Raw genomic sequence first — 228,905 nt, 5'->3', positions numbered from 1 at the left:
CGCCCGCGGACAGCGGCAGGCAGGTCCGTTTCCGGCAGTGCCGCAGCTACTGAGGCGCCACGGCACGCTGTCACCTGAGCGTCACCAATCCGACATCCGCGGGTCACCAGCGAGCGCTTGAATGGCGCCGAGGCTGGACAAGGCATCGATCGACGCTGTCCTGCGCCAGCCGCGAACCTCCTCGTCTCCTGGTATTCCTGCTTCATTTCCGGGCCCGCACGGGCCCGGCTTTTTCCCGGTTTCCGGCACCCGCGGCGGGCGCGGAGCGATGACCGTCATGAAGCTGTCACAAAAACATCATCCAATGAGCGTACGCCGCAACCCGGCCCCCGCCACATTGGAACCCCGCCATGACCCTCCCCAAGCTGCGTCTCGTCTCGCTCGCGCTCGCGTCGGCGCTGTTCGCCGTCGCCTGTCAGCCCTCCGGCAACGCCCCGGCCACTGACGCCGGTGGCGAGGCCATCGCCAACCAGGTGTCCGGCGCCGGCGCCTCCTTCATCTATCCGCTGGTGTCGAAGTGGTCGGCCGACTACAACGCCGCGACCGGCCGCCAGGTGAACTACCAGTCCATCGGCTCGGGCGGCGGCATCGCCCAGGTCAAGCAGGGCACCGTCGACTTCGGCTCCAGCGACATGCCGCTGTCGAGCGAAGAGCTGGCCGAGGCCAATCTGGGCCAGTTCCCGTCGGCGATCGGCGGCGTGGTGCCGGTGGTCAACATCGAAGGCCTGGCGCCGGGCGCGCTGAAGCTGACCGGCCCGGTGCTGGCCGACATCTTCCTCGGCAAGATCGAAACCTGGAACGCGCCGGCCATCACCGCGCTCAACCCCGGCCTCGCCCTGCCCGACGGCAAGATCAGCATCGTCCACCGCTCCGACGGCTCGGGCACCAGCTTCAACTTCACCAACTACCTGTCCAAGACCAGCCCGGCGTGGAAGGACCAGGTCGGCGAAGGTACCTCGGTCTCCTGGCCGCTGGGCGTCGGCGGCAAGGGCAACGAGGGCGTGGCTTCGTACGTGCAGCAGATCAAGGGCGCGATCGGCTACGTCGAGCTCGCCTATGCGCTGCAGAACACCATGCCCTACGCGTCGATGCAGAACGCCGCGGGCAACTTCGTCGAACCCAGCGCCGAGAGCTTCGCGGCCGCCGCACGTACCGCGGACTGGGCCTCGGCCACCGACTTCAACCTGGTGATCACCGACGCCCCGGGCGCCGACTCGTGGCCGATCACCGCCACCAACTTCATGCTGATGCCCAAGCAGCCCAAGGACCCGGCACGCAGCAGGGCCGCCCTGGACTTCTTCAAGTGGGCCTTCGAGAGTGGCCAGACGCAGGCCAGCGAACTCCACTACGTGCCGCTGCCCGAGGAACTGGTGGCGCAGGTCGAGGCCTACTGGGCCGCCGAGTTCAACTAAGGCACGCATGCCCGCCGCACGCGCGGCGGGCGGCCAAGGAACCCCGGGACACCGATGAACGCCACCGCCCTGCCCGCAACCGCCACCGCCCCCAGCAGCCGCGACCTGCGCGACGCACGCGCGGACCGCTGGTTCCGCTATGCCCTCGTGGGCACGGTCGCCTTCGTGTTGCTCGCCCTCGCCAGCGCGGCGCTTTCGATGCTCTGGGGCGGCCGCGACGCGCTGCAATCCCAAGGCCTGTCGTTCTTCCTGTCGGCCGAGTGGAACCCGGTCGAAAACCGCTACGGCGCGCTGGCACCGATCTACGGCACCGTGGTCACCGCGATCATCGCCATGATGCTGGCGGTGCCCGTCAGCTTCGGCATCGCCGTGTTCCTGACCGAGGTGGCGCCGCGCTGGATGCGCGGCCCGGTGAGCGCGGCGATCGAGCTGCTCGCCGGCATCCCGTCGATCATCTACGGCATGTGGGGCCTGTTCGTGCTCGTGCCGGTGATGACCACCTATGTCACGCCCTGGCTCAACGAACACCTCGGCACCGTGCCCGGACTGGGCATGCTGTTCCGCGGCCCGCCGCTGGGCATCGGCGTGCTCACCGCCGGCCTGGTGCTGGCGATCATGGTGGTGCCGTTCATTTCATCGGTGATGCGCGAAGTCTTCCTCACCGTGCCGACGCGGCTGAAGGAATCGGCCTACGCACTCGGCGCCACCCGCTGGGAAGTGTGCTGGGACGTCGTCCTGCCCTATACCCGCTCGGCCGTGATCGGCGGCATCTTCCTCGGCCTCGGCCGTGCGCTCGGCGAAACCATGGCGGTCGCCTTCGTGGTCGGGAACAGCGTGCGCCTGACGCCCTCGCTGCTCGAACCCGGCACCACGATCGCCGCGCTGATCGCCAACGACTTCGGCGAAGCGACCGATACCTACCGTTCGGCCCTGCTGCTGCTCGGCTTCGTACTGTTCATCGTCACCTTCGTGGTGCTGGCGCTGGCGCGACTGATGCTGGCGCGGCTGGCGCGCCGGGAGGGCAACTGATGTCGGCCTCCCACCCCGTCGCCGGCAGGCACCTTTATGTCCGTCGCCGCATCACCAATGCCATCGCGCTGTCGCTGTCGTGCGTGGCCGCGGTGATCGGACTGCTGTTCCTGGCCTGGATCCTGTGGACCCTGGTGTCCAAGGGCATTGCCGGCATCAACTGGGACCTGTTCACCAAGGACACGCCGCCGCCGATGACCGAGGGCGGCCTGCGCAACGCGCTGTTCGGCTCGGCGGTGATGTGCGGGCTGGCGATCCTGATCGGCGCCCCGCTCGGCGTCGCCGCGGGCACATGGCTCGCTGAATATGGCGCAGGCAGCCGAACCGCGACCGTGGTGCGCTTCGTCAACGACATCCTGCTGTCGGCGCCGTCGATCGTGCTGGGCCTGTTCGTCTATACGCTCTTCGTGATGCATGCCGGCGGCAACTTCTCTGCGCTCGCGGGCGCCGTGGCCCTGGCCTTCATCGTGCTGCCCGTGGTGCTGCGCACCACCGACGAGATGCTGCGCCTGGTCCCCACGCAGATGCGCGAAGCGGCGCTGTCACTCGGCGTGCCGCAGTGGAAGGTGATCGTGCAGGTGCTGTATCGCAGCGCGTCGGCAGGCATCGTCACCGGTATCCTGCTGTCGCTGGCGCGCATCAGCGGCGAGACCGCGCCGCTGCTGTTCACCGCCTTCGGCAACCTGTACTGGAACAGCAACGTCATGCAGCCGATGGCCAGCGTGCCGGCCGTGATGTACCAGTTCGCCGGCAGTCCCTACGAGAGCTGGCAGGACCTGGCCTGGGCCGGCGCGCTGGTGCTCACCACCTTCGTCCTCTTGATCAGCCTCGGCGCGCGCGCGCTCCTGCTGCGCAACCGCATCAGCCATGACTGACTCGACTACCCTCCTCCGGACCCCGCCGATGAACGACGCCCCCGCCCACATCGACTACGGACGCGCCACGCTGTCCACCGCCACCCCGCGCCGACCGGTCGTGGAGCCTGCGCCGGTGAAGATCTCGGTGCGTGGCCTCGACTTCCACTACGGCAAATTCCACGCCATCAAGGGCGTGGCGATGGAGATCCCCGAAAAGCGCGTCACCGCGCTGATCGGTCCCTCCGGCTGCGGCAAGTCCACCCTGTTGCGCGTGTTCAACCGCATCTATGCCCTCTACCCGGGGCAGGTGGCGAGCGGCAGCATCCTGCTCGACGGCGAAGACATCCTGTCGCCCAAGTACCCGATGAACCGCCTGCGCTCGAAGGTCGGCATGGTGTTCCAGAAGCCGGTGCCGTTCCCGATGACCATCTACGAGAACATCGCCTACGCGATCCGCCACCACGAGAAGCTGTCGAAGGCGGAGATGGACGACCGCGTGGAGGCGGCGCTCCGGCAGGGCGCGCTGTGGGACGAGGTCAAGGACAAGCTCGGACAGAGCGCGCTTGGACTTTCCGGCGGCCAGCAGCAGCGCCTGTGCATCGCCCGCGCCGTGGCCCTTCGCCCCGAAGTGCTGCTGCTCGACGAGCCGACTTCGGCGCTGGACCCGATCTCGACCAGCCGCATCGAGCAGCTGATCGAAGAGCTGAAGCTCGACTACACGATCGTGATCGTGACCCACAACATGCAGCAGGCGGCGCGCGTGTCCGACTACACCGCCTTCATGTACCTCGGCGACCTGATCGAGCACGATACGACCGCGACCATCTTCTCCAATCCCTCGAAGCGACAGACCGAGGACTACATCACTGGACGGTTCGGATGAACAACCCCCCGCATGAGCACATCGTCCGCAGCCACGACGAAGAGCGCGAGCGCCTGATCGGCGAGATCGTGCGCATGGGCGAACTCGCCATCGCCCAGCTGCAGGCCGCGCTGGACGTGGTGGAGCGCCGCGACGATCGCGCCGCCGGCCACATCGTCGCCAACGACGAGGCCATCGACGAAATCGAGCGCGTGGTCAGCCACGACGTGATGCAACTTTCGCTGCGCGGCCCGATGGCACGCGACCTCCGCGAGATCCTGGCGGCACTGCGCATCGTGTCCGACATCGAGCGCATCGGCGACTACGCCGCCAACATCGCCAAGCGCTCGATCGCGCTCAACCAGGCGCCGGCGCTGCCGGTGGCCGGTGGTCTCGCCCACGTCGGTGCCCTTGCCGTGCGCCAGGTGCAGGACGTGCTCGAGGCCTACCGAAACCACGACGCGGAAGCCGCCCAGGCCGTGCGCGACCGCGACGCTGCGCTCGACGCCGAGTACACCCGCCTGTTCCGCGAACTCCTGACCTACATGATGGAAGATGCGCGCGCGATCACCGGCTGCACCCACCTGCTGTTCATGGCCAAGAACCTCGAGCGCATCGGCGACCACGCCACCAACATCGCCGAGAACATCTGGTTCACGGTGCGCGGCGAAGACAACCTTCCCCCGCGCGCAAAGGCCGACGACACCAATACCGCGGTCTGAAACCGCCGCACGGCCCGTCGACACTGAGTGAACGGGGCTGCGGCATACTGGTGCCCCGAGCGGCCTCCTGCCGCAGATGAGGATCGCCAGCATGTCCAAGTCCCATGCCAAGCCCGTCGCCCTTGCGGTCGCCACCGCCCTGGGCGGCATCGCGCTGTCCGGCGCTGCGTTCTCAATGGCCCCACTCGCCAGCGGCTACATGGTCGCTGCACAGGAAGCCGCCGACCCGGCCGTCGCGACCAAGGACGCCGAAGGCCGCTGCGGCATGTCCCGCGTGGACACCGATGGCGACGGCCGCATGTCGGCGGACGAGTTCAGCGCCGCGCACCCGGAGAAGGATCCGTCCTACTTCGCGACCATGGACGGCAATGGCGACGGCTTCGTCGACAAGGACGAGCACGACGCCCACCACGCGGAGAAGAAGGCCGCGTCCGGAGACAAGGACGCCGACAAGGCCGCGCAGGAGGGCAAATGTGGTGAGGGCAAGTGCGGTGGTTCCGGTGCCTGCGGTGGCGCAGCCTGATCGCGGCTTGAACCGGCCGTGCGGGCAGCCGCGTGGCGTTTCACGATGATCGACATCCCGCTGCACGCGCGCGCGGTCGGCCTCGGGCTGCGCCGCGCGCTGCTTGCAGAACTGCGCGCCGCGCCGGCGGGAAGCTTCGATTTCCTCGAAGCGGCGCCCGAGAACTGGATCGGCGTGGGCGGTGCACCGGGCGAGGCCTTCGCCGAGCTCGCCGCGCGCCACCCCTTGGCCTGCCATGGCCTGTCGCTGTCGCTGGGTGGCCCGGCGCCGCTGGACGAGACCTTCCTGCACAAGCTCCGCCGCTTCCTCGACGCGCACCGCGCGCCGGTCTACAGCGAACATCTCAGCGCCTGCGGCGACAGCCTGGGCCATCTCTACGACCTGCTGCCGCTCCCCTTCAGCGATGAGGCGGTAAGGCATGTGTCCGCGCGCATCCGCCGCGCGCAGGACATCCTGGGCCGGCGCATCGCGGTCGAAAACATCTCGTACTACGCAAGCTTCCCGCCCGCAGCCGGCGCGCGCCCGCTGAGCGAGCTCGAGTTCGTGAACGCGGTGCTCGACGAAGCCGACTGCGACCTGCTGCTGGACGTCAACAACATCGTGGTCAACGCGACCAACCACGGCTATGACACCGGGGACTTCCTGCGCGGACTGCCGGGCGCGCGCATCGCCTACATCCATGTGGCCGGCCATCGCGACGAAGCGCCGGGCCTGAAGATCGACACCCACGGCGCCGCGGTGGCCGACCCGGTCTGGGCGCTGCTCGCCGAGGCCTATGCGCTGTTCGGCCCGCGGCCGACGCTGCTCGAACGCGACTTCGATTTCCCGCCGTTCGAGGAGCTGCTGGGAGAACTTGGCGTCGTGCGCGGGCACCTCGCCGACGCCCCGGCCCGTAGCCGTGCCGCCTGATTTTCCCGGCCCGGTCGGCCCAGGCGGCGGGCACGTACGTGGCGCCGTGCCCGTGCAGGCTTCCCCACCCGAAGGACTCGCTGCCGCCAATGCGCTGTCCCTGCAGCAGGACGCGTTCAGCGCCCACATCCGCGATCCGGCCCGCCATCCGCCGCCGCCGGGCATCGACCCGCGCCGGATGCAGGTCTACCGCGACCTGTTCTTCAACAACGTCTCGCGCCTGCTGGCTGGCAACTTCCCGGTGATCCGGCGCATCCGCGGCGATGGGTGGCCAGCCCTGGTCCGCGAGTTCTACCGCGACCACGGCTGCCGCACGCCGCTGTTTCCGGAGCTGCCGCGCGAGTTCCTGCGCTGGCTGGAAGACAGCGGCGGCCATGAGCCCTGGCTCCCGGAGCTGGCGCACTACGAATGGATCGAGCTGGCCTTGCAGGTCAGCGAGGCGCGGGTGGACGACATCGCGCACGACCCGTTGCCCGCAACCGACGTCAACGACGGCCGCGACGCCATCACGAAGCTGCTCGCCGGGCGGCCCCTGCTGTCACCCCTTGCCTGGCCGCTGGCCTACGCCTGGCCAGTGCACTGCATCGGCCCCGACTGCCTGCCCGACACGCTGCCGGCCTCGCCCACGCTGCTGCTCCTGCATCGCGGGGAGGATGGCCGGGTGCACTTCCACGCGCCCAGCCCCTTGGCCTGGCGCCTGCTGCAGCGCCTGGACGAAGCGCCGGAGCTCAGCGGCCGAGCGCAGCTCGAAGCCCTGGCGACCGAGGCCGGGGCTGTCCCCGATGCGGGTTTCGTCGAGCAAGGCGTGGCCATGCTGCTGCGCTGGCACCGGGAAGGCATCGTTCCCGGCTTACGCCGCTGAGGCCGGTGTCAGCACTCGGCTAGACTAGCGCCGGTGACTACCCCGACCCCGACCCAGGCCGACGCGGCCCCGCCCGCCTTCGCCCCCATGTCCGCTCGCTTCCGCGGCTACCTTCCCGTGGTGGTGGACGTGGAAACCGGGGGCTTCGACTGGAATCGCCACGCGCTGCTGGAGATCGCGGTGCTGCCGATCGATCTCGACGATGCCGGGCGCTACATCCTGGGCGAAGGCGCGAGCGCGCACCTGATTCCCGCGCCGGGCACCGAGATCGATCCAAAGTCGCTGCAGATCACCGGCATCGACCTGGACCACCCGTTCCGGTTTGCGAAGCCCGAACGCGAAGCGCTGGACCACGTCTTCGCCGCCGTGCGCACCGCCGTGCGCAAGCACGGTTGCCAGCGCGCGATCCTGGTCGGGCACAACGCCCATTTCGACCTCAATTTCGTCAACGCCGCGGTCGCCCGCAGCGAGCACAAGCGCAATCCCTTCCATCCGTTCAGCGTGTTCGACACCGTGACCATGGCCGGCCTCGCCTACGGGCAGACGGTGCTGGCACGCGCGGTGCAGGCGGCGGGCCTGGAGTGGAACAGCGACGAAGCGCACTCCGCCGTCTACGACACCGAGCGCACGGCACAGCTGTTCTGCACCATCGCCAACAGCTGGGGGCGGCATGCGACACCGGCACCCGGCACAACGGATACCAGCGGGCATGGACCAGACGGCGGCAGCGCATCGGCCGCGCGCGACGTCGGCCCCCAGGGCAGTCTCCCGGCCTAGTACGCAGGCGCGGCTCCACAGTTGCGGAATCCGGCGCAGCGTGCGTTCAAACCCTCCCTGCTATCTTCGGATGATGAAGATACGCACTCGCTCCAGCCGGTTCACCGCGGCTTCGGCCACTCTGGCGCTGCTGCTGTCGTCCGCTGTCGCGGTGGCGTCCGGCGACGGGACCGCACTCGATCTCGACCTGCCCCGGGCGCCGCTGTTCACAAGTGCCGCGGCGTCCGCTGCGCCGGGTGTGCCCGACACCGATTACGACAGGGTGCTGCGCGAACGCGAACTGGCGCGCCGCGGTGACGTCGCGGCGGCTTCCCACTGCCCGCCGGCGCCGGACGGCAGCGAACGTAGCGTCACAGGCAGCTTCAGCACCGGCATCGGCCATTCCTCGCGCGGCGGCAACAGCCACTGGAATGCGGCCGACATCAATTTCTGCAAGGAATACGCCGGCAGCGCCGGCAACGTGAACACGCTGAACATGCGCATCCATGTCGGACAGTACGACGGTCCCGGCTACTTCCATGGCCCCGGCTACTACGGCACCGGGCCGCACGGGGTGAAGGGGCTCGGCGGTCCGTGGGAGATGGCCCCGTCCCGCGATTCATCGTGGAGCGAAGACCGCCGTCCCTGGCGGTGATGGCGCAGCAGGCGACCGCGCCAGCGGACGGTCCTGCGAATCCGTGCCATATCAGCCGAGTCGTTGCCTGACGACTTCGAACAGGCACACGCCCGCGGCCACCGAGACGTTCAGGCTCTCGACGCCGGACTCGGCCGCACCCGGCATCGGCAACGCCACCAACTGGTCGCAATGCTCGCGCGTCAGCCGGCGCAGGCCCTCGCCTTCGCCACCCAGCACCAGCGCCACGTTGCCGCGCAGGTCGATGCCGTACAGCGACGCGACGGCGTCTCCCGCCAGGCCGTAGATCCACACGCCCTGCTTCTGCAGGTCGCGCAGGCTGCGCGAGAGGTTGGTCACGCGCACCACGGGGATGCTGTCCGCCGCGCCGGCCGACGTCTTGCGCACCGTGGCGTTGACCTGCACCGCCTTGTCCTTGGGAATCACCACCGCGGTCACGCCCGCGGCCGCGGCGCTGCGCAGGCAGGCGCCGAGGTTGTGCGGGTCCTGCACGCCGTCGAGCACCAGCAGCAGGGCGCGCCCTTCCGCGGCCTCCACCAGGCCCGGCAGGTCGTCTTCGTCGTGCGTCTTCGCGGCCGCGTAGCGCGCGACCGCACCCTGGTGGCGCAGCCCGCCGGCGACGCCGTCCAGCGCCTGCTGCGCGACTCGGCGCACATCGATGCCACGGCGCCGCGCTTCCTCTTCGATCGAACCGATGCGCGGGTTCTTCGCGCCCGCCTCGACCAGCACTTCGCGCACGTTGTCGGCATCGTTCTCCACCGCCGATGCCACGGCGTTGATGCCGACGATCCACTGGTTCTGCTTGTTGCTCATCGCGTTCGGGTTCCTCAGTACTTCTTCTTCGTCCGCTTCGCAGGCTGCCCACGGGGCGCGGGAGGAGTCGCCCCCCCCTTCTGCCGCTGGCCTTCCTCGACGAGGCGGAAGTCGATCTTCAGGTCTTCCACGCTGGCCTTGAGCACGACGATGCGCGCGGGGTCGCCCAGCCGGTACTCGCGCTCCGAACGCTGACCGGTCAGGGTCTTGCGGATCGGGTCGAAGTGGTAGAAGTCGTTCGGCAGCTGGGTCACGTGCACCAGGCCGTTGACCTTGGACTCCGTGAGCTCGATGAAGAGGCCGAAGCTCGTCACCCCGCTGACCACGCCGTCGAACTCGCGGCCGACGTGCTCTTCCATCCAGGCCGCACGGTAGCGCTCGTCGACTTCACGCTGGGCCTCGTCGGCGCGGCGCGAACGTTCCGAGCACTGCAGCGACAGCGCCGCCATCTCGTGCGACGAGTACTTGTACTGCGCGGCGTTTCCGCCCACGAGCGCGTGCTTGATCGCGCGGTGCACCAGCAGGTCGGCGTAGCGGCGGATCGGCGACGTGAAGTGCGCGTAGGCCTCCAGCGCCAGGCCGAAGTGGCCGATGTTGTCGGGCGAATACACCGCCAGCGACTGGCTGCGCAGCAGCACCGATTCCAGCAGCGCCGCGTCCGGGCGCTCGCGCACGGTCTCGAGCAGCTTGCGGAAATCGCGCGGACGCACCTTTGCCCAGGTCGGCAGGCGCAGCTGGAACTCCTTCAGGAATTCGAGCAGGTCGGCGTACTTGCCCTCCGGTGGGCGGTCGTGGTCGCGGAACGGCGCCGGGATCGCGGACGCGAGCAACGCGTGCGCAGCGGCGACGTTGGCCGAGATCATGCATTCCTCGATCAGCTTGTGGGCGTCGTTGCGCTGGATCATGCCGGCCTGGGTGACCTCACCCTGCGGGCCGAGCACGAAGCGCACCTCGGAGCTCTCGAAGTCGATGGCACCTCGCTGCTGGCGCGCCTTCTCCAGCACCTTGAACAACTGGTGCAGCTGCAGCACCTGCGGCATCTGTGCGCCGATGAAGGCCAGCGCGGCCTCGCGGTCGGCATCGGGCACGCCATCGCCCACGGCGTTCCAGACCTGGTTGTAGGTCAGGCGCGCGTGCGAGTGCATCACCGCCTCGTGGAAGGAATACGAGACCACGTTGCCGCGGCGGTCGACCTGCATGTCGCAGGCGAAGCACAGGCGGTCGACCTTCGGTTTCAGCGAGCAGATGCCGTTGGACAGCGTCTCCGGGAGCATCGGCACGACATAGCCCGGGAAGTACACCGAGGTCGCGCGCTTCTGCGCCTCGACGTCCAGCGGTTCGTCCGGGCGCACGTAGTGGGACACGTCGGCGATCGCCACGATCAGGCGGAAGCCGTCGCGGTTGGGCTCGCAGTACACCGCGTCGTCGAAGTCCTTGGCGTCCTCGCCGTCGATGGTGACCAGGGCGAGCTTGCGGAGATCGAGCCGGCCCTGCACCTCGCGGGCCTCGACATCGACCGGAACCGCTGCGGCGGCGTCGAGCACCTCGGCCGGGAATTCGTGCGGAATGTCGTGGCCATGGATCGCGGCCTCGACCGCGATCGATGCGGTCAGCTTGTCGCCCAGCACCGCGAGCACGCGACCGATCGGCGGCCGGTGGTTGTCCGGCGGCGCGACGATTTCGCACACCACCAGCTGGCCGTCGCGCGCATCCTCGCGCGCATCGGTGGGGATCTGCACGTTGCGCTGGATGCGGCGGTCGTCGGGGACCACGAAGCTGATCCCGGACTCGATCGCGAAACGGCCGATCAGGCGGCTGACCCGGCGCTCAAGCACCTCCACGATCGCGCCCTCGCGGCGGCCGCGGCGGTCGACGCCGGTCACGCTGCCAAGCACGCGGTCGCCGTGCATGACCTTGCGCATCTCGAAGGGGGGCAGGAACAGGTCGTCGCCGACGCCACTTTCCGGACGCAGGAAGCCGAAGCCCTCGGGGTTGGCGATCACGGTGCCGGGCACCAGGTCGGCCTTCGCAGCGGGCACGAAGCCGCCGCGGCGGTTCTTCAGGATCTGGCCGTCGCGGACCATCGCCCCCAGGCGCTTGTCCAGCGCCATCGCACGGTCGGGATCGGCCAGGCCGAGGACCTGCTGCAGTGCCTCGGCGTCAAGCGGGCCGTCGGCATCGGCAAGCACCTGCAGGATGGCTTCGCGGCTGGCGATCGGATTCTCGTAGCGGTCGGCCTCGCGCGCGGCCTGCGGATCGTCCACTGCACCGCGCCGCTTCCGTCCACCAGTGCCCGGGCCCTGTGGCGGCTCTTTCTTTCCGGCAGCCTTGCGCGGCGCCGCGGCTTCAACCGCCGGCACGTCCTGGCCACGCGGCTTCATTGCCCGCAACAGGCCGGGATCGGGCATCCATGCGGGCAGTGCGCCGGCCTTCGCCTTGCCTGCAGGCGCACGCTTCGCGGCAGGTTTCGCCGCAGCCGTCGTGCCCTTCGCGGGCTGGCCGGATGCACCCTTGGCTGTCCCTGGCTTTGCAGGGGTCTTGCCGCGGCCTGTGCCGCGCGTGTCGGTGGTTTTTGTCATCCGGCAATTGTACGCGCGCGCCGTCGATGCTCCGTGCGTGTCAACCGTTGACAGCGCTGCCGCCGCATTGCACCATACGCGCCCACCTGCCCAGGTGGCGGAATTGGTAGACGCACTAGCTTCAGGTGCTAGCGGGGGCAACTCCGTGGAGGTTCGAGTCCTCTTCTGGGCACCATCATTAGGTTTCAGCAGGTATCACTGAGACCCGAGGGATGACACGAAACCCCGCGCAAGCGGGGTTTTTTGTTGCCCGCGCGGCCGCTCACCCGGCGCGCGTGCGACGAATGGCAGCGCGTTGTGCGCATGCGTCGCCGCGATCGCCGCATGCCCAACCGCCACCGAGATCTGGTTGAGCCCGCTGACGATGTCGCCGATGGCGTACATCCCCGGCAGCCGCGTCTGCTGGTCGGCGTCGACGATGATCTCGCCCTCCTCCGTAAGCTCCGCGCCGGCGTCTGCCGCGATGGCCGCGCTCGTGTCGCTTCCCAGATAGGCATAGACCGTGTCGAACGCGACCGGGGGTTGCCCTGGCGGTGCATAGCTGCATCGCCGGCCGTCGAAATCCAGGCGCCCGGCGCCGGGCATCCACGCCACGCCGGCCGCCCGCGCGTCCGCTCCGGCGCCGCCGCCCTCGCCGGCATCGGTCGGGAGTGCATGGACGGCACTGGAATACGCGCGCAGGAACAGGGCGTGGGCACCGATCGCGTCGCTGGGCCCGTAGACGCCGATGGCCAGGTCGCTCGCTTCATAGGCGTCGCAAATCGCGCACAGCCTGAGCGCGCCGCACGCGACCGCGGGCTCGACCCAGTCATCGCGCGGCAGGCGGTCGCTGACGCCGGTGGCGAGGATGAGCCTGCGCGCCTCCCAGCGGCGCCCACCCGCATGGACCTGGAAGCCCTCCCCGCTGCGCGCGATCCGGTCCACGGTCGCCTGCTCGATGGGGACATCGACGGCGGCCGCCTGTTTGCGCAGGCGCTGCAGGAGCGCCTCGCCGGACACGCCCTGCGGAAAACCCGGGCAGTTGTTGCTCTCCGGGATCCAGCGCGCCCTGCTTTGCCCCGCATCGAGCACAACGCAGGAGCGGTGGAAACGGCGCAGGTAGGACGCGGCCGTAAGACCCGCCGGCCCGCCGCCGACGATGATGACGTCGATCATCCGCGAGGATCGGGTTCCGGCGGCGCTTTACGCTGCGTGCCGCCTTCGTGCTTGGGCATCGGATCCTTGCGGGTGGGCGACCACGCGTTGCGGTCGCCGCTGCCATGCGGATGGGGCCGCTGTTCGCGGTCGGGCTTGTCGCTGTCGGGTTGCTTGCGCTGCGGCATGGAAGCTCCCATCGGACCGGGGTCGAGTTCGGAACGGGCACCGTGCAACCGGACGCGGCAAGGCGGCGTGAGCACCCCACGTCAGTAACCAATGGACGGTCACGACGGGGACGCGGGGTTCATCGCGCGATCACCGCCCGTCCGTAGCGTGCCGCCATGGGCAATGCACGCAGCAAGGGACGCCGGCAGAAGGACGCGCTGCAGCCGGCCGAAGCCGTGGAGGCAGCCGAGGCCGGCCTGCTGTACGTGAACGACCGCGACCCGGGCATCCACCGCCTGCGCTGCGGCAGCGGATTCCGCTACCGCGATCCGGACGGCAGCGCGGTGCGCGACGCGGCAACGCTGGAGCGGATCCGCGCACTCGCCATCCCGCCCGCCTACCAAGATGTCTGGATATGCCGGTCGCCCCGCGGACACCTGCAGGCCACCGGGCGCGATGCGCGCGGCCGCAAGCAGTACCGCTACCACGCCGGCTGGCGCAGCTGCCGCGATGCCGGCAAGTTCGACCGCCTCCCCGCCTTCGCCGATTCGCTGCCGCGGCTGCGGCGTCGGCTGCGCACCGACCTCGCGCAGCCGGGCTTCCCACGCGACAAGGTCTTGGCGCTCGTGGTCCTGACCCTGTCGACGACCCTGCTGCGCGTGGGCAACGATGCCTATGCACGCGACAACGGTTCCTACGGCCTGACCACCCTGCGCAGCCGCCACGCGCGCTCCTCCGGCGGCGCGCTGCGCCTGAAGTTCACCGGCAAGGGCGGCAAGCAGCACGACATCGGCATCGACGACCGGCGGCTTGCGCGGATGCTGCGGTCGATGCACCAGCTGCCGGGCCAGCGCCTGTTCCAGTACCGCGACGACGCCGGCGAACTGCAGCCCGTGGACTCGAGCATGGTCAACGGCTACCTGCAGGACCGCATGGGCGCGCCGTTCACCGCCAAGGACTTCCGCACCTGGGGCGCGACGCTGGCGGCCTTCCGCCTGCTGGCCGCGACGCCGCCGCCGGAAGACGCCAGCGAGCGCGCCCTGGCTGGTTTGCAGCAGCAGGTGATCGCCGAGGTGGCGGCGATGCTGGGCAACACGGTGTCGGTCTGCCGCAAGTCCTACATCGATCCCTGCGTGTTCGAAGGCTGGCAGGACGGCAGCCTGGAACGCGCAGCGGCGCGCGCCAGCGGTGCGCGACAGTGGGAATCCGCCGCGCGGCGCTTCCTGTCCCGCGCACGCCGTGCCGCCGCCAGCCCCGGACGCCGGTCACGCCGCGACAACGCAGGCAAGGCTAAGAAACCAGCACCCCACTATAGAGAGACGCCATGAGCCGCGACCGCAAAGACCTGCCCAAGGACCACGATCCGCAGCAGCCACCAGAAAGCGCGGGCCAGCGCGAACGTCGCAAGGGCAAGGAAAGCGAGAACCAGGACGAGGCGCTGGAAGAAACCTTCCCCGCCAGCGACCCCACCTCCCCCTTCGTGCCCGCAAAGGTCCGCGACTGACCGTGGCCGTGGCCGGCAGGCCCGCCCTGCGGGCAGCCACCTTCAAGGTGCTCGAAGGCGCGAAGGCCACGGCCGTGATCGAGGCCAGCCGCGTGATCGCCTGGTGCGGACGCGCCACGCGCTGACCCGTCGGCCTGCCGCCCTGTCCGCGACCTTGGCCTTGGCCCGGCGCCGCGGCTAGGCTGTCGTCACTGGGGGAGACGGAGCAGGACATGGGTGTACTGAAGGTCGCGCCGGCAGCAGTGCTGGCGATGGCGATGGCGATCGCGACCGCCGCCGCTGCGGAGAAGAACGTTTCGCCGCTGACGGGCGAGCTGCGCAGTGCGCTGAACGCAGCGGAGGCCGTCGCCGCGCGCGGCGACCCTGCGACCTCGGCGATGGCGTTCGAAGCCGTGGCGTCCCATGCCGACTTCGCACGTCTGGACGGACCCCGTCGTGCCGCCATCCTGCTGCGCGCGGCGCAGCTGGCCATCGATGCCGGCGAGCCCGCGCGCGCGCACCGCTTGGCAGAGGCCTCGGTGCACGCCAGCGACGGTGATCCGGACGCCTGGTACGTGTTCGCGCAGCTCTCGGCCAACCAGGGCCGGGATGAGGACGCCGCAGCGGCCTTCGCGCGCCTGGCCCGCGGCTGGCCGGAACTGGTCCAGCACCTGGCGCCCGAGTCCGTGAATCCTGTCGTCCACGGGCTGGACGTCGGGTCGCCCGCCCGCCTGGAGCTGCTCGAGGCGCTGTTCGCCGCCGACTGGACGGCGCATGGCATTCCGGTCGACCACGCCTGGGCCCAGCTTGCGCTGATGCGCGCCGATCGCGGCGATGCCCAAGGCGCGCGCGTCGCACTTGCCGGTATCACCGAGCCTGGGATCATCGCCTGGATGCGCAGCGACCGCCGCTTCGACCGACTGTTCGATCGCAAGGACCCGCGCTTCGACCCGGCGCTTGCATCCGAAGCCTGGATCACGCGGGTGCGCGCCACGGCGGCGGCCTCGCCGGCGACGCTGCCGCCGCTGCGCGAGCTCGGTTACGCGCTGCTGAGGAGCGGGCACGCCGGCGAGGCGCTGGCGGTGGCGGACCAGGCGCTGGCCGATCCCGGCCGCTTCGACGACACGGACGATCTCCACTGGATGCAGCACGTACGCGCCGTGGCCCTGCGTCGCCAAGGCCGCACGGACGAGGCGCTGGCGGCCCTCACCGAGGCCGCGGCGATGGACGAGTCCGGCGAGCCCAACGTCAGCCAGACGCTCAACCTGGGCACCCTGCTGGCCGACATGGAGCGCCCGCTGGACGCCCTGGCCGCGGTTGCCCGCGTGAAGGACATGAGCCCCTACGGTGAGATGGTGCAGTCCACCACGCGCCTGCGCGCGCACCGCCAGCTCGGACAGGCCGACGACGCCGCGGTGTGGTTCGATCGCATCCGCGCCAACCGCGACGAGAGCCCGGGGCACTATCTCGAAGCCCTGCTGTGGACCGGTCGCGACGACGAAGCCGCCGACTGGCTCGTCAGCATGCTCGCCGATGCCGACCAGCGCGTGGACGCGCTCGACTGGTGCGCGAACCTGCGGCGGTCGGAGCCGCTTCCCGGTCGCCTTGCGCTGGTCGAAGCCCGGCGCGCCCTGCTTGCACGCCCCCAAGTGCGCGACGCGATCGCCGCCGTGGGCCGCATCGAGGATACCGGCCTGTACAGCATCGGCATCAACTGAGCGCGGGCGGGGCGGCGACCGCCCTGCCCCGGTAGAATCATCGGTTCCCATGGCACAGCAGTCCCGATGAACGATCCGATCCGCCCCGTCTTCCACGGTTTCGAACAGATTCCCCTGCGTGAGTACGCCGAGCGCGCCTACCTCGACTACTCGATGTACGTGGTGCTCGACCGCGCCCTGCCCTTCATCGGCGACGGGCTCAAGCCCGTGCAGCGGCGGATCGTCTATGCGATGAGCGAGCTGGGGCTCCAGGCCTCGGCCAAGCCCAAGAAATCCGCGCGCACGGTCGGCGACGTGATCGGCAAGTTCCACCCGCATGGCGACAGCGCCTGCTACGAGGCCCTGGTGCTGATGGCCCAGCCCTTCAGCTACCGCTATCCGCTGATCGAAGGCCAGGGCAACTTCGGCTCGCCGGACGATCCCAAGTCCTTCGCGGCCATGCGCTACACCGAGTCGAAGCTGACGCCGATCGCCGAGGTGCTGCTGGGCGAGCTGGCCCACGGCACAGTGGACTGGACGCCCAACTTCGACGGCACGCTCGAGGAACCGACCTGGCTGCCGGCGCGCCTGCCGCACCTGCTGCTCAACGGCACCACCGGCATCGCCGTGGGCATGGCCACCGACGTGCCGCCGCACAACCTCAACGAGATCGTCAGCGCCTGCGTGCGCTTGCTTGACGACCCCGAGGCCACGGTGGCGGATCTTTGCGAGCACGTGCGCGGGCCGGACTATCCCACCGAAGCCGAGATCATCACGTCCGTCGCCGACCTGCGCGCGATCTACGAAACCGGCCACGGCAGCGTGCGCGCGCGCGCCACCTTCCAGAAGGAAGGCCAGAACATCGTCGTCAATGCGCTGCCCTACCAGGTGTCGCCGTCGAAGGTGATCGAGCAGATCGCCGCGCAGATGCGCGCCAAGAAGCTGCCCTGGCTGGAAGACATCCGCGACGAGTCCGACCATGCCAATCCGGTGCGCGTGGTGCTGATCCCGCGCTCCAACCGCATCGACGTGGACCAGCTGATGGGCCACCTGTTCGCGACCACGGATCTCGAGAAGAGCTTCCGGGTCAACCTCAACATCATCGGGCTGGACGGCCGGCCGCAGGTCAAGAACCTGCGCACGCTGCTACTGGAATGGCTCACCTTCCGCGCCGACACGGTCACCCGCCGCCTGCAGCACCGGCTGGACAAGGTCGAGCGCCGCCTGCACCTGCTCGAAGGCCTGCTGGTCGCCTTCCTCAACCTGGACGAAGTGATCCGCATCATCCGCACCGAGGACGAGCCGAAGGCCGTGCTGCAGGCGCGCTTCGCGCTCAGTGACGACCAGGTCGACTACATCCTCGAGACCCGCCTGCGCCAGCTCGCGCGGCTCGAGGAGATGAAGATCCGCGGCGAGCAGGAAGAGCTCGCCACCGAGCGCGACCACCTGATCGCCACGCTGGGCAGCAAGGCGAAGCTGCGCAAGATGGTCAAGGACGAGCTGCTGGCGGACGCAAAGAAATTCGGCGACGCCCGCCGCTCGCCGCTGGTCGCCCGCGGCGCCGCCCAGGCGCTGGCCGAAACCGATCTCGTCGCGGCCGAGCCGGTCACCATCGTGCTCAGCCAGAAGGGCTGGGTGCGCGCGGCCAAGGGCCATGACGTCGACGCCTCCACGATGTCCTACCGCGACGGCGATGGCCTGCTGGCCGCGGTGCGCGGACGCAGCACGCAGCAGGTGGCCTTCCTCGACTCCACCGGCCGCGCCTATTCAACGCTCGCGCACGGGCTGCCCTCGGCGCGCGGCAACGGCGAGCCCCTTACCGGGCGCTTCTCTCCGGGGGCCGGTGCGACCTTCGTCGCGATGGCCACGGGTGATGCCGAGGCGCGCTTCGCGCTGGCGAGCTCGGCCGGCTACGGCTTCGTGACCCGCTTCGACAATCTGGTCGGCCGGCAAAAGGCAGGCAAGTCGATGCTCACCTTGCCCGAGGGCGCGCGCGTGCTGCAGCCCTCCGTGGTGTCGAGCATGGACAGCGACCGCATCGTTGCCGTGACCAGCGCTGGCCACCTGCTCGCGTTCCCGGTCTCCGAACTGCCCGAGCTCGACCGTGGCAAGGGCAACAAGGTCATCGAGATCCCGAAGGCCAAGCGCGGCACCGAGCGCGTGGTTGCCGTGGCCTCGGTCCCCGACGGCGGCAGCCTGTTGGTGCAGTCCGGCGCGCGCACGATGACGCTGTCCTGGCGCGACCTGGAGGCTTACATTGGTGCCCGCGGCAGCCGCGGTGGCCTGCTGCCGCGCGGCTGGCAAAAGGTGGATACGCTACTTGTCGAATAAGGCCGCCTAAGCGCGGCTCCCTGGGGGTAGGGTTGCCAATGCTTCGATGGACCTTGCGCATCACCGCGCTGCTGGTGGTGCTGGCGCTGCTGGCCTGCCTGGCTGCCTGGTGGGCCCTCCGCGGTAGCCTGCCGCTGCTCGATGGCCGCGTGGACGTGGCCGGGCTCTCCACCAAGGCCACGGTCACCCGCGATGCGCTGGGCGTGGCCACCATCGACGCCGCGAACGAGTCCGACGCCATGCGTGCGCTGGGCTACGTGCACGCGCAGGAACGCTGGTTCGAAATGGACCTGATGCGGCGTTCGCCCGCGGGTGAGCTGGCCGCGCTGTTCGGCTCCGCGGCCGTGGACATCGACCGCAGCCACCGCGTGCACAGGATGCGCTCGCGTGCACGGGCGACCGTCGAGGCCGCCCCGGCCGACCAGCGCAGGCTCCTCGATGCCTATGCCGAAGGCGTGAATGCCGGACGCGATGCGCTGCGCGTGCGGCCCTGGCCCTACCTGCTGCTGCGCACGACGCCAGAACCCTGGACACCGGAGGATTCGGTACTGGTCGGCCTGGCCATGTACTTCGACCTCCAGGACGGCAGCAACGCCCGCGAACTCGCGCTGTGGAGAGCGCGCCCCCACCTGCCGGCAGCGCTGTTCGAACTGCTCACCCACGCCGGCTCGAGCTGGGATGCGCCGCTGGTGGGGGTGGAGATCGGCGACGCCGTCCTTCCGGGACCGGACCTTGTCGACCTGCGCACGCTGCCCTCACCTGCGCTGGACTCAGCGATTGCGGCCATCGAGCCGGAGACGGTCGGGAGCAACAACTTCGCGGTCGCCGGCACGCTGACCGCGCACGGATCGGCCCTGGTCGCCAACGACATGCACCTGGGCCTGCGCGCGCCGGGCATCTGGTACCGCGCGCGCCTGCGCCATGCCGACGAGCGCGCCGCGAACGGGCGGGTGGACGTCTCCGGCTTCACCCTGCCCGGACTGCCGGCGGTGATCGTTGGCAGCAACGGCCGCGTGGCCTGGGGCTTCACCAACAGCTATGGCGACTACCTTGACTGGGCGCTGGAGCGTCCCTGCACCGGGGGTGCCGACGGGGGCGATGCTGCCGGGGCCTGCGTGCGCCTGGTGCGCCATCGCGAGGTCATCGAGGTTGCCGGGGGCAAACCGGTCATCCTCGAGGTCGAGGAATCCGACTGGGGTCCGGTGCTCCACCGCAGCGACGATGGCCACGTGCTCAGCCTGAGATGGACGGCACACCTGCCCGGTGCGATCAACCTTGGCCTGGCGGGTTTTGCCCGCGCGCCTGATGTCGAGCAGGCGCTGCTGATGGCGCGCACGGTGGCCCTGCCCAGCCAGAACCTGGTGGTTGGCGATGCCAACGGACGCATCGCGTGGCGGTTGCTCGGCCCGGTTCCGCTGCGCGGCGCAGGCTGCGATCCGGTCCAGCCGGTCGCCACCACGGGTCCGGACGCTTGCGCGCCATGGGCGATGAGCACGCGCCAGGGCCCGACCATCGCCTCCCCCACCGCCGACCGCATCTGGACCGCGAACGCCCGGGTGGTGGACGGCGCGGCGCTCGGACTCATTGGCGATGGCGGCTATGCGCTGGGCATCCGCGGCGCGCAGATCCGCGACACGCTGCGCGCTGGCGAACGCTTCGACGAACGCGATCTGCTGGCCATCCAGCTCGACGACCGTGCGGTGCTGCTGGAACGCTGGCATGCGCTCCTGCTGGAACGTGCCCGGGAACAACAAGCGCCTGCCCTGCTTGCCCTGGCCGGCGCCGCCGCGGACTGGAGCGGCCACGCCTCCACGGACTCCACCGGCTATCGGTTGGCACGCGCGTGGCGCGCGGCCGTCAACGAGCGCATCGCCAAGGGATTGCTTGCGCCGGCGCAGGTCGCGCTGGGCGATGACTTCGTGATGCCCGCGCTGTCGCAGCTCGAGGGCGTGGCCTGGCCGATGGTGACCGCGCAGCCCGCGCATCTGCTGCCGCGCCGCTTTGCGTCCTGGGACGCGCTGTTCGAAGACGCGGCAGTGGACGTCCGCGACGCGCTTGCACCACTGGGGCCGCTGGCGGAGCGCAGCTGGGGCGAAGCCAACACCGCACGCATCTGCCACCCGTTGGCGGGCGCGCTGCCGTCCTTCCTGCGTGGACAGCTGTGCATGGCTGCCGACCCCCTGCCCGGGGATGGCCTCGTGCCGCGCGTGCAGGCGCCGTCGATGGGCGCGTCGCAGCGCATGGTGGTGGCGCCGGGTCGCGAGGCCGAGGGCATCATCCACCAGCCCGGCGGCCAGAGCGGACATCCGCTGTCGCCGTTCTGGGGCGCAGGGCACGACGACTGGGTGCAGGGGCGCGCCTCGCCGTTCCTGCCTGGCGAGGCCGTGTACGCGCTGGTGCTGGAGGCGCGCTGAAGGAGACTGCTTTCGGCTCGCCCGCGCTTCTCAGTCGCCGAGCAGGCGCCGGATCAGCGAGAGATACAGACCGGGCAGCGCGTCCAGGTCGGCGACGGACACATGTTCGTCGACCTTGTGGATGCTGGCGTTGACCGGGCCGACCTCGATGCACTGCGCACCCAGCGGTGCGATGAAGCGGGCATCGGATGTGCCGCCCCCGGTGCTTTCCTCCGGCGCCGTGCCGGCGACATCGGCCAGCACCTCGCGCGCCGCGGCGCGGAGCGGACCCTCCGGCGTGAAGAACGGTTCGCCGCTGCGGTGCCAGCGCAGCTCGAAGTCCAGGCCATGGCGCGTGAGCACGGCCTCGATCTCGGCTTCCAGCCGCGGCGCGTCCCAGTGCGGGTTGTAGCGCAGGTTGAAGTCCACGCGCAGCCCGCCCGGAATGACGTTGCTGGCGCCGGTGCCGGCGCTGATGTTGCTGACCTGGAAGCTGGTCGACGGGAAGGTGTCATAGCCTTCGTCCCAGCGCCGCGCAGTCAGTTCGCCCAGTGCGGGCAAGGCCTGGTGCACGGGATTGCGCGCCTTTTCCGGATAGGCCACGTGGCCCTGCACGCCGCGCACGGTCAGCGCGGCCGACAGCGAGCCGCGGCGACCGACGCGGAGCAGGTCACCCAGCTTATGCGTGGAGGAGGGTTCGCCGGTGATGCACCAGTCGATGCGCTGCCCGCGACGGCGGAATTCATCGGCCACGCGGCGCACGCCGTCGATGGCGTCGCCTTCCTCGTCGGAGGTCAGCAGCAGCGCCACGGTGCCGGGATGGTCCGGATGCGCTGCCACGAACTGCGCCAGCGCCACCACGAACGCGGCCACGCTGCCCTTCATGTCCGCCGCGCCGCGCCCGTAAAGCAGGCCATCGCGGATTTCCGGGATGAAGGGGTCGCTGGCCCAGGCTTCGCGCGGGCCGGGAGGCACGACGTCGGTGTGGCCCAGCAGCACCAGCACCGGCCCGCCTTCGCCGTGCGTCGCCCACAGGTTGTCGACCGCGCCGAAGCGCAGGTGCTCGCAGGCGAAGCCGGCGCGGCGCAGGCGTGCGGCGAGCAGCGCTTGGCAGCCGGCGTCGTCGGGCGTGACCGATGGCCGCGCGATCAGCTCGCGGGCCAGGGCAAGCACCTCGCTCACCCGCCGATCCCGAAGCGCTTCTTGAAGCCGTTGTCACTGAAGCCCTGGCTCATGGCGCCGTCAGCGGTCACCACCACCGGCCGGCGCACGAGCTGCGGGTACTCGCGCAGCAGCAGGCTCCACTCGGCGTCGGAGCCGGCGGCCTTGCGCTGGTCAGGCAGCTGGCGCCAGGTGGTGGACGACTTGTTGACGAGCGCCTCGAAGCCACCGGCCTGCCGCGCCCACTCCGCGAAGGTGCCCGGCTCCGGCGTGTCCTTGCGGTAGTCGATGAAGTCGTGCGCGACGCCGAACCGGTCCAGCCACTTGCGTGCCTTGCGGCAGGTGTCGCAGTTGTCGAGTCCATGAAGCGTAGTAGTCATTGCATGCCTCCCCGCATCAGAGCGCGTGCCCGCGCAGCAGCTCGTTGACCGAGGTCTTGGAGCGCGTCCTCGCATCGACCTGCTTGACGATCACCGCGCAGTACAGCGAATGCGAGCCGTCGGCGGCCGGCAGCGAACCCGCCACCACCACGCTGCCCGGCGGCACCACGCCATAGCTGGTTTCGCCGGTCATGCGGTTGTGGATGCGCGTGGACTGGCCCAGGAACACCCCCATGCCGATCACGCTGTGGTGGCCGACGATGACGCCTTCCACCACCTCCGAGCGCGCGCCGATGAAGCAGTGGTCCTCGATGATCGTCGGCGCGGCCTGCAGCGGCTCGAGCACGCCGCCGATGCCGGCGCCACCGGAGATGTGGCAGTGCTTGCCGACCTGCGCGCAGGACCCGACCGTGGCCCAGGTGTCGACCATCGTGCCGGCGCCGATGTACGCGCCGATGTTGACGAAGGACGGCATCAGCACCACGTCGCGGCCGACATGGGCGCCGCGGCGTGCGATCGCGCCAGGCAGCACGCGCGCACCCAGCTTGCGGAACGCGGCTTCGTCGAAATCGGCGAAGCGCATGGGGATCTTGTCCCAGTACGGCGCCGGGTACTGTTCGCCCGTCTCCATCTCCTGCACGCGGAAGTACAGCAGCACGGCCTTCTTCAGCCATTCGTTGACCTTCCAGCCCCCGACGCCGTCGGGCTCGGCCACGCGCAGGCGGCCTTCCTCGAGGCCCTCGATCGCCTGGTCGACCAGCATCCGCGTCGACCCTTCGATCTCTTCGGGCGTCAGCATCGAGCGGCGTTCCCAGGCGCTGTGGATCATGAAGGCCAGTTCGTCGTCGGGGCCGTTCGAAGGGACCGATGCCGGGAGCGTCTCCCCGGCCTGCAGTGAATGCTTCGCCTCCGGAGCCCCGGGCGCGATCTGCTTCGCCGCGGCCTTTTTTGCGGCGGGCTTCGTGGTGGCTACCTTCGTGGCAGCGACCTTCTTCACGGCGGTCTTCCTGATGCCTAGCTTCGTCGCTGCGGACTTCTTCGCGGCAAGCTTCTTGACGACGACCTTCTTCGCGGCAACCTTCGTGGCGGCGCCCTCCGCGGTGACAGCCTTCTTGCCAGGGGCCTTCTTCGCGGCCCCCTTCGAGGCCACGACCTTCTTCGCCGCCGCCTTCTTTGCGGCGGACTTCTTCCCGGTACTCATCTGCGTCCTTCTCCGTCGATCCTTGCCAGCAAGGCGTCGCGCAAGCCCGCGCACGCCGCCTCGCCGAGCGGTTGTTTGTCATCTCCGGTCACCCGGAACACGTCTTCGGCGCGCGCGCCGAAGGTCGCGATGCGTGCGTCGTGCACGCGCAACCCCTGGCTGCGCAACACGTGCGCGACGTCGGCCAGCAGTCCCGGCCGGTCGGTACTGACCAGGCTCAGGATCGTGGCCGCGCCGTCGCCGCTGGTCGTGAACTCCACGTCCGGGACGATCCGGAAATGGCGCAGGTGCCGCGGCTGCGTGCGCTGCGCCGGGCGGACCCGGTCCAGCGGACCGGCCAGCACCGCGGCAAGCTTGCGCGCCACCGCCTGCGGATCACAGTCGGCGCGGGTGTCGTCGGGCATCACCTGGAAGCTGTCGAACACCATGCCGCCCGGGCCATCCAGTACGCGCGCCTGCTGGATCGCCAGTCCAAGACGGTCCAGCGTGACCACGATCGCCGCGAACAGGCCGTCGCGGTCGGCGCCGTGCACGAACACTTCCATCGCCTGGCTGCCGGCGGCCACCAGCCGCGCCTTGACCACCGTGCGCGCGGGGTCTCCCCCTTCGGCCTCGTGCAGCGCCCCGGCCTGCCACGCGATCTGCTCGGCACGCGCGCGCAGGAAGCTGTGCGGGGGAAAGCGGTCGAGCAGCGCGCGGGCACTGGCGGCATCGATGCCCTGCCCCGCGAGCAGAAGCGCCGCCGCGTCGCGGGTTTCGGCGATACGCTCGGTCGCGGCCACCGGATGCTCGAGCCCGCGACGCAGCGCCAGGCGGGTTGCGTTGCGGAGGTCGGCCAGCAGGCGATCCTTCCATGCGTTCCACAGCTTGGGCGACGTGCCTGCGATGTCGGCGCAGGTCAGCAGGTAGAGATAGTCCAGGCGTTCGCGGTCCGCGATTTCACTGGCGAAGCGGTGGATCACGGCCGGGTCCGCGATGTCCTGCTTCTGCGCGGTCACCGACATGAAGAGGTGGCGCAGCACCAACCACTCCACCAGCGCGGTGTCGGCCTCGCCGAGTCCGTGCGCCTCGCAGAACGCGCGCGCATCCACTGCGCCGAGTTCGGAATGGTCGCCACCGCGTCCCTTGGCGATGTCGTGGAACAGGCCGGCCAGTAGCAACAACTCGGGCTTGCGCAGTCCCTGCCACACCTCGTGCGCCCGTGAAAAGCGCTCGTCGGGCTCGCCGGTGGCAAAGGACGCGAGGTTGCGCAGCACCGCCAGCGTGTGCTGGTCGACGGTATAGACATGGAACAGATCGAACTGCATCCGTCCCGAGACCTGCGCGAACGCCGGGATCCAGCGTCCGAGCACGCCCAGCCGAGCCATACGCTCCAGGCCGCGCACCGGAGAGGGCCCGCGCAGCAGTCCGAGGAACGCGGCCCGCTGCGCTTCGGTGGCCGCGCTGTACGAGGGCAACGCATCGAGGGCCTCCGCCAGCGCGCGTGCGGTATGCGTGTGCAGGCCGCGCAGTTCACCCAGCCCGGCCCAGGCCGCGAACAGCGCGAACACCTCGCCGACGTCCCCATGGGGCCAGCCGTGATCGCGCGCGGCGAGGTAACCGCGACGGAGTTCGAAACGTTCGTCCACCGGCTCCGGCACGGCCGCGCCGTCGAAATGCTCCTCGAAGCGCTGCTGCAGGCGGTCGCCGATCCGGCGCACCACCGCGGCGCTGCGGTAGAAGCCCTGCATCATCTGCTCGACGCCGAGGTTGCGCGCGTCATCGGCGAAGCCCAGGCGCGCGGCCAGCGGCTTCTGGTGGTCGAAGCGCAGGCGCTCCTCCGCACGGCCCGCCACCAGGTGCAGGCCATAGCGCAGCCGGCCCAGCGCCCGGTGTTCGCGGTCAAGCGCGGCGGCTTCGTCGGCGCCGACGTGGCCGAGCGCGACCAGCGGCTCCATTTGGTGGGTGCCGAAAGCGCGGCGCGCCATCCAGCCCAGGGTCTGCAGGTCGCGCAGGCCGCCCGGCCCGTCCTTGAGGTTCGGTTCCAGGTTGTCGGAGGTGTCGCCAAAGCGGGCGTGGCGGCGTTCCTGCTCCTGCGCCTTGGCCACGAAGAAGTCGCGCGCCGGCCAGGCCCGGTCGGGTGCGATCGCCCGCGCCAGCGCCGCGCCCGCGCGCTTGCCGGCCGCAATCGGCCGGGCATCGAGCAGCGCGGTCATGACGGTCAGGTCCTCTGCCGCGGCCTCCGTGCACTGCTCCGCGCTGCGCACCGAATGGCTGGCCGGCAGGCCGCAATCCCAGAGCAGCGCGAACAGCCGCGCCAGCGCGGCCCCGGCGGCGGCGTCGGGCGCATCGTCGGCGAGCACCAGGAGGTCGATGTCGGACTGCGGGAAGAGCTCGCCGCGGCCATAGCCGCCGACGGCAAACAGCGCCAGGCCGGTGCCATCCTCGATGCAGCGCGCCCATGCGCCGGCGACCGCCGCGTCCACCGCGGCCGCGCGCTCGGCCGCGAGCCGGATGGCATCGGCGCCGGCGTCGAAACGCGCGGCAAACGCGGTATCCGCCGCCGCCAGGGCGTCGCGGGCGGCCTGTGCCCAGGCCGCGTCTCCGGCATCGTCCCCGCGGCCGGGCGCGTCGGAAGGCGCGGCCGCGTCCACGTCAGAAGTCGTTGTCGTCGCCGGGCAGGCGCGTAAGGATGTCCACGCCGTCCGCGGTCACTGCGACCATGTGTTCCCACTGCGCCGAAAGCTTGCGGTCCTTGGTGACCACGGTCCAGCCGTCGGGCAGCAGCCGGGTATGGCGCGCGCCTTCGTTGATCATCGGCTCGATGGTGAAGGTCATGCCTTCTTCAAGGACCAGGCCCTCGCCCGGGCGCCCGTAGTGCAGCACCTGCGGCTCCTCGTGGTAGACGAGCCCGATGCCGTGGCCGCAGTACTCGCGCACGACGCTGAAGCGCTCGGCCTCGGCGTAGCTCTGGATCGCATGGCCGACATCGCCCAGGGTCGCGCCCGGCTTCACCGCGCGGATGCCGCGGAACATCGCCTCGCGCGTCACCTCGACCAGGCGCCTGGCCATCACCGACGGCGTGCCGACGAAGTACATGCGGCTGGTATCGCCGTGCCAGCCGTCTTTGATGACGGTGACGTCGATATTGATGATGTCGCCATCCTTCAGCACCTTGGCCTCGTTCGGGATGCCATGGCAGATGACGTTGTTGACCGAGATGCAGGTGGCCTTGGGATAGCCCCTGTAGCCGACGTTGGCCGGCGTGGCCTGCTGCACGTTGACGATGTGCTCGTGGCAGATGCGGTCGAGTTCCTCGGTGGTCACGCCCGGCACCACGTGCGGGGCCACCATCTGCAGGACCTCGGCGGCCAGGTGGCCGGCGACGCGCATCTTCTCGATCTGGTCTTGGGTTTTGGGTGTGATGGTCATCGGGCCATTATCGCCGATCCTGGCTCCGCCTGGTCCGCTCCTTGCCCCTGGGCGGCTCCCGGGCTAGAATTCGCCGGTTCCCCAGCCGGATTCCGGCCAGGACCGCCCACGACGGGCGTCACCGTCGAATACACACCTGCCGCAACAGCCCGTCCCGGGGTGTCCAGCAAGGCAGGGGCCGAAAGCCCCGCCACGCCGGATTCGGAGACGGAAGCAGCAGGGAGGCCCAACCCCGGAATCCATCGCCTGCCCCCGCGCAGGCAAGCCGCCCCTACCCTTCCGGCGGCCGGGTTCCACACCAGGAGTCACATCAATGTCCCAGGTCACCATGCGCCAGATGCTGGAAGCCGGCGTCCACTTCGGCCACCAGACGCGCTACTGGAATCCCAAGATGTCGCCGTACATCTTCGGCGCCCGCGGCAAGATCCACATCATCAACCTTGAAAAGACCGTCCCGCTGTTCTCGGACGCGATGAACTTCATCTCCGGCATCGCCCAGAAGCGCGGCATGATCCTGTTCGTCGGCACCAAGCGCAGCGCGCGCGACGCGATCAAGGAAGAGGCCGAGCGTTGCGGCATGCCGTACATGACCCAGCGCTGGCTCGGCGGCACGCTGACCAACTTCCGCACCGTGAAGGGTTCGGTGTCGCGCCTGAAGACGCTTGAAGCCGGCGAGACCGACGGCAGCTTCGAGAAGCTCGTCAAGCACGAAGTGCTGGGCCTGCGCCGCGAGCGCGACAAGCTGCTGGCTTCGCTGGGCGGCATCAAGGAAATGAACCGGTTGCCCGACGCACTGTTCGTGATCGACATCGGCCATGAAGACATCGCCATCAAGGAAGCCAAGAAGCTCGGCATCCCGGTGATCGCGGTGGTCGACACCAACTACGACCCCAACCTGGTCGACTACGCCATCCCCGGCAACGACGACGCCATCCGCGCCGTGCAGCTGTATGCCCGCGCCGCCGCCGACGCCGTGCTCGAGGGCAAGGCCGCCGCGCCGAGCGCCGCGACCGTGCGCGAGGAAGAGTTCACCGACGGCGCCGACGGCGACAAGCCGCGCCGCGGCCCGGCCCGCAAAAAGGCCGATGCCAAGCCTGAAGCCGCGGACGCCAAGCCCGCCGAAGCCAAGGCCGAAGCCAGCGCCGACGCGAAGCCCGAGGCCGTTGTCGACGCGAAGCCCGAAGCCGCCGAGTAATCCTCCGGCACACGCATCCCCACATCTTCTAGAGGTAGCAATGGAAATCACCGCTTCCATGGTCAAGGAACTGCGCGAGCGCACCGGCGCCGGCATGATGGAGTGCAAGAAGGCGCTCACCGAGGCCGGCGGCAACATCGACGCCGCCGCCGAGGCGCTGCGCAAGTCGGGCCTGGCCAAGGCCGACAAGAAGGCCGATCGCGTCACCGCCGAAGGTCGCGTCGCGTTCGCCCAGCAGGGCAACCGCGCCGCCATCGTCGAGATCAACTCCGAGACCGACTTCGTCGCCAAGGACGAGAACTTCCTGGCCTTCTGCGAAACCGTGGCCAACGCCGCGGTGGCCGTTGACGACGTCGAGGCCCTGAAGGCCGCGACCGTCGGTGGCCAGACGGTCGAAGAGGCGCGCGCCGCGCTGATCGCCAAGGTCGGCGAGAACGTGCAGGTCCGCCGCATGGTCGCGATCGAAAGCGGCGACACCGTCGCCGGCTACGTCCACGGCGGCCGCATCGGCGTGCTGATCGAGCTCAAGGGCGGCGACGCCGATCTCGCCCGCGGCCTGGCCATGCACGTGGCGGCGATGAACCCGCCCTACAACAAGGCGGCTGATGTACCGGCCGACTTCGTTGCCAAGGAAAAGGAAATCGAGCTGGCGAAGATGTCCGAGAAGGACAAGGCCAAGCCGGCCGACATCCTCGAGAAGATCATCGGCGGCAAGATCGCCAAGATCGTCAACGAGGTCACCCTGTACGGCCAGCCCTACGTGCTCGACACCGACAAGAACGTCGAGCAGGTACTGAAGGCCGCCGGCGCCGAGGTCCTGCGCTTCGAGCGCCTGGCCGTCGGCGAGGGCATCGAGAAGGTGGTGGAAGACTACGCCGCCGAAGTGATGAAGCAGGCCGGCCTGGCCTGATGACGGTAGCCGCGACGACCGTCGCGGCCACCTGAAACAACACGAAGGGCCGCGGAGCAATCCGCGGCCCTTCGCTTTCCGCTAGAATTCCACGCGTTTCCGCCGGAGTCACCACCATGTCGCAACTCGCCTATCGCCGCGTCCTGCTCAAGCTGTCCGGCGAAGCACTGATGGGCGACGAGGACTACGGCATCGACCCCAAGGTGATCCACCGCCTGGCCGCCGAGATCATCGAGGCGCAGGCCGCTGGCGCCGAGATCGCGCTGGTGATCGGGGGCGGCAACATCTTCCGCGGCGCGGGACTGGCCGCGGGCGGAATGGACCGCGTCACCGGCGACCAGATGGGCATGCTGGCCACGGTGATCAACGCGCTGGCGATGCAGGACGCGCTGGAAAAGCTCGGCGCAAAAGTGCGCGTGATGAGTGCGATCAAGATCAACGACGTGTGCGAGGACTACATCCGTCGCAGGGCGATCCGGCATCTCGAAAAAGGCCGCCTCACCATCTTCGCCGCCGGCACCGGCAATCCGTTCTTCACCACCGACTCCGGCGCCGCCCTGCGCGCGATCGAGATCGGCGCCGACCTGCTGCTCAAGGCCACCAAGGTCGACGGCGTCTACGACTCGGACCCGAAGAAGAATCCAGACGCCACCCGCTTCGAACGCCTGACCTACGACGAGGTCATCGGCCGCAACCTGCAGGTGATGGACACCGCCGCCTTCGCGCTGTGCCGCGACAGCGACATGCCGTTGCGCATCTTCGACATGGAACATCCCGGCCAGCTGCTGCGCATCCTGCAGGGTGAACCCATCGGCACCCTGGTCCAGGGCCGCAGCTGAGCCGCAGCACTGCTCTTGTGGGAGCCGCCATAGCGGCGATGGCGGGAGCCACCCTTGTGGGAGCTGGCCGATCCGCTCTTGTTGGAGCCGCTATAGCGGCTCCCACAGGGTCTTCGTGGCGGGGCAGGCACTGCAATAGTGTCCGGCCGACCCGCATGGCAGCCTCTGCACATGCACGCGCACCACGGCAAGCACGATCATCACAGCCACGACCATGGCCACGGCCACCCTCCCGTGCCGGCCGCCGGCAACGCCACGCGCACCTTCGCCATCATCACCCTGGTCAACCTCGGGTACACGGTGCTCGAGGCGACCTACGGTTTCATGATCAATTCGCTGGCCCTGCTGTCCGACGCCCTGCACAACCTCGGCGACGTGCTCGGCCTGGCGATGGCCTGGGGGGCGGCCGTCATCGCGCAGTGGCCGCCCACGGAACGCCACACCTACGGCTGGCGCCGCGCCACCCTGCTCTCGCCGCTGGCCAACGCGGTATTGCTGGTCGGGCTTTCGGGCGCCCTGGCCTGGGAGGCCCTGCGGCGGATGGGCGCGCCGCCCGAGGTCCCCGGCATGACCGTCATCGTGGTCGCCTCGATCGGGATCGCCGTCAACCTCGGGACCGCGCTGATGGTCCGCGGCGGCGGCCACGGCCACGCCCACGACCTCAACCGCCGTGGCGCCTACCTCCACCTGATGGCCGACGCCGGAATTTCCCTGGCCACGGTGGTGGCGGGCGCGGGCATGCTGGCCTGGGGTTGGGCCTGGCTCGATCCGGTGACCGCACTGCTGGTCGGCGTGGTGGTGGCGGTGGGCGCGACCAGCCTGCTGCGCGACAGTTTCAACGCGGCGATGGATGCGGTGCCTCCGGGCATCGATACCGCCGAGGTCCGCGACTTCATCGCCGGACAGCCGGGCGTGGCCTCGGTCCACCACCTGCACATCTGGTCGCTGGGGGCCGGCAACGTGGCGATGACGGCCCACCTGGTGCGGCCTGGTGGCGATGACGACGACGCCTTCATGCATGCCACCGGTGAAGCCCTGCAGGCGAAGTTCGGCATCAACCACGCCACGCTGCAGGTGGAGCGCGGCAGCGACGCCTGCAGCGGCCACGCGCACGACTAGCGGTCCGGGGACGCCTCGCCGCGGGCCGGCTTCGCCTATAATCCGGCGATTGCGAACAGGAACCGGCAGCCGATGCTCAACGAGATCAAGAAGGACACGCAGGCACGCATGGCCAAGAGCGTGGAGTCGCTGCGCCACGACCTGACCAAGGTCCGGACCGGCCGCGCATCCACCGCGCTGGTCGACCACCTCAAGGTCAACTACTACGGCTCCGACATGCCCCTGACCCAGGTGGCATCGGTGACCGTCAGCGATGCGCGCACGCTTACCATCACGCCATGGGAAAAGCCCATGGTCGCCGCGGTCGAGAAGGCGATCCTCGCCTCCGACCTCGGCCTGACGCCCAACACCTCGGGCACCACCATCCGCATCAACCTGCCGTCGCTCACCGAAGAGCGCCGCCGCGAGCTGAGCAAGCTGGTCCATTCCGAAGGCGAGTCGGCGAAGGTCGCGATCCGGAACATCCGCCGCGACGCCAACCAGCAGGCCAAGGATCTGCTGAAGGACAAGGCGATCAGCGAGGACGACGAGCGCCGCTTCGAAGGCGAGGTGCAGAAGCTCACCGACGATGCCATCAAGGACGTCGACGAGGTGGTCAAGGCCAAGGAGCAGGAGCTGATGGCGGTCTGATGGCGTCGGCATGAACGCCCCGTCCGCCACTTCGAGCATCCCACGCCACGTCGCCATCATCATGGATGGCAATGGACGCTGGGCCGCGCGTCGCCGCAGGCCGCGCGTGATCGGCCATCGCGCCGGCGCGCGCGCGGTGAACCTGTGCATCGACTTCTGCCTCGAGCGCGGCATCGGCGCGCTGACCCTGTTCGCGTTCTCCAGCGAGAACTGGGGCCGCCCCGCCGACGAGGTGGGCGCGCTGATGAAGCTGTTCCTGAACGCCCTCGACCGCGAGGTCGGTGAACTCCACCGCCGCGGCGTGCGCGTGCGTTTCATCGGTGACCGCAGCCGCTTCGACGCCGCGATCACCGCGCGCATGGATGCCGCCGAACGCCTCACCGCCGCCAATGCCCGCCTGGCGCTGTCGATCGCGGCCAGCTATGGCGGCCGCCAGGACATCGCCGCCGCGGCGCGCGCGCTTGCGGTTGAAGTCGCCGAGGGCCGCCTGGATCCCGCGGACATCGACGAAGCCGCGATCGCGCGCCGTGTCGCACTGGGCGACCTGCCCCCGCCCGACCTGTTCATCCGTACCGGGGGCGACCTCCGGATCAGCAACTTCCTGCTCTGGCAGCTCGCCTACACCGAGCTCTGGTTCACCGAACGCCTCTGGCCGGACCTGGACGCGGCCACCCTTCAGCAGGCGCTGGACGACTTTGCCGCCCGTGAACGCCGCTTCGGCCTCACCGGTGAGCAGGTCGCCCCGGCGTCCTCCACGGATACCATGGCGCCATGACTCGCATCCGCATCCTTGCCGCCCTTTGCATGGCCCCCGCGGCCATCGCCGCCGTCCTGCTGCTGCCCACGCCCTGGCTGATGCTGGTAGTCGCGATTCTGTTCCTCGGCGCGCTGTGGGAGTGGTTCGCGCTGGCCGAGGTCGAGGATTCGCTGGCGCGCAGCGCGCTGCTGGTGCTCAACCTGATGCTGATGGTGGCCCTGGTCTGGGGCACCGGCGGCACGGCGGCCACCCTGGTGCTGTTCAAGCTCGCGGTGGTGCTGGGCGTGGTCTGGTGGCTGCTGGCCATGCTGTGGCTGGTGCATTACGACTTCGCGTCGGACCACGACACCAACGCGCGCGTGTTCAAGCTGGCGGCCGGCACCTTCGCCGTGGTCCCGGCCTGGTGCGCGCTGGCGCTGCTCCACAACGATGGTCCCGGCTGGCTGCTGCTGGCGCTGCTGATCGTCTGGGCGACCGATACCGGCGCCTACTTCGCCGGCCGCGCCTTCGGCAAGCGCAAGCTCGCGCCGCGGATCAGCCCCAACAAGACCGTCGCCGGCCTTGTCGGTGGCGCCGTGCTGGGCGTGCTGGTGGCCCTCGTCGGCGCCTGGATCCTCGGCGCCACGGCCTCGCAGCTGCCGCTGGTGGCCCTGGTCGCCCTGCTCGCGGTGCTGTTCTCCGTGGTCGGCGACCTGTTCGAAAGCCTGCTCAAGCGCCACGTCGGCGTGAAGGATTCCGGCAACCTCATCCCCGGCCACGGCGGCATCATGGACCGCGCCGACAGCGTGCTCGCCGCCCTGCCCGTGTTCGCCCTGGGCAAGATCTGGCTGGGCTTCTGATGCGCCGCGTCGCCGTCCTCGGCGCCACGGGGTCGATCGGCACTTCGGCGCTCGACGTCATCGCCCGTCATCCCGCCGAGATGCGCGCCGCCGTGCTCGCTGCCGGCAGCAACGTCCACGCACTGCTGGATGCCTGCCGGCGCCACCGCCCCGACGATGCCGCGATCGCCGACGAAGCCGCATGGCCTGCCCTCCGCGACGGGCTGCGCGACGCCGGCCTTCCGACGCGCGCGCATGCCGGCTCCGACGCCGTCACGGCACTCGCAGGCGACGCCGGCACCGACACCGTGGTCGCGGCCATCGTCGGCGCGGCGGGCCTGGATTCGACGCTGGCCGCCGCACGCGCGGGCAAGCACCTGCTGCTCGCCAACAAGGAATCCCTGGTGCTGGCCGGCGAGCTGGTGATGGCCGCCGCGCGCGACCACGGTGCCCGGATCATCCCCATCGACAGCGAGCACAACGCGATCTTCCAGTGCCTGCCCGCCGATGGTTCCTGCAGCGACGTGCGCCGGCTGGTGCTCACCGCCTCGGGCGGCCCCTTCCGCGGGCGCAGCCGCGAATCCCTGGCCTCGGTGACTCCCGCCCAGGCGGTTGCGCACCCGAAGTGGTCGATGGGCCCGAAGATTTCGGTCGATTCCGCCACCCTGATGAACAAGGGCCTGGAGGTGATCGAGGCGCACCACCTGTTCGGCCTGCCCTCGAACCGCATCGACGTGCTGGTGCATCCGCAGAGCCTGGTGCATTCGCTGGTCGAGTTCATCGACGGTTCCACGCTGGCGCAGCTTGGCCTGCCCGACATGCGCACGGCGCTGGCCGTCGGCCTGGGCTGGCCGCGACGCATCGAATCCGGCGTCGGCGGCCTGGACCTGCTTGCCCAGGGACGGCTGGATTTCGAGTCCCCCGACACCGAAGCCTTCCCCTGCCTGGCGCTGGCCTTCGGCGCGCTGGATGCCGGCGGCACGGCGCCGGCGGTGCTCAACGCTGCCAACGAAGAAGCGGTTTCAGCCTTCCTTCAGGGCCGGATCGGCTTCCTGTCCATTCCCGCGCTGGTCGAAGATGCGCTGGCCGCCCTGCCGGCGCGCCCCGCCACGTCCCTCGGGACGCTGCTGGAAGCGGACGCGCTCGCCCGCGACGCCACCCGCCGCGCCCTCGCCCGCCACGTCCACTGAGCAGCATGCAATGACTACGTTCCTCGGTTCGGTGTGGTGGATGATCGTCAGCCTGGGCGTGCTGGTGACCTTCCACGAGTTCGGCCATTACTGGGTGGCGCGCCGCAACGGCGTCAAAGTGCTGCGCTTCTCCATTGGCTTCGGCAGGCCGCTGTGGACGCGCATCGGCCGCGACGGGACTGAATACGTCATCGCCGCGCTTCCGCTGGGCGGCTATGTGCGCATGCTCGACGAGCGCGAGGGCGACGTGCCCGAGGCTGAACGCGACGCGGCCTTCAACCGCAAGTCGGTGTGGCAGCGCATCGCCATCGTGGCCGCCGGGCCCATCGCCAACCTGCTGCTGTGCCTGGCCCTGCTGTGGGCGATGTTCGTCATCGGCCGCCCCGACTACCAGCCGGTGCTGGGCCAGGTGCAGGGCATCGCGGCGGAGTCCGGCCTTGCCCGTGGTGACACCGTGCTTGCGATTGGCGACCGCTCCACGCCGACCTGGAGCGAGGCCGCGATGGCACTGACCACTGCCGCCCTGGACCGCAACGACGTGGAAGTGCGCCTGCGCACCGCCCAGGGTGACGACGCCTCGCGGACGCTGCGGCTGTCCGCGCTGCCGGCCAACGTCGACCAGCGCCGCCTGATCGTCGCCATCGGCATGGTGCCCAAGGCCTTCCTGCTACCGCCCGAGGTCGGTGTCGTGCGCGAAGACAGCGCCGCCTGGGGAATCCTGGCCGAGGGTGACCGCATCACCGCCGTGGACGGCGCCCAGGTGCATGCCTTCGCCGATATCGGGCCGCTGGTGCAGGAACTCGGCGCCCAGGGCGGCGTCGGCATGATCGAGGTGGAGCGCGACGGCGAGCGCCTGGCCCTGGAGATCACGCCGCGGATGACCGAAGACGCGGGCCGCGAGCCGTTCTGGGCCCTGGGCATCGAACCCGACACGTCCCGGGCCGCGGAGCACGACGCCACGCTGCGCCATGGCCCGCTGGCGGCGATTCCCGCCGCCGGCGCCGAAACCTGGCGCCTGGCCCGCGATACCGTGGGCATGGTTGGCCGCATGCTCAGCGGCCGCGCGTCGATGGAGCATGTTTCCGGACCGATCACCATCGCCCGCTACGCCAATGCCTCGGCCGGCATGGGCCCCGCCTGGTTCCTCAGCTTCCTCGCCCTGCTGTCCTTGAGCCTGGCGATCATCAACCTGCTGCCGATCCCGATCTTGGACGGCGGTCACCTGTTGTATTACCTTATCGAGTTGATCAAGGGCAGCCCCTTGAGCGAGCGGGCAATGGTCGCCGGGCAATATGTCGGCCTGGCCATGCTTGCGGGCCTGATGGGCCTGGCGTTCTACAACGACATCCTGCAACTGGTGCGCTGATGCCTGCATGCACGACCGCCGAGCCCATCGCCCCAACCCCACGCAACGCCAGACCCGGACGCCATTGATGACGCGATTCCCCAACCGCCGCCTGCTCGCCATCGCCCTTGCCTCGACGCTTGCCGCGCCGGCCTGGGCCCAGCAGCCGGTCGACCCCCAGGCCGCCTTCGGCTTCCCGGCCCCGCCTGCCGATGCACCTGCACCTGCACCGGCGCCGACGCCAACAGCCAGCGCCTTCACCGTCTCCGACATCCGCGTGGACGGCCTGCAGCGCATCGGCGCCGGCACGGTGTTCACCTACCTGCCGATCGAGCGCGGTGACACCGTCGACGGCGGTCGCGTGGCCGACGCCATCCGCGCCCTGTACGACACCGGCTTCTTCGAGGACGTCCGCGTCGGCCGCCAGGGCGACATCCTGGTGGTCCAGGTCACCGAGCGTCCGGCGATCAACAAGCTCACGCTGACCGGCAACAAGGACATCAAGACCGACGACCTGCTCAAGGGCCTGTCCGACATCGGGCTGGCCGAAGGCGAGACCTTCGACCGCCTGGCGCTGGACCGCGTCACCCAGGAACTCACCCGGCAGTACAACAACCGCGGCAAGTACAACGTCACCATCGCGCCCACGGTGTCGCCGCTCGACCGCAACCGCGTGGACGTCACCATCAAGGTCGACGAGGGCAAGGCGGCGCGCATCCGCCATATCAACCTGGTCGGCAACGACGACTTCGACGACGAGACCCTGACCGATTCGTGGGAGTCCGGCGAGAGCAACTGGCTCAGCTGGTACCGCCGCGACGACCAGTACTCGCGCGAGAAGCTCGAGGGCGACCGCGAGAAGCTGCGCAACTTCTACCTCGACCGCGGCTACATCGATTTCACCGAAGACAACATCCAGGTGGCGATCAGCCCCGACAAGCGCGACATGTTCATCACCGCCGGCCTCGTCGAGGGCGTGGTGTACACGGTGTCCAGCGTCGATGTCACCGGCGACACGGTGCTGCCCAAGGAGGACATCGAGCGCCTGGTGTTCATCAAGCCCGGGATGACCTTCTCGCGCGCGCTGCTTGAATTCAGCTCCGACCAGATCGTGGCCACGCTCAGCAACATCGGCTTCGCCTTCGCGCAGGTCAACGTGATCCCGGAGGTCGACCGCGAAAACCGCACGGTGGCGATCAAGCTGCAGGTCGAGCCGGGCCCGCGCGTGACCGTGCGCCGCGTGGTGTTCAAGGGCAATGCGCGCACCGCCGACGAAGTCCTGCGCCGCGAGATGCGCCAGTTCGAAGGCGCCTGGTATTCGCAGGCCGCCATCGACCGCTCGAAGGTGCGCCTGCAGCGCCTGGGTTTCTTCGAGTCCGGCAGCGTCAACGTCGAAAGCAAGCCCGTGCCCGGCAGCAACGACATGGTCGACGTCGAGTTCAGCGTCACCGAAACCACCTCGGGCAGCTTCATGTTCGGCGTGGGCTACTCGCAGCTCACCGGCATGACGACCTCGGTGCAGCTGTCGCAGAACAACTTCCTGGGCAGCGGCAACCGGGTCTCGGTCGAGGCCCAGCGCAACGTCTACCTGCAGCGCTACTCGTTCTCGTACATGAATCCGTACTTCAGCGACAATGGCCTGTCGCTGGGCTACAACATCTGGTGGCGCGAGTTCGACAACTCCGAATTCAATACTGCCCAATACTCCTCGACCAGCCGTGCCGCGCAGGTGATGCTCGGCATCCCGATCACCGAGCACGACACCGTCTCGGCGATGGTCGGCGTCGACAGCAACCAGATCTTCGCCTGGCGCGGCGCCTCGCCGCAGTCGATCGTCGATTACATCGACGTCATCGGCCAGCGCACCTTCCACGCCTGGCGCGCCGAGGTGGGCTGGGCGCGCGATACCCGCAACGACTTCCTGCAGCCGACCCGCGGCACCCTGCAGCGGGTGACGGCGGAAGTCTCCCTGCCCGGCTCGACCGCCGAGTACTACAAGCTCAACTACGAGTTCTCCAAGTACTGGCCGATCTCCCGTGCCCTGGTGCTCAACACCCGGCTCGAGCTCGGCTATGGCGACAGCTACGGCGACGCGCGCTACGGCACCGTCTACGACCCCGACTCGCCCGAAGACACGGACGACCTGCCGGAGGCCCGCGAGGCGGTTGCCGACGGCCTGCCGTTCTTCGAGAACTTCTACGCCGGCGGTGCGCGCTCGGTGCGCGGTTTCCGTGACAACACCCTGGGCCCGCGCGAGGCGGCCTGGAACAGTCCCTTCCTGCAGGTCATCGGCGGCGCGGTGAAGACCGTGGGTTCGCTGGAGATGTTCTTCCCCACCCTGTTCGACTCACCGGCCGCGCGCATTTCGGCTTTCGTCGACTTCGGCAACGTGTTCAAGGACCTCGACGCGTTCGATGCCGGTGAACTCCGCGCCTCGGCCGGCGTGGCGCTGATGTGGCGGGCACCGGTGGGTCCGATCTCGATCAGCTACGCGATGCCGCTGCGCGAGCAGGAAGGCGACGAGCTCGAGCGCCTGCAGTTCACCTTCGGCGGCGCGTTCTAGCCGCCGCGGGGACGGGCGATGGAGTCCAGCACGCAGACAGCGGCGGCCCTGGCCGAACGCTTCGGCCTTGCGTTGCGCGGCGATGGCGGCGTCGAGATCGACGCCGTCGCCACGCTCGCCGGCGCCGGCCCGAGGCAGCTTTCGTTCCTGTCCAACCCGCGCTATCGCAGCCAGCTGGCCGGTTCCGGGGCAGGCATCGTCGTGGTGCACGAGGACGACGCCGAAGGGCTCGACCGCACCCTGCTGGTGGCGCGCGACCCCTACGTCGCATTCGCGAAGATCGCCGCGCTGTTCGATCCCCCGCCGGTGGCCAGCCCCGGCGTGCATCCCTCGGCCGTGATCGACGCCAGCGCCACGATCGACCCCGCGGCCGAAGTCGGACCCCTCGCGGTGATCGGCGCGCGCTCGCGCGTCGCGGCCGGCGCCATCGTCGGCGCCGGCTGCGTCATCGGCGATGACTGCGTGGTCGGTGTCGGCAGCCGCCTGGTCGCGCGCGTCACCCTCGTGCGCCGCGTGCGCCTGGGCGAGCGGGTGCTCATCCACCCGGGCGCGGTGCTCGGCGCCGACGGCTTCGGCCTGGCGATGGATGCCGGACGCTGGATCAAGGTCCCGCAGCAGGGCGGCGTGTCGATCGGCGACGACTGCGAGATCGGCGCCAACACCACCATCGACCGTGGCGCCATCGAGGACACCGTGCTCGAGGAGGACGTCCGCCTGGACAACCAAATCCAGGTCGGCCACAACGTCCGCATCGGCGCGCATACGGCGATGGCCGGCTGCGTCGCCGTCGCCGGCAGCGCCGTGATCGGCCGCTATTGTCTGGTCGGCGGCGCCGCGGGCATCGTCGGCCACATCACCATCTGCGACCGCGTCATCATCCAGGCGATGTCGCTGGTCACCAGTTCGATCGATGTTCCCGGGGAGTACTCTTCGGGCACGCCGTTGATGGACGCCCGGAGCTGGCGCAGGAGCGCGGCCCGGTTCAGGCAACTCGATGCGCTCGCCCGCCAGGTGCAGGCGCTCGACAAGGAGAAGAAATGACCGCCGGCAAGCTGACGTTCCCCATCGGCGTGGATGGAATCCGCAGGATGCTGCCGCACCGCTATCCGTTCCTCCTGCTCGACCGCGTGGTCGAGTACGACGGCCACGGCAAGCGCGTGCTCGCCTACAAGAACGTGACCGCGAACGAAGCCTATTTCCAGGGCCACTTCCCGGACCTCCCGGTGATGCCCGGCGTGCTCGTGATCGAGGCCATGGCCCAGGCCGGCGGCGTGCTCACCCAGCTGCTGCGCGGCGGTGCCAGTCCCGATGGCCGCCTGTCCTACCTGGTGAAGGTCGACAACGCGCGCTTCGCGAACATGGTGGTGCCCGGCGACCGTCTCGACATCGAGGTCACGATCAAACGCGAGATCCGCAACATGACGCTGTACTGCGGCATCGCCAGCGTGGATGGCGCGAAGGTCGCCAGCGCCGACATCCTCTGCGCCGAGGTCGATGCCTGACGTGGCTGCCGCGGCGATCCACGCCACCGCGGCCGTCGACCCGACCGCGAGCATCGGCGAAGGCGCCTGCATCGGTGCCTTCACGGTCATCGGTCCCGGGGTCGAGATCGGCGCGGGCACGCGCATCGGCCCGCACTGCAGCGTCCTGGGCCCGACCCGCATCGGCCGCGACAACCACGTCCACGGCCACGCCGCGATCGGCGGCGAGCCGCAGGACAAGAAGTTCCGCGGCGAGACGGTGCACCTGGAGATCGGCGACCGCAACGTCATCCGCGAGTTCACCACCGTCAACCGCGGCACCGGCGACGGCGGCGGCGTGACCCGCATCGGCAACGACAACTGGCTGCTGGCCTACACCCACGTGGCCCACGACTGCGTCATCGGCGACCACTGCATCTTCTCCAACAACGCGACCCTTGCCGGGCATGTCGTCGTGGGCGACCACGTGATCCTGAGCGGCTTCGCCGGGATCCACCAGTTCTGCCGCATCGGCGACCACGCCTTCATCGGCATGGGCGCGTTCGTGAACGGCGACGTGCCGCCCTTCCTGATGGTGGCGCAGGACGGCTACGGCCGGCCCCGTGGCATCAACGCCGAAGGCCTGAAGCGCCGCGGCTTCGACGCCGACCGGATCGCGGCGATCCGGCGCGCCTACCGCACGGTGTACATGTCCGGCGGCACGCTGGATGACGCGCGCACGAAGCTGGTGGACCTGGCTTCGGACAGCGAAGACGTGCGGCGGATGCTCGATTTCATCGAGGGCGGCGACCGGCCGCTGCTGCGGTGACGGCCGCCGGGCCGCGCTTCGCGCTGGTCGCCGGTGAAGCCTCCGGCGACCTGCTGGGCGGCGACCTCGTCGAGCGCCTGCGGGAACGCTATCCCGACGCGGAGTTCGCGGGTGTCGGCGGCGACACGATGCGCGCGGCCGGCATGGAGACCTGGCACGACGCCAGCGAACTGGCGGTCATGGGCCTGTCCGAAGTGCTGTCCCACCTGCCGCGCCTGCTGCGCCTGCGTCGCGGCCTGCGCCGCCGCATCCTCGAATGGAAGCCCGATGTCTTCATCGGCATCGACGCGCCCGACTTCAACCTCGGCCTCGAGCGCCAGCTCAAGGCGCGCGGCACCTGCACCGTGCATTACGTCAGCCCGTCGGTCTGGGCCTGGCGACAGGGACGCGCGGCGAAGATCGGACGCAGCGCCGACCGCGTGCTCTGCCTGTTCCCGATGGAGCCGCCGATCTACGCCCGCCATGGCGTCGACGCGCGCTTCGTCGGCCACCCCATGGCCGATGCCATGCCGCTCAACCCCGACCGACGCGGCGCCCGCGCAGCGCTCGACGTCGACCAGGATGAGCCGGTGCTGGCGGTACTCCCCGGTTCCCGCCTGGGCGAGATCGAGCGCCTGGGGCCGGCGTTCCTGCAGGCCGCGTCCCTGGTCGCCGAGCGCATCCCCGGGCTCCAGATCCTGGTCCCCGCGGCCAATGCCGCCTGCCGCGACGCGCTGGCGGCGATGCTGCCGGCGGCCGGCGCGGTGGCGCCTGCAATCCGGCTGCTCGACGGTTCGGCGCGGGCGGCGATGGTGGCGTCGGACGTGGTGCTGCTGGCTTCGGGCACGGCCACGCTGGAAGCGATGCTGGCCAAGCGCCCGATGGTGGTCGGCTACCGGATTTCCCCGACCACCCACGCCATCGTCAAGGGCCTGGGCATGCTCAAGGTCGAGCGCTACGCCCTGCCCAACGTGCTCGCGGGTGAGACCATCGCGCCGGAGCTGATGCAGGACGACTGCACGCCGATCAATCTCTCCCAGGCGGTCCTGGCGTGGTTCGCCGACCCCGCTGCGGTGAAGGCGCTGGAGCCGCGGTACCGCGACCTGCACATCCTGCTGCGCCGCGACGCCTCGCGCGAGGCGGCGACCGCGATCTCCGAGCTGCTCGATCCCCGGCACGCAGCGACAGCCACCGTCACCGGAGCCAGGCCATGAGGCAGCGGCCTCCACCGCCCCGGGTCCGCGTCCGCGCGGCGCCTGCCGACGCGTCCGTGATGCCGTCGGGCCTGGTGGCCGGCGTCGACGAAGCCGGGCGCGGGCCGCTGGCCGGCCCCGTGGTCGCGGCGGCCGTGGTTTTCGACCCCACCCGGCCGCGCATCAACGGCCTGGACGACTCCAAGGCGCTCACCCCAGCGCGCCGCGCCGAACTCTACGAACGCATCGTCGACCGGGCGCTGGCCTGGCACGTAGCCGTGATCAGCGTGGACGAGATCGACCGCATCAACATCTACCACGCGACGATGCTCGGCATGCGCCAGGCGATCCAGGCCGTCGCCCATGTCGCCGGGATCGCGCGCATCGACGGCAACGCCATCCCCGCCGACCTGCCCTGCGCGGCCGAGGCCTGGATCGGTGGCGACGCGCGCGACCGCAGCATCATGGCCGCCTCGATCCTCGCCAAGGTCACGCGCGACCGGGCGATGATCCTGATGCACGACGAATACCCGCGCTACGGGTTCGACGGGCACAAGGGCTACAGCACGCCCGGGCACCTGTCCGCGCTGCGCACGCACGGGCCCTGCCCGCAGCACCGCAGGAGCTTTGCCCCGGTGCGCGGCGCCGCGATGGCGGACCTGTTCGGACCGGCCTGAGTCCGCGACGCGGCACCGCGCCCGCCCACTGGCGCTAGATCTTCTCCGGTCCTCCGGGCTTCGTCTTGTGCTGCGGCTGCGCCTGCGCCGGCCGTACCGGTTGCGTCTTCTGCGCGCCGCCTGGCGGTGTGGGCTGCTTCACCGGTGCGTCTCCACCCGTGCCGAAACCGCCCTGCTTGGTCATCATCATCATCGTTCTCCGTCTGCGGTCCCTGACGACTCCGTCGCGATTCCGCCTACCCCGTCGCGGGGCGCTCCGTCGCACATCCCTGCGCGGCGACACCTGTCCGTCACAGCACCACGCTGGCGCGGATGCGGGGCTCGCCCATGCCGGCTGCACGCGCGCGTGCCAGTTCTCGTTGTGAAGCCTCACGCTCGCCGAGCACGGCGAGCGTTTCGGCGTTGCAGAGCGCGATCTCGGCGGGATCTCCACGCACGGCCGCCCTGGAGCGGCGCACCAGGTCCAGCGCCTTCGACCGGTGGCCCAGGTTGGCGCTGTACCAGCCCAGCGCGGCCAGCGCGTAGCCGTCGCCGTCCTCCAGCCGCAGATAGTCGCTGACCCTTCGAGCCGCCTCGCCGTAGGCTTCGCGCACGCGCTCGGGCGCCGCGCCGCTGGCAAGAAGACCGTCGCCCAAGTTGCCCCAGTTGATGTAGTCGTCCGGGTCGAGCTCGAGCGCGCGGCCGTACAGCGCCGCCGCGGCTGCGTGCTGGCCCGCCTGCGCCCGGAGGTTGCCGAGGTTGGCCAGTACGTCGGCGGTGGGTTCGATGGCCAGTGAACGCTCGAAGGCGCGCTCAGCCTCGCCGATGTCGCCGACGAGCAGCTGCAGGAAGCCGTAGGTGTTCCAGGTCCCGGCGTTCCGCGGCTCCAGTTCCAGCGCCCTGCGGTAGTGCGTGATCGCCTCGTCCACGCGGCCGCCGCGATAGGCCTGGAAGCCGACTTCAGCTCGCACCAGCGCATCCAGGGGCGCCTGTTCCAGCGCGATGCGGAACTGCTCGCGGGCGCGATCGACTTCGCCGCGCGCGGCCTCGACCTTGCCGATGCCGATCGCGGCGAGGGCGGCGGTCCCCGGATGGCGCGCCGCGCGTTCGAACTGGGCCTGCGCCTGCTCCAGCGCGCCGTCGACGCGATACAGGTTACCCAGCGCCAGGGCCGCTTCCGGGGGCGAGGGTTCAAGCTCGGCCGCGCGCCTGCAGGCCAGCCGCGCGCGGGCGTGCGCCTCGGCGTCGTTCCAGTATTCGAAGCGGCGCGTCTCGGTGGTGCACAGCGCCGCCTGCGCCAACCCGAAGTCGGCGTCCTCGGCGAGCGCAGCCCGGAAGGCCTCCGCGGCCTCCCAGTTGCGCTTGCGGTCAGGCGACGAACGCACCAGGTGCCGCCCGCGCAGGTAGGCGTCGAAAGCAGCGACATTCCGGGTCGGTGCCAGACGCTGGCGCAGCGTCTCCCGCGCGTCGGGCATGGCACCGAGCATCGATTCCACCACTTCGCCGGCAATCGCGCCCTGGGTGGCGAAGAGCTCGGCCATTGCGTGTTCGTAGCGCTCGCTCCACAGCACGTAGCCTGTGCGGGTGTCGCTGAGTCGGGCGTGGATGCGCACGCGGTCGCCTTCACGCCGGATGCTGGCGTCGAGGATCGCGTCGACGCCGAGCTCGCGCCCGATCTCGCGCACATCCGCGTCGCGACGCGGATCGTCGGCTGCCATCAGCGCCGCGACCTTGAGGCCCGGGACCGATGCGAGCGCATCGTGCATCTCGACCGCCAGCCCCTCGGCGAACCACTCGTCGTCACCGGGCCTGCCCAGGGTCGTGAAGGGGCGCAGGGCGATCGCCACCTGCGGGGCCGCCAATGTCCCGCGCGGCGCCCACTGCCACCACGCGGCGAAGGCGAGTGCGGCGAAGGCGAGCACGCCGAGGACCAGCACGATGGCGGCCGGTCGCAGCCCGGCGCGTGCCGGCAAGCCAATGGCCGCTGCGGCGGGTTCGCCACGGAGATCCCCGGACTCTGCGACGGAACCGGGTTGCAGTGAAATTTCCGCCGTCGGCAGGCTGGAAATTTCCGCCTCCGCCGCGTCCTCCACGATCGAAACCTCGGGGATGCACATGAAGCGATAGCCGACCGCGTGCAGGGTCTGGATGTAGCGTGGATGCTCGGCCTCGTCGCCCAGCGCCTTGCGCAGCTGTGCCACCACCCGGTTCAGCACGCCGGGCGTGACGTGGCGGTGCCCCCAGACCTGGTCGAGCAGATGGTCGCGCTCGATCGCGTGGCCGGGATGCGCGAGCAGCGCCAGCAGCACCCCATAGGCCTTCGGCTCAAGGGCAAGCGGCTCCCCGTTGCGCGCAACGCGGTGCGCGGCGGTGTCGACCTCGACGTCACCGAAGCGATAGATGCGCGCTTGATCCGGCATTCGAGCCCCTTCGACGGGTCCGCCCAGCAGCGAGCTACGGGTTGAACGCATGAATCAGGAAAAACCGGCTTCCATCGCGAATCCATCACCCGTTCCGCCGCTTTCCCTCAAGCATCGCGGCCACGGCGGCGTGATCCTGCAGTCGCGCCAGTCCGGCGCCCCCGATCCGGAGACAGCCATGTACGCCATCCTCGACACATTGCCCCTGCCAGCGGTTGCGCAAGCCGGCGGACGTCGTCATCGCATTGCCGGCCGCGAGCCCGAGGCGCGAAGCCTCGACCGCTTCCAGTCGGTCGCCCGTGCGCTGTCCGCACGCGGCGAGGTCCCGGCGCTGGACGGCATCGCCTGCGCCGCACGCAGCCTCTCGCAGCGCTACGCGGGCCATGCCTGGGCGCCATGCATCCGCCAGCGCCGGCGCTGCCTGCAGGCGCTGCGCATGCTGGTGCGCGAGCCCGGCTGGCACCTGGCGCCCGAACAGCTGCAGCGCATCGCACTGCTGGCCGACTACGCCCAGGGCGAGGAACGCCTGGTGCCCGACGCCGTGCCCCTGCTGGGCGGGCTCGACACCGCGGTGCTGTTCGACATCGCATGGCCGTCACTGGCCGCCGACGCCGAGGCCTACTTCGACTTCCGCCGCCTGCGCACGGAGGAAGCCATCCTGCGCGGCGAGCGCCGGGACCATTTCGCGTTCGGTCGCGAAGACTGGCTGGAAGCGCGCAGCGCGGAGATCGCGCTGTACGCACACATCGCCAGGCGCGGCGCGGAAAGCTACGTTCCCGCCGCAGAAGCCGCGCTGTTCCGCGTCCACTGAACGCCGCCCCGCGCGGGCCGGGCTGTCAAGCCTTGTCCGCACGGGGGCTGGGACCTAACCTGCGTGGCTGCACCCGCGGTCCCGCAATGTCCCGACGCTTCGTCCACCTGACCCTCCACAGCGAGTACTCGCTCGCCGATTCGACGATCCGCATCCCGGACCTCGTCAATCGCTGCGTGGCCCTGGGCCAGCCTTCGGTAGCGGTGACCGACCGCAACAACCTGTTTTCGCTGGTGAAGTTCTTCCGCGCAGCCGAAGGCGCCGGCATCAAGCCGATCGCCGGCGCGGATATCAGCGTGGCCGAAGGCGACGAGCCGCCCGCCACGCTCACCCTGCTCTGCCGCGACCATGCCGGCTACCTGTCGCTGTCACGGCTGCTGACGCGCGCCTGGATGGAAGGCCAGCGGCACGACGGCGTGGTGGTGCGTCCGCAGTGGCTGCGTGAAGTGCACGGCGGGTTGTTCGCCCTGGCCGGGCGCCAGTCGCCGGCCGGCCGGCTGGTCACCGCCGGCCGCCACGACCTGGCCGAGGCCTGGGTGAAGGACTGGCGCGGCGTGTTCGATGACGGCCTGCACCTGGCCCTGGCCCGCTGCGGCTTCAGCGACGAGGCGGCATTCAACGACTTCGCGCTGCAGGCGTCCTCGCTGCACTCGATCCCCGTAGTCGCCGGCAACGAAGTGCGCTTCATCGACCGCGAAGGCTTCGAGGCGCATGAGGCGCGGGTCTGCATCGCCTCGGGCCGCGTGCTCGACGATCCACGCCGCCCGCGCGACTACACCGCCGAGCAGTACCTGAAATCCGGCCAGGAGATGGCGGAGCTGTTCGCCGACGTGCCCGACGCGCTCGACAATGCGGTCGCGCTCGCGCAGCGCTGCAATCTCGAGATGCGCCTGGGCACCTACCACCTGCCGGCGTTCCCGGTGCCGTCCGACCACACCCTGGATTCGTGGATCCGCAGCGAGGCCCGCGACGGGCTCGCGCACCGGCTCGAACAGGCGCCGATGGCCGATGGCCACGACCGCGCCAGCTACGCGGCGCGCCTGGACACCGAACTCGACGTCATCATCCGGATGGGCTTCCCCGGCTACTTCCTGATCGTGGCCGACTTCATCAACTGGGCGAAGGAGCACGGCATCCCGGTCGGCCCGGGCCGCGGCTCCGGCGCCGGTTCGCTGGTGGCCTGGGCGCTGGGCATCACCGACCTCGATCCCCTGCCCTACGACCTGCTGTTCGAACGCTTCCTCAATCCCGAACGCGTGTCGATGCCCGACTTCGACATCGACTTCTGCATGGACCGCCGCGACGAGGTGATCGACTACGTCGCCGCCAAGTACGGCCGCGACCGCGTCAGCCAGATCATCACCTACGGCACCATGGCCGCGAAGGCCGTGCTGCGCGACGCCGGTCGCGCGCTGGGCTATCCCTTCGGCCTTGTCGACGGCATCGCCAAGCTGGTGCCGATGACGCTGGGCGTGTCGCTCGAGGACGCGCTGGGCCGCACCGAGAAGGCGCGCAAGGACGACGCCTGGCGTTCGGACGAGCTGATCGCGCGCTACCACGACGAAGACGACGTCCGCGACCTGATCGACCTCGCGCTGCAGCTCGAGGACCTGACCCGCAACGCCGGCAAGCACGCCGGCGGCGTGGTGATCGCGCCGACGCCGCTGTCCGACTTCTGCCCGCTGTTCGCCGAGCACGATGGCGAAGGCGCCGGCCGCAACCCGGTCACCCAGTTCGACAAGGACGACGTCGAAGCGGTCGGCCTGGTGAAGTTCGACTTCCTGGGCCTGCGCACGCTGACGATCATCGACTGGGCAGTGAAGGCGATCAACAAGCGCCTGGCCGGGGAAGGCGGGACGCAGCCGGTGGACATCACCAAACTGCCGCTGGACGACGCCGTCACCTACGAACTCTTCGCCCGCGGCAGCACCGTCGCGGTCTTCCAGTTCGAATCGCGCGGCATGCGCGAGCTGCTCAAGCGCGCGAAACCCGACCGCTTCGACGACCTGATCGCACTCGTGTCGCTGTACCGGCCGGGGCCGATGGACCTGATCCCGGACTTCATCGAGCGCAAGCACGGCCGCGCCGAGGTCCAGTACCCCCACAAGCTCCTGGAGCCGGTGCTGGCCCCCACCTACGGAGTGGTGGTGTACCAGGAACAGGTCATGCAGACCGCGCAGATCCTGGGCGGCTACTCGCTGGGCGGCGCCGACCTGCTGCGCCGCGCGATGGGCAAGAAAAAGGTCGAGGAGATGGCGCTCGAGCGCGCCAAGTTCGAGGCCGGTGCGCTCGCGACACATGGCATCGAGCCGAAGGTCGCCGGGCCGATCTTCGACCTGCTGGAAAAATTCGCCGGCTACGGCTTCAACAAATCGCACGCGGCCGCCTATGCGCTGGTGTCCTACCAGACCGCCTGGCTGAAGGCGCACTACCCGGCCGAGTTCATGGCCGCGGTGCTGTCGAGCGACATGGACAGCACCGACAAGGTGGTCGGCTTCCTCGCCGAGGCGCGCGAGCTCGGACTCGAGATGCTGCTGCCGGACGTGAACCATTCGGGCTACATGTTCGAGGCCATCGACGCGCGCACGCTGCGCTACGGCCTGGGCGCGGTGAAGGGCGTGGGCCATGGCGCCTGCGACGCGATCGCGGACGAGCGCGGGCGCAACGGTCCCTACGTCGACCTGCTCGACTTCTGTCGCCGCAACGAGGCCGCGCGCCTGAACCGGCGCACCCTCGAGGCCCTGGTCAACGCCGGCGCGCTCGATGCCCTCGGCCTGAACCGCGCCTCGCTGATGCTGCAGCTGCCGGAAGTGCTGAAGGCGACCGATCAGCTGGCGCGCGAGCGCGAGGCCGGACAGACATCGCTGTTCGGCGGCTTCGCGGAGCCGGCGGCCGCCGCGGCGCAGATCACCCTGCCCGAGGTTCCGGAATGGCCGCTGGCGCAGAAGCTCGCCGGCGAACGCGACACCCTGGGCCACTACCTGAGCGGCCATCCGCTCGACCCCTACCGCAATGAGCTCAAGGCCCTCGTCGGCTCCGACCTCGGCCAGCTCGATGCCCTGTGGGAGTCCGGGAGTTCGGCGCGCAAGGGCGGGAACGGCAGCGGCGAAGGCGGTCGCGGCGGCTGGCGCCAGGAAGTCACGGCGATCGTCGCCGGCCAGGTAGGCGCCGTGCGCAAGCGCGGCGAGAGCCAGGCCTTCGTCGTGCTCGAGGACGGCCGCGGCCGCATCGAATGCGCCTTTTTCTCCGAAGCCTGGCTGGAGCACGCGCCACTGCTCGCCGGTAACCGCATCGTGATCGTCGAAGGCGGGCTGCGCGAGGACGAGTTCAGCGGCGGCTTTTCGCTGCGCGCGCGCCGCGCCTGGGATTTCCACGAGGTCTGCAGCCAATCGGCGCGACGCCTGTCGCTGCGCCTGGACCTGGCGCAGGCTGCGGTCCTCGACCGCGTCCAGGCACTGCTCTCCACGAATCGCCCCGGCGCCACGCCGCTGCGCCTGGACCTGCTGCTGCCCTCGGGCGCGGCCGGCAGCCTCGACCTCGACGGCAGCCATTCGGTCCGCGTCGACCCCGACCTCCTCGGCCAGCTGCGCGTCGAACCCGGCGTCCGCACCGTGCACGTCGCCATGGGTGCGCGCCCGTGGGCAAGCTGAGTCCACACCGGGACGTACGGTCCCCCGTGACCGTCTCCGCTAGACTGGCCGCTTTCCCGACCGTAGTCCGTCGATGAATCCCAACTACCTCGATTTCGAACAGCCCATCGCCGACCTTGAGGCGAAGATCCAGGACCTGCGCCAGGCCAGCTCCGGGCCCGGCGTCAACATCGACGCCGAGCTGCGCACCCTGCAGAACAAGCTGCGCCTGCGCACCGCGCAGATCTTCCGCGACCTCAGCCCGTGGCAGGTGTCCCAGCTCGCCCGCCACCCGGCGCGCCCGTACACCAACGATTACATCCGGATCATCTGCGACGAGTTCCAGGAACTCGCCGGCGACCGCGCGTATGCCGACGATGCCGCCATCGTGGGCGGCATCGGCCGCATCAACGGCCGCAGCGTGATGATCATCGGCCACCAGAAGGGCCGCGACACCAAGACCAAGGTGCGTCGCAACTTCGGCATGCCGCGCCCCGAGGGCTACCGCAAGGCACTGCGCCTGATGAAGATGGCCGAGCGCTTCAAGCTGCCGCTGCTGACCTTCATCGACACCCCCGGTGCCTATCCCGGCATCGGCGCCGAGGAACGCGGCCAGTCCGAAGCCATCGCACGCAACCTGATGGAAATGGCCGAGCTGAAGACGCCGATCGTGTGCACGGTGATCGGCGAAGGCGGCTCCGGCGGCGCGCTGGCCGTTGGCGTCGGCGATCGCACGGTGATGCTCGAATACAGCACGTACTCGGTGATCTCGCCCGAAGGCTGCGCCTCGATCCTGTGGAAGGACGCCGGCAAGGCCAAGGATGCCGCCGAGCAGCTCGGGCTCACCGCCAAGCGCCTGCTCGGCCTGGGCCTGGTCGACAAGCTGGTGCGCGAACCCATCGGCGGCGCGCACCGCAATCCGAAGCAGATGGCGCTGCGGCTGAAGGCGGTACTGGTCAACGAGATCGACGCCCTCGTGGACCTGCCCGTCGACACGCTGCTGGAAAAACGCTACCGGCGCCTGCGCGGTTACGGCGCGTACGAAGCCGCCTGAGGCGCCCGCGGCGCAGCGCGCGCCGGCGTATCGAATAGACTCTCCCTGCCGGCAATCCGCCGGCATGGGGAGCACTACTGCATGATCATCAAGCGTATCGATATCCTTTCCGCCGCGAAGATCGCCGGCATCATCACCGCGGCCTTCGGCCTCCTTGCGGGCCTCATCATCTTCCTGTTCGGCGGGCTGATCGGCAGCATTGCCGGCACCGGCAACGGTGGTGGATTCGCCATGTTCGGGGGCTTCATGGCGGTCATCCTGCTGCCGATCATGTACGGCATCTTCGGCTTCATCGGCGGCGCGATCCAGGCGTTCATCTACAACCTGGCAGCTGGCTTCATCGGCGGCATCCGCATCGAAACGGAGTAAGCATCCGGCGGCGCGCGGCGGCCTGCAACGCCGCGCGCCGCACCTTGCGCAACGCCATGGACCCGTACCTGCCCGACGGTCTCTTCACCCTTCCGGATGACGCCGGCACCGCGGTCACGGTTGCGCTGAGCGGCGGGCTCGACTCCACCGTGCTGCTGCACCGGCTCGCGGCGCTGCCTCCGGTCCGCGCGCGCGGACTGCGCGCCATCCACGTGCATCACGGCCTGCATCCCGGCGCAGGCGACTGGGCCGCCCACTGCGCTGCCGTCTGCGCACGCCTCGAGGTTCCGCTGGTGGTGCGCGAAGTCACGGTCGCCCGCGACAGTGGCCTTGGCCTCGAAGCCGCGGCACGGACGGCACGCCACGCCGCGTTCGCCACGGTGCTCGGCGAAGGCGACGTGCTGACCCTTGCCCACCACCAGGACGACCAGGCCGAAACCTTCCTCCTGCGCGCACTGCGCGCCTCGGGACCCGAAGGCCTCGCGGCGATGCGGCCCTGGCGACGCTTCGCAGCGGGCTGGATGTGGCGGCCGCTGCTCGGCCAGCCGCGCGCACGCATCCATGCCTGGGCCCAAGCCGAAGGCCTGTCATGGATCGAGGATCCTGCGAACACCGATCCCGCGCACGACCGTACCCTGCTCCGCGAGCGCGTCCTGCCGCTGCTGCGCGAACGCTGGCCGACGGCGGATGCCGCGTTCGCGCGCAGCGCCGCGCTGTGCGCCGAGGCCTCCGAGCTGCTCGCCACGCGTGACGCCGAGCTGCTCGACGCACTATTCCCCCGCAGCGGTGCCAGCGATGATCGAAACGGCCGTGGTGACGGTGCTTCGCCGGACCTGTGCACGCAGCCGCTTCCGATGCAGCCGCTGCGCGCGCTGTCTTCAGCCGAACGCGCACGCGCGCTCCGCGCCTGGACCGCAAGCCTGTGCTTGCCACCCCTGCCTGCGCCCGCATTTCCCGCCATCGACCAGCTGCTCGATGCGCGCGGCGATGGCGATGCCGCGTATCGCTGGGCCGGCGCACTGATCCGCGCATGGCGCGGCCATCTCCACGCCGTGCGACCGGCACCGCCGCTCCCTGCGGACTGGATGGTCGAGTGGGACGGCCACCAGCCCCTGATGCTGCCGGGTGGCGGCAGCCTGTCGCTGGAAGGCGTGGACGCCTTCGACCAGCCGATGCACGCGCATTCCCGCCGCGGCGGTGAACGCCTGCATCTGCGCGGACGCGAGCACTCGCACGCGCTCAAGCACCTGCTCCAGGACGCAGGCCTTCCGCCCTGGCTGCGCGCGCGCATGCCACTGCTGTCCGACGCCCACGGCCAGCTCCTGGCGGCCGGCGACCGCCTGCTCGCGGCCCCGCTCGACGACTGGCTCGACGCCCGGGATGCACGCCTGCACTGGCGGGACTTGGCGTAAACTCGAGGGCATGCCACGCAAGCCCGAATCCGACAACAGCACGTCCCCGGTCGCCGACTTCGAAGCCTCGCTCGATTCGCTCGAGCAGCTGGTCGAGAAGATGGAGCACGGCGACATGAGCCTTGAGGACTCGCTCGCCGCCTACGAGCGCGGCGTCGGCCTCTACCGCCGCTGCCAGCAGGCGCTTGAACAGGCCGAGCTGCGCGTCCGCCTGCTCACCGACCCGCAGCAGCCCGACTCGGCCACGCCGTTCCCGGCCAGCGGCGACGATGCCTGAGGCGCTTGGCGGGGCCGAAACGGCGGCTCGCCTCGAGGCCTGGAGGCACCGGATCGACAAGGTCCTCGAAGCCGCCCTCGCGGCCCATCCCGCGGCCGAGCACCGCCTGGGGGACGCCATGCGGCACGCCGTCCTGCTTGGCGGAAAGCGCATGCGTCCGCTGCTGGTCTACGCGACCGGCACGGCCTTCGGCGCCGATGAATCCCTGCTCGACGCACCCGCCGCGGCGATCGAACTGATCCACGCCTATTCCCTGGTCCACGACGACCTGCCGGCCATGGACGACGACGCCCTGCGCCGCGGCCAGCCCACCGTCCACGTCGCCTTCGACGAGTCGACCGCGATCCTGGCCGGGGATGCGTTGCAGTCACTGGCCTTCGCCGTGCTGGCCGATGCCGCCGGAAGCGACGCGGCGCGCGTGGCGATGCTGCGCGAGCTGGCAGTCGCCGCGGGCGCAGGCGGCATGTGCGGTGGCCAGGCCCTGGACCTTGCCGCCACCGGTCGGAGCGCTTCGTCGGGCATCGACGAACTCGAACACCTGCACGCGCTCAAGACCGGCGCCCTGATCCGCGCCGCCGTGCGCATGGGAGCCATCGCGGCCGACGCCGACAGCGGCGAGCGCATGCGCCTGGATGCCTACGCCGACGCGCTTGGCCTCGCCTTCCAGATCCGCGACGACCTGCTCGACGTCGAGGGCGAAAGCGCCATCCTTGGCAAGACCGCGGGCAAGGACGCCGCGCAGGACAAAGCGACCTTCCCCGCCCTGATCGGCATCGACGCGTCGCGCACGCGACTGGCCGGGCTCGGCACCGCCATGGCCGGATCACTCGCGCCCTTCGGCGCGCGCGCGGCGGCGCTGGCCGCATTGGGCAAACTGGCGATACACCGCTCGCACTGAGGCTGTCGCTTTTCGCCCCGGTTGGACGTTTACCTCCTGACAGGGCGAAGCCCGGGGGGAAACGTGTCGGGCAGTCTGGGTTACCGGGTGCGCAGTGCGATCGATTCGGCCATGGCAGGCGCCAGCGTCCGCTTCATGGACGCGTGGGCCGTGCTCGAGCGCTGCTATCGGCGTCCGCTGTCCTGGTGCTCGCAGCGGCTGCGCTTCGCGTTCTACCCGCTGCTGGCGCTGGCCATGCTCGGCGGGCTGGCGTGGGACTGGCAGCACGGGCGTTCGCTGGATGCCGCCGAGGACGCGGTCTTCGACCGGATCATCGGCCTGCGACCGCTTGAACCGGTGCCGAGCGGGCGCACCGTGGTGGTCGAGATCGACGAGTGCTCGATCGAGTATTACCGGGCCCTCGGCGAAGGCGGCTGGCCCTGGAGCCGCGAACGCCACGCCGACCTCCTCGATGCGCTCGACCGTGCCGGGGTGCGTGCGGTCGGCATCGATATCCTGTTTGCTGACCGCGCGCCCGCGGATCCCGGTGGCGATGCCCTGCTCGAGGCCATGGCCGGGGGAGGCGAAGGCCGCTTCATCTTCGCCGCCACGCGCCTGCATTCCGATTTCGACGCCACGGCGTCCACGCGCGTGGACGCGGTCCCGGGCGCGTTCCGCCTGGTCCCCGATGCCGCGATCCCGGGCCCGCGCGTGGCCCTGCTCCAACCCTACGGCGCGGCGATGGCGCGCCACTCCGGCCTGGTCAACATCCAGCGCGGCCGCGACGGCGTGCTGCGCGACGTGCGCCTGTACGAGGCTGCGGGTGGATGGGCAATGCCGGCCCTGGCGCTGCGGCTTGCGCACGCCGCCGGCGCGGACTCCCGGGCCGCGGTGGCCGCGCGCGGCGGCGACCTGCGCATCAACTGGCGCGAACACTCGCAGCTGCCCTATGCCAGCGCCGCGGATCTCATCGAAGGCAGGCCGGTCTGCGGGCAGGGGCTGCCGCCGCTGGACGGGGCCGTGGCCGTGGTGGGCCACACCGCCGCCGGCATCAACGACGCCAAGCCGACGCCCGTGGACATGGCCATGCCCGGCGTCGCGATCCTCGCCGAGGCCACCGAGGCACTGATCGCCGACACCTGGATCAGGATGCCGCCCGGCTGGCTCAAATACGCGCTGGCCAGCGTGCTCGTGCTGCTGACGTGCTTCGTGTTCTGGCGCGGCGAGCCCCACAAGGACGTCGACCCGGTCTTCGTCGCCACCAACCTCACGCTGCTCGCAGCCGCCTTTGCCGGCCTGACCTTCTTCGGCTGGTTCGTCGACATCTTCGCCAGCCTCGGCTACGGCGCCCTGTGCTTCGCGCTGTGCCGCGGCTACGCAGCGGTGCAGCGCGGGCGCGCCTCGGGCAACTCCGATTACCTGCCCGAGTACGACCCGGCGGCACATCCCTGGCTGCTGCTGGCACGCCTGCGCATGGAGCCCGACGCAGGGTTGCCGATGCCGCAGGTCAAACGCCGGCGGCGCGAATATCGCCGCGTGCTGCGCAAGCTCGTCTACACCAGCGACGACATCGTGATCATCGAAGGCCTGGTCGAGCGCAAGCACTGGATGCAGCCGATCCTGGATGACCTCGTGCTGCTTACCTGGAAGGCCGACAGCGAAGACGCCGTGCGCGCACAGGCCACGCGCGACCTCGACGCCCTGCATGCCGCGCTCAACGCCACCGCCGAACGCCTGGATGGGCGCGGCCGGGTCATGGTGTGCGTGGCCACCGCGCGGATCGACGACGGCGCCGGAACCGGCACTGCCGGCCGCCGGCTGCGCCTGCGCGCGCTGCTCGGCCAGGACCTGGACCTGCTTGAACATCGGCCACTGGCTGCCAGCAACACCCTGCTCCCCTTGTCACAGGTATTCGAGGACACCCCATGCGAAACACCATCCGCTCCCTGAGCCTGGCGATGCTCGCCACCCTCGCCGCCAGCGGCCTCGCTTTGGCTGCCCTCTCGGCCGCGATGCCGGCCGTGGTGCACAAGCGCTCGGTCGAGGTGCGCAACGCTCCCGATCCCGCGGCGCCGGCCATCACCACGCTCGCACGCGACGCGCGCGTGGATATCAGCGCCCAGCAGGGCCTTTGGTATCAGCTTGCGCTGGGCGACGGGCGCAGCGGCTACGTCCGCGTCAACGAGGTCCGCATGGCCAGCGCCGGCGCGGAAACACCGGACACCAGCCGGCAGGCGCTCCTGCAGGGCCAGGCCGGCCGCGGGCGCGTGACCGAGACCGCGACCGTCCGCGGCATCGATGCCAGCGATCTCACCGGCGGCCGCCACGACGCTGCCGCCCTGGCACGCATGGAAGGCCACCGCGTCGATGCCGCCGCCGCATCGGCGCATGCACACGCGCAGGGCTGGCAGGCGCGCAGCGTGCCCTGGCCCGGCGAAGCCCGGGAGCTCGACACCTCGGGACAGCAGGCCACCCAGGCCGACAAGCGTCGCGGGCTCGCCTCCGCGCGCGGGCTCCTGTCGAAGATCGGCGGCGGGGCACTGGGAGGTTCGCAGGCCACGCGCGTCGCCGACCGGGCGATGGGCAAGTCCGACAAGGAGGTCGCCGAAGAGGAGCGCGCGCTCGGCCCCGCCGTGACCGGCCGCGTGCTTGGCGTCGCTCCGCTGTGGGCCGACGCCGCCGCGCAGCGCCGCGTGAACCTCGTGGGCCGCTGGCTGGCTTCGCAGACCTCGCGTCCCGACCTGCCCTGGACCTTCGGCGTACTCGACGACGGCGAGGTCAACGCCTATGCCGCACCCGGCGGCTACGTGATGCTGACGCGCGGACTGTACGAACTGCTCGGCGACGATGCCGAACTCGCGGCGGTGCTCGCCCACGAACTCGGCCACGTGGTCCAGCGCGACCACTTCGAGGTCATCCGCAAGCAGCAGGTGCGCGAAGCCGGCAAGGACGCGGTGCTGTCGCAGGTGGCCACGCCGGGCGCGGCGGCCTATGCCCGCGACTACGTCGACCGCCACGGTGCCGCCGTCCTGCTCACAGGACTCGACCGGGAGGCGGAATACCGCGCGGACGCCGCGGCTGGCATCTACCTGCAGCGCGCCGGCTTCGAGCCGCTCGCGTTCTATTCGGTGCTGCAGAAGATGGCGTCGCTCGGCACGCGGCCGGCACGGCTGGCGCAGCTCTACCGCACGCACCCGCCGCTGGAGGACCGCATGGACCGTTTGGACGACGCGATGGCGCGCAAAGGCCGCGGGCGCTGAGCAGCCCGCGGCCGGGCACGCCTTACTTGATCAGGCGCAGGGTCAGCGGATAGCGGTAGGCCACGCCGTCGTTGGCCTTGATCGCCGCGACGATGGTGAGCACCAGCCAGGCGATGCCGACGATGAAGAACAGCGGCCCGGTGATGATGATCCCGATGCCCAGCGTGAAGATGGTCATCAGGAACAGCACCAGGAAGATGATGGCCACGGTGATGTTGAAGTTCAGCGCTTCCTTGGCCTGGTCGTCGACGAAGGGCATCGTGTCCTTCTTGACCAGCCAGATCACCAGGGGACCGATGAAGCAGCCGAGGCTGCCGCCCCAGGCCGCGGTCAGCAGGCCGCCAAGCAGTGCGGACAGATGCGCGAACATCCCCCACTGCCGCTGTTGTGGATCGATGACGCCCGCGCCGGACACGGTCTGCCCCGCCTGGTCGTTGTTGTCTTCGTCGATCATCGCGTCTCTCCCCGGCGGACTTGCCGGCTCGAACGGTAACATGTCAGTCCGCGCCGGCAACCGTCATCCCGCCCAGCAGGATCGAGCCCGTGCGGATGTGCGAGCGCGGATCGACATCGTTGCCCACGGCCTCGATCGCCATGAACATGTCGCGCAGGTTCCCGGCCACGGTGATGCCATCGACCGGGTGGGTGATGGCACCGCCCTCGACACGGAATCCGGCGGCACCGCGCGAATAGTCGCCGGTGACGGTGTTCACGCCCTGCCCCATCAGGCTGGTGATGAGCAGGCCGTCGCCCATGCCGCGCACCAGGTCGTCGAAGCCACCGGCATTCGCCACCACGTCGAGGTTGTGCACGCCGCCGGCATTGGCCGTGGTCGCAAGTCCCAGCCGGCGCGCGGAATAGCTGCCGAGCACGTAGCGCTGCAGCACGCCGGCTTCGACCAGCGATGACTCGCGCGTGGCCACGCCTTCGGCATCGAATGACGCCGAGCGCAGGCCGCGCGGCAGGAACGGCCGCTCGTGGATCGCAAACCAGTCCGGGAACAGCTGCTGGCCCGCGGCATCGACCAGGAAACTGGCGCCGCGGTACAGCGCGCCACCGGACACGGCGCCGAGCAGGTGGCCAATCAGCGACCGCGCGACCTCTGCGGAGAACAACACTTGATAGCGGCCGGTCGCGACCGGCGACGGCGCCAGGCGCGACACCGCGCGCTGCGCGGCCATGCGGCCGATGTCGGCGGCGGGATCCAGGTCTTCGGGCGCCAGCGCGTAGCTGTACCAACCTTCGCGCTGCATGTCCTCGCCACGGCCGGCGATCAGCGCGCAGGACAGGCTGTGGTGGCTGGCGCGCTCGGCGCCGATAAAGCCGTGCGAGTTCGCATAGACGCCAAGCGAGGTGCCTGTGCCCACGCCGGCGCCGTCGGAATTGGTGATGCGGGCGTCGGCGTCGCGCCCGGCCTGCTCGGCCGCCAGGGCCAGCGCCACCGCATCCTGCGCATCCAGCGCCCACGGGTGCCAGGCATCGAACTCGCGCAAGTCGCGCGCCATCAGCTCTCCATCGGCCAGGCCGGCGGCGGCATCGTCCTCGGTGTGGCGCGCGATCGCGCAAGCCTGCTCCACCGTGGCCGCCAGGCTCTCCTCGCGCAGGTCGGCGGTGCTGGCGCTGCCCTTGCGCTGGCCGAAATACACGGTCACCGCGATCCCGCGGTCGCGGGTGGACTCCACCGACTCCACCTCGCCCATGCGCACGTTCACCTCCAGGCCCCGGTCCTCGCTGCAGGACACCTCGGCCTGGCTGGCGCCAGCGGCGCGACAGCGGTCAAGCAGCTGGCCGGCGATGCCCTCCAGGCGCGCCAGACGCTCGCGGCTGTCGTCGTGGATGGGGTTCGTGTCGGTGATGGCGGTGGTCAATGCCTTATCCTTCAGGGTTCTTGAACGGTTCAACAGGCGGCTGGAACGACATGCGCGGCAAGGACGAAGACACCGGCGATTTCCTCGGCCCCAGCCGCAGCGCGCAGCGTCGCGAGGCGCTGGACGTGCTGGAGCTTGCAAAGCAGCTGGTGGAACTCGACCCCGGCCGGCTGGCGAAGCTGCCGCTGGGCGAACACCTGCTGCCGCACATCGCCCAGGTCCGCCGCATCAGCTCGCACATCGCGCGCAAGCGCGAGATCGCCTTCCTGGCCAAGCAGCTGCGTCGCGAAGAGGACGAAGCGCTCGATGCGCTGCGTGACGCGCTCGACGTCGACGGCGAGGCCGCGCGCCTGGACACCGCGCGCCTGCACCGGGCCGAGGCCTGGCGCGAGCGCCTGGTGGGCGACGACGCCGATGCCGCGCTGTCGGCGCTGCTCGACGAATTCCCCGGCGCCGACCGCCAGCGCCTCCGCCAGCTGGTGCGCAACGCGCTGGCCGAACGCAAGGCCGCGAAGCCGCCGCGCGCCTTCCGCGAGCTGTACCGCGAAGTCCGCGCCCTGCTGGATGCGGACGGCGCCGGCGAGAACGCCCAGCCCGCCAGCGACGAAAGCGAAGACAGTCCCTTGTAGGAGCGGCTACAGCCGCGATTGCACCGCCGCATCGAAAGCGAAGACCGCCCCCTGTGGGAGCGGCTATAGCCGCGATCGCATTGCCGCACCACCGGAATCGCGGCTGTAGCCGCTCCCACAGCGCGTCGCGGGTTCACGCGCGCGTGCCGCCAACGGTAATGCCGTCGATCAGGAGCGACGGCTGGCCCACGCCGACCGGCACGCTCTGGCCGTCCTTGCCGCAGGTGCCGACGCCGTCGTCGAGCGCCATGTCGTGGCCGACCATGCGCACCTTCTGCATCGTCTCCGGACCGCTGCCGATCAGGGTCGCGCCCTTCACCGGCGCGGTCACCTTGCCGTCCTCGATCAGGTAGGCCTCGGTGGCCGAGAACACATACTTGCCGCTGGTGATGTCGACCTGGCCGCCGCCGAAATTGACCGCGTACAGGCCCTTCTTCACCGAACGGATCATGTCGGCGGGATCGTCCTGGCCGGCGCGCATGTAGGTGTTGGTCATCCGCGGCATCACCAGGTGGGCGAAGGATTCACGGCGGCCGTTGCCGGTCGGCTTCACGCCCATCAGGCGCGCGTTGAGCGTGTCCTGCATGTAGCCGGTGAGCACGCCGTCCTCGATCAGCGTGGTGCACTGCGTCGGCGTGCCCTCGTCGTCGACGTTGAGCGATCCGCGACGGTTGTCGAGCGTGCCGTCGTCGACGATGGTGACGCCGGGCGCGGCGACGCGCTGGCCCATGCGGCCGGCATAGGTGCTGGTGCCCTTGCGGTTGAAGTCGCCCTCGAGGCCATGGCCGACCGCTTCATGCAGCAGCACGCCGGGCCAGCCGCTGCCAAGCACGACCGGCATCACGCCGGCGGGCGCATCGATGGCCTCGAGGTTGACCAGCGCCTGGCGCAGCGCCTCGCGCGCGAAGTGCTCCGGCCGGCCGTCGCCAAGCAGCTCGGCATACGCGTAGCGGCCGCCGTAGCCGGCATAGCCGGTCTCGCGCCGCCCGCCCTGCTCCACGATCACCTGGATATTGAGACGCACCAGCGGCCGCACGTCGCCGGCAACCACGCCGTCCGAGCGCGCCACGAAGATGGTGTCGACGCCGCCGGACAGGCTCACCATTACCTGCTTCACCCGCGGATCGGCGGCGCGCAGCAGGCGGTCGACGCGCCGCAGGGCTTCGACCTTGGCGTCGTTGGCCATGCCGTCGATCGGATCCTCGGCCGGGTACAGCGTGCGCGCGCCGGCCGGCACCAGCGCCTGCACGCGGTGCTCGGTGCCGCTGCGCGCGATCGCCCGCGCGGAACCGGCCGCGGCCAGCAGCGATTGCGCATCGATGTCGTCGGCATAGGCAAAGCCGGTCTTCTCGCCGCTGATCGCGCGCACGCCCACGCCCTGCTCGATCGAATGCGCGCCGTCCTTGACGATGCCGTCCTCGACCGTCCAGCTCTCGCGCCGCGCGTGCTGGAAATAGATATCGCCGAAGTCGATGCCGGGCCCGAGCAGCGTTCCGAACGTGCGTTCCAGGCCGGCACCGTCGAGGCCCGCGGGCAGCAGCAGGCGTGATTCGGCGATCTCGAGGGCTTGGGTCATGGAGAGTTCCGGCTGGTGGACGTCGTTGTTCTACAAGGTGCGGGCGGCAACGCGGCGATCAAGGTCGGGGCGCGGGATCGCGATCGCTGGCCGCTCCGGCCGCGGGGTCCGGCGCGGCTGCGGGCGTGGCCGGCAGCTCGCGTCCTTCGACCACCACCTTCGGATCCTTCCAGGGCCCGGTGACGTGGTAGGTGCGCGCGCCCATGCGGCCCAGCGGCTTCTCGAACACCGCATTGGCCACCGCGCCGACCGCCGCGCCCACCGGCCCGGCAGTGATGGCGCCCACCGCAGTGAGCAGTCCGCCGGTCCGCGGGAAGACCTCGATCACCTGGTCGTAGGTCTGCGCGCGCATGTCGGCGCTGCCGCGGATATGGATTTCGGCCGCCGCGCCGTCGATCACCAGGTCCTCGCCGTGCGCGAGACCGTCGGCGAAGCGGACCGTGCCGCCGACGCGGTTGAACACGAAGCCGCGCGAGAAAAGATCGCGGAAATCCAGCATCAGTCGCCGCGGCAGCTCGGCAACGCTGAGCAGGCCGAGCACGCGGCCGGCACCGGGATCCACTTCGACCAAACGGCCATCCTTGACCGTGAGCGACAGGCTGCCTTCCAGCGCACCCAGCGTGAAGCCGGCGGGCGAGCCGGGCCACGCGCCATCGAAGCGCGCCGTGCCCTCACCGCCGTCGATGCGCCCGACCATTCCCAGACCGGCCAGCAAGGCACCAAAGTCTTCGCTCTGCACCGCGACCTGCATCCGCGTGCGCGCCTGCGCGCCGCGCCCGGTCCAGGCGCCGTCGACATCGATCGCCTGCCCCTTCGAACGCAGCTGCAAGGACTCCACCTGCAGGCCTTCCGCCGTGGGCCGCGTCCGCAGTTCCATCCGCCCCAGCGGCGCCGCGGCCACGCGCAGGTCGTCCACCACGATCGCCAGCGGGGGAAGGCCCGCCGGATCGATGTCTGCATCGGCGGCAGCGTCGCCCGCGGTCGCGTGGGCCCCTGCGGCCGACTCCACACTGGGGACGCCCGCCGCTCCGGCATCCGCGGTGCCCGTGCCGGCGCGCGCACTGCGCCAGTACAGGCGCTGCAGCTCCGCCGAGAGCGTCGCTCCCTCGCCGCGCGGGATGTCGACGCTGCCGGCCAGCGCTTCGCCGTCCAGGCGAACGCGCGTGGCGCCGCGCTCCTGTCGGGCGACCACCCGCGTCCCCGGAAACGCGCCGCCCAGCAGCTGCAGCCTGCCCGCGACGAGATCGATGCCGCGCAGCGCCAGGCCGTCGGCGCCGTCCTGCGCGTCGCCGGCAAACATCCCCGCCCACTCCATCGCGTCAAGCACCGGCGTGCGACCGGTGATGCGGATGCCCGAATCCGGCGGCGCCGCATCGACGCGGTCGCTGCCCAGCACCGCAAGTACCCCGGTGCGACCGCCGTGGCTGCGCGCGCGCAGCGCGACGCGCTTGCCCAGCACCACGTCGATGTCGTCCTCGCCCATGGGTAGCGTCAGGTCGATACGTGCTGCCAGGGGCTCCGCGGCCGTCTTGCCCAATGGCGCCGGCAGCGACAGGCGGGTGCCGACCAGGTCCGATCGCAGTTGCAGGCGTCCACCGGCGCCGTCGCCACCGGCGTCCTCCGGCAGCGCCAGTGCCAGGGTCCACGCCGAGCGACCGTGCAGGCGCGCCCCCAGCCAGGCCAGCTCCGGTGCGCGAGCGGCGAGTTCCGAAGATGCCAGGCTGGCTTCGAGTTCGGCCTCGAACGCCGTGCCGCGTCCGCGCACGTGCCCAACACCGGCGCGCAGCGACAGCCGCCCGGGCTGTCCATCCCGGCGCACGCGCAGGCCTTGGGTGTTGAAGCCGTCCTGGTCGTAGCGGGCGTCGCCATGGACATCGTCGAACGCCACATCCCAGCGCTTCTCTTCCAGGCGCGCGCCTGCAAGCGCGATGCCGCCGGACACGCGCAGGCCGCGGGCGCCATCGTCATCACCCAGCGGCAGCACCATCCCGAACGTGGCGCGCATCGGACCCGAGGCCGACAGCGCGTCAAGCATCTCCTCGCGCCCCTCGCGCAGCGGACTGTCCCTTAGCAGCGCCAACACGGGCGCGGCGTCGCTTGCGAACACAGCATCGACCCGCAGCGGGGCGTCGCCGAAGTCGGTGATCGCGGCACGCAGCGAACGCACGGGTACGTCGCCCAGGCGCGCAGTGCCCTCGACGCTGAAGCCGTTGGCGATGAAGTCGATATGGCCATCGAGCGCTTCGGCGGCCGGCCAGTCGGGATCGAAGCGCACCTCGGCGTCCTCGAGCCTGGCGCTGGCATGGAACCGCCCGGCACCGGCCCTGTCGCCATCGGATTCGAAAGGCCAGTCGTCGAGGTCCCCGGAAACCACCGCGCGCCCCTCCAGCACGCGGCCATCGACCAGCGCTGAATCCAGCCATTCCACCGCGGCCCCGGGCATCAGGTGACGGATCCAGAAGCGCTTCGCCACCGGCACGCGCGCTTCATCGACCTCGGCCACCAGGTCGATCCCCGGCCGCGTACCATCGCCCTGGAACACCATGCCGCCGCGGAGAGCAGCGCCGTAACCCTCGCCATCGATGCGCAAGGCCGGGGTGCGCACCTGCCAGCCGTCGGCGGCGTGCCAGGCCACCAGCTCGCCGCGAAGCCGCACGTCGTGCGCCGACGGACCGAATCCCATGGGCCAATCGACGCTGGCCACCGCATCGGGATCGGGCGTGAACACCAGCGCGGCTGCATCACCGCGGAGGCTGCCCGACAGTCCCGAGAGTCCGGGCGCTTCGCCCTGCACTTTGAAGCCCAGGCCTTCGATCCGCGCGCTTGCGCGCAGCGCACCTCCGGCGGCACCGGCGATGTCCACGTCGTGGAGCAAGCCGGTGGGACGCGCTTCGCGCAGCCAGCCGGCGAGTCCTTCGGGCATGGCGGGCGCCAGTGACGCCAGTGCAAGCAGCGCCCCGGCATCGATGCGTTCGGCGACCAGCGCGCGCCGCGCCCCGCCCGCCACGAGCAGGCCATCCAGCGACTGCGCGGTAGCGCCAGCGCCCAGGCGCAGGCGTGGCGCGTCGACGCGCCAGCCGCCTTCCAGTGCGGTCCAGCGCGCATCCAGATCAAGTTGGCCGAGATCGGCTTCGCCGCCGCTTCCCCTCAGGCGCAGGCCTTCCAGCTCGCCGCGCATGACCAGCGAATCGATGCGATAGCCGCGCAGGTCCGCCCAGGCCTGGAGCCGCCCCGAACCCGCCACCGGCCCGATGCCACCCGCCTGCAGGTCCGACCAGGCGGAAAGATCGGCGCGACGCAGCGCCAGCCAGGCGCGGGCGTCGCCGCTGGCGCGATCCAGCTCCGCAGTGATGTCCAGCGGTGAAACCCCCGGCACCATCCAGGCCCGCGCGGCGGCGCGCACGCGATTGCCGTCCACGCGCAGGCGCACGTCGACCTCGTCGAGTCGCGCCTGAATGCCAAGGGCCGGCGCATCCACCAGCAGCACGCCATCGACCACCTGCAGTTCGCCCAGGCCTTCCAGCGCGGCGAAGGGGTCGCCGTCGGCCTGCGCTTCGCCCGGAAGGCCGCGCACCTGCCAGCGGCCATCGTCGCTGCGCTCGAGCGTCAGCTCGAGGCCGCGCAGGCGCAGCTCGGTGAAGGAGCGCCCCGGGAGCAGCCCCGCGTACTGCGCGACCAGCACCTCGGCTTCGCCGATCGGGATGGCGTCGGCACCACTGCCGATGCGCAGGCCGTCCAGGCGCAGCAGCGGGCCGCGCCGCGTCCATTCGGTCTCCAGGCTGTCGAACGACACCGGCCGCCCCGCACGGGCGCCCAGCCATTCGGCGATGCGCTCTGGGTGGCGCTCGGCCAAGGGCAGCAGCTGGCTGGTGATGCCCGCGCCCAGCGCCATCACCACCAGGCCGATGGCGAACACGTACCAGGCGCCGCGCCGCGCGCGACGCAGGCCGCGGCGGAGCGGACCCGACATCAGCGACCCGCGCGCCGTGCGCAGCGCTCAGAGCAGGACGACATCGAACTGCTCCTGCAGGTATTGCTCGTCGGCCTGGAAGCGGATGCTCTTGCCGAGGAATTCCTCCAGCTCGGCCACCGCCGCCGATTCTTCTTCCGTGATCCGCGCCACCACCTTGGGCGAGGCGATCACCAGCAGGCGCTCTGCGTCGAACTGGCGCACGGCGCGCACGATCTCGCGGAACACCTCGTAGGTCACCGTTTCGGTGGTCTTGAGCATGCCGCGGCCGCCGCATTCGTGGCAGGTTTCGCTGAGCTGGCGCTCCAGGCTCTCCACGGTGCGCTTGCGCGTCATCTCCACCAGGCCCAGCGGCGAGAAGTCGTAGACCGTGGTCTTGGCGTGGTCGCGCGCGAGCGACTTCTCCAACGTTCGAAGCACCTGGCGGCGGTGCTCCGGATCGGTCATGTCGATGAAGTCGATGATGATGATGCCGCCAAGGTTGCGCAGCCGGAGCTGGCGCGCCACCGCCTGCGCGGCCTCCAGGTTCGTGCGGTACACCGTCTCTTCAAGGTTGCGCTGGCCCAGGAAGGAGCCGGTGTTGACGTCGACCGTGGTCATCGCCTCGGTCTGGTCGATGACCAGGTAGCCGCCGGACTTCAGCGGCACTTCCTTCTCGAGCGCGCGGCCGATCTCGTCCTCCACGCCGTAGAGGTCGAACACCGGACGCGCGCCGCTGTAGTGCTCGATCTTCTCGGCCAGCCCCGGCATGTACTGCGCGGCGAAGACCTTCAGGCGGTCGCAGGTCTCGCGCGAATCGACCTTGACCTTCTCCACGTCGCGGCGGATCAGGTCGCGCACCGCGCGCATCGGCAGCGTCAGGTCCTCGTAGACGCAGGCGCCCACGCGTGCGTCGGAAACGCTGCGTTCGACCAGCGCCCAAGCGCGCGCCAGGTAGGCGACGTCTTCGGCCAGGGCCTCTTCCGGCTGGCCCTCCGCGTTCGTGCGCACGATGTAGCCATGGCCGCCGGCCTGCGCAAGATCGCCGACACGTGCCTTCAGCCGCGCGCGTTCGGCGTCGTCCTCGATCCGCGCCGAGACGCCGATCACCCGCGACTGCGGCAGCAGCACCAGGTAGCGCGAGGGAATGCTGATCTGGGTGGTGAGTCGCGCGCCCTTGCCGCCGATCGGGTCCTTCACCACCTGCACCACGACTTCCTGGCCGTCACGCAGCAGCTCGCTGATCGGCGGCGTCGGCTGCGCTGCGCCCTGCGCAGGACCGGGCGCGCCAGCGGAGTCCTCGACGCCAAGATCCTCGGCGCGCCCGGGGCGCAGCACGTCGTTGGCATGCAGGAACGCCGCGCGCTCCAGCCCGATGTCGACGAAGGCGGCCTGCATGCCCGGCATCACCCGCTGCACGCGTCCCTTGTAGATGTTGCCGACCACGCCACGGCGCCAGCCGCGCTCGATGTGCAGCTCCTGCAGCATGCCGTTCTCGACCACGGCCACGCGGGTCTCGCGCGGGGTGACGTTGACCAGGATCTCCTCGCTCATGCGCCGCCATCCGCGCGCGGCGTGCGCGCGTGGATGCCGAACTCGCGCAGCAGCGATGCGGTCTCGTGCAGGGGCAGGCCCATCACGCCCGAATAGCTGCCCGCAAGGCGGGTGACGAAACGTTCCGCGCCGCCCTGGATGGCATAGGCGCCGGCGCGGCCCATCGGCTCGCCGCTGCCGACGTAGTCCGCGATATCGGCATCCGACAGCGCGGCGAAGGCGACTTCACTGGCGACCAGCGCACGCACTTCGCGCCCCGCGGACACCAGCGACACGGAGGTCAGCACGCGGTGCGTGCGACCGGACAGGCGGCGCAGCATCGCCTCGGCCTCGGCGGCGTCGGCGGGCTTGCCGAAGACCTCGTTATCGAGCACCACCTCGGTGTCGGAACCCAGCACCACCGCGCCGGGGACCGCGACCACGTGCAGCAGCCCGGCGCCGGCCTTCTCGCGGGCCACGCGGGCAACGTAGTCCTCCGGCGCTTCTCCGGGCGCGCGCTGTTCGGGAACGTCGACTTCGAGAACGCCGAAGTCGAGCCCGAGGCGCGCCAGCAGCTCTCGCCGGCGCGGTGATTTGGAGGCAAGGTGGAGCATGGCGGAAGGATACCGTGCCGGCGCTGCCCCGATCCGCGCGACCGGTCGCAACCCCGTTCCGGCTCACGACCCGTTCACTCCCCCGGACCAACCCTTGCCCCTGTCCCTTTCCGGAGACCACCATGCCCCACGCCACCCAGTCCCTTGCCCTCGCGTTCGCACTTGCCCTCGGAAGCCTTGCCATGCCCGCAGCCGCGCAGAATCCCGCCCCCCAGGCCAGCAGTGACGGCACCCTGCTCTCGGTGTCCGCCCGGGGTGAATCGAGCCGCGCGCCCGACATCGCGACCGCGTCGGCGGGCGTGGTCACACAGGCAGCCGACGCCAACGCCGCGATGCGCGAAAACGCCGCGCAGATGACGCGGGTGCTGGCCGCGATCCGTGCCGCCGGCGTCGCCGAGCGGGACATCCAGACCACCGGCATCAACATCCATCCCACCTACCGCCACGTCGACAACGAGGAGCCGCGGATCTCGGGCTACAGCGCCAGCAACACGGTCAACCTGAAGGTGCGCGACATCGCGAAGCTGGGCGAAGTACTCGACGCGCTGGTCGCCAGCGGCGCCAACAACGTCAACGGCCCGAGCTTCGGCATCGACCAGCCCGACGCCGTCTACGACGAAGCCCGACGCAAGGCGCTTGACCAGGCGCGCGCACGCGCCGACATGTACGCGAAGGCCCTGGACCTGCGCGTGCGCCGGATCGTGAGCATCAGCGAAGGCGGCGGCATGCAGCAGCCGCGACCGATGTTCGCCATGCGCGCGATGGCCATGGATGCTCAGGCCTCGACCCCGGTGGCCGCCGGTGAGAACACCCTGGAAGCGAACCTTGAGGTAGTGTTCGAACTGGGACGCTGAAACCCCGCGGCCGCCGGTCGCGCGTTGGCGTCGATGCACCCGGCACCGTGCCGGTACAACGAGGAGGTGGTCCATGGTCCTGCAGCCCGAAAACCGCAGTCCGTTCCCCGTCCTGCATGCGCGCCACGAGCCGCATGGCGCCGACCGGCCCGACCCGGTACGCATCACCGGAATCACCGGTGCCCTTCTGTTCAATGGCGCGGTGTTGCTGTTGATGCTGGTGCCCTTGAGCCGCCCGGCCACGGAGCCGGCAGCGCCCAAGGGCATCGAGGCGGAGTGGTTCGAGCCCCGCCCGGTTCCCCCGCCCGCGCCGCCGGTGATCGTGCCGGTGCAGCAGCCGGTCACGCCGGCTGCGCCCACCGCACCGGCACGGCGCAGCGTCACGCCCGAACCCGCCGTGGCTGCGCCGCCGCTTGTGGACGGCGGCACCATCGCCGCCGATCCGTCGCCACCACCCGCGAGCGGCGGCGACGACATCGCCCCGGCCGGATCGGGTCCGGCCGTCGGCATGCGCCTGGCCTATGCCCGGGCGAGCGCGCCGCCCTACCCGAGCACCGAACTGCGCGCAGGCCACCAGGGCACGGTGACCCTGCGCGTGCTGGTCGACGTCGACGGCCGCCCGCTGCAGGTCGATGTCGAGACCGGCAGCGGCTATCGCCGGCTCGACGAGGCCGCGCGCCGGCACGTGCTGCGCAACTGGACCTTCCAGCCGGCGATGCGCGATGGCCGCGCGGTGCAGGCCATCGGCCTGGTCCCGATCGAGTTCACGCTCGAGCGGGGCTGAACCCCGCGCTCAGGCGCGGTGGTAGGGATGGTTGGCGAGCAGCGCCGCGGCGCGGTAGAGCTGCTCGGCCAGCACCAGCCGCACCAGCATGTGCGGGAGGGTGAGCGGGCCCAGCGACCAGGTTTCGTCGGCGCGGGCCAGTACCTCGTCGGCGTGGCCTTCGGGCCCGCCGACGAGGAAGGCCAGGTCCCGGCCCTGACCGCGCCAGTGCTCCAGCCGCCCGGACAACGCCTCGGAATCCCAGGCGCGGCCGCGGCCGTCCAGCGCCACCACGTGCACGTCGCGCGGCAGCGCGGCCAGCACGCGCTGGCCTTCATCGAAAGTGGCACGCACGGCATCGCGGCCCTTGCCGCGCAGGCCGGGAGTGGCTTCGACAAGTTCCAGCGGCAGCCAGTGCGACAGCCGCTTGCGGTATTCGGCGAAGCCTTCCGCGACCCAGCCCGGCGGGCGTTCGCCCACGGCCACCAGGCGTGCCTTCACCGCGTGGCCCGACTCAGCCCGCGTCGCGGGTCGGGTCGTGGAAGCCGTCCGCGCCGCCGGCGCCCGGCGGCTCGTCGCCGACCGTCCACAAGCGTTCCAGGGCATAGAACTCGCGCACGCGCGGCAGCATGATGTGGGCGACGACGTCGCCCAGGTCCACCAGGACCCACTCCGCCTCGCGCTCGCCTTCGACGCCGAGCGGCTGGAAGCCAAGGCGCTTGGCGAACTTCACCACCTCGTCGGCGATGGATTTCACGTGGCGCGACGACGTTCCCGAAGCGACCACCATGTAGTCGCAGACGCTGGTCTTGCCGCGGACGTCGATCTCGGCGACGTCGACCGCCTTGAGCTCGGCCACGGCCTCCAGCACGGTGGACAGCAGCACGTCGACCGACGGCGACGGATCGGGGTGGCTGGTCTTGATGACTTGGGCTTGGCTGGTCAAGGGGTGCGGGCTCGTGGGCGTGGCGGGGGATTATAGCGAAGGGGCCGTGTCCGCCCCGTATCCATACAGGCGGTGATCGCGGATGAATCCGGCCACCGCTGGCGGGAGCATCGCCTCCCAGTCGCCGCCGGCGGCGATCAGGGCGCGGACCGCGGTCGACGATTCCTGGCGCAGCTGCCCCAGGTCCAGCACGGCGAAGCCTCCGGCCGCGGTCTCCGCCAGCGCCTGCGCGGGCCTCCGCCGGGAATCAAGCTGGTCCTGGAGCTCCGGCGCACACGCTGCGATGGCGGCGGCGTCGAGCAGCGCACCCGGCCGCGCCACCGCCAGCACATGGCCATGCGCGAAAAGCTCCCGCCAGCGGTACCAGCGGTCAAGCTGCTGCAGGGAGTCGCCGCCCACCACCCACGCAATGGGCCGGTGTGGGCCCTGCCCCGCGCGCACCAGGCGCAGGGTGTCGATGGTGTAGGAGGGCCCCTTGCGATCCAGCTCCCGCCGGTCCACGCGCAGGCCCGGCTCGCCTGCGAGCGCCAGTTCGAGCATCCGTGCGCGGAGGCCGGCGGCGACGTGGGTCGCATCCTTATGCGGCGGGTCGGCGGCCGGCACCAGGGTAACGTCCGCGTCCAGCGCGTCGCGAACGCCGCGGGCGATCGCAAGGTGGCCAAGATGGAGCGGGTCGAAGCTGCCTCCGTAGCAGGCCAGCAGGTTCATGCCGCCAGCAGCGGTACGGCGCGTGCGTCCGCGACCGCGAGCAGCAGGCGTTCGAGCATCAGCCATTCGTCGCCGGCGCCGCGGCCCTTGGCAACGCGATCGACCTCGCCCGCCACCGCCACGAAGCGCTCCCAGCGCGCGACCGGATGGCGCTCCAGCGCGCGCCGGTAGGCGGCCTCCTTGGCATCCCATATCCGCTGCGCCTTGAACTCCGCGCCGAGGTTGCCGCCGCGCGCCTTGACCCGCGCCAGCGCGGCGGTGCGCTGCAGTTCCATCACCACCATGCCCATCAGCGCGGGCACGGCCTGTCCTTCGGCCCGCAGCCCGGCGAGCATGCGCACGGCCTGCGCGCCCTGGCCGTTGAGTGCCGAATCGACCAGGCGGAATACGTCATAGCGGGCGGCGTCGGCGACCAGCGCCTGCATCCGCGCCGCGTCCAGCATGCCGTCGCCGGCGAGCAGGGCCAGCTTGTCGATTTCCTGCGCCGCGGCGAGCAGGTTGCCCTCCACGCGCTCGACCAGCAGGCGCACGGCATCGCGGTCGGCACGCACGCCATGCTTGCGCAGGCGCGCCTCGAGCCACCCTTCCAGTTCGTGCGCCTTGATCGGCCAGGCCGCGGCGATGGACCCGACCGAGGCGATCGCTTCGCTCCACTTGCCGCCGTGGCGCTTGCTCCATTCGCCGCCGGTCACCAGCAGGCAGATGTCCGGGGGCGGGTGCGCGCAGAAGCCGGTGATCACCTCACCGCCCTGCTTGCCGGGCTTCGTCGTCGGCAGGCGCACCTCGATCAGTCGCCGCGCTGCGAACAGGCCGGGCGCGCGCAGGCTGGCCTCGAGGCCGTCCCAGTCGATGTCGCGGCCTTCGACTTCAAAGACCTCGCGCTCGGCATAGCCCTGTTCGCGGGCCGCCGCGCGGATCGCATCCGCGCATTCGAGCACGCGCAGCGCCTCGGCACCGGCCACCAGGTAGGCGGGCGCCAGTGCACCGCGCGCCACGCCTGCAGCCAGCTGCTCGGGACTCAGTTCACGGGCCATCGCGAAGTGACGCGGCGGCTCAGCCGCCGGCCGCCGGCGTGGTCGCGGCTTCCGGCGCCGAGGCGCGGTTCACCGCATCGATGCGACGGAGCACGGCCGCGGCCATCTCCCGCTGCAGCTCGCGCGACAGCATCTCGCGCTCGCTTTCCGAACCGGTGGAGTTTTCGGGCAGCGAGACGTAGTCCCGCGACAGCTCGATGACCTGCTCCGGCACGAGCTCCTCGCCATTGATGCCCTCCAGCGTGAACACCGCCGCATAGCGCAGGGTGAATTCCTGGGCACGGCCGAACTGGTCGACGCTGATCGCCTGCGAGTCCCAGCGCTCGGACAGGATCCGCAGCAGCGCCACGCCCGGGCCACGGCGCTCCGGGACCTCGACACCCGCGCGCTCGATCGAACGCGTCAGCGCCTGCGCCAGCGGGCTGTAAGGATCACGGGCCACGATCTGGACGCCGGTCAGGTCGGGCGGCAGCGTCAGCGGTTCGCGCAGGTGGAAACCGCACGCGGACAGGAGCAACGCGAACAGCGCGGGCAAGGCGAGGCGGAGGCGGCGGCGGTCCATCGGAGGAGTCTGGACGAGGCCGGAACCCGCGGCAAGGCGCGCGGCGGCCTTCACGCGGCCACCACGTTCACGATCTTGCCCGGCACCACGATCACCTTGCGCACCGTCAATCCCTCGAGCATCCGGGCCACGCCCGGCTCCGCCAGGGCCTGGGCCTCGATCGCCTCGCGCGCGGCGTCGGCGGCGACCTCGATGGTGCCGCGGAGCTTGCCGTTCACCTGCACCGCCAGGGTGACCGCGTCGCGCACCAGCGCCGCCGGGTCGGCGACCGGGAACGGCACGTCGTCCACGACCCCTTCGGCATGGCCCAGCATCTGCCACAGCGCGTGCGAGGCATGCGGCGTCACGGGGTTGAGCATCAACACCATCGCTTCCAGCGCCTCGTGGCGGACTGCACGCCCGGCTTCCCCGTCATCGTTGAACTTCACGACGTGGTTCAGCAGCTCCATCAGCGCGGCAATGGCGGTATTGAAGCTGTGGCGGCGACCGTAGTCGTCATCGACCTTCTGGATGGCCGCGTGCAGCTGGCGCCGCAGGGTCTTCTGTTCCGGGGACAGGGACGCGGGCGGCGGCATGGCCGGGACCGCTCCGCCGCCATTGGCGAGCGCGGCGGCATGGTCGTGGACCAGGCGCCAGACGCGACGCAGGAAGCGCGACATGCCTTCGACGCCGGCCTCGTTCCACTCCAGCGACAGGGTCGGCGGCGAGGCGAACATCGAGAACAGGCGCACGGTGTCGGCGCCGTACCGGTCGACCATGGCCTGGGGGTCGACGCCGTTGTTCTTCGACTTCGACATCTTCTCGATGCCGCCCACCTTCACCGGCTGGCCATCGGATGCCAGGTGGGCCCCGGTGATGCGCCCGCGCTCGTCGCGCTCGACCTCGACGTCGGCCGGGTTGAACCACTCCCTGGCGCCGTTGGCGTCCTCGCGGTAGTAGGTGTCGGCCACGACCATGCCCTGGGTGAGCAGGTTCACCGCGGGCTCGTCGCTGTCCACGAAGCCCTGGTCGCGCAGGAGCTTGTGGTAGAAGCGGAAATACAGCAGGTGCAGGATCGCGTGCTCGATGCCGCCGATGTACTGGTCGACCGGCGCCCAGTACTTCGCGCGTCCGTCGACCATGTCGGCCGCGCCCGGCGAGGTGTAGCGCGCGTAGTACCAGCTCGACTCCATGAAGGTGTCGAAGGTGTCGGTTTCGCGTTCGGCGGCACCGCCGCAGGTCGGGCAGGTGGTCTTCCGCCACTCGGGATCGGCCTTGATCGGCGACTGCACCACGCCGGCCGAGAATGCGTCGGCCACGTCCTCGGGCAGCACCACCGGCAGCTGGTCCTCGGGCACCGGCACCGCGCCGCAGGCGTCGCAATACACCACCGGGATCGGGCAGCCCCAGTAGCGCTGGCGGCTCACGCCCCAGTCGCGCAGGCGGAAATTGACGCGGCGGCGGCCGATGCCCTCGGCCTCGAAGCGCGCGGCCAGCGCGGCGAAGGCGGCATCGAAGTCCATGCCGTTGTACTCGCCCGAATTGATCAGGGTGCCGCGCTCGACATACGCGCCCTGCCGCTCGACGCCGTTGAGGTACTGGCGCACCACGGCAACCGCCGCCGAGGCATCGTAGGCATCGACCGAGCCGCCGGCCAGCGCCGCCTGGAAGGGGTCGGTGTCCGCCCCGACGTCGTGCACGAGTTCGTCGAGCGCGTCGCGCACCGCGGCCGGCACGATCACCGGGCGCACCGGCAGGCCGTAGGCCTTGGCGAACTCCCAGTCGCGCTGGTCATGCGCAGGTACCGCCATCACCGCGCCGGTGCCGTAGCCCATCAGCACGAAATTGGCGACGTAGATCGGCACGTCCTCGCCGGTGACCGGATGGATGGCCCACTGCCCGGTCGCCATGCCGCGCTTTTCCTGCGCTTCAAGCTCCGCCTCGGACACGCCGCCGCGCCTGAGCTCGTCGAGGAACACGGCCAGCTCCAGGTTGTCGCGCGCGGCCTTGACCGCCAGCGGGTGCTCGGCGGCAATCGAGATGAAGGTCACGCCCATCAGCGTGTCGGGACGCGTGGTGTACACCCGCAGCGGCTCGTCTTCGCCGTCGACCCTGAAACCGAACTCCAGGCCCTCGCTGCGCCCGATCCAGTTGCGCTGCATGGTCTTGACCGGGTCCGGCCAGCCGTCGAGCGTGTCCAGGCCGTCGAGCAGCTCCTGCGCGTAGTCGGTGATCTTCAGGAACCACTGCGGGATCTCGCGCTTTTCAACCAGCGCGCCGGATCTCCAGCCGCGGCCGTCGATCACCTGCTCGTTGGCAAGCACGGTCTGGTCGAGCGGGTCCCAGTTCACCACCGCGTTGCGGCGGTAAGCCATGCCCTTCTTCATCAACCGGGTGAACATGCGCTGTTCGTGCACGTAGTAGTCCGGGCTGCAGGTGGCGAATTCGCGCGACCAGTCGATGCCGTAGCCGAGCATCTTCAGCTGCTCGCGCATGTGGTCGATGTTGGCGTATGTCCACTTCGCCGGCGCGGTGCGGTTCTTGATCGCCGCGTTCTCGGCCGGCAGGCCGAAGGCGTCCCAGCCCATGGGCTGCAGCACGTTGTAGCCGCTCATGCGCTTGTGGCGGCTGATGACGTCGCCGATGGTGTAGTTGCGCACATGCCCCATGTGCAGCGCACCCGACGGGTACGGCAGCATCGCCAGGCAGAAGTACTTCGGCCGCGACGGGTCCTCGCTGACTTCCCAGGCGCGAGTCCGGTCCCAGTAACCCTGGGCCGCGCGCTCGGCCTTGGCGGGGCTGTAGGAGATCGGATCGGACGCAGGGGAAATAGGTTCGGGCACGTCGGTTTGGCCAGCAGACAGGGGGCCGTCAAGCCTACCGTAGTGGACGCTGCCGCCGCCACGCGACGCGTGGATCACCGTCCGCGGTTATCGGCTGCGTCCCCATCCGCAGCAGGCCAGCCACGCGAACCAGCACGCAAAGGCGGCGCGCTGGGCCAGCGCGACGGGAACGGCGTCGCCGACCAGCCAGGCCAGCGTGAACACCAGCGCGCCGGCAACAAGATGGCCAGCGGCCGCCCCGGGGCGCCTTGCCAAAAACGCCGCAGTCGCGAGTGCGAGCGCGGCAGCAACGAAGGCGATCGCCCACAGCCCCCAGGCAACGCCGTGCAACCGCCCCCTGCCCGCGTCGGGTTCGACGGGATCGAGCGGCAACAGGCCCTGGGTCGCGAAAGCCAGGGCCGACAGCAGCACCAGGGTCCAGCCCAGGCGCGCCGACAGCAGCGACGATGCCGACAGTTCGCCACGACGCCCCATGGCAACGCATGCCGCCAACAGGCCCGGCACGAGGAACGCAAGCAAGTTGAACTGCGTCGCGCGCGGCACACCCGCCGCACCGAGCAGCGCCACCGGGTACGCCATCTGGCTGTAGCCATCCAGTGCTGCGCCGAAACCCCACAGCGCAAGCGCGAAGCATGCGCCGGCCGCGATGCCGGCGACGCGCACCCACCCTGTACGTCGATGTCCGCCCGCTTCAGCCATGCGCCCGTTGCTCCCGTGGAACGTCGCATCCTCGCCCCGCGGACTTGCAAACGGCAAGCGCTGGCACAATCTCGGGTTCCATCGCATACCGGATCGAGCAATGTCCCCCGAACACGCATCGCCGCACGTTTTCGACGCCACCGCCGACAATTTCGAGGCGCAGGTCCTCGAGCGCTCGCTGCAGGTCCCGGTCCTGGTGGATTTCTGGGCCGAGTGGTGCGGGCCCTGCAAGACCCTGGGCCCGGTGCTGGAGAAGCTGGCCGCCGACTACAACGGCGCCTTCGTGCTGGCGAAGATCGACGTCGACCGCGAGCAGCAGCTTGCCGGCGCGTTCCAGATCCGTTCGATCCCCACCGTCATCCTGGTCAAGGACGGGCAGCCGGTGGACGGCTTTCCCGGCGCCATGCCCGAAGGCCAGCTTCGCGAGTTCCTCGCCGGCCACGGCATCGTGCCTGCCGACGCGCCGGCGGACGCCGAGCCCGCCAGCGAGGCCGCGCCGCCGCCCGATCCCCATGCCGAAGTGCAGCGCCTGCGTCGCGAAAGCGAGGCCGCGCCCGATGACGACGGACTGAAGCTCGACCTTGCCGTGGCCCTGCTCGCCACCGGCGTCACTGACGAAGCCGGCCGCCTGCTCGATGCCCTCCCCGCCAACCTCGCGACCGACGACCGCGCCCTGCGCGCCCGCGCCGCACTGGCCTTCGCCGCCGTGCTCCGCGACGCTCCGCAGGCGCCCGTGCTCGAAGCGGCGATCGCCGCCGATCCCGGTGACCTGCGCGCCCGCCACCTGCTTGGCGCACACCACATGGTCGCCGGACGCCACGAGGCGGCGTTGAAGGAATTCATGGACATGCTGCGCCGCGACCGCGGCTTCGACGACGGTCTGCCGCGCAAGGCCCTGATCGAAGCCTTCCGCGTGATCGACGACGGCGAGCTCGTGTCGCGCTACCGCCGGCAGATGTCGTCACTGCTGCTGTCCTGAGCCATGCGGGCTTCGATCCTGCGCCGCGGCATGAACACGTGGCCGCCCTTCCTGTTCGCGGGCATCCGCATCACCGCCCTCGAGGAGGATTTCCGGCATGCCAGCGTCGAGCTGCGGCAGCGCTGGTACAACCGCAACTACGTCGGCACCCACTTCGGCGGCAGCCTGTTCGCGATGACCGATCCGTTCTGGATGCTCCTGACCATGCGCTCCCTGGGGCGTGACTACTTCGTCTGGGACCAGGCTGGCGAAATCCGCTTCCTCAAGCCGGGACGCGGCACCGTGCGTGCGCGCTTCGACCTCGGCGACGACGTGCTCGGCGCCATGCGGGCGGGCACCGCCGAGGGCGGCAAGTACCTGCACTGGTTCGACACCGATATCCACGATGCGGCCGGCGACGTCGTCGCATCCGTCCGCAAGCAGGTCTACGTGCGTCGCAAGCCCGACCGCCAGGACGGGATTGCCGCGGCGTGACGGGAGTCGCGCTGGCGTTCATCCCATTCGAACGCGGTCCGGCTATCCTCATCCGCGCCTGAGGGGGGCCCGGGATGACGCAGTACAGCTCACGCGATGCCGACCATCCGTTGCCGGAAATTCCCGGCTACCGGCTCACGCACGCCGTGGGCGCGGGTGGCATGTCCACCATCTACCTCGGCGAGCAGCTGTCGCTCGGACGCGAGGTGGCAATCAAGGTCATGCTCCCCGAGGCCCTGGGCGACGAGGTCAGCCGCCGCCGCTTCGAGAACGAAGCGCGCACGGTCGCCCGCCTGGACCACCCCAACATCGTCGGCATCCACGACGTCGGCCGCACGCGCGACGGCCTCCCGTATTACTCGATGCCCTACCTGGCGCGCGGCCACCTCGGCCAGCGCGACCTCCAGGGCGACGAGCCCGCGGTCCGCGAGATCCTGCGCGGGCTGCTGTCGGCCCTGCAGTACGCGCACTCGCGCGGCATCGTGCACCGGGACGTGAAGGCCGAGAACGTGCTGTTCGACGACAGCGGCCGGCCGCTGCTGGCCGACTTCGGCATCGCGCTCCGCCGCGGCTACGGCGCGCGCGTAACCACGGCGGGACTCGCCGTCGGCAGCACCGCATACATGCCGCCCGAGCAGGCGCGCGGTGAAGGCGTCGACGCGCGCGCCGACCTCTACAGCGTCGGCGTGCTGGCCTGGGAAATGCTGGTCGGCAGCCTGCCCTACAACGCCGCTGACGCCCTGTCGATGGCGGTCATGCACGTGCAGGACCCGATTCCGCGCCTGCCGGGCAGGCTCCGCCACTGGCAGCCCTTCATCGACCGCGCGCTGGCCAAGTCCGCCGGACGCCGCTTCGCGGACGCAGGGCAGATGCTCTCCGCGCTCGAGCGCATCCCCGCCGGCGGCCGGGCCGGTGCCGGGGGCCTGCTCCGCGACCTCGGCGACCGGCTGCGCACGCTGCCCGCGGCCGCCTGGCTGATGGTGGTCGTGGTGGCCGCGGGTTCCATCGCCGGCGGCCTGTATCTCGACCGCCGCGACGACGCCCCCGGGTTCTACCGCGCCTCCGCCGCCGACGGCTCCACGACCCCCGCCACCCCGACCCTGGCCACGCGCCCGGCGACGGCCCTCGGCAACCCGGACGACGCCCTGCTGCGCGCGGCGCCCGCATCGGATGCCGAACGCTCGCTGGTGGCCGCCGAGCGCCAGCTGCGCGCCGGCAGGCTGACCACCCCGGCGGGTGACAACGCGTACACCAGCTTGCTGGACGCCTGGCAGGCCGACCGCAACCACCTGCGCCTGGGACCGGCCATCGATGCGCTGATCGCCGCCCTGGGCGAGAAGGCGGAACGCGATTTCGCTTCCGGACGGGTCGACGCGGCGCGCACCGGCGTCATGCAGGCCAACCAGCTCGCCTCGCGCACGTCGCGCGCGGACGGCGACGCACTGGATGCGCTCAGGAAGCGCATGGCCAAGGCGGTCAGCAGCCGCGTGGAGCACGCAGCGACGGAGTTCGATCGCGCAGCGGCACTTGCAGCCGTCGAAGCCGCGCGGCGCATGGGCCTGGATGGCGCCGCGCTTTCAGGATTGGAGCAGCGCGCACGCACGATCCCCATTGCCGGCGAGCGCCTGGGCGGCCCGGGGGTGGACATGGTGCTGGTGCAGCAGGGCGGCATCCGCCTGGGAGCCATGCGTCGCCTGGTCAGCCGCGACGAATACGCGGCCTTCGCCGAAGCCACCGGGCGCGAGCCCGCGCGATGCCGCGAGCGTGCATCGCTGCTGCGGGTCATCGCCCCGCGTACCTGGCGCTCGCCGGGCTTCGAACAGCGCGAAGGCGAGCCGGTGGTGTGCGTGTCATGGGAGGACGCCAGCGCGTACGCGAAGTGGCTGGGCGCGCGCGATGGCCTGGCCTACCGCCTGGCCACCGCATCCGAATGGGCACGCCTGCCCGGCACCGGCGGCGAACGCCGCCTGGCGGAATGGAACATCGACTGCAGCGGCAGCTGCGAGCAGCGGGTGTCGAGCGGCGCGAGCTGGCGCGACGACACCGCCGCACCGGAGCCGCGCGAATCAAGCCGCGGCTTCGACGACCTCGGCTTCCGCCTGGTCCGCGACATCAACGGCGGAAACTGAGCGCCCTCAGGCGCTCGCACCGCTCCTGCTGCCGCCGCGGCCACGACCGCCGCGTCCACGCGAACCCGGGGCCTTCGGCCCGGCATGGGCATGCGCTGCCGCCGGCTGCGCCTTGCCGTGCCCGCCCTGGCGGTGGCCGGGCTTGCCGGCCGAACGCGACGGACGCTGCTCGCCGGCGCCGTCCGCACCGGAGCGCTGGCCACCGGCACGCTGCCCGCCCGGGCGCTGGCCGCCGGGCCGCTGGCCGGCCGGACGCTGGCCGCGACCGCCCTGCGGCGGGATCGGCGTATCCAGCCGGATCTGGCGACTGGGCTCATAGCCCGGCACCACGTCCATCACGATCGCCGCCTTGAGCATCTTCTGGATCTGGTTGAGCAGCCCGCCCTCTTCCGGCGACACCAGCGACAGCGCCTCGCCGGTCGCGCCGGCGCGACCGGTGCGACCGATGCGGTGGATGTAGTCCTCGGCCACCATCGGCAGGTCGTGGTTGATCACCAGCGGCAGGTTCGGGATGTCGAGACCGCGCGCGGCGACGTCGGTCGCGACCAGGATCCGGGCACGCCCGGCCTTGAACGCATCCAGCGCCTTCTGCCGCTGCGCCTGGCTCTTGTTGCCGTGGATCGCCACCGCCGGCAGGCCGGACGTCTCGAGCTGCTCGGCCAGCCGATTGCAGCCGTGCTTGGTCTTGCCGAAGATCAGCACCTGGTCCTTGTGGCGCGCGGACAGCAGGTCCACCAGCAGGTCGCGCTTGCGCGCCGCGTCCACGGGATGCGCGCGATGCACGATGGTCTCGGCAATGGTGTTCTGCGCGGCCACTTCGACCAGGCGCGGCTTGCGCATGTGCTCGATCGCCAGCGCCTTGATGCGGTCCTCGAAGGTGGCCGAGAACAGCAGCGTCTGGCGCTCCTTGGGCACGCGGGAGAGGATCCGCTTGATGGACGGCATGAAGCCCATGTCGAGCATGCGGTCGGCCTCGTCGAGCACCAGCACCTCGACGGCGTCGAGCTTGGCGTGGCCGCTGTCCATATGGTCGAGCAGGCGGCCCGGGCAGGCGACGAGCACGTCGACGCCGCGGCGGAGATTCTCGATCTGCGGCTGCATTCCGGCACCACCGAAGACGGTCGTGACGTTCAGGCGCAGGTGGCGGCTGTAGTCCTTGATGCTCTCGGCGACCTGCACCGCGAGTTCGCGGGTCGGCACGAGGATGAGTGCACGCGGCTTGCGCGGGCCCTTGGGCGGCGTTTCCTTGGCCAGCCGCTGCAGCATCGGCAGGCCGAAGGCGGCGGTCTTGCCGGTGCCGGTCTGGGCGGCGCCCAGCACGTCATGGCCAGCCAGGATCAGCGGGATCGCCTGCTCCTGGATCGGGGTGGGTACGGTGTAGCCGCTCGTTTCAAGCGTGCGCAGCAGCGCGGACGAGAGCCCGAGGGCCTCGAAGGTCCGGATATCGGACATGGATGGAACTCCTGGTTCGCAGCTTGCCCGGCGCTTTCCGTGATCCGCGCGGCGGGCAATGGTTTTTTAACGGCGGCCGGACGTTCCGGGGCCGTGTCTGCGCGACGAGAGACGTGCGGGAGTTAAAGGGCCGGGGCGCCTTGCGGGGCCGCGGCTGGGCAATGACCGGATAACGGACTGCCGTGCGCCAACCGGTGCATCATACGGATAAATGGGCATCGCCGATACCTCGCAGCTCACCCATGTCGTCGTCCTGCTGGCCGCGGCGGTGGTCGCTGTGCCGCTGTTCAGGCGCCTGGGCCTGGGTTCGGTGCTGGGCTACCTCGCCGGCGGCGTGGCCATCGGCCCCTTCGGCCTTGCCCTGTTTTCGCAGCCGCAGGCGATCCTCCACGTCGCCGAACTGGGCGTGGTGCTGTTCCTGTTCCTGGTCGGCATGGAGATGCGGCCCTCGCACCTGTGGGCGCTGCGTCGGCAGATCTTCGGCCTCGGGCCCCTGCAGATCGGCGCCTGTGGCCTGGTCCTCACCGGCATCGCGCTGCTGCTGGGCATGCCGCCGCCGGTGGCCTTCATCGCCGCCTTCGGCTTCGTGCTCACCTCCACCGCGATCGTGATGCAGATGCTGGCCGAGCGTGGCGACATCGCGACCCCGCGCGGCCAGAGGATGGTGTCGATCCTCTTGTTCGAAGACCTGCTGATCGTGCCGCTGCTGGCGCTGGTGGCGTTCATGTCGCCGGCGCACGAAACCGGTGATGGCGGCTCACGCCTGCTGGCGATCGGCACCGCTGCGGCGACCCTGGCGGCGCTGGTCGCCGCGGGCCTGTTCCTGCTCAACCCGCTGTTCCGGCTGCTGGCCGCCGCGCGCGCGCGCGAGGTGATGGCCGCGGCCGCCCTGCTGGTGGTGCTGGGCGCGGCGCTGATGATGGAGATGGCCGGTCTGTCGATGGCGATGGGCGCGTTCATTGCCGGCGTGCTGCTGTCGGAGTCCACCTTCCGGCACCAGATCGAGGCCGACATCGAGCCCTTCCGCGGGCTGCTGCTCGGCCTGTTCTTCCTTGCCGTGGGCATGTCGCTCGACCTGGCCGTGGTCGCGGCCGACTGGCGCTTCGTGTTGCTCGCCGTGCCGCTGATGATGTTCGCCAAGGCGGCGTGCATCTATCTGATCGCACGCCTGCTGCGCGCCAGCCACGTCGACGCCCTCGACCGGGCGGTGCTGATGGCCCAGGGCGGCGAGTTCGCCTTCGTGCTGTACTCCGCGGCCCAGTCGGCAGGCGTCATCCCCGGCGCGGTCAACAACGTGATGACTGCGGTCGTGGTGCTGTCGATGGCACTGACGCCGCTGGCCATGCTGGCGGTCCGACGCGCCACGCGCCGCCGGGAGGCCGCGCTCGATGACAGCGTGGAGGCGGCGTCGGGCCAGTCGGGCAGCGTGCTGATCATCGGCTTCGGCCGCTTCGGGCAGGTAATGAGCCAGTCGCTGCTGGCGCGCGATGTCGACGTCACCATCATCGACAGCGACGTCGACATGATCCGCAGCGCCGCGGGCTTCGGCTTCAAGGTCTACTACGGCGACGGTACCCGCCTGGACGTGCTGCATGCCTCGGGTGCCGGCAGCGCGCGCGCGATCGCCGTCTGCGTCGACGACCGCGCCGCGGCCGACCGCATCGTCGAACTCGCCAGGTCCGCCTTCCCGCAGGCGCGGCTGCTGGTGCGCGCCTACGACCGTGCGCACAAGCTCAAGCTGGTGGCCGCCGGGGTCGATGTCGCCATCCGCGAGACCTTCGGCGCAGCCCTGATGTTCGGCGAGGCCGCGCTGCGCCAGCTCGACGTCGACCCCGAGGAAGCCGCCCGGATCACCGCCGAAGTGCGCAAGCTCGAGGCCGAACGCTTCGAGCTGGAGCGCTCGGCGGGCATCGGTGCAGGCGCGAGGATGATGCGCACCAACACCGGTCCGAAGCCGACTCCGCTGACCACGCCCCGGCGCCAGTCACGCGCGCTCGGACCCGACGGTGCCGCCGCGCCGGCCGACACCGACCCCGCCTCCGGGAAGCCCGCTGCATGACCTTCTGCACCCCCGGCCTGCCGCGGCCAGGCGTAGATTCCACACTTCGGCCGTCAACGCGGCTGGCCCCTTCCCATCGACCATGCCCTTCCGGGCGGAGTTCGCCGTGAGCCATCCTTCCAAGTCCGCACCCAAGTTCCTGCTGCTTTCGCTGGCCGTCACCGTCGCAGTCGCAGGCTGCCAGCGCGATGCCGCGACGCCCGTGGCCGATGCCGCCGCGCCCGCCGCCGCGCCCGCCTTCACCCTTGACGAGACCTCGCTGCCCGGCGTCAACAGCTTCAAGGCCAGCGACTTCGACGCCAACGGCAACGCCTGCACCGACTTCGGCGCCTACGTCAATGGCACGTGGCTGGCCGCCAACCCGGTGCCCGGCGACCAGACTTCCTGGGGTGCCTTCGAGATGCTCGCCGAGCGCTCGCAGGCCATCCAGCGCCAGCTGGCCGACCAGGCCGCGGCGATCGAGGGCGCCACCGGCGTCGACAAGATCGTCGGCGACATCTGGGCGACCGGCCTCGACGCCGAGGCCATCAACGCCCAGGGCATCGCGCCGCTGGAGTCCGAGCTGGCCGCGATCGCCGCGCTCGAAGCACCGGAAAAGATCGCCGACTACCTGCGTGCCAGCGCCGCCAAGGGCCAGTTCACCGTGTTCGGCTTCGGCCCCGAGGCCGACTTCATGGAGTCGTCCATGAACATCGCCTACGCCTTCCCGGGCGGACTGGGCCTGCCTGACAAGACCTACTACTTCGACGCCGACAAGAAGGACAAGCTCGCGGCCTACCAGCTGCACGTGGCGAAGGTGCTGGAGCTCTCGGGCGTCCCCGCGGCGGACGCCGCGACGCAGGCCGCCGACGTGGTCGCGTTCGAGACCCGCCTGGCGAATGTGTCGAAGTCCAGCGAGGAGATGTCGCGCGACGTCAGCCTGTTCTACAACCCGGTCAGCCCGGCTGACGCCGACGCGCTGGCCCCGAACTTCCCGTGGACCGCGTTCTTCGAATCCCAGGGCCTTGAAGTACCGGCGAAGTTCTCGTTGGCGATCCCGGCCTTCCACGCCGAGGTCAGCACCATGCTCGCCGACGTTGCGCCGGCGACCTGGCAGTCCTACCTGCGCTTCCACACGGTCGATGGCGCCGCGCCGTACCTTGCCGACGCCTTCGCCGAGGAACACTTCAATTTCTATTCGCGCGAAATGCGCGGCCAGAAGGAAATGAAGGAGCGCGGCAAGCGCGTGCTCGAGACCATCGGCCAGCAGACCGGCGAGGCGCTGGGCCAGATGTACGTCAAGGTGGCGTTCTCCGAGGAGTCCAAGGAGCGCATGGAAACCCTCGTTGCCAACCTCAGCGAGGCGCTGAAGGAGCGCATCCAGAACCTCGACTGGATGTCCGACGAGACCAAGGCCAAGGCGATGGAGAAGTGGGCCAGCTTCACGCCCAAGATCGGCTACCCGGACAAGTGGCGCGACTGGTCGGGCCTCGAGACCGCCCGCGACAGCTACCTGGCCAACGTGCTGGCCGCCAACGAATTCAACTACAAGTGGGGCCTGTCCAAGATCGGCAAGCCGGTCGACAAGACCGAGTGGGGCATGCCGCCGCAGATGGTCAACGCCTACTACAACCCGCTGGCCAACGAGATCGTGTTCCCGGCCGCCATCCTGCAGCCGCCGTTCTTCGACGCCAACGCCGACGATCCGCTCAACTACGGCGGCATCGGCGCGGTGATCGGCCACGAAATGACGCATGGCTACGACGACCAGGGCAGCCGCTTCGACGCCACCGGCAAGTTCCAGAACTGGTGGACCGAGGCCGATGCCAAGGGCTTCCTCGGCCGCACCGACAAGCTCATCGCCCAGTTCAATGGCTACGAGGCGGCGCCGGGCCTGCACGTCAACGGCAAGCTGACGCTGGGCGAGAACATCGCCGACCTCGGCGGCCTGGCCACGGCCTACGACGCGATGAAGAAGGCCACCGAGGGCAGCGAGGACCCGATGGTCGAAGGCCTGAGCCGCGACCAGCGCTTCTTCGCCAACTGGGCCACCGTGTGGCGCCGGAACTTCACCGACGAGGAGCTCAAGGTGCGCATCGCCACCGACCCGCACGCGCCGGCGAACTTCCGCGCGATGGGTGCACCGTCGAACCTGCCGGCCTTCGCCGCCGCGTTCAAGTGCACTCCGGACGACGCCATGGTCCGCGAGGGCGATGCACAGGTCGTGATCTGGTAGTTCCCGCCCTGGCACCCCGAAAAGGCCCGGCTCGCGCCGGGCCTTTTTCGTTGCGCGACCGCCGTCCCGGTTCGCTGCCCCGTTCATCGTCGCGACCGTTCCCTGCGGTCGCCCTTGATAGACTCCGCCGGACTTTTCGCTGGACCCGACAATGCCCAGGACCACCCCGCTCGCCCTTGCGTTGACCCTTGCCCTCGTCGTTGCCGCTCCCGACGCCGGCGCCCAGCGCCGCGCCGCCGCGAAGGCACCGCCCGGCCCCACCGCCTGCGGCGATTTCCACGCCTTCGCGAACAAGGATTGGCTGGCGGCGACTCCGGTGCCAGCCGCCGGGTCGACCTCCGCCCTGGGCGATCTGCAGGCACGCGTGCTCGAACAACAGCGCGAACTGTTGTCCACGGCGATGAATGCGCCGCAGGGCAACGTGCAGACCCTGCTCGGCGACTTCTGGGCCAGCGGCCTGGACGAGGCCGCCGTCGAAGCCGACGGCGCCAATCCGATCGCGCCCCTGCTCGACCGGATCAACGGCATCAAGCGTGCGAAGGACATCCCGCCGGCCGTGGCCGCCCTGCACCAGGTCGGCATCCCGGTGCTGTTCAACTTCAGCGCCGACCTCGACCTCGCCGACCTCGACCGCCATATCGGTTACTTCGCCCAGGGCGGCACCGGCCTGCCCGACCCCGCCTACTACACCCGCGAGGACGAGGAAGCCCGGGCCCTGCTCGGCCTGTACAACGGCTACGTGCAGAAGATCCTGGCGCTGACCGGCACCGCCGAGGCTGATCTCGCGGCCGAGTCACAGCTGGTCATCGACCTGGAGACCCGCATCGCGCGCGCTTCGCGTCCCGTGGCGTCGCTGCGCGACCCGCGCCAGAACTATGCGCTGGTGCCCACCGAAGGCCTGGGCAAGACCTGGAAGCGCCTGCAGCTGCCGGAGTTCCTGGCGGCCCAGGGCGTCAGCGACGACAGCGTGTCGATCTCGAACCCCGAGCTGTTCGCGGCCCTCGACGGCATGGTCGGCAGCCTGAAGCCCGCGCAGTGGAAGACCTACCTGCGCTTCCACGTCGGCGATGCCATGGCGCCGTATCTCTCGAAGAGCTTCCGCGACGCCGCCTTCGACTTCCGCGGCCGCGTGTTGCGGGGCGAGGTCGAGCAGCCCTCGCGCGAGCGCCTGGTCCTGCATGCCATCAACCATGCCGCGGGGCAGATGGTGGCGCGCGAATACGTCGCCCGCTACCTGCCGGCGGCCAGCCGCAGCCGCGCCGAAGCCGTGGCCGGCGAGGTGCGCGACGCCCTGCGCCGCGCGGTCGAGCGTGCCCCCTGGCTGGACGACGCCACCCGTGCCGAAGCCGTCGCCAAGCTCGCGGCGCTGAAGATCGAGGTCGGTGCACCAGTGCGCAACGTCGATTACACGGTGCAGCCGATGGGTCGCGGCAGCTTCGGCGGCAACATGCTCATCGCGTCCACCTGGCACCACCGCGAGGAAATGAAGCGCATCGGCCGCGGCAATGCCCAGCGACGCTGGCCCGTGCAGCCGCAGGAACCGGCGCTCGCCTACGACCCCGCCCACAACCGCCTGCTGGTCTCGGCCGCGGTGTTGCAGGCGCCGGTACTCGACATGTCACAGGACAGCGCCGCGCACTACGGCGCGTTCGGCGCCCTGGTGGCGCACGAACTCAGCCATGCAATCGACGGCAAGGGCCGCCACGTCGATGCCCGGGGCGAGATCCGCGACTGGTGGACGCCGGGCACCGACGCCGCCTGGACCGACCGCCTCAACGCACTGACCGTGCAGTTCGGCAATTACGACTATCCCGGCATCACCGGGCGCAAGGTCAACGGCAGCCTGACGCGTGAAGAGAACGCGGCCGACCTCGCCGCGGTCGAGATCGCCTGGGACGCCCTTGGCCAGGCCCTGCCCGGGGCCGAAAAGGCCGCGAAGGAGTCGTTCTTCAACGCCTGGGCCGGGCTGTGGCGCGAGCAGGTGGCACCGGCGGTTGCCGAGCAGCGTGCCGGCACCGCGCTGCAGGCACCGGGGCAGTGGCGTATCAACGGCCCGCTGTCCAACCTGCCGGCCTTCAGCGAAACCTGGGGCTGCAAGGCGGCCGATGCCATGGTCCGCAAGGACGAAGAGCGCATCGGCATCTGGCGCTGACCCGCCACGGGCCATCCCCGGCGACAAGGCCGCGCCCGACCGGGCGCGGTCGACTCAGAAGCGCCGCGCGCGCGGGCCGCCGCGGCGGAACGGCGGCTGGCCACGCCAGTAGCGGATGAGCAGCCAGCCGAACAGCATGCCGCCCAGATGCGCGAAATGGGCCACGCCCGCCTGCGTGCCGGTCAGGCCCATGATCAGCGTGATCGCGCCGAACACGATGGCCAGCGTGCGCGCCTTCATCGGGATCGGCGGGATCAGCAGCATCACCCGCTGGTGCGGGAACAGCATGCCGTAGGCCAGCAGCAGGCCGAACACGCCGCCCGAGGCGCCCAGCGTCGCGTACGGAAGGCTTCCCTGCGCCACCGCCCAGCTCGCGATCGCCAGCTGGCACAGGCCGGCTCCCACCACGCACACCAGGAAGTAGGTCAGGAAGCGCTTCTGGCCCCAGGTGTATTCCAGCTGCGAACCGAACATCACCAGTGCCAGCATGTTGAACAGCAGGTGCGCCAGGTCGCCATGCAGGAAGCCGTAGGTGAGCAGCTGCCAGGGCCCGAACTGCTGCGCGCCGGCCATCACCGTGAACGCGTCCACGCCGATCGGCCACAGCATCAGCGGGTCCAGCGTGGTCCCGCCCAGCAGCCACTGCAGCAGGAACACGGCGACGTTGGCGATCAACAGGGCCTTGGTGGCGGGCGGCAGATTCGTCAGCATTCCGGGTCCTTGCGCGGTCAGCGCCAATGATAGCGTTTACATCGCCATCGGCTGCACGCCGCCGTCACCCAGGTCCCCAGACCTCGGCATCGAGCGAGCGCACGACCGCGACCATGCGGACGCGGCCGTCGACCACCTCAACGCCGTCGGCGCGCAGCCGCCGTGCCTGTTCTTCGCAGGCTGCAGAGCCGGCCGGGAACGCGATCCGCCCGTCGCTGCGGAGCACGCGGTGCCAGGGCAGCCCCGGGTCGTCGCTGCCGGCCAGCAGCCGCGCCACCCAGCGCGCGCGTCCCGGCAGCCCCGCCCGGCGCGCGACTTCCCCATAGCCCGCAACTTCGCCGCGCGGAATCGCGCGCACGGCGTCGAGGATGCGGGCTGCCGGGTCGGTATGCGCCATTGCGCTAGGATAACCACCCCGTCCACTCCAGCGGGTATGCCATGCAGAACTTCGAACAGGTCCGCCGCCACGTCGCGACCAACGGCTTCAAGACGATCGTCAACGAAGCCTTCGTGATCGGCGTCGAGCTCAGCCTCGACGGCGGGCGTCGCCACCAGTCGATCTTCCTCTCCGAACTCCAGGACGACGACCACCGCTGCTACCTCCGCGTGAGCACCGCGGTGGCGCCGATCACAGGCATCGATGCGCGCCGCGCGCTGGCCTACAACTGGGACAGCCGCGTGGGCTACCTCGCCATCGGCGAACTCGACCAGGTGCCGTATCTGCAGCTGTGCGAGAACCGCCCCTACGACAGCCTGGACCCGGCCGAACTCGGCCGCCTGGTGCTGGAGATCGGCGGCATGGGCGATCGCCTGGAACGCATGCTCAACGCCGAGGGCGACCTGCTGTAGGAGCTTCAGAGCAGGCCGAGCCAGCCCAGCAGCCGGTACAGGGCGTAGGCGATCCCGCCCGACATCGGGATCGTCAGGATCCAGGCGCCGATCATCTTTTCGACCACCGTCCACTTGATGGCGTTGAGCCGCTTGGCCGTGCCCACGCCCATGATCGCCGACGAGATGTTGTGCGTGGTGGACACCGGGATGCCCAGCGACGACGCCGCGAGGATCACCGTAGCCGCGCTGGTCTCCGCGGCAAAGCCGTGGATCGGATGCAGCTTCACCAGCTTGTGGCCCAGGGTCTTGATGATCCGCCAGCCGCCCGCGGCGGTGCCCGCCGCCATCACCAGCGCGCAGGTGATCTTGATCCACAGGTCGATGTCACCGTCGGCCAGCGCGCCTTCCGAAGGATGCAGGAAGGCCAGCCAGCCGGGCAGCGCGTCCAGCGTGCCCACCGACTGCGCGCTCACCAGTGCCAGGGCGATGATGCCCATCGTCTTCTGCGCATCGTTCATGCCGTGGGCGAAGCCCATGCCGGCGGCGCTGACGATCTGCGCCTTGCCGAAGAAGCCGTTGACCCAGCGCGGCCGCGCGATGCGCGCCAGCCAGCCGCCGGCGCGCGCCATCATCGAGATCACGAAGAACAGCACGCCCATCATCAGGAAGCCGGCGACGAAGCCCAGCACGGGCGACGACACCATCGGCACGATCACCTTCCACAGCACGCCGGCGCTGTTGTAGACCGGCTCGGCCGGCTCGGACCAGATGATCGAATCCCAGTTGTTGGAGGTCGCGGCGAGTGCGGCGCCGATCAACCCGCCGATCAGCGCGTGCGAGGACGACGACGGCAGCCCGAACCACCAGGTGATCAGGTTCCAGGTGATGCCGCCCATCAGTGCGCACAGCAGCAGCTGCGAACCGACCTCGACCACGCCAGCATCGATCAGGCCGGACGCGATCGTCTTCGCCACCGCCGTGCCGGCCAGCGCGCCGATCAGGTTCATGCTTGCCGCGAGGCCCACCGCCTGCATCGGCGTCAGCACCTTGGTCGCGACCACGGTGGCGATGGAGTTCGCCGTGTCGTGGAACCCGTTGATGTACTCGAAGGTCAGCGCGACCAGGATGACCGCCAGCACCAGGGTGAGCATGGACCTGGCCTCAGCTGTTCTTGAGCACGATTTCGTAGGCCACCACGCCCGCCTCGCGGCAGCGGTCGATGGCCTTCTCGAGGATCTCGAAGAATTCCTTGAGCAGGAACATCTCGCGGGCGTCGAGCCGGCCCGAATAGATGTCGCGGTAGAGTTCGAGCATCAGCCGGTCGGCTTCGTTTTCCACCGCGCGCAGCTCGTCGTTGAGCGCCTTCATGGGCTCGAGCTTCAGCTGGCGCAGCTGCTTGACCATCTTCAGCACCACGCCGGCGGCCTGCTCCAGCATCGCCGCACGCGGCGCGAAGTCGATGTGCTCCAGGTGCGCCGTTGCCAGCGAATAGCGGTCGGCGAACTTCTCGATCTGCTTGGGGATCTTGTACAGCGCCGAACCCAGGGCCTCGATGTCCTCGCGCTCGATCGGGGTGATGAAGCTGTCGACCAGGGCCTGGCTGATCTTGTTGGAGGCTTCGCGCTCGCGCAGGCGCGCGAGCTTGAAGGCGTCCAGCGCCGGCTGGCGATCGGCTTCGCGCAGCATCTGGTGGAGTGCGACGGCGGCATCCAGGGCGGCCTGGGCGGAATCTTCCAACAGGGTGTAGAACTGCTTGCCCTGACCGAACATGGTTTGCAACGAGAACATCGGGAGGCCCCGCCGTCGTGGAGTGGACGGCCCAAGATGGGGAATTATGACGGCTTAATGACCGTTGTCGCCATCCGCGGACCTCCGGCCCGGCCCCGGTAGGGGGACATCGCAATCGTCCAGGACGGAAAGACGACCTGATATGATCGCTTGCCGCGCCCGACGCGCTGCCATATCCCATGGACGACGACTCTAGACCGCCCCCCCGCCAGCGCGGGGACCAGCCCGAATCCGATCCCCTGCTCCCGGCCATGGCGGGGAGGTCCCGGCCATGATCGAACTGATCCTGATCATTGCCGCGCTGATCGCGTGCAACGCCTTCTTCGCGCTCTCCGAGATGTCGGTGGTGACCTCGCGCAAGCCCCGCCTGAAGCAGATGGCGGTGGACCAGCGCAGCGCCGCCAAGGCACTCGAGCTGGCGGAGCATCCCGAGCGCTTCCTCTCCACCGTGCAGGTGGGCATCACGCTGATCGGCATCCTCGCCGGCATGTTCGGCGGCGACGCCCTGGGCGCCATCATCGAAGCCTGGCTGGCTGCGCAGCTGCCGGTGCTCGGCGGCCATGCCGGTGCCGTCGGCAAGACGCTGGCGGTCGGGCTGATCACGTACTTCACCATCGTCTTCGGCGAACTGCTCCCCAAGCGCCTGGCGCTGCTCGCGCCCGAGCGGCTGGCGAGCGTGGTGGCGCTGCCGATGCACTGGCTGTCGAGGATCGCCACGCCGGCGGTGTGGGTGCTCAGCGCCTCGGTGCGCGGCATGCTGCGCCTGCTGCGGCTCAACGACACCCAGGCCGCGCACGTCACCGAAGAAGAGATCCGCCTGCTGGTCAGCGAGAGCCACGAGCAGGGCGTGATCGACGCCGACGAACGCAACATGATGAACCGGGTGCTCGCGCTGGGCGACCGCGACGCGGAGAGCCTGATGACGCCGCGCACACGCATCGCATGGCTGGATGCGGCGGAGAGCTTCGAGGAAAACCTGGCGACCATGCGCGAAACCCCGTTCTCGCGCTACCCGGTGTACCGCGGCAACGATGACGAGGTCGTCGGCATCCTCGAGGTCAAGTCGCTGATCGAACGCTTCCAGGCGGGCGAGTTCGACCTGTTCGAGCACCTGCGCGAACCGCTGTTCGTATCCGAGTCGACGCCCGCTTTGAAGCTTCTGGAGATCGTGCGCGAGGAGCAGCAGTCGCTGGCCCTGGTGGTCGACGAGTACGGCGGCGTCACTGGCCTGATCAGCGTCAACGACGTGCTCGAGGCGGTCATCGGCCGCACCTCAAGCGGCGAAGGCGCCGACGCCCACCCGCTGGTGGTCATGCGCGACGACGGCTCGCTGCTGGTCGACGGCGTGCTCGATGCCGACTCGCTGCGCGAGCTGCTCGACGGCAAGCCCCTGCCTGACGGCGACGATCGCGACTACAACACGGCCGCAGGCATGACCATCGCCCACTTCGGCCGCATCCCGAGCGTTGGCGAACACTTCGAATGGGCCGGCTGGCGCATCGAAGTGGTCGACCTCGACGGTCCGCGCATCGACAAGCTGCTGCTGCAGCGGGTGGGCGGCAACCCGCCGGGCGATGGCTGAAGACACCCACGGCCCGCCCGCGCAGGCCAGCGTGCGGGCCGTGCTCGCCGCGCTGGCCGCGGGACCCGCCGATGACGTCGTCACCCTGCGCTCGGTGATGGAGGGGCTGGGCGGCAGCCTGTTCGGCATGCTGCTGTTCATCGCCACCCTGCCCGCCTTCCTGCCGATCCCCGGCGTGGCGGGCGCGCTCAGCGGCCCGCTGGTAAGCGTGATCGGCCTGCAACTCCTGGTGTGCATGCGCCGCCCGTGGCTGCCGCGCATGGTCGCCGACCGAGGACCCCGTCGCGGCACCCTTGCGCGCTTCGAGCACCGGATTGCGCCGTGGCTGAAGCGCCTGGAACGGGTGGTGCGGCCGCGCCTGCCGCGGATGATCTACCACCCCGCCGCGACCATGGTCACCGGCCTGCTCCTGGTGCTGCTCGGCATCCTGCTTGCGCTGCCGATCCCGTTCACCAACTACGTGTTCGGCCTGCTGCTGCTCGCCTACGCACTGGCCCTGGTGGAGCGCGACGGTGCGCTGATGCTGGTGGCCTGGGGTGCAGGCCTGGCCGCGATCACGGTCTTCGGGATCACCGGCGGCACCCTGGCCGCACTGGCCGCGGAATGGATGGACCGCCTGTTCTGAGCCTCGTCCGGGCTTTACAGGCACAGCCGCCACGGTGACACTCGCGACGGGGCGGCCCGGCGCAGGATGCCGGACCGCGGGGACGCTTCACCGGGGGACACATCCATGAATCTTCGCCTGATCATCGGGATCGGCCTGCTGTGCATTTCCATGCCGGCCCTGGCCGCGAAACAGCCGTTGCCCCTGCCGCTTGCCGGCGAACTCGGGGTCGAACTGGTGCAGGAGCAGCAGGAGCTGGCGGTCGACGTGCCCGACAGTTCCGGCGCGGCCATGCAGTTCGGGCTCCTCGGCGCCCTGATCGGCTCCGCGATCGAGAGCACTCAGGTCAAGAACGCGGAGCGCCGCGTGGCCGAGCTGCGCAACCTCCTGGTCGACTATCCCTTCCAGGCGCGGATGGAAGCGGCGCTGCGCGAACGGCTGCCGTCCGAAGGGATTTCGCCGTCGCCGGTGTTCGAACTGCGCGCGACGCCGTGGCTGGCGGCGGATGCGACGGGCACGCTTTCCGAGCCCGTGGAGCGCCTGGTGCTGATGCCGCGCTACGCGATGCGCAACGATTTCGAACTGATGTCGGTCGCCCTGACGGCAAGCTTCGCTGTCCGCGAGCCCAGGGCCAACGGCAAGATCAAGGTCCGGACACCGTTCTTCCGGCGCTATGCCTTCCATTTCCCGCTCGACGACATCGGCCTGGACGCCGACGGCGATGCCGGCCGCTGGCTTGAAATGGGCGCCCCGAGACTGGAGGCCATGCTCGACCGCGGCATCGACCACGTGGTCGACATGCTCGTCTACGATCTGTCCGCCGAAGGCCGCGCCGAGGCGGAAGCCAAGGTCAAGCGTGAATCCGCCCGCGCGCGCGGCCTCGAGTTCAACGGCCGCGGCCTGCGCGAAGGCGACGGCTGGGCCTGGGTGCGCAGCGGCAACGGCATTGCACAGAGCCTCTCGGGCTTCGAGCCGATCGGCAACGTGCCATCGGCGACGGAGGCCACCTTGATCGCGGCGCGCTCGCAACCGGCCGAGGCCGTGGACACCGAGGTGCAGGCGGACGTGTCAGCGGTGGGCGCGGTGGCCGAGGATGGGCCTGGCGCCGGGCTCGCGGTAGGCGATGCCGGGTCGGCGGATCCGATCGAGAGCCCGCCCGGTAGCCCTGACGCCTCCAGGATCGTCGACGCCACGGTCGACACCGTGGTGCAGGGCGAAACCGGTGACGACACCGTGCCTGCCGTTGCCGCCACGCACGACGGCCAATCCGCACACGACGACGCCGGCCCCGGCGACAGCGTGCCCACGACCGGGAACGATACGACTGAAGCCAGCGGGAACTGACGTGCGCGCCCTGCGTCGAGCCACGCTGCTGGCCCTACTGCCCCTGGCAGCCTGCGTCGGCCCCACCCGCGACATCCCCGTGGATGCCAGCCGCCTCGTGCCGGCCGCGCGCCACGACCCCGGCTGCTCGTACCGCCTGGCATCGCTGGTCGACGCCCGCCAGGCCGGTGCAGAAGCCGGTGGCCTGCACGGGCAGCGCTTCGCGCTCGAGGATCCGCTGCCGCTGGTTCGCGCATCGCTTGCGCGCGCAGGCATTTCCGCAGGCGATGCGGCCCGGGCCCGCGCCGTGGACGTCGAGCTGCTGCGCCTCTACATCGCGCGCAACCTGGGCAGCAAGGTTCCCGTGGTCGTCTACCGCACGCGTATGGCCGGCGAGTCCATCATCGTGCGCTCCCAGCTTCCGTCGATGAACTGGAACGGCACGGAGGACGAAGCCTATGCCGCGCTCGCGCGTGCCCTCGAGGACGCCAACGCCCGGCTCGCGCAGGCGCTGGGCGAACGCTGCGGTACGCCAGACGCCTGAGGCCAGCTTCCGTCAGCCCAGCAGGCCGCGGAAGTCGTGCACGTTCATGGGATAGCCGAGCCAGTAGCCCTGGGCCAGGTCGCAGCCGCGCTCGCGCAGCACGTCGTACTGCCCTTCCTTCTCCACGCCCTCGGCAACCACGGTGATGCCCAGCGAGTGCGCCATGGCGATGATCGCCGTGGTCAGCGCCAGGTCGTCGGGGTCTCGCAGCACGTCGGCGACGAAGCTGCGATCGATCTTGACCCCGTCCACCGGCACCCGGCGCAGGTGGCTCAGGCCAGAGAAGCCGGTGCCGAAGTCGTCCAGCCAGACCTTGACCCCGGCGTCGCGCAGGCGCGCGAGCAGGCTGCTCACGCGCAGCTCGTCGCCGATCACCGCGGTTTCGGTCAGTTCGATGTGCAGGCCGTCGGCGGGGAGGCCGGTCTGGGCAAGGGTGTGGTCCACCAGCGCGGCCAGGTCGCCGTTGCGCAGCTGCCGCGGCGAGACGTTCACCGAGACGAACAGGCTGCTACCCGGGAAGTCGCGTCGCCACGCCACCGCGTCCGTGCAGGCCGCGCGCAGCACCTGCGGCCCGATGGTTTCGATCAGGCCGCTCTGCTCGGCGACGTCGATGAACACTGACGGCGCGATCATGCCGTGCTCGGGATGGTGCCAGCGCAGCAGCGCTTCGGCGCCGACCAGGCTGCGGTCCTCAAGGCGGTAGACCGGCTGGTAGGCCAGGCTGAGCTCGCCGCGCTCCCAGGCGCCGCGCAGGTCCTGCTCCATGCTCACCCTGCGCTCCACGGCCTGGTCCATCGCCCGGCTGTAGAAACGGTGGCAGTTCTTGCCCGCGACCTTGGCCTGGTACATCGCGATGTCGCCGTTCTTCATCAGCATGGTGGCGCCGGCGGCATCGTCGGGGAACAGGGTGACGCCGATCGAGGTGCCCAGGAACACCTGCCGCCCGCCGACCACGATCGGCCTGCTGAGCTCGGCTACCAGCGTCTGGGCAAGGTGGCTGGCCTGCTCGCGCATGTCGGCCGAGTCGCTGCCGACGGCTTCGACCAGGATCACGAACTCGTCGCCGCCGAAGCGCGCCAGCACCGAGCCCTCGCCCCCCAGGCGGTCGACGGTTTCGCGGATGCGGTTGGCGAACTGCACCAGCACCTCGTCGCCGGCGTCGTGGCCGAGGGTGTCGTTGACGCGCTTGAAATCGTCGATGTCGGCGAACAGCAGCGCAAGCTGCCGGCTGGCGCCATGCAGCTCCATCAGCCTGCGGTCGAGTGATTCGCGGAACGCGAGCCGGTTGGCGAGACCGGTCAGTGCGTCGGTATAGGCCATCCGCCGCATCTCGCGGTCGTGGCGGGCGATGCTCTCGCGCATGCGGCTGAAGGCGCGCATGAGGTCGCCGACTTCGTCTGCGCGCTTGCTCGCCGGGAGCCCGGCCACGAAATTGCCCGACTCGATCTCGCGCGCGGCGTCGGCCAGCTGGCGCACGGGCCGCACCAGGCTGCGCTGCACCAGAACGCCCAGGCCCACCGCCAGCAGCACCAGCCCGGCCATCAGGGTCGCGATCCAGCCAGCGTGGCGCTGGCCGATGACCGCCAGGCGCTGGCCCATGCTGTTGGCGGCGCGCTGCTCGTCCGCCATGACCGAAGCCAGCGAATAGCCGACCCGCAGCCCGCCCAGGCGCGCGTCGCCGATGTACAGCGGCACGGCCACGTCGAGCACCTCGTCGCTGGCCTGGATATGCGGCGCGCGCGCGGTCACGACCTCGAACGCCATCGCGTCGTCCATCACCTGGCCGTAGCTGCGGATGTCGCGCGATCCGTCGTGGATCACGGCGCCGTCGTTGTCGTAGACCACCGCGTAGGCGACATCGGGCTGCTTGAGCATCGCCCGCAGCAGCACGCCGATCTGTTCAAGGTCGAAGTAATAGAGCGGATTGACCAGGCTGGTGGCGAGCTCGACGCCCGCGGCCTCGGAACGCTCGGCGAGGCGGTCGAAGGCCAGCGCATGCATGGACTCCTGCCCCAGCGCCAGCACCTCGTTGCGCATCACCTCCTGCCGGTGCAGCACCACCACCACCACCGCCAGCACCGCCAGCACCGCCGCCACCAGCGCGGCCAGGAAGCGGACATAGAGGCCGTTGCCGGGCTTCATTCGAGCACCGAGGCGACACGCGCCACGCCCGAGCTGAGCGCGTCCAGCGACCTGCGCGTGTCGCCGTCGATCGGCAGGAAGCGCGTCGTGCCGAAGAAGCGCTGCAGCGCCTCGCTGGCGGCGGGATCGTTGGCGGCCCCGGCCAGCACTTCGCGCAGGCGCTCCACGACCGCCGGCGAGAGGTCGCCGCGCACCATCTCCAGCCCCCGCGGGTACTCATCGGTGGCATGGAAGGCGACCAGGTCGCGGCGGTAGCTCTCGGGCATGCGCAGCATGCTTTCCCAGTCGAGGTTGCTGAAGGCGCCGGCGTCGACCAGGCCCTTGTGCACCCACGTGGAAATGTTGAATTCCGAGCGCGCGAACAGGTATCCCACCGAACCCGCGACCGGGCGGTCGAAGGGCGACAGCAGGATCTCCATCGGCAGGTCGAGCGCGATCAGCTCCATCGCCGGCACGAAATACGCACTGGTGGAACTCGGGTTCTGGAACGCGATGCTGCGCCCGCGCAGGTCGGAAAGGCTGTTGATGCCGCTGTCGCGACGGGCGATGAAAACAGTGTGGTAGGCCTCCACGCCGCTGCGCTCGGTCAGCAGCAGCGGACGCGCGTGCGCGCGGGCTTCCAGCGCCATCGCGCCGGCCGAGGTTTCGGTGACCCAGTCGACGCGACCCCGACGCAGGTAGCTCTCCATCTGTTTGGCGTCGCGCGCCATCAGCACGCGGCCCTCGCGGATGCCCACGTCGCGCATCCGAGGGACGACATAGTCCAGCAGCGGCTTGAGCTGGTCGTAGTGCGCTGCCGGGTCGTCGCTGATCCTGCCGAGCACCAGCACGCCAGGTTCACTGGCGGCGACCTGGCCACAGAGGAGCAACGACGCGGCCATCGCGGCCAGCAGCTGGCGGAGGCGGCGGAACATCGGGCTTCGGTCTGGACTCTGGGCGCGGATGACGGCACAGGGTAGCCGAAAACCCCGAGGTGGGCACACGGTCACGCTCCGTCCGTGCCCGGGTTCGCGGCCAGGCGCGCCATGCGCTGGGCGTCGGCGAGCACGCCGCGCAGCAGGCGGACCTCGCGTTCGTCCAGGGCGCTGCGCAGGAAGATCCGGCGCAGTTTGCGCAGCGCCGAATCGGGCGCCCTGCCCTTGTGGAAATCGATGGCGTCCAGGGTGTCGGCAAGCTGGGCGAAGAAGCCCTCGAGGTGGGCGTGGCTGGCCGGCGGTTCGCGATGGCCGTCGCCCCCGCCGGTGGGCAGGCTGGCGCGCTCAAGCAACGCGATCCGCAGCTCATAGGCCAGCACCTGCACGGCGGACGCGAGGTTGAGCGAGCTGTAATCGGGATTGGCCGGGATGTGGATCGCCGCGTGGCACAGCTGCAGCTCGTCGTTGTCCAGCCCGGTGCGCTCGCGGCCGAATACCAGCGCCACCGGCGCCTTCGGACCGGCGGCATCCAGCAGGCGCGCGGCCCCGGCGCGTGGCGCCAGCTCCTCGAGCGCGATGCGCCGGCTGCGCGCCGTGCAGCCCAGCACCAGGGCGCAGTCGGCCACCGCTTCGGCCAGGCTGCCGACGATGGTCGCGGCCTCCATGACATCGTCGGCCCCCGCCGCCATCGCCACCGCGTCGGCGTGCGGGAACCGCTCGGGGGCCACCAGCACCAGGCGCTCAAGGCCCATGGTCTTGATGGCACGGGCGGCCGAGCCGATGTTGCCGGGATGCTGGGTGCCGACGAGGACGATGCGGACTTCGCCCGCTGGGTGCGCAGTGTTCATGGAAGCGAATGGTAAACTGCGCGACGGCCTCGAGCCGACTGCTCTTTCCCCCTGCTGCCTTTCCCCACGTCGGAGCCCCCTGCGATGCAACAACCTGCCGTCAACATCATGGTCAAGGCGGCCCGCGCCGGAGGCAACATCCTGCTTCGGCACATGCACAAGCTCGACGCGCTCAACGTGGTCGAGAAGGACCGCATGGACTACGCCAGCGAAGTCGACCGCCTGGCCGAGGTCACGGTGGTCAAGGAGCTCCGCCGCGCCTATCCGGAATACGCCGTGCTTGGCGAGGAAGGCGGCGAGCAGAAGGGCAGCAAGGGCGCCAGCCGCTACACCTGGGTCATCGATCCGCTGGATGGCACCAGCAACTATCTCCGCGGCTTCCCGCACTGGTGCGTCTCGATCGCGCTGTGCGAGGGTCCCGAGCCGCTGCATGGCGTGATCTTCGATCCGCTGCGCAACGAGCTGTTCACCGCCAGCCGCGGCGGTGGCGCCCAGCTCAACGAGAAGCGCATCCGCGTGGCCGAGCGCAAGGACCTCGCCGGGACCACCATTTCCACCGGCTTCCACCCGCGCGAGCGCGCGCGCATGGCCGCGCAGTTCGACTGCATGCGCCAAGTGCTGTCGGTGGCCGAGGACGTGCGCCGCAGCGGCTCCGCTGCGCTGGACCTGGCCTATGTCGCCGCGGGCCGCAGCGACGGCTACTTCGAGGCCGGCGTGCAGGCCTGGGACATCGCCGCCGGCATGCTGATGGTGCGCGAAGCCGGTGGCAAGGTCACCGACTACCGCGGCGCGCCGATGGGCCCGGTGCACGTGGCGATGAACAGCCGCCAGGTCGTGGCCGGCAACATCCGCGTCGCCGAGGCGCTGCAGAAGACCATCGTCGCGTCCGGCTACGCCGCGGCGTTCTGAAGCCCGGGGCCATCCCGGCACCACGAAAAACCCCGCATCGCTGCGGGGTTTTTTGTCGGAGCGGCTACGGCCGCGACTGCGCTGGCACCTGTGGGAGCGGCTATAGCCGCGATTTCGCTTGCCGGGCTGCGGCATCATCGCGACCACGATCGCGGCTATAGCCGCGCCCACAGCATTCCGGCCACAGTATCGCGGCCACAGCGCGGCGCTCAGGGTCGGCGCGCGAGCTCCGCGTCGTCGCGGGCCTTCGGCAGCAGGTCCTGCTTGGTGACCTTCAGGAAGGCCATGGTCAGGAGCGGACAGGCGACGAAGATCGACGACAGCGTTCCGATCACGATGCCCATCATCATCGCCAGCGACATGCCTTCCAGCGAACCGCCGCCGTACATGAACAGCGCCAGCACGGTCAGGAACGCCACCACGGAGGTGATGATCGTGCGCGACAGGGTCTGGTTGATCGAGGCGTTCAGCACTTCCATCGGCGGCGCACGCATGGCGCGGAAGTTCTCGCGCACGCGGTCGAAGACCACGATGGTGTCGTTGATCGAGAAGCCCATCACCGACAGCAGGCCGGCGAGCACGGTGAGATCGAACTCCTTGCCGCTGATCGCGAACCAGCCGGCCACGATCAGCACGTCGTTGAGCGTGGTCACGATGGCCGCGACCGCGAACTTCCACTCGAAGCGGAAGCCGATGTAGATCAGGAAGCCCACGACCACGAACAGGATCGCGTACAGGCCGTTCCAGGCGAGGTCGCGCCCGACCTGCGGGCCGACGAACGCATTGCCCATGATCGTGGCCTGGTTGCCCTCGAGCGAAGCCGCCTCGCGCACTTCTTCCGCGGTGCGCGTGGTGGCATCGGCGCTGGTCTCGCCGTCGCGCGGCTGCAGGCGCACCAGCAGGTCGCTACCGCTGCCGAAGGTCTGCACCTGGGCGCTGCCGTAGCCGGCATCCTCCAGGCGCTCGCGCACGCCGTCGACGTCGGCGGGGGACTCGAAGCGCAGCTCGACCACGGTGCCGCCGGTGAAGTCGAGCGCGTAGTTGAAGCCCTTGCCGGCGATCGCTGCGATCGAGGCGATCGTCAGGAGCACGAACGCCGCCACCCACACCCAGCGCAGGCGCATGAAGTCGATGTTCGGGGTGGCCGGGATGAGGCGCAGGGGAAAAATGTTCATGTGTCGTGTGCCCGCGTCAGATGGCCAGGGTCTTGAGCTTGCGCTTGCCGCCGTAGACCAGGGTGGCGATGCCGCGCGAGACGGTCACCGCGGTGAATACCGAGGTCAGGATGCCGATCACCATCGTCACCGCGAAGCCCTTGAGGGGGCCGGTGCCGAAGGCGAACAGCGCCACGCCCGCCAGCAGCGCGGTCATGTTGGAGTCGAAGATCGTGCCCGAGGCCTTGTCGTAGCCGTTGGCGATCGCCCCCCGTGCCGGCATGCCGGCCCGGAGCTCCTCGCGTATGCGTTCGTTGATCAGCACGTTGGCGTCCACCGACATGCCGATCGACAGTGCAAGTCCCGCGAAGCCCGGCAGCGACATCGTCGCGTTGAACAGGCTCATGATCGCCACCACCATCAACAGGTTGAGCAGCAGCGCGACGCAGGTGAACAGGCCGAACATCCGGTAATAGACGCCGAAGAAGATCAGCGTGAACACGAATGCGTACAGGACCGCCGTGGTACCGCGCGCGACGTTTTCCGCGCCGAGGCTGGGGCCGACGATGCGCTCCTCGATGAAGTCCATCGGCGCAGCCAGCGAACCCGAACGCAGCAGGCGCGCGAGGCCGTCGGCCTCGGCCTTCTCGAGCCCGGTGGTCTGGAACTGCTTGCCGAACACGCCGTTGATGTTGGCGACCGAGATCACCTCTTCGCTGACGCGGAAGCTGCGCACTTCCTCGCCGGCCGCGTTCGTGCTGACCTGCGGCACGCGCTCGATGTAGACCACGGCCATCGGCTTGCCGACGCTCACCGAGGTGAAATCGAACATGCGCTGGCCGCCGACGTTGTTGAGCGTCACGCTCACCGCCGGCATGCCGTTCTCGTCGAGCGCCGACTGCGCCGTGACCATCTGTTCGCCGGACGCGATCACGCGCTTGGACAGCAGCACCGGGATCGGCCTCCCGTCGATGCCGGTGCGGCGCTCGTAATAGACCCGTGCTTCCGGCGGCACGTTGCCCGAGGCGACGGCATCGTAGGGATCGCCGTCGATCACCGCGCGGTATTCCAGGGTCGCCGTGGCGCCGATCATGCGCTTGGCTTCGGCGGTGTCCTGCACGCCGGGCAGCTGCACGACCACGCGGTCGTTGCCCTGGCGGGTGATCACCGGCTCGCCCACGCCGACTTCGTCGACGCGGTTGCGCAGCGTGGTGATGTTCTGGTCGATGGCGTCGGCCGAGATCTGGTTGAGCTCGGTCTCGGGCACGCGGATGGTGATGCGGTTGCGTACGGCCTGGCGCAGCAGGGTCGGCTGCGCGACGGCCAGCAGCGACATGGCGCGGTCGGCGTCTTCGGCGTCGACGAGCTGGGCCACGGTCGTACCGCCGGCGGTGCGCTCGACCGAGTCGTAGCGGATGCGGTTGTCGCGCAGCACGGCGCGGACTTCGTCGGCGTAGGCATCAAGGCGCTTGTCCAGCGCCGCCTGCTGGTCGACCTGGAGCACGAAGTGCACGCCGCCCTGCAGGTCCAGCCCAAGCAGCATCGGCTTGGCGCCGAACCACGTCAGCCAGTCCGGCACGGTGGAGGCGAGATTGAGCGCCACCACGTATTCGTCGCCCAGTTCCGGGCGCAGGGCGTCCGCGGCGCGGGTCTGGTCTTCGAGGCTGTGCAGCCGGACCATGCGCTCGCCCTCGCCGTCGGTGTCGACCGACTTCGGGGTCACTCCAGCCGCCGCCAGCGCGGCCTCGATGCGGGCATCGAGCTCGACGCCGGTGGCGGCGCCGCGGTTGGAGGTGATCTGTACCGACGGATCCTGGGGATAGATGTTGGGCAGCGCGTACAGCGTCGCCAACAACACCACCATGAGGATCAGGATGTACTTCCAGCGGGGAAATTCGAGCATGGTCAGGTCTTGCGCGAGGTCGTCCCGCGGGCGGGAGAGACGGGTTTTGCAGCAGGCGCCGGCGGCCGGCCGGCGCAGGCGCCGGCGGCAATCCCTCCGGCGGGCGTCAGGCGGACTTCAGCGAGCCCTTGGGCAGCACGTTGCCCACGGCGTTCTTCTGCACGCGGATCTCGACGTTGTCGGCGATCTCGACGGTGACGAAGCTGTCGCCGAGCTTGCGCACCACGCCGGCGATGCCGCTGCTGGTGATCACCTCGTCGCCAACGGCGAGCTTCTCGACCATGGCGCGATGTTCCTTCTGGCGCTTCATCTGCGGCCGGATCATCAGGAAGTACATGATCGCGAACAGCACGACCATCATGATCGGGAACTGCCAGGGGTTGGGCGCTGCGGGTGCGGCGGCCTGGGCATACGCTGGGGCGATCAGGAAGTCGAGCAGGTTCATCAGGTCGGTCCAAGGCGGAAATCAGCTGGATAGTATGCCACGGCAACTCCACGGTGGCCGGGGCCGGACCCCGGACCCCGGATCCCGGCCCGGGACTCCCCCGGGTCCTGTGGGAACAACCATGCGGCGGTGGCGTGGTCGCAGCTATAGCTGCTCCTACAAAGGCAATGGCGTCGGGGCTCAGGGCGTGCGTGCTGCGATGAAAGACCGCCGGAAGGCATCAAAGGTTCCCGCGGCGATCGCGGCGCGCATGTCGGCCATGAGCTTCTGGTAGTACCAGAGGTTGTGCAGGGTGCCGAGGATCGGCCCGAGCATCTCGTTGCAGCGATCCAGGTGGCGCAGGTAGGCGCGGGTGTAGCCGCCGCTGCAGGCCGCGCAGCCGCAGCCCTCCTCGATCGGCCGCAGGTCGCGCTCGTACTTCGCGTTGCGGATGCGGACCGTGCCGGTGGAGGTGAAGTAATGGCCGTTGCGGGCGTTCCGGGTCGGCATCACGCAATCGAACATGTCGACGCCGCGGGCGACGCCGTCGACCAGGTCCTCCGGCCGGCCCACGCCCATCAGGTAGCGCGGCCGGTCGTCGGGAAGCTGCGGGCAGGTGTGCTCGAGCATCGCATTGCGCTCGGCCTCGGTTTCGCCCACCGCCAGGCCGCCGATGGCGTAGCCGTCGAAGCCGATGGCCTTCAACCCGTCCGCCGACAGGCTGCGCAGGTCCTGGTGCACCCCCCCCTGCACGATGCCGAACAGCGCCGCATCATTGCCTTCGTGGGCGCGCTTCGAACGCTCGGCCCAGCGCAGCGAGAGCTGCATCGAGCGCTCGACCACGCGCTTGTCCACGGGCCTGCCGTCCACCTGCACCGGCGGGCACTCGTCGAAGATCATCACGATGTCCGAGCCCAGCACCTTCTGGATGTGCATCGATTCCTCGGGCCCGAGGAACACCTTCGAGCCGTCGATCGGCGCGGAGAAGGTCACGCCCTGCTCGGTGATCTTCCGCCGGTGCGCCAGCGAGAACACCTGGAAGCCGCCCGAGTCGGTCAGGATCGGCCCGTCCCAGCGGGTGAAGCCGTGCAGCCCGCCGTGGGCTTCGATCACTTCGAGTCCCGGCCGCAGGTAGAGGTGGAAGGTGTTGCCGAGGATGATCTCGGCGCCGAGGTCGCGCACCTGGCCGGGCAGCATGCCCTTGACCGTGCCGTAGGTGCCCACGGGCATGAAGGCCGGCGTTTCCACCGTGCCGCGGGGGAACGTCAGCCGCCCGCGGCGGGCGGCGCCGTCGCTGGCGAGCAATTCGAACTTCATGCGGGACATCGTGATCCTGGCATCGAACGGGGCCGCCCATTGTCGCGGAACCGCGCTCCGCCCGCGCGCCTGCGGACCGGACGGGGTCGCGACGGGAAAAGCTTTTGCCACGGATTTGCGCGGATAAACGCGGATAGCGCAGAAGCGATGGAGGGCGGCTTCCTGCGAGCCGGCTGCCGTTCGCGTAGAAACACACCTCAAAGCATCTTCAAGTCTTGCTCCGGCCTGATCCGCGTTTATCCGCGCAAATCCGCGGCAAGAAAGCTCCTGCTCTCCTCAGTCGAACGCCACCATTCCGTCGTCAGCCAGGCGCAGGCGCACGGGAGCGCCCGCGACCAGCCCCTGCACGCCCGCCACATCCTCCAGGTCGACCTCGACCACGGTGCCGCCGGACAGGCGCAGGCTGGCCACGTGCCCCGGCCCGCGGAAGGCCAGCGCAACCAGTTCGGCCCGCACCGCGCCTTCCGGATCGGGCTGCAGCGCGTGCGGACGCAGCAGCACATCGCCGCCGCGGGCCAGTCCCAGCGCGGCCGCCGGCACCAGGGTGCCGCGACCGATGAAGCCAGCCACGAAACGGTCCTGCGGCCGCCGGTACAGCGCCTCGGCACCGTCCCACTGCAGGATGCGGCCGCCATCCATGACGCCGATCTGGTCGGCCATGGCGAAGGCCTCGCCCTGGTCGTGCGTCACCATCAGCACGGTCGCGCCCGAGGCCTTGAGCAGGTCGCGCAGCTCGGCGGCGAGGTGCTGGCGGGTATCGGTGTCGAGGTTGGAGAAGGGTTCGTCGAGCAGCAGCAAGGCCGGGCCGGGCGCAAGCGCGCGGGCCAGGGCGACGCGCTGCTGCTGGCCGCCGGACAGTTCGTGCGGATACGCGCCGCCGCGATCGGCCAGGCCGACGAGTTCCAGCATCTCCTCCACCCGCGCGCGCCGGGCATCGCGCGACAGCGCGCGCAGCCCGAAGGCGACGTTGGTGGCCGCGTCCAGGTGCGGGAACAGCGCGTAGTCCTGGAACATCATGCCCACGCTGCGCTGCTCTGGCGGCAGCATCAGCCCGGGCGCAGCCACGCGGCGGCCCCGCACCTCGATGCTGCCGGCCAGGACCGGTTCGAAGCCGGCCACCGCGCGCAGCACCGTGGTCTTGCCGCAGCCCGAGGCGCCCAGCAGGCAGCCGATGTGCCCTGCGGGGAGCGACAGCGACAGTTCGTCCACCACGACCCGGCTGCCACCGCGCGGTTCCGGATAGCCGACGCGGATGCCCGCGATGTCCAGCAGTGCATCCGTCACGACATCCTCTCCCGTCCATAGCGCACGCCCGCGCGCGCCAGCAACACCACCGGCAGCAGGCCGACGGCGACGATCAGCAGCGCCGCCACGGCGCCCTCTTCATAGGTCCCGCGCGATGCCTCGGCGTACAGCCAGGTCGCCAGGGTCTCGAAATTCAGCGGCCGCAGCAGCAGCGTGGCCGGCAGCTCCTTCATCGCATCCACGAACACCAGCAGCGCGGCCGCCGCCAGCGCGGGGCGCAGCAGCGGCAGGTGCACGCGCCGCAGCGCCTCCCCCGGGGCGTGGCCGAGGCTGGCCGCGGCCTGGTCCAGGCTCGGCGGGATGCGCGCCAGGCCGGCCTCGACGCCGCCCGATGCGATCGCCAGGAAGCGCGCCACGTAGGCCAGCACCAGCGCCGCCGCCGAACCCATCAGCAGCATCCGCGGTTCCATGCCGAAGGCGCCCAGCACCAGGTTGGCGCCGTCGTCGAACCAGGCCAGGGGCAGCAGCAGGCCGATCGCCAGCACCGTGCCCGGCACCGCGTAGCCCAGGCTGCCGCTGCGCATCGCGAAGAGCGCGCCGGCCGACCGCCGCCGCCCCTGCGCCAGTCGCAGCGCCCAGCCCAACACCAGGCCGGCGGCCAGGGTCACCACCGTGGCGGCCAGGGCGATGAGCACGGTGTTGCGGACGCTCGCCAGCAGCTGCGGCGACACCCCATCGTGGCTCAGGCGCGCCACGGCCTCCCAGGCCAGGTAGCCGGCCGGGAGCACGAAGCCGATCACCACCGGCAGCAGCCCCAGCGTCAAAGCCAGTGCCGCCTTGCCGCCACGCAGGCGGTGCGGGCGCATCGGTCGCGGACGGTCGCCGACGGCGTAGCGCTGGCGCCGCCGCGCATGGCGCTCGAGCGCCAGCAGCGCGATCACGATGGCCAGCATCGCCAACGCGATCTGCGCCGCGCCCGGGAGGTCGGCGCGCGTCACCCAAGTGGTGTAGACGGCCACCGTCATCGTCTGCACGCCCAGGAACTCCGAGGCGCCGATATCGTTGAGCACCTCCATCAGCGCGAGCGCGGTACCGATGGCGATTGCGGGCCGCGCCAGCGGCAGGGCCACGCGCCGGAACACCTGCACGGGCGTGGCGCCCAGCGAACGCGCCGCTTCCACCAGGCCCGCCGCCTGGGTCATGAACATCGCGCGCGTGGTCAGGTAGACGTAGGGATAGAGCACGAAGCCCAGCAGCACGATGCAGCCGGCCAGCCCGCGGATGTCGGGCAGGCGGAAGTCACGCGGGCTGTCGTAGCCCAGCACGTCGCGCACCAGGCCCTGCACCGGCCCGAGCGGATGCAGCAGGTCGAGGTAGGCGAAGGCGACGATGTAGGTCGGCACCGCCAGCGGCAACAGCAGCGCCCAGGCCAGGGTGCGTCGGCCCGGGAAATCCCAGGCCGTGACCAGCCAGGCCGCGCCGGTGCCGATCGCGACCACCAGCGCCCCGACGCCGAGGAGCAGCAGCAGGGTGTTGCGCGCCGCGTTGGGCAGCACGTAGCGGGCGACGTGGCTCCACAGCCCTTCCTGCCCGCCCTGCAGGGCGGTCCAGAGCAGCGCGGCCAGCGGCAGCACCACCACGGCCGCGATCGCGACCGCCGCCCACTGCCAGGGACCTTCGGGCAGCAGCCGCCGCAGCCCGCGGCCCGGACCGCCGCGGGCTGCCGGATGCAGCGCAGCCGCAGCCATTCCAGTCGCCGCCACCGTCATGGATCAGTTGTCGAAGCCGACCCTGTCGACCAGCGCGCTGGCTTCGCGGCGGTTCGCGACCACCTCGGTGAGCGGCAGCGGATCCACGGTGAGTTCGCCAAAGCTCGCGACCACCGGATCGAGTTCGACGTCGGCCTTCACCGGATACTCGTAGTTGGCGCGCGCGTACAGGCTCTGCGCTTCGTCCGACACCAGGTACTCCATCAGCGCCACCGCGTTGTCGCGGTTGGGCGCGTGGCGGGCCAGCGCCGCGCCGCTGATGTTGACGTGGGTGCCGCCGCCGTCGACGTTGAAGGTCGGGCGGATCACCTTGATCGCCTCGCCCCACTGGTGCTGCTCGGAGCCGGGCTCGGCGTTCTTCATGCGGCCGACGTAGTAGGCATTGGCGATGCCGATGTCGCAGATGCCGGCAAGGATGTCGCGGGCGACGTCACGGTCGCCGCCGGCAGCCTTGCGTGCGAGGTTGGCCTTGACGCCGCCCAGCCACTGTTCGGTGGCTTCGGTGCCGTGGTGCGCGATCATCGCCGCGAACAGGCTGGTGTTGTAAGGGTGCTGGCCGGAGCGGATGCAGACCTTGCCCTTCCACTCCGGATCGGCGAGGTCCTCGTAGTGGAAGGACTCGAGTTCCAGGTCCTTGTGCGCGTACAGCACGCGGTCGCGCAACGACATCGCGAACCACTGGTCGTCCTCGCCGCGCAGGTGCGCGGGAATCGCCGATTCCAGCACGTCGGACTGCAGCGGCTGGGTGTGGCCGGCCTCGACCAGGTCGAGCATGTTGCCGGTGTCGACCACCATCAGCACGTCGGCCGTGGAGCGCGCGCCTTCGGCGCCCAGGCGCTCGAGCAGGCCGTCCTTCAGCAGCACGGTGTTGACCTCGACGCCCGAGCTTGCGGTGAAGGCGTCGAGCAGCGGCTGGATCAGGCCGGGCTCACGGGTGGTGTAGAGATTGACCTCCCCGGCGGCGGCCGGGGCGGTTTCGGTGCCGGGGGTGGTGCCGGCGGTGCCGGTTTCGGCGCGCTCGCCACCGCAGGCGGCAAGCAGCAGCGCCGCGCAGGCGGCGGCAAGGGCGGCGCGGGGGGCGCGGAAGCGGATGTTCACGTGCAACTCCTGGTCCAGGGGCCAGACCGGCGGCCTGGCGCAAATGAGAATGATACTCGACAACTTCCGTTTCAGTCGTTCCGCGACAGCAACATCGCGTCGCCGTAGGAGAAGAACCGGTAGCGCTCGCGCACCGCGTGCGCATACGCGGCCAACACCCGCTCGCGCCCCGCGAAGGCCGAGACCAGCATCAGCAGGGTCGACTCGGGCAGGTGGAAATTGGTCAGCAGCAGGTCGGCCGAGGTGATCCGGTAGCCCGGCACGATGAAGATCGAGGTTTCGCCGGCGAAGGGATGCAGCTCGCCCTCCACCGTCGCCGACTCCATCGCGCGCAGCACCGTGGTGCCGACTGCCACCACCCGCCCGCCGGCAGCGCGCGTGCGCCGCACCTGGGCGACCAGGGCGGCGCCGACGTTGATCCACTCGCTGTGCATGCGGTGCTCGCGGATGTCGTCCACGCGCATCGGCTGGAAGGTCCCGGCGCCGACGTGCAGGGTCACGTGCGCGGAATCGACGCCCCGCGCGCGCAGGGCATCGAGCAAGGGCTGGTCGAAGTGCAGGCCCGCGGTCGGCGCCGCCACCGCCCCGGACTCCCGCGCGAACAGGGTCTGGTAGCGCTCGGCATCGTCGGCGCCGGGCTCGCGCTGGATATAGGGCGGCAGCGGCATGCGCCCCGCTTTCTCCAGCCAGGGCTGCAGCTCGCCATCGACGTGGAAGCGCAGGCGGTGGAAGCTTTCATCGCGCGAGACCACCTCGGCCACGCCACCGGCATCGAGTTCGATCAGGTTGCCCGGCTTGGGCGTCTTGCTGGCGCCGACCTGGGCGCGGGCCTCGTTGCCCGGCAGCAGGCGCTCGATCAGGATCTCGACGCGGCCACCGCTGCCCTGCTTGTGGCCGAACAGGCGCGCGGGAATCACGCGCGTGTCGTTGAAGACCAGCAGGTCGCCGGCGCGCAGGAAATCCGGCAGCGCGTGCACGTGGTGGTCATGGAGGCCGCCGTCGCCCGGCGGCACCACCAGCATCCGGCTGGCGGAACGCTCGGCCAGCGGCGTCTGCGCGATCAGCTCCTGCGGGAGCTCGAAACGGAAATCGGACTTCTTCACGCGCGGCCTCAGCGTTGGAACTTGGTCGACAGCAGCAGGGTCGAGGTGGTGCGTTCGACGCCATCCAGGGCGCCGATGCGGTCGGTGAGCTCGTCCATGTCGCCGATGGTCTGCACCACCACCATGGCCACCAGGTCCCAGGCGCCGTTGACCGAATGCAGGGCGCGCACCCCGGGCATCTGCCGCAGGGCTTCGACCACCGATGGCGCCTGCTTCGGAAACACCGTGATCATGATCAGCGCGCGCACACGTTCGCGCTCGTGATCGTCGCTGACGCGCACGGTGTACCCGGAGATCACGCCCATCCGCTCCAGGCGTTCGATGCGGCTCTGCACCGTGGTGCGCGACAGCTGCAGGCGGCGCGCGATCGCCGCGGTGGGGGCGCGCGCATCCTCGCGCAGCAGCGACAGCAGGGCTTCGTCGGCGGGGCTCAGCTTCATCCGGCAATTCTATCGTCGATCCGCCGAAAACTGCAGGGTTTCAGCGCAGATCGCACCTACCAAGCGACGAACGCATGCCGATAATAGGGGATCGCACCAGGAGAACCGACATGACCGACCACGTGACCGCCCGCCTCGCCCCGCTCCGCGCCCGCAAGGGCCAGCGCCGCAGCCCCGGCCTCGATGACGCCACGATCGCGCGCTTTGCCGCCACCCATCCCGAGCTGGTCGCCGCCATCGACGCCGCCGCCGACGAGTTCGCGCGCATCGAGTCCGAGATCGCCGAGCTGCTCGACCTCGACGAAGACGCCCAGGTCCAGGCCGTGCAGGCCGGCTACGTCAACTTCTATCCCCAGGACGGCGTGAACCCCTACGTCGCCCTCGCCGCCCGCGGCCCCTGGATGATCACCCTCAAGGGCGCGGTGCTGTACGACACCGGCGGCTACGGCATGCTCGGCTTCGGCCACGCCCCGCAGCCGGTGATCGACGCCATGGCCAGGCCGCAGGCGATGGCCAACATCATGACCCCGAGCCTGTCGCAGCTGCGCCTGGACCGCGCCCTGCGCGCCGAGATCGGCCAGGGCCGCGACTGCCCGTTCGCCGCCTTCATGTGCCTCAACTCCGGCTCCGAGTCGGTGTCGCTGGCCGCACGCATCGCCGACACCAACGCCAAGACCATGACCGACGCCGGCGGCCGCCACGCCGGTCGCACCGTCAAGCGCCTGGTGGTCAAGGGCGCCTTCCACGGCCGCACCGAGGCGCCGGCGCTGTACTCCAACTCCACCCGCAAGGCCTACGAGGGCGCGCTGGCCAGCTACCGCCACGAGGACAGCGTGCTGGTGGTGGCGCCGTACGACATCGATGCGCTGAAGCAGGTCTTCGCCGACGCCGATGCGAAGGGCTGGTTCATCGAGGCGATGTTCCTCGAGCCGGTGATGGGCGAAGGCGACCCCGGCCGCAGCGTGCCGGTCGATTACTACGCCGCCGCGCGCGAACTCACCAAGGCGCACGGTTCGCTGCTGCTGGTCGACTCGATCCAGGCCGGCCTGCGCGCCACCGGCACCCTGTCGATCGTTGACTACCCCGGCTTCGAAGGCCAGGAGGCGCCCGACATGGAGACCTACTCGAAGGCGCTCAACGCCGGCCAGTACCCGCTCTCGGTGCTGGCGATGAACGCGCGCGCCGCCGCCATGTACAAGCGCGGCACCTACGGCAACACGATGACCGCCAACCCGCGCGCGGCCGACGTCGGCACGGCGGTGCTGGGCATGGTGACGCCGGAGGTGCGCGCCAACATCCGCGCGCGCGGCCAGCAGGCGCTCGACAAGCTCGAGACGCTGAAGGCCGAGCTGGGGGGGCTGATCACGAAGGTCCAGGGCACGGGGCTGCTGTTCTCCTGCGAACTCGCGCCGGGCTTCAAGGGTTACGGCGCGGGCTCCACCGAGGAGTGGCTGCGCGAGCAAGGCCTGGGGGTGATCCACGGCGGCGAGAACTCGCTGCGCTTCACTCCGCGCTTCGAAATGGGCGAGGACGAACTGGACCTGGTCGTATCCATGGTCAAGCGCGCCTTGCAGGAAGGCCCGCGGGTCAAGGCAGCAGCCTGAGCCTCATTTGGCTGCAGCGCGGAGGGTGCGTGGGGTACGCAGCCGGCATAAAGAGCACCACGTGCTCAGCCGGCGGAGTACCCCACGCACCCTCCGCCCTCGCGGCCCGAAAGATGATCCGGCGACGTCGCCAGTCGTCTCGGCGTGCGCGACGGGCGCTCTGCCCTACTCCCAGCAGCGGTCGATGCGGCCCTTGAGCGTTGCCGTGCGCCCGCAGTCGCGGGGGGCGATCCGGTCTTCCGGATGTTCCACGATCCTCCGCCCACCCCGGCTCTCTCCCACCAGCGAGAAGGCGTCGTACAGACGGCCGGTCACGGTGCGCGCTTCGTAGCTCAAGGTGTCGCCGTCGATGCGCACCACCTGGAAGAGCTGGGTGTCTTCGGCTACCGGCGCCATGGTGTCGCGTGCTTCCCGGGACAGCAGGTACTGCTTGGCGCCGGCCACCGAGACGACGTACTGGGGCGTGGCTGCTCCGGCGTCGCCGGCGCGGCGGCCGTAGGTGTGGTCGTGGCCCTGGAGGACCAGGTCGACGGCGTGGCGTTCGAGCACGGGCATCAGGTGCTCGCGCAGCAGGGCGTTGTCGCGCCCTTCGCGGGGGGAGTACATGGGCTGGTGGATGGCGACGATGCTCCAGGCACGCGGGTTGTCGCGCAGGACGCCGTCCAGCCATTGCGCCTGGGCGGCGGCGGTGCCGAGGTCCAGGGCCGAGGTGCCGTCGAGCACGACGAAGCGGGCGTCGTGCATGTCGAACCAATAGGTAGTGGCGGCGGTGCCGGGCGCGCCGTTGTCGGGCAGCGCGAACATGTGGGGCCAGTGCAGGCCAAGTACGCGACGCTCCTGGGGGGTGTCCTCGAACTCTTCGAAGTACTCATGGTTGCCGGTCACCGGGGCGACCAGCATGGTCGCGGCGATGGGCGCGGTGATGTCGGTCCATTCGCCCCATTCGTTGTCGTCTTCGCCGTCGCCACCGCTGACCAGGTCGCCGGCGAACAGGGCGAGGCGCGCGCGCGGGGCGTGGCGCAGGGCTTCGAGGAGGACGCGGCTGCCGTGGCTGGCGTTCTTGTTCTGGGTGTCGCCGAAGTACAGGAACTCGAGCGCGGTGCCGGGTGCGGCGGCGGTGCGCAGCTGTCGCCACGGGCTCCACCAGCCGGTGCCGCCCTGCACGCGGAAGGCGTAGAGCGTGTCGGGTTCCAGGCCGTCAACGTCTACCTGGTGCTGGCTGCCGGTGCCGTTTTCGGTGGCGAAGACGATGCTGCGCACGGGCAGGCTGCGCGGCTGACCCACGGCCGGCGAATCACCCGCCACCACGAGTTCCAGCCGCGGTGCCTCGATGCCATCGGCGGTTCGCCAGGAAACCTGGAAGCCGCGGGCCGGATCTGCCGCGGGCGAGGCGATGATGCGGTCCGGGCGCGCCGCAGATGCGTAGTGGAGATTGCCTGCCGGGACCAGCGTGTTGGGCTCCAGCACGATGATGCCGGGGCCAAACGTTTCATCGGCGAAGGCAGTGCCGGCCAGCAGCAGGGCGGGCAGCACCGCAGTCAACAGTCTCGCGCCGCAAGGCCTTGCCCAGGGCCTGGACTTGCTGACGGCTGCAGTCGTGCCGTGGAGTGGCGCCATCGACCCGCCGACGCGGGTCAGCGCGCGCATGCAGGCAGCTCCAGCGCCGACGCGATCTCGCGCCAGTCGATGGCCACCGCGCCCTGGTCGTCGTGCACCGCGTACAGCACGCCGTCGGGGAAGCCGCTGGCGGGCGCGTCGTGCAGCCAGATGCCGTCAGTGTTTGCGACCGTGGGACCGGCCACCGCGCCGACGTGCTCCAGCGAGCCGCGCTCGAACAGGTGGAAGGCCGTGCGGCCCTTGCCCTGCTCGGTGGTGATCCACCAGCCGCTGCCATCGGCGCAGGTCTTGAGCACGATGCCCTCGGCCTGCGCCTGCAGGAACTCCGCGCCGATGGTGCGCCCGCTGTAGGTGCCGGCGAGGTCGTAGACCTTGAACTCGTTGGCATAGGTTTCGTCTTCCTCGGCGATCAGCAACTGGTCGTTGTCCGGATCGCCCCAGAGCGATTCGACTACGCGCAGCGCCCCGTCGGGCGTGGTGTCGCCGAACGCGCCGACATGGCGGGCCGCGAAGCCGCTGCCCTGCGGCGCGAAGGCGAAACGGTGCACGCGGCGGTCGAGCTGTTCCAGCGGCGGCAGGATGTCTTCGCCCTCGGCGTCTTCCCCCACCATGTAGGCGTCGGTCACGTAGATCTCGTAGCCGCCGTCGACCTCGTTCACCCACAGGCCGTAGGGTAGCTTCAGCACGTCGGCACCGAACTCGGCGACGGTCTGCATGCCCGGCAGGCGCAGCACCTGCACGCGGCGGTTGTCGCGCTCGACCACGAAGGCGAGATCGTCGGCGACGGCGATGCCGTTGGGCCGGTCGAACTGCCCCGCACCCGCGCCGCGCTCGCCGACATGGCGCACGAACGCACCCGTGGCACCGTCGTACACCACCAGGCGATGGGTGGACTTGGCGGTGGCGAGCAGCAGCACCTGGCCGTCGGGCGCGGTCCAACTGGCGACCGAGTCGATGTTGTCGTCCGGGGTCATCTGGGTGGCGAAGGCCTCGGGAACGGTCACGGCCTCCGCGGCCTCTGCACGTACCGCCTCGCGGGCGCGGTCTGCGCGGTCCTCGGCGTCTTCAACCGTCGCGTTGCCGGCATCAGGTGCCGGGCCCCCGCCGCAGGCGGCGAGCGCCAGTGCCAGTCCGCTGGTGGCAAGCGCGCGCCAGGCTGCGCGCGGGATGGTCCGGTTCTTCATCATGTGCATCCTCAGAAATTGACCTTGACGCCGAGCGTGTAGCCGCGGCCATAGAGTTCGTTCTGCAGCGTGGTCGCCGGCGTGCCCTGGTACAGCTCCAGCGGCTCGTCGAGCAGGTTGGAGGCTTCGAGGTACAGGCTCCAGTTGTCGGCGACCTTGTAGTCCAGGCTGAAGTCGAGCTGGGTATTGGGCGCGACCCAGAGGTCGTAGCGGCTGTCGCTGCCGATCTCGTCCAGGTACTCGCTGCGATACACCGCGGCCAGGCGCGTGCTGACGCGGTCGTTCTCCCAACCGATGTGCGCGCTGTACAGGCGCTCGGACGACAGCGGGAGCATGAACTTCTCACCCGCGCGGTCCTCGGTGCCGGCCACGAACTCGGTATCGAGCCAGGTGCCGCCCAGGCCCACGAGCAGGCCGCTCCACGCACCGGGCAGGAAGTCGAGCTTCTGCTGCCAGTTGAGCTCGACACCCAGGACACTCGCGTCCTCGCCGTTGACCGGGCGGGTCACGTCATAGCCCGGGAAGGCGGGATCGTTGTTGGTCCAGGTGTCGACGATGTAGCCGTCGATCGACTTGTGGAAGATGCCGGCGGAGAAGATGCCCGAGTCGCCGATGTAACGCTCGAACGACAGGTCGAAGTTGAGCGACTCGTAGGGATCGAGCTGCGGGTTGCCCAGGTCGACCTCTTCGTCGTCGCGGTTGATGCTGGCGCGCGGCGTGATGTCGCCGAAGCTCGGGCGCGCGATGGTCTTGGTGACCGCGCCGCGCAGCACCCAGTCGCCGTCGGTGTCGTAGCGCAGGTGCAGGCCGGGCAGCACGCTGGTGTAGGACTTGGAGGCCGACGACGGCGCGGCGGTGAGCACGCCGTCCTCGTCCAGGTCGACCATCCAGCCGGTGGCGTCGAAGTCAGTGCGCTCCACGCGGGCACCGGCGACCACGCGCAGGTTGCCGAAGTCCATCGTACCCATGAGGTAGGCGGCGAGCACGTCTTCGCTTGCGGTGTAGTCCTCCACCAGCGAGACCATGGCGTTTTCCGCCACGTCGCCCGGACGCTCGGAGAACAGCTGGCGGTTCTCGCGCAGGTAGCGACGCATCGCGCTCGAAGACAGGCCGTCACCCATGTTGCCGTGGCGGTAGGACGGCGAGCCGGTGGTCCAGCCCGAAAGGTCGATATCGGGCCCGATGCGGAACTCGGCCTCGTCCACGTTGACGTCGCGGTCGCGCCAGCGGCCGAGCAGGCCGGTCTTCCAGGTCACCGCTTCACCGGCGTAGGTGAAGTCGAACTTCGCGCTCCAGGCCTCGTCGTCGACCTGCTTCGGACCCACCACCAGTCGGTCCAGGCCGTAGTTGGCATTGCGCAGCCAGGCATCGCCGCCCGCGGGATCGATCACGTCGAACGAGGGCACGCGGCCAGGACCGACGCGGATCGCCATGTCCTCGTCGCCGAGGTACTCGAAGCGCATCTCGACCTCATCGTCCACACGCTCGCGGACCTTGGTGTAGCCGAGCTGGTAGTCGAACTTCGCGTGGCCCATGCGGTTCATGCCGCCGGCGCTGACGGTGAAGGTGTCCTCTTCCTTGGTGCGGTAGCGCAGCCGGCGGCCGAAGTCGTCGGCGGAGATGTTCTCCACCGTCCAGCTGTTGCCGTCATAGCCGGCGATGTCGCCCTCGCCCACCGGGATGATGTGGTTCTGGCGGGTCTCGGCGTCGGTGAAGTCGGTGTAGAGCGTGCGCAGGTAGTACTGGTTGTCGTTGTCGGGGCGCCAGTCGAGGTTGAGGTTCACGCCGGTGCGCTCGCGGTTGATCGTGTACTTGCGCTGCTGGATCTCGACCGGGGTGAGGTCGTACTCGACCTCGATGTTGTCCGACTCGTAGTCGCGGTCCTGCCAGCTCAGGCCGAAGGCCACGCCGAAGGTGTCGTTGTAGACATCGCTGAAGTTGAAGGCGGCCTTGGGGCTGGTCTCGCCGCTGAGGTTCTGGTGGCTGGCTTCGGCCTTGAAGCGCATGTTGCGGCCCTCGCGGTCGAAGGCCGACGCGGATTCGACCATGATCGTCCCGCCCAGCGAATCGCCGGGCATGTCCGGCGTCGGCGCCTTGATGACCGTCAGGCGCTCGGTGGATTCGGAGGGAATGACGTCCAGCGGCGCGGCGCGGCTGCTGTCTTCCGGCGTGCCCATGGCGATGCCGTCCACGGTGACCGAGTTCTGCGCGGCGTCCAGGCCGCGGATCACCACGTAGCGCCCTTCGCCCTGGTCGCGGGTGACGCTGATGCCCGGCAGGCGGGACAGCGACTCACCCACGTTCTGGTCCGGGTACTGGCCCATGGAGTCCGCGGACACGGTGTCCTGGATGGCATCCGAGGCCCGCTTGAAGTCGATGGCGCGCATCTGCGATTCGAACTGGCCTCGGACCTCGATGGCGCCGAAGTTGACGGGTTCGGTGGTATCGACCGCCTGCACCGGCCCGGTCGGAGGCGCGGAAGCCGTTTCGGCCGCGGTCGCCGGCGCGGCCGGTTCCTGGGCGTGGGCTTGCGCGATGGCGCCGAAGGCAAGGCCGGCGAGGATGGCGAGATGCAGCGGATGGTGCTTGGACACGGCAGGACTCGGTGTGGTCGACGCCGCACACGATATTTCCGTTGTGTTTCAGGCAGGTTACCGACGTCATGAACGCTGCGGCCACGCTAGACTTGCGGCATGAAGATCGTCGAAGTCCGCCATCCGCTGGTGCAGCACAAGCTCGGCCTCATGCGCCGCGCCGACAACAGCACCAAGACCTTCCGCGAGCTGGCCGGCGAGGTCGCCGCGCTCCTGACCTACGAGGCCACCGCCGACCTGGAATGCGAGGACTCGGAGGTCGAGGGCTGGGCCGGCACGGTCCGCGTGCGCCGGATCAAGGGGCGCAAGATCACCCTGGTGCCGATCCTGCGCGCCGGCCTGGGCATGCTTCCCGGCGTGCTGGAGCTGATCCCCGCGGCCAAGGTCGGCGTGGTGGGCATCAAGCGCGACGAGTCCACGCTCGAGGCCATGGCGTATTACGAGAACCTGGTCGGCGACATGGCCGACCGCACCGCCCTGGTCCTCGATCCGATGCTGGCGACCGGCGGCACCCTCGTGGCCACGGTCGACATGCTGAAGAAGGCCGGCTGCACCCGGATCAAGGGGCTGTTCCTGGTCGCCGCGCCCGAGGGCCTGCGCGTGCTCGAGGCCAGGCATCCGGACGTGGAGGTCTACGTCGCGTCCATCGACGAACGCCTCAACGAACTCGGCTACATCCTTCCGGGGCTGGGCGACGCCGGCGACAAGATCTTCGGCACCCGCGCCTGAATCCACGCGGCGCTGGCCTGCGGTTGCCGCACCCCGCGTTGGCGGCTATGTGGCCACTGCTCCGCTCCCGCCGACAACGCCGGCCGCCACAGGCCGCAGTACGCGCGCGTGCAACCCGCCGTGTGAAGGCCAATGGCTGTTCGGCCGCTACCGGCTGGATCCCTCAAAGCAGCGCCTTCACGCCGATGACCGGACGCGGGATCTCGATGCCCGTGCCTGCGCGGTCCTGCTGTGCCTGCTCGACCACGCCGAGGAAGTGGTTCCGCGGGCCACGCTGATCGCCGAAGCCTGGCCCGGCGCCGAAACTGTGTTCGACAGCGCGGTATCCAAGGTGATGCGCCGGCTGCGCACCGCGCTGGGCGACCATTCCGGACACGTGCTGCAGACCGTGTACGGCGAGGGCTACCGGCTGGCGCTGCCGGCGGTGCTGTTGCCTCCCGCGCCAGGGACAGGGACCGGAGACGACGCGTCGCCGCAGGCCACGACCATCCCGGATCCGGTGCCTGTTCCGCCCACGGCCAACGCACCACCCTCCCCCACGCCGCATCGGCTGGCCCGGGCATCGCCGGGCGGCTGGCCGCTGTGGCTACCCTGGGCGATCGCGGCCCTGGCAACCCTGGCGGCCGCGGCACTGGCCTGGCTGCTGTTGACGCGCCCACCAGGCACCGGCTGAAAGGGGTTTATGCGCCCAGGCCGCGCGCCTGCAGGCGCTCGACCTGGTGGACGCCCTCGAAGCGGCCGCGCTCGCCGCGCCCCACCTGCGCCAGCGCGCAGCCGGGGTCGTGGGTGAAGAACAGATGCACCCCGCGCGCGAGCTTGTCGTCGAGGAAGGCCTGCTTCTCGTCGATCAGGGTTTCGGCGCAGCGGTCGTAGCCCATGGTGATCGGCACGTGCACCCAGGGCAGTCCGGGCACGAGGTCGGCGCAGAACACCACGCCACCATGGTGGCCATCGTCGCGCAGCTCGGGGCCAAGCACCTCGGCCAGCATCATTCCCGGCGTATGGCCGTGGCTCCAGTGGAAGCGCACCGCATCGCCCAGCGCCGGTGTGCGGTCGCCGTCGACCAGCTCCAGGCGCCCGCTGGCCTGGAGCAGCCCGGTGAGCTCGGGGATGTAACTGGCGCGGTCGCGCGGATGCGGATCCTGCGCGCGTTCCCACTGCTCGCGGCCAATGACGAAGGTCGCGTTCGGGAACAGCAGTTCCGGCGCCTTGCCCTCTTTCCATGCCGACAGCAGGCCACCGGCGTGGTCGAAGTGCAGGTGGCTGAGGACCACCACGTCGATGTCCTCGTGGCCGAAGCCGGCCTCGCGCAGCGAGTCCAGCAGCACGTGGCCGCCGCCGCCGATGGCATAGCGCTCGCGCAGCTTCGGCTCGAAGAATGCGCCGATGCCGGCCTCGAACAGCACCGTGCGGCCGTTGAGCGGCGTCGCCAGCAGTGCGCGCGTGGCCAGCGGAATGCGGTTGAGTTCGTCGGGCTCCATCCAGCGCGACCACAGCGCGCGCGGCGCATTGCCGAACATCGAACCGCCGTCAAGCCGCTGGGTATTGCCTTCGATCGACCAGAGCTTCATGTCGTCTCCTCTCTGCGCCACTTGGACTATGGGAGCGGCTACCCGTCAGGCCCCTGCCCCTGTGGGAGCGGCTATAGCCGCGATTGGAATCCCGCTCCGGTTGATCGCGGCTATAGCCGCTCCCACAAATGCGCGCGCACCCGCACAGGATCCTGCGCTTACGGCTCCGGCGATGCCCGGACCTCACCCTTGCCCACGGGATTGCGCGGATCGGTACCGGCCTCGAGCCGGTTGCCGGTGATATCCCAGGCCACGGTCTGGAAGTTGCCCCAGACGTCGCTGGAGCGGCGGCCCTGGCTCGCCTCTTCTTCGGGCAGCTGCAGCGTGTGCCCCATCGCACGCAGCGCCTGCACCGTGGCCGGCTCGAAGGTCCCGGTCTCGGCCTGGACCACGTCCGGCATCCACTGGTGGTGGTAGCGCGGCAGCGCCGCCACGTCGGCCGCGGACAGTCCGGCGTCGTAGCCGAGCACGCCCAGCAGCACCATGGTGATGATGCGGCTGCCGCCCGGGGTGCCCAGCACCGCGACCTTGTCGTCGGAGACCATGAAGGTCGGCACCATCGAGCTCAGCATGCGCTTGCCGGGCTCCGGCGCATTGGCGGCGAAGCCCATCACGCCGAAGGCGTTCGGGGTGCCCGGCTTGAGCGCGAAATCGTCCATCTCGTTGTTGAGCAACACGCCGGTGCCCGGTGCCACCAGGCCCGAACCGTAGAGCAGGTTCACCGTCTGCGTGGCGCCGACGCGGTTGCCTTCGGCGTCGATGATGGAGAAGTGTGTGGTCTCTTCATCCTCGAGCGGCGTCGGCGCGCCTGACAGCAGGTCGCTGGGCGTGGCCTTGCCGGGGTGGATCGTGGCGCGCAGGCCGGCGGCGTAATCGGCGCTGGACAGCAGGCGCTGCGGCACCTCCACGAAGTCGGGATCGCCAAGATAGAAGGTGCGGTCGCGGAAGGCGCGACGCATGGATTCCACCACCAGGTGGGTGCTTTCGGCCTCCGTCATCGCTTCCAGGTCGTACGGGGCCAGGATCTGCAGCATCTGCGCCAGCGCGATGCCGCCCGACGACGGCGGCGGCGCGGTCACGATTTCCCAGTCGTGGTAGCCGAAGCGGACCGGCTCGCGTTCGCGCACGCGGTAGGCGGCGAGTTCTTCCGCGGTCCACGCGCCGCCCTCGGCGTTGACGCCGGCCACCAGCTTCGCGCCGACGTCACCGCGGTAGAAGCCGTCGAAGCCGTGTTCGGCAAGGCGTTCGAGCGTCCGGGCGAGATCGGGCTGGCGGAACACGTCACCGATCTCGATCGGCCGGCCGGCGGCCAGGTAGACCTCGCGGGTGCCGGGATAGCGCTCCATCACCGCGCTGCGCGCCGCATAGCCGCGGGCCATGCGCGCGTACACCGGGAAGCCTTCGCGCGCGACGCGGATCGCCGGCGCCAGGGTACGCGACAGCGGCAGCTTGCCGTACTTCTCCTGGAGGTGGACGAAGGCGGCCGGCAGTCCCGGGATGCCCGCCGACCAGGCGCCATTGGTGGCGCGATCGCGGTCGAATTCGCCATCGGCGTCGAGATAGCGTTCGGGCGTGGCCGCGGCCGGCGAGGTCTCGCGGGCGTCGAGGAACACGTCGCGACCGGTGGCGGCGTCGTGCAGCAGGAAGAAACCGCCGCCGCCGATGCCGGAGCTGATCGGCTCCACCACCGAAAGCACCGCGGACACCGCGATCGCGGCGTCGAAGGCGTTGCCGCCGTCGGCCAGGACCTCCATGCCGGCGTCGGTGGCCAGGGCGTGCGCGGATGCGATCGCCGCGCCCGGTGGCTTCAGCGGCTGCACGGCGGATACAGGGTCCGTGGCCGCGCGGCCATCGGCAGCGAGTGCCACGCTGCACGGGACAAACGCGATCAGCAGCGGCAGCGCCAGGCGGCGCAACAGGGTCGGGATGTTCAAGCAGCCTGCTCCTTAAGCCGCAGGAGCTTCACCAGCAGCTGGTCATGGGTTTCGGGGATGTCGGGGTCGGGATCGATGCATTCGACCGGACACACCACCACGCACTGTGGCTCGTCGAAATGCCCCACGCACTCGGTGCAGCGCGCGGGTTCGATCACGTAGATGGTCTCGCCCTGCGAGATCGCGTCGTTCGGGCAGGCAGGCTCGCAAACGTCGCAGTTGATGCAGAGTTCGTTGATGCGCAGGGCCATGGGGCCATTGTAGACCCTGCCCGCGCGGTCCGCCGCCGGCCCGGAAGCCGGCGGCGGGGAAGCGGCTTACTTGGCTTCGACGAACACGAACTCGACGCCGGCCGGCGCCACGGCGGCGGCCACGCGCTCCTGGTCGGCGGCGCTGCCGATGAACACGACGCGGACGCCCTTCATGGTGTCGGGTGCCACCGCGGCGAACGACTCGACGACGATGTCGGCCATCTTGGCGGAATCCGACGAGGCGTAGGCCAGCATGTTGCCGCGCACGATGCCGCGCGCGACGTCGAGTCCGGCCTTGTCCTGGAGGCGCTCGTAGTTGCCGGTGTCGGCGGCCTCGTCACCGGTGGGCGCGGGCAGGTAGTACACGAAGGGCTGGTTGGCGATGCCCTCCATGTTGCGGGTCACCACGTCGGAGACGTAGGCGCGCCAGGCGCCGTCGTCGGCCGTGGTGGGAGCGGTCAGCGGCGCCGCGACAACGGCAACCGGCGCTTCCTCCTTGTTGCAGGCCGCAAGCAGCGGCAGCGCCAGGCAGGCGGTCAGCATCAGGCGGGAGATCGTCTTCATTCGTGGTTCCCCAAGTGTTGCGTTGTGATGGATGTCAGTCTAGCTCGCGCCGCCATTCGGCCTGCAGCGCTTCGGCCACCGCAGCCGGCACGAACCCCGAAACGTCGCCGCCAAGGCGGGAGATCTCGCGCACCAGCGACGAAGAAATGAATCCGTACTGTTCCGCTGGCGTCAGGAACAGGGTTTCCACCTCGGGAATGAGGTGCCGGTTCATGCTGGCCAGCTGGAATTCGTACTCGAAGTCCGAGACCGCGCGCAGGCCGCGCAGCAGGACGCCGCCCCCCACTTCGGACACGAAGTGCGCCAGCAGCGAGTCGAAGCCCATGACCTCGACGTTGTCGTGGGCGGCCAGCGCCTCGCGCGCCAGCTCCACCCGCAGCGCAAGCGGCAGCGCCGGACCCTTGGCCGGGCTTTCGGCGACGCCGACGATGAGTTTTTCGAACAGCGGCGCGGCGCGATCGACCAGGTCGACGTGGCCGTTGGTGATCGGATCAAACGTGCCTGGATAGACCGCGATCCTGTTTCGAGCTGTGCTCATGCCTTGGCTGCGCCGTAGTTTGGGTGCTGTAGCCAGCGCGAGTGTAGCAGCGCCGCGCGGCGCCGTTTCAGGTCGCGGCCACGCGCCGGAACAGCGCGTGCCGGGCATCGCGGGTGGCGGCTTCGCGGTGCAGGCGCCAGCCCGGGCCCGGGGCGACGTTGGCGTCGGGTGCTGATTCGAGGTAGAGCCAGGCGTCGTCGGCAAGCCACGGTGCAAGTCGCGCCAGCGCGTCGTCCCACAGTCCGGCAAGGAACGGCGGGTCGAGGAACACCAGGTCGAAGCGTCCATGCAGGGGCGCGCGAAGCAGCTCCAGTGCGTCGGCCCGCAGCACGGTGGTGGCGTCGCCCGCGCCCAGCCGCTCGCAGGTGTCGCGCAGGGACTGCGCCAGCGCGGGATCGCGCTCGACCATCAGCGCCTCGCTTGCACCGCGCGACAGCGCCTCCAGGCCCAGTGCTCCGCTGCCGGCGAACAGGTCGAGCACGCGCGACCCGGCAAGCATCGGCTGCAGCCAGTTGAAGAGGGTCTCGCGGGCACGGTCGGACGTCGGCCGCAGGCCCGGCACCGAGGCCACTGGAAGCTTCGAACCGCGCCAGCGTCCACCGATGATGCGCACGCTCCCGGGGGGCGTGGATCGGGAAGGAGCGCTTGGGGCCGGTGGTACCATGACGCCGCATTGTCCGCGCTTGCGCGACGCTGCGCACCCTCCCCTTTCCTATCCCCGGTCCGTTCGCGATGGTCAGCTTCTTCCGCCGCTGGAAACCCGACGCCGACAAGGCCAAGCAAGGGAAGGACGACACCACTTCGTTGAGCGCGGCCGCCGAAGCCATCGAGGCGGCACGGGCGATGGGCGCCGCGGCGAAATCGGTTGATGTCGCCGATGTGGATGTCGTTGGGGCGGTTGAAACGGTTGAAGCCGTTGACGCCGTTGAGGCGGCCGAAGTGCTTGATGCACCTGCTCCAGCGTCTGAAACCATCGTCCCGCCCCCGATGGCGGCTCCGCTCCCGGCGACCCCCGTGCCGCTGGCGCCGCCCGCTCCGCCACCGCCGGAAGTGACCCAGGCGACAAGCACGACCGCCACCACCACGCAGGACAAGCCGCCCGCCCCGCCCGGCAAGTCCGGCTGGCGCGACCGCCTCAAGGGCAGCGGCATCGCCCGCGGCCTCGGCGGCCTGTTCTCCCGCAACCCGCGGCTTGACGACGACCTCCTCGACGAGATCGAAACCGCGCTGCTCACCGCCGACGTCGGCATCAGCGCCACCACCGCGCTGGTGGATTCGCTGCGCAAGCGCATGAAGGCGCGCGAGTTCGCCGACGTGCCCGCGCTGCGCAGCGCCTTGCGCGCCGACCTGGTGGCGATGCTCGAGCCAGTCGCGCGCCCGCTGTCGATCGATGCCGCCGTGAAGCCCTTCGTGATCCTGACCGTCGGCGTCAACGGCGTCGGCAAGACCACGACCATCGGCAAGCTCGCCAAGCGTTACAAGGACGAAGGCCACGCCCTGATGCTGGCCGCCGGCGACACCTTCCGCGCCGCCGCCGTGGCCCAGCTGCAGGCCTGGGGCGAGCGCAACGGCGTGGCCGTGATCGCCCAGGGCCAGGACGCCGACGCCGCATCGGTGGCGTTCGACGCCCTGCAGGCCGCGCGCGCCCGCGGCACCGACGTGCTGATCGCCGACACCGCCGGCCGCCTGCATACCCAGCAGGGCCTGATGGCCGAACTTGCCAAGATCAAGCGCGTGCTCGGCAAGCTTGATGGCAGCGCCCCGCACGAAGTGCTGATGGTGATCGACGGCACCACCGGGCAGAACGCGCTCAGCCAGCTGCGCCACTTCCATGCCGCCGCGGGCGTCACGGGGCTGGTGGTCACCAAGCTCGACGGCACCGCCAAGGGCGGCGTGGTGTTCGCGCTGGCACGCGAGTTCGGCATCCCGATCCGCTTCGCCGGCATCGGCGAGCGCCCCGAGGACCTGCGCGTATTCGATGCCGAGGCCTTCGTCGACGCCCTGCTGCCGGAGGCGCTGGGGGCGTGAAGCTCCGCCGCGGGCTCGCGCTCGCCGCGGGCGTCGCCGCTGTCGTCCTGCTGCTCGCCATGCTGGCGGCGGCAGTGCTGATGCAGCCGCAGCGCCTCGCCCGCCTGGTGCTGGACGGCGTAGGCAACGGCTTGGGGCTCGAGATCGATTTCGAAGGCGACACCCGGTACCGGCTGCGCGGGACGCCGATGCTTGAAGTGCACGATGTCGTCGTACGTGATCGGGGAGACGGCGAGCCACTGCTCCGTGCCGCACGCGTGCTGGTGTCACTTCCCTGGTCCACGGTGCGCGACCGTCGTGCCCCGCTGGTACTGCAGCACATCCAGCTTGACGCCCCCGTGCTCGACCTGCCGCGACTGCAGGCGTGGCTGGCCTCCCGCCCGCCGGGCGACGGCAGCCTGCCGACCCTCTCCGACGGCATCACCGTGAGCGACGGTCGCGTACTGGCCGAGGGCTGGGAACTGCGTGGCCTTGCATTGCGACTCCCCGGTTTCGCACCCGACGCGCCGCTGGCCGCCGACATCCGCGGCACCCTGGCGATGGCACCGCCCACGCTGGTCCACTTCGACCTGCATCTCGCGGCAACGCATCCGGCCAACGGTGCCGGCGTCGGCGTCCGCGGCCACATGCGGGTGGAACACGATGACTGGGAGCTTCCCGCCTTCGTCACCGCCTCGGGATCGCTGCGTGCCGACGATGCGGCCTGGCACGTCGCCCCGCTGCGCTTCGGAGCGTCGGCCGAGTACCGCGGCGAAGGCACACCCCTGCAATTCACCCTGGGCGCGCACGGCCCACTGCGGCTTCGCGACAGCATATGGACGCTCGTACCGGCCACCGTGGTGCTGCGCGGTGAAGGCATCGTGCCGATGTTCGATGCGCACGGCCGCGCGGCGCTGGGCCGCGCGTTGCTGCTGGAGCTCGAAGGGACGTTGCCGGACTGGCCGCGAGCCTGGCCCGCGCTTCCGTCGCCGCTTGGTGCATCCACTTCACCCATCGCCATCGAACTCGCCTACGCGGGCGCATCCGACCTGTCCACTCCCCTTGTCCTCCGCATGGAGCGTGACAGCGTCCGCGCCCAGGCCGAGGCACGCATCTTCGAGATCCTCGACTGGATGGACGCCAGCGCCACGGGCTCCCCGCTGCCGCCCTTGCGCGCCCGTGCCACCGCGCCGCGCATCGAGATCCCCGGCGGCGTGCTGGAAGGCGTCGAGATCACCATCGAACCGGAGGATGCGCCGTGACTGCGGCACCGGCCGATACCTTCGCAGCGCCGCTCTTCGCCTGGTTCGACGTCCACGGCCGTCATGACCTGCCCTGGCAGCACCCGCGCACGCCATACCGCGTATGGCTGTCGGAGATCATGCTGCAGCAGACCCAGGTGCGCGTGGCTGCGCCCTACTTCCAACGTTTCGTTGCCGCCCTGCCCGACGTGGCGGCGCTTGCCGCGGCGCCGCTGGACGACGTGCTCGGCCTCTGGTCCGGGCTTGGCTACTACGCCCGCGCCCGCAACCTGCATGCCGCCGCCCGAACCTGCGCCGAACTGCACGGTGGCGAACTCCCGCGTGACTTTGCTGCCCTGGTCGCCCTGCCCGGCATCGGCCGCAGCACCGCAGGCGCCATCCTCTCCCAGGCCTGGGGCGAGCGCTTCGCGATCCTCGACGGCAACGTCAAGCGCGTGCTCTCGCGCTACCACGGGATCGAAGGCTGGCCGGGGCAGGCGACGGTCGAGAAGCAGCTGTGGCAGCTGGCGCAACAACATCTTCCGTCCACGCGACTGGCCGATTACACCCAGGCGCAGATGGACCTCGGCGCCACCCTGTGCACGCGCCATTCGCCTGCCTGCACGGACTGCCCGCTGCAGGGCGGCTGCACGGCGTATGCGCAGGGACGCACGGAAGACCTGCCCACGCCGAAGCCCGGCAAACCGCTCCCCACGAAGGAAGCGACGCTGCTGCTGCTGCGCGACGCCGAAGGCCGCGTCCTCCTGCAGCGCCGACCACCCACCGGCGTCTGGGCGCAGCTCTGGTCGCTGCCGCAGGCGGACGACTGCGACGCGGCGCGGGCGTGGTTCAAGGCCCACATCGATGGCGACTACGCGCAAGGGGAGGTGCTTGACACCATCGCCCACGCCTTCAGCCACTACCGCTTCAAGATGCACCCGAGGCGCTGGCACGCGGTCGCCACTGCGGCCACGGTGCGCGACAATGAAGACCTGCGCTGGGTCCCGCGCGGCGCGCTTGCCGGCCTCGGCATTCCCGCGCCCGTGAGGACGCTCATCCAGGCGCAGTTCGGACCGCCCCAGGAGAACCAGCCGTGAGCCGCATCGTCCATTGCGAATACGAGAAGCGCGAGACCGAAGGCCTCGACTTCATCCCCTGGCCGGGCGAACTCGGCAAGCGCGTGTTCGCCGGCATCGGAAAAACCGCCTGGGGCGCGTGGCTCGCGCACCAGACGATGTTGATCAACGAGAACCGGCTGTCACCGATGGACCGCGAGCACCGTGCGTTCCTGGAACGCGAGATGGAAAAGTTCCTGTTCGGCGGTGGGGCCGATAAACCCGCCGGTTACGTGCCCGCAGACGAGGCCTGAGCCTCTTCGCGGGCGGTCTTCTCCGCCGACTTGATCTTCGCGGTGTCGAGCGGCCGGATCTCATCGATCCGGCAGGGGAAGCCCGATGATCCGCTGTTGAGCGCCACCACCTTGTCGAAGCCGGCGTACACGCTGTTGCCCTGGTGGGTCACGGTTATGGCTGATGCCCACTCCACGTCGCGGCAGCTTCCGTTGAACGAGAGCAGCCATGCCTCCTGGGCCCGGGTCCAGACCGCGATGTTGCGATCGTCCAGCGACGTCCAGCCGCTGATGCGTCCGAAGTAGCGGAAGCTCTTGACGGGCTCGCCCGCGGCTGCCTGATAGGTCGCCAGCTTCTGGTCCGGGCTCATGCCACTGCTGGCACATGCCGACAGTCCGATCGAACCGGCCAGCGCCGCGGCGACAACGAACATCCTGTAGTGCTGCATGACTCCCTCCTTTAGCCGCATGGCGGCTCGATTGCCCGTCCCGATCATTGCCCAGGTCCAACTGGAAACGCGGCGGACCGGCAATGCCCGTTCAGGCAATGGTTGGTCTTGCCTCGCCGCCGCAGGCTCCCGTATCATTGCGGGCTCGCCAGTGGCCGGGTAGCTCAGTTGGTAGAGCAGGGGATTGAAAATCCCCGTGTCGGGGGTTCGATTCCCTCCCCGGCCACCATTGATTTCAAGGCGATACGGAACCCGCACCTGCTGCGGGTTTTTTGTGCCCGGGGATTTTCAATCCCCGTGTCGGCGCCATCGCGCGCCCGCTGCTGCGCCCGCGCTACCCTGTCCCGATGCCGCCCTTCCCCGACCCACGCGAAGCAGCGCTCCGGCGCCGCAAAGCCATCGCACTCGGGCTCCTGGGGCTTGCGGGCCTGGGCCTGGCGGTGGTTTCCGTTTTCGAGGCCACGCATCCGCACTGGGCCTTCAGCTTCCTGGCCGCGGTGTTCGAAGCGGCCCTGGTCGGCGGCCTCGCGGACTGGTTCGCGGTGGTGGCGCTGTTCCGCCACCCCCTGGGCATGCGCTGGATCCCGCACACCGCGATCATCCCGTCGAAGAAGGACGCGCTCGGGGCGAGCCTTGCCGACTTCATCTGCGACCACTTCCTCGGCACCCGGCAGGTCGCCGACAAGCTGCGCACGATGGACATCGCGGGCTCGATCGCGGGCAAGCTGGCCGACTCCGCGTTCTCGCAGACCATGGGGCGGGCGCTGGCGAACGCCCTGCCCCGCATCCTCGACGCGCTTGAAAGCGAGGAACTGCACCGCTTCCTGCATCGCCTGGCCGACACCCGGCTGCGCCAGGTGGATCTGTCGGGCGTGGTCGCGGTGGTGCTGCGGCAGCTCACCGACGAAGGCCGGCACCAGGCCCTGGTCGATGCCGGCCTGACCTATGCCGGCGAAGTGCTGGCCTCACCGGGCACCCACGAACGCGTATCGGAAATGGCGTCGCGCGAACTGTGGAAGGTGCTGCGCTACCTGAAGCTCGAGGGTGTCGTGGCCGACAAGGTGGCCGGCAAGCTGGTGGCGGGCATGACCGGCATGGTCAACGACATGGCCGCTGACCGGGACCACGAGATGCGCCAGCGCATCGGCGCCGAATTCGAGCGCCTGATCCTGCGCTTCGAAGACGACCCGGCGCTGCGCGAACGCGTGAACGCCTTCCGCGACCAGCTGATCGATGACTCGGACCTCTCGCGCTACCTGCGCAGCCTGTGGCGCGATCTGGCCACCTGGATCCGCGAGGACGTGGAGCGTGAGGATTCAGCCATCTCCGTGCGCATCGCAAGCGTGGGTGCCGAGCTCGGCAGCCGGCTCGCGGCCGACGACGACATGCGCGCCTGGATCAACGATGGCGTCATCGACCTGGTGCTGCCGGAGGTCGAGCGCTACCGCGAAGGCATCCGCGACTTCATCGTCGAGCGCGTGCACCAGTGGAGCGCGGACGAACTCACCCGCGAACTGGAGCTGGCCGTGGGCTCGGACCTGCAGTTCATCCGCTACAACGGCACCGCGGTGGGCGCGCTGATCGGCGGCATCCTGTACGGCCTGGTGCACCTGATCCAGCGCGTGGTCTGAACCCTTCGCGGCTTATCCGCGTGGCCCGCCCATGACGGGCAGGATCGCGCCATTCACGTACGACGACATCACCGGCGACGCCAGGAACACAAAGGCGGGGGAGATCTCCTCCGGCTGCGCCGGCCGGCCCATGTCGCTGTCCTTGCCGAACTCCGCAACGTCCGGCGCCGCCTTGTCGGCCGGATTGAGCGGCGTCCACACCGGTCCGGGCGCCACGCAGTTCACGCGTATGCCGCGCCCGAGCAGGTTGCTCGCCAGCGACTTCGTGAAGGCATGGATCGCGCCCTTGGTCGCCGAATAGTCGAGCAGCTTCGGGTTGCCGAAGATCCCGGTCTCGGAGCCGGTGTTGATGATGCTGGCGCCCTCCTCCATGTGCGGCAGCGCGGCGCGCGCCATGTGGAAATAGCCGGCGATGTTGGTCTGCAGCGTCTCCTGCAGGTGGCGGTCGTCCAGGTCCTCCAGGCGCTCGACGTGCTGCTGGAAGGCGGCGTTGTTGACCAGCACGTCCAGGCGCCCGAATGCCTTGGCGACCTGGCCCACGGCCTTCTTGCAGAACTCCGGATCGCGCACGTCACCGGCGATCACCAGGCAGCGGCGGCCTTCGGCTTCGACATGGCGACGCGTCTCCTCGGCGTCGGCGTCTTCGGCGAGGTGCAGCACGGCGACATCCGCGCCTTCGCGCGCGAACAGCACGGCCACGGCCCGGCCGATGCCCGAGTCGCCGCCGGTGACGATGGCAGCCATGCCTTCCAGCTTGCCGCTGCCCGCGTAATCCGGGGCCTGGAAGCGCGGCTCCAGCTCAAGCGCGTGCTCGTTGCCAGGCTTGGGCAGGTGCTGCGCAGGCATGATGGTCGGCTGGCGCCGGGATCCGGCCTGGGCGGGCTTCTTCTTGGCGGGAGCGTTCTTCTTCGCCCGCTTCGCGTCAGCCTCTGACTTCTTCTGGATGTCCCGCTGGCGTTCGACGGTCTTCTTCGCGCCATCGCTCTTGCCCGCCTTCTTGGTTGCCATCGAACGTCTCCATTACAAGGTTCACCGCGACGCTACCCGCGGCCGCGTTGGCGCACCGTCGTACGGTGTGCGGGTGGCGTCGCGTCGCCACCCGGGGGCGCGCATGACCCGACGCGGCGCGCTCCGCGCCCCCGCGTCAACCCGCCTTGCGAGATGCGCTCTTCGCCGCCTTGGCGGTCTTTTTCTTCGTGGCCTTCGCGGCAGTCTTCTTCGCCGCCTTCTTCACGACCTTTTTCACCACTTTCTTCGCGGCCGTCTCTGCCTGCTTGCCGCCCTTCTTCGCCGGCGTGCGGCGCTTGCTGCTGATGCTCTCCTGCAGCAGCGCCATGAAGTCGACCACGTTGGTGGCGGCATCCGCCGGGGTGTCGTGGTCGTCGTCATCGGGCTTGGCGACCACGCCCTGGGACTTCATCCGTTCGCGGATCACCTTCTCCAGTCGCTCGCGGAACTCGTCCTTGTAGCCCGACGGATCCCACTCGCCGCTCATCGACTCGATGAGCTGCTTCGCCATCTCGCGCTCCTTTTCGCTGATGCGGTACTCGCCGGTCGCGCCCTCGGGCAGGCGATGCTCGGCGGGATCCACCAGCTCCTGCGGATAGCGCAGCAGCATCAGCACCAGGGCGTCGCCCTGCGGCAGCACCGCGCACAGGTACTCGCGGGTACGCACCACCACGCGCGCGATGCCTGCACGCCCGGTGTCGCGCAGCGTCTCGCGCAGCAGTACGTAGCCCTTCTCCGCCTTCTTGGCCGGCACCAGGATGTAGGGCTTCTCGTAATACTGCGCGGGGATATCGTCGGCATCGACGAAGGCCTCCACTTCAACGGTCTCGTGGCTCTCGGGCGCCGCCGATTTGATGTCGTCCTGTTCGAGTACGACGTAGCTGCCCTTGTCGTACTCGAAGGCCTTGACGATGTCCTTCCAGGGCACTTCCTCGCCGGTCTCGGCATTGACCCGCTCGTAGCGCACCGGGCTGTTGTCGCGAGAGTCGAGCATGCGGAAGCTGATGTCCGTCCGGCGCTCGCCGGACATCAGGGATACCGGCACGTTCAGCAGCCCGAAGCTGAGGGTCCCGGTCCAGATCGGTCTTGCCATGGTCGCCTCGCGTCGGGGAGCTGATTCCCGACGCTAAGCGGCGCCCGGTGAGACGGGGGTGAAGCGCCCGGAAGCCTGCCCGGTGCCTGCAAAAACGCGTTCCGGGGCTTGCGGGGACCCGGCCTGGCTGCTGTATACTGCGCGGCCAATCCGGGCGGTTAGCTCAGCGGTAGAGCATTGCCTTCACACGGCAAGGGTCGCAGGTTCGATCCCTGCACCGCCCACCAGATCCAACGAAAAAGGCCACCTTCGCGGGTGGCCTTTTTCGTTGCTACGCGGCGAGCAGCCCGTCCCGCCTGCCCGGCCACGCTTCCAGCCAAGCGGCGATGTCCGAAGCCGGCATCGGCTCCCCCACCAACGCGCCCTGGCCCAGGTGGCAGCCCAGCGCGCGCAGGCAGGCAAGATCTTCGATGGCGTCGAGGCCTTCCGCCACCGCCTGTACGTCCAGCTCGCGCGCGAGCGCGAGCGCGGCCTGCACGATGGCGCGGCGCGACGGATCCCCCGCCGCCCCGCGCACGAAGCCACGGTCGATCTTCAGTTCCGAGAACGGCATGTCGCGCAGTTGCGCCAGGTTGGAGAAGCCGGTGCCGAATTCGTCGATCGCAAGGCGCACGCCCTTGAGCCGCAGCCTGGTCATGATGTCGAGCTGCGCGTGCGCCTCCGCCGGCAGGCGGGTTTCAGAGAGCTCCAGCACCAGCCGCTCCAGCGGGAACCCCGCGGCAGCCGCCAGCGTGGCCACGCGGTCCGGGAAGTCCAGCGTGCCCAGGCTGGCCATGGACACGTTCACTGCGACGTCCAGCGATCGTCCGGAGGCGCTCCAGCGGCGCGCATCGTGCAGCGCGTTGGCCAGCACGACGCGCGCAAGTGGGAGCGCCAGCGCGACGCCCTCGGCCAAGGGCACGAACTCGGCGGGCATGACGATGCCGCGCGCGCGGTGCTGCCAGCGGGCAAGCGCCTCGATGCCCACCACTTCGCCGCTGCGCAGGTCGACCTTGGGTTGGTAAAGGTTGAACAGCTCGCCGGCGGTGATCGCGGCCTGGAGCGCCGCGGCGTCGGAGGCGGAGAACGGAGGCGCGGGCGCGCCGGCCTCCAGCGCCGGAACAACCGCCGCTCCGCGCGCCTGCAGCAGGGTGCGCAGCTCGGCGGGCTGCACCGGCTTGGTCAGCCTGCCCAGCACGTCGAGGCCCTGACCTCGCGCCAGCTGCTCGACCGCCTGCAGCACGCGCGGGTCGGCCCCGCTGATCAGCACCAGGGCGCCGCGGAAGCCCATCGCGGCGAGGTGCCGCACGAACTCCACGCCGTCCATCCCCGGCATGCGCAGGTCGCAGAACACCAGGCCGAATCCGCCCGGATCAGCGGACAGGCGCCCGATCGCGTCCTCGCCGCACGAGCAGAGCTCGATGGTTGAAAAGCCGCTGTCCCTCAGGCCCATCGCCCGCAGCTGGATATGCAGCAGCCGGGTGGTGAAATCATCGTCGTCGACTACCAGGATCTTCAAAGCGCGTACCTCGTCATCTGCACCGCTGCGGGGGTCTGTGCCCCGCGCCAGCAGCGCATCGCGGCCAGCGCCGCGTCCATTGCGTCAACAACCTCCGCCACCAGCGGCGCGACCATGTCGCTGCGCCCTGCCTCGCCGTGCTCATCCAGCGTCTCGCACAGGGCACCCAGCGGCAGGGCCCCGACCGAACGCGAAGACGATTTCAAGCGGTGCGCCAGCATGGCGGCCGCAGCGGCATCGGCATCCGCGGCCGCCCGCAGCAGTTCCGCGCGCATGCCGGTGGCCACCGTGTCGAAGCACGCGACGATCTCCAGCAGCACGGCCGGCTCGTCGCCGACGATGGCGCAGAGCGCTTCCACGTCGAAAGGAAGGGGATTCGCCGGTTCGGCGCCCGGGTCGAGCGTCACGGCGCGCCGTGTGGCAGCGTCCTCGACGTCCACGCTGTACCGGCCCCTCTCGGAAATATCCGTCATGCTCCCTCTCCATGGAAGCAGCGGATCCGTAATGCTGCCATGCAGCATGGTAACGGAGCGCCTTCCGGCACCCCGTGCGGCCTGTCACATACCGGTGCGCAGGCGGGTATGGACCTTAGTCGCAGTCGCCGATGCGCTCGAACGCGAGGTCTTCGTAGTCGTAGCTGAAGTCCGCGTCCGGGTCCACCTTGGCCATGGCCAGCCGCACCGCCCGCCCGTCCGTCCCGGCGGCGAAGTCCATCCAGGCGTCGGCATCGCTGCCGAGCGTGTCGAAATCCACCACCAGGCGCTCGCCAGCGAAGAGGACGGGGCCGGACAGGCGCGGCGACTTCATGGACTCGAAGCGCACGCCCTCCCCGGCCATGCAGACCGTTGCCTCGCCGAACCAGGGATCGCGATAGCGGCCGAGCCAGGTTGCGGCTTCAACGGCCGTCGCAGGACGGCGAACGGGATCCGTGGCCGGCACATCGCCCGCGTCGGCCGTGGCAGCGGCGGCCCTGGCCCGCTCGGCGGCCAGCAGGCCGGCGTAGTGCTCCACCAGGCCCGACGACGCTGCGCCAGGCGTGTCCCCATCTCTTCCAATGCCATCGGCGGTGAACTGCTTCGACAGCGCCTGCTCGAGCACCGTGCGCGCGTCGCCGGCCTCGGCATTGATGAGGATCACGAACCCGACGCCCAGCTCCGGCAGCAGGGTGACCGCCGAATACATCCCGGACAGCGTGCCCGTGTGGGCCACCTTCTGGGTGCCGTCGACATCGCTCAGGCGCCAGCCCAGGCCGTACGCCGAGTAGTGGCTGCGGTTCCACTCGCGCATGCGCCGCGACAGCGGCATCGGCATGTGCGCGGTCCAGGCGGCCTCGCGCTGCGCCTGTGACAGCCACGGCTTGCCGTCGGCGCCGAGGGTGTCCGGGTCAAGCCAAGCCTGCATCCAGCGCAGCATGTCGCCGAGCCCGCAGCGCACACCGCCGGCTGCGGCCATCGGCATGTCCGCGACCACGTCGCCGTCCGGGCGCGCCACCCAGGCGCCGTCGCGCCATGCGTGCGGCGCCGCGACGGGGCCGGCCTCCGCCACGCGCCACTCGCCGATGCGGCAGCCCACCATCCCCAGCGGCTCGAACACTTCGCGCCGCAGCAGGACGTCGAACGGTGCGCCGCCCGCGGCGGCCGCCACCTCGCCGGCCACGATGTACAGGGTGTTGTCGTAGGCGTAGCGCGACCGGAAGCTCCAGAGTGGCTTCAGGTGCGCCAGTCCCGCGATGACTTCGTCGCGGGTGAACGCGTTGGGCTCGGGCCACAGCATGAGGTCGCCGGCACCGGGGCCCAGGCCGCTGTTGTGGACCAGCAAGTCGCGCACCTGTATTTCGCGCGTGACCCAATCCTCGTGCATGCGGAAGCCGGGCAGGTGCTTCACCACCGGATCGTCCCAGGCCAGCAGGCCGGCATCGACCTGGCGTGCGAGCAGCGCCGCGGTCATCGCCTTGGTGTTGGACGCCACCTTGAACAGCGCGTCGCCGGTGATCGGCTGGCCGCTCCCGGCGGCCGCCTCGCCGCGCAGTTCCACCTGCCGCACTTCGCCGCCGCCCACCACGCCGACGGCAATCCCCGGCAAACCGTAACGCTCGACCGCATCATCCACCGCCGCGGTGATCGCAGGCGACGCCGGATGAGCGGCCGGCGCCGCTGCCGGGAGCCAAAAGAAAGCGGCCAACAGCGTGGCCGCGAAGGGGACCGACCTGGGATTCACGTTGCACCACTCCACCGCAGCGGACGAAACCGCCGCCGGCCTGCGCCGGCGACGGTCCGCCCGATCATCACCGATGCCCGGACGCAGGCATCAGAAGTTCCACGTGACCACCAGTTGCGTGTAGCGCGGGGACTGCCAGCGCGTCCCGGTGCCGAAGGTGTCGCGGCGCTCGCCCGGGTTGCCCTCGTAGCGGGCCCGCACGTTCACCACTTCCTGGTCGTTGAGCAGGTTGAACACCGACAGCCGGGCCTTCAGGTCGATGTTGTCGACCGGCAGGGTCCAGGTGACGTTCGCGCCGACGTTGTAGGTCCACGGCATGCGGCCGAAGGCACCGCGCTCGGTGCGCTCGAACACGCGGTCCCGCCAGGTATAGGGAACCCCGTTCTCGTCCTCGCCGGAGCAGCGGGCCACGCACAACCAGCCGGTACCGCCGCCGCTGCCCTCGCTGGTGAAGCTCGCCGCCGCGAAGTCCTCGTCGGGCCAGGTGACGCCGAACGCCGTGATCGGACCGCCCGACATGGCGGTCAGCGTGCCGCCCACGCTCCACATCTCGTTGAACTTGTAGCTGCCGCGCATCTTGATCTGGTGGCGGCGGTCGTTGAACAGGTCGCCATAACGGTCGTTGTTCGCCGGATGGTCCCAGTGCTGGACCATGCCGGTGTCGCCGTAGTTGGTGTCGGAGTTCACTGGGCCTTCGTGGTTGCCCTCGGACCTCGACCAGGTGTAGGACGCGTTGAAGCCCCACTTGTCGTCCCAGGCGCGGTCGATCTGGAACTCGACCGCCTGGTAGGTACGCTTCGGCTTGGAGTAGCCGATGACGCGGTCGCTGCCGACGGTGATGTAACCCTCCTTCGAGGTGTCGATCGTCACCCAGCCATCCTGAGCGCAGCCCATGTCGGTGGTGCCCCAGAGCGTCAGCTGGTCGCCCGGGTTCGCGATCGGCCACAAGGTGCCGTGCCGCACGCCGCACAGCGCGTTGATGCGGACGTCGTCGAGCGCGTTGGGCATGCGCCGGTAGGTGGCGTTGACGCCCCACGACCAGGCCTGGTTGATCATGGACTGGAAGCCCAGGATGGCCTCGTCCTGGTACACCGCGTCGATGTCGCGGTCCACGCTCTGGCGGTAGTCGCGGACACTGATGTTGAACTGGTCGTCCACCGGGCCGATCTGCGGCCCGATGATCGGCGCCATGTAGTCGGCACCCGTCACCGGGTTGATCGCGGGGCTCCAGCCTTGCAGCTCGTAGAACGTACGCTCGTCGAGCAGGCCACCGGCGAAGTTGTAGCTGATGATGCTGGTGACCGGCATGTAGTACCGGCCAAGGTTGCCGAAGAACTTGGTGGTGCCGTCGCCCTTCACGTCCCAGGAGAAACCGAACCGCGGCGAGACCAGGTCATCCATCTTGATGAAGCTGTCGCCGGCCGCGGTCTTGTTGTCGAAGGTGTCCACGCGCAGGCCGAGGTTGATCAGCAGGTTCGGCGTGACGCTCCAGACATCCTCCAGGTAGTAGGCGCTGGCCTCGATGTCGAAGACGCCGCCGTCCGCGCGTTCGCGCGCCATCAGGAAGGCGTCCACGCCCACCGGAAGGGGGGTGCCGTTGTCGAGCACCTGGGTGGGACTGGTCCGGCCGTACGCGACGTACTGCACGCCGTCGCCCGGGTAGAAGGTCACCCGGTCGGTGGTCATCAGCTCGTCATCCCAGCCGAAGCGCAGCAGGTGGTCGCCCAGCGTCCACTCGAAGTCCAGGCGCATGGCCTTGCGCTCGTCCTCGTGCGAGACCACGTTGGAGCCGGGATGGCAGCCGAGCGGTGGACTGCCCATGCCCCGGAAGACTTCGCCGTAGGAGGCATTGTTGTAGGAGACCCAGCTGCAGAGCGCGTCCTGGGGGGAACGCAGGAAGCTCGTGCTGCGATTGATGCCGTACATGGCCTTGGCGGTGAAGTTCTCGCCGAAGTGCCCGGTGTAGGTGAGCGATCCGCTCTTGCCGCCGTTCGACGTGTTGGACAGGGTGGGCGCGGCGGCGTCGACCTCGCGCGTGTCGAAGTCGTAGTTGTAGAGCAGCGTGTCCGAATCGCCCTCGTCGGAGAACGCGAGGAGCTCCAGCAGGTGGTCGTTGGACAGGTTCCAGTCGACCTTCGCGCCCCAGAAGCCGTTACTGCCATCGCGCTCGCTCCAGCTGCTGCCGCTCGCATTGGTGAAGCCGGAGGTGCTTTCGCGCTGCTCGTACATCGCGAACATGAAGAGCCTGTCCTTCACGATCGGGCCGGACGCCCAGACGTTGGCCTTGGTGAAGCTGCTGCGGTCGTGGCTCGAGCGCACGTTCACGCTGCCGTCGGCGTAGAAATGGTCGTCGCCGCTGCTCTGCCACGCGCTGGGCTCGAAGGTGAGTTCCATGCCGCTCTGGAACTCATTGCCGCCGGAGCGCGTCACGGCGTTGATCACGCCACCGGTGCTGCGTCCGAACTCCACCGAGTAGCCGCCGGTCTTGACCTGGAACTCCCGGTAGAACGCGAACGGCGCCGTCGAGTAGCCATGGCGGCGATAGAAATCCGTGACGTTGAGGCCGTTGATGAAGATCGAGTTCTCGGCGATCGACGAGCCACCGAAGGAAATGCCGCCGAACGACGAGTTGCCGCCCATGACGCCCGGCGCGAGCAGTGCGACCGAGCTGAGGCTCTGGTCGACGGGGAGCCGCAGGATCTCCTCGCGGGTCACGTTGGTGGCGGTTTCGGTGGAGCGCACGTCCACGCGGTTCACCACGCGCTCGCCGATCACGGTCACCGCGGCCAGGTTGGCCACGCCGCCTTCGCTGCCGACGTTGACCGTGGTGGTGCCGCCCAGCGACACGCTGACCTTGATCGGATCACCCACCGCCTGGCTGCCCCGCATCACCTGCAGGTCGTAATCACCGACCTGGAGCTGGCCGAGGCGGTAGCTGCCATCCGATCCCGCCGTCACGGTGCGGGTCAGTCCGGTGCTGGTGTTCGTGATCATGATCTGGTCACCGGCGTTGGCATAGCCCGCCACCGAGCCCGTGGCGCTCTGCGCCATCACCACCGGCGTCATCGCCGACAGGCACGCCCCCAACGCGATACACAGTGCGGCTCGGCGGAACTTGGTATGGCTGCCCTTCATTGCGATTTCTCCCCGGAACAGGTGTTGGCTGATGGTTGGCTCAGGCGTTCTCATCCGTGACCGGTGGCAGCAGTTGCCACTCGAAGTCGTAACTCCATTGATCGAAGTACAGGTTCCCTCCCTCCCACTCCGCTTCGCCGCGCTGCAGGTCGACGGTCTCCGAACGCGAATGCCGCTTGGCCGGCACGAACTCGCGTGAGTAATCGTCGTTGAAGGCGATGCGGTAGGCATCCATGCCGCCGAGGTAGAACCCGGCGATCCCGGCGTCCGCGCCAGGCAGGCGCCCGAAGGTGACGTCCATCGGCACCCAGCCGTACGGGGCCAGGTACAGCCAGCCCCAGTCGTGCATGTTGTTGTATTCGCCGTCGGAGAAGATCCACCCGGACTGCCAGCGCGCGGGAATGCCGTTCATGCGCAGCAGGGTGATCAGCAGCAGGGTCTGCTGCCCGCAGTCGGCGTGGCCCTGCTCGAGCGCGTGCTCGCCAATGTTGGTGATGGTCGAGTACTCGCGGGCGCCGGCCCAGGGAATCGAGTCGACGGCGGCGAACAGCTTTTGCGCGATCCGATAAGGATTGGTTTCGTCCCCAACGACCTGCGCCGACTTCAGGCGCATCGCATCGCTGAACAACACATGCGGCGCGCGCTCGGCCACGTAGGGCGCAAGCTCCGGGGTGATCCCTGCAGGCACCACGCGCTCGGGGTCGATATCGACGTACTGCGCCTTGATCGTGAGTTCGTAGGTGACCGAAAACTCGGTGGGCTCGCCCGCCACCGCGGGCGCTTCCATGTGGACGGTGCGCTGCAGCGTGGATGCGGGCGCGAGCTGGTGGCTCGCGGGCACCGTCGCCTGTAGCTGGATGTCTTCCTGCTGCCCGGGGATCGCGCGCGGGAACGGCAGCCATGCGCGCACGGTCTCCCCGGCCGGCACCGCGTCGGGCTTCACCGTCAGCGACTGTGTCACCCGCACCCGTCGCGGCGCCACCGCGTGCTCGCCGGTGGCCAGCGCGGCCTCGCGCACCTCGACATGGTGCGGGTGCGCGGCTTCCAGCGGACTGTCGTAAAACTTCAGCGGCGTGGACCGGCGCCCACGCGCCTCCTCGCTCAGCCGATAGAGGTTGGACGGCCCGCGGTTGAACCAGCGGCGCTCGCCATCGATCACGCGCGCCTCGACCAGGCCCGCGGCATCCCAGCGCGCGAACTCGGCGTCGGTCATGTCCGGGATATCGCGGCGCAGGCGCGCCTTGGCGCCCGCTTCGTCAAGTCGGAAATCCATCAGGATCCGGCGCATGCGCTCGCGCTGGAACTCCAGTCCCATGCGCTGGTCCGACGACAGCGATGCATCCTCGAGCGCCGCAGTGATCGCCGCATCCGCAGCCTTGAAGTCACCGGCATCCACCAGCTGCACGATCGCCTCCGGCGCAGCCAGGCGCGCGCCGATGTCGATGGCGGCCGCGCCGATATCCCCTTCTGTGGGAGCCGCTACATCTCCTGTGGGAGCCGCTATAGCCGCGAGCTTTTCTCCGGATGCCGGAACAGCCATGACCGGCGTAGGAGATGTCGCCGCTATAGCGGCTCCCACAAAAGCGGTTCCAACAAAAGCGGCTCCTGCAAGAACGCGGGCGATGGCGCGTGCGAACGCGGGTGGCGTTCGGCGTGGGCCAGCGCTTTGCGCCTTCAGGTCGGATTTGCGTGCGGCGATCACAGAAGCGTCTCTCCTCGCCCCGGGGGTGCTGCTGAGGGCTGTGTAACATGGCCTTCATGGAGCGTCAATAATTTATTCTTTTCGATTGATTTCCTTGAATGATGTATTCCATGATGGTTTCCCGCATCGAACTGCCGGGAAGGGGACGATCCATGCGATTCACGGCTCTGCTCTTCAGCCTGTTGCTTGCACTGCCGGCCTCCGCGGCCGCGCGCGAGCCCGCTCCAACGCCGCCACCGCTTGCCGTTCCCGGTCTTGCGGAAGCCCACCTCACGCCCGATCACTGGATCGCCGCGTTCGCTGAGCCTGACCGGGTAATCCTCACGCCCGCGCAGATCGCGGCGCAGAACGCGCGCATGCATGCCGAAGATGCGTCCATCCATGGCCTCGAGGCGCTGCCTGCCCGGATCGATGGCGCACGGGTGCGCGGCTGGATCGAATCACTGTCCGCGCTGTCGGAGCGCGAGCGTTTCGACGTGCACGGCAAGCCCGTCACCCAGGGCGACCTCGAACGCATCCAGGCGAACCTCGCGCTCGACGCTGTGCCTGACAGCCAAGCGGCGCGTTACGGCATGGTCGTCCGCCGCGCCGACCTGCGCGCCTTCCCCACCCGCCTGCGCGTGTTCCACTCCGCCGGCGACACCGACATCGACCGCTTCCAGGAAAGCGCGCTGTTCCCCGGCGACCCGGTGGTGGTCGTGCACGAAAGCCGCGACGGCGCTTGGTACTTCGTCGTCAGCCAGCGCTATGCGGCGTGGATCGAAAAGCAGTACGTGGCCGAGGGCGACAAAGACGCGATCTTCGAATGGGGCCGGCGCGCGCCCTTCCTGGTGGTGACCGGCGCCACCGCGCGCACCGCCTACACGCCCGAGAATCCCGGCGTTTCCGACGTGCAGCTGGAAATGGGCGTGCGCGTGCCCGTGCTGGCCGACTGGCCGGCGATGGACGAGGTCAACGGCCAGCTGGCCGCGGCCGCGCACGTGATCGAGCTGCCGGTGCGCGGCGAGGACGGCGCGCTGTCGTTCGCACCCGCGCTGCTGCCGCGCTCGGCCGACGTCGCCAGTAACTACCTGCCGCTGACCGAAGCCAATATCATCCGCCAGGCCTTCAAGTTCCTCGGCGAGCGCTATGGCTGGGGGCATTCGTACAACGCCCGCGACTGCAGCGGCTTCGCGTCCGAGATCTACCGCAGCTTTGGCGTGCTGATTCCGCGCAATACCAGCGCGCAGGCGGTCAGTCCGGCGCTCAACCGGCTGCCCTTCGCTGCTGGCGACAGTCACGAATCCCGCCTGCACGCACTGCGTGAAGCGCGCCCCGGCGATCTGGTCTACATGCCGGGCCACGTGATGATGGTGATCGGCCACGTCGACGGCGAGCCCTTCGTCATCCACGACACCAGCGGCATGAGCTGGAAGCCCGAAGGCGCCGACGAGCTCGTACGCCTGCATCTCAACGGCGTGGTGGTGACGCCGGTCGTGCCGATGATGAGCAACGCGGCCACGCCCACGATCGACCGCCTCACCAGCATCCAGCGCATCCGCCCCTGAGCGAGCCCACACGTCCATGAAAATCACCGACATCCGGCTCGGCATGCTGCGGGTCCCGCTGAAAACGCCGTTCAAGACCGCGCTGCGCACCGTCGATACCGTCGAAGATATCGTGGTGATGATCCGCACCGACGACGGCCGCATCGGCTACGGCGAGGCCGCGCCCACCGCAGTCATCACCGGCGATACGCACGGCTCGATCATCGAAGCCATCGGCAAGGTCATCGGCCCGCGGCTGATCGGGCGCGACATCGCCGACCTCAACCGCAACGTGCAGCTGGTGCAGGGCGCGATGGAGCGCAACACCAGCGCCAAGGCCGCGGTCGAGATCGCGCTGTACGACCTGTGGGCACAGCTCTATGGCGCCCCGCTCTACCGCATGCTCGGCGGCGGCGGCGATCCCGTGGTCACCACCGACCTCACCATCAGCGTCGACTACATCGACAAGATGGTGGCCGACTCGCTGGCGGCGGTGGACCGCGGCTTCGAATCGCTGAAGATCAAGGTCGGCAAGGACATCGGCCTGGACATCGAGCGCGTCAAGGCGATCCACGCCGCGGTCGACGGCCGCGCCCTGCTCCGCCTCGACGCCAACCAGGGCTGGACGCCGAAGCAGGCCGTGTTCGCCATCCACGCGCTGGAAGACGCCGGCATCCACCTCGAACTGCTCGAGCAGCCGGTGCCCGCGCGCGACATCGAAGGCCTGAAGTACGTCACCGAGCGCGTGCACACGCCGGTGATGGCGGATGAAAGCGTGTTCGGCCCGGCCGAAGTGATCGACCTGATCCAGCGCCGCGCCGCCGACATCATCAACATCAAGCTGATGAAGACCGGCGGCATCTCCAACGCCGTGCGCATCGCCGACATCGCCGCCGTGCACGGCGTGGAGTGCATGATCGGCTGCATGATCGAGTCCGCGATCAGCGTCGCCGCCGCGGTGCACCTGGCGGTGGCCAAGGCCGGCATCATCACGAAGGTCGATCTTGACGGACCTTCGCTGTGCACCTTCGATCCGGTCGAGGGCGGCGTGGAATTCAACGAGTCCGAGATTGCGATCTCCGATGCGCCGGGGCTGGGCATCCGCTCCGTCCGCGGACTCGAGCCGCTGGCGGCAGGCTGACCGCGCCATGCCGCCGCTGGCGAAGATCAGAGGGGAGCGCGACCGGATGTCCGCCATCGAGCGGCGCATCGCCGACTTCATGATCGAGAACGCCCACCTGCTGCGCGACTACTCCTCGCAGCAGCTGGCCAATGCGCTCGGGATCAGCCAGTCGAGCGTGGTGAAGTTCAGCCAGAAGCTCGGCTTCAAGGGCTATCCGGACCTGAAGTTCTCCATCGGCGAATCGCTGGCGCGGAGCGAATCCGCCAACGGCGACGACGCCGAAACCACCGAAGCCGATCGCGGCGACGACCCGGGCGCCCTGCTCGCGGAGTCCCTGTGGCGGGCCAAGGGCGAGGCGGTCATGGTCACCCGGGCGCTCAACGCACATACCGACATCGCCGCGGTGGCCGAGGCGATCCGCGCCGCGGGCAAGGTCTACGCCATCGGCGTCGCCCACGACGGCCTCTACGCACGCGCGATCGCGATCAAGCTGGCGCTGATCGGCCGCACCGCCATCCACCTCTTCGACCCGGCGCTGATGGCCGTGGGCACCTCGTCCACCGCGCCCGGCGACGTGCTGCTGGTGCTGTGCGAGCACGGGCAGGAGGCAGCGCTGTGCCACACCGCGCGCCTGTTCCGGAAGCGTGGCGGCCACGTGGTCACGATTACCCGCCACACCGCGAACGCCCTGCGCGCGCATGCCGACATCGCGCTGCTGGTGAGCGCCCACGACCCGCGGCCGCAGGTGGAGCTGCTGCTCTACCAGGCCGCACTGCAGCACTTGCTGGACCTGGTGTTCCTGCTGCTGTGCGAGGACGAGGCCCACCTGCGGATGCTGGTGGAAAATGCGGCGCCGATCGAGTGATGATGCGGGCATGAGCGAATACCAACGTTATGTCCCCGCAAGGTTGATCGCGGCTATAGCCGCTCCCACAAACCACGCAACTGCAGGAACCCCGGCTTTTGTGGGAGCCCATGCTTTTGTGGGAGCCGCTATAGCGGCGATTGCCGCATCGCCCGGCGGGAACCACTGAGCATGCTCCGCATCTCCAACGCCGCCCGCGTGCTGATCGCCCTCGCGCTTGGCGCCATTGTCGGCCTCCTGCTCTCATACACCGATCCGGTGCTCGGTGCCCGCGCCGCCGACCTCGTGCAGCCGATCGGCCGGCTCTGGCTCAACGCGCTGCAGATGACCGTGGTGCCGTTGGTGGCGGCGCTGGTGGTGCTGGGCGTCAACGCCGCCACCGACGCCGCGGCCTCGGGCCGCACCGCGCGCCGGGCAATGGCTGTGTTCGCGGTGCTGTTGATCGCGTCGGGCACGTTCACCGCCTTCATGGCGCCGGGCCTGCTGTCGCTGGTGCCGCGCGACCAGGCGCTGGTCGACGGCTTCCGCCTCGCCATCGGCGCCGACGCGACCGTCATCGGCCGCGCGCCCTCGTTCGGCGAATGGATCACCACCGTGATTCCCAGCAATGCGCTGGCGGCGGCGGCAGCGAACGCCATGCTCCCGCTGGTGGTGTTCTCGCTGTTCTTCGGCTTCGCCGTCACGCGCATCGATGCCGAACGCCGCACGCGCCTGCTGGAACTCGTGCAGGGCATCGCCGACACCATGATCGTGGTCGTGCGCTGGGTGCTGTGGGCGGCGCCGCTGGGCGTGTTCGCCCTGGTGCTCGCGGTCTGCGCGCGCGTGGGACTCGCGGTGCTCGGTGCCCTGGGCTGGTACGTGCTGCTGCTGTGCACCCTGTACATCATGGTCACCGTGTTGCTGTACGGCGTGGCGCGGCTTGCCGCGAAGGAGCCCGTGCGCCGCTTCATGGTCGGCATCTTCCCGGCGCAGGTGATCGCCGGCAGCACCCAGTCCTCGCTGGCCTCGCTGCCCGCCATGATCGACTGCGCGCGCACCCGCCTGGGCTACCCGCTGCACGTGACCGCGCTGGTGCTGCCGATGGCGGTGTCGCTGTTCCGCATCACCAGCCCCGTCCAGTACATCGGCGTGGTGAGCTTCATTTCCTGGATGTACGGCATCGAGCTGGGCGGCGTGCTGATCGCCACCGCCATCGTGCTCTCGGCGCTGATCAGCATGGGTTCGGTGGGCCTGCCCGGGCAGGTCAGCTTCATGACCAACAACCTGCCCGTGACACAGGCGATGGGACTGCCGGTGGAGCCGCTCGGGCTGCTGCTGGCGGTGGACAACATCCCCGACATGTTCTCGACGGTCGGCAACGTCAGCGCAGACCTCACCGCCACGGCAATCGTCAACCGGATGGAAGATTCCGGCACGCCGTTGTAGGAGCAGCTATAGCTGCGATGGCGAGGTGTTGCGTGGCCTGTTGTTATCGGCGCTGCTGCGGCGTTGATCGCCGCTATAGCGGCTCCCACAAGAGCGGCGCGGCTCAGTGGCTCTTTGACATCCGCATCTCAAGCACGCTCGGCGGTGGCGCGAAGGTGTCGGGGCGCGACATTTCCCAGTAGTTCTTGAACACCGCATGCCGTTCCGGCACGCCGGCCAGGAGCTCGCCCTTCTGCAGGAACTGGTAGACATTGGCCAGCGAGCTCACGTGCATCTCGGATATCCGGCGCACGATGTGCTCGGGACCCAGCTCGGCCGGCGACGACAGGCCCGCCGCGCACAGCAGGTCGCGGAACGCCACCAGCGTGTTGCGGTGGTAGTGGGCCACGCGGTCGGCCTTGGCCTCCACGTCCAGGTGCTTCCAGCGGCGCGGATCCTGGGTAGCGATGCCGGTCGGACACAGGTCGTTGTGGCAGCTGCGCGCCTGGATGCAGCCCAGCGCGAACATGAAGGCGCGGCCCGCGTTGCAGAAGTCCGCGCCCATCGCCATGGTGCGCGCGAGGTCGAATGCGCTGGTGATCTTGCCCGCCGCGGCCACGCGAACGCGGTCGCGCAGGTCCACGCCCACCAGGGTGTTGTGGACCAGCATCAGCGCCTCGTTCATGGGCACGCCGATGTGGTTCATGAACTCCACCGGTGACGCGCCCGTCCCGCCTTCAGCCCCGTCGACCACGATGAAGTCCGGCAGGATCCCGGTCTCGCGCATGGCCTTCGCCACCCCGAACCACTCCCAGGGATGGCCGATCGCCAGCTTGAAGCCCACCGGTTTACCGCCGGCCAGCTGGCGCAGCGCGGCCACGAACTCAAGCAGCCCGATCGGTGATCCGAACGCCGAGTGCTGCGCCGGCGACACGCAGTCCACGCCCACCGGCACCCCGCGCGCCAGCGCGATCTCCGCCGTCACCTTTGCCGCCGGGAGCATGCCGCCGTGCCCGGGCTTGGCGCCCTGCGACAGCTTGATCTCGATCATCTTCACCTGTGGGTCGGCGGTATTGGCCGCGAAGCGCTCCGGATCGAAGCGCCCTTCCGCATCGCGGCAACCGAAGTAGCCCGAACCGACCTCCCACACCAGGTCGCCGCCGTGTTCGCGGTGGTAGCTCGAGATCGAGCCCTCGCCCGTGTCGTGATAAAAGCCACCGCGCTTCGCGCCCAGGTTGAGCGCCCGGATGGCGTTGGCCGAGAGCGAGCCGAAGCTCATCGCCGAAATATTGAACACGCTGGCGTCATAGGGCGCACTGCCCTCCTCGCCTATGCGGATCCGGAAGTCATGGTCGGCCAGGTGCGTGGGCACCAGCGAGTGGTTGATCCACTCGTAGTCCTTGCCGTAGACATCGTGGATCGTGCCGAACGGCACCGTGTCCTGCTCGCGCTTGGCGCGCTGGTACACAAGCGCCCGCTGCTCGCGCGAGAACGGCACTTCCTCGGTATCGCGCTCGAGGAAGTACTGGCGGATTTCAGGCCCCACCGACTCCAGCCCGTAGCGGAAGTGCGCCAGCACCGGATACAGCTGCCGCAGCGTGCTGGTGCGCTGCATGACATCGGCCAGGCCCAGCAGCGAAAGCGCCCCGGCCACAACCGCAAGCCACCACCAGTGCCACGACACCGTGAGCGCGAGCGCGATGCCAGCGAGCGTGGCGACGATGCAGGCAAACCAGGCGGAATGGCGGTAGGTCATCGATCACAACAGGCGGTCACGCGCCCGGGCGGCGCGGAGCCAATGATCACACACACACCGCATCCAGGCAGCCAGTCGCGCCGCGAATGCGAGTGGTGCCCGGGGTGGGAATCGAACCCACATGGCCTTGCGGCCGGAAGATTTTAAGTCTCCTGCGTATACCTGGTTTCGCCACCCGGGCCGGTGGTGCGGCCTGGTTGCAGGCACGCATCCCGGTCAAACGCACGAAGCGGGTTGCAGCGGCCTCGGTATCGGGCCGCCGCACGGGTTGGATGCAAAGCTGTGGTGCCCGGGGTGGGATTCGAACCCACGATGGCCTTGCGGCCCGGGGATTTTAAGTCCCCTGCGTCTACCGATTCCGCCACCCGGGCATGTGCGTCGGGGCTTCAAGCCCCGCTCGTACGCTCAGGCGACGTCGCGTAAACGCGGGCGCTCTTCGTCGTCGTCGGCCGACCCGCTGCCGGATCCGGTGGACGGGCCCTCCTGCGGGGCGGCATCGGCGGCATCGCCGCCGCCTTGGGCCGCAGCAGCGCGCGGGGCGGGTGTCCGCACGGCGGGGAACACGGGCAGCGCGCGGATGGCCGCGAAGAAACGCAGGGTGCGCGCGCGATTGGAGCTGAGCGCATACCAGCCCACGCACAGCGCCAGGAAGCCCACGAGGATCAGGCTGTTGGGCACGTCCATGCGCATCAGCTGGCCGGTGACCAGGCCGGTGCACAGGCTGAAGATCGCCAGCGCGACGGCGCACTGCGTGGGGCCGAAACCCGCGTCCTGCATGAAGTGGTGGATATGGTCACGACCGGCCGAGAACGGTGAGCGGCCTTCGCGGGTGCGACGCACGGTCAGCACCAGGCAATCCATGACGGGGATCGGGATCAGCCACAGCGCGAGCACGGGATTCACGGGGTGTCCGGAGTTCTGGGTCAGGCGGAACACCACCCACGCCACCACCAGGCCAAGCCAGGCGCTGCCGGCATTGCCCATGAAGGTCTTGGCCCGCTGCTGCCACGGGAAGCGCATGTTGTAGAGCAGGAAGGCGAACACCACGCCGGCGACCACCAGCGAGATGCGGGCCAGCGACGGGTTGCCGGCGTACAGCGCGGCAGCGGCCAGCATCGCAAGACAGGCTGCAACCAGCGAACCCGCAAGGCCATCGGCGCCGTCGACCATGTTGATGGCGTTGATGATGCCCACCGTGGCGAACACGGTGAACGGCACCGAGATCCAGCCCAGGTCGCCCATACCAAACGCGCCGCCGAGGTTCTCGATGCGCACGTCGGCGCCGTAGATCATGATCAGTGCGGCGACTACCTGGGCCACCACGCGCCAGTACCAGCGCAGGTCATAGCGGTCGTCGTACAGGCCCACGCCCACCAGCAGCAACGAAGCGACGGTGAACGACAGCATCGTTGCAGGCGCGTGTCCCGGCACGGCCAGGCCCATCACCACCAGGAAGCCGACCACCATCGCCAGGCCACCGATGATCGGCGTCGGATGCGCGTGGTCCTTGCGGCCCTGGGGGAAGTCGAGCAGGTTCAGGCGCCGCGCCCACGGATGCAGGAGCTTCAGCACGGCCCACGCCAGTCCGGCCGCGAGCACCGCATGAAACACACCTATTTCCAGCAACAACTCCATACGACTCCATTCGTTCCCGCGGCAGTCGGCGGGACGCGCGCGACCGGTCGCGAGTCTTCCAAGCAAACAACGTACCAACTGTTTGTGACCGTCTGGCAAACCGGACGGCGCGCGCCGTGAGGGCACACCCTGCCACGCTACGTGCATACGCAAGGTGACAGCGGCGGCACAGGCGTTATTCTGTGCTTTTGCTGCAATGCAGCGAGCTCGCTGATGCAGCCTGCTGACGCAGCGCGCGGGAGCAATTACCGCCACGCGTCAGAAGCGACTTACCGGTAGTAGTCGCGATACCACTGGACGAAGTTGGCGACGCCCTCTTCCACTCCCACCGACGGCCGGTAACCGACGTCCTGGACCAGGGCCGACACATCGGCCTCGGTATCGGGCACGTCGCCGGCCTGCAGGGGCAGCAGTTCCATGACCGCCTTCTTGCCCAGGCACTGCTCCAGCACTTCGATGTAGCGCAGCAGCTCCACCGGCTCTTCGTTGCCGATGTTGTAGATCCGGTACGGCGCCACGCCGCTGGTGCCCGGATCGGGGGCCTGGCCGTCCCAGGCAGGGTCGGCGGCCGGCACGCGATCGAGCGCCCGCACCACGCCTTCCACGATGTCGTCGACATAGGTGAAGCTGCGGCGGTGGTGGCCGTGGTTGAAGACCTTGATCGGTTCGCCGGCCAGGATCGCCTTCGTGAACAGGAACAGCGCCATGTCCGGCCGTCCCCACGGGCCGTAGACGGTGAAGAAACGCAGGCCGGTGCACGGGATGCCATAGAGGTGCGCGTAGCTGTGCGCCATCATCTCGTTGGCCTTCTTGGTGGCCGCGTACAGGGTCAGCGGGTGCTCGGTGCCCTGATGCTCGTTGAACGGCATCGCCAGGTTGGCGCCGTACACGGAGCTGGTCGACGCGAACACCAGGTGCTGCACGCCGTGGTGGCGGCAGCCTTCCAGGATGTGCAGCGTGCCGGTGACGTTGCTCGATACGTACACATGCGGGTTCTCGGCCGCGTAGCGCACGCCTGCCTGCGCCGCCAAGTGCACTACCCGGTCAGGCTTGTGGCGCGCGAACACGGCTTCCACCGCCGCACGGTCGGACAGGTCGGCCTGAACGTGCGTGTAGCCCGGCTGGTCCATGAAGCGGGCCAGGCGCGCCTTCTTCAGGTTGACGTCGTAGTAGTCGTTGAGGCTGTCGAAGCCGATGACCTCGTCGCCGCGCGCCAGCAGCTTGAGCGCGACGTGGCTGCCGATGAATCCGGCAGTGCCGGTGACCAGGACTTTCATGTGCGTGGCTCCGGGGAAAGCTGGAATGATACCGCGCCATCCAGCCTGCCCCGGGCGCGATCACGGCGGCACCACGGCGGCAGCCACACATTGCGCGCATGAGCCTCGTCGACTACCGGCGCAAGCGCAGCTTCGACCGGACCCGCGAACCGGAGCCGGGCAAACCGCTGCCACGCGGCCGTCGCGCGATCTTCGTCGTGCAGTTGCACCACGCCAGCCGCCGCCACTACGATTTCCGCCTCCAGGTCGGTGACGCCCTCAAGAGCTGGGCGGTACCGAAGGGACCGAGCTACGACCCGTCGGTAAAGCGGATGGCGGTCGAGGTCGAAGACCACCCGGTCGACTACGCCGCCTTCGAGGGCGAGATCCCCAAAGGCCAATACGGCGGCGGCCACGTCGCGCGCTTCGACCACGGCGTCTGGTCCACCGACGGCGACCCGGAAGCGCAGCTGGCGAAGGGACACCTGCGCTTCGAACTGTTCGGCGGCAAGCTCAAGGGTGGCTGGCACCTGGTGCGCTCCGGCAAGCCCGCGCGCCAGCCGCAGTGGCTGCTGTTCAAGGACAAGGACGCCTATGCGGGCACGCTCGAGGCCGATGACCTGCTGGCCGACGTCGCCGCGCCGCCCGCGGCCGACCTCAAGCGTGCCGGCGCCGGCAAGTCGGTCAAGAAGAAGCTCACCACCGCCCCCGCACCCGGCCGCCGCCGGCGCAAGGACTGGGCGAAGAAAGCGATGGCCCTGACCGGCGCCCGTCGCGGCAAGGCACCCACCGGCCCCTTCGAACCGCAGCTGGCCAAGCTCGGCAAATCCCCGCCCAAGGGCGAGCAGTGGCTGCACGAACTGAAGTGGGACGGCTACCGCATCCTCGCCACGATTGCCGGCGGCCAGGTGCAGCTGTGGTCGCGCAACGCGCTCGAGTGGACAGACAGGATTCCTGAAATCCGCGACGCCATCGCGGCGCTGGGCCTGGAGTCCGGCGCGCTGGACGGTGAACTCATCGCCGGCAGCGGCAGCAAGGAGGACTTCAACCTCCTGCAGGCCACCCTGTCCGGCGAGCGCCAGGGCACGCTCGCACTGGCGCTGTTCGACCTGCTGCATATCGATGGCGTCGACGTGGCCGCCGCACCGCTGATCGAACGCAAGGCCCTGCTGCAGGAGCTGCTTGCAGGCGTGCCCGGCCACCTCGCCTACAGCTCGCACATCGCAGGCGATGGCGACGCCGCGTTCAAGCTCGCCGGAGACACCCGTTTCGAAGGCATCATCTCCAAGCGGATGGACCGCCCCTACCACGGCGGCCGCAGCGACGACTGGCGCAAGACCAAACTGCTGGCCAGCGACGAGTTCGCGGTGGTCGGCTACACCGCGCCCAAGGGCAGCCGCGCTGGATTCGGTTCGCTGCTGCTGGCGAAGCCCGATCCCAAGCACGGCTGGCTCTATGTCGGTCGCGTGGGCAGCGGCTTCACCGACGCGCTGATGGCCGAAGTCACGAAGATGCTCGGCAAGGGCGGCAGCAAGACCCCCAGCGCCTACGTCCCCACGCAGGACACCGACCTGCGCAGCGCCACTTGGTTCGCACCGCGTTTCGTGGTCGAAGTCTTCTACCGCGGCATCGGCCGCCAGCAGCTCCTGCGCCAGCCCTCCCTCAAGGCCGTCCGCCGCGACAAGGACATCGCCGACCTCGCCGACAGCGATTCCTCCCCCACTACCCCCTCCCCTGTGGGAGCAACCATTCCTGTGGGAGCAGCTATAGCTGCGATTGGTACCGCCAAAATGCCCAAATCCAGATCGACCACCAAAGCCACCGCCAAGCCAGGCAAGACCACCAAGGACACGAGCGGCAAGAACACCCCCAAGACAGCCGCCAAGCGCGACCCCCCCACCCTCTCCAGCCCCACCAAGATCCTCTTCCCCGACATCCGCGCCACCAAGCAGGACGTCTTCGACTACTACACCGCCGTCATGGACCACCTGCTGCCGGAAATCATCGGCCGCCCGCTGTCGATCATCCGCTGCCCCTCCGGCACGGCGAAGGCCTGCTTCTTCCAGAAGCACCACACCGCCGGCCTCGAACTGGTGTCGTCGGTGCGGCTGAAGGAGGAGAGCGGCACCAACGCGCACTACCTGGTGGTCGAAGACGAAGCCAGCCTCCTCGAACTGGTGCAGTTCAACTCGCTGGAATTCCATCCCTGGGGTTCGCAGGCGGCCAATCCGGACGTCGCCGACCGCGTCGTGTTCGACCTAGATCCCGGCCCCGATGTGCCCTTCGCCCAGGTGAAGCAGGCAGCGCGCGACATCCGCAAGCTGCTGCAGCAGATGGAGCTGGAGTCATTCCTGCGCGTCACCGGCGGCAAGGGCCTGCACGTGGTGGTGCCCTTGAACCCCGGCTGCGACTGGGACCTGACCAAACGCTTCGCGCACGGCTTCGCCGACACGCTGGCGAACTCGCAGCCTGACCGCTTCGTCGCGACCGCCACCAAGAGCCGCCGCAACAAGCGCATCTTCATCGACTACCTGCGCAACGGCCGCGGCGCGACCGCCGTGGCCTCGTATTCGCTGCGCGCGCGCGATGGCGCGCCTGTGGCGATGCCGATCACGTGGGAGAGCCTGGGCAAGCTCCAGCGCGCGGACGCCTTCACCATCCGCGACGTCCCCGCCACGCTGAAGCGCCGGCGCAAGGATCCGTGGGCCGACATCGGACGCATCAAGCAAAACCTGGCGCGCTGGGCGAAGGACTGACGCTGCAGGAGCAGCCATAGCTGCTCCTGCAACAGCGCCAGCTCATGCCGCCTGTTTCGCGGCCTTCTGGTTGCCACCACCTTCGGCGATCATCGTGAGCTTCTCGTCGGTCGCCTTCTCTTCCTCCAGCGTCGCCTGCAGCAGCGGGATCGCGTCCGTGTAGCCCAGCTGCTTCGCCAACGCGCACAGCGTGCCGTAGGCGGCGATCTCGTAGTGCTCGGCCTTCTGCGCGCCGCCGATCAGCGCGGCATCGCGCACGGGGCCGGCTTCGACTTCGTCGATGGTCTCCTTGCTCTCTTCGACCAGGCCCTCCATGGCCGCGCACTTGATGCGCTTGAGCTTGATGCCCAGCATCTCGGCGACCTGGTCGATCCGCTCGATCTGGCCCAGCGTTTCCTCCAGATGGGCCTCGAATGCACCAGCGAGCTTCTCGGACTCGGAGTTCTTCGCCAGTCGCGGCAGCGCCTTGCTCATCTGCTTCTCGGCACTGTAGATGTCCGAAAGCTCGTGGACGAAAAGTTCTTCCATCGTTTTGACAGCCATGGGGGATTGCCTCGGTGGTTGGGGGAGCGGTGGACGCTACGCCGCAGGGCGATAGGCCCGGGTGAAAAATCGCGCGAAATCCGTCTACCGCACGTGAATTTTCCGGGCCCGTCAGGGCGTCAGGACGATCTTCCTGCAGTCATCTTCCTGGGCGTTGAACATCTCGTAGCCCTTGGCCGCGTCGGCCAGCTTCATGCGGTGCGAAATGATCACCTCCGGCGCCAGCCGGCCTTCGCCGATCGCCTCCAGCAGCTCAGGCATGAAGCGCTGAACGTGCGTCTGGCCCATCTTGAATGTCAGGCCCTTGTCGAAGGCGTCGCCGAACAGGAAGCCGTGGATGAAGCCCGCATACACCCCCGGCACGCTCACCGTGCCGCCGCGGCGCGTGGCTGCGATGCACTGGCGGATGGCCTTGCCGCTGGAGCCTTCCAGCTTGAGATTGGTGAGCACCGTCTCGGTGACGCTGCCCTTGGCCTCGAATCCAACGGCCTCGACGGTGGCATCCACGCCGCGCCCGGCGGTGGCCTCGATGATCGCCTCCGCCGGATCGTCGACCTCGTCGAAGTTGATCGGGATGACCCCGTAGGTCGCCCGCGCGAAGTCCAGGCGATGCGCGTTCTCGTCGATCATGAAAATCGTCTCCGCGCCCAGCATGCGTGCGCAGGCCGCCGTCATCAGCCCGACCGGACCAGCGCCGAAGATCGCCAGCGTGGAGCCCGGCTCCACCCCCGCATTGATCGCGGCCTGGTAACCGGTGGGCAGGATGTCGGACAGGAACAGCACTTGGTCATCGGACAGCACATCGGGCACCACCAGCGGGCCGACGTTGCCCTGCGGCACGCGCACCAGCTCCGCCTGCCCACCCGGAATGCCGCCGTACAGATGGCTGTAGCCGAACAGCGCCGCCGGCGGCTTGATCGACTTCGCATTCATGATCGCGCCGCGCCCCGTGTTGGTGGTCTCGCAGCAGGCGTACTCGCTGAGCAGGCAGTGGAAGCACGTGCCGCAGGCGATGACGAAGGGGATCACCACCCGGTCGCCCACCTTCACCCGCGTGACCGCCGGTCCCGCCTCCTCCACCACGCCCATGAACTCGTGGCCCAGGATGTCGCCATCCTCCATCGCCGGGATCTTGCCGCGGTAGATGTGCAGGTCCGAGCCGCAGATCGCGGTGGCGGTGACGCGCAGGATGATGTCGTCCGCGGCCACCAGCGAAGGATCGGGCATGGTCTCGACGCGCACATCGCGCGCGCCCTGGTAGGTGAGTGCTCGCATCGGCGACTCCTGGGGAAGTGGGGAGCGCCCACCCTGCGCCCGGACCGGTGAGCTTCGCGTCGTGCGCCGGTCAGGTCAGCCCCGTCGCCGCGGACCCGAGACGTGCGCATGCCCCGGCACATGCCAGCGCCAGGGCAGTTCGACCGCGCGCGTGATGCCGACGCGCGGCCCGATGACAGGCGCCGTGGGCGGCGGCGTGCCATCCGAGACAATGGCGATGCCGCGATCCCCGCTCACCAGGTCCGCGCCGTCGAGTTCGCCGGTGATGCCCATCGCCTGTGACAGTTTTCCGGGCCCACTGGCCAGGTCGCGATCGCGGCGCGCTTTCGGGCGCAGCGGACGCATGATGTCCAGGCCGTGCAGCGGCTCCAGCGCGCGCAGCAGCACGCCGGTGCCCTCGCCCACTTCGCCGCACACTGCATTGCTGCCCCAGTGCAGGCCATAGGTGAAGTAGACGTACAGATGACCGGGCTCGCCGAACATCGTCGCGTTGCGCGCGGTGCGTCCGCGGAAGGAGTGCGCCGCCGGGTCCTCGGTGCCCGCGTAGGCCTCGACCTCGACGATGCGACCGGCACGGCCATCAGCGCGCACCAGGATCGCGTTCAACAGTTCGGGGGCGACTTCAACCGGGTGGCGGCGGTAGAACGCACGGGGAAAGCGCTCGCCAAGCCCGGACAACAACCATTCGGTCATGCCGATCTCCTTCGGGGGCTTCACGCTAGCGTCGGGTTCGTGATTCCGACGCGATGGGCCCGTGGGCGCTGTCGCATGCGCGCGAGCGCTTCCGGGTCGGTCACCGCCCGCACGCGAGCAACGCCCAAGGCCTCGACGAGATAGCGCGCGTTCGCCAGGCGGCCATCGGCCCAGCGCACGCCCACTTCGCGCAGCAGCGGCGCCACCACGCGCGCTACCAGCACCGGCACCGGCAGCGTGGCGATCGCCACCGACAGGTCGCGGTCGAACACATCCACCTGATCTGTACACCCGCAAGTTGTACGGAACCGCCGCTGAGGCTCGGCTTCGACTTGGCCATTCCGACAGCCCTGGTCTGGTTCCGCAACTGCCTCCGGTTGCGGAACCAGCCAGAGGCATCGGCGGCTGATCGAACGGGGATGGGGGACTATCCGCAGCGCCCGATCATCGACCTGCCCGCAAGCCGGCTGGAAGCGCTGGAGAGTTTCCAAGGAATGCGATCGCAGCTGGCGCCCCTTACCAAACCAGATCATCCGGCACCTGGAACTGCGCGTAGTACGCATCGTCCTCGGACGTGGCCGCTTCAGGCGCACTCCCCGCCGCCTGCCCGTGATCCAGCACGATCATGTCCGCATCCCGCTCGCGCACCTTCTCCGCCGCCGCGCGCGGCAGCAGCTCATAGCGCTCGCCCAACCGCACGATCACCACCGCCCCCGACGCCAGCATCTTGCGCAGCTCCTCATTGACCAGCAGCGCGCGGATGGCGCCGTCAGCGGTGAAGCGGTACTCGCTCTCGCCAAGGATCGGCAGCTTCTTGTCCTTGATGATCTGCCGCGCCTGCGCATGGAGCTCGGCGACGCGCGCCTGCGCCTTGCGCTCCGCCTCGAGCGCACGGTCGCGCTCGGCCTTCTCGATGCGCGCGCGCTCGGCCTCCAGCTGGATCTCGTTGGCCTCGACCGGCGCCTTCCCGTGGCGCGCCTTGTTCTGCTGGCGCGCGACTTCGGCGACCTTGGACTTCTTCACGAGTCCGGCCTTGAGAAGTTGTTCCTGGAGGGGGTTGGCCTTGGCCATGGTGGGGTTCGCCGTCGGGTCTGCCGCCCATCATACCGGCGGTCTGCAACGGCGCCCCCCGCGCATGCCCGGTTCCGGCGAGCTTCGTTGCAATCTGGCCGATCCGCTTCCGCGCGCCCGTTGACCCGATACCGGGCCCGGGGCTGAGGTCCAGGAGGGGGAGCGATGAGCGACCACATGTCATGGGTCACCAGCTGGGAACTCTGGCGCAAGGCGATCGGCCCCCAAGGCAGCAGGCAGCGGCGGAACGTCGAGAAGTTCCTCGAGATGCACCCGGCCATCCTCTACTGGGGCGATTCCTGGTTCAGCACCCCGCTCTACCTCAACCTTGCGCGGCAGAGCGCACGCCGGATCAACGGCTTCAGCATGATCATCGGCAAGCCCGGCGCGCTGGCCGCCACCCTCTTCAGCGCACGCGAAGTCGACCGCATCGGCGACCGCGTGGCCAACAATCCGTTCGACCTGGTGTGCCTGAGTGCCGGCGGCAACGACTGCCTCTCCGACCGCCTCACCGCGGCCTTCCGCGAGTGGACCACCGCGCCGGGTACGAAGCCGCCGAAGATCGACGCCGCCGCGGCCTTCGACATCTTCCGCGACGCGAGGCTGCTCGATCGCGTGGTCGACGCCTACGTGCGCGTGCTCGACCGCCTGCAGACGATCCAGGCCAATTCGAGGCCCTCGCCACGCGCTTCAACCATGCAGTGCGGACCGCCCTCCCGGCGCGGAAGCGCCATGCCGTGAAACCCTGAGACAGCCAGCATGCAACCAGGACAGGATCCCCGCGTCTTCGGCATCGAAGCGCGCAGAGATGCACACCGCGAGTTTGACGCGCATGTGGACGCACGCAGGCAGAAGGCCGGCGTCAGCAACGACCCGCCCGGGCCGTGGGGTCTGGCGCTGTCGGGTGGTGGCATCCGCAGCGCCACCTTCTGCCTGGGCCTGGTCCGAGGCCTCGCACGCGCGGGCCTGCTCAGGCACTTCGACTATCTCTCGACGGTGTCCGGCGGCGGTTACCTCGGCGCCAGCCTGGGGCGCCTGTACAGCAGCCAGACCGATGCGGCGCAGGTCGAGGAAGGCGTCGCCAGCGACCATTCGATGTGGCTGTGGTGGCTGCGCAACAACGGCCGCTACTTGACGCCCGCCGGTGCGAAAGACCTGGGCTTCGCCACCGCGTCCATCGTCCGCGGCGTGATATCGACCCACCTGGAGATCGGCATCCTGGTCCTTGCGATGGCAGCGCTCGTGCTGCTGCCGCATTTCCTGGTCTCGCTCTTCCCGCCCTTCCACGCCGGCACCTTCTGGAACCATGAGCTTGCCAGCACCATGCCCAGCGTCTGGGGCTGGCTGCTGCTCCTGCCGCTGTTCGCCTGCGTGCACCAGATCTGTGCCTACTGGTACACGCGCGACCCGCACACCGTGACCAGCGCCGGGCTCATCGGCGTCGTCGTGGCTGCATGCATCGCTTTCTCGGGCAAGGCGGGCATGGATGCCGCCGAGGCCGCGAAGACCATGGGTCAAGCGGATGCCACAAGCGATGCGTACGCCGTGGTGAAGCTCATCTTTGCCTTCCTGGTGCTCGCGCCGGTCACCGCCGCCATCTCGCACGCCAAGCAGCAACTGCGCGGCATCCCGCCCTCGACGCAACGCCTGGTGCGGACCAAGCGCCTTTCCTACGGCCTTTGGGCGCTCGCGATCGCATTCCTGCTGCTGCTGTTGGACTGGACCACCTGGCAACTGACGCGGCTGTTCTGGAGCGGCGACGTCCAGCACGCGGTCACCCGGCTCGGCGGCACCATCCTGGTGGTCGCGGCGGTCGGCCGGCTGGTGCTGCCGGAACTCCAACGCTGGATGGCGACCAGCAAGGGGCCGAGTCTCAACCTCGAGCGCATCCTCAACATCATCGGCATCGCACTGGGTCTGCTGCTCGCCGTGCTGTGGACCGCCCTGCTGAGCGTGCTCATCTTCCCGGAGGCCACACGGCTGGCCTACTGGGGGCCGGGTGCGGAATGGAGCAAGCTCTGGGACGGGTCGCCGCTTCCCTTCTTCGTCCTGGTCTGCGCGGTCTGCGCGCTCTACATCCTGGCGACCCTGCGCAGCTACGACCTGCTCAACCTTGCCTCGCTGCACAACTTCTACCGCGCCCGCATCGAGCGCGCCTACGTGTCGTCGGGCAACTGCGGTCCGGACGGCGGCGGGCGCTTCGGCGGTTGCGCGCTGGATCCGGTCAGCCCCGAGCGCACCAGCCGCATCGCGCCGCTCACCGAAGCCGTGCCGGGCGACGACATCGATCTCGGCGAGTACCGTCCGCACGAATACGGCGGTCCCATCCATCTGGTGAACTGCTGCATCAACCAGTCAGTGGACGATCGCACCGGGCTCTACAACGCCGACCGCAAAGGCGTGGCCATCGCGGTCAGTTCCCTGGGCGTGGAACTGGGAACGAACTTCCCGGACGGCGACACCGGCACGGCGCGACGCGCGAAGCTGTCGCAATGGATCGCCATCTCGGGCGCTGCAGCGAGCACCGGCATGGGCTCGCGCACCTCCACGGGGTTCGCGGCGCTGTTGTTCATGTCGGGAATCCGCCTCGGCTACTGGATGCCCTCGCTGGTGAAACAGGCCGCCAAGGGGCCCATGGACTGGCTGCTCGCCAAGGCGCCCAAGCCGGCCGCGGTCGTGGCCGAATCGCTCGCCCGCTTCCCCGGCCTGGCCTCCCCGGTCTGGTACCTCTCCGACGGCGGGCATTTCGACAACACCGGCATCCACGCGCTGCTGAAACGCCGCGCGCCGGTCATCGTGGCCGCCGACTGCGGCGCCGACCCGAAGTACCTGTTCGCCGACCTCGAATCCCTGGTGCGCAAGGCCAAGATCGACTACTGCGCCAGGATCGAGTTCATCAGGCCCGGCAGCGGCGTCCTGCCCGAACCGCTGGACCAGATACTGGGCACGCCCGAGACCATCCAGCCCGGGCTTGGCAAGCAGTGGCTCGTGCTTGGCCGGATCAGCTACGACGATGGCAGCACCGGCGCCCTGCTGGTGGTGAAGCCGCGCCGCATGGATGCGATGCCCTTCGACATGGTCGCCTACGCCGACCGCGCCCCCGACTTTCCGCAGCAGACCACCGGCGACCAGTTCTTCGACGAAGCGCAATGGGAGAGCTATCACCAGCTGGGCCTGCTCATGGGCGAAGCGGTCACCCCGGCGCTGATCGCCGACGCGCTGGCCGTGGTGCGCTCCGACAAGCTCGCCACGTCGAGCCTGGAAGACGCCGAAAAGCAGTCGGCCGCGTCGGCACTGGCGGTGGCCAAGAGCGACCGCAGCAAGCGCGCCGGCCTGACCGCACGCGCCACCCTGGGCGCCGGCCTGTCCCTCAGCTTGCTGGTGGCGGCGTGGCAGGGCATCGAGCAATACCGCGAGGCCAGGCGGGACGCCCAAGGACTGTATGAGGAGCAGGCACTCGTGCTCAGCCAGAGGATCCAGGGCGAACCGGTGGAAGCCCTGCTGGAGGAGGAGTTCGCCCAGGTCGCAAACGGTTCCGCGCTGCGCGAGGACGGCCGCTTCCAGGTCGTGCTCGACCGGCTCGCTGCACGCTGCGATTCGCTGGCGGATGCCGATGACGCTTCGCAATGCGTGGCCCTGCACCGCAAGGTGGCGCCGCTGGTGAAGTACAGGCCCCAGCCGTATTACGACTACTGGTTCGCGGACAAGCGCTTCGCCTACGACGATGCGGTGTCCGCACGCGATGCCGCACGCGCCGCTGACATGCCGGCAGCAGGGGCGCCCATGGAGGCATCCGGGGTGGGGGCAGCTGCGACGGATACGGCCGAAGCGGCGGATGGAGCGGTCCTTGCGGCTGCGGCCCCGGCCGCGGCCACCGATCCGACGCTGGACTGGGAAGACGTTGCGGCGGCCGACCCCGCGCCCCCGCCGCCCGCACCGGCAGACACGCTCGCCGCACCACCTGCCCCCTGCGCCGACGGCGTCCGGCTGTTCCTGCACGCCTACGACGCCGGGAGCATTCCCTATGCTCAGGCAGAGGGCGCACGCCTGGCCTGGGAGCTGGGCGCGCCGCCGCAGCCAGTGGACAACGTGGTCGAGACCGCCAGCCGCAGGGGCACCGCCCCACCCTTCGTCTGGACGCGCACGGCCGTGGTCTATCCCGCCAACTCCAGCCCGGCCTGCGTGGCGCGTGCCCGGGCCGCCATGGGCGACGCCGTCCGCATGCAGCCGATCGGCTTCGGCACGCCCGATACCTTCGAACTCTGGATTCCCCCGCGCACCGTGGCATCGCCCGGGCCTGCGGCCACACAAGCGAGGTAGCCACCATGTCCTTCAACTCCCTTCCCCCGGGATGGACCTCGCGTCCGGCCTTCCCGGGACGCGTGATCAAACTCGGCGAAGCCGACAGCGCCATCGTCAAACTGGTGCAGGAGCGGCTCAACTTCACCGGCTGCGGCCCACTGCGCGTCAGCGGAACATTCGACCGCGACCACACCGAGCGCGCGGCCAAGCTGTTCCAGGCCCGTTACACCGATGTCACCGGCCAACCGCTGGTGGTCGACGGCAAGATCGGCAGCCTCAGCTGGGGCGCGATGTTCGGCGAAGACACGACGCCCGCAAGCGCCGGCCCGCCGTCGCGCCTCCTGGGGGACGTCCTGGACGTGGCACGCCGGCAGATCGGCGTGCTCGAGAAGCCGCTGGGTTCGAACCGCGGCCCCGAGGTCGACCTCTACCTGCAGGCTGTGGGCCTGAGACCCGGCCGCAGCAGTTACGCCTGGTGCGTGGCGTTTACGTACTTCTGCTTCGACACCGCCGCGCGGCGGCTTGGCTGTGCGAATCCCCACGTGCGTACGGCTGGCGTGCTCGATCACTGGAACCGCGCCCGGGACAACCGCGCGGCGAAGCGAATCACCCACACGGCCGCAGTCAACGACCCCGGCCTGGTGCAGCCGGGCCAGCTGTTCGTGATGGATTACGGCGGCGGGAAGGGACACACCGGACTGGTGCTGGAAGTCGCGAACGGTCGGCTGACGACGATCGAGGGCAATACCAACGACGGCGGCTCGCGTGAGGGCATCGGCGTGTTCCAGCGGGACGCGCGGAAGATCGCGGGGGTCAACAAGGGGTTTATCGATTACAGCGCGGTATGAGGACGGGCGCCCGACCGACGGCGGGCGATCCAGGGCGGGTGTTTCGAGCAGTCGAGCCGTTCGAATAGACCTCGGCAATCGCTTGGACCACAAACTCAGCCGGGCCAGATCGCCGTCATGGTCGCCTTGTCGATCCGGATCACAGTCTGCAAGCCCTGCAGCCTGCGGATGACCTCGTTCTGGTAGTGCTCACTTCTTCCCTTGGCATCGTCCAGCACCCGGTCAACAACCGGTCTGATGCTCTCCCTTGTCAGCTCCAGGTATTCATCGAAGCCAAGATCAAGAACACGCTGCAGGTCGGCCTGATGCATAATTTCCGGATCGTTGACGTGCTCGTCCTCCAGAATATTCGTCATTTCCAGGCAGAGAAGTTCGGCAATTGCATGCCGCTGCAACATGAGCAGATCCCCCTCCTCCAGAGCATAGACCCGCTTGAGCATGAGAATGTATCCATACTCGCGCTCCGAGATCCGATGGTCGTCCAGCGCGAGCGCAATGTAGTGAATGACAAAGTCCGCCGCGTGCCAGCGAACGTCATCGTCTGACGCGGCAGGATCTCGAACCAAGGAGAAGCCTTGTGTTTCCAGCTTGTCCAGACATTGCGAGAACACCTCCGAAAACTCCCGCTCCGCGCGATAGCTCCTAATGGCTTCTGAAAGACAGACCGGCATATCAGCCATGCCTCACCCCCTAGCATTCATTCCATAGAAAAATCTAAGCGGAAGTCTTCGCCAAATAGCTGTGGCGTTGTCAAATCAACTTGAACTCTTGGTGCCTGCGTCGAAGACACCGCGGTCGGCATCGATGTCCGATTCGATCACCTTCAGCGGAACCTCCCCGACTGCGAGCGCCTTTTCAATGGCGAGCTCGCTTCCCCTCTCGGCCAGCAGCGAACGCAGGCGGGCGAACTCGCCGCACCAGATCGTTTCGATGTCCCGGTCCCGTCCACGATCGTTCGTACCGGAGAGCGAAACCGCCCTCACCTGCAGCCTACCGCCTTCCGCGCGGCCACCGACCTCGACGCCGTAACCCGGCGTCGCCGGCTTGCGCAGCACCACGCTGCCCGCCTCCGCCCAAGCAGTTTCCATGCCTTCCCTGACTTCATAGCCCAGGCTGGCCAGCCCTTCGAGAACCGCCTGCCGTGTGGCGAGCGCCGCGCGACGGCGCAGTTCCTCCTCGATCGCACTGCCACATTGCTGCGCCAGTTCGCCGACATGCGGCATGTCCGGCTCCGGATCGGCCAAACAGGCTGCGATCCTCAGGCGCAATGCAGATCTCGATTCCCCAAGCAGTGCTTCGAGCTCGGACGCCAAAGCTTGCAACGATGCCACTTGGCGGCGTCGCGCATGCTGCTCCGAGACCGCGTTGGCAATATCCACGACGAAGCTGTCAAGCAGCATGCTCCGCTGTCCGGCGCGCGGCTCGCGCTCGATGGCGTTCAGCCGCTGCAGGAAGGGTTCCACCGCGGTAGCGCCATGCAATGTCTGCAGCTGGGCGATGTGGTGATCGATCCGGTCGAGGCGGGGCTCACGCTCCATATGTTCTTCGGCAATCCACTTGGAGGGCCGCTCCGTCTGCAGCGCCCTCGCCAGATCACGCTGCGTCGTGCCCAGCGATTCGGGCGACGAGTTATGTCCCAAGCGAGCATAGCCCTCGGCCAACGTCCCCTCTGCGCTGCCCTGCGCGCGACCAGCGGCGATCGACTTAAGCGCTTCGACAAGCGAGCTGTCGAGGAGCACTTCCCTGGCTTCCAGAGCACGCAGCAGAGCACTGGCGTTCTCGCGCAGATATCGCTGCGACCGGCGCTTCTGCGCCGCCCTGCTCACGGCGCGCTCCTCCTTCTGGGCCAGGTCGTGATTGAGGAACTCGATCTCCAGGGGAACTTCCTTCTGGAGGTCCGCGAACCGATCCTCCTGCATGAGCCGCCGAAGCCGCTCATGCCGGGCACGCGTAGCCGCCAGGTCCGCGTCTTCGAGTTCCCCGATGCGCCCGGCCTGGGCCTGCCAGCGGGCGAGCGCCTGTTCTAGGCGTTGCAAATGTCCCTCGCAGATCGCCAGGATTTCCTCGCGCGTGACGATTCGTACAACCTTTGGACCGCTCATGTCTCCTCCGCCGTAGACCTTGCCCCGTTGCCACCAAAAGCTGCCGTCGCAGCGCCTACATTTGCCAAGGCACCCTCGATGGCCTGCCTGAGCGCCTGCCGCTCGGCCTCGCCATCGCGATGCCAGCCTTGCGACGACACCCTGTGAATGCGGGGGATGGATCGTCCAAGCACCTTGCGGCGCCATATTTCGCGCGACCTCGCATGCCGGAGCAGGGGATGCCGCGGGCTGTCGCACTCAATGCCGATCGCGTAGAGCCCGGTGCCGGGGTCTTCGATCGCGAAATCCAGACTGAAAGTGTCACCTTCGTTTACGGATACCGGATCCCGGCCCAGCGAGCGAATGTATTCGCCCACCGCGGCCGTGAAACCATCGCCCTCGAGCCCGCGTTCGCCGCGCACACGCTGTCGGTCGGTATGGAGGCGGTCGAGCAAGGCCGCACTGCTTTCGAACTCGCCCGCCGATAGCGCGCGCGCGTATTCGAGATAGCCCTGCAGGTAATCGCGGGGACTTGCCGGAGGCCGCCGGGTACCGAGCATGTCGGAAATGTCGGCGATGGGCATCGAGGTAATCATCACCACCTTGCTGCGCGCGCGGGTCACGGCGACGTTGAGCCGGCGCTCGCCGCCGGCCTGTCCCAGCACGCCGAAATTGCGGCGGAACGTGCCCTGTCCGTTGCGACCAAAAGTCGAGGAGAACACGATCACGTCACGCTCGTCGCCCTGGACATTTTCGACGTTCTTGACGAACACCGACATGTCCTCGCCCTCTTCGCTGCGCTCCCGCTCCTGGGCATAGGCGGCACGGAAGCCGTCGTCGGCCTCGGCCCGGAGCTCCATGCGCTCCTCGATCAGGTCCGCCTGCTTACGGTTGAACGTCACCACACCGACCGAAGGACGCCGACCGACGGGTTCGCGCCAGACCTCGGACACATAGTCGACTACGCGTTCGGCCTCCTCCGCGTTGGTCTGCTCCTGGTACAGGCCGTCCACGCGAATCAGCTCCAGCGGCCTGGCCGCCAGCACTCTCGCCGGCGGATGACGGACCGGCACGCTCAGCCGGTTGCCGTAGAACGACGCATTGGAGAACCCGATCAGCTCCCGGTAGGCAGACCGGTAGTGGATCTCCAAGGTGGTGGTAGGCAGGACGCCGCGCGCCAGCTGCAACAGGTCGGGGCAATCCTTGATCTCGCGGCGGTTCCAGGTGTCCTCGAACTGTTCGAGCACTTCGGGCTCCGAATCCTCGTCCGGCGCGTCGCCGTCATACAGTTCCGCTTCGTCGCTTTCGATACGGCTGGAAAAGAACGACGTAGGCGGCATCTGCTTCTCGTCACCGCTGACGATCACGATGCGGCCGCGGAACAGGGTCGGCAGTGCGTGTTCGACCGGGATCTGCGACGCCTCGTCGTAGATCACGGTATCGAACACACCCGGCCGCAGCGGCAGGACCCGGCTGGCGACATCCGGATTCATCAGCCAGACCGGGCGGAGCTCCATCAGGCCGATGCCTGTCCCCAGCTCCATGAACTCGCGCAAGCGGCGCGACCGGCGTCCAGTCAGCCGAGTGACGTCCTCCCATTGCCTGCGGCTGCCCAAGGCACCGCGATCAAACCCGGCGGCCAGCAGCTGGCGATTGAGTTGGCGCATCTCAGCATCCGCCTTCGCCAGGCTTGCGACCTTCGCCGCGGCCTCGTCCTGCCCGAGCAGCAGCGCGGGATGCTCCTGCTCGAAGCGCTGTTTCCAACCCAGGCGCACCTCACGGTTGATAAGGCGGCGGACAACGGCCTCCAGCTGTTCGCCTGGAACCAGGTCCAAGGCAGCTTCGTGCTCGCGCAACAGCGCAAAGAACTCCAGTTGCCCGGCAGCCAACTGCGCCGCGCGGATACGGAACGTCTGGTATGCCGCCAGCTCGGGCAGCGCGCGCTCAATCTGGTCGAGCACCAAAGCGTTGCTCTGCCCGTGGTCAATCGCGCTTCGCAACTGCTGGATCCAGTCGGAACCGGCCCAGTTGGCCAGCCGATGCAGCACATCGATGCTGCACTGACGCGCGGCCTGCCGGACCAGCGCCGCCTCGGTCTGCGTCAGCAGGACTTCCAACGCCTGCCGCTGGCCGGTAAGCACCGCTGCCTCCAGCTGAGCGGTCCTCGGCGCAGCGGCGATCGCCGCCGCCAGCGACCGCACATCCTGCAATTTCGCCAAGGTATCCGCGACCTGCGATGCCAGCGCGGGACCGCAGTCGATCGCGGGCGGGGCGAGTCCCAGCCGCTGCTGCAGCGTCCTGAACTGGTCACGCAGTGGGCGCCATTGAGCCTCCAGTCGCGCCGCATGGAACAGCGTGGCCACCCGAGTCGGTTCGGCACGATGGCTGCCGCACTGAAGCAGAAAGGCTTCCACCTTGCGGCGGCGCAGGGCATGCAGCGGGCTGAGCCTTGCGAACCACGAAGTAGCCTGCAGCACGCGTCCGGCTTGCACCGTCAGCTGCTCCAGTTCGGCTGCGCCCAATGCGCTCAGTGCGGGGGACAGGCGCGTGGAATAGTGCTGGCCCTCGACCTGCTGCAACTGCTGCGCCAGCTGTTCGAGTTCCGAAATCATGCCCGCGCCCGAATCGGGCCCATCCGATGCCACATTGCGGAACAGCGGCAGCCAGCGCGCCAGGCGCTGGCGTCGCCCTTCAAGCAGCTCGAGCAGGATCCGAGCGGATCCCTGCAGCCAATCGCGATAGGGCTCAGCGGCCTCCACTTCGAAGCCGGCCGCGTGGGGCTGAAGGCTCTCAAGCCTTGCAGCCTCTGCCTCCTTGAAGCGGAGCAGGTCCTGCTCGAACGCCTGCAGGGTCGGCGCATCGGATGAAAACACCTTCAGGCGCGCCAGTGGATTGCCCTCGTAGCGCGCCGGCAACCAGAGCCTCGCCAAGGGCGCGCAGGCCTCTTCCAGCTGCATCAGGCTGGCGATGTCCAAGTCGGTCAAGGCCTGCCGCATCGCCGGGACATCCATCGGCGCCTCGCCCTGCTCAAGCTCGACCAGCTCCCCCAGCAGCTGGCGATAGCTCAGTCCCGTGCGCTCGTCGCCGCTGTGCATGGAGGCATGGAAGCGGTCGAGTTCGCCTTCCAACGACTCGATGCGCGCCGCAAGCCGCTCCCGCTGGCCTTGCCACGGCGCGGGTCCGTCCGCCGAAGCGAACAGCACCTCCAACTGCTCACGCACACTGCGGATCACCGGCTCCCGATCCTTGTTGACGTCGTTGAGCATCACGATCCGGTTGCCCAGCCCTTCGGCTACCAGGCGCTTGTGCACCACCTCCAGCGCCGCGTGCTTCTGGCACACGATCAGCAGGCTCTTCTTCCGGCCGATGGCGTCAGCCACCATGTTGACGATGGTCTGGCTCTTGCCGGTGCCAGGCGGCCCCTCGATCAGCAGCCCGGGGGCCTGCCTCGCCTGGCGCACGGCCTCTTCCTGGGAAGGATCGCTGGCAGCGGTGAAGTAGCGCTCGCGCTCCGGCGGCGGCGCAGCCGGGGTCGGCTTGGCAGCGGCACCCAGGCGCAGGACGGTCTCAAGGCCGGTGCCGCCGGGCGACATCCCCTTGATCTGGCGAAGATCCTCGCCGAGCGCCTGACCCATGAATGTGACGTGGAACAGCACCGCAGCACAGGCCAGCTCGTCATGATTCGGCGCCACTTCGGTGGAGATCGACGGCAGCACCGCGAGCACGCGCTCACGCGCGCTGGCCAACACGCCGAACGCGTCCATCACGTCCGATGCCTTCAGCGCAGATCGGCCCAGCAGGTCGTCCGCAATCCTTCGCCAGCCCGCGCAGGCTTCCGGACCGACCAGCGCCTCCAGAGCAGGATTGATCCGCACCTCTTCACGCTCGCTGTCGAACGCCAGCGACGCTTGGCCACGGGTGCCCAACTCGGCCTGCAGCTTGACCGGCCACAGCAGCAGCGGCGCGATGCGCGTCCTCGTGTTGCCCCTTGCATTGCGCGTGAGCAGGAACGGAAACCCCAGATGCAGGCCATCAATGCCGGTGTCGCGCTTGTACAGCGTGCTTTGGCGATGCAGGGCGTGCAGCCGGCGCTCCAGCAGCGGATTGTCTGCAAATGCCTCAGGGTCCAGCACGATCGACCGGGCTTGGCGCGCCAGCAACGCATCGAGCAGGGCCGCGGCGGGCCGGCGCCCGGTGTCGAACTCGCTGATATCAACTCGTGCAGTGGTGGCCCCGATGCTCATCCTCACCAACGGCCCGCGCATCACGGCCGTGGCGATTTTCTTCTCGAAGAAATCGAGGATCTGCGACACGTACTGCTGCTTCTGCGGCTCCAGCCAACCGTCCGGCGGCACCGCCAGCAACACCAGCGCCCGGGCCAGGGGCATGCGTCGCTCCAACCGGAACTGGTCCGCCCACGCGTCCAGCGACTCCTGGCCACAGCGCGCGAAACCCGCGATGCGCTCGTCGACCATGTGGAACAGCGCCTGCCGACCCTCCTGCAGCTGCGCCGCCGCCGCGTTGACGTCGAAGCCCTCAACGCGCGCCTGCTCGGCCAGGAGTGCAGCTTCAGCCGTGATCGCATCGGACGAGCGGAACTGGCCGATCGCGGCGCTGAGCAGCACGATCAGGTCTTCTTCGCTGATCACGCGGTGGTCCGACAACGATCGCACGCCGGGATGTTCGCTGTCGGGCAGCAGGCGCTGGCGCTCCTGCCACTGCGCCACCAGCCGCGCCCGCGATGTCGACAGCAGATAGATGCGCAGCTGCTGCTCGTCCAGCGCGACGTCCTGGTGGCGGGCACGCTGCCGCACCTGTCCGTCGCGGACCTTCAGCTGCCAGAGCCAGCGTTCCTTCCCCAGCGCCTCCAGCAGGTCCGGTGCCGGCCCGCTGATCAACCGGTAGCCGTCCAGCGGGTGCTCGAGCAGCCAGCCTGGCGTCACGATCTGTCCCCGCTGGATCAGCGGAATGTCTGCATTGAGCAGCTTCAGGGCCAGCATCAGGCGGGTGTCGTCGTCCAGCTCCTCATGCCTTGCGACCTGCCGAAGGCCTGCGAGCATTTTCGGCGATAGCCCGACCTGTTCGCCCCAGGTCACGAGCGTGCCGCGCAGCAGGTGTTCCAGCGCTTGTACCCAGTGCCGCTCCTCCGCCGCGGCCAGTGCGAACAGCCCCGGCTTGCGGAAGCGCTGCGTGCCCAACGAAATCGTCGCGCCCTCGTCCCCGTCATGCTGGGCTCGGGCAGCTGCGGGCGCGCTCACCGGTTCGTCGTCAAGCCATGCCTGCACCTGCGGCCACTGCCAGCGCTGATGGCGATCGCGGGCGAGCAGTCCGCGCAGCAGCAGGTCCAGGCGCGGATCCAGGTCTTCCGGCAACAGCACGCCGTGCGCCAGCACATGGATCAGCCAGGCATTGGGATTGATGCCATCGAAGCAGGCGCCGCCGGTCATCTGCTCCAGCAGGACCATGCCCAGGCTCCACCAGTCCGACGCCGCGGCCACCCCGCCGGCGACAGCTTCGGGCGCCATGTACCGACTTATCTCAAGCGGCGACACGATGTCGAGGTCGAAGTCGGACAGGCGCGCAGAACCGAAGCCGCTGACCACTAGATCCAGCGGCTCGCGGCTGCGCACCAGCAGGGTGCCCGGCCGCAAGTCGCGGTGCCGCAGGCCGGCTTCGCTGAACGCATGCAGCGCCTGGCCGAGCTCGCGCACCACGTGGCGCACGGCCTCGAGGTCGCGGATGACGATGCCCAAACCAGCAAGGGTGCCGCCGGTCAACTCCTCCGCCACCTCGTAGGCGCGGTCGTCCCAGCGGCCGATCGCGAGCAGCTCGGGCACGTGCTCGCGCGGAAGGCGGCGCAGCACGGAATAGATGGCAGGATCGGGCTCCGCGCCGGCGCGATAGAGGGTCAGGACCGCCTGCCTGCCGTCTTCATGCTCGGCCAGGTAGCGCTCGCGCACGTCATCGGTGCGGCTGATCTCGCGCAGCAACTTCCAGCCATCGATCGAGGTTTCGGACGCTTCTGGCGCACCGTCCGGAGCGTCGCTGGCAGCGGGTGACGCAGGCTCGCCGCCGCACTCCAGGCACATCAGGTCTCCCGGCTGCATGGGATGGCCGCCGGTGCAACGTGGACCTTCGCAAGCGGCACCCCCGGACTCTGGGTGCTCTCCGACCGCTGCCGGCTCAGGGGCGTGCCGGGTGACGACGGGCTGCGGCCGCCAACCCGCATCCCGGATGGCTTCGCCCGACAGGTCCCAGCCGCAGGGGCGATCCTGTACCACGCCCTCGCAGGCAAGCTCGTACAGCGCGCGCTCGGTCAGGCAGCTCGGGCAGAACCGCATCATCGCGCGGCCGCCTCCTGCCCGCCGCGCGCCGCAACATCGGCACTGACCTGCAGCCGGTGTCCTTGCCCGCGCAGCAGATCGCGCAGCCGCAGCAGATCGTCGCGCCGCGGGATACCGGCCATCCAGACGCTGCCATCGTCGTCGAGCATCAGGTCGAGGACCTGGTCGCCGGCGTCCAGCGGCCGTTCGTACTCCGCGAACCGCTCACGCCCGAGCGCCGTCAACAGGCTCAGTCGCTGGTTGTCGCTGCCGCGCAGGGTGACGGTCTGCGGCTGCTGCTGTTCGAAGGGATCGGAGATCAGCGCATCGATCAGGCTGTCGGCTCGCGCCAGGGTCCCGGCCAGCGTCTCCAGCGGATGGCCGCTGTAGACCAGGATGTCGAGCGCACGATATCGACGCAGAGCCGTCAGCAGCTCGAGAAGCGCGTCCGGTTGATCGAAAGGCTCGCCACCGGAAATCGTGACGCCATCGGCGGCAGCCAGCCAGGGCTGCACCTCGTCGAGCATCTGCCCCACGGTGGTCCGATGCCGCCCTGCCCCCCAGGTATCCGCAGAAATGCAGCCCGGGCAGCGGATGCTGCAGCCTTGGAACCAGATCCCCACGCGACGCCCGGGCCCGAGTGCCGTCACCGGAAAATGCACTCGCGACAGATCGAGCGCCGTGCTCAAGGCAGCACCAGCCGCAGGCCATCCGGCGACAGTTCCGGAACCTCGAAGCGCTGTCCTGGCTGTGCGTCGTGATCGAACAGGGCGCGCGCCAGGGGATTGATCAGATGCGCTTCCAACTGGTTGCGGATGCCGCGGCCACCGTTGGAAAGATCGCCCAGGCACAGCGCGCGCAGCCCGGCCCGTGCAGCTCCGGCCAACGCCACCTCCAAGCCCTGCTCGCGAAGATCCGCGAGCGTGGCCTCCACCATCTGCTCGAAGATTTCCGCGGCCACGTCCTCCCGGATGAAGTCGAAGACGATGATGTTCTCGCCGATGCGGTTGAGTATTTCCGGGCGGTTCAGCACAAGCTTGAAGTGCCGCTCGATCTCGCTGCCCACCTTGCGCTGCACCGTCTCGAAGGTGTCTTCCGGCAGCACGTTGGCCACCCGGTCACCGAGTTCGTCCTGGCGGTAGATACCCAGGTTCGAGGTGAACACGATCAATGCCTCGGAGAAGTACACGCGGTCACCGCGCCCCGACGTCAGCACGCCGTCATCGAGAATCTGCAGGAACTTGTCCAGGATCCGCGGATGGGCCTTCTCGATTTCATCGAACAGCACCACGCTGAAGGGCTTCTCGCGAATCGCGTTGGTGAGCTCGCCGCCCACGTCATAGCCGACGTAGCCGGGCGGCGCCCCGATCAGCCGCTGGTCGGAGTGCTCTGCACTGAACTCCGACATGTCGAAGCGGATATAGGCGCTTTCATCGCCGAACAGCAGGCTGGTCACGGTCTTGGCCAGCTCCGTCTTGCCCACGCCCGTCGGTCCGGCCAGGAAGGCCACGCCGCGCGGACGGTTACCCTTGCGGCTCGCGCCCACGCCGGTCATCGCACGCTTCACGATATCCAGCATGTGCGTGACTGCGTGCGCCTGCCCCTTGACTCGCCGCCGGATGAAGCCATCAGCCTCGCGAATCTTCTGGCGGTCGATTTTCAACCACGGATCCTCTGTCACGCCGACCTTGTAACGGCGGACCGCATCCGCGATCCGCTGCATGGGCACGCCCTCAACCCGCGCCAGCTGCGCAATGGCGTTCAGGTCCAGCAAAAGCAGGCCCTCCGTGCTCTCGACAAAGGCCGCGGTGGCCTGCCCAAGCGCATCGGAGTCGGCGTCGCGTCCGCCCTCGAGGCCACGCAACAGGCCGGCGGCAATGGCGCGGCGTGCGAGCAGGTCGGGCTTCGATACGGGGATATGCCGCAGCCGCGGGTTATCCACCAGCAACCAGTCCGGAAGGTCACCCTCCTTGTCCACCACCCAGAGCACCGTATTGAAGAACGGCTTGCGCGCCTCCCCGACGGGCCGGGTCCTGGCCTGATGCGACAGCACCAGCGCATGGGTGAACAAATGATGTTCGGCGGCGGTCAGGCCATCGCTGCGGACCACCAGGCGCGAGGCGAAATCGACGATCAACGCGACCGGCTCGCCGCTGCGTTCGACAATCCTCGGCAAGGTGTTGCCGAGCAGGTCAGGGCCGGCGGGCGCGACGCCGTCAACCGGCACCAGACCCAGCTCGCGGAGCAGGTCCTCGCCGCCGGTCGGGTCGGACCCGCGGCGCGCAGCCACCCTGAATCCCGCGACGGGATCCCAGACCATCACCTGGGCATAGCCCCCCTCGAACAGCGCATCCCCCAGGTTCGCTACGAACGCCTGCGGCGTGACGATGCCCTGCGCGATCTCGCTCGCCTGTAGATCACTGACGTTCCCCGACAGCACAAACTGGCTTTTGAGCGGCAGGAAACGCAGGAGATCCCGAAGCCAGCGAGGCTTCTCGAAAAATGGTGTCACGGCAAGGCCCTCCCCCGATCAGGCTGAATCCGCAGGATAGCGGGATTCAGCCGGCGTGCCCCAGCCATGCTGATGCCATGCTCGCGACACCAGCTCGGGCACCGGCCTGCCGGCCTTGGCCTGCTCAAGCACCCCGGGGCGGTTACAAGTTGAAGTCCACCGGCACCCGCAGCCGGCTCGCAACAGGGCGACCATCTTCGACGGCCGCCTCCACGCGCCAAAGCCGCGCCGTATCGATGGCTGCCCTGTCGAGATCCCTGTTCCGGCTGCTCTGCTCCACCGACACGTTTGTCACCGCGCCCATCGCGTCCACGTCCAACACCAGCACGACCCGCCCCGTGATACCTGCGCGCAGCGCTGCCGGCGGGTACCTCGGCGGATGCATCGACCGGGACGCCTCATCGACCCGCGCCTCCGCGTCGGGCAGGCGCAGCCCTTGCGCCGCGGCGTCCGCCGCGTACACCGCATTCTTTGCTGAGCCTTGGTCGAGTAGCTCCTCCGGCACGTATTCCGGCTCCGGAGGAGCCGGTATCTCGACCATCCCGCCCGAACGCGAATGCTCGTGATAGCTCCCCGCCGGGTCGTAGCGATACACGACCGCCTCGTCGATCTCGAAATGCGCGCCCCTGTCTTCCTCCCAGGACCGGCCCTTCCGGGCCAGCTCGAAGTCGGGGAAGTCAGAGTCCCCTCCTTCAAGCACGCGGATCCCTGTCTCCCAGTCGGTGCATTGGCGTTGTTCGTCGCACGACGTCGTTCCCAGGTTTTCCTCCACGATCGTCCCTGACCAGACCTGCGCCAGCCGTCCGCCCACCACCGCCACCAGAGAAGTCGAAGCCCCGCAGTACCCGAAATTGCAGTCGCCCGAATCCACACGGATCAAGGGTGGGTCTCCATCGGCCCGCAGGTTGCGGATGGAGTCGCCAGCCGCCGCCTCACCGTGGTTGCCGGCCCTGAGGATCGCCGGCGCATGCGAGGCCAGCACCCACTTCCCCTCCTCGGAGCGGAACAGAGCGCCACCAATGGCGCCGCCACCGCATGCGCGCGCCTCGCACTCGGGATCGCGCGAACCGGTCAGGATGTACGACCAGCGCTCGCCTCCCAGAGCGAACGCACCGCTCCGCCGCAGCGACACGCGCTGGCTGCCTTCCTCGAAGCCGTCATCGGTGGCGGGCAGCGTTTCCACCAACACAAGGGAGTGGAGATATGACGAGTTCGGGAAGCTTGGTGGAGCAGATGCAGGAACGCATCACGGACGGGCTTCGGGGGGCGTTCGAGTCGGTCCTCGAATCGAGGAATGCGTATTACCAGGCAAACCCGGACAAAATTCCGGTGCGGCGCGACGTTCAGGCGCTGATCCGCAGCGCGGTTACGCAGAATGCTGCGATTTCCGGCAGCGCCGGACTGATTCCTGGCCCGTTCGGAATGCTCGCGGTTGTTCCCGAACTACTGCTGGTCATTCGCAATCAGATTGCACTGATTTATGACATCGGTGCGGCCTATGGCCAGAAGGAAATCATGACCCGGGAACTTCTCCTTGGGGTCTTCGTCAGCGCTGCTGGCACAAGTACGGGTAGTCTCTTGGTGATCCGTGGTGGCCAAGTGCTTGTCCGCAGGGCGTCGCTGCGCGTGCTCACCAAGGTGATTGCCATGCTCGGCGGCAAGATCACCCAGCAAGCCTTGAAGTCTGCTATCAGCAAATGGCTGCCCGGTGTGGGTGCCGCCGCGATGGCCGCCTGGACCGGATACCTGACGAACCAGATTGGCAAGATGGCGATGGAAATCTTCCAGAAGGACATCGTCAATGACCCTGACACCCCGGATATCGAGTTGATCAAGCCGATCGAAACCGCACCGAACGGCATCGCCGACGGCGACTTGGAATTCTCAAAGCTGCAGGTACTGATCGAGCTTGCCAAAATCGATGGCAGCGTTTCCGAACAGGAGCGGGAGTTCATCAACCAGATCCTTGGCAGCCCGGACCTGAGCGATGCCCATCGCGCACTGCTTCTCGAGTTCCTGGAGGGCAAGAGCCAACCGCTGCAAGGGATTGAGAAGGTCGCCGCGCAACCTGACAGCGCGGTGGCACTCTTGGCCAATATGGTCGCCTTGGCCCGTCGGGATGAGATCCATATCACTGAGAAGATCTATATCCGTCGGATTGGAAGCCTGCTTGGATTTGCTGCGGACGAAATCGAAGAACTCCTTGCCGCTGAGTAGCAAGTAGTGACACAAAATGGGTCGGAGACGCCGACCCCTTTCTCAAGCAGTGACCTTTCGCGCTGCGTGAATTGGCGGTTTGGGGGCCGTGGCCAAGTTTGTTCGCGGCTATAGCCGCTCCCACAGAAGCGTCACGCAGCCTCGTGGTGTTCATAGTACGGCCGCTACCGTGATCCAGGATGGCGTGCAGCGAGACCACCAACTCCAAACGCAAACAGGCCGGGAATTCCCGGCCTGTTTTCCTGCAGCGATGCCCCGTGGGGATCAGAAATCGAAGCGCACCTGCACCTGTGCCAGGTCCACGTCCACGTCGTCCATCTCGAACCGGCTGTACTCGCCCCGCAGCGCAAACGTATCCGTGAAGCGGTACTGCAGACCAAGGCCGTAGGTCGGATCCGTACCGTCGTCGGAGGCGCTGCCAATGCCGGCCGCGCGGGCGTCCGCGTCCCAGCTGTGCACGCCAGCCTTCGCGTAGCCCGAGAAGTTCTCGGTGAAGGGCAGCGTGCCGACCGCGACCAGGGACACCGTGTCGGCTTCCAGCGAGGCCACGTTGCCGTACTCGATCTTGCCGAAGTCGGTGTAAGCCAGTTCGAAGCCCCAATTCGGGTGCAGCTGGTAGCCACCGTAGACCTGGAAGCCGGTCTCCTCTTCGTCCAGCACGCCCTCGTCGATCATCGACTGGCCGACGCCGGCGCCGGCATAGAAACCGACGGGCTCCGCGGCCTGTGCACCAAAGGACAGCGCGCCGAGGGCGGCGGCGAGGACGGTACCGGCAAGAAGGTGGGTCTTGTTCATGAGTGGAGCTCCTGTGTTGTGTGAGTCACGCCCAAGAACATGGAGTCCCAACGCATGGAACGAAGTAACGAAATCGTCACGAATCGTTCCACCAGAGATCTCGACTACCTTCCCCGGTACGGCTCGCACCAACCCCATCGTTGTCGCGATCCAGGTGCGCCCCATAGCCAGGATCGCCGCGCCGTGCGTCGCTCAGATCCGCCTTCGCTGCCGGACGCCACACAGCGCAATGATCACCAGGCCAATCAACAAGCCGGCCATTCCCCCAGCAATATTCAGCAGCACATCGTCGAGCCGGGGCTCCCTGCCTGGCGCCAACCCCTGTGCAAGTTCGGCTGAAACCGCAAGCACCGCGACCAATCCCCAAGCCTGCCAACCGCGAAGGTCCCGGCGGCACAGCCACACCAGCAACCCCAGCCAGACGAAGATCACGAAGTGCGTCCATTCGGACACGTCCCACGGCGTACTGGCAGCCATCTGCCGCAAGGCGCGGACTCCATCCTTCCCGAGGAACCCCGTGATCTGCTCGCCCGGCAGGAACAGCAGTGCCGATACCGCCATCGCGGACCCGAACAAGAGCAAGCGCGCGACAGGGCCGCTACGCCACGCCAGCAGTAGCCCGACAGCCAGGGCCATTGCGCCAAGCAACAGATCGGATGCACCCATCAGCCGAGCCCACCCGTGGCATCAGACCCGATGGACATAGACTTTCGACGGCTGGCCGCCGTGAACTTCAACCTGGCCCGCCACTTCCGCGCCCATACGCCGGTAGAACCGATGCGCGGGTGCCAGTGCCTCACCTACCGTGATGCGGAACGCATCGACCTGACGGTTCCGGAAATCCTCCACCAGCCGGCCATACAGCCGATCGGCAACCGCTTTCCCACGCCATTCGGGGGCCACCGCGATGCTCAGCAGCTCGGCCTCCGGCAGGCCTCCGGGCAGCACGCCTGCGCCGGAGTAGCGCAGGATCTCGAGGATGCGTCGCACCTTGGAGGGACGGACGAGTGCAGGGGCGATCGCCAGCGCGAGCCGCACGGGGCTGCGCAGCATCCGCTTGTAGATGGCGCCCATGCCGGTGCCACCGGTGACAAAGCCCTGCACCTGCCCGCCGTCTTCCTCAACCAGCAGCGTGGCTTCGTCGGCGCCGTCGATCGCCTCGTACATCAATGCGAGAAACCCTTCGCCCAAGGTCGCCAGGAAGCCCTGATCCAGGCATCGCACATGCAGCCGCGCGACCTGTCGGTAGCGCTCGGCCGGGCTCATTGCGGCGAAGCTTCCACCGCGCCCACCGCCCCACCCGCAGCCACCAGTTCTGCGGGCGGTTCCGGCAATTCATGGAACACCCGCCAGGCAATCCCGGAACCAGGTACCAGCACCACCCACGCCGTCACGGCGATGCTGCACAGGTAGGTCCACAAGCCCTGGTTGGCGACGTACCACTCTTCCAGCGCGCCCTTGTACGGCATGATCACGTCGTCGTAGAAACGCTCGGGTTCGGCGCTGGCATGCATCAGGTCCTCTTCGTCGCGGAAGACGATGGAGCCGATGCCGGACAGCCCCGGGCGCACCTTCACGATCTCGGCCTGCGATCGCGCCGGGAAGGCGTCGAAGCAGCGCTGCGTCTGCGGGCGCGGGCCGATGATGCTCATGTCGCCCTCGAAGATGTTCAGCAGCTGCGGCAGTTCGTTGATCTTGGTCTTGCGCAGCCAGCGACCCAGCGGCAGCACGCGCGGGTCGTGCTTCACCGTCACGGTGCCGGTGCCAAGGCTCGGGCTGTTCTTCAGCATGGTGGCGAACTTGTACAGGCCGAACATGCGGCCGCCGAGGCCGATGCGCTGCTGCACGTAGAACACTTCGCCTTCGCCGGTCAGGCGCAGGGCGATGGCGATCGGCACCAGCAGGGGGGAAAGCACCAGCAGGGCCAGGCCAGAAAACACAATGTCGAGCAATCGCTGCATGTCACATCCTGCCGTCGAGATACTTGCCCGTTTCCTTGTGGGCAAAGTCCGGGATCATGTGGTTGAAGAGGTCGACGATTTCGGGCTTGTCCCAGGTCTTGCCCCCGCGGATCGCCTCGATCGTGGTCAGGAAATACTCCAAACGCTCGTCATCGAACTCCGGCACGTTGAGGATCACGCCAATGTTCTCGAAGCGCTCCATGTCCAGCGTCTCGGCATCGGTGAAGAACTCTTCGAAGTCCTTCTCGCCCGTGGTGTCGCTGGCAAAGAAGTACACCGGCCAGCGCTTGGTGGCGATCAGCTCATCCGCCCGGTCGCGCGCCTCGTCCTCGCTCGCGCACTCGTAGGGCTCGAAGCCCAGCGACTGCAGGTAGCGCACAGCGATGTCCGAGAACCGGGTCAGGTCCAGCTCTTCGCTCAGCTTCGGGAAGAAGATGTCCCGGTTGCCGCCCAGCAGGCACGAGCTCAGGCACAGCTCACCCGACTCCTGCGGCGTCACAAAGTAGCGCCGCACGTCATTGGGCGCCGAAATCGGCTGTCGCTTTGCAAAGCGCTGGTTGAACCCGTGCAGCAGCGAGCCGTCGGAAAACGCCACGTTCGCAAACCGCGCCGTGGAGATCGGCAGCTCCAGGCTCGCGCGCATCAGGAACATCTCCATGATCCGCTTGCTGGCGCCCATCATGTTCACCGGGTTGGCGGCCTTGTCGGTGGACACGCAGAAGTACTTGCGCGCCCCGCCCGCCTGCGCCTGGGCGATGGTGCTGATGGTGCTGATGGTGTTGAGCACGTTCACCTCGATCAGCCGCATCAGGGTGAACGGGTCCTTCTCGCTGCGCACGTGCTTGAGCGCGGAGAGGTTGAGCACGTAGTCGTAGCCCTGCCCGGCCGCCATCAGCGCCGCGAACTCACGGCTGCCGCAGTCGATGGCGAAGGTGCGGAAATCGCCATCGATGTAGCCCAGCGTGCTGCGGATATCGCGCACCAGCTCGACCATGTTGTTTTCGCTGATGTCGACCACGTGCAGCGCACGGGGCTTGCGCTTGAAGATCTCGCGCGTGACCGCCTGGCCGATGGAGCCGGCGCCGCCGATCACGAGGAAGCGGCTGGACTGCACGAGCCCAGAAAGCTCGGCCTCATGGTGCTGGATGTCGGTGTCGAAGAGCGGCGCGGTGCGGCCGATCAGATCAAGGATGTTCACGCGCGGAGCCTCGGGAATTCGCTTTCGGGCACGCTGGACGGCAGGTTTACCACCCGCGCCTCCAGCCAACGGGAGTTTTCCAGCCCATCGTGCTGGCAGTGCTGGAACATGGGCAGGCGCGACATCAGCCGCCAGATCGGGCGGGTCATCACGTCACGGCTGTTGGTGTACTCCAGCAATGCGTCGCGCTCAGCCTCGGAGCCCAGCACGATGGCGTTCAACCAGTAGTTGGCCGTAGTACCGGGCAGCGGGTCGACGAAGCGGACGTCGGTGCCGGCGAAGAACTCGCGGTAGCGCGCGGCGACCTCGGCCTTGATCTCCAGCATCTTCGGCAGCAGCTCCATCTGCGCGCAGCCCAGCGCCGCATTGAGGTTGGGCATGCGGTAGTTGTAGCCCACCTCGTCGTGCACGAACTCGTAGGGATGCGGAACCTTGGCGGTGGTGGTCAGGTGCTTGGCGCGGCGCGCCAGTGCCTCGTCATCGGTGACGATCATGCCGCCGCCGCCGGTGGTGATCACCTTGTTGCCGTTGAAGCTGAGCGTCGCCAGACGGCCGAAGGTGCCGGTGTGGCGGTCGCCGACCCAGCTGCCCAGGGACTCGGCCGCGTCTTCGACCACGGTGATGCCGTACTCGTCGCAGATCGCCACGATCTCCGCGATGCGGAGCGGGATGCCGAAGGTGTGCATAGGCACGCACGCGGAAATGCGGCGGCCAGTGCTGCGGTTCCAAGCTTGGCCTTCACGTATCTCGGCATGTTCGGACAGCCAGCAACTCAGCGCCTCGGGACTCAGGCCCAAATTTTCGAGGTCCACGTCCACGAAGACGGGATGGGCGCCGGCATAGCTCAGCGCGTTGCAGGTGGCGATGAAGGTCAGGGCCTGGGTGATAACCTCGTCGCCGCGCTGGACGCCAGCCAGTTGTAGGGCGACGTGCAGCGCGGCGGTGCCGTTGACGGTAGCGATGGCGTACCTCGCGCCGGTGAAGGACGCGATGTACTGCTCGAACTCGACGACCTTCGCGCCCACGGAGGAGACGAAGTTCGAGTCGATGCAGTCGACGAGGTACTGCTTCTCGTTGCCTTCGAAGACGGGACGGTGCAGCGGAATGAAGCCTTCACCGTACTGGCCTCGTACGTGACCCACCAAAGCCTGAATGTCCAAACTCCCGACCTTCATGCCGCACCCGCCTTGGCTTCCGAAGCTGCCAAAATACCCATCTCCCGCAGCATCACCGCATTGACCTTGTGCACGTCGTACTTGTCCTCTGCAATCTGCCGCGACCGGCATCCCATACGCTGGGCGAGCGACGGGTCTTCGATGAACTTCAGCATGGCCTCCACCAGTGCATCCACAGATTGCACCGGGACCAGGAAACCATTGTCGCCATCGATAACCGTCTCACGACAGCCCGGGGCATCGGTCGTAATGATGGGGCGACCCATGGCCATGGCTTCCAACACCGTGCGTGGCGTGCCTTCGCGGTAGGACGGGAGCACGTACACGCTACAGGCCGCAATCGACTGACGGACGTCGGCCAGCTTGCCGTGGAACTCGATCGTGCCGCTGGCGACCCATGCGTCGAGCTCGTCCTGAGCGATGGCGTCAGGATTCTCGTCGATCCAACCGACCAAGCCGAAGCGGGCCTCCGGATGCAGTAACCGCACGCGCCCAGCGGCTTCAGCGTACTCACGCACGCCCTTGTCGCCTAGAAGACGTCCGATCATGAGGTAAGTGGGCACGCCCTCCGGCACGCCCCCCACCTCGAATGCAACCACATCCACGCCGGAGCCGTTCACCACTACGGAGGGCTTTCCCAAGGGAAGGATTCCAGAGTCGCGGAACAGGGCTTGATCATCCGGGTTCTGGAAAAACACCTTGTGGGCGCGAGCCAAGGCGAGGCTATACAAGCGCTGAATCAACCCGGTCAGCATGCTTTTGCGCGAGCCGGTAAATGCATAGCCCAAACCCGTGACCAAAGCGTAGCGGCGCGGTACCCGTGCCAACCAGCCCGCCAGCGTTCCGTAGATGACGGGCTTGATCGTGTACCCCAACATGGCCGCTGGCTTGATCTCCCGAAGCAAGCGGTACAAATGTGACACCAATTTCAAGTCGGTTGATGGGTCCGTCCCGGTTCGGCTGAGCGGAATATCGTGAACCACAACTCCCATGGCCTCAAGTAACGAACGAATGGGTGCACCGCAAGGCAATCCCGGCGCGGCAACGTGCACCGGCAAACCTGCATCCAGAACCGCCATGACCAGCGGACCGCGAAAGGTCAGGATCGACTCAGGAAAACTCGCGACAAGAAGAAACGGTTTTGCCGCTTCCAATGGCGTACCCGAAGTACTCATGCCGGCACCGAACCCGCTATGGAATTCTTGACGATCCGGAACTTGCCACTCTTCTCACGCGGGATCTCATCCACCCGCCGCAAATGGACTTCCATGGCGTTGCCGATCCTGGCCCTCAATGCCGCAAGAAATGCCTGCTCCTGCTTATCATCGAAGTCCGTACTGCCAACAACATGAACTTCGATCCGACTCGGATCGTCCTGGATCACCTGGAAGCAATGGATACCATCGACGTCCTTGGTCGAGTTGCTGAGATTTCCAAGATTGATTCGTCCATTCTCCGGCGACCAGATGAAATCCGAAGTACGCCCATCGATCCAGTCGACCATAGGAAAGACCGACCCACATACGCATGTCGACCCAGAATCAGAAAGCTTGATTCGATCGCCAATCCGATAGCGGACCAACGGAGTCCCGTGAGTCGTAAACGAGGTCACTAAAATCTCGCCCTCCGGGGCCGGGTTCCCTTCGCTGTCGATGACCTCAAACACACCGCTCAGAGGATGAATATGCAATCGGCCGTGAGGACACTCAAGGATAAACGGCGCCCCTTCGGAGGATGCGTACTGGTCGATCAGTCGGGTGTTGAAAACGGCCCCTATAACCTCGCGATGCATAGGCAGCACGGTCTCAGCCGTGGGGAACACTGCCTGGACCTCGTATGACGCCTTCAGGCCGCGCTCCCTCGCCACGACCGCGATGTCATAGATGCTGGACGGGAAGCCAATCATGTATCGCGGCTTGAACTTCTCCAGCGCTTCCCAGTAATGATCGAAATTCTTCTTGCTTATATGGAAGGTCGAGAAGAACCGGATCTTGTTGATCAAATCATCGCGGTAGCAATGCCCTTTCTCGACATCGCGTTGGGTAGCGAGAGATTTTCCGCTGAACCACGCCACCCTCTTCCCGAGTTTGTATCCGTAGGTCCCACGAAAATGGTCCAGCAACGCGAACCGTTCCTGCATGTCATCAAGCGTGTAGTAGACCTTCATTGAAGCTCCGGTCGTTCCACCAGTATGGCTTACCAAGGCTTCTTCCGGCTTCACGGTTGCAATCCGATCCAAGCCTTCCAGAAGTTTGGTCTTCTCAAGAATCGGAAACGAATCCAAGTCAGTCGCTTTGCAATCACGATACCAAGTCGAATGCTCGCTCACGAAGGCCAGGAAATCAGCGAGACGCTTTGAAGCCTCTTTCTCAACCCAGCAAGCCGGCTTCCCCTCTATCGACTCATAGTAATTTCGCCACTTCGGGTACATGCCGGCACGCCGCTGACGATACAGTCGCCCGTTGTAGACAGTAACGGCCAGATTCTGCAGCCAAAATGGCGTATACCTCATGATCAGCGTCATTGCGTCGCTCACTACGGCACCCCGAGGAGTTGAGCAATTCGTGCACTTTGGGACTCCGAGCTTGGCTCGCCTCTCGGTGACGACTGGTTGCGGCGAACATTGAGAAGCCAACACCGCAGCGAATCCAGGTCGGCCTCAATAGGCTTCTCGCTATCGACAAAAAAGAACAGATCCGACGCGAATTGTTCAAGAAAAAGCGCTGCATCCGCATCTTTCGGCCCAAAGTACAGAATAGGCCGTCCAGCCCCAAGAAGATCGAATGCCTTCAGCGGAATCGCACACCGATGCACTCCCCCACTGCCGACTAGTATCAAATTTATCTCGCTCGCACCCGTCATCACCAAGGCGTCCTGCTTGGTCACTTCACCAACGATAATGATCTCGAAACGCTCGTGACTATATTGTCCAGGAAGTGACGACAGATCTTCCCGACCCGCAATCGTCAGGCGGATCCCACGAACTTCTCGAGGCATCCGCCGAGCGAGAACCGAAAGAATACTGATAGCCGTTACGTAAGGTCGGTCGCCTCCATACATCGCGCCCGTATAGCAAACCTCCACCCAGTCAGAGTTCGGCCCAACACCGGGCTCCGAGTAGGTCAACGACTCCTGAGAGACCCCATTAAAAACAATCATCGCCGGGGGACAAAAACCCGATTCACTGGCATATCGTGCGAGCGTACCCGTAACAACCGTTAAACTCCTCGCCCTTTTAATAACAAAACGAGTTAGCCAAGGGGCGCGTTTCGAGTTGATTCCGTCAATCGCATCTCTCAGATCTAAATGAAGATCGGCACCGACCAGCGACGCCACGACGCCGGCTAGGTAAATATTTGAGGCAAGAGGACACGTGGCCCAAACTGTCGGTCGCCGCCCCGTCCTAACCCGCTCATTAAGCAGCAAAAGAAGGATTCCTGGGAAAGCCCTCAACGCCCAAGGCAACGCCTTGTCAACCTGAAGAAACCACCCCAGCAATATGCCTATCAACGTAAAGGCACCGCGTTTGAGACGACTACCCCTGTCAACAGCCGCCCCCAATCCACTGCCATTTGACATCACCTTCCGCGGGGCGTGCCGCCCATATCGCGAATGCACGGTAACCGGGACCCCCCTTCGATCCAGATAGCTCGCGAGCTGATAAGGCCGATGTGCGGCCGGAACATTATCAGGAAAGTAGCTGTAAGAAACCAAATGAAGCATCGAATGTTCACCTTACCTGCGACCGACCAACATACCCTCAGCATGAGACCGAGCATGCTTCGAAAAATAGACAACGAGGGATGTCACAAAGAACAGAATCCAGAACTCGCGCTTCCTTAGGTGGTACGTATACGCCCATGAGAACATGAGCCCGATCAGCATGGGCATGAAGTACTTCAGGTACGCGCCATACGCGCCTTGCCCGGCGGCCCGCGCAAGCCGCAAAAGATAATTCAGCATGAACGTCGCGTATGCGCCGAAACCCAAGAGCCCACTAGTCCCCAGAATCGCCATATACGTACTATGAATCTCATACTTTTGAGTCACAACACCAATAATATTCCCCAGTCCAACACCAACAAGTGGGCTCATCTCCATGGCGTCCAAAGTTGCCCGAATGTTCTCCGCGAGAAATCCTTGCTGAAAATCCTCCAGAGCACCCTCATTGAACTTCTTATCAAAGCGCCAAGCCATCCCTGGAATATTTTCCAGTCCCCAGAGAAACGCCAAGTAGCCAACGGGGAACAGCAGAACAACGCACGCCACCATCACCAAGCCATAGCGCTTATCTCGCTTACTCGATGACGTGAGCATTCGCAAGCTGAGAAGCGCCAGCCCAATCAGAAGTCCTGCAACAGCCGCACGTTTTGAGGTGAAAAGAAGAGCGAATGCCATGCTCGCAAAGAGAGCGGCATTTAGTCGACCGGCTTTTATAAGGCCACTAAGAAAACCAGGGAGAAGAATCGCGATATAAACTCCGAAGAACGCCCCCGCCTGGCCTGTGTTTCTGAACGTCCCAACAAGACCGTCACCGATGCCAGGAATGAGATTCGGCCAAACCAGAAAATCCACCAAGCCCACAAACGCAAGAAGCCCGCCCGACCAAAGGATAGAAGCCAAAACAACTGGAATAGCTTCTTCTGAGGGAAGGCGTCGATATAAGTTATAAAGAACCACTGACACTACAAAGATGAACACGTGGATCAGTAGTTCAAGTGCACCCCTTCCCGGATAGATTGAGAACGACACTCCAATCGAGTAGACCATCAGCAGGGGCACATACGCGCGATACTCAGCCGGCACCTTCAGCGCAAAACGTCGCTCCCCTACGCAAGCCAGGAACCAAAGGCCAAACAAGCCAAGCGCTGTAAAGTCCGCGATCGTAACTCGCCCCCCTGCCCCCTCACCCGCTTCACCGGCCACCCACGTTACGCCCGCAAACAGGAAGTAGAGAAATCCTAAAGCTATCGTCAGGCGCTGAATAATCATTCGTTCATACCTAGCGAACCTTAATCAGTCGTCAATCTGCTTCTTTTTGCCGGCTTGCTCCCCGTCGGAGGGCCTCATTTGCGCCCCCACCTAGATTGCTCGCCAGGGGAACCCGAGTCGATCCAGCCTCTACCAAGAGAAAGTCCGGAAATGTAGGCAAAAGCAGCCAGCTTGGAATGGCTATAGATCGGCTAGAGATTGGCAGACTGACCGGCACTTTGTGCCATCGGAAAGAAGTAAAACCGGACCGTTCTAAGTAACCTTTCAGGCGTGCGAGATTGAAGTCGACCACATGACCGCCTACCCAATGCCCACTCTCCGATAGCATGCCCGTTCCGCCGAGCGGGTGACCGCAGTCTCCAGACGCTGCCATATTTGGTAACCCGCCGAACACGACCTTCAACCGGGATTTCAGCGACGCGATGTTGGGCACACTGATTACCGCGGTGCCGCCAGGCTTCAGGACTCTAGCCATCTCGCGGGTGAATGGAGTACCTAGCGTCAGATGCTCAAGGACCTCTGTGCAGATGACGACATCACAGGCTCCATCAGCAAACGGCAGGCGAACCTCAGGAACATTAATATCAACCTGAACGTCAGGTACGCCAAACTTGTCGACCGTGGTCCATTTTGCGACGATAAAGCTGTCTCTGAAGCTGGCATCGTTCGAGCCAATTTCAACGACGTTCGAATCGGGCCTTATCAACCGACGTAAGATTCGCATGGTCGCACTGAAACGTGATTTTCCAATGACTTCTTTATGCATGGTCATATCCATTCGCTGATTGCCCAGACGGCCACACCCAGTACCGACCACGCAACTGGAACCACTAACGATCCCCAGACTGTCCCCGCCAACATCCGAAGGCCACAACCTGAAGCACGATAGAGCACGAGATTGAGAATCAAGTAGTACGTTGCGGCAGCTATCGCATATGCCTCAACTACATGGGTAGGGCTCAGCATCGATACAGCAACAATCGTTCCTACCCTGAATACGAGACCACAAACAGTTAAAAGGAACATCCTTCGCTGTTGCATGCGGACCTGCATCACCATGGACACAGGTGATGAAAGGAACTGCAGTACGGCCCATGGCATCATCCACGTTACCAGCTCCCCTGCCCGACGCCATTGGTCGCCGAAGACAACGGGAAACACGAGTGGCGCAATGATTCCGACGAAGATGATCGGTCCGACTCCGGTCTTGATCAGACCGCTCACAATCTTTTCTGTAAAGGCCGGAAGCGTATCTCGTCGGAACTCATCCGCTGCGCGCGATAGGTAGACTTGGGCAACAGAGGATCCGATCAGCATGAGCGGTGCGCCCATGACTCGAACAGCAAGCATCAGAAACCCAGCTTCGGGGCCCACGGCCAGCGCTGCGATCAAGATGATCGGCAGCTGGCTGCCCGCCATATTGAAGATGGCCTCGGGCGCGGAGTACTTCGGGAACTTTGAGTAGTCGCGCATGGCTTGCGCCATGGAAGCCGGACTAACCGAACGCATTGCAGCTCGATCACTGCGCCAGGCATCTCTTGCAAGACTAACTATGCCAGCGCCACCGCTCACCATATGTCCAAGCAGCAGTCCAAACGGGCCAACCCCAACCCAGCCAAGGCCCATTTGAGTTCCCACACCACCAATCGCTTGTGCAGCACGGGTGCGAGCGATCTTGGGAAACTTCTTCTTTCGCGTAGACCAGTACTGCATGGCCATGTACGAGCTTGCCACCCACACACCTAGTGGAATCATCCACAGGTAGGGCTCGAACCCTGGCACGCTGAAAAGTCCGGCAACGTGGCCCGGAAAGAGCAGAACCACCGCAGCGAGCACAACGGAGAGAAGCGCAGAAGAAGCAAGTGCCAACGCAAGCAAGCTTGCTCCCGCCCTGTCGTTTTCAGGCAATGGGGTTGCGACCTCAAAGCGCAGGCACGCACCAGCCGTCAGGATCGAAAGTGTCGCGGCATAAGTTGCGAATATCGCGAAGTCATCCGGCGAGTAGAGCCTGGTAAGGACTGGCAGGGCCAGGACCATGACGGCTTGGGCCAGCGCCGTACCGCCAGCCAGCTGACCTACGGATCGGACGAACCCAATCCGAGCCATCCCCTGGATGCTCTCGAACTTGCGCCTGAGTGCCATCACACCATCAGCTCGGAAGTACCCCGTTCCCGCCGTGGACCAGCAAAGCTTCAAGGTGCGTCACGATTCGCTCGGCGGTCTTCCCATCCCATTTTTCAGGAACTCCACCCGCCTTCCAGTTCCCAGCGAACAGCCTGTCAAGCGCCGGCCGCAGCGCCGCCGGATTGGTGCCCAGCAGCTCGTTGGTGCCGACATTGATCGTCTCGGGGCGCTCCGTCGAGTCGCGCAGGGTCATGCAGGGCACGCCCATCACCGTCGTTTCCTCGGTGATGCCACCAGAATCGGTAATCACAGCCTTGGCGTGCTTCACCAGCCAATTGAACTCAAGGTAGGGCTGAGGATCCACCAAGCGGATGGAGTCAGGAAAGTCCGGCAACTCCCGCAGCGTCTTGGCCGTACGCGGATGCACCGGGAATACCACCGGCAATCCACGCGTGGCCTGGGCTATGGCAACGAGCACCGCCGCAAATGGCCCCGAAGCATCCACGTTGGACGGACGATGGAGCGTGACCACGAAATAGCTGCCCTCCTCCAGCCCCAACTCATCGACGAACGCAGGCGGGCGCAGCCTGCCCATATTGCCCAGCAACGTATCGATCATGGTGTTGCCGACGAAGAAGATCCGATCCTCCCCAACGCCTGCGTTACGCAGGTTCGTGTTGGCGATCTCGCTTGTTGTGAAGAACCAATTCGTGATCGCGTCGGTCACCATGCGATTGATTTCCTCCGGCATCGTCCAGTCACCCGAGCGGATGCCGGCCTCCACGTGAGCCACCGACACATGCAGCTTTTGTGCGGAAATCGAGCAGGCCATGGTTGACGTCACATCGCCCACTACAAGGCACAACCGACTGCGCTCCTGCTGCAGCAAAGCCTCATAGCGCACCATGATCGCAGCAGTTTGCTCGGCCTGGGTACCGGAACCAACCTCAAGATTCACATGCGGCTCTGGAATACCGAGCTGCTCAAAAAAGTCGCCCGACATGCGCGCGTCGTAGTGCTGACCGGTGTGGACCAGACGGTAGCTGAGCGCACCGCCTTGGGCCTTTCGGTGCTCCAAGGCCTTGATGATCGGCGCGATCTTCATGAAGTTCGGACGCGCGCCCGCGATGATGTCGATCAACACGTTGTCTGTCACAGCCGCCCATCCACCGCTTCCCGCGGCAACACATACTTCACGTCATAGAGCACCGCCCCCGGCTTGCCATGCGTGCGTATCCCTGCCGCACCCAGCTTCCGGAACTCCTCGTGCCCCACCGCCACCACGATCGCGTCGTACTCGCCCTCGCCCGGCTTGCACAGCGTCAGCCCGTACTCATGCTTCGCCTCGCCCGCATCTACCCACGGATCGCACACATCCACGCGCGCGTTGTAACCCTGCAGCGCCCCGATGATGTCCACCACCCGCGTGTTCCGCAGGTCCGGACAGTTCTCTTTGAACGCCAGGCCCAGGATCAGGATGCGCGCGCGCACCGGGTTGATACCATTGCGCACCATCAGGCGAATCACTTCGCCCGCCACGTACGCACCCATGCCATCGTTGGTGCGCCGCCCGGCCAGGATCACGTCCGGGTGGTGCCCCACTTCCTGCGCCTTGTGGGTCAGGTAGTACGGATCCACGCTGATGCAGTGCCCGCCCACCAGACCGGGACGGAACGGCAGGAAATTCCACTTGGTGCCGGCGGCTTCCAGCACTTCCAGCGTGTCGATGCCCAGCTTGTTGAACAGGATCGCCAGGTCGTTGACGAGCGCGATGTTGAGGTCGCGCTGGGTGTTCTCGATCACCTTGGCGGCCTCGGCCACCTTGATGCTGCTCGCCTTGTGGGTGCCGGCGGTGATGATGCTGGCGTACAGCGCGTCCACGAAATCCGCGGCGGCCGGCGTGGAGCCGGAAGTCACCTTCATGATGGTGGTGACGCGGTGCTGCTTGTCGCCGGGATTGATGCGCTCGGGGCTGTAGCCGCAGAAGAAATCGACGTTGAACTTCAGCCCGCTCTCGCGCTCCAGGATCGGCACGCACACTTCCTCGGTGCAGCCGGGGTACACGGTGGATTCGTACACCACGGTGTCGCCGGCCTTCAGCACCCTGCCCAGCGATTCGCTGGCCTTGCGCAACGGGGTGAGATCCGGGCGGCGGGCGCTGTCGATGGGCGTGGGCACGGTGACCACGTACACGTTGCAGTCGCGGATGCCTTCGGGATCGCTGGTAAAGCCCAGCTGCGTGGCGCTGGCCAGGAGATCTGGCTCGACCTCGAGCGTGCTGTCGCGGCCGGCGCGCAGCTCTTCAACGCGCGCGGCGTTGATGTCGAAGCCCACGGTGGCGTACTGCTTGCCGAACTCCACGGCCAACGGCAGGCCCACGTAGCCCAGGCCCACCACGGCGATGCGGGTGTCCTGCGGCGAAGGAAACTGGTTCATTGATTATTGTCCCCATGCAAGGTCAGCGATGCTTCCGGCGTGTCGGAAGGCTTCGCTATCGAACGTCGGTTACCACCGGTTGCGGCCTGCGACGCGGCGATGGCGGCCAGTGCCGCAGCCACCGCCAGCAGCGCAGGGGTGCGTAGCGGATAGTCCACCACCGAGTGCGCCAGCACCGCGCCCAGTGCCACCAGCGCGGTCATGCCCAGGCCACGCGCGTGCGCGGACTGCTTGAGCAGCCCATGCAAGGTCAGTGCCAATGCCGCGGCGCCCAGCAGCATGGCCAGGATCGCAGGCACGCCGGCCTCGAGCCACCACTGCGAGTACTCGTTGTGGGCGTGGTTGACGTAGTTCCCCATCAGCAGGTCGCGCGGGGCTTCCTGCTCGAACACCGGCACGTAGCTGCCCACGCCGGCGCCCATGGGGGCGAAGCGTGCGGCGATGTCGCCGGTGACGGCACGCAGCGGGGCGCGCAGCTCGTCGACGGCGTCCACCTGCATCCAGCGCAGTGCGAGGAACAGGGCCAGCGCGGCCACGCCGAGCGTGGCGGCCAGGGCCATGCGGCTGCGGGTCCCGCCGCGCCAGGCCGGCCAGTGCGCGGCCACGACCAGGGCGCTGGCCAGGATGATCAGGATCACGCCCGCGCGCGAGCCGGTCAGCGGCAAGGCCACGGCCGCCAGCAGCATCACCAACGCGGCCACGACGGCGTGCACCACGCGATGCGGGCGGTCCTGCGGCCAGGCACCGATGGCCATCGCCAGGCGCGAACAGGCCAGCGTGGCCGCGACCACCAGCAGGGTGGCCTGGTGGTTGGGGTTGGCGAAGAAGCCGTTCATTGCCGGCTTCCACTGCGGGTAGGGATTGAGCGCGCTTTCCGGCGGCGCGCCGAGCTGGGCGATGCCAAGCAGCAGGCTGGCCATGGCCAGCACCACCACCAGTTGCACCACGCGGCGCTGGGCGGCGTGCGGCAGCGACAGGACCATCGCGAAAACCGCGAGTGCAGGCAGCAGGTGGAACAGCGCCGCGCGCGTGGCGGCGGGCGCCAGCGACCAGTGTGCGGGCGCCTGGGCGCCGAACTGCGCGAGGTCTCCAGCCAGGGCCGCCCCGCCCGCTCCGCCGGCCACGGAGGCCGGCAGCACGGCCTGCAGCAGCGGGATGGCGACCAGGGCCACGGCAAATGCCAGCCAGGCACCATGGACAGGACTGCCCGGCTGCCGCAGCAGGCGCCAGCCAGCCCAGGCCAGCAGCGGCAGGGCCAGCAACTGGGCGGCGAAGTCGCCGCCTCCGGACTCCTGCGAGCTGCCCCCGGTCATCACGCACAGCGCGACCAGCACGCATGCGGCCGCCAGGCCCATGCGGGCCTGGAGATCGAGCGTGCTGTGATGTGGGTGTGCCCCGGCGTCTGCGCCGCGCATGCTGTGTCCTGCCCCTGCAAACGAAAGCGGGACGGGTTACCCCGTCCCGCCGTTGATTCCGAGTTTACGCCTTGGGCGCGATCAGCGGCTGACCGGCGGCGGCTCCACGTAGGGGGTCTCGTCCATGGCGTTGAGCGCGGCGGCGCCGGCCACGGCAATGCCGCTGATGATGGCCGCACCACCCATGTCCACGCCGGTGGCGGTGCCACCCGCGGAGGCCGAAGCAGCGGCGACGCAGGTGGCCGGCACGCCATGCACGCCGGCGGCGGTCAGCGGCTGGGTGCAGCCGTTGGGATAGACCAGGGTGGCCTGGCTGCCTTCGGTCAGCATGACGCGGCTGCCGGGGGCGAGCTGGCTGCCCGAGGTTGCGGTCACGAACTCGCCGCCATTGCTGACCATGGCGCTGCCGATGTCGACGCGAAGCGTGGCGCCGCCCTGCTGGGCGAACGCGGGGGCTGCGAACAGCACGGTGGCCAGGGCAGCGGCGATCAGGGTGCGGGGCTTGTTCATGGAATCCTTCCAGTGATATCGGGTAAGTCCGGCAAATGTTGCACCGCAATAGAGACTACGCAGGAGGGTGCTCGGGTGCAACAGGTACTCGGCCGGATTTGTCTGTTTTATCAGCAGCATGCGACGGCTTTGTGAAGCCCTGCTATTCAGCTTACGGGCTGATCGGTGGAACCGGAGGGCTCGTCCCACCACCGCCGCCCCCACCACCACCGCCCGCCGCGGCCGCGATCACCGCCACGCCGCCCACCAGGCCCGCGATCACGCCAGCGCTGGGGCCACCGGAGCGGGTGCCGGGAAGGCTGCAGTCGGCTTCAACGGTGTACACCCCGGCCGTGGCCAGCGCCTTCTGGCAGCCGCCGCTGTAGCTGAGCGTGGCCGAGCTGCCTTCCGACACCAGCACGCGGTCGCCTGCGGCCAGGACCTGGCCGGGAGCGGCCTGGGTGAACTCGCCACCGGTGCTGACCAGCACGGAGCCGCTGTCGATGCCGAGCGCGATGCCCGGATCAGCTGCAGGCTCCACTTCGACTATCGGGGTGGTGTCTTGCGCCTGGACCACGAACGCGGCGAGCGCCAGGGCGCTTGAAACGATGAAACGGGACAACGTACGCAAGGCGGTTCCTTCCCTGGGTGATGTGGATGCAGTGCCAGTCCGGCACAGCCGTCAACTATAACGCATAAACCGTGCCAAATCACCTTTCGATGCGGACGTCCGCGATGTGAAGCTCTCCGCGGAGGATCTGCGCCACGCCGCGGGGCGCCGGATTTGCCAGCCGGAGCCATTGGCCTTCGCAGCCCGGCGCCGCTGGAACGGTGAACGGCAGCTCCAGATCCACCCAGTCGCGCGCCTCGCGCACGCGGGCGCCGCTGGCGATGCGGGTGCGGCCGTCGCTGCAGACCAGGCGCCATTCCAGGCCCTGGTCGGAGCGCAGGCCGGAGGTGCGGGCGCGCAGGCGAAGCACGTGCTCGCCCGGCGCCAGCAGCAGCGGAACCTCGAAGCCGGGCTGGGCCACGGAACGCCCGAGGAAGCGCAGGCGCGCGGCATGACGGCCGTTGCCGGTTTCGATGCGGTCGAACAGCACGCCGGGCGTGCGGCGCACGCGCCAGTCGAATCCGGACGATGACGGTGGGCGTCGGAAATCGCCGTTCCACGGGACAGGCAGGCGGTCCGGCGTCTGGTCGAGCCCGCTGACCCAGCGTGCGTATGCGCTGCCCCAGCGTCCGCCGCGGAGCATGCCGTCGATCCAGCGCGCGGTTTCATCCGGGTCCAGGCCGCCCTGCGCACGGAGCGCGCCGTGCAGGTTGTCGGCGGCCTGGGGCAGTCCGCTGGCGGTGGCGGCGCGGAGGATCGGGCCGCGCCAACGGGGGCGCTGCACGAGATGCGTGGCGAGCGCATCGGCGAAGGCCGGATCCTGTGTCAGCTGGGCGATGAGCTTGAGCAATTCGCTGCGCTGCGCGGGCGCGACGGTCAGGAGTGCATCGAGATGGTCGGCGGCCGCGGGGAAATCGCCCGACTGCAGGGCGTCGGTGGCCAGCCAGCCGCGGACGTTGGGATCGCGCGGGGCGCGGCGGGCGGCGGTTTCGTAGCGGGCGCGGGTGGCGGCGTCTCCGCCCTGCCCGTCCTCGGCGCGGGCGATCAGGCCGAAGGCGCGGCCAAGGGCCGGTTCGCGCGCGAGTACGTCGCGGGCGATGGTGGCGGCGCGCGCGGTATCGCCTTGTTGAAGCGCGGCGTCGGCGGAGACGAGATCGTCTTGAAGCTGCTGCTGTTCGCCGCGCGTGGTGAGCAGGGCCACGCCGGTGGCGATCAATGCAGCGACCAGGGCCGCGAAGGCAAACCAGCGGGCGGGGCTCATCGTGCCGACTCCAGGTGCAGGTCGACAACGCGCCACTGGCGGTCGCGACGGGTGAGGTCGATGCGCAGCACGCCGGTTTCCACGGTGCCGCGGCGGGCATCGAGGCGGTAGGCGGCGGACATCGAGGCGGCGCCGCTGTCGAGCGTCCAGTTGGGAGCGTCGAGCTCCATGCGCCTGGGTGCCCTGCCCTCGTGGCGCGTATGCAGCCGGCTGCGAAGCCCGGCGGCTTCCAGGCGGGTGGGCATGTCGATCCAGGCGGGCTCGGTGCTGCTGGTGGTGAGCAGGTAGTCGGTGATGCCGCGGATGGTGTCCTCGGCTTCGAGGAACAGCTGCATCGGATCTTCCGGGGCCGCCTCTGCCTTTGTAGGAGCAACTCTTGTGGGAGCAGCTCTTGTGGGAGCAGCTATAGCTGCGATTTCTCTCTCTTCAAACAGAACCGCTTCAGCCGGCACCACTGCCCTTGCAGGAGCAGCCATGGCTGCGATTCCTATCTCTTCAACCAGCACCGACTCCCTCGGCCCCACTGCTCTTGTAGGAGCAGCTACAGCTGCGACCTCTCCCAACATTTCCATCGCCGTCATTTCCACAGGCCTGTCCGGTGCAATCGGCGGGGTTGGAATCGCAGCTATAGCTGCTCCCACAGGGGTCGGCGCAGCGGGCGCGGCGTGGGCCGTGGGGGCCGGCGTCGGTGCAGCCTGTGCGCGGGGCGCCATGGCGGGGTCTTCGAGGCTGTCCTGGCGGGTGATGGCCAGCCAGGCGAGGACGAGGCAGAAGATTCCGAGGACGGCCACGAAGGCGGGTGCGGCGTGTGCGCGCCAGGGGGGCGTGGGCTCGGCCAGCGCGGCGCCGCTGCCTGAGGGAGCAGCGATGGCTGCGATGTGCGCTGCATTGTGGGCTGCGCGCTTTGCTCGGGGTGTGGGGATCGCAGCTGTAGCTGCTCCCACTAGGGCAGGAGCGGGGGCAGGAATGGGGGGAAGGCTCTGGTCGTACTGGGCGCGCGCGGCGTCGGTGCGGAGCTGGTTCCAGGCCTGGTTGACGCGGCTGCTGAGGGCGGAATCCCACTGGGCACCCGGGCTCCGGTCGGGATGCAGCCAGCGCAGCAGCAGGCGGTGGTGGTCGCGCAGGGTGCCGTGGTCGGCGCTGCGGTCGGTGCCGAGCATGCGGTAGGCGTCGGCGTCCTCGGTCAGCAGGATCTGCTGCACGTAGAAGCGGGCGGCCTCGACCAGTTCGGCTTCGTGGTAGCCGGTGCGCCCGGCGGCGCTGTGGGCGCCTCCGGCGGAACCGGACGCAATCGCGAGCACTTCACCTACGCCGGGCGGCAGCGGGCGTTCGCGCAGGGCCGTCCGCAACGCGGGCGCGCGCAGCAGGCCCAGTGCGACATCGAGTGCTTCGCCGCCCTCTCCCCTCATTCCTCCGCGGGCCCCCCACCCCATCGCGCTACTTCCCGGCCAGCTTCGGCTGGGTCCCGTAGGAGTAGTACGAAGCGTAGTCGTAGCCATAGCCGGCCACCTTTGCATCGTAGTGGGTCATGAGCGCGCCGATCACCCGCGCGCGCGCGGCGGCCAGGCGCTTGATCGCGGCCTGGGCGGTCTTGATGCGCGTGTTGCCGGCCTGGATGACCAACAAGGTGCCGCCGGCGACGTTCGAGAGGATCGGCGCATCGGCGATACCGAGCACCGGTGGGCCGTCGATGATCACCTGGTCGTACTTCTCGGCGGCCACGGTCAGCATCGACAGCAGCCTGCTGCCCGAGAGCAGCTCGGCGGGATTGGGCGGCAGCGGGCCGGCCAGTACCACCTTCAGGCGCTCGTCGTCGGTGTCCATGATCACCTGGTTGGCGCTGGCGGCGCCAGCCAGCAGGCTGGACAGGCCGGTGTCGGATCGCACGCCCAGCACGCGGTGCAGCGACGGATTGCGCAGGTCGGCTTCGATCAGCAGCACGCGCTTGCCCAGCTGGGCGAAGTTGCGCGCCAGCGTGTGCGCGGTGGTGGATTTGCCTTCCGATGCGCTGGGGCTGGTGACCAGCAGGACCTTGGGCACGCCTTGGTCGGTGGAGAACTGCAGTGCGGTGCGCACCGAGCGGTAGGCCTCGGCAAAGGCCGAGCGCGGATCCGCCATGGCGGCGGCGACGCTCTGCTTCTTCAGGTGCGGGATGATGCCGAGCACCGCCAGCCGCAGATGCTGCTCGATGTCTTCCGGGCCCTTCAGGGTGTCGTCCAGGAACTCGAGCACGAAGGCGATCAGCACGCCCAGCATCAGGCCCAGCATCAGGCCGATGGCGAGGTTGAGCGGCAGGTTTGGCTTGAAGCGCCCGGTCGGCGCGATGGCGCGGTCGACGATGGAGATGTTGTTGGTGCCCACGCCCGCACCGGCAGCCACGCCGACTTCCTTGTAGCGCTGCAGCAGGCTGTCGTAGAGCTGGCGGTTGGTATCGACCTCGCGACGCAGGATGTTGTAGTCGATCGAGCGGCTGTCGACATCGAGCGTCCGGGTGCGCAGGCCGTCGATCTGGGCCACGAGCATGTTCTCGCGGGTCTGCGCGGCGTCGTATTCGGCCTTGATGGACGCGCGTACAGAGGCGCGCTCCTGGCCGATCTGGCGGTCGACTTCGTCGATCTGGCCCTTCAGCGCCTGCATGCTCGGGTAGTCGGGCTTGAAGGTCTTGAGCTGCTGCTGGTACTGCGCATTGAGCGTGGCGCGCTGCTGCTGCAGGGTGTTGAGGATGGAGTTGCCGATCGCACCCGCCGGCAGCGCGCCGCCGCCCGACACCTGGCTCCATGCCGCCTGCGCGGTGATGCGGTCGTTCTGGGCCGAGGCCAGCGCAGCGTTGAGCGCGCCGAGGTTCTGGCTTTCCAGGCTCTGGCTGCCCTCGCCGCTGGTGACGATGTTTTCCTTCGTGGCGAAGGCCACCAGCGAACGCTCGGATTCTTCCAGCCGGCCCTTGGCCAGCGCGAGCTGCTCTTCGATGTACTTGCTGGCGTAGGACGACGCATCGAACTTGCGCTCGATGGCGTGGGCGATGAAACCGTCGGCCACGGCGTTGACCACCCGCGCCGAGAACGCCGGCAGCGTGGAATCGAAGTGCACGCGCACCAGGCGCGAGTTGCGGATCGGCTCGACGGTCAGGCCGTTGCGCACGATGCCGACCGCCTGGCCCAGCGCGACGAGCTCATCGCCGACTTCGCCTTCGCTCCCGTCCATCGCCGCGTCCGCCGTGTCCTGCACCTGCGGCCGCAGGGCGCCGGTGGCCCGCTGCCACCATCCTGTGGAGTCGAGGCGTTCGACGGTGGTGCCGTCGATATTGAGTTCGTTGGCGACGCGCTCGGCCAGGGCGCGGCTTTTCAGCAGCTCGTACTGGGTGGTGAGGAAGTCGGGCGCGGCGGCTTCGGCATTGCCCATGCCTTCCGCCTGCAGGATCTGCACCGACTCGCGGTCGATCTGCAGCACGGCGGTGGCGCGGTACACCGGCGGCATCATCAGCGTGGCGATCAGCGCCAGCGCGACCACCGTGCCGAGCACGCCCAGCACCAGCCACTTGCGCTTGACCAGGATGCGCCAGTAGGCGAGCAGGTCGATCTCGTCCTCGTCGCCACTGCGCTTGTCGTCGAACATTTCCAGCGCAAGCGCGCGCTGGCCGGCCGGCTGCAGCGCCTGGTCGCGCCGTGCAGGCAGCCTGTCATCGCCGGCATCTCCGCCTCGTGCCACCGGCAGCTGGTCGTCATGCATCCGTTCGGTACCCCGTCGTCATTCCGTTCAAAGCGCGAAGAACAGGCCCAGCGCCGGCACCGTCCGCAGGAACTCGCGGAAGGCCGACTTGCTGCCGGAACGTTCGATCACGATGATGTCGTCGCCATACACCTGCGGATCGTCCATGTCGCCGCGACGCACCGCGGCCAGGTCGAAGGCGGCGGCCATGCGCTCGCCGTTGACGTGCCGGAACAGCACCACGCCCTCGAGGTCGGCGAATTCGTCCAGGCCTTCGGCCATCGCCACCGCCTGCAGCAGCGTGGTCTTGCCGGTGAGCGGATAGATGCCCGGCTTCTTGACCGCGCCCTCCAGCGTCACCCGCTGGCTGGTGTATTCCTTGACGAAGATGCTGACCTGCGGGTTCTGCAGGTAGCCGTCGGCGTATTTCGCCGCCAGTTCCTTCTCCAGCTCCGGCACGGTGCGGCCACCGGCCATGACGCCGCCCACCAGGGGCACGTTGATCATGCCGTTGGAATTCACGCGTGCCTGGTGGTTGAGTTCGGTCACGCCGAAGACGCTGATCTCGAGCAGGTCCTGGGCCCCGACGCGGTAATCGGTCGCACCCTCATAGGCGCCCGAGGCGGAGGTGGTGTCGGGCGGCGGCAAGGTCACGCCCATGTGCGCGCGATGGGCGGCGCGGTTGGGCGACGCACACGCGCCCAGCAGCAAAGCAAACACGGCCGCGATCAGGAATCGGCTGGCTTTTTTCATGGGGGTACCTCGGAAAATCGTGACGGCGCTCAGGCAGTGCGCAGGAACCGCGCCAACAGGCCACGGCGACGGGACGTGGGCTCCGGCGCCTTCAGGGGCGGCAGTGTACCGGGTGCTGCGTCCGCCACGATGCCTGCAGGGCGCGTATTCACCATGTGATTGGCCTCGTCGGCGCCCACCAGGGCGGTCGCGGCCTCGCGCGCTTCCGCCAGGAACGGGGGCCGGCGCTCAGGATGATGGGCGTCCGTGGCAAGGATGTGGCAGTGCCCTTCGCCCACGAAACGCTCGCCCCAGTGCTTCGCACGGCGGCCGTGGCGGCCGGTGAGCGCGCCGGCGGTGACCTGGATCCAGGCGCCGCGGTGGGCCACGCGGACGAACGTGTCGTAGTGCTGCTCCACCCAGGTGAGACGTTCCGGATGTGTGATCACCGGCACATAACCTGAGGCGAGCAGTTCGAACAGCGTCTCTTCCAACCGCGGCGGGGCGACGTGGTGCGGCGGTTCGAACAGGAGGTAGCGCGAGCCGGCGATGGTCGGGATGCGGCCGCTGCGGATGCCGGCGACCAGGTTCTGGTCGAGGTGCACGTCGGCGCCTTCCACCAGCTTCAGCGCGATGCCCTCGCGATCGAGCTCGCCCTGCAGGCGGGCGATGGCCTCGCGGATGGCGGGGCCGGTGTTTTCGTACAGGCCAGGATAGATATGCGGCGTGCAGGCGGTCAGCGTGATGCCATCGGCCACGGCCATGCGCGCCATCTGCAGCGACATCGCCAGGTCGGTGGCGCCGTCGTCGATGGCGGGAAGCAGGTGGCAGTGGAGGTCATACAAAGCCGTGATTCCCTGGGTGGGTTCCGGGCAGCCCGAGATTTTACAGTTCCCAACCTCGCCGTTGCGTGAGCAGCGATCGCTGCTCCCACAGAAACAAAAACCCCGGCCGCATGCCTGCCATGGCAGGTGGGACCGGGGTCTGTGCTGGAGGCCTGAGTCGGAATCGAACCGGCGTACGCGGATTTGCAGTCCGCTGCATGACCACTCTGCCATCAGGCCGATGGGCTGATACAACAAGACCCCGTTTCCGGGGCCTTGTCAAAATCTGGAGCGGGAAACGAGACTCGAACTCGCGACCCCGACCTTGGCAAGGTCGTGCTCTACCAACTGAGCTATTCCCGCGTTGAGCCGGCTATTTTAGGGCTTAAAGGGAAAGTGTCAACACCTTGTGTCACCCGCGTTCGCCTTCCCGCAGGGCCGGCCAGGCGGCGCGCAGGTACAGGAACGCGGACCACAGGGTCAGCAGCGCGGCAACGGCCAGCATCCAGTCGCCGATGTGGAAGATCGGGCCGCCCAGCCAGGGCTCGGGCCGCGGCGGGTTCTTGTCGGGGGTCACGGCGTACAGCAGGCACAGCAGCGCGACCATCTGCACCACGGTCTTGAACTTGCCGATGGCGGCGACCTTGACGGTGGCGCGCTGGCCGAGCTCGGCCATCCACTCGCGCAGCGCGGACACGGCGATCTCGCGGCCCACGATCACCGCGGCCCAGAACGCCATCCACGGCGTGGGATGCCCCTGCACGATCAGGAACAGGGCGGTGGCGACCATCAGCTTGTCGGCCACGGGATCGAGGAAGGCGCCGAAGGCCGAGGACATCTGGAAGCGGCGGGCGATCCAGCCGTCCAGCCAGTCGGTCAGGGCGGCCAGGCCGAACACGCCCGCGGTGACGAAGTTGCTCCACTGCCAGGGCATGTAGAACGTCGCCACCATGATGGGGATCAGCAGCATGCGCAGCAGCGTGAGCCATGTGGGAAGGGTGAGCTTCATGGGTCCTTCTGGAGTCGCGTTGCACCCGGCGCGGGGGCGTCGAGGCCGTGCAGTGTGGCGTAAATCCGTTCGGCGAGCGCGTCGCTGACGCCTTCGACGCGCGCGATTTCCTCGACGCCGGCCGCGCGCAGGCCGCCCAGGCCCCCGAAATGCTTGAGCAGCGCGGCGCGGCGGCGCGGGCCGATGCCGGGGATGTCTTCCAGCCGGCTGGTGCTGCGCACCTTCTGCCTGCGGCCGCGATGGCCGGTGATGGCGAAGCGGTGGGCTTCGTCGCGCACCTGCTGCACCAGCTGCAGGCCGGGAGACGCGGCGCCGGGCTTGAGTTCGCGGCCGGGCTGTCCGTCAACGCCCGGCAGCAGCAGGGTTTCGTCGCCGGCCTTGCGCGCCTCGCCCTTGGCGACACCCACCACGACGATGCCGGGGATGCCGAGCTCGTCGAGCACGGCGTGTGCCTGGGCCACCTGCCCTGCCCCGCCATCGATCAGCAGCAGGTCGGGGAGCACGGCGTCGTCGTTGCCGGCGGCGCGCTTGAAGCGGCGCATCAGCGCCTGGTGCATGGCGGCATAGTCGTCGCCGGGCTCGATGCCGGTGATGTTGTAGCGGCGGTACTGGCCGCGCACCGGGCCTTCGACATCGAACACCACCTGGGACGCGACGGTGGCTTCTCCCATGGTGTGGCTGATGTCGAAGCACTCGATGCGCTTCGCGGGTTCGGCCAGGCCCAGCAGCTCGCGCAGGGATTCGACGCGCGCGGCCTGCGCGGCCTGGCTGCCGAGCATGGTGGCCAGCGAATTCTCGGCGTTGCGGCGCGCGAGGTCCACGTAGCCGGCGCGCTCGCTGCGGACGCTGGTCTTGATGACGACCTTGTGGCCGGCGGTCAGCGCGAAGGCTTCCTCCAGCAGCGGGACGTCTTCGATCACGCGGTCGAGCACGATCTCGCGTGGGGGTTGCTGGCCGGTGTAGTACTGGGCGACGAAGGCGGCCAGCACTTCGGCCGGATCATCGGCACCGTTGGTCTTCGGGAAGAAAGCGCGGGTGCCGAAGTTGCGGCCGTCGCGGAAGGCCAGCAGCAGCACGCAGGCGTGGACGCCCTGCATGGCGATGGCGAGCACGTCGAGGTCGGCGGCGCGGCCATCGACGTACTGGCGGGCCTGCATGCCACGCAGGCTGGCGAGGATGTCGCGCAGGCGGGCGGCCTCCTCGAAGTCCAGGCGCACGCTGGCGGCTTCCATCGCGTTGCCGAGTTCGTCGAGCAGTTCGTCGCTGTGGCCTTCCAGGAACAGGCGCACGCGGCGCACGGCGGCGGCGTAGTCGTCGGCCTCCACCAGGCCCACGCAGGGCGCGCTGCAGCGGCCGATCTGGTACTGCAGGCAAGGCCGGCTGCGGTTCTTGAAGACACTGTCTTCGCAGCTGCGCAGTTTGAACAGCTTGTGCAGCAGGTTGAGCGTTTCGCGCACGGCGACGACGCTGGAGTACGGGCCGTAGTAGCGCCCGGGCACCGACTGCGGGCCGCGGTGCAGCGCGATGCGCGGCCAGTCTTCGCGCGTCATGAGCAGGTGCGGGTAGCTCTTGTCATCGCGCAGCAGCACGTTGTAGCGCGGCTTGAGCGACTTGATCAGCTGGTTTTCCAGCAGCAGCGCCTCGGCCTCGGTGCGGGTGACCGTGACCTCCATGCGCGCGACCTGGCCCAGCATCGATGCGATGCGGGCGCTCTTGGGGCTGGCGCTGAAGTAGCTGGCGACGCGCTTCTTCAGCGCGCCGGCCTTGCCGACGTAGAGCACGCTGTCGTCGGCGGCATACATGCGGTACACGCCGGGTGCGGTGCTCAGGCCGCGGACGAAATCCTTGCCGTCGAAGGCGGGCGCGATGGACGCGGCGGGTTGGCCCGCTGCATCGCCGGCCGTGCTCATTCGCCGATGGGAACGTGCTTCAGGCTGCCGTTCCCGATGTCGTAGCGGAGCACGGCATGGGCGTCGGTGTCGGCGATCCACACCGCGCCACCGGCCACGGCCATGCCGCAGGGTGCGTGCAGGCGCTGCGGCAGTTCGATGGTGGTCAGTTCGCCGCCGCCCAGGCGCAGCGAGCGCAGGCAGTCGTTGCCGCTGTCGGCGATCCACAGCACCGGTGCGCCGGGATCGAGCGCGATGGCCTGCGGCTGCTGCAGGCGGGCGTCGCCGCGGGCGCCGTCGGCATTGCCGTGGCTCCAGGCATCCTGGCCGATGACGGTGGTGACCTGGCCGCTGCGCGCGTTGGCCGAGCGGATCGCGGAGCCGGCGGAATCGCAGACATAGACCACCTGCTGCACCGAAGCCAGCGAGGAAGGTTCAGCGAAGGCCGCCTTGCCGCGGACGCCGTCGACCACCGCCAGCTCGCCCGACCCGGCCACCAGCGACAGCGCCGGCGCGCCGAGGTCGAAGTGCCAGACGCGGTTGTCGCCGGCGGTGGCGATGTACAGGTTGCCGGCGGCCAGCGAGACCGCGCGCGGCTGGTCGAGCGCGACCATCCGCGGGTCGCCCACCGGGCCTTCGGTTGGCGTGCCGGGACGGCCGGCGCCGATCACGGTTTCGATGTCGCCGCCGCGCAGCTGGATGCGGCGCACCGCGTGGTTGCCGGTGTCGGCGATGTAGAGCGTGTCGCGCTCGATGCACAGCCCCTGCGGGCGGTTGAACGCGGCAAGCTCCATCGGGCCATCGATGAAGCCCGCGCCGCCGCTGCCGAACTGGCGCAGCACGCGGCCGCTCAGGTCGCACTCGAGCACCCGGTGGTGGCCGCTGTCGGCGACATAGAGATAGTTGCCCGACAGCGCCAGGCCGATCGGGAAGCGCAGCGGCAGGATGGGCTCGCCGCCGCGGCGGAGCTCGACGCGCTCGACGTTGAGGGAGCGCGGGGTGGCTTCGGCCTGCAGGCGGCTGACCGCGGCGTCGATGTCGCGCAGCTGGCCGTCGCCGACGAAGCGGTCGCGCACCTTGCCGGTGGCGTCGATCAGGACCACGGTCGGCCAGGCTTCGATGCCGTAGTGCTGCCACAGCACCCAGTCCGCATCGTGGCCGATCGGGAACTCGAACCTGTTGCGGGCGAAGCGCTTGACCACGCGCCGCGGCTCGCGCTCATGGTCGAAGCGAGGCACGTTCACCGCGACCACGTTGAGGCGGTCGGGGTGACGGTTGCGCAGGTGGCCGAGGTCGACCAGGGTCTGGGTGCACCAGGCCGAACCCGAGCTCACGAAGGCCAGTGCCGTGACACGGCCAAGCAGCTGCGACATGCGCAGCGGCTCGGTGATGTTCAGCCAGTCGATGCCTGGCGGGAATTCGGGCGCGGGCACGGCCTCCATCCGCTCAGAAGCCGAGCTTGGCCCTGGAACGGCCCGCAGCTTCCAGGTTGCGGCGCGAGTCGTCCTGCAGGCGGCGGCGTTCGGCGACCGTGCGGCACACCGTGGTGGGCATGCGGGTGCCGACCGGCGTCTCGCGGTTGCAGACCAGGCGACTGTCCTTGCTGGCCTGGGTGAGGATGTTGTTCACCTGCTCCTGCTCGTTCATCAGCGTGGCGCGGTCGTTGGGGTGCAGCTCGCTCGCCGAGGCATGCGTACCCAGCAGCCTCTGCATGCGGCCCAGGCCGGTGACGACTTTCTCGCGGTCCTCCGGCGCGAGTTCGGCGTAGGTCTCACCATCGGCGAGATCGGCCATCACCTGTTCACGCTGTTCGGCGAAGCTGGCCTTGCCGGCAATGTCGATCGACGCACCCTTGCTGGCCAAGGCCGGGCCGGCGAAAAGCAATGCCGCCAACAGAATCAGTCCCTTCCCCATTCCCTTCCCCTGCATTGTTTGGTGATGAGCGGCGATCTTACTGCACCTCCGCGAAACCGGCAGCCGCGCGGACAGGCCGCGCCGTGCGTCGACGCGGACGCCGGCTCCGGCGCGTTCAATGAATAGGGGATTCGCCGCGCTGGTCGGTCAGCCGGCGCTCGGCACGGGCAAGGTCTTCGGGTGTGTCGACGCCCGGCGGGAACGGCTCCGGTGACAGGGCCACCGCGATCCGGTGCCCATGTTCCAGCGCCCGCAGCTGCTCCAGCGATTCGGTCCGCTCCAGCGGCGTCGGCGGGAGCGCGGCGAAGCGCTTCAGGAAACCGGCGCGGTAGGCGTAGATGCCGATGTGGCGCAGCCAGTGCTGGCCCGATGGCAGTCCGTCGCGGCCGGCCGGCGTGACCCACGCATCGCGCGGCCACGGAATCGGGGCGCGGCTGAAATACAGGGCGTCGCCGCTGGCGGCGCGGACCAGCTTCACGGCGTTGGGATCGGCCAGGGTGGCGGCGTCCTCCACCGGCGTGGCGAGGGTGGCCATGTCGGCACCGGAGTCGACCAGGGCGGTGGCAACGGCGCGGATGCCGGCCGCCGGGGCGAAGGGTTCGTCCCCCTGCAGGTTCACGACCACGGTGTCGTCGGACCAGCCGGCGATCGATGCGCATTCCGCCAGGCGGTCACTGCCCGATGCATGGTCGGGCGAGGTCATGGCGATGCGCACACCACTGCCGGCCAGGGCCTCGGCGATGCGCGGATCATCGGCGGCCACCCAGACCGCCTCGGCGCCGGCGGCCAGCGCGCGGCGGGCGACGTGGAGCACGAGCGGTTCGCCGGCGAGGAGGCGCAGCGGTTTGCCCGGCAGGCGCGAAGCGGCATAGCGGGCGGGGATGGCGACGACGAAGGGGGCGGTCATCGCCGGATTGTGCCATCCCCCTGTTTTTGTGGGAGCAGCTCCAGCCTTTGTGGGAGCAGCCATAGCCTTTGTGGGAGCAGCTATAGCTGCGATCCGGCCCGCTGAGACCTCGCCAGCCATCGCTCCGCTCAGGGATTGCGATCGCAGCTATAGCTGCTCCTACAACAGCTGCTTCGGGGGCAGCTTCGCCAGGAACGCCACCCAGAACGCCTCCGGCAGCTCCGCGCGCACCGGCACGGCGTAATGCCGCTCGGTCACGAACGCAGCGCACTTCACTGCGTCCTTGGCGGTCATCAGCACCGGCAGGTCGCTGCCGAAGCGCAGGTCGTCGGCGACATAGGCGTGGTGGTCGGCGAAGGCATGCGGCACCACCGCGATATCGAGCGCGCGCAGCATGCTGAAGAAACGTTCCGGATCGCCGATGCCCGCGACCGCGTGCACGCGCTGGCCGGCGAAGGCGGACAGCGGACGATTGCGGCCGCCAAGCAGCGGCACCGCGTCGCCGGGCGCGAGCCACATCGGCCATTCGCCGAAGCCCGCGGCGATGTCCGGATCGCTGCCGGCGTTGAGCACGCGGAAATCGCAGCCCGCGCCGCGCTCGGCGGGTTCGCGCATCGGCCCGGCGGGCTGCGGCAGGCCGTTGCCGTGGCGGCGGCGGCCGTCGATGACTTCGATCTCGATGTCACGTGCCAGTGCGTAGTGCTGCAGGCCGTCGTCGCAGACCACGATGTCGCAGCCGGCGGCGGCCAAGGCGCGGGCGGCGGCGGCGCGGTTGCGGTCGACGCGCACCCGGGCTTCGGCCTGGCGCGCGATCAGTACGGGTTCGTCGCCGCCCTGGCTCGCGGGCGTGGTCGATTCGACCCATAGCGCCCTGGATTCGTCGGCGCGGCCATAGCCGCGACTGGCGACGCCGGGCGTCCAGCCTTCGGCGCGCAGGCGCTCGACGATGGCGATGGTCAGCGGCGTCTTGCCGCTGCCGCCGGCCACCAGGTTGCCGACCACCACGACTGGCACGCCAACCTTGTGCCTGCGCAGCAGGCCGATGCCGTACAGGCGCACGCGCAGCGCGACCAGCGCCGCGTACAGCTGCGATACCCCGCGCGCCCACAGCGGCACGCGCGCCCCGGGCTCGTACCACCAGCGCGGTGCCTGGCGCCGGCTCATGCCGCGCCGCCTTCGCGGAACTGCATCGCGTGCAGGTGTGCGTACAGGCCACCCTGCGCCAGCAGCTCGGCGTGGGTGCCCTGCTCCACCATCCGGCCGCGGTCGAACACCAGCACCTGGTCGGCGTGTTCGATGGTCGACAGGCGGTGCGCAACCACCAGCGTGGTGCGGTCGGGCATCAGCCGCTGCAGCGCGTCCTGCACCAGGCGCTCGGACTCGGTGTCGAGCGCGGCGGTGGCTTCGTCGAGGATCAGGATCGGCGCGTCGCGCAGGATCGCGCGGGCGATCGCCAGGCGCTGGCGCTGTCCTCCGGAGAGCAGCGAGCCGTTCTCGCCGATCGGCGTGTCCAGGCCCTGCGGCAGGCGTTCAATGAACTCCCAGGCGTTGGCGGCTTCCGCCGCGGCGCGGATGGATTCGCGCGGGGCGTCGACGCCGTAGGCGATGTTGGCGGCCACGGTGTCGTCGAACAGCGCCACGCGCTGGCCGACGAGCGCGACCTGGCGGCGCAGGTCGGCCAGCGGGTAGTCGGCCAGCGGCACGCCATCGAGGGTGATGCTGCCGGAGCTGGGCTCGTAGAAGCGCGGCACCAGGCGCACCAGGCTGGTCTTGCCGCTGCCCGAGCGGCCGACGATGGCGGTGACGGTGCCGGGCGCGGCGCGGAAGCTGACCTGCTCCAGCGCGCTGCCGTCGCCGCGCTGGTAGCGCAGGCCAACGTTGTCGAACACGAGTTCGCCGCGCACGCGCTCGACGGCGTGGCGGCCGCGATCGTCTTCCTCGACATCGTCGAGGATGGAGAACAGGCGCTCGGCGGCGGCCACGCCGCGGCCGATCACGCTCTGCACGTTGGTGATGCGGCGCAACGACGGGATGATGCCCATCATCGCGGTCATCAACTTCATGAACTCGCCGGGATCCAGGCGGCCGTCGAGCGCTTCGTGGATGGCGACCCAAACGATCGCCGCCAGCGCCAGCGCCGCGAGCACCTGCACCAGCGCCGAGGACATCGCGCGCGTGGCCTCGACCTTCATGTTCAGGCGCAGCACGCGGTTGGCCAGCGCGGAGTAGCGCGTCTGCTCGAAGCCCTGCGCGCCGTGCACCTTGACGTCCTGCTGCGCGACCAGCGACTGCTCGGCGCTGTGTGCAAGATCGCCCATGCCGCTCTGGATGCCGCGGCTGATGCGCCGATAGCGGCCGCCCACGTACCAGACCAGGACGCCGATCAGCGGCGCGATCAGGATCATCGCCATCGTCACCTTGACGCTGGTGTACAGCATCATGCCGAGCAGGAAGGCGATGGTCAGGCCGTCGGAGATGATCATCTTCAGCGCGTCGGCGCTGGCCTGGGTGACCTGCTCGGTGTCGAAGTTCAGGCGGCTGACCATCTGCGGCACGGCTTCGGTATCGAAGCGGCTGCTGGGCAGGCGCAGGTACTTGCCGAGCACCAGTTCGCGCAGGTCGCGCACCACGCTGCGGCCGGCGCGGGCGATGCCGTAGTCGGTGCAGAAGGTGGCGGCGCCGCGCAGCAGGAACAGGCCGATGATCGCCAGCGGCAGGATCACCGCCATCTCCGGCTTGGGATCGACGAAGCCGTCGTTGGTCAGCGGCTCCATCAGCCACACGAATCCGGCGCCGGCGGCGGCCTCGATCACCATGCCGACCATGGCGATGGTCAGCAGCGGCCAGTAGCGGCCGGCATGGCCGAGCAGGCGGCGGTAGGTCTGCCAGGGGCTGGGCGGCGGCTGTTCCGCGACGCTGGAACTCATCGCGCCGGATCCTGCACGACCGGCGCGCTGGCTTCGGGCGCGGTCGCGATCGAGATGCGGCGGAAGCCGAGCTGGCCGAGCGCGTCCATCGCGGTGACCACGGCCTGATGCGGGGTGCGGGCATCGGCGCGCAGCAGCACGGGGCGCTCGCGATCCTCACCCGCCACTTCGAGGATCGTGGACTTGATCGCTTCGACGTCGGTGCGCAGGGCCTCGCGGTCGTCGATGAAATAGCGGCCCTCGGCGTTGACCAGCACGGTCAGCGCGGGCTCTTCGCTGTCAGCCGCGCGTGCATCGGCACGCGGCAGCTCGAGCTTGAGCATCGATCGCGTGTCGAAGGTGGTAGTGACCACGAAGAAGATGATCAGCACCAGGATCACGTCGATCAGCGGCACGAGGTTGATCTCGGGGATGTCCTCGGCGCGGCGGTCGCGGATGCGCATGCGGGGCTCAGGCCTCGGCGGGGATGGTGGCGGGGGCGTGGCTGGCCTGTCCGCCGTGCACGGGCGCGGCGGCGCGGCGGTTGCGCGGATCGAGCGCGTCCATCAGCGCGATCGCCTCGTGCTCCATCTGCACGATGTAGCCGTCGATGCGGCCGCGGAAGTAGCGGTGGAACATCAGCGCCGGCACCGCCACCACCATGCCCGCGGCGGCGCAGACCAGGGCCTTGCCGATGCCGCCGGCAAGCTCGTTCATTTCGCCCATGCCGACGTCCATGATGCCCAGGAACATCTGGATCATGCCGACCACCGTGCCGAACAAGCCCAGCAGCGGGCCGACGCCGGCGATGGTGCCGAGCGCGTTGAGATGGCGCTCCATGCGATGCGCGAGGTGGCGTCCGACGTCTTCGACGCGCTCGCGCATTTCCTCGCGCGGGTGGTTGCGCATGTCGAGCACGCTGGCCAGCAGCGCGCCCAGCGGCGAGTTGCCGCGCAGGGATTCGACATGGGAAGGATCGAGCTGCCCGCCGCGACCAACCCAGTCGCGCACCTCGCGGCCCAGGTCCGGAGGCAGCACCTGGCTGCGGCGCAGCGTCCAGAACCGCTCGACGATGATTGCCAGCGCCACCGCCGACAGCAGCAGCAGCGGCAGCATCGGCCAGCCGCCCGCCTTGACCAGTTCCAGCACGTATCGACTCCTGGGGCCGTGGGGCCCGCCGGGAAAACAGGACCCCTAGGATACTGTGGGAGCGGCCCGTGGTCTGTGGGAGTCGCTATTTGTGGGAGCGGCGATTTGTGGGAGCGGCTAGAGCCGCACCATGGCCTCTGTGGGAGCGGCTATAGCCGCTCCCACAAAAACAAAAGCAAAAGGGCGGCTACCTGATGCGACCAGCGTCCCAGAATCGCGGCCGGCGCTGGCGCTCGGTCTGGTGCCGCAGCCCTTCCCCGGTCAGTCGCACCCGCACCGCGCCGTCCTCGGGCGTGGCCACGACCGCGGCCCCGGATCGCTCCCAGCGCGCGACCGCGCCGGCATCGGGATGGCCGAAGCGGTTGCCGTGGCCCGCCGACACCAGCGCCAGCCGCGGCGAGGTGGCGGCCACGAATTCGCCTGTCGATGAATGCCGTGAGCCATGGTGCGGCACCAGCACCACGTGTGCCGGCAGGTCTTCGGGTACGCGGCCGACCAGGCGCTGCTCGATGGCCTCGCCGATATCGCCCGGCAGGAGGATCGCGCCGTGCGCGGTCTCGATGCGCAGCACGCAGCTGGATTCGTTGCGCAGGTAGGGAAAGTGCAGCGGCGGATGCAGGAAACGGAAGGTGACGCCGTCGCGCTGCCAGCCGCTGCCCGCCAGGCAGTCCGCAGCGTCGTCGATGTCCGCGCCATCCGGCGCCAGCAGGCGTTTTCCGGGGAAGCGCCGGCGCACCGCGTCGAGGCCTCCAGCGTGATCGGCATCATCGTGACTGACCACCAGGGCATCGACGCGGCGCACGCCAAGCGCGTGCAGCGCCGGGACCACGGCGCGCTCGCCGGCGTCGTAGCCATCGCGGACCGCCGGCCCCATGTCGTAGAGCATGGCGTGGCTCGCCGTCCGGACCAGCACCGAGCTGCCCTGCCCCACGTCCAGCACCACCAGCTCGACCTCACCGTGCCCTGGCAGCTGGCGGTCGGGCCACAGCAGCGGCAGCCACAGCAGCAGCGCCAGCGACTTGCCCGGCACTCCACGTGGCAGCAAGAGCCAGAAGGCGGCGAGCAACGCCATCGGCAAGGCAAACCCGGCCGCTTGGGGCAGCCACACGAGAGACAGCGGACTGCCGCCCAGGCGATCAAAGAGCGGCCAGGACAGGTCGAACGCGGCGGCCGCCAGACGCCAGGCGCCGCCACCCCAGCCCGCGTGCAGGCCCTCGAGCGCCGTGCCGAGCAGCGACAGCGGCACCACGACCAGACTCCACCAGGGGATCGCCACCAGATTGGCCAACGGACCGGCCAGCGACGCCTGGCCGAAGAGGATGGCGGTCAGTGGCAACAGTCCGAGGGTGGCCACCCACTGCGCCGACAGGAAGTCGCGCAGCGGGCGCCCGCCGGCCTGCGGAAGGCACCACAGCAGCCAGGCCACGCCGCCGAAGCTGAGCCAGAAGCCTGCGGACAGCAGCGCCAATGGGGCGACCAGCACGATCGCGATCGCCGCCAGCGCCAGCGATTCAGGGATCCGCAGCGGGCGCCGCCACAGCCGCGCGGCGACGACCACGGCGATCATCAGCACGGTACGCACGGTGGGCAGCGCGAAGCCTGCGACCGCGGCATAGCCCAGCGCACCAAGGAAGGCCGCGGCGGCGGCGGCCTGCGGTCGCGGGACGACCGTGCACAGCCCCGGGAACAGCCGCCACAAGGCCGCACCCAGCAGCGCGAAGAAGCCGGCCACCAGGCCGACATGGAATCCGGAGATCGCGATCAGGTGGGTGAGGCCGGTGGCACGCAAGAGCTCCCAGTCGGCGTCGGCCAGCGCGCGGGTGTCGCCAAGCGCAAGCGCACGCACGTAGCGCGATGACGCACCCGGCACGGCCGCGGCGATGCGCGTGGCGATGCGGTCGCGCCAGGCATCGATGCCGCGTGCCGGCCGCAGCTGCTCCGCCGTGGCCTGCTCACGCACGTAGCCGGTCGCGGCAATGCGCGCGGCCATCGCGTTGCGCTCGCTGTCGAAGCCGCCGGGGTTGCGCAGTCCGCGTGGAGCGCGCAGCCGCAACTGCATGCGCCACGCCGCCCCGGGCTTGAGTTCGTGGCGCCGCGTGGGTTCGTCCGACCACTCGTTCTCGTACCAGGACAGGCGCAGCTTTTTCCCGCGCAGGAATGCAGGCAGCGCCGGATCGTCGTCGACGCGGAGCTGGAAGCGCGTGCGCCTCGGTTCGTCCTCCGGCAGACCGATGACGTGGCCGGTCACGGTGAAATCGCCGCGTTCGTGCTCCGCGGGCAACTGCGCGCCCAGCGACGCCGCCGCGTGCAGACCGCACAGCGCGAAGCCCGCCAGCATCGCCCCCGCCCATCGCCACCGACCACGGATGCGCCACCACGCCGCAAGTCCGATGACCAGGACCACTGCGAACAGCGCTATCGACGGCAGTGCCGGCAGCCGCAGGCAGCCCCAAGCCCCGACTACAAGCGCAGCCGCCGCCCCGACCCCCAGCGGTGAAGCCCCGATCCCAACCCTAATCCCAACCCCACTCCCAGCCCCACTTCCAGCCCCAGCTCCAGCTCCAGCCCCAGCTCCAGCTCCAGCCCCAGACCCTTCTGTGGGAGCGGCTATAGCCGCTCCCACAGGCGCTGCTGGCCCCGCGGGTGCCGCCGATCCCACAAGGATTGAAGCCTGCTCGTCGTCGCGATTCACGATGCACGGCCAGCGTCAGCGTCGATCCATATGGCATCCCGGAACGGATAGCCGCCGAAGCTGCGCGAGAGACCGGCGCGGATGGGATTGGCGACGATGTAACGTGCGACGGCCAGCAGGTCGTCCTCGGCTCGCAGTGCCCGGTCATGGAAGCCGGGCTGCCACAACCGGCTGCCATCGTCGGGCTTCCAGGTCCGCGTTGCATGGGCCTTCGCACGACCGACGCTGCGGGATAGGGGCGGATTCCCGCCAAGCTGGACCACGCCGTGCCAGTGATCGGGCATCAACACCCAGCACAGGAGGCTGGAGCCGTGCCAGACGGCAGGATCCGCCAGGGCGCGGGATACGCGGGACGCGGGATCCCAGGCGTTGAACCACGGACAACGGCGGTCTGTGACGAGGGTCAGGAGGTAAATGTTTCCGGCCTCGGACCAGCGTCCGGTGCGAAGGGTTCGGGAGCGTGGCCTGGGCATGCGACTAGGCTGACGGGGCAAGGCCGCGGCGGCAGTTGCGCCCGCTCCTGATTCCGTGTCGGGGTTGTGCGCAAAAGAACGCAGCAGCCTGCTTAGGGAGCGACCCTTTCTATTGTGGGAGCGGCTATAGCCGCGATTGATGTCCCGGAATCGCGGCTATAGCCGCTCCCACAAAAGCATCACCGCTCCCGCAAAAAAAGCGGTCAGGCGGTCGCGGGGGGGATCTCGCGCAGCTTGCCTTCGTGGAGTTCGAGGACGCGGTCCAGGCGGCGGGCCAGGCTCCGGTCATGCGTCACCAGCACCAGACTGGTGCGCTCGGCGCGGTTGAGCTCGAGCATCAGTTCGAACACGGTGGCGGCCGTCTTCTCGTCAAGGTTGCCGGTGGGCTCATCGCCCAGCACGCAGGCGGGCCGGTTGACGAGGGCCCGCGCGACCGCCGCGCGCTGGCGCTCGCCGCCGGAGAGTTCACCCGGCTTGTGCTCGAGGCGGTGGCCGAGGCCCACGTTCTCCAGCAGGCTGCGCGCGCGCTGCGCGGCATCCGGTACGCCCGCGCCCGACAGCAGCACCGGCAGCATCACGTTTTCAAGCGCGGTGAACTCGGGCAACAGATGATGGAACTGGTAGACGAACCCCAGCGCGCGGTTGCGCAGCCGACCGCGCTCGGCATCCGACAGCGAGCCCATGCGCTGGCCGGCGACGAACACTTCGCCCGCGGTGGGCGTGTCGAGACCGCCCAGCAGGTGCAGCAGGGTGCTCTTGCCCGCCCCGGAGGCGCCAAGGATGGCCACCGTCTCGCCGGCGAGCACGCTCAGGTCCAGGCCGTCGAACACCGGCGTGCGCATCCCGCCCTCGGCATAGGTCTTGCCCAGGCCGTCGGCACCCACGACCTCGTCGGCCACGCGCCCGGCCTCGCGGCTCGCGATCTGCTCACTCATAGCGCAGCGCCTCCGCCGGAGCCGTCCGCGCCGCGCGGCGCGCCGGGTAGATGGTGGCCAGGAAGGCCATGACCAGCGCGACCGCGGCCACGATGGCGATGTCCTGGCCGCTGAGCTCGGTCGGCAGCCCGGTGATGTAGTAGACGTCGGCCGGCATCAGCTCGGCGCCGGTGACCGCTTCGATCACGCGCAGGATGCGTTCGAGGTTCAGCGTCAGCACGAGGCCGCCGATCACGCCCAGCACGGTGCCGAACACGCCGATCAGCGTGCCCTGCACCATGAACACCTGCATCACCCCGCGCGGAGTGAGTCCGAGCGTGCGCAGGATGGCGATGTCGGATTGCTTGTCGGTGACCAGCATCACCTGCGAGGACACCAGGTTGAACGCACCCATGGCGATGATCAGCGACAGCAGGATCGCGATCATGGTCTTTTCGAGCTTCAGCGCGCGGAACAGGTGCGCGTTCTCGCTGGTCCAGTCGCTGACCATGTACGGCCCTTCCAGCGCCAGCGCGAGGTCGCGCGCGACCATGAAGGCCTGGTCCATGTCGTGCATCTGCAGGCGCACGCCGGTGACGCCCTCGCCCATGCGCAGCAGGCGTTGCAGGTCCTGGATGTTGACGACGGCCAGGCCCTTGTCGAACTCCTGGTAGCCGGCCTCGAAGATGCCGCTGACGGTGAAGCGCTTGAGCTGCGGCACCGCGCCCATGGGCGTTGCCTGGAAATCGGTGGTGGCGACGACGCTGTCACCTACGCCCACGCCCAGCCACAGCGCCAGTTCACGGCCGAGCACGATGTTGTAGCTGCGCGGCGCGAGCGTATCGAGGCTGCCCTCGACCATGCGCTCGCCCAGGATCGACACCTTGGCCTCGTCGGCGGGCACGATGCCGCGGACCATCGCCGGTTCGCGGCGCTTGCCCGACAGCAGCGCCTCGGTGGAGATGTAGGCCGCGGCGCCGGCCACGCGCGGATCACGGTTCGCGACCTCGATCGCCTGCTGCCAGTTCTGCATCGGCTCGCCGTGGGCGCTGACCGTGGCGTGCTGGGTCATCTGCAGCATGCGGTCGCGGATCTCGCGCTGGAAGCCGCTCATCACCGCGAGCGTGGTGATCAGCGCGGTCACGCCGATGGCGATGCCCAGGATCGAGGCCAGCGAGATGAAGGAGATGAAGCCGTTGCGGCGCTTGGCGCGCAGGTAGCGCAGGCCGATGGCGACTGGGAGGGGTTTGAACATCGGGTCTCGCCGGCTCGAAGGCCGCTATGGTGCCACCGATGGCCCCGCGAGCGCAGCGGGCAGCCTGTCGACGGCCAGCCTGAGTTCACGCCGCCAGCGCGACGGCAGGGTGTCGGGCCACCACGCGAGCCGGTGACGGCGGCCGTCGGGATCGTGCCAGGTGAGGAAGGCCAGCGGTCCGCGCCACCCCAACTGCACGCCGGACGCCTCGACATCGTCGACCAGCAGGCGGCCATCGGCGGTGAACAGCAGGCTCCGCCGCGCGCGACGCCCTTCACGCCGCGCCAGGTACAGGCCGTGCAGCAGCGCGGCCGCCGCCAGCGGCCAGGCCACGGCGCGCGGCAGCTCGCTCGCCAGCACCGCAACGGGGGTCAGCAGCGCCAGCAACAGCAGCGTCGCCGTCAGGCAGCGCGAGGGCCGCCACTCAATGCGGCAGGGCGCGGATGCGTTCGACCAGGGCTTGGAGCCCGGCGTCATCGGAAGCTTCGTGGCCGAGGAACCATTTCCACAGCCTATCGTCCTCGCTGTCGAGCAGCCGCAGGAACGCTTCGCGCTCGGCCGTCGGGGAACTCCGCCATTCGCGCTCCAGCCAGCGCTCGAGCAGCTGGTCGAGTTCGCGCATGCCGCGCCGGCAGCGCCAGCGCAGGCGGCGGAACTCGGCCTCGTCGGCGTCGTGCGCGCTCATGCGATGAAGAGGTACCAGGCCAGGCGGATCCAGAGCAGCGCCAGCACCAGGAAGCCCGCGATGAACACCTGGAAACGGTGCATGACCTTGTTGTAGCTGCACTGGATGGCGCTGTGGGCGATCCGCAGGGCCACGAAGCCCCAGGCCAGGGCGAGCACCCAGGGATCCTGCACGCGGGCCGCCACCGCGAGCGCGATGGCGAAATAGAACAGCACCGGCAGTTCGAACAGGTTGCGGTAGTTGTCGGAGGCGCGGGTATCGGTGAGCCGCTGCGCGATCTGCGCCGACAGCGCCACCGACTGCGGGTGGATGCGCTCGCGCTTCATCGTGGCCACGCGCCGGCGGTACATCACCACCGCCACCAGGCAGGTCAGGACGACCATCGCCACGCCCGGCCACAGGATCAGGTTGCTTGACATCACGTATCCCCGGAAACGATCGCGCCGGCAACTGCCGGCGCGGTGTGGATCAGACCTGGCGCGCCAGCATCAACTGCTTGATCTCGCCGATCGCCTTCGCGGGATTCAGCCCCTTCGGGCAGGTCCGCGTGCAGTTCATGATGGTGTGGCAGCGGTAGAGCTTGAACGGATCCTCGAGGTCGTCCAGGCGCGCGCCGGTGTCTTCGTCGCGCGAGTCGACGATCCAGCGGTAGGCCTGGAGCAGGATCGCCGGACCAAGGTAACGGTCGCCGTTCCACCAGTAGCTGGGGCACGCGGTGCTGCAGCAGGCGCAGAGGATGCACTCGTACAGGCCGTCGAGCTTGGCGCGGTCTTCCTTCGACTGCAGGCGCTCGCGGTCCGGCGGCGGCGCGCTCTGGGTGCGGATCCAGGGCTGGATCGAGGCGTACTGCGCATAGAAGTGGGTCAGGTCCGGGACCAGGTCCTTGACCACCTCCATGTGCGGCAGCGGGTAGATCGGCACTTCGCCCTTGCCGCAATCGTCGATGGCCTTGGTGCAGGCCAGCGTGTTGGTGCCGTCGATGTTCATCGCGCAGGACCCGCAGATGCCTTCGCGGCACGACCGGCGGAAGGTCAGCGTGGGGTCGATCTCGTTCTTGATCTTGATCAGCGCGTCGAGAACCATCGGGCCGCACTTGTCGAGGTCGACCTCGTAGGTGTCGGTGCGCGGGTTTTCGTTGTCGTCCGGGCTCCAGCGGTAGACCTTGAACTCGCGCACGCGGGTGGACCCCGCCGGCGCGGCGAAGTGCTTGCCCTTGTGGACCTTGGAGTTCCGGGGAAGTGAGAATTCGGCCATCTGTCTTCGATCCTAGTAGACGCGCGCAACGGGCGGGACGACTTCGACCTCGTCGTCGAGCGTGTACATGTGCACCGGGCGGTAGTCGATGCGGGTGTTGCCGGCATCGTCCACCCAGGTCAGCGAGTGCTTCTGCCACTCGGCGTCGTTGCGGTCGGGGAAGTCCTCGCGGGCGTGGGCGCCGCGCGATTCCTTGCGGTTCTCGGCGGCCACGATCGTGGCCAGCGACAGGCCCAGCAGGTTCTGCAGCTCGAAGGTCTCGATCAGGTCCGAGTTCCAGACCAGCGAACGGTCGCTGACCTTGACGTCGGCGAACGAGGCGTTGATCTCGCGGATCTTCGCCACGCCCTCGGCCAGGGTGCTGCCGGTGCGGAACACCGCGGCATCGGCCTGCATGGTGCGCTGCATGTTGTCGCGGATCACCGCCGTCGGCGTGCTGCCGTTGGCATGGCGCAGCCTGTCGAGGTTGGACAGCGAGGCGTCGCAGGCGTCGCCGGCGAGCTGCTTGTGCGGCATGCCGGGCTTGATGGTGTCGGCACAGCGGTTGGCGACCGCGCGCCCGAACACGACCAGATCCAGCAGCGAGTTCGAGCCCAGGCGGTTGGCGCCGTGCACCGACACGCAGGCCGCTTCGCCGATGGCGTACAGGCCCGGGATCACGTGGTCCGGGTTGCCGTCCTTCAGCTGCACCACTTCGCCGTGGTAGTTGGTCGGCACGCCGCCCATGTTGTAGTGGACGGTGGGAATGACCGGGATCGGCTGCTTCTCGACGTCGACGCCGGCGAAGATCCGCGCGCTCTCGGCAATGCCGGGCAGCTTCTCGTGGATGTCGGCCGGATCGAGATGGGTCAGGTCGAGGTGGATGTGGTCCTTGTGCTCGCCAACGCCGCGGCCTTCGCGGATCTCGATGGTCATCGAGCGGCTGACGACGTCGCGCGATGCGAGGTCCTTGGCGTTGGGCGCATAACGCTCCATGAAGCGCTCGCCCTGCGAATTGCGCAGGATGCCGCCTTCGCCGCGCACGCCCTCGGTGATCAGGCAGCCAGCGCCATAGATGCCGGTCGGGTGGAACTGCACGAACTCCATGTCCTGCAGGCCCAGCCCCGCGCGCAGCGCCATGCCGCCGCCGTCGCCGGTGCAGGTATGGGCGGAGGTCGCGGAGAAATAGGCGCGGCCGTAGCCGCCCGTCGCCAGCACCGTGCCCTGCGCGCGAAAGAGGTGCAGGGTGCCCTCGGCCATGTCGATGGCGAGCACGCCGCGGCAGACGCCCTCATCGTCCATGATCAGGTCGAGCGCGAAGTACTCGATGAAGAACTCGGCCTGGTGCGCGAGCGACTGCTGGTACAGCGTGTGCAGCATCGCGTGGCCGGTGCGGTCGGCGGCGGCGCAGGTGCGCTGCGCGGTGCCCTTGCCGTAATGCGTGGTCATGCCGCCGAAGGGACGCTGGTAGATCTTGCCGTCCTCGGTGCGCGAGAAGGGCACGCCCTGGTGCTCGAGCTCGATCACCGCCGGGATGGCCTCGCGGCACATGTACTGGATGGCGTCCTGGTCGCCGAGCCAGTCGGAACCCTTGATGGTGTCGTAGTAATGGAAGCGCCAGTCGTCCTCGCCCATGTTGCCCAGCGCGGCCGAGATACCGCCCTGCGCCGCGACCGTGTGCGAGCGGGTCGGGAAGACCTTGGTGATGCAGGCGGTGCGCAGGCCCTTGTGGGCGAGGCCGAAGGTCGCGCGGAGGCCGGCGCCGCCGGCTCCCACCACGATCATGTCGTATTTGTGTTCGGTGATCTTGTAGGCGTTGGTCATTTCAGGCGTCTTCGTCAGGCCAGCAGCGCAATGCGGGCGATCGCATACAGCGACGCCAGCGCGCCGAGGACGCAAAGGAGGAGGTTGAGCACCAGCAGGGTGAGCTCGACCGCGCGGTTGTGGACGTAGTCCTCGATCACCACCTGGACGCCGAGCTTGGCGTGCCAGAACAGGGCGATCACGAACAGGGCCATCAGGATGGCGTTGTACGGACGGGAAAAGACCTCGTAGACGCGGCCGAGGTCGGCGCCGACCAGCGACACCAGCGTGCCCACCAGCCACGGCACCAGCAGCCCCAGCACCACGGCGGTGACGCGCTGCCACCAGAAGTGGCCGGTGCCGGACTTGGCCGAACCCAGGCGGCGCGCGCGCGACAGCGGCGTGCGGTAATCAGGACGTGCCTTGGCCTCGCTCATGCCGCACCTCCCAGTGCCACGAACCAGATCAGCGCGGTGAACACCACGGTGAGCACGAACACGGCATAGCCGGAACGGTAGAGCTCCGGGATCTCGAAGCCCCAGCCGATGTCCCACAACAGGTGGCGGATGCCGTTGAGCAGGTGGTAGACCAGCGCCAGCGAAAAGCCGAAGAGCGCGATCCGTCCGAACGGCGAAGCCAGGCAGGCGGCGGCGGAGGCATAGGCCTCACCACCGGCGGCGACGGCGAGCAGCCACCACGCAAGTCCGAACGCGCCCACGACCAGGGCGATGCCCGTGGCGCGGTGCAGGATGGACGTGAGCATGGTGATCTGCCAGCGGTACACCTGGAGGTGTGGCGACAGGGGACGGTTGGGGTGGGTCATCGCGGCGGGCATCTCTCGCTGGGCGGCCGTGTGGCCGCGTTGGCTTCATTGACAGGTGGTGGCTGCGAGCTGCAGCCGGGCGCATCAAAAATCGATGCAGCGTCCGTTCTTCTCCCAGTCTCCGTAGCGGGTGGGATCCGGGCCGTCGCGCCCACCGTATTCGGGCGCTGGCGGTGGCACCACCGGCGTGGCCGGGGATGTCTCCGGGGCCGTGTCGGGCGGCGTTTCGCCTATGATTGCGGGATCTGGCACGAGCCGAAGTTTACGTCCCGGAGCACTGTTTGGACAAGCCAACGGCCCCCAAGGCCCCGTTTTTCGCCCTTTCCGACCATGCCCTGCTTGCGCTTGAAGGGCGCGATGCGATCGCTTTCGCGCAGGCGCAATGCATGAGCGACATCGCCACGCTCGCCGACGGCCAGTGGCAGTGGAGCGGCTGGCTGTCGCCGAAAGGGCGCGTGCAGGCGCTGTTCGCGCTGCTGCGCGTTGGCCCGGAAACGATCTGGCTGCTGCTGCCCGATGGTGACGCCGAAGCGCTGAAGGCGGCCATGGAACGCTTCGTGTTCCGCAGCAAGGTCAAGCTTCGGGTGCCTGAAGAGGCGTCGGTATGCGGATCCTTCACGGCGCCGGCCGAGGCCTCCGACGCGACCACATCCACTGACGCGAAGGGCCGGGTCGAGTTCGACTTCGGCGACGGCGCGCAGCCGCGCACGCTGCGCGTGTGCCACGGCTGCACCGCCCCGACCGATGCCGATGCCCTCGCCCGCTGGCGTGCATACGACATCGCCCACGGGCTGCCCCGTCCTGGAACCGCGACGCTCGACGCCTTCACCCCGCAGCAGCTGTCGCTTGATCGCCTGCGCGCCTACAGCGTGCGCAAGGGCTGCTACCCGGGCCAGGAGATCGTGGCCCGCACCCACTTCCTCGGCCAGGCCAAGCGCGGCCTGGCGCTGTTCGGCTGCAGCGACGCCCCCGCGCCGGGCGCACAGGTCATGGAAGCGGACCGCGCCATCGGCACAGTGGTGGCCGCAGCCACCTCGGCGGGCGAGTCCGCGACCCACCCTGCCCTGGCGCTGGCGGTGCTGCCCTTGGAGCGGGCCGACGACGCCCCGGACCTGCGGATCGACGGGACAGTCCTCACCCCCCTGCCCCTGCTTGACGGCTTGGCCCGCTGAGTCCCCGGCGGAAGCCCCGAAACGCGACCGCGGTTGCAGCACGGACACAATCCTTGGCTATGCTCGGTGCGGGGATCCGGAGGGGATGCCAGGCATCGGGCCAGGCGCCGCTGCAACGCAAGGGGAAATCAATGTATCGCCAGTCGAAGCCGATCCTGGCCGCGTTCGCGGCCGCCTGCCTGGTTGCGGCCTGTGCCACTGCACCTGCACCCGAACCCGCGCCCGAGCCGGCACCGCCGCCACCGGCCTCGTTCAACCACACGCTGTCGGGTGACGCGCTGTTCGCTTTCGGCAAGGCCAGCGTCGAGAACCTGAGCGATGCGGGCCGCGCCGAACTCGATGCGCTCGCCGCACGCGTGCTCGCCACGCCGGACATCGAGGCGGTGCGGGTGATCGGCCACAGCGACCGCATCGGCAAGGACGCGGCCAACGTCGAACTCTCGCGCAAGCGCGCGGCGGCCGTGCGCGACCATCTGGTTGCCGCCGGGGTTCCGGCAGAGAAGGTCACCGCAGTGGGCCGGGGCAGCGTCGAGCCGATCACGAGCTGCGACGGCGAACGCAGCCAGGCGCTGATCGATTGCCTGGCGCCGAATCGGCGGGTTGAAGTGAGGGTGATGGCGCTTTGAGGGCGTGATGGTGGGGGCGGAGGGTGTGTGGGTACTCCGCCGGCTGAGCACGTGGTGCTCTTTATGCCGGCTGCGTACCCACACACCCTCCGCTGCCATCCGCACTGTGGGCTGGAGGGGGAGGGCTAAAAGCAAAGGCAAAGGCACCAGCACCAGCGGCCGTGCGCCGCGCCCGGACCATAAGCTTTTGTGGGAGCGGCTATAGCCGCGATCGCTCAACCGCTAACCGCTAACCGCTAACCGCTAACCGAAGAAGCATTCGCGGCTATAGCCGCTCCCACAAGAGCCGGCCCCCCACAAGAGCCGCTGCGGCTAGCCCCCCGCTTTTCCCAACGGCCGCGAAGGTGTACCCATCCGCCTGCCACTCCGCGACCCGGAGGCCACCAGTCGCCCGCGGTTACTGTGACCTCAATTCGCAGCCAGCCGACCCGCAGCCGCCACGATTTCTTCTTCCGACGGAATCACCAGGAAGGCGGCACCCGCCAGCGGGGTGAAGGTGTCCGCGCCCGTCACGCGAAGCAAGGGCGTCGTGCCGAAGCCGCCTTCCACCAGCGCCGTGATGATGCCCTCGCCTACGCCCGCGCTGCGGCGGCCCTCGTCGACGACCAGGATGCGCTTGGCGCCTGCGGCCTGGGCGCGGATGAAATCGTCGTTGAGCGGCACCAGCCAGCGCAGGTCGACCACGCGCACCTTCCAGCCGTGTGCGGCCTCGATGGCCCGCGCCGCGCGCAGGCTCATCGGCACGCCGTTGCCGTAGCTGTACACCACCAAGTCGTCACTGCCCTCGCCATAGACCCGGCCTTCGCCGAGCGGCATCGCCTCGCCCGGCGCCGGGAAGGTGGTCTGCCAGCCGCCGTCACCGGCTTCGTACAGGTCCTTGGCCATGTACAGCGCGATCGGCTCGAGGAAGGCGCAGACGCGACCATCGACCTTCGCCAGCGCCATCAGCGTGCGCAGCATGGTGACTGCGTCGTCGCCTCGGCTGGGACAACCGACCACCAGACCCGGGATGTCGCGCAGCGCGGTGATCGAGTTGTCGTTGTGGAAATGCCCGCCGAAGCCGCGCTGGTAGCCCAGCGACGCGACGCGCATCACCATCGGGTTGCGGTACTGCCCGTTGGAGAAGAACTGCAGGCTGGCCGCCTCGCCGCGGATCTGGTCGCAGGCGTTGTGGAAATAGGCCAGGTACTGGATCTCCGGCATTGGCAGCAGGCCCATGTTGGCGTAGCCCTGCGCCAGGCCAAGGATCACGGTCTCGTCGAGCAGCGTGTTGAACACGCGCCGCGCGCCGAAGGCCTTCTGCAGGCCCTTGGTGACGGTGTAGACACCGCCCTTCTGGGCCACGTCCTCGCCGAACAGCAGCGCTTCGGGGTATTTCGCGAACAGGTCGTGCAGGGCCTGGTTGATCTGGACCGCGAGATGCTTTGGCGGCTGGTTCTCGGGCAGCTTGGCCTCGCCGCCGAACACCTCGAGGCGGCGCTCGGCGTAGTCGGCGCGCGCGGCTTCGGCCTGCACCGCGTCGGGCGTGTACGGCGCCAGCGGCGCCATCACGTCTTCGAGATTGTCCAGGCGTGGACGGCGGTCGGCGTCTTCCGCCGCGGCGAAGCACTGGACGCGGGTGGATTCGTACAGGTCGAGGACGTCGTCCTTCGACATCAGTCCCGATTCCAGCGCGATCGCCGCCGAGCGCAGCAGCGGGTCGGTGGCCTCGACCGCGCAAAGCTCTTCCAGCGAACGCCATTCGATCTCGAAGTCGGTGCCGGCGTGGCCCATGATCCGGGTGGTGCGCAGGTGCAGGAAGGTCGGGCGACGGGTGCGGCGGCAGTGTTCGACCGCGCGCTGCACGTCGCCATAGCCGGTGGCGAGGTCTAGCCCGTCGGCAGCGAAGTAGTCGAGGTCCGGGCGCTGCGCGAAGTTGCGCGCGATCCAGCCATCCGGCGTCTTCACCGAGATGCCGATGCCGTTGTCCTCGCAGACGAACAGCACCGGCGCTGGCAGCTTCTGGTAGGCCGTCCAGCCGGCGACGTTGAACGCGGTCTGCGCGGTGGCGTGGTTGCTCGACGCATCGCCGAAGGAACAGATGGCGATGCTGTCGGCGGGGATCGGCAACGCATGGCCGATGCGACGCGCCTGCTCGATCGCGACCGCCGTACCGAAAGCCTTGGGCAGGTGCGAGGCGATGGTGGACGTTTGCGGCAGCACCCACAGCGGCTTGCTGCCCCAGACCTTGTGGCGGCCGCCGGAGGCCGGATCATCCTTGCTGGCCGCGAACGAGAGCGCCGAATCCATCACCGGGTCCATGCCCGGCAGCTTGCGGAAGCGCTCGGCCATGAAACCGCCCGAGCGGTAGTGCAGGAAGGCGGGATCGGTATGGCGCGTGAGCCGCGCGACCATCGCATTGCCCTCGTGGCCGCTGGAACCGATGGTGTAGAAGACCTTGTTCTGCACACGCAGCACGCGCGCCATCAGATCGAGGTGGCGGCTGATCAGCTGCGACTCGAACAGCTCGCGGAAGCCGCGGGCGTCGAGCGCGCTGCCCGGCAGGATGGCGTCATCGACCGCGGGACGCATGCCCCCGTGGCCATTCCAGCCGCGAATGAACTCGCTGAAATTGACGTCGCAGATCTCGGCGCGGTTGAGGCCGCGCATGCGCGCGGGAATGGGCTGGGGAACTACCTGCGGCATGGTGTTTCGGTTTCCGTGGTCAGGGCATCGCCAGCAGCGCGGCGACGTCGGGCGTGGGAGGCGGGAGCGACACGAAGCCCGGCGTCTGGCGTACGCGCGCGAGCCAACGGCCGAGCGCCGGATAGGAAGTGAGATCGAAGCCGCCATCGCCGGCGACGTCGGTGTAGGCGAACAATGCGATGTCGGCGATGCCGTAGCCCTCGCCGCTGAACCAGTCATGCGCGGCCAGGTGCTGCTCCATCACCGCCAGCGCCTGGTGGCCGCGCTTGAGGCAGCGCGCAAGCTCGGCGGCCCGTCGCGGCGAATCTGCAGGCGTCCAGCCGCGGATGAAGCGGGCCACGGCCACATACGGTTCGTGGCTGTACTGCTCGAAGAACATCCACGACAAGGCTTGGGCCCGCTGCCACGCATCACCGGCGAAGTACGGCGTACCCTCCGCCAGCCAGCACAGGATGGCGTTGGACTCGGCCATGCGGCGCCCGTCCTCGAGCTCGATCAGCGGCACCCGGCCGTTGGGATTGAGCGCCAGGAACGCCGGCGTGCGCGTCTCGCCGCGGCTGCTGTCGGTTTCGATCCAGCGGTAAGGACGGCCCAGCTGCTCGAGCAGCAGCTTCACCTTGTGGCAGTTGCCCGACGGCGAGAAGCCGTGGACCGCGATCACGCGCCGGCTCCCGAACGCCGGGCCAGCCATTGCCCACGCGTCTGCCCCCAGATGTCGACGGCCGCGTCCTCGTAGGGCGGCGGGATCTTCCCGGCCCCCCGCAGGGTCGAACCCAGGCGCTTCGCCACCTGTTGCGATGCGAGATTCGTCGGCGCGATGCAATGGATGAAGTCGTCCCAGCCCAAGTTGGCCAGCGCCCAGTCGATGGTCGCCGGCACGGCCTCGCTCACATAGCCCTTGTGCCAGGCATCGGGATGCAGCGAATAGCCGATCTCGTTGCCCGGCCACCCGTCGGGCTTCCAAGGGCCCGCCTGGCCAAGCCAGCGACCACTGTCCTTTTCGATGATCGAAAACATGCCGAAGCCCTGCAGTGCCCAAGCGCCGGGCTGCTGCAGGAACTTGCGCCACGCCGCGGCGCGGGGCTGCTGGCCGCCGATGTGGCGCGCCGCCTCTTCGTCACCCAGCAGCTCGGCAAAGCGTTCGAAATCGCCGATCTCCGGCAGGCGCAGGAGCAGGCGTTTCGTTTCAATGCGGGGGCCGGCCAGGGACATCGGGACGCACCTCGATCTCGTGGAACGCGGGCCGCGAGCGCGGCCCCGCGTGTTGTCAGCCGCCGAAGGCGTTGATGCCCGTCAGCTCGCGGCCCACCACCAGCTGGTGGACGGTCTCGGTGCCCTCATAGGTGATCACCGATTCCAGGTTCAGCGCGTGGCGGATCGGGCAGTGCTCGGTGGTGATGCCCGCGCCGCCGAGCAGGTCACGCGCTTCGCGGGCGATGTCGATGGCCATGCGGCAGTTGTTCCACTTCGCCAGCGACACCTGGGTCGGCTGCATCTTGTCGGCGTCCTTCAGGCGCCCCAGCTGCAGCGACAGCAGCTGCGCGCTGGTGATGCGGCGCGCCCAGTCGGCCATCTTGATCTGCGCGCTCTGCGTGGCGGCCACCGGGCGGCCGAACAGGATGCGTTCCTTGGAATATTCCAGCGCCTCGTCAAGGCAGGCGATGGCGGCGCCGATCGGGCCCCAGGTGATGCCGTAGCGCGCCTGCGTCAGGCAGCCCAGCGGACCCTTCAGCCCCTTCACGTTCGGCAGCCGGTTGGCCTCGGGCACGCGGACGCCGTCGAAGAACAGCGCGCTGGTCACCGAAGCGCGCAGGCTCATCTTGTGCTTGACCTCCTGGGCCTTGAAGCCGGGGAAATCCTTCTCCACGACGAAGCCCTGGATCCCGTCCTCGGTCTGCGCCCAGACGATGGCGATGTCGGCCAGGTTGCCGTTGGTGATCCACATCTTGGAGCCGTTGAGGATCCAGTCGTCGCCGTCGCGCTTGGCGTGGGTCTTCATGTTGGCGGGGTCGGAGCCGCCGTGCGCTTCGGTCAGGCCGAAGCAGCCGATGACCTTGCCGGCGGCCATGTCGGGCAGCCAGCGCATTTTCTGCTCTTCGGTGCCGTAGGCGAAGATCGGATGCATGCACAGCGACGACTGCACGCTCGCGAAGCTGCGGATGCCGCTGTCGCCGCGCTCCAGCTCCTGGCAGATCAGGCCGTAGCTGACGTAGTTGAGTTCGGACCCGCCGTACTCCGCCGGCAGCGTCGCGCCGAGCAGGCCAAGGCCGGCGATCTCGGGGATCAGCTCCTTCGGGAAGCGGCCTTCGTCGAAGCACTCGCCGATGATCGGCAGCACGCGTTCGTCGGTGAAGCGGGCCACCGTGTCCTGGACCGCGCGCTCCTCTTCGCTGAGCAGGGAGCGGACGTCGTAAAGATCGTAGGGGTTCAGGGCCATGGACTCGCTACCGGTGGGCGGGAAACCCCGCATTGTAGCGGCGCCTGCGGCCTCCGGGCAGGTCGATGATCCTGGCCCCGGAACGGCCACGGCCGCCACCGGGGAGCCGGGGCGGCCGTGGGATATCGACAGCGCGAGGGACCGGCCGGGCGGCCGGGCGCGATCAGCCGCGCTGGGTGGAGCCGTCGACCGCGGCGACCTGGGTGACGACCTGCCCGTCGATCACGGGGAGACGGTCGCCCGGGCGCTCGTCCATGCGGATGCTGCGCTCAACGCCGTCATAGCTGTAGGTGACGTCATAGCCAACGGTGACCTCGGCGTCGCCCAGGGCGATGCGGTTGGCGGGCTTACTGTCGGTGCGCATCGTCCCGGTGGTGCCATCGGGGTTGCGGTAGGTCACGTTGTAGGCCACCACGCGCGAGGACTGCGAGCTGTCCTGGACGGTGTGGCACTGGCGATCGACGCGCTCGACCACGCGGCCACCAACGTGGCGGCGATCGACCTCACGCCCGGCGAAACCGCCGCCGACCGCGCCGGCCACCGTGGCCAGCTTGCGACCGTTGCCGCCGCCGACCTGGTTGCCGACCAGGCCGCCGATGACCGCGCCAGCCACGGTGCCACCGACGTTGCCGTCGCGCTCGGGCAGGCGCTCCTGCACCACAACGTCGTTGCAGACCTCGCGCGGGGAGCTGGTGGTGCTGGTTTCACGGATGGCTTCGCTGCCGATCACGGTGGCGAACTGCGGCTCACGCTCGGTGATGGGCTCGATGGCCAGCACGCGCGCGTACTCGAGGCGGCCCTCGGCAGGAACCGCGGCATCGTCGGCAAATCCGAGCGCGCCATCGCCGGCAACCGCCGCAGAATTGGCGATGTCGGAGCGCGGCGCATCGTCACGGTTGCCCTGGAACGCAGCGACCGCGACGCCGCCGACCAGCAGCGAGGCAAGGGCGATGGCGAGCGTGTTGTTTTTCATGGGGAGCTCCTGGGGGCGGGACGCCGGTTGCTGGAAATTCGGGGGTAACGGGATTCGAACACTTGCCGCCTGAACGCGCCCCGATCACTGGTCGCGGGACTGAGTGGAACGTGAACCCCGTCGCGATTGCCCGCGTGATAGCGTGCCGGCAAACGCGATCCACGGAGTCCGGCGGTGCCCAATCCCATCCTCGCTCCCCTGTTCCGCTGGCTCGGCCGGCTGAGCTATCCAAAGCTGTTCCTGGTGGCCGTGGCGCTGTTCACGGTCAATCTGTTCATTCCCGATCCCCTGCCCTTCGTCGACGAAGTGCTGCTGGGCATCGGCGCCATGATGATCGCCCGACGCAAGCGCAAGCCGGAGCCGCTTGGCGACCAGGTGATCGACGGCGAGGCCCGCCGCGGCTGAGCGTAATGCTGGTCGATTCGCACTGCCATCTCGATGCCGGGGAGTTCGCGCATGACCGCGCCGCAGTCGTGGCGCGTGCGCGCGCCGCGGGCGTGCATGCGCAGGTCCTGCCTGCCACCCACGCCGATGAGTGGCCAGGGCTGCGTGAAGCCGCCTGCGTCGATGACGGCCTGTACCCCGCCTACGGACTGCACCCGACCTTCCTTGAACACCACCGTGAAGCGCACCTGGCGCAGCTGCGCGACTGGATCGAACGCGAACGCCCGGTCGCCGTCGGCGAATGTGGCCTCGACTTCTTCGTCGAGGGCCTGGATGGTGACGCCCAGGCGCACTTCTTCGAAGCCCAGCTGCGCATCGCGCGCGACGCCGACCTGCCGGTGATCGTCCATGCGCGGCGTGCCGTGGACCAGGTCACCGCGGCGATCCGGCGGATCGGCGGCCTTCGCGGCGTGGTGCACAGCTTCTCCGGCAGCCGGCAGCAGGCGGAAACGCTGTGGAAGCTGGGCTTCCTGGTCGGGCTCGGCGGACCGGTGACCTACGAGCGCGCGAACCGCCTGCGCACCCTTGCCGCGACCATGCCGCTGGAGTTCCTGCTGCTCGAGACCGACGCCCCGGACCAGCCCGACTCGGGCATCCGCGGCCAGCGCAACGAGCCGGCGAGGCTGGCCGTGGTCTGCGAAACGATTGCCGCCCTGCGCGACGTGCCCGTGGCGGAAGTCGCCGCAGCGACAGCGGCCAACGCGCGACGCCTGTTCGCCCTGCCCGCGCTGCCTGCCCCCGTCGACACGCCCGCCTGAGCCGGCTACGCCGCGTGCGCAATCAGCCGGCGGATTCCCCGGCGGGGTCCACCGGGGAGGCCTCGCGTACGGGGGCGCGTGCCAGCAGCATCTCCAACGCCTTGCCCGCGGCGGCGAACGCGAATGCACCGGTGATATGCGTGGCCGCGCCCAAGCCGCCACCGCAGTCGAGCTTGAAGCCGTCCTCGCCGCCGACCTGTGGGCGCAGGCCGCAAACGCTGCCGTCCGCCTGCGGGTAGCGGACGTTCTCCAGCGAATACACCGCAGGCACGCCGAAGTAGCGCTTTGGACCCTTCGGGAAGTTGAACTCGCCGCGCAGCTTCTTCCGCACCAGGGCCAGCATGGCATCGTGCTCGGTCTTCGACAGGTCACGTATGCGCACCAGCGTCGGATCGACGCGCCCGCCGGCAGACCCCACCGCCACCAGCGGCAGCTTGCGGCGCCGGCACCACGCGATCATCTCGACCTTGCTGCGGAAGCTGTCGCAGGCATCGACCACCAGGTCGTAGCCGCGATCAAGCAGTTCGCCCAGGTTGGACGGCGTCAGGAAGCTGGGCACCGCGTGCACCACCATCGCCGGATTGATGGCACGGCAGCGCTCCGCCATGGCCTCGACCTTGGCGCGGCCGTACTGGCCGTCAAGGGCCGGCAACTGGCGGTTGGTGTTGGACACGCACAGGTCGTCGGCGTCGATCAGGGTCAGGGTGCCGACGGCGCTGCGCGCCAAGGCCTCGGCCACCCAGGAGCCCACGCCGCCCAGCCCGACCACGGCGACGTGGCAGGCGGCAAAGCGCTCCACCGCGCCGCGGCCATAGAGGCGGTCGATGCCCGCGAAGCGTTCGTTCCAAGCACTGTCCATCCGACCATTTTAGCGGTGGCGCCGCATACAATCCCTACTTTCGCCAATCCACCGGAAGCCAGAGCATGTCGACGCCCAAGCCCCAAGCCACGCCGATTGACCCGTCCGCGCCGCGTCCGCCGCGCAAGCCGCCGTCGGCCGCGGGGCGTTACCTGTTCCTGTTCCTGCTCGGCCTGGTGATCGGCGTGGTCGCGGTGGTGATGCTGCTGCGCGCCCTGGAGAACCGGAAGGGCTGGCAGGACCACTACCCCGTGGCGGCCATGCAGCTGATGTCGGCGCACACCGCCCAGCTGCGGCAGAAGCTCGATGCGAACCGCTGCGCGGCCACCGACGTGCTGCCCCACCTGCAGGCGCTGCGGACGCTCGGCAACGACCTCGACCCGGCGTTCGCCGACCTGCGCGACAACACGCGCTTCGCCGCGCATACCGGCAGCTTCCGCGCCACGCTCGACAAGGCACTGACGGCGCCGCCGATGAACTGCGCCGGCCTCAAGAGCACGCTCGACGACATCGGCAAGGACTGCAAGGCCTGCCACACCGACTTCCGGGGCTGAGCGCGCACGCCGGCGCGCCCTGCGCCGGCGGATGAATGCTTCCTGCACGCGGCGCCGTGATGGCGCCGCGGGCGCGTGCGATTGATCGGCTGTTCACGGCCCGCGCCCTAACGTCGGCATCCACAGGCATTCCCCCTGTCGTCTGGAGCCAAACCATGAAAATCCGCATGATGAGCGCCGCCGCGATGATCGCCGCCACCGCCCTGGTCGGCTGTGCCAGCACCTCGCCCGGCTATTCCTCCGGTGGCTACGGCAGCGGGTACGGCGGTTCGCAGGGCGCGTACTGCGACACCTGTGGCGTGGTGACCCGAATCGAGCAGCGTGGTCGTGCCTCGAACACCCCGAACGCGACCGGTGCGGTGATCGGCGGCATCGTCGGCGCGGTGGCCGCGCGCGAGATCGCCGAGCGCAACACCGACAGCGACGGCCGCGCCAATACCGCCACCGTGGCCGGCGCCGTGGGCGGCGCGGTCGCGGGCAACGCCATCCAGAACCGGGTGCAGAACCAGTCGACCTACGACGTGCACGTGCGCCTGGACAACGGTCGCACGACGGTCGTCTCACAGAACGACCTTGGCGGCATCCGCGAAGGCTCCTACGTCAACGTCGCCAACGGCCGCGCCCATATCCGCTGATCCCCTCGGCCCCGCGTCATCTCTCTCTTTACGGCCCGCACTGCGGGCCGTCTTTCTGTGGAAGACTCGCGCCATGGACCTGCAGCTCATCTATTACATCGTGGCCGCCGTGCTGGTCGTCATCGGCATGGCCGGCACCATCCTGCCGGCGCTGCCGGGCCTGCCGCTGGTGTTCGCGGGCATGGTGCTGGGCGCCTGGGCGGGCGACTTCGAGCACATCGGCATCCCGGTCCTGGTGGTGCTGGGGCTGCTGACGCTGCTGTCGCTGGTGATCGACTTCTGGGCCACGGCCCTGGGCGCGCGCCGGGTCGGCGCCAGCGGCAAGGCGGTGGCCGGTGCGGTGATCGGCACCTTCGCAGGCATTTTCTTCGGGCCGCTCGGCCTGTTCGCGGGCCCATTCATCGGGGCGCTTGCCGGTGAATTGCTGCATGGCCGCGACGTGGCCAAGGCGACGCGCGTGGGCTTCGGCACCTGGCTCGGGATCGTGTTCGGCACGGTGCTGAAGCTGGCGCTTGCGTTCACGATGATCGGGCTGTTTGTGCTCGCCTGGATTTTTTAGGGGTTGGCGGAGAGGGTTGACGGCGCCCGGCGCCACGATCGCAACCACAGCGCGATCTCCGGTCTTGCCATCCCTCAACCCGCGATGACGATGGGACGGCGGGATGATCGGGTACGCAGCACGCATAAAGAGCAGCG

At 68.9% G+C, this 228,905-nt stretch carries 198 protein-coding genes, 7 tRNA genes and 5 pseudogenes (1 of these 210 only partly in view); 83 read left to right on the top strand and 127 right to left on the bottom strand.

What is annotated here, in order from left to right:
* The 11 genes and pseudogenes from ACW5F0_RS02345 to ACW5F0_RS02295 all read left to right on the top strand — a co-directional run.
* Positions 1-53: the end of a restriction endonuclease gene (locus tag ACW5F0_RS02345; RefSeq protein WP_456964422.1), read on the top strand. Its footprint begins 877 nt before the window's first position; the window shows 53 of its 930 coding nt (coding positions 878-930); the start codon falls outside the window, past its left edge; the stop codon is at positions 51-53.
* Positions 54-350: 297 nt separating this feature from the next.
* The gene (gene pstS / locus ACW5F0_RS02340; protein WP_456964421.1) at positions 351-1,412 is read left to right on the top strand and encodes a phosphate ABC transporter substrate-binding protein PstS; all 1,062 of its coding nucleotides are present in this window, start codon (positions 351-353) and stop codon (positions 1,410-1,412) included.
* Between the two features lie 54 nt (positions 1,413-1,466).
* Entirely contained in the window at positions 1,467-2,441 is a 975-nt protein-coding gene (pstC, locus tag ACW5F0_RS02335) for a phosphate ABC transporter permease subunit PstC (RefSeq protein WP_456998946.1), read from the top strand.
* On the top strand, positions 2,441-3,316 hold the full coding sequence (pstA, locus tag ACW5F0_RS02330) for a phosphate ABC transporter permease PstA (RefSeq protein ID WP_456964419.1): 876 nt from the start codon (positions 2,441-2,443) through the stop codon (positions 3,314-3,316). The genes pstC and pstA overlap by 1 nt, the downstream gene beginning before the upstream one ends.
* Complete coding sequence (gene pstB / locus ACW5F0_RS02325) at positions 3,309-4,181, top strand: phosphate ABC transporter ATP-binding protein PstB (RefSeq protein ID WP_456964418.1); 873 nt, start codon at positions 3,309-3,311, stop codon at positions 4,179-4,181. Before pstA ends, pstB begins: the two co-directional genes overlap by 8 nt.
* Positions 4,178-4,882 carry a phosphate signaling complex protein PhoU gene (gene phoU, locus ACW5F0_RS02320; RefSeq protein ID WP_456998945.1) on the top strand — a complete coding sequence of 235 codons (705 nt, stop codon included), beginning with the start codon at positions 4,178-4,180 and terminating at the stop codon, positions 4,880-4,882. The genes pstB and phoU overlap by 4 nt, the downstream gene beginning before the upstream one ends.
* 91 nt (positions 4,883-4,973) lie before the next feature.
* Positions 4,974-5,405, top strand: coding sequence for an HvfA family oxazolone/thioamide-modified RiPP metallophore (locus ACW5F0_RS02315; protein ID WP_456998944.1), 432 nt, complete (start codon positions 4,974-4,976; stop codon positions 5,403-5,405).
* Between the two features lie 45 nt (positions 5,406-5,450).
* Complete coding sequence (locus ACW5F0_RS02310) at positions 5,451-6,314, top strand: HvfB family MNIO-type RiPP peptide maturase (protein ID WP_456964415.1); 864 nt, start codon at positions 5,451-5,453, stop codon at positions 6,312-6,314.
* A gap of 52 nt (positions 6,315-6,366) precedes the next feature.
* Positions 6,367-7,176, top strand: a complete 810-nt coding sequence (locus ACW5F0_RS02305; protein ID WP_456964414.1) for an HvfC family RiPP maturation protein — start codon at positions 6,367-6,369, stop codon at positions 7,174-7,176.
* 87 nt (positions 7,177-7,263) lie between these two features.
* Positions 7,264-7,839 (top strand): annotated as a pseudogene (rnt, locus tag ACW5F0_RS02300) (ribonuclease T); the annotation flags it as partial.
* A 187-nt stretch (positions 7,840-8,026) separates the two neighbouring features.
* A complete protein-coding gene (locus ACW5F0_RS02295) occupies positions 8,027-8,587 on the top strand; it encodes a hypothetical protein (RefSeq protein ID WP_456964413.1) in 561 nt (186 codons plus the stop codon).
* A gap of 51 nt (positions 8,588-8,638) precedes the next feature.
* On the opposite strand, the gene rlmB is transcribed toward ACW5F0_RS02295, so the two are convergent.
* Together rlmB and rnr are read right to left on the bottom strand one after the other, a co-directional pair.
* On the bottom strand, positions 8,639-9,400 hold the full coding sequence (gene rlmB / locus ACW5F0_RS02290; RefSeq protein ID WP_456964412.1) for a 23S rRNA (guanosine(2251)-2'-O)-methyltransferase RlmB: 762 nt from the start codon (positions 9,398-9,400) through the stop codon (positions 8,639-8,641).
* A gap of 14 nt (positions 9,401-9,414) precedes the next feature.
* Complete coding sequence (rnr, locus tag ACW5F0_RS02285) at positions 9,415-11,979, bottom strand: ribonuclease R (RefSeq protein ID WP_456998943.1); 2,565 nt, start codon at positions 11,977-11,979, stop codon at positions 9,415-9,417.
* A gap of 88 nt (positions 11,980-12,067) precedes the next feature.
* Between rnr and ACW5F0_RS02280 the strand changes: the two genes are divergently transcribed.
* Positions 12,068-12,154, top strand: a tRNA-Leu gene (locus ACW5F0_RS02280).
* A 20-nt stretch (positions 12,155-12,174) separates the two neighbouring features.
* On the opposite strand, the gene ACW5F0_RS02275 is transcribed toward ACW5F0_RS02280, so the two are convergent.
* Both ACW5F0_RS02275 and ACW5F0_RS02270 read right to left on the bottom strand, forming a co-directional pair.
* Positions 12,175-13,134: an NAD(P)/FAD-dependent oxidoreductase gene (locus tag ACW5F0_RS02275; RefSeq protein WP_456964410.1), complete on the bottom strand. Its 960-nt coding sequence runs from the start codon at positions 13,132-13,134 to the stop codon at positions 12,175-12,177.
* Complete coding sequence (locus tag ACW5F0_RS02270; protein ID WP_456998942.1) at positions 13,131-13,301, bottom strand: hypothetical protein; 171 nt, start codon at positions 13,299-13,301, stop codon at positions 13,131-13,133. The genes ACW5F0_RS02275 and ACW5F0_RS02270 overlap by 4 nt, the downstream gene beginning before the upstream one ends.
* Before the next feature lie 156 nt (positions 13,302-13,457).
* Between ACW5F0_RS02270 and ACW5F0_RS02265 the strand changes: the two genes are divergently transcribed.
* The 5 genes from ACW5F0_RS02265 to ACW5F0_RS02245 all read left to right on the top strand — a co-directional run bounded on the left by ACW5F0_RS02265 (position 13,458) and on the right by ACW5F0_RS02245 (position 21,206).
* Entirely contained in the window at positions 13,458-14,609 is a 1,152-nt protein-coding gene (locus tag ACW5F0_RS02265; protein ID WP_456964408.1) for a DNA topoisomerase IB, read from the top strand.
* On the top strand, positions 14,606-14,785 hold the full coding sequence (locus ACW5F0_RS02260; protein WP_456964407.1) for a hypothetical protein: 180 nt from the start codon (positions 14,606-14,608) through the stop codon (positions 14,783-14,785). The genes ACW5F0_RS02265 and ACW5F0_RS02260 overlap by 4 nt, the downstream gene beginning before the upstream one ends.
* Positions 14,786-14,997: 212 nt before the next feature.
* Positions 14,998-16,482: a hypothetical protein gene (locus tag ACW5F0_RS02255; RefSeq protein WP_456998941.1), complete on the top strand. Its 1,485-nt coding sequence runs from the start codon at positions 14,998-15,000 to the stop codon at positions 16,480-16,482.
* Between the two features lie 66 nt (positions 16,483-16,548).
* Positions 16,549-18,792: a DNA topoisomerase IV subunit A gene (parC, locus tag ACW5F0_RS02250; protein ID WP_456964405.1), complete on the top strand. Its 2,244-nt coding sequence runs from the start codon at positions 16,549-16,551 to the stop codon at positions 18,790-18,792.
* A gap of 38 nt (positions 18,793-18,830) precedes the next feature.
* On the top strand, positions 18,831-21,206 hold the full coding sequence (locus ACW5F0_RS02245) for a penicillin acylase family protein (protein WP_456998940.1): 2,376 nt from the start codon (positions 18,831-18,833) through the stop codon (positions 21,204-21,206).
* A gap of 30 nt (positions 21,207-21,236) precedes the next feature.
* Here the strand turns inward: ACW5F0_RS02245 and dapE are convergent, their stop codons facing one another.
* Genes dapE through map form a run of 5 tightly spaced genes read right to left on the bottom strand, consistent with a single transcriptional unit; the run spans position 21,237 to position 27,338 of the window.
* Complete coding sequence (gene dapE, locus ACW5F0_RS02240) at positions 21,237-22,367, bottom strand: succinyl-diaminopimelate desuccinylase (protein WP_456964403.1); 1,131 nt, start codon at positions 22,365-22,367, stop codon at positions 21,237-21,239.
* The gene (locus tag ACW5F0_RS02235; RefSeq protein ID WP_456964402.1) at positions 22,364-22,726 is read right to left on the bottom strand and encodes a Spx/MgsR family RNA polymerase-binding regulatory protein; all 363 of its coding nucleotides are present in this window, start codon (positions 22,724-22,726) and stop codon (positions 22,364-22,366) included. Before ACW5F0_RS02235 ends, dapE begins: the two co-directional genes overlap by 4 nt.
* A 16-nt stretch (positions 22,727-22,742) precedes the next feature.
* A complete protein-coding gene (gene dapD, locus ACW5F0_RS02230) occupies positions 22,743-23,927 on the bottom strand; it encodes a 2,3,4,5-tetrahydropyridine-2,6-dicarboxylate N-succinyltransferase (RefSeq protein WP_456998939.1) in 1,185 nt (394 codons plus the stop codon).
* The gene (gene glnD / locus ACW5F0_RS02225) at positions 23,924-26,560 is read right to left on the bottom strand and encodes a [protein-PII] uridylyltransferase (protein WP_456964400.1); all 2,637 of its coding nucleotides are present in this window, start codon (positions 26,558-26,560) and stop codon (positions 23,924-23,926) included. The genes dapD and glnD overlap by 4 nt, the downstream gene beginning before the upstream one ends.
* Position 26,561: 1 nt before the next feature.
* Entirely contained in the window at positions 26,562-27,338 is a 777-nt protein-coding gene (gene map, locus ACW5F0_RS02220; protein WP_456964399.1) for a type I methionyl aminopeptidase, read from the bottom strand.
* Positions 27,339-27,651: 313 nt separating this feature from the next.
* Between map and rpsB the strand changes: the two genes are divergently transcribed.
* From rpsB to ACW5F0_RS02145, 15 genes are all read left to right on the top strand, one after another.
* Entirely contained in the window at positions 27,652-28,533 is an 882-nt protein-coding gene (gene rpsB / locus ACW5F0_RS02215) for a 30S ribosomal protein S2 (protein WP_456998938.1), read from the top strand.
* A 40-nt stretch (positions 28,534-28,573) separates the two neighbouring features.
* Entirely contained in the window at positions 28,574-29,443 is an 870-nt protein-coding gene (gene tsf / locus ACW5F0_RS02210) for a translation elongation factor Ts (RefSeq protein ID WP_456964397.1), read from the top strand.
* 116 nt (positions 29,444-29,559) lie between these two features.
* Positions 29,560-30,282, top strand: a complete 723-nt coding sequence (pyrH, locus tag ACW5F0_RS02205; protein ID WP_456964396.1) for a UMP kinase — start codon at positions 29,560-29,562, stop codon at positions 30,280-30,282.
* A 171-nt stretch (positions 30,283-30,453) separates the two neighbouring features.
* Complete coding sequence (locus ACW5F0_RS02200) at positions 30,454-31,401, top strand: cation diffusion facilitator family transporter (RefSeq protein WP_456964395.1); 948 nt, start codon at positions 30,454-30,456, stop codon at positions 31,399-31,401.
* Positions 31,402-31,473: 72 nt separating this feature from the next.
* Complete coding sequence (gene frr, locus ACW5F0_RS02195; RefSeq protein ID WP_456964394.1) at positions 31,474-32,031, top strand: ribosome recycling factor; 558 nt, start codon at positions 31,474-31,476, stop codon at positions 32,029-32,031.
* A gap of 10 nt (positions 32,032-32,041) precedes the next feature.
* Positions 32,042-32,806 carry a polyprenyl diphosphate synthase gene (gene uppS / locus ACW5F0_RS02190; RefSeq protein ID WP_456964393.1) on the top strand — a complete coding sequence of 255 codons (765 nt, stop codon included), beginning with the start codon at positions 32,042-32,044 and terminating at the stop codon, positions 32,804-32,806.
* Positions 32,803-33,627 (top strand): phosphatidate cytidylyltransferase, encoded by an 825-nt coding sequence (locus ACW5F0_RS02185; RefSeq protein WP_456964392.1) that lies wholly within the window; start codon positions 32,803-32,805, stop codon positions 33,625-33,627. Before uppS ends, ACW5F0_RS02185 begins: the two co-directional genes overlap by 4 nt.
* A complete protein-coding gene (locus ACW5F0_RS02180) occupies positions 33,612-34,796 on the top strand; it encodes a 1-deoxy-D-xylulose-5-phosphate reductoisomerase (RefSeq protein ID WP_456965247.1) in 1,185 nt (394 codons plus the stop codon). Before ACW5F0_RS02185 ends, ACW5F0_RS02180 begins: the two co-directional genes overlap by 16 nt.
* 10 nt (positions 34,797-34,806) lie before the next feature.
* Positions 34,807-36,162, top strand: coding sequence for an RIP metalloprotease RseP (gene rseP / locus ACW5F0_RS02175; RefSeq protein ID WP_456998937.1), 1,356 nt, complete (start codon positions 34,807-34,809; stop codon positions 36,160-36,162).
* Positions 36,163-36,229: 67 nt separating this feature from the next.
* Positions 36,230-38,704, top strand: a complete 2,475-nt coding sequence (bamA, locus tag ACW5F0_RS02170) for an outer membrane protein assembly factor BamA (RefSeq protein WP_456964390.1) — start codon at positions 36,230-36,232, stop codon at positions 38,702-38,704.
* Between the two features lie 18 nt (positions 38,705-38,722).
* On the top strand, positions 38,723-39,745 hold the full coding sequence (lpxD, locus tag ACW5F0_RS02165; protein ID WP_456998936.1) for a UDP-3-O-(3-hydroxymyristoyl)glucosamine N-acyltransferase: 1,023 nt from the start codon (positions 38,723-38,725) through the stop codon (positions 39,743-39,745).
* Positions 39,742-40,206, top strand: a complete 465-nt coding sequence (gene fabZ / locus ACW5F0_RS02160) for a 3-hydroxyacyl-ACP dehydratase FabZ (protein ID WP_456964388.1) — start codon at positions 39,742-39,744, stop codon at positions 40,204-40,206. The genes lpxD and fabZ overlap by 4 nt, the downstream gene beginning before the upstream one ends.
* Positions 40,199-40,993 carry an acyl-ACP--UDP-N-acetylglucosamine O-acyltransferase gene (gene lpxA, locus ACW5F0_RS02155; protein WP_456964387.1) on the top strand — a complete coding sequence of 265 codons (795 nt, stop codon included), beginning with the start codon at positions 40,199-40,201 and terminating at the stop codon, positions 40,991-40,993. Before fabZ ends, lpxA begins: the two co-directional genes overlap by 8 nt.
* Positions 40,990-42,186, top strand: coding sequence for a lipid-A-disaccharide synthase (lpxB, locus tag ACW5F0_RS02150; RefSeq protein ID WP_456998935.1), 1,197 nt, complete (start codon positions 40,990-40,992; stop codon positions 42,184-42,186). Before lpxA ends, lpxB begins: the two co-directional genes overlap by 4 nt.
* A gap of 59 nt (positions 42,187-42,245) precedes the next feature.
* On the top strand, positions 42,246-42,842 hold the full coding sequence (locus tag ACW5F0_RS02145; RefSeq protein WP_456965246.1) for a ribonuclease HII: 597 nt from the start codon (positions 42,246-42,248) through the stop codon (positions 42,840-42,842).
* Between the two features lie 34 nt (positions 42,843-42,876).
* Here the strand turns inward: ACW5F0_RS02145 and ACW5F0_RS02140 are convergent, their stop codons facing one another.
* Positions 42,877-43,032, bottom strand: a complete 156-nt coding sequence (locus ACW5F0_RS02140) for a hypothetical protein (RefSeq protein WP_456964385.1) — start codon at positions 43,030-43,032, stop codon at positions 42,877-42,879.
* Between the two features lie 100 nt (positions 43,033-43,132).
* Positions 43,133-45,241 carry a winged helix-turn-helix domain-containing protein gene (locus tag ACW5F0_RS02135; RefSeq protein WP_456964384.1) on the bottom strand — a complete coding sequence of 703 codons (2,109 nt, stop codon included), beginning with the start codon at positions 45,239-45,241 and terminating at the stop codon, positions 43,133-43,135.
* A gap of 178 nt (positions 45,242-45,419) precedes the next feature.
* Here ACW5F0_RS02135 and ACW5F0_RS02130 point away from each other — a divergent pair, with 178 nt between their 5' ends.
* From ACW5F0_RS02130 to ACW5F0_RS02090, 9 genes are all read left to right on the top strand, one after another.
* A complete protein-coding gene (locus tag ACW5F0_RS02130; RefSeq protein ID WP_456964383.1) occupies positions 45,420-46,052 on the top strand; it encodes a hypothetical protein in 633 nt (210 codons plus the stop codon).
* An 86-nt stretch (positions 46,053-46,138) separates the two neighbouring features.
* Entirely contained in the window at positions 46,139-49,702 is a 3,564-nt protein-coding gene (dnaE, locus tag ACW5F0_RS02125) for a DNA polymerase III subunit alpha (protein WP_456998934.1), read from the top strand.
* A gap of 73 nt (positions 49,703-49,775) precedes the next feature.
* The gene (locus ACW5F0_RS02120) at positions 49,776-50,735 is read left to right on the top strand and encodes an acetyl-CoA carboxylase carboxyltransferase subunit alpha (protein ID WP_456964381.1); all 960 of its coding nucleotides are present in this window, start codon (positions 49,776-49,778) and stop codon (positions 50,733-50,735) included.
* Between the two features lie 81 nt (positions 50,736-50,816).
* Positions 50,817-51,104 (top strand): hypothetical protein, encoded by a 288-nt coding sequence (locus ACW5F0_RS02115; RefSeq protein WP_456964380.1) that lies wholly within the window; start codon positions 50,817-50,819, stop codon positions 51,102-51,104.
* Positions 51,105-51,160: 56 nt separating this feature from the next.
* On the top strand, positions 51,161-52,516 hold the full coding sequence (tilS, locus tag ACW5F0_RS02110) for a tRNA lysidine(34) synthetase TilS (protein ID WP_456998933.1): 1,356 nt from the start codon (positions 51,161-51,163) through the stop codon (positions 52,514-52,516).
* A 10-nt stretch (positions 52,517-52,526) separates the two neighbouring features.
* Entirely contained in the window at positions 52,527-52,793 is a 267-nt protein-coding gene (locus ACW5F0_RS02105) for an exodeoxyribonuclease VII small subunit (protein ID WP_456964378.1), read from the top strand.
* Positions 52,786-53,691 (top strand): polyprenyl synthetase family protein, encoded by a 906-nt coding sequence (locus ACW5F0_RS02100; protein ID WP_456998932.1) that lies wholly within the window; start codon positions 52,786-52,788, stop codon positions 53,689-53,691. The genes ACW5F0_RS02105 and ACW5F0_RS02100 overlap by 8 nt, the downstream gene beginning before the upstream one ends.
* Before the next feature lie 63 nt (positions 53,692-53,754).
* Positions 53,755-55,620 carry a CHASE2 domain-containing protein gene (locus tag ACW5F0_RS02095; protein ID WP_456998931.1) on the top strand — a complete coding sequence of 622 codons (1,866 nt, stop codon included), beginning with the start codon at positions 53,755-53,757 and terminating at the stop codon, positions 55,618-55,620.
* A complete protein-coding gene (locus ACW5F0_RS02090) occupies positions 55,596-56,930 on the top strand; it encodes a M48 family metalloprotease (RefSeq protein ID WP_456964375.1) in 1,335 nt (444 codons plus the stop codon). The genes ACW5F0_RS02095 and ACW5F0_RS02090 overlap by 25 nt, the downstream gene beginning before the upstream one ends.
* Positions 56,931-56,952: 22 nt before the next feature.
* On the opposite strand, the gene ACW5F0_RS02085 is transcribed toward ACW5F0_RS02090, so the two are convergent.
* Together ACW5F0_RS02085 and pmbA are read right to left on the bottom strand one after the other, a co-directional pair.
* Complete coding sequence (locus ACW5F0_RS02085; protein WP_456965245.1) at positions 56,953-57,300, bottom strand: DUF4870 domain-containing protein; 348 nt, start codon at positions 57,298-57,300, stop codon at positions 56,953-56,955.
* A gap of 127 nt (positions 57,301-57,427) precedes the next feature.
* Positions 57,428-58,786 carry a metalloprotease PmbA gene (pmbA, locus tag ACW5F0_RS02080; RefSeq protein ID WP_456965244.1) on the bottom strand — a complete coding sequence of 453 codons (1,359 nt, stop codon included), beginning with the start codon at positions 58,784-58,786 and terminating at the stop codon, positions 57,428-57,430.
* Between the two features lie 62 nt (positions 58,787-58,848).
* On the opposite strand from pmbA, the gene yjgA reads away from it, so the two are divergent.
* Positions 58,849-59,427, top strand: coding sequence for a ribosome biogenesis factor YjgA (yjgA, locus tag ACW5F0_RS02075; RefSeq protein WP_456965243.1), 579 nt, complete (start codon positions 58,849-58,851; stop codon positions 59,425-59,427).
* 133 nt (positions 59,428-59,560) lie between these two features.
* Here yjgA and tldD read toward each other — a convergent pair whose 3' ends face one another.
* From tldD to ACW5F0_RS02055, 4 genes are read right to left on the bottom strand one after another with little or no spacing between them, the layout of a single operon-like run.
* On the bottom strand, positions 59,561-61,003 hold the full coding sequence (tldD, locus tag ACW5F0_RS02070) for a metalloprotease TldD (protein WP_456964374.1): 1,443 nt from the start codon (positions 61,001-61,003) through the stop codon (positions 59,561-59,563).
* A gap of 58 nt (positions 61,004-61,061) precedes the next feature.
* Positions 61,062-64,973 carry a YhdP family protein gene (locus ACW5F0_RS02065; protein ID WP_456998930.1) on the bottom strand — a complete coding sequence of 1,304 codons (3,912 nt, stop codon included), beginning with the start codon at positions 64,971-64,973 and terminating at the stop codon, positions 61,062-61,064.
* A 27-nt stretch (positions 64,974-65,000) separates the two neighbouring features.
* On the bottom strand, positions 65,001-66,506 hold the full coding sequence (gene rng, locus ACW5F0_RS02060) for a ribonuclease G (protein ID WP_456964372.1): 1,506 nt from the start codon (positions 66,504-66,506) through the stop codon (positions 65,001-65,003).
* Positions 66,503-67,099, bottom strand: coding sequence for a Maf family protein (locus ACW5F0_RS02055; RefSeq protein ID WP_456964371.1), 597 nt, complete (start codon positions 67,097-67,099; stop codon positions 66,503-66,505). The genes rng and ACW5F0_RS02055 overlap by 4 nt, the downstream gene beginning before the upstream one ends.
* Positions 67,100-67,221: 122 nt before the next feature.
* Here ACW5F0_RS02055 and ACW5F0_RS02050 point away from each other — a divergent pair, with 122 nt between their 5' ends.
* Both ACW5F0_RS02050 and ACW5F0_RS02045 read left to right on the top strand, forming a co-directional pair.
* Positions 67,222-67,953, top strand: coding sequence for an SIMPL domain-containing protein (locus ACW5F0_RS02050; protein WP_456964370.1), 732 nt, complete (start codon positions 67,222-67,224; stop codon positions 67,951-67,953).
* A 73-nt stretch (positions 67,954-68,026) separates the two neighbouring features.
* Positions 68,027-68,737, top strand: a complete 711-nt coding sequence (locus tag ACW5F0_RS02045; RefSeq protein ID WP_456964369.1) for an energy transducer TonB — start codon at positions 68,027-68,029, stop codon at positions 68,735-68,737.
* Positions 68,738-68,746: 9 nt separating this feature from the next.
* Here the strand turns inward: ACW5F0_RS02045 and rlmH are convergent, their stop codons facing one another.
* The 7 genes from rlmH to ACW5F0_RS02010 form a co-directional block, all read right to left on the bottom strand.
* Positions 68,747-69,217, bottom strand: coding sequence for a 23S rRNA (pseudouridine(1915)-N(3))-methyltransferase RlmH (gene rlmH, locus ACW5F0_RS02040; RefSeq protein ID WP_456998929.1), 471 nt, complete (start codon positions 69,215-69,217; stop codon positions 68,747-68,749).
* Between the two features lie 13 nt (positions 69,218-69,230).
* On the bottom strand, positions 69,231-69,662 hold the full coding sequence (gene rsfS, locus ACW5F0_RS02035) for a ribosome silencing factor (protein ID WP_456964367.1): 432 nt from the start codon (positions 69,660-69,662) through the stop codon (positions 69,231-69,233).
* A gap of 30 nt (positions 69,663-69,692) precedes the next feature.
* The gene (gene nadD, locus ACW5F0_RS02030) at positions 69,693-70,370 is read right to left on the bottom strand and encodes a nicotinate-nucleotide adenylyltransferase (protein WP_456998927.1); all 678 of its coding nucleotides are present in this window, start codon (positions 70,368-70,370) and stop codon (positions 69,693-69,695) included.
* Positions 70,367-71,404, bottom strand: a complete 1,038-nt coding sequence (holA, locus tag ACW5F0_RS02025) for a DNA polymerase III subunit delta (RefSeq protein WP_456998926.1) — start codon at positions 71,402-71,404, stop codon at positions 70,367-70,369. Before holA ends, nadD begins: the two co-directional genes overlap by 4 nt.
* Before the next feature lie 19 nt (positions 71,405-71,423).
* Entirely contained in the window at positions 71,424-71,966 is a 543-nt protein-coding gene (locus tag ACW5F0_RS02020) for an LPS-assembly lipoprotein LptE (protein WP_456964364.1), read from the bottom strand.
* A 50-nt stretch (positions 71,967-72,016) separates the two neighbouring features.
* A complete protein-coding gene (gene leuS, locus ACW5F0_RS02015) occupies positions 72,017-74,788 on the bottom strand; it encodes a leucine--tRNA ligase (protein ID WP_456998925.1) in 2,772 nt (923 codons plus the stop codon).
* 87 nt (positions 74,789-74,875) lie between these two features.
* On the bottom strand, positions 74,876-75,451 hold the full coding sequence (locus ACW5F0_RS02010) for a DUF998 domain-containing protein (RefSeq protein WP_456998924.1): 576 nt from the start codon (positions 75,449-75,451) through the stop codon (positions 74,876-74,878).
* A gap of 136 nt (positions 75,452-75,587) precedes the next feature.
* Between ACW5F0_RS02010 and trxA the strand changes: the two genes are divergently transcribed.
* From trxA to ACW5F0_RS01995, 3 genes are all read left to right on the top strand, one after another.
* The gene (gene trxA / locus ACW5F0_RS02005) at positions 75,588-76,466 is read left to right on the top strand and encodes a thioredoxin (protein WP_456964361.1); all 879 of its coding nucleotides are present in this window, start codon (positions 75,588-75,590) and stop codon (positions 76,464-76,466) included.
* Positions 76,467-76,469: 3 nt separating this feature from the next.
* Positions 76,470-76,940, top strand: a complete 471-nt coding sequence (locus tag ACW5F0_RS02000; protein WP_456964360.1) for a DUF4442 domain-containing protein — start codon at positions 76,470-76,472, stop codon at positions 76,938-76,940.
* Positions 76,941-77,014: 74 nt separating this feature from the next.
* Complete coding sequence (locus tag ACW5F0_RS01995) at positions 77,015-79,069, top strand: bifunctional serine/threonine-protein kinase/formylglycine-generating enzyme family protein (RefSeq protein ID WP_456964359.1); 2,055 nt, start codon at positions 77,015-77,017, stop codon at positions 79,067-79,069.
* A 6-nt stretch (positions 79,070-79,075) separates the two neighbouring features.
* On the opposite strand, the gene ACW5F0_RS01990 is transcribed toward ACW5F0_RS01995, so the two are convergent.
* Positions 79,076-80,521 carry a DEAD/DEAH box helicase gene (locus ACW5F0_RS01990; protein ID WP_456964358.1) on the bottom strand — a complete coding sequence of 482 codons (1,446 nt, stop codon included), beginning with the start codon at positions 80,519-80,521 and terminating at the stop codon, positions 79,076-79,078.
* A gap of 211 nt (positions 80,522-80,732) precedes the next feature.
* Between ACW5F0_RS01990 and ACW5F0_RS01985 the strand changes: the two genes are divergently transcribed.
* The 3 genes from ACW5F0_RS01985 to ACW5F0_RS01975 all read left to right on the top strand — a co-directional run bounded on the left by ACW5F0_RS01985 (position 80,733) and on the right by ACW5F0_RS01975 (position 86,947).
* Entirely contained in the window at positions 80,733-82,580 is a 1,848-nt protein-coding gene (locus ACW5F0_RS01985; RefSeq protein ID WP_456964357.1) for a monovalent cation:proton antiporter-2 (CPA2) family protein, read from the top strand.
* 82 nt (positions 82,581-82,662) lie between these two features.
* The gene (locus ACW5F0_RS01980; protein ID WP_456998923.1) at positions 82,663-84,795 is read left to right on the top strand and encodes a M13 family metallopeptidase; all 2,133 of its coding nucleotides are present in this window, start codon (positions 82,663-82,665) and stop codon (positions 84,793-84,795) included.
* 151 nt (positions 84,796-84,946) lie between these two features.
* Positions 84,947-86,947, top strand: a complete 2,001-nt coding sequence (locus ACW5F0_RS01975; RefSeq protein ID WP_456998922.1) for a M13 family metallopeptidase — start codon at positions 84,947-84,949, stop codon at positions 86,945-86,947.
* A gap of 54 nt (positions 86,948-87,001) precedes the next feature.
* Here ACW5F0_RS01975 and ACW5F0_RS01970 read toward each other — a convergent pair whose 3' ends face one another.
* Entirely contained in the window at positions 87,002-87,658 is a 657-nt protein-coding gene (locus ACW5F0_RS01970; RefSeq protein WP_456964354.1) for a rhomboid family intramembrane serine protease, read from the bottom strand.
* 64 nt (positions 87,659-87,722) lie between these two features.
* Positions 87,723-88,055 carry an MGMT family protein gene (locus ACW5F0_RS01965; protein WP_456964353.1) on the bottom strand — a complete coding sequence of 111 codons (333 nt, stop codon included), beginning with the start codon at positions 88,053-88,055 and terminating at the stop codon, positions 87,723-87,725.
* A 41-nt stretch (positions 88,056-88,096) separates the two neighbouring features.
* Between ACW5F0_RS01965 and ACW5F0_RS01960 the strand changes: the two genes are divergently transcribed.
* A complete protein-coding gene (locus ACW5F0_RS01960; RefSeq protein ID WP_456964352.1) occupies positions 88,097-88,507 on the top strand; it encodes a hypothetical protein in 411 nt (136 codons plus the stop codon).
* A 5-nt stretch (positions 88,508-88,512) separates the two neighbouring features.
* Here ACW5F0_RS01960 and ACW5F0_RS01955 read toward each other — a convergent pair whose 3' ends face one another.
* Together ACW5F0_RS01955 and ACW5F0_RS01950 are read right to left on the bottom strand one after the other, a co-directional pair.
* The gene (locus ACW5F0_RS01955; RefSeq protein WP_456964351.1) at positions 88,513-89,640 is read right to left on the bottom strand and encodes an anion permease; all 1,128 of its coding nucleotides are present in this window, start codon (positions 89,638-89,640) and stop codon (positions 88,513-88,515) included.
* 10 nt (positions 89,641-89,650) lie between these two features.
* Entirely contained in the window at positions 89,651-90,277 is a 627-nt protein-coding gene (locus tag ACW5F0_RS01950; protein ID WP_456964350.1) for a DUF47 domain-containing protein, read from the bottom strand.
* A 271-nt stretch (positions 90,278-90,548) separates the two neighbouring features.
* On the opposite strand from ACW5F0_RS01950, the gene ACW5F0_RS01945 reads away from it, so the two are divergent.
* The 4 genes from ACW5F0_RS01945 to ACW5F0_RS01930 all read left to right on the top strand — a co-directional run bounded on the left by ACW5F0_RS01945 (position 90,549) and on the right by ACW5F0_RS01930 (position 94,330).
* A complete protein-coding gene (locus tag ACW5F0_RS01945) occupies positions 90,549-91,859 on the top strand; it encodes a hemolysin family protein (protein WP_456964349.1) in 1,311 nt (436 codons plus the stop codon).
* A complete protein-coding gene (locus ACW5F0_RS01940) occupies positions 91,852-92,484 on the top strand; it encodes an exopolysaccharide biosynthesis protein (RefSeq protein ID WP_456964348.1) in 633 nt (210 codons plus the stop codon). The genes ACW5F0_RS01945 and ACW5F0_RS01940 overlap by 8 nt, the downstream gene beginning before the upstream one ends.
* Before the next feature lie 105 nt (positions 92,485-92,589).
* Entirely contained in the window at positions 92,590-93,807 is a 1,218-nt protein-coding gene (locus ACW5F0_RS01935) for a hypothetical protein (protein WP_456964347.1), read from the top strand.
* A 1-nt stretch (position 93,808) separates the two neighbouring features.
* On the top strand, positions 93,809-94,330 hold the full coding sequence (locus tag ACW5F0_RS01930; protein ID WP_456964346.1) for a hypothetical protein: 522 nt from the start codon (positions 93,809-93,811) through the stop codon (positions 94,328-94,330).
* Between the two features lie 12 nt (positions 94,331-94,342).
* Here the strand turns inward: ACW5F0_RS01930 and ACW5F0_RS01925 are convergent.
* The 4 genes and pseudogenes from ACW5F0_RS01925 to ACW5F0_RS01910 form a co-directional block, all read right to left on the bottom strand.
* Positions 94,343-95,083, bottom strand: a pseudogene (locus ACW5F0_RS01925) (putative bifunctional diguanylate cyclase/phosphodiesterase); the annotation flags it as partial.
* A gap of 75 nt (positions 95,084-95,158) precedes the next feature.
* Positions 95,159-95,872 (bottom strand): annotated as a pseudogene (locus ACW5F0_RS01920) (diguanylate cyclase domain-containing protein); the annotation flags it as partial.
* 596 nt (positions 95,873-96,468) lie between these two features.
* A complete protein-coding gene (locus ACW5F0_RS01915; protein WP_456964345.1) occupies positions 96,469-97,386 on the bottom strand; it encodes a phosphate/phosphite/phosphonate ABC transporter substrate-binding protein in 918 nt (305 codons plus the stop codon).
* 71 nt (positions 97,387-97,457) lie between these two features.
* Positions 97,458-98,234 carry an RNA methyltransferase gene (locus ACW5F0_RS01910; RefSeq protein WP_456964344.1) on the bottom strand — a complete coding sequence of 259 codons (777 nt, stop codon included), beginning with the start codon at positions 98,232-98,234 and terminating at the stop codon, positions 97,458-97,460.
* Positions 98,235-98,318: 84 nt separating this feature from the next.
* Here ACW5F0_RS01910 and ACW5F0_RS01905 point away from each other — a divergent pair, with 84 nt between their 5' ends.
* Positions 98,319-99,143, top strand: a complete 825-nt coding sequence (locus ACW5F0_RS01905; RefSeq protein ID WP_456964343.1) for an inositol monophosphatase family protein — start codon at positions 98,319-98,321, stop codon at positions 99,141-99,143.
* 209 nt (positions 99,144-99,352) lie between these two features.
* Here ACW5F0_RS01905 and secF read toward each other — a convergent pair whose 3' ends face one another.
* The 9 genes from secF to ACW5F0_RS01860 form a co-directional block, all read right to left on the bottom strand.
* Positions 99,353-100,318 carry a protein translocase subunit SecF gene (gene secF, locus ACW5F0_RS01900; RefSeq protein ID WP_456964342.1) on the bottom strand — a complete coding sequence of 322 codons (966 nt, stop codon included), beginning with the start codon at positions 100,316-100,318 and terminating at the stop codon, positions 99,353-99,355.
* A 16-nt stretch (positions 100,319-100,334) separates the two neighbouring features.
* Complete coding sequence (secD, locus tag ACW5F0_RS01895) at positions 100,335-102,200, bottom strand: protein translocase subunit SecD (protein WP_456964341.1); 1,866 nt, start codon at positions 102,198-102,200, stop codon at positions 100,335-100,337.
* A gap of 106 nt (positions 102,201-102,306) precedes the next feature.
* Complete coding sequence (yajC, locus tag ACW5F0_RS01890; RefSeq protein WP_456964340.1) at positions 102,307-102,645, bottom strand: preprotein translocase subunit YajC; 339 nt, start codon at positions 102,643-102,645, stop codon at positions 102,307-102,309.
* 180 nt (positions 102,646-102,825) lie between these two features.
* Positions 102,826-103,950 carry a tRNA guanosine(34) transglycosylase Tgt gene (gene tgt, locus ACW5F0_RS01885; protein ID WP_456964339.1) on the bottom strand — a complete coding sequence of 375 codons (1,125 nt, stop codon included), beginning with the start codon at positions 103,948-103,950 and terminating at the stop codon, positions 102,826-102,828.
* 267 nt (positions 103,951-104,217) lie between these two features.
* A complete protein-coding gene (locus tag ACW5F0_RS01880; RefSeq protein WP_456964338.1) occupies positions 104,218-105,225 on the bottom strand; it encodes an ABC transporter ATP-binding protein in 1,008 nt (335 codons plus the stop codon).
* Entirely contained in the window at positions 105,222-106,934 is a 1,713-nt protein-coding gene (locus ACW5F0_RS01875; RefSeq protein WP_456998921.1) for an ABC transporter permease, read from the bottom strand. The genes ACW5F0_RS01880 and ACW5F0_RS01875 overlap by 4 nt, the downstream gene beginning before the upstream one ends.
* Positions 106,935-106,958: 24 nt before the next feature.
* Positions 106,959-108,053: a Fe(3+) ABC transporter substrate-binding protein gene (locus ACW5F0_RS01870; RefSeq protein WP_456998920.1), complete on the bottom strand. Its 1,095-nt coding sequence runs from the start codon at positions 108,051-108,053 to the stop codon at positions 106,959-106,961.
* 71 nt (positions 108,054-108,124) lie between these two features.
* The gene (gene queA / locus ACW5F0_RS01865) at positions 108,125-109,156 is read right to left on the bottom strand and encodes a tRNA preQ1(34) S-adenosylmethionine ribosyltransferase-isomerase QueA (protein ID WP_456964335.1); all 1,032 of its coding nucleotides are present in this window, start codon (positions 109,154-109,156) and stop codon (positions 108,125-108,127) included.
* Between the two features lie 8 nt (positions 109,157-109,164).
* On the bottom strand, positions 109,165-109,596 hold the full coding sequence (locus ACW5F0_RS01860; RefSeq protein WP_456964334.1) for an Lrp/AsnC family transcriptional regulator: 432 nt from the start codon (positions 109,594-109,596) through the stop codon (positions 109,165-109,167).
* Between the two features lie 110 nt (positions 109,597-109,706).
* Between ACW5F0_RS01860 and ACW5F0_RS01855 the strand changes: the two genes are divergently transcribed.
* Positions 109,707-111,200 (top strand): aminotransferase class III-fold pyridoxal phosphate-dependent enzyme, encoded by a 1,494-nt coding sequence (locus ACW5F0_RS01855; protein WP_456964333.1) that lies wholly within the window; start codon positions 109,707-109,709, stop codon positions 111,198-111,200.
* Between the two features lie 165 nt (positions 111,201-111,365).
* Here ACW5F0_RS01855 and ACW5F0_RS01850 read toward each other — a convergent pair whose 3' ends face one another.
* Genes ACW5F0_RS01850 through ACW5F0_RS01840 form a run of 3 tightly spaced genes read right to left on the bottom strand, consistent with a single transcriptional unit; the run spans position 111,366 to position 116,595 of the window.
* The gene (locus tag ACW5F0_RS01850) at positions 111,366-112,847 is read right to left on the bottom strand and encodes a metallophosphoesterase (protein WP_456998919.1); all 1,482 of its coding nucleotides are present in this window, start codon (positions 112,845-112,847) and stop codon (positions 111,366-111,368) included.
* Complete coding sequence (locus ACW5F0_RS01845; RefSeq protein WP_456998918.1) at positions 112,835-114,001, bottom strand: phytase; 1,167 nt, start codon at positions 113,999-114,001, stop codon at positions 112,835-112,837. Before ACW5F0_RS01845 ends, ACW5F0_RS01850 begins: the two co-directional genes overlap by 13 nt.
* An 11-nt stretch (positions 114,002-114,012) precedes the next feature.
* A complete protein-coding gene (locus ACW5F0_RS01840) occupies positions 114,013-116,595 on the bottom strand; it encodes a TonB-dependent receptor (protein ID WP_456998917.1) in 2,583 nt (860 codons plus the stop codon).
* A 99-nt stretch (positions 116,596-116,694) separates the two neighbouring features.
* Here ACW5F0_RS01840 and upp point away from each other — a divergent pair, with 99 nt between their 5' ends.
* Together upp and ACW5F0_RS01830 are read left to right on the top strand one after the other, a co-directional pair.
* Entirely contained in the window at positions 116,695-117,324 is a 630-nt protein-coding gene (gene upp, locus ACW5F0_RS01835; protein ID WP_456964329.1) for a uracil phosphoribosyltransferase, read from the top strand.
* A 49-nt stretch (positions 117,325-117,373) separates the two neighbouring features.
* On the top strand, positions 117,374-117,997 hold the full coding sequence (locus ACW5F0_RS01830; RefSeq protein WP_456998916.1) for a winged helix-turn-helix domain-containing protein: 624 nt from the start codon (positions 117,374-117,376) through the stop codon (positions 117,995-117,997).
* A 7-nt stretch (positions 117,998-118,004) separates the two neighbouring features.
* Here ACW5F0_RS01830 and ACW5F0_RS01825 read toward each other — a convergent pair whose 3' ends face one another.
* The 6 genes from ACW5F0_RS01825 to rsmD form a co-directional block, all read right to left on the bottom strand.
* Positions 118,005-118,895 carry an MBL fold metallo-hydrolase gene (locus ACW5F0_RS01825; RefSeq protein ID WP_456998915.1) on the bottom strand — a complete coding sequence of 297 codons (891 nt, stop codon included), beginning with the start codon at positions 118,893-118,895 and terminating at the stop codon, positions 118,005-118,007.
* A 158-nt stretch (positions 118,896-119,053) separates the two neighbouring features.
* Complete coding sequence (gene ggt, locus ACW5F0_RS01820; RefSeq protein WP_456999160.1) at positions 119,054-120,823, bottom strand: gamma-glutamyltransferase; 1,770 nt, start codon at positions 120,821-120,823, stop codon at positions 119,054-119,056.
* Between the two features lie 2 nt (positions 120,824-120,825).
* The gene (locus ACW5F0_RS01815) at positions 120,826-121,080 is read right to left on the bottom strand and encodes a YfhL family 4Fe-4S dicluster ferredoxin (protein WP_456964325.1); all 255 of its coding nucleotides are present in this window, start codon (positions 121,078-121,080) and stop codon (positions 120,826-120,828) included.
* Between the two features lie 66 nt (positions 121,081-121,146).
* Positions 121,147-121,644: a hypothetical protein gene (locus tag ACW5F0_RS01810; RefSeq protein WP_456998914.1), complete on the bottom strand. Its 498-nt coding sequence runs from the start codon at positions 121,642-121,644 to the stop codon at positions 121,147-121,149.
* A 34-nt stretch (positions 121,645-121,678) separates the two neighbouring features.
* On the bottom strand, positions 121,679-122,182 hold the full coding sequence (gene coaD, locus ACW5F0_RS01805) for a pantetheine-phosphate adenylyltransferase (RefSeq protein ID WP_456998913.1): 504 nt from the start codon (positions 122,180-122,182) through the stop codon (positions 121,679-121,681).
* Positions 122,183-122,249: 67 nt separating this feature from the next.
* A complete protein-coding gene (rsmD, locus tag ACW5F0_RS01800; RefSeq protein WP_456998912.1) occupies positions 122,250-122,846 on the bottom strand; it encodes a 16S rRNA (guanine(966)-N(2))-methyltransferase RsmD in 597 nt (198 codons plus the stop codon).
* A 68-nt stretch (positions 122,847-122,914) separates the two neighbouring features.
* Here rsmD and ftsY point away from each other — a divergent pair, with 68 nt between their 5' ends.
* The 4 genes from ftsY to ACW5F0_RS01780 are packed head-to-tail and all read left to right on the top strand — an operon-like array spanning position 122,915 to position 126,799.
* On the top strand, positions 122,915-124,210 hold the full coding sequence (gene ftsY, locus ACW5F0_RS01795; RefSeq protein WP_456998911.1) for a signal recognition particle-docking protein FtsY: 1,296 nt from the start codon (positions 122,915-122,917) through the stop codon (positions 124,208-124,210).
* Positions 124,207-125,451 carry a hypothetical protein gene (locus ACW5F0_RS01790; RefSeq protein WP_456998910.1) on the top strand — a complete coding sequence of 415 codons (1,245 nt, stop codon included), beginning with the start codon at positions 124,207-124,209 and terminating at the stop codon, positions 125,449-125,451. Before ftsY ends, ACW5F0_RS01790 begins: the two co-directional genes overlap by 4 nt.
* Positions 125,448-126,527, top strand: coding sequence for an A/G-specific adenine glycosylase (gene mutY, locus ACW5F0_RS01785; RefSeq protein ID WP_456964319.1), 1,080 nt, complete (start codon positions 125,448-125,450; stop codon positions 126,525-126,527). Before ACW5F0_RS01790 ends, mutY begins: the two co-directional genes overlap by 4 nt.
* On the top strand, positions 126,524-126,799 hold the full coding sequence (locus ACW5F0_RS01780; protein ID WP_456964318.1) for an oxidative damage protection protein: 276 nt from the start codon (positions 126,524-126,526) through the stop codon (positions 126,797-126,799). Before mutY ends, ACW5F0_RS01780 begins: the two co-directional genes overlap by 4 nt.
* On the opposite strand, the gene ACW5F0_RS01775 is transcribed toward ACW5F0_RS01780, so the two are convergent.
* Positions 126,775-127,227, bottom strand: a complete 453-nt coding sequence (locus ACW5F0_RS01775; RefSeq protein ID WP_456964317.1) for a DUF6491 family protein — start codon at positions 127,225-127,227, stop codon at positions 126,775-126,777. The two genes, ACW5F0_RS01780 and ACW5F0_RS01775, sit on opposite strands and share 25 nt — an antisense overlap.
* A 153-nt stretch (positions 127,228-127,380) precedes the next feature.
* On the opposite strand from ACW5F0_RS01775, the gene ACW5F0_RS01770 reads away from it, so the two are divergent.
* A tRNA-Phe gene (locus ACW5F0_RS01770) sits at positions 127,381-127,456 on the top strand.
* 118 nt (positions 127,457-127,574) lie between these two features.
* Positions 127,575-128,858, top strand: coding sequence for a DUF445 domain-containing protein (locus tag ACW5F0_RS01765; RefSeq protein ID WP_456964316.1), 1,284 nt, complete (start codon positions 127,575-127,577; stop codon positions 128,856-128,858).
* Positions 128,859-128,870: 12 nt separating this feature from the next.
* On the opposite strand, the gene ACW5F0_RS01760 is transcribed toward ACW5F0_RS01765, so the two are convergent.
* Positions 128,871-129,866, bottom strand: a complete 996-nt coding sequence (locus ACW5F0_RS01760) for an SDR family oxidoreductase (protein ID WP_456964315.1) — start codon at positions 129,864-129,866, stop codon at positions 128,871-128,873.
* A gap of 136 nt (positions 129,867-130,002) precedes the next feature.
* Entirely contained in the window at positions 130,003-130,959 is a 957-nt protein-coding gene (ku, locus tag ACW5F0_RS01755; protein WP_456964314.1) for a non-homologous end joining protein Ku, read from the bottom strand.
* Positions 130,960-131,111: 152 nt separating this feature from the next.
* Here ku and ACW5F0_RS01750 point away from each other — a divergent pair.
* Positions 131,112-131,186: transfer RNA gene (locus ACW5F0_RS01750), tRNA-Val, on the top strand.
* Positions 131,187-131,230: 44 nt separating this feature from the next.
* On the opposite strand, the gene ACW5F0_RS01745 is transcribed toward ACW5F0_RS01750, so the two are convergent.
* From ACW5F0_RS01745 to ACW5F0_RS01725, 5 genes are all read right to left on the bottom strand, one after another.
* Complete coding sequence (locus ACW5F0_RS01745; protein ID WP_456998909.1) at positions 131,231-132,457, bottom strand: EAL domain-containing response regulator; 1,227 nt, start codon at positions 132,455-132,457, stop codon at positions 131,231-131,233.
* Positions 132,454-132,930 carry an Hpt domain-containing protein gene (locus tag ACW5F0_RS01740; protein WP_456998908.1) on the bottom strand — a complete coding sequence of 159 codons (477 nt, stop codon included), beginning with the start codon at positions 132,928-132,930 and terminating at the stop codon, positions 132,454-132,456. Before ACW5F0_RS01740 ends, ACW5F0_RS01745 begins: the two co-directional genes overlap by 4 nt.
* Before the next feature lie 115 nt (positions 132,931-133,045).
* Entirely contained in the window at positions 133,046-134,674 is a 1,629-nt protein-coding gene (locus tag ACW5F0_RS01735; protein ID WP_456998907.1) for a serine hydrolase, read from the bottom strand.
* Positions 134,675-134,764: 90 nt separating this feature from the next.
* On the bottom strand, positions 134,765-137,809 hold the full coding sequence (locus ACW5F0_RS01730; RefSeq protein WP_456998906.1) for a TonB-dependent receptor: 3,045 nt from the start codon (positions 137,807-137,809) through the stop codon (positions 134,765-134,767).
* A 40-nt stretch (positions 137,810-137,849) separates the two neighbouring features.
* Positions 137,850-139,349 (bottom strand): transglutaminase-like domain-containing protein, encoded by a 1,500-nt coding sequence (locus tag ACW5F0_RS01725; RefSeq protein ID WP_456998905.1) that lies wholly within the window; start codon positions 139,347-139,349, stop codon positions 137,850-137,852.
* 314 nt (positions 139,350-139,663) lie between these two features.
* Here ACW5F0_RS01725 and ACW5F0_RS01720 point away from each other — a divergent pair, with 314 nt between their 5' ends.
* The 4 genes from ACW5F0_RS01720 (at position 139,664) to ACW5F0_RS01705 (ending at position 144,450) form a co-directional block, all read left to right on the top strand.
* On the top strand, positions 139,664-141,058 hold the full coding sequence (locus tag ACW5F0_RS01720) for a C40 family peptidase (protein ID WP_456998904.1): 1,395 nt from the start codon (positions 139,664-139,666) through the stop codon (positions 141,056-141,058).
* Between the two features lie 16 nt (positions 141,059-141,074).
* A complete protein-coding gene (locus tag ACW5F0_RS01715) occupies positions 141,075-142,178 on the top strand; it encodes a dipeptide epimerase (protein WP_456964307.1) in 1,104 nt (367 codons plus the stop codon).
* A 7-nt stretch (positions 142,179-142,185) separates the two neighbouring features.
* Entirely contained in the window at positions 142,186-143,025 is an 840-nt protein-coding gene (locus ACW5F0_RS01710) for a MurR/RpiR family transcriptional regulator (RefSeq protein WP_456964306.1), read from the top strand.
* A gap of 171 nt (positions 143,026-143,196) precedes the next feature.
* Positions 143,197-144,450 carry a dicarboxylate/amino acid:cation symporter gene (locus ACW5F0_RS01705; protein ID WP_456998903.1) on the top strand — a complete coding sequence of 418 codons (1,254 nt, stop codon included), beginning with the start codon at positions 143,197-143,199 and terminating at the stop codon, positions 144,448-144,450.
* Between the two features lie 103 nt (positions 144,451-144,553).
* Here ACW5F0_RS01705 and ACW5F0_RS01700 read toward each other — a convergent pair whose 3' ends face one another.
* The 5 genes from ACW5F0_RS01700 to ACW5F0_RS01680 form a co-directional block, all read right to left on the bottom strand.
* Positions 144,554-146,185 carry an FMN-binding glutamate synthase family protein gene (locus tag ACW5F0_RS01700; protein ID WP_456964304.1) on the bottom strand — a complete coding sequence of 544 codons (1,632 nt, stop codon included), beginning with the start codon at positions 146,183-146,185 and terminating at the stop codon, positions 144,554-144,556.
* A gap of 93 nt (positions 146,186-146,278) precedes the next feature.
* Positions 146,279-146,366: transfer RNA gene (locus ACW5F0_RS01695), tRNA-Leu, on the bottom strand.
* A 102-nt stretch (positions 146,367-146,468) separates the two neighbouring features.
* Positions 146,469-146,556: transfer RNA gene (locus ACW5F0_RS01690), tRNA-Leu, on the bottom strand.
* Between the two features lie 34 nt (positions 146,557-146,590).
* Positions 146,591-147,820, bottom strand: a complete 1,230-nt coding sequence (locus tag ACW5F0_RS01685; RefSeq protein WP_456998902.1) for an MraY family glycosyltransferase — start codon at positions 147,818-147,820, stop codon at positions 146,591-146,593.
* Between the two features lie 269 nt (positions 147,821-148,089).
* A complete protein-coding gene (locus tag ACW5F0_RS01680) occupies positions 148,090-149,097 on the bottom strand; it encodes an NAD-dependent epimerase (protein ID WP_456964302.1) in 1,008 nt (335 codons plus the stop codon).
* Positions 149,098-149,195: 98 nt separating this feature from the next.
* On the opposite strand from ACW5F0_RS01680, the pseudogene ACW5F0_RS01675 reads away from it, so the two are divergent.
* A pseudogene (locus ACW5F0_RS01675) lies at positions 149,196-149,606 on the top strand (DNA polymerase ligase N-terminal domain-containing protein); the annotation flags it as partial.
* Between the two features lie 222 nt (positions 149,607-149,828).
* Positions 149,829-151,832 carry a DNA ligase D gene (gene ligD, locus ACW5F0_RS01670; RefSeq protein ID WP_456999159.1) on the top strand — a complete coding sequence of 668 codons (2,004 nt, stop codon included), beginning with the start codon at positions 149,829-149,831 and terminating at the stop codon, positions 151,830-151,832.
* Positions 151,833-151,874: 42 nt separating this feature from the next.
* Here the strand turns inward: ligD and ACW5F0_RS01665 are convergent, their stop codons facing one another.
* The 5 genes from ACW5F0_RS01665 to ACW5F0_RS01645 all read right to left on the bottom strand — a co-directional run bounded on the left by ACW5F0_RS01665 (position 151,875) and on the right by ACW5F0_RS01645 (position 155,414).
* The gene (locus tag ACW5F0_RS01665) at positions 151,875-152,375 is read right to left on the bottom strand and encodes a YciE/YciF ferroxidase family protein (protein ID WP_456964300.1); all 501 of its coding nucleotides are present in this window, start codon (positions 152,373-152,375) and stop codon (positions 151,875-151,877) included.
* A 111-nt stretch (positions 152,376-152,486) separates the two neighbouring features.
* The gene (locus tag ACW5F0_RS01660) at positions 152,487-153,650 is read right to left on the bottom strand and encodes a zinc-dependent alcohol dehydrogenase (protein ID WP_456964299.1); all 1,164 of its coding nucleotides are present in this window, start codon (positions 153,648-153,650) and stop codon (positions 152,487-152,489) included.
* Between the two features lie 75 nt (positions 153,651-153,725).
* On the bottom strand, positions 153,726-154,343 hold the full coding sequence (locus tag ACW5F0_RS01655) for a DNA-3-methyladenine glycosylase (RefSeq protein ID WP_456998901.1): 618 nt from the start codon (positions 154,341-154,343) through the stop codon (positions 153,726-153,728).
* Between the two features lie 20 nt (positions 154,344-154,363).
* Positions 154,364-154,621: a hypothetical protein gene (locus ACW5F0_RS01650; protein WP_456998900.1), complete on the bottom strand. Its 258-nt coding sequence runs from the start codon at positions 154,619-154,621 to the stop codon at positions 154,364-154,366.
* A gap of 238 nt (positions 154,622-154,859) precedes the next feature.
* Positions 154,860-155,414, bottom strand: coding sequence for a DUF2058 domain-containing protein (locus ACW5F0_RS01645; RefSeq protein WP_456998899.1), 555 nt, complete (start codon positions 155,412-155,414; stop codon positions 154,860-154,862).
* Positions 155,415-155,579: 165 nt separating this feature from the next.
* On the opposite strand from ACW5F0_RS01645, the gene ACW5F0_RS01640 reads away from it, so the two are divergent.
* Genes ACW5F0_RS01640 through ACW5F0_RS01630 form a run of 3 tightly spaced genes read left to right on the top strand, consistent with a single transcriptional unit; the run spans position 155,580 to position 160,564 of the window.
* Positions 155,580-156,155: a hypothetical protein gene (locus ACW5F0_RS01640; RefSeq protein WP_456998898.1), complete on the top strand. Its 576-nt coding sequence runs from the start codon at positions 155,580-155,582 to the stop codon at positions 156,153-156,155.
* An 18-nt stretch (positions 156,156-156,173) separates the two neighbouring features.
* On the top strand, positions 156,174-159,734 hold the full coding sequence (locus tag ACW5F0_RS01635) for a patatin-like phospholipase family protein (RefSeq protein ID WP_456998897.1): 3,561 nt from the start codon (positions 156,174-156,176) through the stop codon (positions 159,732-159,734).
* A 5-nt stretch (positions 159,735-159,739) separates the two neighbouring features.
* Entirely contained in the window at positions 159,740-160,564 is an 825-nt protein-coding gene (locus ACW5F0_RS01630; RefSeq protein WP_456998896.1) for a CHAP domain-containing protein, read from the top strand.
* Positions 160,565-160,659: 95 nt separating this feature from the next.
* Here the strand turns inward: ACW5F0_RS01630 and ACW5F0_RS01625 are convergent, their stop codons facing one another.
* The 6 genes and pseudogenes from ACW5F0_RS01625 to ACW5F0_RS01600 form a co-directional block, all read right to left on the bottom strand.
* Entirely contained in the window at positions 160,660-161,244 is a 585-nt protein-coding gene (locus ACW5F0_RS01625) for a hypothetical protein (protein WP_456998895.1), read from the bottom strand.
* Positions 161,245-161,319: 75 nt separating this feature from the next.
* Positions 161,320-162,666 (bottom strand): hypothetical protein, encoded by a 1,347-nt coding sequence (locus ACW5F0_RS01620; protein WP_456998894.1) that lies wholly within the window; start codon positions 162,664-162,666, stop codon positions 161,320-161,322.
* Positions 162,663-168,989, bottom strand: coding sequence for an AAA domain-containing protein (locus ACW5F0_RS01615; RefSeq protein WP_456998893.1), 6,327 nt, complete (start codon positions 168,987-168,989; stop codon positions 162,663-162,665). The genes ACW5F0_RS01620 and ACW5F0_RS01615 overlap by 4 nt, the downstream gene beginning before the upstream one ends.
* A complete protein-coding gene (locus tag ACW5F0_RS01610) occupies positions 168,986-169,618 on the bottom strand; it encodes a 4Fe-4S single cluster domain-containing protein (protein ID WP_456999158.1) in 633 nt (210 codons plus the stop codon). Before ACW5F0_RS01610 ends, ACW5F0_RS01615 begins: the two co-directional genes overlap by 4 nt.
* A 35-nt stretch (positions 169,619-169,653) precedes the next feature.
* A complete protein-coding gene (locus ACW5F0_RS01605; protein ID WP_456998892.1) occupies positions 169,654-171,480 on the bottom strand; it encodes an AAA family ATPase in 1,827 nt (608 codons plus the stop codon).
* 142 nt (positions 171,481-171,622) lie between these two features.
* Positions 171,623-171,895, bottom strand: a pseudogene (locus ACW5F0_RS01600) (energy transducer TonB); the annotation flags it as partial.
* An 818-nt stretch (positions 171,896-172,713) separates the two neighbouring features.
* On the opposite strand from ACW5F0_RS01600, the gene ACW5F0_RS01595 reads away from it, so the two are divergent.
* Positions 172,714-173,697: a TerB family tellurite resistance protein gene (locus ACW5F0_RS01595; protein ID WP_456999157.1), complete on the top strand. Its 984-nt coding sequence runs from the start codon at positions 172,714-172,716 to the stop codon at positions 173,695-173,697.
* 264 nt (positions 173,698-173,961) lie between these two features.
* Here the strand turns inward: ACW5F0_RS01595 and ACW5F0_RS01590 are convergent, their stop codons facing one another.
* From ACW5F0_RS01590 to ACW5F0_RS01365, 46 genes are all read right to left on the bottom strand, one after another.
* Positions 173,962-174,492, bottom strand: coding sequence for an outer membrane beta-barrel protein (locus tag ACW5F0_RS01590; protein ID WP_456998891.1), 531 nt, complete (start codon positions 174,490-174,492; stop codon positions 173,962-173,964).
* Positions 174,493-174,568: 76 nt separating this feature from the next.
* Positions 174,569-174,715, bottom strand: a complete 147-nt coding sequence (locus tag ACW5F0_RS01585) for an excalibur calcium-binding domain-containing protein (RefSeq protein ID WP_456964289.1) — start codon at positions 174,713-174,715, stop codon at positions 174,569-174,571.
* A complete protein-coding gene (locus ACW5F0_RS01580; protein ID WP_456998890.1) occupies positions 174,685-175,158 on the bottom strand; it encodes a VanZ family protein in 474 nt (157 codons plus the stop codon). The genes ACW5F0_RS01585 and ACW5F0_RS01580 overlap by 31 nt, the downstream gene beginning before the upstream one ends.
* A 21-nt stretch (positions 175,159-175,179) precedes the next feature.
* Positions 175,180-175,758 (bottom strand): GNAT family N-acetyltransferase, encoded by a 579-nt coding sequence (locus tag ACW5F0_RS01575; protein WP_456964287.1) that lies wholly within the window; start codon positions 175,756-175,758, stop codon positions 175,180-175,182.
* Positions 175,755-176,453 (bottom strand): sugar transferase, encoded by a 699-nt coding sequence (locus ACW5F0_RS01570; RefSeq protein WP_456998889.1) that lies wholly within the window; start codon positions 176,451-176,453, stop codon positions 175,755-175,757. Before ACW5F0_RS01570 ends, ACW5F0_RS01575 begins: the two co-directional genes overlap by 4 nt.
* 1 nt (position 176,454) lies before the next feature.
* Positions 176,455-177,651, bottom strand: coding sequence for a UDP-N-acetylglucosamine 4,6-dehydratase (locus tag ACW5F0_RS01565; RefSeq protein WP_456998888.1), 1,197 nt, complete (start codon positions 177,649-177,651; stop codon positions 176,455-176,457).
* Positions 177,648-178,793 (bottom strand): LegC family aminotransferase, encoded by a 1,146-nt coding sequence (locus ACW5F0_RS01560; protein WP_456998887.1) that lies wholly within the window; start codon positions 178,791-178,793, stop codon positions 177,648-177,650. The genes ACW5F0_RS01565 and ACW5F0_RS01560 overlap by 4 nt, the downstream gene beginning before the upstream one ends.
* Before the next feature lie 29 nt (positions 178,794-178,822).
* Positions 178,823-180,001, bottom strand: a complete 1,179-nt coding sequence (locus tag ACW5F0_RS01555; protein WP_456998885.1) for a glycosyltransferase family 4 protein — start codon at positions 179,999-180,001, stop codon at positions 178,823-178,825.
* Positions 179,998-181,350, bottom strand: a complete 1,353-nt coding sequence (locus ACW5F0_RS01550; RefSeq protein WP_456998884.1) for a phenylacetate--CoA ligase family protein — start codon at positions 181,348-181,350, stop codon at positions 179,998-180,000. Before ACW5F0_RS01550 ends, ACW5F0_RS01555 begins: the two co-directional genes overlap by 4 nt.
* 11 nt (positions 181,351-181,361) lie before the next feature.
* A complete protein-coding gene (locus ACW5F0_RS01545) occupies positions 181,362-182,162 on the bottom strand; it encodes a hypothetical protein (protein WP_456998883.1) in 801 nt (266 codons plus the stop codon).
* Positions 182,163-182,561: 399 nt separating this feature from the next.
* Positions 182,562-183,818: an O-antigen ligase family protein gene (locus ACW5F0_RS01540; protein ID WP_456998881.1), complete on the bottom strand. Its 1,257-nt coding sequence runs from the start codon at positions 183,816-183,818 to the stop codon at positions 182,562-182,564.
* A 31-nt stretch (positions 183,819-183,849) separates the two neighbouring features.
* Positions 183,850-184,596 (bottom strand): methyltransferase domain-containing protein, encoded by a 747-nt coding sequence (locus ACW5F0_RS01535; protein ID WP_456998880.1) that lies wholly within the window; start codon positions 184,594-184,596, stop codon positions 183,850-183,852.
* A complete protein-coding gene (locus ACW5F0_RS01530; RefSeq protein ID WP_456998879.1) occupies positions 184,587-185,960 on the bottom strand; it encodes a lipopolysaccharide biosynthesis protein in 1,374 nt (457 codons plus the stop codon). The genes ACW5F0_RS01535 and ACW5F0_RS01530 overlap by 10 nt, the downstream gene beginning before the upstream one ends.
* Before the next feature lie 7 nt (positions 185,961-185,967).
* Positions 185,968-187,083 carry a non-hydrolyzing UDP-N-acetylglucosamine 2-epimerase gene (gene wecB / locus ACW5F0_RS01525; protein WP_456998878.1) on the bottom strand — a complete coding sequence of 372 codons (1,116 nt, stop codon included), beginning with the start codon at positions 187,081-187,083 and terminating at the stop codon, positions 185,968-185,970.
* Between the two features lie 11 nt (positions 187,084-187,094).
* Positions 187,095-188,378 carry a Vi polysaccharide biosynthesis UDP-N-acetylglucosamine C-6 dehydrogenase TviB gene (gene tviB / locus ACW5F0_RS01520; RefSeq protein WP_456998877.1) on the bottom strand — a complete coding sequence of 428 codons (1,284 nt, stop codon included), beginning with the start codon at positions 188,376-188,378 and terminating at the stop codon, positions 187,095-187,097.
* Entirely contained in the window at positions 188,375-189,793 is a 1,419-nt protein-coding gene (locus ACW5F0_RS01515) for an O-antigen ligase family protein (protein ID WP_456998876.1), read from the bottom strand. Before ACW5F0_RS01515 ends, tviB begins: the two co-directional genes overlap by 4 nt.
* Before the next feature lie 81 nt (positions 189,794-189,874).
* Positions 189,875-190,303, bottom strand: a complete 429-nt coding sequence (locus ACW5F0_RS01510; protein ID WP_456964271.1) for a hypothetical protein — start codon at positions 190,301-190,303, stop codon at positions 189,875-189,877.
* Between the two features lie 151 nt (positions 190,304-190,454).
* Entirely contained in the window at positions 190,455-190,913 is a 459-nt protein-coding gene (locus ACW5F0_RS01505; protein ID WP_456998875.1) for a hypothetical protein, read from the bottom strand.
* A 79-nt stretch (positions 190,914-190,992) separates the two neighbouring features.
* Positions 190,993-192,153: a tetratricopeptide repeat protein gene (locus ACW5F0_RS01500; protein WP_456998874.1), complete on the bottom strand. Its 1,161-nt coding sequence runs from the start codon at positions 192,151-192,153 to the stop codon at positions 190,993-190,995.
* A complete protein-coding gene (locus ACW5F0_RS01495) occupies positions 192,150-193,562 on the bottom strand; it encodes a J domain-containing protein (protein WP_456998873.1) in 1,413 nt (470 codons plus the stop codon). Before ACW5F0_RS01495 ends, ACW5F0_RS01500 begins: the two co-directional genes overlap by 4 nt.
* Before the next feature lie 28 nt (positions 193,563-193,590).
* Positions 193,591-195,879, bottom strand: a complete 2,289-nt coding sequence (locus ACW5F0_RS01490; RefSeq protein ID WP_456964267.1) for a GumC family protein — start codon at positions 195,877-195,879, stop codon at positions 193,591-193,593.
* A gap of 27 nt (positions 195,880-195,906) precedes the next feature.
* Entirely contained in the window at positions 195,907-196,611 is a 705-nt protein-coding gene (locus ACW5F0_RS01485; RefSeq protein ID WP_456964266.1) for a polysaccharide biosynthesis/export family protein, read from the bottom strand.
* A gap of 29 nt (positions 196,612-196,640) precedes the next feature.
* Entirely contained in the window at positions 196,641-197,435 is a 795-nt protein-coding gene (locus ACW5F0_RS01480; protein ID WP_456964265.1) for a tyrosine-protein phosphatase, read from the bottom strand.
* A gap of 145 nt (positions 197,436-197,580) precedes the next feature.
* Positions 197,581-197,654 (bottom strand) — tRNA-Cys (locus tag ACW5F0_RS01475).
* A 47-nt stretch (positions 197,655-197,701) separates the two neighbouring features.
* Positions 197,702-197,777 (bottom strand) — tRNA-Gly (locus ACW5F0_RS01470).
* Between the two features lie 49 nt (positions 197,778-197,826).
* Positions 197,827-198,423 carry a CDP-diacylglycerol--glycerol-3-phosphate 3-phosphatidyltransferase gene (pgsA, locus tag ACW5F0_RS01465; RefSeq protein WP_456964264.1) on the bottom strand — a complete coding sequence of 199 codons (597 nt, stop codon included), beginning with the start codon at positions 198,421-198,423 and terminating at the stop codon, positions 197,827-197,829.
* The gene (gene uvrC / locus ACW5F0_RS01460) at positions 198,420-200,333 is read right to left on the bottom strand and encodes an excinuclease ABC subunit UvrC (protein ID WP_456998872.1); all 1,914 of its coding nucleotides are present in this window, start codon (positions 200,331-200,333) and stop codon (positions 198,420-198,422) included. The genes pgsA and uvrC overlap by 4 nt, the downstream gene beginning before the upstream one ends.
* Positions 200,330-201,754 (bottom strand): redoxin family protein, encoded by a 1,425-nt coding sequence (locus ACW5F0_RS01455; protein ID WP_456998871.1) that lies wholly within the window; start codon positions 201,752-201,754, stop codon positions 200,330-200,332. Before ACW5F0_RS01455 ends, uvrC begins: the two co-directional genes overlap by 4 nt.
* A 4-nt stretch (positions 201,755-201,758) precedes the next feature.
* Positions 201,759-202,205, bottom strand: a complete 447-nt coding sequence (locus tag ACW5F0_RS01450; RefSeq protein WP_456998870.1) for a hypothetical protein — start codon at positions 202,203-202,205, stop codon at positions 201,759-201,761.
* A gap of 136 nt (positions 202,206-202,341) precedes the next feature.
* Entirely contained in the window at positions 202,342-203,133 is a 792-nt protein-coding gene (gene kdsB, locus ACW5F0_RS01445; protein WP_456998869.1) for a 3-deoxy-manno-octulosonate cytidylyltransferase, read from the bottom strand.
* Positions 203,134-203,292: 159 nt separating this feature from the next.
* Positions 203,293-204,297 (bottom strand): tetraacyldisaccharide 4'-kinase, encoded by a 1,005-nt coding sequence (gene lpxK, locus ACW5F0_RS01440; RefSeq protein ID WP_456998868.1) that lies wholly within the window; start codon positions 204,295-204,297, stop codon positions 203,293-203,295.
* Positions 204,294-206,060: a lipid A export permease/ATP-binding protein MsbA gene (msbA, locus tag ACW5F0_RS01435; RefSeq protein ID WP_456998867.1), complete on the bottom strand. Its 1,767-nt coding sequence runs from the start codon at positions 206,058-206,060 to the stop codon at positions 204,294-204,296. The genes lpxK and msbA overlap by 4 nt, the downstream gene beginning before the upstream one ends.
* The gene (locus ACW5F0_RS01430) at positions 206,057-206,503 is read right to left on the bottom strand and encodes an ExbD/TolR family protein (RefSeq protein ID WP_456964257.1); all 447 of its coding nucleotides are present in this window, start codon (positions 206,501-206,503) and stop codon (positions 206,057-206,059) included. The genes msbA and ACW5F0_RS01430 overlap by 4 nt, the downstream gene beginning before the upstream one ends.
* Positions 206,504-206,510: 7 nt before the next feature.
* Positions 206,511-207,188: a MotA/TolQ/ExbB proton channel family protein gene (locus ACW5F0_RS01425; protein WP_456964256.1), complete on the bottom strand. Its 678-nt coding sequence runs from the start codon at positions 207,186-207,188 to the stop codon at positions 206,511-206,513.
* 187 nt (positions 207,189-207,375) lie between these two features.
* The gene (locus ACW5F0_RS01420; RefSeq protein ID WP_456999156.1) at positions 207,376-209,616 is read right to left on the bottom strand and encodes a DNA internalization-related competence protein ComEC/Rec2; all 2,241 of its coding nucleotides are present in this window, start codon (positions 209,614-209,616) and stop codon (positions 207,376-207,378) included.
* Positions 209,617-209,876: 260 nt separating this feature from the next.
* Positions 209,877-210,353 (bottom strand): REP-associated tyrosine transposase, encoded by a 477-nt coding sequence (locus ACW5F0_RS01415; RefSeq protein WP_456998866.1) that lies wholly within the window; start codon positions 210,351-210,353, stop codon positions 209,877-209,879.
* Positions 210,354-210,556: 203 nt separating this feature from the next.
* A complete protein-coding gene (lolD, locus tag ACW5F0_RS01410) occupies positions 210,557-211,288 on the bottom strand; it encodes a lipoprotein-releasing ABC transporter ATP-binding protein LolD (RefSeq protein WP_456964254.1) in 732 nt (243 codons plus the stop codon).
* Positions 211,281-212,522, bottom strand: a complete 1,242-nt coding sequence (locus ACW5F0_RS01405; RefSeq protein WP_456964253.1) for a lipoprotein-releasing ABC transporter permease subunit — start codon at positions 212,520-212,522, stop codon at positions 211,281-211,283. Before ACW5F0_RS01405 ends, lolD begins: the two co-directional genes overlap by 8 nt.
* A 24-nt stretch (positions 212,523-212,546) precedes the next feature.
* On the bottom strand, positions 212,547-212,999 hold the full coding sequence (locus tag ACW5F0_RS01400) for a hypothetical protein (protein WP_456998865.1): 453 nt from the start codon (positions 212,997-212,999) through the stop codon (positions 212,547-212,549).
* Complete coding sequence (locus ACW5F0_RS01395; RefSeq protein ID WP_456964251.1) at positions 212,947-213,207, bottom strand: FAD assembly factor SdhE; 261 nt, start codon at positions 213,205-213,207, stop codon at positions 212,947-212,949. The genes ACW5F0_RS01400 and ACW5F0_RS01395 overlap by 53 nt, the downstream gene beginning before the upstream one ends.
* Entirely contained in the window at positions 213,204-213,626 is a 423-nt protein-coding gene (locus ACW5F0_RS01390) for an MAPEG family protein (protein ID WP_456964250.1), read from the bottom strand. The genes ACW5F0_RS01395 and ACW5F0_RS01390 overlap by 4 nt, the downstream gene beginning before the upstream one ends.
* 49 nt (positions 213,627-213,675) lie before the next feature.
* Positions 213,676-214,461, bottom strand: coding sequence for a succinate dehydrogenase iron-sulfur subunit (locus ACW5F0_RS01385; protein ID WP_456964249.1), 786 nt, complete (start codon positions 214,459-214,461; stop codon positions 213,676-213,678).
* Positions 214,462-214,473: 12 nt separating this feature from the next.
* The gene (sdhA, locus tag ACW5F0_RS01380; RefSeq protein ID WP_456998864.1) at positions 214,474-216,264 is read right to left on the bottom strand and encodes a succinate dehydrogenase flavoprotein subunit; all 1,791 of its coding nucleotides are present in this window, start codon (positions 216,262-216,264) and stop codon (positions 214,474-214,476) included.
* A 14-nt stretch (positions 216,265-216,278) separates the two neighbouring features.
* On the bottom strand, positions 216,279-216,680 hold the full coding sequence (sdhD, locus tag ACW5F0_RS01375; protein WP_456964247.1) for a succinate dehydrogenase, hydrophobic membrane anchor protein: 402 nt from the start codon (positions 216,678-216,680) through the stop codon (positions 216,279-216,281).
* Positions 216,677-217,066 carry a succinate dehydrogenase, cytochrome b556 subunit gene (sdhC, locus tag ACW5F0_RS01370; RefSeq protein ID WP_456964246.1) on the bottom strand — a complete coding sequence of 130 codons (390 nt, stop codon included), beginning with the start codon at positions 217,064-217,066 and terminating at the stop codon, positions 216,677-216,679. Before sdhC ends, sdhD begins: the two co-directional genes overlap by 4 nt.
* 84 nt (positions 217,067-217,150) lie before the next feature.
* Positions 217,151-217,318, bottom strand: a complete 168-nt coding sequence (locus ACW5F0_RS01365; RefSeq protein WP_456964245.1) for a DUF1674 domain-containing protein — start codon at positions 217,316-217,318, stop codon at positions 217,151-217,153.
* Positions 217,319-217,452: 134 nt separating this feature from the next.
* Between ACW5F0_RS01365 and ygfZ the strand changes: the two genes are divergently transcribed.
* Positions 217,453-218,238: a CAF17-like 4Fe-4S cluster assembly/insertion protein YgfZ gene (gene ygfZ / locus ACW5F0_RS01360; RefSeq protein ID WP_456964244.1), complete on the top strand. Its 786-nt coding sequence runs from the start codon at positions 217,453-217,455 to the stop codon at positions 218,236-218,238.
* 131 nt (positions 218,239-218,369) lie between these two features.
* Positions 218,370-218,864, top strand: a complete 495-nt coding sequence (locus tag ACW5F0_RS01355) for an OmpA family protein (protein WP_456964243.1) — start codon at positions 218,370-218,372, stop codon at positions 218,862-218,864.
* Positions 218,865-219,272: 408 nt separating this feature from the next.
* Here ACW5F0_RS01355 and ACW5F0_RS01350 read toward each other — a convergent pair whose 3' ends face one another.
* From ACW5F0_RS01350 to ACW5F0_RS01330, 5 genes are all read right to left on the bottom strand, one after another.
* Positions 219,273-221,549: a thiamine pyrophosphate-dependent enzyme gene (locus tag ACW5F0_RS01350; RefSeq protein WP_456998863.1), complete on the bottom strand. Its 2,277-nt coding sequence runs from the start codon at positions 221,547-221,549 to the stop codon at positions 219,273-219,275.
* A gap of 19 nt (positions 221,550-221,568) precedes the next feature.
* On the bottom strand, positions 221,569-222,240 hold the full coding sequence (locus tag ACW5F0_RS01345) for a glutathione S-transferase family protein (protein WP_456998862.1): 672 nt from the start codon (positions 222,238-222,240) through the stop codon (positions 221,569-221,571).
* Positions 222,207-222,761, bottom strand: a complete 555-nt coding sequence (locus ACW5F0_RS01340; RefSeq protein WP_456964240.1) for a GNAT family N-acetyltransferase — start codon at positions 222,759-222,761, stop codon at positions 222,207-222,209. Before ACW5F0_RS01340 ends, ACW5F0_RS01345 begins: the two co-directional genes overlap by 34 nt.
* 55 nt (positions 222,762-222,816) lie before the next feature.
* Positions 222,817-223,986, bottom strand: a complete 1,170-nt coding sequence (locus tag ACW5F0_RS01335) for an acyl-CoA dehydrogenase family protein (protein WP_456998861.1) — start codon at positions 223,984-223,986, stop codon at positions 222,817-222,819.
* A gap of 163 nt (positions 223,987-224,149) precedes the next feature.
* Positions 224,150-224,959 carry a glycine zipper 2TM domain-containing protein gene (locus tag ACW5F0_RS01330; protein ID WP_456998860.1) on the bottom strand — a complete coding sequence of 270 codons (810 nt, stop codon included), beginning with the start codon at positions 224,957-224,959 and terminating at the stop codon, positions 224,150-224,152.
* 174 nt (positions 224,960-225,133) lie between these two features.
* On the opposite strand from ACW5F0_RS01330, the gene ACW5F0_RS01325 reads away from it, so the two are divergent.
* A complete protein-coding gene (locus ACW5F0_RS01325; protein WP_456964237.1) occupies positions 225,134-225,364 on the top strand; it encodes a DUF6116 family protein in 231 nt (76 codons plus the stop codon).
* Between the two features lie 5 nt (positions 225,365-225,369).
* Positions 225,370-226,161 (top strand): TatD family hydrolase, encoded by a 792-nt coding sequence (locus ACW5F0_RS01320; RefSeq protein WP_456998859.1) that lies wholly within the window; start codon positions 225,370-225,372, stop codon positions 226,159-226,161.
* Positions 226,162-226,183: 22 nt separating this feature from the next.
* Here the strand turns inward: ACW5F0_RS01320 and ACW5F0_RS01315 are convergent, their stop codons facing one another.
* Positions 226,184-227,020, bottom strand: coding sequence for a tRNA threonylcarbamoyladenosine dehydratase (locus ACW5F0_RS01315; RefSeq protein WP_456964235.1), 837 nt, complete (start codon positions 227,018-227,020; stop codon positions 226,184-226,186).
* 65 nt (positions 227,021-227,085) lie between these two features.
* Between ACW5F0_RS01315 and ACW5F0_RS01310 the strand changes: the two genes are divergently transcribed.
* The 3 genes from ACW5F0_RS01310 (at position 227,086) to ACW5F0_RS01300 (ending at position 228,768) form a co-directional block, all read left to right on the top strand.
* Positions 227,086-227,574, top strand: coding sequence for a hypothetical protein (locus ACW5F0_RS01310; protein WP_456964234.1), 489 nt, complete (start codon positions 227,086-227,088; stop codon positions 227,572-227,574).
* 155 nt (positions 227,575-227,729) lie between these two features.
* Complete coding sequence (locus ACW5F0_RS01305) at positions 227,730-228,209, top strand: glycine zipper 2TM domain-containing protein (protein WP_456964233.1); 480 nt, start codon at positions 227,730-227,732, stop codon at positions 228,207-228,209.
* A 73-nt stretch (positions 228,210-228,282) separates the two neighbouring features.
* The gene (locus ACW5F0_RS01300) at positions 228,283-228,768 is read left to right on the top strand and encodes a DUF456 domain-containing protein (RefSeq protein ID WP_456964232.1); all 486 of its coding nucleotides are present in this window, start codon (positions 228,283-228,285) and stop codon (positions 228,766-228,768) included.
* Positions 228,769-228,905 lie beyond the last annotated feature (137 nt).

The sequence above is a fragment of the Luteimonas sp. A534 genome, assembly GCF_054072805.1.
This window is presented reverse-complemented; position numbering and strand designations above follow the sequence as displayed.

Bases quoted from the DNA above. Each gene is read 5' to 3' on its own strand.
- ACW5F0_RS02315 (WP_456998944.1), top strand. From the start codon at position 4,974: ATGTCCAAGTCCCATGCCAAGCCCGTCGCCCTTGCGGTCGCCACCGCC.
- sdhC (WP_456964246.1), bottom strand. From the start codon at position 217,066: ATGACCCACCCCAACCGTCCCCTGTCGCCACACCTCCAGGTGTACCGC.
- coaD (WP_456998913.1), bottom strand. From the start codon at position 122,182: ATGAGCACAGCTCGAAACAGGATCGCGGTCTATCCAGGCACGTTTGAT.
- ACW5F0_RS01355 (WP_456964243.1), top strand. From the start codon at position 218,370: ATGTATCGCCAGTCGAAGCCGATCCTGGCCGCGTTCGCGGCCGCCTGC.
- ACW5F0_RS01965 (WP_456964353.1), bottom strand. From the start codon at position 88,055: ATGGCGCATACCGACCCGGCAGCCCGCATCCTCGACGCCGTGCGCGCG.
- ACW5F0_RS01385 (WP_456964249.1), bottom strand. From the start codon at position 214,461: ATGGCCGAATTCTCACTTCCCCGGAACTCCAAGGTCCACAAGGGCAAG.
- lpxK (WP_456998868.1), bottom strand. From the start codon at position 204,297: ATGAGCCGGCGCCAGGCACCGCGCTGGTGGTACGAGCCCGGGGCGCGC.
- ACW5F0_RS01300 (WP_456964232.1), top strand. From the start codon at position 228,283: ATGGACCTGCAGCTCATCTATTACATCGTGGCCGCCGTGCTGGTCGTC.
- ACW5F0_RS01990 (WP_456964358.1), bottom strand. From the start codon at position 80,521: ATGTCCGATATCCGGACCTTCGAGGCCCTCGGGCTCTCGTCCGCGCTG.
- ACW5F0_RS02270 (WP_456998942.1), bottom strand. From the start codon at position 13,301: ATGCCGCAGCGCAAGCAACCCGACAGCGACAAGCCCGACCGCGAACAG.
- ACW5F0_RS02245 (WP_456998940.1), top strand. From the start codon at position 18,831: ATGCTTCGATGGACCTTGCGCATCACCGCGCTGCTGGTGGTGCTGGCG.
- ACW5F0_RS01995 (WP_456964359.1), top strand. From the start codon at position 77,015: ATGACGCAGTACAGCTCACGCGATGCCGACCATCCGTTGCCGGAAATT.
- kdsB (WP_456998869.1), bottom strand. From the start codon at position 203,133: ATGACCGCCCCCTTCGTCGTCGCCATCCCCGCCCGCTATGCCGCTTCG.
- ACW5F0_RS02135 (WP_456964384.1), bottom strand. From the start codon at position 45,241: ATGCCGGATCAAGCGCGCATCTATCGCTTCGGTGACGTCGAGGTCGAC.
- ACW5F0_RS01570 (WP_456998889.1), bottom strand. From the start codon at position 176,453: ATGCAGCGATTGCTCGACATTGTGTTTTCTGGCCTGGCCCTGCTGGTG.
- ACW5F0_RS02085 (WP_456965245.1), bottom strand. From the start codon at position 57,300: ATGTTCGCGCATCTGTCCGCACTGCTTGGCGGCCTGCTGACCGCGGCC.
- rng (WP_456964372.1), bottom strand. From the start codon at position 66,506: ATGAGCGAGGAGATCCTGGTCAACGTCACCCCGCGCGAGACCCGCGTG.
- ACW5F0_RS02120 (WP_456964381.1), top strand. From the start codon at position 49,776: ATGAATCCCAACTACCTCGATTTCGAACAGCCCATCGCCGACCTTGAG.
- bamA (WP_456964390.1), top strand. From the start codon at position 36,230: ATGACGCGATTCCCCAACCGCCGCCTGCTCGCCATCGCCCTTGCCTCG.
- ACW5F0_RS01590 (WP_456998891.1), bottom strand. From the start codon at position 174,492: ATGAACAAGACCCACCTTCTTGCCGGTACCGTCCTCGCCGCCGCCCTC.
- ACW5F0_RS01415 (WP_456998866.1), bottom strand. From the start codon at position 210,353: ATGCCCAGGCCACGCTCCCGAACCCTTCGCACCGGACGCTGGTCCGAG.
- ACW5F0_RS01315 (WP_456964235.1), bottom strand. From the start codon at position 227,020: ATGGACAGTGCTTGGAACGAACGCTTCGCGGGCATCGACCGCCTCTAT.
- ACW5F0_RS01945 (WP_456964349.1), top strand. From the start codon at position 90,549: ATGATCGAACTGATCCTGATCATTGCCGCGCTGATCGCGTGCAACGCC.
- ACW5F0_RS01510 (WP_456964271.1), bottom strand. From the start codon at position 190,303: ATGAACAAGCCCCGCACCCTGATCGCCGCTGCCCTGGCCACCGTGCTG.
- ACW5F0_RS02050 (WP_456964370.1), top strand. From the start codon at position 67,222: ATGCCCCACGCCACCCAGTCCCTTGCCCTCGCGTTCGCACTTGCCCTC.
- ACW5F0_RS01960 (WP_456964352.1), top strand. From the start codon at position 88,097: ATGCAGAACTTCGAACAGGTCCGCCGCCACGTCGCGACCAACGGCTTC.
- ACW5F0_RS01985 (WP_456964357.1), top strand. From the start codon at position 80,733: ATGGGCATCGCCGATACCTCGCAGCTCACCCATGTCGTCGTCCTGCTG.
- ACW5F0_RS02105 (WP_456964378.1), top strand. From the start codon at position 52,527: ATGCCACGCAAGCCCGAATCCGACAACAGCACGTCCCCGGTCGCCGAC.
- parC (WP_456964405.1), top strand. From the start codon at position 16,549: ATGAACGATCCGATCCGCCCCGTCTTCCACGGTTTCGAACAGATTCCC.
- tldD (WP_456964374.1), bottom strand. From the start codon at position 61,003: ATGACCCAAGCCCTCGAGATCGCCGAATCACGCCTGCTGCTGCCCGCG.
- nadD (WP_456998927.1), bottom strand. From the start codon at position 70,370: ATGAACCTGCTGGCCTGCTACGGAGGCAGCTTCGACCCGCTCCATCTT.
- secD (WP_456964341.1), bottom strand. From the start codon at position 102,200: ATGCTCGAATTTCCCCGCTGGAAGTACATCCTGATCCTCATGGTGGTG.
- ACW5F0_RS01710 (WP_456964306.1), top strand. From the start codon at position 142,186: ATGCCGCCGCTGGCGAAGATCAGAGGGGAGCGCGACCGGATGTCCGCC.
- ACW5F0_RS01555 (WP_456998885.1), bottom strand. From the start codon at position 180,001: ATGAGTACTTCGGGTACGCCATTGGAAGCGGCAAAACCGTTTCTTCTT.
- ftsY (WP_456998911.1), top strand. From the start codon at position 122,915: ATGGTCAGCTTCTTCCGCCGCTGGAAACCCGACGCCGACAAGGCCAAG.
- ACW5F0_RS01915 (WP_456964345.1), bottom strand. From the start codon at position 97,386: ATGTTCCGCCGCCTCCGCCAGCTGCTGGCCGCGATGGCCGCGTCGTTG.
- lpxA (WP_456964387.1), top strand. From the start codon at position 40,199: ATGCCTGACGTGGCTGCCGCGGCGATCCACGCCACCGCGGCCGTCGAC.
- ACW5F0_RS01850 (WP_456998919.1), bottom strand. From the start codon at position 112,847: ATGCGCGCGCTGACCCGCGTCGGCGGGTCGATGGCGCCACTCCACGGC.
- tgt (WP_456964339.1), bottom strand. From the start codon at position 103,950: ATGTCCCGCATGAAGTTCGAATTGCTCGCCAGCGACGGCGCCGCCCGC.
- ACW5F0_RS01645 (WP_456998899.1), bottom strand. From the start codon at position 155,414: ATGGCCAAGGCCAACCCCCTCCAGGAACAACTTCTCAAGGCCGGACTC.
- holA (WP_456998926.1), bottom strand. From the start codon at position 71,404: ATGGCCCGTGAACTGAGTCCCGAGCAGCTGGCTGCAGGCGTGGCGCGC.
- ACW5F0_RS02185 (WP_456964392.1), top strand. From the start codon at position 32,803: ATGACTCGCATCCGCATCCTTGCCGCCCTTTGCATGGCCCCCGCGGCC.
- msbA (WP_456998867.1), bottom strand. From the start codon at position 206,060: ATGAGTTCCAGCGTCGCGGAACAGCCGCCGCCCAGCCCCTGGCAGACC.
- ACW5F0_RS01580 (WP_456998890.1), bottom strand. From the start codon at position 175,158: ATGGGTGCATCCGATCTGTTGCTTGGCGCAATGGCCCTGGCTGTCGGG.
- lolD (WP_456964254.1), bottom strand. From the start codon at position 211,288: ATGAGTGAGCAGATCGCGAGCCGCGAGGCCGGGCGCGTGGCCGACGAG.
- ACW5F0_RS01535 (WP_456998880.1), bottom strand. From the start codon at position 184,596: ATGGATATGACCATGCATAAAGAAGTCATTGGAAAATCACGTTTCAGT.
- ACW5F0_RS01530 (WP_456998879.1), bottom strand. From the start codon at position 185,960: ATGGCACTCAGGCGCAAGTTCGAGAGCATCCAGGGGATGGCTCGGATT.
- ACW5F0_RS01345 (WP_456998862.1), bottom strand. From the start codon at position 222,240: ATGGCTGGCCCGGCGTTCGGGAGCCGGCGCGTGATCGCGGTCCACGGC.
- ACW5F0_RS01935 (WP_456964347.1), top strand. From the start codon at position 92,590: ATGAATCTTCGCCTGATCATCGGGATCGGCCTGCTGTGCATTTCCATG.
- ACW5F0_RS01720 (WP_456998904.1), top strand. From the start codon at position 139,664: ATGCGATTCACGGCTCTGCTCTTCAGCCTGTTGCTTGCACTGCCGGCC.
- ACW5F0_RS01495 (WP_456998873.1), bottom strand. From the start codon at position 193,562: ATGAGGGGAGAGGGCGGCGAAGCACTCGATGTCGCACTGGGCCTGCTG.
- ACW5F0_RS01730 (WP_456998906.1), bottom strand. From the start codon at position 137,809: ATGAAGGGCAGCCATACCAAGTTCCGCCGAGCCGCACTGTGTATCGCG.
- ACW5F0_RS01635 (WP_456998897.1), top strand. From the start codon at position 156,174: ATGCAACCAGGACAGGATCCCCGCGTCTTCGGCATCGAAGCGCGCAGA.
- ACW5F0_RS01905 (WP_456964343.1), top strand. From the start codon at position 98,319: ATGCAACAACCTGCCGTCAACATCATGGTCAAGGCGGCCCGCGCCGGA.
- ACW5F0_RS01955 (WP_456964351.1), bottom strand. From the start codon at position 89,640: ATGCTCACCCTGGTGCTGGCGGTCATCCTGGTCGCGCTGACCTTCGAG.
- ACW5F0_RS02265 (WP_456964408.1), top strand. From the start codon at position 13,458: ATGGGCAATGCACGCAGCAAGGGACGCCGGCAGAAGGACGCGCTGCAG.
- rsmD (WP_456998912.1), bottom strand. From the start codon at position 122,846: ATGGTACCACCGGCCCCAAGCGCTCCTTCCCGATCCACGCCCCCCGGG.
- ACW5F0_RS01550 (WP_456998884.1), bottom strand. From the start codon at position 181,350: ATGACGCTGATCATGAGGTATACGCCATTTTGGCTGCAGAATCTGGCC.
- ACW5F0_RS01655 (WP_456998901.1), bottom strand. From the start codon at position 154,343: ATGACCGAATGGTTGTTGTCCGGGCTTGGCGAGCGCTTTCCCCGTGCG.
- ACW5F0_RS01615 (WP_456998893.1), bottom strand. From the start codon at position 168,989: ATGATGCGGTTCTGCCCGAGCTGCCTGACCGAGCGCGCGCTGTACGAG.
- ACW5F0_RS02055 (WP_456964371.1), bottom strand. From the start codon at position 67,099: ATGCTCCACCTTGCCTCCAAATCACCGCGCCGGCGAGAGCTGCTGGCG.
- dapD (WP_456998939.1), bottom strand. From the start codon at position 23,927: ATGAGTACCGGGAAGAAGTCCGCCGCAAAGAAGGCGGCGGCGAAGAAG.
- ACW5F0_RS02065 (WP_456998930.1), bottom strand. From the start codon at position 64,973: ATGTCGGGTCCGCTCCGCCGCGGCCTGCGTCGCGCGCGGCGCGGCGCC.
- tviB (WP_456998877.1), bottom strand. From the start codon at position 188,378: ATGAACCAGTTTCCTTCGCCGCAGGACACCCGCATCGCCGTGGTGGGC.
- ACW5F0_RS01390 (WP_456964250.1), bottom strand. From the start codon at position 213,626: ATGTCAAGCAACCTGATCCTGTGGCCGGGCGTGGCGATGGTCGTCCTG.
- ACW5F0_RS01320 (WP_456998859.1), top strand. From the start codon at position 225,370: ATGCTGGTCGATTCGCACTGCCATCTCGATGCCGGGGAGTTCGCGCAT.
- phoU (WP_456998945.1), top strand. From the start codon at position 4,178: ATGAACAACCCCCCGCATGAGCACATCGTCCGCAGCCACGACGAAGAG.
- rlmB (WP_456964412.1), bottom strand. From the start codon at position 9,400: ATGAGCAACAAGCAGAACCAGTGGATCGTCGGCATCAACGCCGTGGCA.
- ACW5F0_RS01340 (WP_456964240.1), bottom strand. From the start codon at position 222,761: ATGTCCCTGGCCGGCCCCCGCATTGAAACGAAACGCCTGCTCCTGCGC.
- ACW5F0_RS01350 (WP_456998863.1), bottom strand. From the start codon at position 221,549: ATGCCGCAGGTAGTTCCCCAGCCCATTCCCGCGCGCATGCGCGGCCTC.
- ACW5F0_RS01595 (WP_456999157.1), top strand. From the start codon at position 172,714: ATGCAGGAACGCATCACGGACGGGCTTCGGGGGGCGTTCGAGTCGGTC.
- pstA (WP_456964419.1), top strand. From the start codon at position 2,441: ATGTCGGCCTCCCACCCCGTCGCCGGCAGGCACCTTTATGTCCGTCGC.
- ACW5F0_RS01625 (WP_456998895.1), bottom strand. From the start codon at position 161,244: ATGGCTGATATGCCGGTCTGTCTTTCAGAAGCCATTAGGAGCTATCGC.
- ACW5F0_RS01680 (WP_456964302.1), bottom strand. From the start codon at position 149,097: ATGAAAGTCCTGGTCACCGGCACTGCCGGATTCATCGGCAGCCACGTC.
- uvrC (WP_456998872.1), bottom strand. From the start codon at position 200,333: ATGAGCACGGCCGGCGATGCAGCGGGCCAACCCGCCGCGTCCATCGCG.
- ACW5F0_RS01775 (WP_456964317.1), bottom strand. From the start codon at position 127,227: ATGCAGCACTACAGGATGTTCGTTGTCGCCGCGGCGCTGGCCGGTTCG.
- ACW5F0_RS01485 (WP_456964266.1), bottom strand. From the start codon at position 196,611: ATGAAAAAAGCCAGCCGATTCCTGATCGCGGCCGTGTTTGCTTTGCTG.
- ACW5F0_RS01950 (WP_456964350.1), bottom strand. From the start codon at position 90,277: ATGTTCTCGTTGCAAACCATGTTCGGTCAGGGCAAGCAGTTCTACACC.
- ACW5F0_RS02045 (WP_456964369.1), top strand. From the start codon at position 68,027: ATGGTCCTGCAGCCCGAAAACCGCAGTCCGTTCCCCGTCCTGCATGCG.
- ygfZ (WP_456964244.1), top strand. From the start codon at position 217,453: ATGAGCGACATCGCCACGCTCGCCGACGGCCAGTGGCAGTGGAGCGGC.
- dnaE (WP_456998934.1), top strand. From the start codon at position 46,139: ATGTCCCGACGCTTCGTCCACCTGACCCTCCACAGCGAGTACTCGCTC.
- ACW5F0_RS01970 (WP_456964354.1), bottom strand. From the start codon at position 87,658: ATGCTGACGAATCTGCCGCCCGCCACCAAGGCCCTGTTGATCGCCAAC.
- frr (WP_456964394.1), top strand. From the start codon at position 31,474: ATGCTCAACGAGATCAAGAAGGACACGCAGGCACGCATGGCCAAGAGC.
- ACW5F0_RS01310 (WP_456964234.1), top strand. From the start codon at position 227,086: ATGTCGACGCCCAAGCCCCAAGCCACGCCGATTGACCCGTCCGCGCCG.
- pgsA (WP_456964264.1), bottom strand. From the start codon at position 198,423: ATGAAGCTCACCCTTCCCACATGGCTCACGCTGCTGCGCATGCTGCTG.
- rnr (WP_456998943.1), bottom strand. From the start codon at position 11,979: ATGACAAAAACCACCGACACGCGCGGCACAGGCCGCGGCAAGACCCCT.
- rseP (WP_456998937.1), top strand. From the start codon at position 34,807: ATGACTACGTTCCTCGGTTCGGTGTGGTGGATGATCGTCAGCCTGGGC.
- ACW5F0_RS02275 (WP_456964410.1), bottom strand. From the start codon at position 13,134: ATGATCGACGTCATCATCGTCGGCGGCGGGCCGGCGGGTCTTACGGCC.
- ACW5F0_RS01740 (WP_456998908.1), bottom strand. From the start codon at position 132,930: ATGACGGATATTTCCGAGAGGGGCCGGTACAGCGTGGACGTCGAGGAC.
- ACW5F0_RS02115 (WP_456964380.1), top strand. From the start codon at position 50,817: ATGATCATCAAGCGTATCGATATCCTTTCCGCCGCGAAGATCGCCGGC.
- ACW5F0_RS01575 (WP_456964287.1), bottom strand. From the start codon at position 175,758: ATGAGCCCGGCCGAGCGCTACCGACAGGTCGCGCGGCTGCATGTGCGA.
- ACW5F0_RS02260 (WP_456964407.1), top strand. From the start codon at position 14,606: ATGAGCCGCGACCGCAAAGACCTGCCCAAGGACCACGATCCGCAGCAG.
- ACW5F0_RS01855 (WP_456964333.1), top strand. From the start codon at position 109,707: ATGACCGACCACGTGACCGCCCGCCTCGCCCCGCTCCGCGCCCGCAAG.
- tsf (WP_456964397.1), top strand. From the start codon at position 28,574: ATGGAAATCACCGCTTCCATGGTCAAGGAACTGCGCGAGCGCACCGGC.
- ACW5F0_RS01760 (WP_456964315.1), bottom strand. From the start codon at position 129,866: ATGGCAACCAAGAAGGCGGGCAAGAGCGATGGCGCGAAGAAGACCGTC.
- ACW5F0_RS01725 (WP_456998905.1), bottom strand. From the start codon at position 139,349: ATGGCTGTTCCGGCATCCGGAGAAAAGCTCGCGGCTATAGCGGCTCCC.
- ACW5F0_RS02020 (WP_456964364.1), bottom strand. From the start codon at position 71,966: ATGGACCGCCGCCGCCTCCGCCTCGCCTTGCCCGCGCTGTTCGCGTTG.
- ACW5F0_RS02200 (WP_456964395.1), top strand. From the start codon at position 30,454: ATGCACGCGCACCACGGCAAGCACGATCATCACAGCCACGACCATGGC.
- ACW5F0_RS01910 (WP_456964344.1), bottom strand. From the start codon at position 98,234: ATGAACACTGCGCACCCAGCGGGCGAAGTCCGCATCGTCCTCGTCGGC.
- ACW5F0_RS02100 (WP_456998932.1), top strand. From the start codon at position 52,786: ATGCCTGAGGCGCTTGGCGGGGCCGAAACGGCGGCTCGCCTCGAGGCC.
- pstS (WP_456964421.1), top strand. From the start codon at position 351: ATGACCCTCCCCAAGCTGCGTCTCGTCTCGCTCGCGCTCGCGTCGGCG.
- ACW5F0_RS01685 (WP_456998902.1), bottom strand. From the start codon at position 147,820: ATGGAGTTGTTGCTGGAAATAGGTGTGTTTCATGCGGTGCTCGCGGCC.
- ACW5F0_RS01825 (WP_456998915.1), bottom strand. From the start codon at position 118,895: ATGAAGCTCTGGTCGATCGAAGGCAATACCCAGCGGCTTGACGGCGGT.
- uppS (WP_456964393.1), top strand. From the start codon at position 32,042: ATGAACGCCCCGTCCGCCACTTCGAGCATCCCACGCCACGTCGCCATC.
- ACW5F0_RS01400 (WP_456998865.1), bottom strand. From the start codon at position 212,999: ATGACGCCGGGCTCCAAGCCCTGGTCGAACGCATCCGCGCCCTGCCGC.
- ACW5F0_RS01455 (WP_456998871.1), bottom strand. From the start codon at position 201,754: ATGGAGGCCGTGCCCGCGCCCGAATTCCCGCCAGGCATCGACTGGCTG.
- ACW5F0_RS01975 (WP_456998922.1), top strand. From the start codon at position 84,947: ATGCCCAGGACCACCCCGCTCGCCCTTGCGTTGACCCTTGCCCTCGTC.
- ACW5F0_RS02310 (WP_456964415.1), top strand. From the start codon at position 5,451: ATGATCGACATCCCGCTGCACGCGCGCGCGGTCGGCCTCGGGCTGCGC.
- ACW5F0_RS01715 (WP_456964307.1), top strand. From the start codon at position 141,075: ATGAAAATCACCGACATCCGGCTCGGCATGCTGCGGGTCCCGCTGAAA.
- ACW5F0_RS01330 (WP_456998860.1), bottom strand. From the start codon at position 224,959: ATGAAAAACAACACGCTCGCCATCGCCCTTGCCTCGCTGCTGGTCGGC.
- ACW5F0_RS01640 (WP_456998898.1), top strand. From the start codon at position 155,580: ATGAGCGACCACATGTCATGGGTCACCAGCTGGGAACTCTGGCGCAAG.
- ACW5F0_RS02295 (WP_456964413.1), top strand. From the start codon at position 8,027: ATGAAGATACGCACTCGCTCCAGCCGGTTCACCGCGGCTTCGGCCACT.
- ACW5F0_RS02000 (WP_456964360.1), top strand. From the start codon at position 76,470: ATGCGGGCTTCGATCCTGCGCCGCGGCATGAACACGTGGCCGCCCTTC.
- ACW5F0_RS01705 (WP_456998903.1), top strand. From the start codon at position 143,197: ATGCTCCGCATCTCCAACGCCGCCCGCGTGCTGATCGCCCTCGCGCTT.
- map (WP_456964399.1), bottom strand. From the start codon at position 27,338: ATGACCATCACACCCAAAACCCAAGACCAGATCGAGAAGATGCGCGTC.
- ACW5F0_RS01395 (WP_456964251.1), bottom strand. From the start codon at position 213,207: ATGAGCGCGCACGACGCCGACGAGGCCGAGTTCCGCCGCCTGCGCTGG.
- ACW5F0_RS01765 (WP_456964316.1), top strand. From the start codon at position 127,575: ATGCCGCCCTTCCCCGACCCACGCGAAGCAGCGCTCCGGCGCCGCAAA.
- ACW5F0_RS01630 (WP_456998896.1), top strand. From the start codon at position 159,740: ATGTCCTTCAACTCCCTTCCCCCGGGATGGACCTCGCGTCCGGCCTTC.
- ACW5F0_RS02235 (WP_456964402.1), bottom strand. From the start codon at position 22,726: ATGACTACTACGCTTCATGGACTCGACAACTGCGACACCTGCCGCAAG.
- ACW5F0_RS01620 (WP_456998894.1), bottom strand. From the start codon at position 162,666: ATGAGCGGTCCAAAGGTTGTACGAATCGTCACGCGCGAGGAAATCCTG.
- ACW5F0_RS02255 (WP_456998941.1), top strand. From the start codon at position 14,998: ATGGGTGTACTGAAGGTCGCGCCGGCAGCAGTGCTGGCGATGGCGATG.
- ACW5F0_RS01665 (WP_456964300.1), bottom strand. From the start codon at position 152,375: ATGGCTGTCAAAACGATGGAAGAACTTTTCGTCCACGAGCTTTCGGAC.
- ACW5F0_RS01305 (WP_456964233.1), top strand. From the start codon at position 227,730: ATGAAAATCCGCATGATGAGCGCCGCCGCGATGATCGCCGCCACCGCC.
- ACW5F0_RS01515 (WP_456998876.1), bottom strand. From the start codon at position 189,793: ATGCGCGGCGCAGACGCCGGGGCACACCCACATCACAGCACGCTCGAT.
- yajC (WP_456964340.1), bottom strand. From the start codon at position 102,645: ATGAACCTGCTCGACTTCCTGATCGCCCCAGCGTATGCCCAGGCCGCC.
- ACW5F0_RS01540 (WP_456998881.1), bottom strand. From the start codon at position 183,818: ATGATTATTCAGCGCCTGACGATAGCTTTAGGATTTCTCTACTTCCTG.
- sdhD (WP_456964247.1), bottom strand. From the start codon at position 216,680: ATGAGCGAGGCCAAGGCACGTCCTGATTACCGCACGCCGCTGTCGCGC.
- ligD (WP_456999159.1), top strand. From the start codon at position 149,829: ATGGCCCTGACCGGCGCCCGTCGCGGCAAGGCACCCACCGGCCCCTTC.
- ACW5F0_RS01940 (WP_456964348.1), top strand. From the start codon at position 91,852: ATGGCTGAAGACACCCACGGCCCGCCCGCGCAGGCCAGCGTGCGGGCC.
- ACW5F0_RS01660 (WP_456964299.1), bottom strand. From the start codon at position 153,650: ATGCGAGCACTCACCTACCAGGGCGCGCGCGATGTGCGCGTCGAGACC.
- ACW5F0_RS02140 (WP_456964385.1), bottom strand. From the start codon at position 43,032: ATGATGATGACCAAGCAGGGCGGTTTCGGCACGGGTGGAGACGCACCG.
- tilS (WP_456998933.1), top strand. From the start codon at position 51,161: ATGGACCCGTACCTGCCCGACGGTCTCTTCACCCTTCCGGATGACGCC.
- ACW5F0_RS02130 (WP_456964383.1), top strand. From the start codon at position 45,420: ATGTACGCCATCCTCGACACATTGCCCCTGCCAGCGGTTGCGCAAGCC.
- ACW5F0_RS02145 (WP_456965246.1), top strand. From the start codon at position 42,246: ATGCCGTCGGGCCTGGTGGCCGGCGTCGACGAAGCCGGGCGCGGGCCG.
- ACW5F0_RS01405 (WP_456964253.1), bottom strand. From the start codon at position 212,522: ATGTTCAAACCCCTCCCAGTCGCCATCGGCCTGCGCTACCTGCGCGCC.
- sdhA (WP_456998864.1), bottom strand. From the start codon at position 216,264: ATGACCAACGCCTACAAGATCACCGAACACAAATACGACATGATCGTG.
- ACW5F0_RS01815 (WP_456964325.1), bottom strand. From the start codon at position 121,080: ATGGCCCTGCGCATCAACGAACTCTGCATCAACTGCGACGTTTGCGAG.
- pstB (WP_456964418.1), top strand. From the start codon at position 3,309: ATGACTGACTCGACTACCCTCCTCCGGACCCCGCCGATGAACGACGCC.
- ACW5F0_RS02090 (WP_456964375.1), top strand. From the start codon at position 55,596: ATGCGAAACACCATCCGCTCCCTGAGCCTGGCGATGCTCGCCACCCTC.
- ACW5F0_RS01845 (WP_456998918.1), bottom strand. From the start codon at position 114,001: ATGAAGAACCGGACCATCCCGCGCGCAGCCTGGCGCGCGCTTGCCACC.
- pyrH (WP_456964396.1), top strand. From the start codon at position 29,560: ATGTCGCAACTCGCCTATCGCCGCGTCCTGCTCAAGCTGTCCGGCGAA.
- ACW5F0_RS01335 (WP_456998861.1), bottom strand. From the start codon at position 223,986: ATGGCCCTGAACCCCTACGATCTTTACGACGTCCGCTCCCTGCTCAGC.
- ACW5F0_RS01490 (WP_456964267.1), bottom strand. From the start codon at position 195,879: ATGCATGACGACCAGCTGCCGGTGGCACGAGGCGGAGATGCCGGCGAT.
- ACW5F0_RS01875 (WP_456998921.1), bottom strand. From the start codon at position 106,934: ATGGCTGCGGCTGCGCTGCATCCGGCAGCCCGCGGCGGTCCGGGCCGC.
- rpsB (WP_456998938.1), top strand. From the start codon at position 27,652: ATGTCCCAGGTCACCATGCGCCAGATGCTGGAAGCCGGCGTCCACTTC.
- ACW5F0_RS01430 (WP_456964257.1), bottom strand. From the start codon at position 206,503: ATGCGCATCCGCGACCGCCGCGCCGAGGACATCCCCGAGATCAACCTC.
- ACW5F0_RS01980 (WP_456998923.1), top strand. From the start codon at position 82,663: ATGCCCTTCCGGGCGGAGTTCGCCGTGAGCCATCCTTCCAAGTCCGCA.
- ku (WP_456964314.1), bottom strand. From the start codon at position 130,959: ATGGCAAGACCGATCTGGACCGGGACCCTCAGCTTCGGGCTGCTGAAC.
- yjgA (WP_456965243.1), top strand. From the start codon at position 58,849: ATGCGCGGCAAGGACGAAGACACCGGCGATTTCCTCGGCCCCAGCCGC.
- ACW5F0_RS01700 (WP_456964304.1), bottom strand. From the start codon at position 146,185: ATGACCTACCGCCATTCCGCCTGGTTTGCCTGCATCGTCGCCACGCTC.
- ACW5F0_RS01860 (WP_456964334.1), bottom strand. From the start codon at position 109,596: ATGAAGCTGAGCCCCGCCGACGAAGCCCTGCTGTCGCTGCTGCGCGAG.
- upp (WP_456964329.1), top strand. From the start codon at position 116,695: ATGAAGATCGTCGAAGTCCGCCATCCGCTGGTGCAGCACAAGCTCGGC.
- ACW5F0_RS01500 (WP_456998874.1), bottom strand. From the start codon at position 192,153: ATGAGCCCCGCCCGCTGGTTTGCCTTCGCGGCCCTGGTCGCTGCATTG.
- trxA (WP_456964361.1), top strand. From the start codon at position 75,588: ATGTCCCCCGAACACGCATCGCCGCACGTTTTCGACGCCACCGCCGAC.
- secF (WP_456964342.1), bottom strand. From the start codon at position 100,318: ATGAACATTTTTCCCCTGCGCCTCATCCCGGCCACCCCGAACATCGAC.
- fabZ (WP_456964388.1), top strand. From the start codon at position 39,742: ATGACCGCCGGCAAGCTGACGTTCCCCATCGGCGTGGATGGAATCCGC.
- ACW5F0_RS01810 (WP_456998914.1), bottom strand. From the start codon at position 121,644: ATGAAGACGATCTCCCGCCTGATGCTGACCGCCTGCCTGGCGCTGCCG.
- lpxD (WP_456998936.1), top strand. From the start codon at position 38,723: ATGGAGTCCAGCACGCAGACAGCGGCGGCCCTGGCCGAACGCTTCGGC.
- pstC (WP_456998946.1), top strand. From the start codon at position 1,467: ATGAACGCCACCGCCCTGCCCGCAACCGCCACCGCCCCCAGCAGCCGC.